The organism is Arthrobacter sp. JSM 101049 (assembly GCF_041679245.1).
Classification (GTDB): domain Bacteria; phylum Actinomycetota; class Actinomycetes; order Actinomycetales; family Micrococcaceae; genus Arthrobacter_H.
Genome location: NZ_JBGFFC010000003.1, coordinates 225004 through 447180, shown reverse-complemented (window position 1 = coordinate 447180; position 222177 = coordinate 225004). Strand labels below are relative to the sequence as shown.

215 protein-coding genes, 1 tRNA gene, 1 other RNA gene and 1 pseudogene (2 of these 218 cut by a window edge) are annotated in these 222177 nt (G+C 68.6%); 95 read left to right on the top strand and 123 right to left on the bottom strand.

Annotated features, from left to right (window positions below):
- Both AB8M85_RS11535 and AB8M85_RS11530 read right to left on the bottom strand, forming a co-directional pair.
- Window positions 1–345 carry the 5' portion of an FGGY family carbohydrate kinase gene (locus AB8M85_RS11535; RefSeq protein WP_372698961.1) on the bottom strand. It extends 1059 nt beyond the left edge of the window, so only the first 345 of its 1404 coding nucleotides appear in the window; it begins with the start codon at window positions 343–345; its stop codon lies beyond the left edge, outside the window.
- Window positions 342–1319, bottom strand: a complete 978-nt coding sequence (locus AB8M85_RS11530; RefSeq protein WP_372698960.1) for a sugar-binding domain-containing protein — start codon at window positions 1317–1319, stop codon at window positions 342–344. Before AB8M85_RS11530 ends, AB8M85_RS11535 begins: the two co-directional genes overlap by 4 nt.
- 155 nt (window positions 1320–1474) lie before the next feature.
- Here AB8M85_RS11530 and AB8M85_RS11525 point away from each other — a divergent pair, with 155 nt between their 5' ends.
- From AB8M85_RS11525 to AB8M85_RS11505, 5 genes are all read left to right on the top strand, one after another.
- Window positions 1475–2842 carry a sugar ABC transporter substrate-binding protein gene (locus AB8M85_RS11525; RefSeq protein ID WP_372698959.1) on the top strand — a complete coding sequence of 456 codons (1368 nt, stop codon included), beginning with the start codon at window positions 1475–1477 and terminating at the stop codon, window positions 2840–2842.
- A gap of 3 nt (window positions 2843–2845) precedes the next feature.
- Entirely contained in the window at window positions 2846–3799 is a 954-nt protein-coding gene (locus tag AB8M85_RS11520) for a carbohydrate ABC transporter permease (RefSeq protein WP_372698958.1), read from the top strand.
- Window positions 3796–4683, top strand: a complete 888-nt coding sequence (locus AB8M85_RS11515; RefSeq protein WP_372698957.1) for a carbohydrate ABC transporter permease — start codon at window positions 3796–3798, stop codon at window positions 4681–4683. The genes AB8M85_RS11520 and AB8M85_RS11515 overlap by 4 nt, the downstream gene beginning before the upstream one ends.
- A gap of 78 nt (window positions 4684–4761) precedes the next feature.
- The gene (locus AB8M85_RS11510; RefSeq protein WP_372698956.1) at window positions 4762–5151 is read left to right on the top strand and encodes an MmcQ/YjbR family DNA-binding protein; all 390 of its coding nucleotides are present in this window, start codon (window positions 4762–4764) and stop codon (window positions 5149–5151) included.
- A 9-nt stretch (window positions 5152–5160) separates the two neighbouring features.
- A complete protein-coding gene (locus AB8M85_RS11505; protein WP_372698955.1) occupies window positions 5161–5484 on the top strand; it encodes a putative quinol monooxygenase in 324 nt (107 codons plus the stop codon).
- Here AB8M85_RS11505 and AB8M85_RS11500 read toward each other — a convergent pair.
- The 3 genes from AB8M85_RS11500 to AB8M85_RS11490 all read right to left on the bottom strand — a co-directional run bounded on the left by AB8M85_RS11500 (window position 5481) and on the right by AB8M85_RS11490 (window position 9251).
- Window positions 5481–5933 carry an OsmC family protein gene (locus AB8M85_RS11500; protein WP_372698954.1) on the bottom strand — a complete coding sequence of 151 codons (453 nt, stop codon included), beginning with the start codon at window positions 5931–5933 and terminating at the stop codon, window positions 5481–5483. The genes AB8M85_RS11505 and AB8M85_RS11500 overlap by 4 nt on opposite strands.
- A gap of 187 nt (window positions 5934–6120) precedes the next feature.
- On the bottom strand, window positions 6121–8640 hold the full coding sequence (locus AB8M85_RS11495; protein ID WP_372698953.1) for a S8 family peptidase: 2520 nt from the start codon (window positions 8638–8640) through the stop codon (window positions 6121–6123).
- Window positions 8637–9251 carry an AAA family ATPase gene (locus tag AB8M85_RS11490; RefSeq protein ID WP_372699087.1) on the bottom strand — a complete coding sequence of 205 codons (615 nt, stop codon included), beginning with the start codon at window positions 9249–9251 and terminating at the stop codon, window positions 8637–8639. The genes AB8M85_RS11495 and AB8M85_RS11490 overlap by 4 nt, the downstream gene beginning before the upstream one ends.
- A 141-nt stretch (window positions 9252–9392) precedes the next feature.
- On the opposite strand from AB8M85_RS11490, the gene AB8M85_RS11485 reads away from it, so the two are divergent.
- From AB8M85_RS11485 to AB8M85_RS11465, 5 genes are all read left to right on the top strand, one after another.
- Window positions 9393–9587 (top strand): hypothetical protein, encoded by a 195-nt coding sequence (locus tag AB8M85_RS11485; protein WP_372698952.1) that lies wholly within the window; start codon window positions 9393–9395, stop codon window positions 9585–9587.
- 309 nt (window positions 9588–9896) lie between these two features.
- Window positions 9897–11267, top strand: a complete 1371-nt coding sequence (locus tag AB8M85_RS11480; protein ID WP_372698951.1) for an APC family permease — start codon at window positions 9897–9899, stop codon at window positions 11265–11267.
- A gap of 10 nt (window positions 11268–11277) precedes the next feature.
- On the top strand, window positions 11278–12729 hold the full coding sequence (locus AB8M85_RS11475; RefSeq protein WP_372698950.1) for a DUF1990 family protein: 1452 nt from the start codon (window positions 11278–11280) through the stop codon (window positions 12727–12729).
- Between the two features lie 77 nt (window positions 12730–12806).
- Window positions 12807–13607 (top strand): SDR family oxidoreductase, encoded by an 801-nt coding sequence (locus AB8M85_RS11470; RefSeq protein ID WP_372698949.1) that lies wholly within the window; start codon window positions 12807–12809, stop codon window positions 13605–13607.
- Window positions 13607–14746 carry an XdhC family protein gene (locus AB8M85_RS11465; protein WP_372698948.1) on the top strand — a complete coding sequence of 380 codons (1140 nt, stop codon included), beginning with the start codon at window positions 13607–13609 and terminating at the stop codon, window positions 14744–14746. Before AB8M85_RS11470 ends, AB8M85_RS11465 begins: the two co-directional genes overlap by 1 nt.
- Window positions 14747–14795: 49 nt before the next feature.
- Here the strand turns inward: AB8M85_RS11465 and AB8M85_RS11460 are convergent, their stop codons facing one another.
- The 4 genes from AB8M85_RS11460 to AB8M85_RS11445 form a co-directional block, all read right to left on the bottom strand.
- Window positions 14796–16877, bottom strand: coding sequence for a xanthine dehydrogenase family protein molybdopterin-binding subunit (locus tag AB8M85_RS11460; RefSeq protein ID WP_372698947.1), 2082 nt, complete (start codon window positions 16875–16877; stop codon window positions 14796–14798).
- On the bottom strand, window positions 16874–17929 hold the full coding sequence (locus AB8M85_RS11455) for a xanthine dehydrogenase family protein subunit M (protein WP_372698946.1): 1056 nt from the start codon (window positions 17927–17929) through the stop codon (window positions 16874–16876). Before AB8M85_RS11455 ends, AB8M85_RS11460 begins: the two co-directional genes overlap by 4 nt.
- Entirely contained in the window at window positions 17926–18486 is a 561-nt protein-coding gene (locus AB8M85_RS11450) for a (2Fe-2S)-binding protein (protein ID WP_372698945.1), read from the bottom strand. Before AB8M85_RS11450 ends, AB8M85_RS11455 begins: the two co-directional genes overlap by 4 nt.
- A 107-nt stretch (window positions 18487–18593) precedes the next feature.
- The gene (locus tag AB8M85_RS11445; protein WP_372698944.1) at window positions 18594–19718 is read right to left on the bottom strand and encodes a YbdK family carboxylate-amine ligase; all 1125 of its coding nucleotides are present in this window, start codon (window positions 19716–19718) and stop codon (window positions 18594–18596) included.
- A gap of 141 nt (window positions 19719–19859) precedes the next feature.
- On the opposite strand from AB8M85_RS11445, the gene AB8M85_RS11440 reads away from it, so the two are divergent.
- Window positions 19860–20726, top strand: a complete 867-nt coding sequence (locus tag AB8M85_RS11440; protein WP_372698943.1) for an alpha/beta fold hydrolase — start codon at window positions 19860–19862, stop codon at window positions 20724–20726.
- A gap of 100 nt (window positions 20727–20826) precedes the next feature.
- Here AB8M85_RS11440 and purL read toward each other — a convergent pair whose 3' ends face one another.
- Genes purL through purS form a run of 3 tightly spaced genes read right to left on the bottom strand, consistent with a single transcriptional unit; the run spans window position 20827 to window position 24145 of the window.
- Complete coding sequence (purL, locus tag AB8M85_RS11435; protein WP_372698942.1) at window positions 20827–23127, bottom strand: phosphoribosylformylglycinamidine synthase subunit PurL; 2301 nt, start codon at window positions 23125–23127, stop codon at window positions 20827–20829.
- Window positions 23124–23894: a phosphoribosylformylglycinamidine synthase subunit PurQ gene (gene purQ / locus AB8M85_RS11430; protein WP_372698941.1), complete on the bottom strand. Its 771-nt coding sequence runs from the start codon at window positions 23892–23894 to the stop codon at window positions 23124–23126. Before purQ ends, purL begins: the two co-directional genes overlap by 4 nt.
- Window positions 23891–24145, bottom strand: a complete 255-nt coding sequence (gene purS / locus AB8M85_RS11425; RefSeq protein ID WP_372698940.1) for a phosphoribosylformylglycinamidine synthase subunit PurS — start codon at window positions 24143–24145, stop codon at window positions 23891–23893. Before purS ends, purQ begins: the two co-directional genes overlap by 4 nt.
- 181 nt (window positions 24146–24326) lie before the next feature.
- On the opposite strand from purS, the gene AB8M85_RS11420 reads away from it, so the two are divergent.
- Both AB8M85_RS11420 and AB8M85_RS11415 read left to right on the top strand, forming a co-directional pair.
- Entirely contained in the window at window positions 24327–24542 is a 216-nt protein-coding gene (locus AB8M85_RS11420) for a hypothetical protein (protein ID WP_372698939.1), read from the top strand.
- Entirely contained in the window at window positions 24539–24970 is a 432-nt protein-coding gene (locus AB8M85_RS11415; protein ID WP_372698938.1) for a YchJ family protein, read from the top strand. The genes AB8M85_RS11420 and AB8M85_RS11415 overlap by 4 nt, the downstream gene beginning before the upstream one ends.
- Window positions 24971–24973: 3 nt before the next feature.
- On the opposite strand, the gene AB8M85_RS11410 is transcribed toward AB8M85_RS11415, so the two are convergent.
- From AB8M85_RS11410 to AB8M85_RS11400, 3 genes are all read right to left on the bottom strand, one after another.
- Window positions 24974–26542, bottom strand: a complete 1569-nt coding sequence (locus AB8M85_RS11410) for a Na+/H+ antiporter (protein WP_372698937.1) — start codon at window positions 26540–26542, stop codon at window positions 24974–24976.
- 310 nt (window positions 26543–26852) lie between these two features.
- Window positions 26853–27329, bottom strand: coding sequence for a universal stress protein (locus tag AB8M85_RS11405; protein WP_372698936.1), 477 nt, complete (start codon window positions 27327–27329; stop codon window positions 26853–26855).
- Window positions 27330–27360: 31 nt separating this feature from the next.
- The gene (locus AB8M85_RS11400) at window positions 27361–28785 is read right to left on the bottom strand and encodes a CitMHS family transporter (RefSeq protein ID WP_372698935.1); all 1425 of its coding nucleotides are present in this window, start codon (window positions 28783–28785) and stop codon (window positions 27361–27363) included.
- Window positions 28786–28971: 186 nt separating this feature from the next.
- Here AB8M85_RS11400 and AB8M85_RS11395 point away from each other — a divergent pair, with 186 nt between their 5' ends.
- Both AB8M85_RS11395 and AB8M85_RS11390 read left to right on the top strand, forming a co-directional pair.
- Entirely contained in the window at window positions 28972–30771 is a 1800-nt protein-coding gene (locus AB8M85_RS11395) for an ATP-binding protein (RefSeq protein WP_372698934.1), read from the top strand.
- Entirely contained in the window at window positions 30768–31436 is a 669-nt protein-coding gene (locus AB8M85_RS11390) for a response regulator (protein WP_372698933.1), read from the top strand. The genes AB8M85_RS11395 and AB8M85_RS11390 overlap by 4 nt, the downstream gene beginning before the upstream one ends.
- Here AB8M85_RS11390 and AB8M85_RS11385 read toward each other — a convergent pair whose 3' ends face one another.
- Both AB8M85_RS11385 and AB8M85_RS11380 read right to left on the bottom strand, forming a co-directional pair.
- Window positions 31437–31979, bottom strand: coding sequence for a hypothetical protein (locus tag AB8M85_RS11385; protein ID WP_372698932.1), 543 nt, complete (start codon window positions 31977–31979; stop codon window positions 31437–31439).
- Between the two features lie 115 nt (window positions 31980–32094).
- Window positions 32095–32985 carry a 3-methyladenine DNA glycosylase gene (locus AB8M85_RS11380; protein ID WP_372698931.1) on the bottom strand — a complete coding sequence of 297 codons (891 nt, stop codon included), beginning with the start codon at window positions 32983–32985 and terminating at the stop codon, window positions 32095–32097.
- Between the two features lie 146 nt (window positions 32986–33131).
- On the opposite strand from AB8M85_RS11380, the gene AB8M85_RS11375 reads away from it, so the two are divergent.
- Complete coding sequence (locus AB8M85_RS11375) at window positions 33132–33368, top strand: hypothetical protein (protein WP_372698930.1); 237 nt, start codon at window positions 33132–33134, stop codon at window positions 33366–33368.
- Between the two features lie 21 nt (window positions 33369–33389).
- Here the strand turns inward: AB8M85_RS11375 and AB8M85_RS11370 are convergent, their stop codons facing one another.
- The gene (locus tag AB8M85_RS11370; protein WP_372698929.1) at window positions 33390–33830 is read right to left on the bottom strand and encodes a MarR family winged helix-turn-helix transcriptional regulator; all 441 of its coding nucleotides are present in this window, start codon (window positions 33828–33830) and stop codon (window positions 33390–33392) included.
- 161 nt (window positions 33831–33991) lie between these two features.
- Here AB8M85_RS11370 and AB8M85_RS11365 point away from each other — a divergent pair, with 161 nt between their 5' ends.
- A complete protein-coding gene (locus AB8M85_RS11365) occupies window positions 33992–34690 on the top strand; it encodes a GntR family transcriptional regulator (protein ID WP_372698928.1) in 699 nt (232 codons plus the stop codon).
- 700 nt (window positions 34691–35390) lie between these two features.
- Here the strand turns inward: AB8M85_RS11365 and AB8M85_RS11360 are convergent.
- From AB8M85_RS11360 to AB8M85_RS11330, 7 genes are all read right to left on the bottom strand, one after another.
- Window positions 35391–36848 carry an MFS transporter gene (locus tag AB8M85_RS11360; RefSeq protein ID WP_372698927.1) on the bottom strand — a complete coding sequence of 486 codons (1458 nt, stop codon included), beginning with the start codon at window positions 36846–36848 and terminating at the stop codon, window positions 35391–35393.
- Complete coding sequence (locus AB8M85_RS11355) at window positions 36845–38095, bottom strand: M20 family metallopeptidase (RefSeq protein ID WP_372698926.1); 1251 nt, start codon at window positions 38093–38095, stop codon at window positions 36845–36847. The genes AB8M85_RS11360 and AB8M85_RS11355 overlap by 4 nt, the downstream gene beginning before the upstream one ends.
- On the bottom strand, window positions 38096–39358 hold the full coding sequence (locus AB8M85_RS11350) for a PLP-dependent aminotransferase family protein (RefSeq protein ID WP_372698925.1): 1263 nt from the start codon (window positions 39356–39358) through the stop codon (window positions 38096–38098).
- Window positions 39355–40848: a M24 family metallopeptidase gene (locus AB8M85_RS11345; RefSeq protein WP_372698924.1), complete on the bottom strand. Its 1494-nt coding sequence runs from the start codon at window positions 40846–40848 to the stop codon at window positions 39355–39357. Before AB8M85_RS11345 ends, AB8M85_RS11350 begins: the two co-directional genes overlap by 4 nt.
- Window positions 40849–40926: 78 nt before the next feature.
- A complete protein-coding gene (locus AB8M85_RS11340; RefSeq protein ID WP_372698923.1) occupies window positions 40927–42417 on the bottom strand; it encodes an NAD-dependent succinate-semialdehyde dehydrogenase in 1491 nt (496 codons plus the stop codon).
- A complete protein-coding gene (locus AB8M85_RS11335; protein ID WP_372698922.1) occupies window positions 42414–45509 on the bottom strand; it encodes an FAD-binding and (Fe-S)-binding domain-containing protein in 3096 nt (1031 codons plus the stop codon). The genes AB8M85_RS11340 and AB8M85_RS11335 overlap by 4 nt, the downstream gene beginning before the upstream one ends.
- Before the next feature lie 16 nt (window positions 45510–45525).
- Window positions 45526–46797 (bottom strand): aspartate aminotransferase family protein, encoded by a 1272-nt coding sequence (locus tag AB8M85_RS11330; protein WP_372698921.1) that lies wholly within the window; start codon window positions 46795–46797, stop codon window positions 45526–45528.
- Window positions 46798–46862: 65 nt separating this feature from the next.
- On the opposite strand from AB8M85_RS11330, the gene AB8M85_RS11325 reads away from it, so the two are divergent.
- Window positions 46863–47861, top strand: coding sequence for a D-2-hydroxyacid dehydrogenase (locus AB8M85_RS11325; protein WP_372698920.1), 999 nt, complete (start codon window positions 46863–46865; stop codon window positions 47859–47861).
- A gap of 129 nt (window positions 47862–47990) precedes the next feature.
- Here AB8M85_RS11325 and AB8M85_RS11320 read toward each other — a convergent pair whose 3' ends face one another.
- Together AB8M85_RS11320 and AB8M85_RS11315 are read right to left on the bottom strand one after the other, a co-directional pair.
- Window positions 47991–48698, bottom strand: a complete 708-nt coding sequence (locus AB8M85_RS11320) for a hypothetical protein (RefSeq protein WP_372698919.1) — start codon at window positions 48696–48698, stop codon at window positions 47991–47993.
- 177 nt (window positions 48699–48875) lie between these two features.
- Complete coding sequence (locus AB8M85_RS11315; RefSeq protein ID WP_372698918.1) at window positions 48876–50162, bottom strand: aspartate kinase; 1287 nt, start codon at window positions 50160–50162, stop codon at window positions 48876–48878.
- Window positions 50163–50399: 237 nt separating this feature from the next.
- Between AB8M85_RS11315 and AB8M85_RS11310 the strand changes: the two genes are divergently transcribed.
- Together AB8M85_RS11310 and AB8M85_RS11305 are read left to right on the top strand one after the other, a co-directional pair.
- On the top strand, window positions 50400–51401 hold the full coding sequence (locus tag AB8M85_RS11310; protein ID WP_372698917.1) for an ABC transporter ATP-binding protein: 1002 nt from the start codon (window positions 50400–50402) through the stop codon (window positions 51399–51401).
- Window positions 51398–52609, top strand: a complete 1212-nt coding sequence (locus tag AB8M85_RS11305; RefSeq protein ID WP_372698916.1) for an ABC transporter permease — start codon at window positions 51398–51400, stop codon at window positions 52607–52609. The genes AB8M85_RS11310 and AB8M85_RS11305 overlap by 4 nt, the downstream gene beginning before the upstream one ends.
- 74 nt (window positions 52610–52683) lie before the next feature.
- Here AB8M85_RS11305 and ehuA read toward each other — a convergent pair whose 3' ends face one another.
- From ehuA to ehuB, 4 genes are all read right to left on the bottom strand, one after another.
- The gene (gene ehuA / locus AB8M85_RS11300) at window positions 52684–53496 is read right to left on the bottom strand and encodes an ectoine/hydroxyectoine ABC transporter ATP-binding protein EhuA (RefSeq protein ID WP_372699086.1); all 813 of its coding nucleotides are present in this window, start codon (window positions 53494–53496) and stop codon (window positions 52684–52686) included.
- A 19-nt stretch (window positions 53497–53515) separates the two neighbouring features.
- Window positions 53516–54178, bottom strand: a complete 663-nt coding sequence (gene ehuD, locus AB8M85_RS11295; RefSeq protein ID WP_372698915.1) for an ectoine/hydroxyectoine ABC transporter permease subunit EhuD — start codon at window positions 54176–54178, stop codon at window positions 53516–53518.
- Window positions 54175–54903: an ectoine/hydroxyectoine ABC transporter permease subunit EhuC gene (ehuC, locus tag AB8M85_RS11290; protein WP_372698914.1), complete on the bottom strand. Its 729-nt coding sequence runs from the start codon at window positions 54901–54903 to the stop codon at window positions 54175–54177. Before ehuC ends, ehuD begins: the two co-directional genes overlap by 4 nt.
- 127 nt (window positions 54904–55030) lie before the next feature.
- Window positions 55031–55966 (bottom strand): ectoine/hydroxyectoine ABC transporter substrate-binding protein EhuB, encoded by a 936-nt coding sequence (gene ehuB / locus AB8M85_RS11285; RefSeq protein WP_372698912.1) that lies wholly within the window; start codon window positions 55964–55966, stop codon window positions 55031–55033.
- A 348-nt stretch (window positions 55967–56314) separates the two neighbouring features.
- Between ehuB and AB8M85_RS11280 the strand changes: the two genes are divergently transcribed.
- Both AB8M85_RS11280 and AB8M85_RS11275 read left to right on the top strand, forming a co-directional pair.
- A complete protein-coding gene (locus AB8M85_RS11280; protein ID WP_372698911.1) occupies window positions 56315–57085 on the top strand; it encodes a GntR family transcriptional regulator in 771 nt (256 codons plus the stop codon).
- 34 nt (window positions 57086–57119) lie between these two features.
- A complete protein-coding gene (locus AB8M85_RS11275) occupies window positions 57120–57701 on the top strand; it encodes a DinB family protein (protein WP_372698910.1) in 582 nt (193 codons plus the stop codon).
- 18 nt (window positions 57702–57719) lie between these two features.
- Here the strand turns inward: AB8M85_RS11275 and recR are convergent, their stop codons facing one another.
- The 4 genes from recR to ffs all read right to left on the bottom strand — a co-directional run bounded on the left by recR (window position 57720) and on the right by ffs (window position 62914).
- Complete coding sequence (recR, locus tag AB8M85_RS11270; protein ID WP_372698909.1) at window positions 57720–58316, bottom strand: recombination mediator RecR; 597 nt, start codon at window positions 58314–58316, stop codon at window positions 57720–57722.
- Window positions 58317–58359: 43 nt separating this feature from the next.
- On the bottom strand, window positions 58360–61839 hold the full coding sequence (locus AB8M85_RS11265) for a DNA polymerase III subunit gamma and tau (RefSeq protein ID WP_372698908.1): 3480 nt from the start codon (window positions 61837–61839) through the stop codon (window positions 58360–58362).
- A gap of 28 nt (window positions 61840–61867) precedes the next feature.
- Complete coding sequence (gene gluQRS, locus AB8M85_RS11260) at window positions 61868–62791, bottom strand: tRNA glutamyl-Q(34) synthetase GluQRS (protein ID WP_372698907.1); 924 nt, start codon at window positions 62789–62791, stop codon at window positions 61868–61870.
- A gap of 26 nt (window positions 62792–62817) precedes the next feature.
- Window positions 62818–62914: signal recognition particle sRNA small type (gene ffs / locus AB8M85_RS11255), an RNA gene on the bottom strand.
- A 125-nt stretch (window positions 62915–63039) separates the two neighbouring features.
- Between ffs and AB8M85_RS11250 the strand changes: the two genes are divergently transcribed.
- Both AB8M85_RS11250 and AB8M85_RS11245 read left to right on the top strand, forming a co-directional pair.
- Window positions 63040–63124 (top strand) — tRNA-Ser (locus tag AB8M85_RS11250).
- 150 nt (window positions 63125–63274) lie between these two features.
- The gene (locus AB8M85_RS11245; RefSeq protein WP_372698906.1) at window positions 63275–65239 is read left to right on the top strand and encodes an aconitate hydratase; all 1965 of its coding nucleotides are present in this window, start codon (window positions 63275–63277) and stop codon (window positions 65237–65239) included.
- Between the two features lie 67 nt (window positions 65240–65306).
- Here AB8M85_RS11245 and AB8M85_RS11240 read toward each other — a convergent pair whose 3' ends face one another.
- The 4 genes from AB8M85_RS11240 to AB8M85_RS11225 form a co-directional block, all read right to left on the bottom strand.
- Window positions 65307–67025: an ABC transporter ATP-binding protein gene (locus tag AB8M85_RS11240; protein WP_372698905.1), complete on the bottom strand. Its 1719-nt coding sequence runs from the start codon at window positions 67023–67025 to the stop codon at window positions 65307–65309.
- Window positions 67022–68053 (bottom strand): ABC transporter permease, encoded by a 1032-nt coding sequence (locus tag AB8M85_RS11235; RefSeq protein ID WP_372698904.1) that lies wholly within the window; start codon window positions 68051–68053, stop codon window positions 67022–67024. Before AB8M85_RS11235 ends, AB8M85_RS11240 begins: the two co-directional genes overlap by 4 nt.
- Window positions 68054–68055: 2 nt before the next feature.
- On the bottom strand, window positions 68056–69141 hold the full coding sequence (locus AB8M85_RS11230; protein WP_372698903.1) for an ABC transporter permease: 1086 nt from the start codon (window positions 69139–69141) through the stop codon (window positions 68056–68058).
- 110 nt (window positions 69142–69251) lie between these two features.
- Entirely contained in the window at window positions 69252–70889 is a 1638-nt protein-coding gene (locus AB8M85_RS11225; protein ID WP_372698902.1) for an ABC transporter substrate-binding protein, read from the bottom strand.
- Between the two features lie 481 nt (window positions 70890–71370).
- Here AB8M85_RS11225 and AB8M85_RS11220 point away from each other — a divergent pair, with 481 nt between their 5' ends.
- The 4 genes from AB8M85_RS11220 to AB8M85_RS11205 all read left to right on the top strand — a co-directional run bounded on the left by AB8M85_RS11220 (window position 71371) and on the right by AB8M85_RS11205 (window position 75516).
- Complete coding sequence (locus tag AB8M85_RS11220; RefSeq protein ID WP_372698901.1) at window positions 71371–72978, top strand: fatty acyl-CoA synthetase; 1608 nt, start codon at window positions 71371–71373, stop codon at window positions 72976–72978.
- Window positions 72975–73760, top strand: a complete 786-nt coding sequence (locus AB8M85_RS11215; RefSeq protein WP_372698900.1) for an enoyl-CoA hydratase/isomerase family protein — start codon at window positions 72975–72977, stop codon at window positions 73758–73760. The genes AB8M85_RS11220 and AB8M85_RS11215 overlap by 4 nt, the downstream gene beginning before the upstream one ends.
- Window positions 73761–73827: 67 nt before the next feature.
- Window positions 73828–74322, top strand: coding sequence for a glutathione peroxidase (locus tag AB8M85_RS11210; protein ID WP_372698899.1), 495 nt, complete (start codon window positions 73828–73830; stop codon window positions 74320–74322).
- Window positions 74323–74355: 33 nt separating this feature from the next.
- Window positions 74356–75516 (top strand): MalY/PatB family protein, encoded by a 1161-nt coding sequence (locus tag AB8M85_RS11205; protein ID WP_372698898.1) that lies wholly within the window; start codon window positions 74356–74358, stop codon window positions 75514–75516.
- Here the strand turns inward: AB8M85_RS11205 and AB8M85_RS11200 are convergent.
- The 3 genes from AB8M85_RS11200 to AB8M85_RS11190 all read right to left on the bottom strand — a co-directional run bounded on the left by AB8M85_RS11200 (window position 75497) and on the right by AB8M85_RS11190 (window position 78984).
- Window positions 75497–76645: an alcohol dehydrogenase catalytic domain-containing protein gene (locus tag AB8M85_RS11200; protein ID WP_372698897.1), complete on the bottom strand. Its 1149-nt coding sequence runs from the start codon at window positions 76643–76645 to the stop codon at window positions 75497–75499. The two genes, AB8M85_RS11205 and AB8M85_RS11200, sit on opposite strands and share 20 nt — an antisense overlap.
- A 76-nt stretch (window positions 76646–76721) precedes the next feature.
- On the bottom strand, window positions 76722–77804 hold the full coding sequence (locus AB8M85_RS11195; protein ID WP_372698896.1) for an Rv2578c family radical SAM protein: 1083 nt from the start codon (window positions 77802–77804) through the stop codon (window positions 76722–76724).
- Between the two features lie 157 nt (window positions 77805–77961).
- Window positions 77962–78984, bottom strand: a complete 1023-nt coding sequence (locus AB8M85_RS11190) for an isopenicillin N synthase family dioxygenase (protein WP_372698895.1) — start codon at window positions 78982–78984, stop codon at window positions 77962–77964.
- Between the two features lie 147 nt (window positions 78985–79131).
- Here AB8M85_RS11190 and AB8M85_RS11185 point away from each other — a divergent pair, with 147 nt between their 5' ends.
- Together AB8M85_RS11185 and AB8M85_RS11180 are read left to right on the top strand one after the other, a co-directional pair.
- Window positions 79132–79431 carry a type II toxin-antitoxin system VapB family antitoxin gene (locus tag AB8M85_RS11185; RefSeq protein WP_372698894.1) on the top strand — a complete coding sequence of 100 codons (300 nt, stop codon included), beginning with the start codon at window positions 79132–79134 and terminating at the stop codon, window positions 79429–79431.
- 3 nt (window positions 79432–79434) lie between these two features.
- The gene (locus AB8M85_RS11180; RefSeq protein ID WP_372698893.1) at window positions 79435–80205 is read left to right on the top strand and encodes a LytR C-terminal domain-containing protein; all 771 of its coding nucleotides are present in this window, start codon (window positions 79435–79437) and stop codon (window positions 80203–80205) included.
- Between the two features lie 66 nt (window positions 80206–80271).
- Here AB8M85_RS11180 and AB8M85_RS11175 read toward each other — a convergent pair whose 3' ends face one another.
- The 3 genes from AB8M85_RS11175 to AB8M85_RS11165 all read right to left on the bottom strand — a co-directional run bounded on the left by AB8M85_RS11175 (window position 80272) and on the right by AB8M85_RS11165 (window position 82935).
- Window positions 80272–81033, bottom strand: coding sequence for a DsbA family protein (locus AB8M85_RS11175; RefSeq protein WP_372698892.1), 762 nt, complete (start codon window positions 81031–81033; stop codon window positions 80272–80274).
- A 41-nt stretch (window positions 81034–81074) separates the two neighbouring features.
- The gene (locus tag AB8M85_RS11170) at window positions 81075–82175 is read right to left on the bottom strand and encodes an alkene reductase (protein WP_372698891.1); all 1101 of its coding nucleotides are present in this window, start codon (window positions 82173–82175) and stop codon (window positions 81075–81077) included.
- A 73-nt stretch (window positions 82176–82248) separates the two neighbouring features.
- Window positions 82249–82935: a BRCT domain-containing protein gene (locus AB8M85_RS11165; RefSeq protein ID WP_372698890.1), complete on the bottom strand. Its 687-nt coding sequence runs from the start codon at window positions 82933–82935 to the stop codon at window positions 82249–82251.
- A gap of 92 nt (window positions 82936–83027) precedes the next feature.
- On the opposite strand from AB8M85_RS11165, the gene AB8M85_RS11160 reads away from it, so the two are divergent.
- Entirely contained in the window at window positions 83028–83693 is a 666-nt protein-coding gene (locus AB8M85_RS11160) for a rhomboid family intramembrane serine protease (protein WP_372698889.1), read from the top strand.
- Here the strand turns inward: AB8M85_RS11160 and AB8M85_RS11155 are convergent.
- Window positions 83659–84576 (bottom strand): 2-hydroxyacid dehydrogenase, encoded by a 918-nt coding sequence (locus AB8M85_RS11155; RefSeq protein WP_372698888.1) that lies wholly within the window; start codon window positions 84574–84576, stop codon window positions 83659–83661. The two genes, AB8M85_RS11160 and AB8M85_RS11155, sit on opposite strands and share 35 nt — an antisense overlap.
- 83 nt (window positions 84577–84659) lie before the next feature.
- On the bottom strand, window positions 84660–85250 hold the full coding sequence (locus tag AB8M85_RS11150) for a phosphatase PAP2 family protein (protein ID WP_372698887.1): 591 nt from the start codon (window positions 85248–85250) through the stop codon (window positions 84660–84662).
- Between the two features lie 100 nt (window positions 85251–85350).
- Here AB8M85_RS11150 and AB8M85_RS11145 point away from each other — a divergent pair, with 100 nt between their 5' ends.
- Window positions 85351–85668: an XRE family transcriptional regulator gene (locus AB8M85_RS11145; RefSeq protein WP_372698886.1), complete on the top strand. Its 318-nt coding sequence runs from the start codon at window positions 85351–85353 to the stop codon at window positions 85666–85668.
- A gap of 25 nt (window positions 85669–85693) precedes the next feature.
- Here the strand turns inward: AB8M85_RS11145 and AB8M85_RS11140 are convergent, their stop codons facing one another.
- Entirely contained in the window at window positions 85694–87406 is a 1713-nt protein-coding gene (locus AB8M85_RS11140) for a sensor histidine kinase (RefSeq protein WP_372698885.1), read from the bottom strand.
- A gap of 176 nt (window positions 87407–87582) precedes the next feature.
- On the opposite strand from AB8M85_RS11140, the gene AB8M85_RS11135 reads away from it, so the two are divergent.
- The gene (locus AB8M85_RS11135) at window positions 87583–88350 is read left to right on the top strand and encodes a response regulator transcription factor (protein WP_372698884.1); all 768 of its coding nucleotides are present in this window, start codon (window positions 87583–87585) and stop codon (window positions 88348–88350) included.
- Between the two features lie 12 nt (window positions 88351–88362).
- Here AB8M85_RS11135 and AB8M85_RS11130 read toward each other — a convergent pair whose 3' ends face one another.
- The 13 genes from AB8M85_RS11130 to aceA form a co-directional block, all read right to left on the bottom strand.
- On the bottom strand, window positions 88363–88824 hold the full coding sequence (locus tag AB8M85_RS11130; RefSeq protein WP_372698883.1) for an Hpt domain-containing protein: 462 nt from the start codon (window positions 88822–88824) through the stop codon (window positions 88363–88365).
- A 163-nt stretch (window positions 88825–88987) separates the two neighbouring features.
- On the bottom strand, window positions 88988–89869 hold the full coding sequence (locus AB8M85_RS11125) for a type II secretion system F family protein (RefSeq protein WP_372698882.1): 882 nt from the start codon (window positions 89867–89869) through the stop codon (window positions 88988–88990).
- A 10-nt stretch (window positions 89870–89879) separates the two neighbouring features.
- Window positions 89880–90809: a type II secretion system F family protein gene (locus AB8M85_RS11120; protein WP_372698881.1), complete on the bottom strand. Its 930-nt coding sequence runs from the start codon at window positions 90807–90809 to the stop codon at window positions 89880–89882.
- A gap of 8 nt (window positions 90810–90817) precedes the next feature.
- Window positions 90818–92416, bottom strand: a complete 1599-nt coding sequence (locus tag AB8M85_RS11115) for a CpaF family protein (protein ID WP_372698880.1) — start codon at window positions 92414–92416, stop codon at window positions 90818–90820.
- Complete coding sequence (locus tag AB8M85_RS11110; protein WP_372698879.1) at window positions 92413–93609, bottom strand: CpaE family protein; 1197 nt, start codon at window positions 93607–93609, stop codon at window positions 92413–92415. The genes AB8M85_RS11115 and AB8M85_RS11110 overlap by 4 nt, the downstream gene beginning before the upstream one ends.
- Window positions 93606–94343 (bottom strand): Flp pilus assembly protein CpaB, encoded by a 738-nt coding sequence (locus AB8M85_RS11105; RefSeq protein WP_372698878.1) that lies wholly within the window; start codon window positions 94341–94343, stop codon window positions 93606–93608. Before AB8M85_RS11105 ends, AB8M85_RS11110 begins: the two co-directional genes overlap by 4 nt.
- A gap of 8 nt (window positions 94344–94351) precedes the next feature.
- Window positions 94352–95380: a pilus assembly protein TadG-related protein gene (locus tag AB8M85_RS11100; RefSeq protein ID WP_372698877.1), complete on the bottom strand. Its 1029-nt coding sequence runs from the start codon at window positions 95378–95380 to the stop codon at window positions 94352–94354.
- Window positions 95368–95736, bottom strand: a complete 369-nt coding sequence (locus tag AB8M85_RS11095) for a TadE/TadG family type IV pilus assembly protein (RefSeq protein ID WP_372698876.1) — start codon at window positions 95734–95736, stop codon at window positions 95368–95370. Before AB8M85_RS11095 ends, AB8M85_RS11100 begins: the two co-directional genes overlap by 13 nt.
- Before the next feature lie 97 nt (window positions 95737–95833).
- Window positions 95834–96058 (bottom strand): Flp family type IVb pilin, encoded by a 225-nt coding sequence (locus AB8M85_RS11090; protein WP_372698875.1) that lies wholly within the window; start codon window positions 96056–96058, stop codon window positions 95834–95836.
- A gap of 676 nt (window positions 96059–96734) precedes the next feature.
- A complete protein-coding gene (locus AB8M85_RS11085) occupies window positions 96735–98267 on the bottom strand; it encodes a signal peptidase I (protein ID WP_372698874.1) in 1533 nt (510 codons plus the stop codon).
- A 165-nt stretch (window positions 98268–98432) separates the two neighbouring features.
- Window positions 98433–98840: a hypothetical protein gene (locus AB8M85_RS11080; RefSeq protein WP_372698873.1), complete on the bottom strand. Its 408-nt coding sequence runs from the start codon at window positions 98838–98840 to the stop codon at window positions 98433–98435.
- Between the two features lie 459 nt (window positions 98841–99299).
- Complete coding sequence (gene aceB, locus AB8M85_RS11075) at window positions 99300–100937, bottom strand: malate synthase A (RefSeq protein ID WP_372698872.1); 1638 nt, start codon at window positions 100935–100937, stop codon at window positions 99300–99302.
- An 80-nt stretch (window positions 100938–101017) separates the two neighbouring features.
- Window positions 101018–102322 carry an isocitrate lyase gene (gene aceA, locus AB8M85_RS11070; protein WP_372698871.1) on the bottom strand — a complete coding sequence of 435 codons (1305 nt, stop codon included), beginning with the start codon at window positions 102320–102322 and terminating at the stop codon, window positions 101018–101020.
- Window positions 102323–102425: 103 nt separating this feature from the next.
- Here aceA and AB8M85_RS11065 point away from each other — a divergent pair, with 103 nt between their 5' ends.
- On the top strand, window positions 102426–103949 hold the full coding sequence (locus AB8M85_RS11065) for a helix-turn-helix domain-containing protein (RefSeq protein WP_372698870.1): 1524 nt from the start codon (window positions 102426–102428) through the stop codon (window positions 103947–103949).
- 131 nt (window positions 103950–104080) lie between these two features.
- On the opposite strand, the pseudogene AB8M85_RS11060 reads toward AB8M85_RS11065, so the two are convergent.
- Window positions 104081–104329 (bottom strand): annotated as a pseudogene (locus tag AB8M85_RS11060) (ISL3 family transposase); the annotation flags it as partial.
- A gap of 8 nt (window positions 104330–104337) precedes the next feature.
- Here AB8M85_RS11060 and AB8M85_RS11055 point away from each other — a divergent pair.
- Together AB8M85_RS11055 and AB8M85_RS11050 are read left to right on the top strand one after the other, a co-directional pair.
- Entirely contained in the window at window positions 104338–104460 is a 123-nt protein-coding gene (locus tag AB8M85_RS11055) for a ribbon-helix-helix protein, CopG family (protein ID WP_372698869.1), read from the top strand.
- 79 nt (window positions 104461–104539) lie between these two features.
- Window positions 104540–104692, top strand: a complete 153-nt coding sequence (locus AB8M85_RS11050; protein ID WP_372698868.1) for a toxin-antitoxin system toxin subunit — start codon at window positions 104540–104542, stop codon at window positions 104690–104692.
- Between the two features lie 654 nt (window positions 104693–105346).
- On the opposite strand, the gene AB8M85_RS11045 is transcribed toward AB8M85_RS11050, so the two are convergent.
- From AB8M85_RS11045 to AB8M85_RS11025, 5 genes are all read right to left on the bottom strand, one after another.
- A complete protein-coding gene (locus AB8M85_RS11045; RefSeq protein ID WP_372698867.1) occupies window positions 105347–106000 on the bottom strand; it encodes a response regulator in 654 nt (217 codons plus the stop codon).
- A gap of 52 nt (window positions 106001–106052) precedes the next feature.
- A complete protein-coding gene (locus AB8M85_RS11040; RefSeq protein ID WP_372698866.1) occupies window positions 106053–107405 on the bottom strand; it encodes a sensor histidine kinase in 1353 nt (450 codons plus the stop codon).
- 102 nt (window positions 107406–107507) lie between these two features.
- Window positions 107508–107807, bottom strand: a complete 300-nt coding sequence (locus AB8M85_RS11035) for an MmcQ/YjbR family DNA-binding protein (protein WP_372698865.1) — start codon at window positions 107805–107807, stop codon at window positions 107508–107510.
- Between the two features lie 74 nt (window positions 107808–107881).
- Entirely contained in the window at window positions 107882–109291 is a 1410-nt protein-coding gene (locus AB8M85_RS11030; protein WP_372698864.1) for a nucleobase:cation symporter-2 family protein, read from the bottom strand.
- Window positions 109292–109451: 160 nt separating this feature from the next.
- Window positions 109452–110777 carry an 8-oxoguanine deaminase gene (locus tag AB8M85_RS11025; protein WP_372698863.1) on the bottom strand — a complete coding sequence of 442 codons (1326 nt, stop codon included), beginning with the start codon at window positions 110775–110777 and terminating at the stop codon, window positions 109452–109454.
- 431 nt (window positions 110778–111208) lie between these two features.
- Between AB8M85_RS11025 and AB8M85_RS11020 the strand changes: the two genes are divergently transcribed.
- The gene (locus AB8M85_RS11020) at window positions 111209–112465 is read left to right on the top strand and encodes an NAD(P)/FAD-dependent oxidoreductase (protein ID WP_372698862.1); all 1257 of its coding nucleotides are present in this window, start codon (window positions 111209–111211) and stop codon (window positions 112463–112465) included.
- A gap of 30 nt (window positions 112466–112495) precedes the next feature.
- On the opposite strand, the gene AB8M85_RS11015 is transcribed toward AB8M85_RS11020, so the two are convergent.
- Window positions 112496–112798 carry a hypothetical protein gene (locus tag AB8M85_RS11015; RefSeq protein ID WP_372698861.1) on the bottom strand — a complete coding sequence of 101 codons (303 nt, stop codon included), beginning with the start codon at window positions 112796–112798 and terminating at the stop codon, window positions 112496–112498.
- 97 nt (window positions 112799–112895) lie between these two features.
- On the opposite strand from AB8M85_RS11015, the gene AB8M85_RS11010 reads away from it, so the two are divergent.
- A complete protein-coding gene (locus tag AB8M85_RS11010; RefSeq protein ID WP_372698860.1) occupies window positions 112896–113111 on the top strand; it encodes a hypothetical protein in 216 nt (71 codons plus the stop codon).
- A 24-nt stretch (window positions 113112–113135) separates the two neighbouring features.
- On the opposite strand, the gene AB8M85_RS11005 is transcribed toward AB8M85_RS11010, so the two are convergent.
- Genes AB8M85_RS11005 through AB8M85_RS10995 form a run of 3 tightly spaced genes read right to left on the bottom strand, consistent with a single transcriptional unit; the run spans window position 113136 to window position 116133 of the window.
- Window positions 113136–113648, bottom strand: a complete 513-nt coding sequence (locus AB8M85_RS11005; protein WP_372698859.1) for a metallophosphoesterase — start codon at window positions 113646–113648, stop codon at window positions 113136–113138.
- Entirely contained in the window at window positions 113645–114223 is a 579-nt protein-coding gene (locus AB8M85_RS11000) for a hypothetical protein (protein ID WP_372698858.1), read from the bottom strand. The genes AB8M85_RS11005 and AB8M85_RS11000 overlap by 4 nt, the downstream gene beginning before the upstream one ends.
- A gap of 5 nt (window positions 114224–114228) precedes the next feature.
- Complete coding sequence (locus tag AB8M85_RS10995) at window positions 114229–116133, bottom strand: primary-amine oxidase (protein ID WP_372699085.1); 1905 nt, start codon at window positions 116131–116133, stop codon at window positions 114229–114231.
- A gap of 193 nt (window positions 116134–116326) precedes the next feature.
- Here AB8M85_RS10995 and AB8M85_RS10990 point away from each other — a divergent pair, with 193 nt between their 5' ends.
- Together AB8M85_RS10990 and AB8M85_RS10985 are read left to right on the top strand one after the other, a co-directional pair.
- Window positions 116327–116917 (top strand): TetR/AcrR family transcriptional regulator, encoded by a 591-nt coding sequence (locus AB8M85_RS10990; protein ID WP_372698857.1) that lies wholly within the window; start codon window positions 116327–116329, stop codon window positions 116915–116917.
- Window positions 116918–117014: 97 nt separating this feature from the next.
- Complete coding sequence (locus tag AB8M85_RS10985; RefSeq protein ID WP_372698856.1) at window positions 117015–117962, top strand: helix-turn-helix domain-containing protein; 948 nt, start codon at window positions 117015–117017, stop codon at window positions 117960–117962.
- 43 nt (window positions 117963–118005) lie between these two features.
- Here the strand turns inward: AB8M85_RS10985 and AB8M85_RS10980 are convergent, their stop codons facing one another.
- A complete protein-coding gene (locus AB8M85_RS10980; protein WP_372698855.1) occupies window positions 118006–118995 on the bottom strand; it encodes a TIGR00730 family Rossman fold protein in 990 nt (329 codons plus the stop codon).
- A 142-nt stretch (window positions 118996–119137) separates the two neighbouring features.
- Here AB8M85_RS10980 and AB8M85_RS10975 point away from each other — a divergent pair, with 142 nt between their 5' ends.
- Together AB8M85_RS10975 and AB8M85_RS10970 are read left to right on the top strand one after the other, a co-directional pair.
- Window positions 119138–120640: an APC family permease gene (locus AB8M85_RS10975; protein WP_372698854.1), complete on the top strand. Its 1503-nt coding sequence runs from the start codon at window positions 119138–119140 to the stop codon at window positions 120638–120640.
- A gap of 198 nt (window positions 120641–120838) precedes the next feature.
- Window positions 120839–121072 (top strand): hypothetical protein, encoded by a 234-nt coding sequence (locus AB8M85_RS10970; RefSeq protein WP_372698853.1) that lies wholly within the window; start codon window positions 120839–120841, stop codon window positions 121070–121072.
- Window positions 121073–121159: 87 nt separating this feature from the next.
- Here the strand turns inward: AB8M85_RS10970 and AB8M85_RS10965 are convergent, their stop codons facing one another.
- Entirely contained in the window at window positions 121160–123739 is a 2580-nt protein-coding gene (locus AB8M85_RS10965; RefSeq protein WP_372698852.1) for an ATP-dependent Clp protease ATP-binding subunit, read from the bottom strand.
- A gap of 208 nt (window positions 123740–123947) precedes the next feature.
- Between AB8M85_RS10965 and AB8M85_RS10960 the strand changes: the two genes are divergently transcribed.
- The gene (locus AB8M85_RS10960) at window positions 123948–124337 is read left to right on the top strand and encodes a YidH family protein (protein WP_372698851.1); all 390 of its coding nucleotides are present in this window, start codon (window positions 123948–123950) and stop codon (window positions 124335–124337) included.
- A gap of 7 nt (window positions 124338–124344) precedes the next feature.
- Window positions 124345–124677, top strand: coding sequence for a DUF202 domain-containing protein (locus tag AB8M85_RS10955; protein WP_372698850.1), 333 nt, complete (start codon window positions 124345–124347; stop codon window positions 124675–124677).
- Here AB8M85_RS10955 and AB8M85_RS10950 read toward each other — a convergent pair.
- The 3 genes from AB8M85_RS10950 to AB8M85_RS10940 all read right to left on the bottom strand — a co-directional run bounded on the left by AB8M85_RS10950 (window position 124670) and on the right by AB8M85_RS10940 (window position 127679).
- On the bottom strand, window positions 124670–126145 hold the full coding sequence (locus tag AB8M85_RS10950; RefSeq protein ID WP_372698849.1) for an aldehyde dehydrogenase: 1476 nt from the start codon (window positions 126143–126145) through the stop codon (window positions 124670–124672). The two genes, AB8M85_RS10955 and AB8M85_RS10950, sit on opposite strands and share 8 nt — an antisense overlap.
- A 151-nt stretch (window positions 126146–126296) precedes the next feature.
- On the bottom strand, window positions 126297–126725 hold the full coding sequence (locus AB8M85_RS10945; protein WP_372698848.1) for a nuclear transport factor 2 family protein: 429 nt from the start codon (window positions 126723–126725) through the stop codon (window positions 126297–126299).
- 99 nt (window positions 126726–126824) lie between these two features.
- On the bottom strand, window positions 126825–127679 hold the full coding sequence (locus tag AB8M85_RS10940) for an MOSC domain-containing protein (RefSeq protein ID WP_372698847.1): 855 nt from the start codon (window positions 127677–127679) through the stop codon (window positions 126825–126827).
- A gap of 77 nt (window positions 127680–127756) precedes the next feature.
- On the opposite strand from AB8M85_RS10940, the gene AB8M85_RS10935 reads away from it, so the two are divergent.
- The gene (locus tag AB8M85_RS10935; RefSeq protein WP_372698846.1) at window positions 127757–128761 is read left to right on the top strand and encodes a YdcF family protein; all 1005 of its coding nucleotides are present in this window, start codon (window positions 127757–127759) and stop codon (window positions 128759–128761) included.
- Window positions 128762–128784: 23 nt separating this feature from the next.
- On the opposite strand, the gene AB8M85_RS10930 is transcribed toward AB8M85_RS10935, so the two are convergent.
- Together AB8M85_RS10930 and AB8M85_RS10925 are read right to left on the bottom strand one after the other, a co-directional pair.
- Window positions 128785–129390: a DinB family protein gene (locus AB8M85_RS10930; protein ID WP_372698845.1), complete on the bottom strand. Its 606-nt coding sequence runs from the start codon at window positions 129388–129390 to the stop codon at window positions 128785–128787.
- 44 nt (window positions 129391–129434) lie between these two features.
- Window positions 129435–130064, bottom strand: a complete 630-nt coding sequence (locus tag AB8M85_RS10925; protein ID WP_372698844.1) for a DinB family protein — start codon at window positions 130062–130064, stop codon at window positions 129435–129437.
- A 61-nt stretch (window positions 130065–130125) separates the two neighbouring features.
- On the opposite strand from AB8M85_RS10925, the gene AB8M85_RS10920 reads away from it, so the two are divergent.
- Together AB8M85_RS10920 and AB8M85_RS10915 are read left to right on the top strand one after the other, a co-directional pair.
- Entirely contained in the window at window positions 130126–131106 is a 981-nt protein-coding gene (locus AB8M85_RS10920; RefSeq protein ID WP_372698843.1) for a helix-turn-helix transcriptional regulator, read from the top strand.
- A gap of 94 nt (window positions 131107–131200) precedes the next feature.
- Entirely contained in the window at window positions 131201–132460 is a 1260-nt protein-coding gene (locus AB8M85_RS10915) for a glycoside hydrolase family 3 N-terminal domain-containing protein (RefSeq protein WP_372698842.1), read from the top strand.
- Here AB8M85_RS10915 and AB8M85_RS10910 read toward each other — a convergent pair.
- Together AB8M85_RS10910 and AB8M85_RS10905 are read right to left on the bottom strand one after the other, a co-directional pair.
- Window positions 132444–133688: an alpha-hydroxy acid oxidase gene (locus AB8M85_RS10910; RefSeq protein ID WP_372698841.1), complete on the bottom strand. Its 1245-nt coding sequence runs from the start codon at window positions 133686–133688 to the stop codon at window positions 132444–132446. The two genes, AB8M85_RS10915 and AB8M85_RS10910, sit on opposite strands and share 17 nt — an antisense overlap.
- Before the next feature lie 48 nt (window positions 133689–133736).
- Window positions 133737–135128 carry an MFS transporter gene (locus AB8M85_RS10905; RefSeq protein WP_372698840.1) on the bottom strand — a complete coding sequence of 464 codons (1392 nt, stop codon included), beginning with the start codon at window positions 135126–135128 and terminating at the stop codon, window positions 133737–133739.
- A gap of 127 nt (window positions 135129–135255) precedes the next feature.
- Between AB8M85_RS10905 and AB8M85_RS10900 the strand changes: the two genes are divergently transcribed.
- A complete protein-coding gene (locus tag AB8M85_RS10900) occupies window positions 135256–135918 on the top strand; it encodes a GntR family transcriptional regulator (protein ID WP_372698839.1) in 663 nt (220 codons plus the stop codon).
- Here AB8M85_RS10900 and AB8M85_RS10895 read toward each other — a convergent pair.
- Together AB8M85_RS10895 and AB8M85_RS10890 are read right to left on the bottom strand one after the other, a co-directional pair.
- Window positions 135915–136964, bottom strand: coding sequence for a glucose 1-dehydrogenase (locus AB8M85_RS10895; RefSeq protein ID WP_372698838.1), 1050 nt, complete (start codon window positions 136962–136964; stop codon window positions 135915–135917). The genes AB8M85_RS10900 and AB8M85_RS10895 overlap by 4 nt on opposite strands.
- A 65-nt stretch (window positions 136965–137029) precedes the next feature.
- Window positions 137030–137227 carry a DUF2795 domain-containing protein gene (locus AB8M85_RS10890; protein WP_372698837.1) on the bottom strand — a complete coding sequence of 66 codons (198 nt, stop codon included), beginning with the start codon at window positions 137225–137227 and terminating at the stop codon, window positions 137030–137032.
- Between the two features lie 244 nt (window positions 137228–137471).
- Here AB8M85_RS10890 and AB8M85_RS10885 point away from each other — a divergent pair, with 244 nt between their 5' ends.
- Window positions 137472–138227: a ZIP family metal transporter gene (locus tag AB8M85_RS10885; protein WP_372698836.1), complete on the top strand. Its 756-nt coding sequence runs from the start codon at window positions 137472–137474 to the stop codon at window positions 138225–138227.
- 22 nt (window positions 138228–138249) lie between these two features.
- Here the strand turns inward: AB8M85_RS10885 and AB8M85_RS10880 are convergent, their stop codons facing one another.
- Together AB8M85_RS10880 and AB8M85_RS10875 are read right to left on the bottom strand one after the other, a co-directional pair.
- Window positions 138250–138453 (bottom strand): hypothetical protein, encoded by a 204-nt coding sequence (locus AB8M85_RS10880; RefSeq protein ID WP_372698835.1) that lies wholly within the window; start codon window positions 138451–138453, stop codon window positions 138250–138252.
- 148 nt (window positions 138454–138601) lie between these two features.
- A complete protein-coding gene (locus AB8M85_RS10875; RefSeq protein ID WP_372698834.1) occupies window positions 138602–139516 on the bottom strand; it encodes an SGNH/GDSL hydrolase family protein in 915 nt (304 codons plus the stop codon).
- A 534-nt stretch (window positions 139517–140050) separates the two neighbouring features.
- On the opposite strand from AB8M85_RS10875, the gene AB8M85_RS10870 reads away from it, so the two are divergent.
- Window positions 140051–140602, top strand: coding sequence for a dihydrofolate reductase family protein (locus AB8M85_RS10870; RefSeq protein WP_372698833.1), 552 nt, complete (start codon window positions 140051–140053; stop codon window positions 140600–140602).
- Between the two features lie 55 nt (window positions 140603–140657).
- Window positions 140658–141110 carry a YkvA family protein gene (locus AB8M85_RS10865; protein WP_372698832.1) on the top strand — a complete coding sequence of 151 codons (453 nt, stop codon included), beginning with the start codon at window positions 140658–140660 and terminating at the stop codon, window positions 141108–141110.
- 88 nt (window positions 141111–141198) lie between these two features.
- On the opposite strand, the gene AB8M85_RS10860 is transcribed toward AB8M85_RS10865, so the two are convergent.
- Window positions 141199–141978, bottom strand: a complete 780-nt coding sequence (locus tag AB8M85_RS10860) for a VOC family protein (RefSeq protein ID WP_372698831.1) — start codon at window positions 141976–141978, stop codon at window positions 141199–141201.
- Window positions 141979–142066: 88 nt separating this feature from the next.
- Window positions 142067–143101, bottom strand: coding sequence for a hypothetical protein (locus AB8M85_RS10855; protein WP_372698830.1), 1035 nt, complete (start codon window positions 143099–143101; stop codon window positions 142067–142069).
- A 73-nt stretch (window positions 143102–143174) separates the two neighbouring features.
- Here AB8M85_RS10855 and AB8M85_RS10850 point away from each other — a divergent pair, with 73 nt between their 5' ends.
- Genes AB8M85_RS10850 through AB8M85_RS10840 form a run of 3 tightly spaced genes read left to right on the top strand, consistent with a single transcriptional unit; the run spans window position 143175 to window position 145379 of the window.
- Window positions 143175–143813 carry a hypothetical protein gene (locus tag AB8M85_RS10850; protein ID WP_372698829.1) on the top strand — a complete coding sequence of 213 codons (639 nt, stop codon included), beginning with the start codon at window positions 143175–143177 and terminating at the stop codon, window positions 143811–143813.
- Window positions 143814–143862: 49 nt separating this feature from the next.
- Window positions 143863–144987, top strand: a complete 1125-nt coding sequence (locus AB8M85_RS10845; protein ID WP_372698828.1) for an NYN domain-containing protein — start codon at window positions 143863–143865, stop codon at window positions 144985–144987.
- A gap of 26 nt (window positions 144988–145013) precedes the next feature.
- Window positions 145014–145379 carry a hypothetical protein gene (locus tag AB8M85_RS10840; protein WP_372698827.1) on the top strand — a complete coding sequence of 122 codons (366 nt, stop codon included), beginning with the start codon at window positions 145014–145016 and terminating at the stop codon, window positions 145377–145379.
- Here the strand turns inward: AB8M85_RS10840 and AB8M85_RS10835 are convergent.
- Window positions 145352–146266 carry a LysR substrate-binding domain-containing protein gene (locus AB8M85_RS10835; protein WP_372698826.1) on the bottom strand — a complete coding sequence of 305 codons (915 nt, stop codon included), beginning with the start codon at window positions 146264–146266 and terminating at the stop codon, window positions 145352–145354. The genes AB8M85_RS10840 and AB8M85_RS10835 overlap by 28 nt on opposite strands.
- A gap of 111 nt (window positions 146267–146377) precedes the next feature.
- Between AB8M85_RS10835 and AB8M85_RS10830 the strand changes: the two genes are divergently transcribed.
- The 6 genes from AB8M85_RS10830 to AB8M85_RS10805 all read left to right on the top strand — a co-directional run bounded on the left by AB8M85_RS10830 (window position 146378) and on the right by AB8M85_RS10805 (window position 152907).
- Window positions 146378–147685 carry a cytochrome P450 gene (locus AB8M85_RS10830; RefSeq protein WP_372698825.1) on the top strand — a complete coding sequence of 436 codons (1308 nt, stop codon included), beginning with the start codon at window positions 146378–146380 and terminating at the stop codon, window positions 147683–147685.
- Window positions 147686–147737: 52 nt separating this feature from the next.
- Window positions 147738–148061, top strand: coding sequence for a 2Fe-2S iron-sulfur cluster-binding protein (locus tag AB8M85_RS10825; protein WP_372698824.1), 324 nt, complete (start codon window positions 147738–147740; stop codon window positions 148059–148061).
- A 2-nt stretch (window positions 148062–148063) separates the two neighbouring features.
- Window positions 148064–149368 (top strand): NAD(P)/FAD-dependent oxidoreductase, encoded by a 1305-nt coding sequence (locus tag AB8M85_RS10820; RefSeq protein WP_372698823.1) that lies wholly within the window; start codon window positions 148064–148066, stop codon window positions 149366–149368.
- Between the two features lie 91 nt (window positions 149369–149459).
- Window positions 149460–150863, top strand: coding sequence for an MFS transporter (locus AB8M85_RS10815; protein ID WP_372698822.1), 1404 nt, complete (start codon window positions 149460–149462; stop codon window positions 150861–150863).
- Window positions 150814–151053, top strand: a complete 240-nt coding sequence (locus tag AB8M85_RS10810) for a helix-turn-helix domain-containing protein (RefSeq protein ID WP_372698821.1) — start codon at window positions 150814–150816, stop codon at window positions 151051–151053. The genes AB8M85_RS10815 and AB8M85_RS10810 overlap by 50 nt, the downstream gene beginning before the upstream one ends.
- A 69-nt stretch (window positions 151054–151122) precedes the next feature.
- A complete protein-coding gene (locus AB8M85_RS10805) occupies window positions 151123–152907 on the top strand; it encodes a gamma-glutamyltransferase family protein (protein ID WP_372699084.1) in 1785 nt (594 codons plus the stop codon).
- A gap of 72 nt (window positions 152908–152979) precedes the next feature.
- Here AB8M85_RS10805 and AB8M85_RS10800 read toward each other — a convergent pair whose 3' ends face one another.
- The gene (locus tag AB8M85_RS10800; protein WP_372698820.1) at window positions 152980–153426 is read right to left on the bottom strand and encodes a hypothetical protein; all 447 of its coding nucleotides are present in this window, start codon (window positions 153424–153426) and stop codon (window positions 152980–152982) included.
- Window positions 153427–153518: 92 nt separating this feature from the next.
- Here AB8M85_RS10800 and AB8M85_RS10795 point away from each other — a divergent pair, with 92 nt between their 5' ends.
- Window positions 153519–154223, top strand: coding sequence for a helix-turn-helix transcriptional regulator (locus tag AB8M85_RS10795; RefSeq protein WP_372698819.1), 705 nt, complete (start codon window positions 153519–153521; stop codon window positions 154221–154223).
- Between the two features lie 244 nt (window positions 154224–154467).
- A complete protein-coding gene (locus AB8M85_RS10790; protein WP_372698818.1) occupies window positions 154468–156129 on the top strand; it encodes an exo-alpha-sialidase in 1662 nt (553 codons plus the stop codon).
- A gap of 34 nt (window positions 156130–156163) precedes the next feature.
- Here AB8M85_RS10790 and AB8M85_RS10785 read toward each other — a convergent pair whose 3' ends face one another.
- The 4 genes from AB8M85_RS10785 to AB8M85_RS10770 are packed head-to-tail and all read right to left on the bottom strand — an operon-like array spanning window position 156164 to window position 160043.
- Entirely contained in the window at window positions 156164–157087 is a 924-nt protein-coding gene (locus AB8M85_RS10785) for a macrolide 2'-phosphotransferase (RefSeq protein ID WP_372698817.1), read from the bottom strand.
- Window positions 157088–157099: 12 nt separating this feature from the next.
- Window positions 157100–157735, bottom strand: a complete 636-nt coding sequence (locus AB8M85_RS10780) for a lactate utilization protein C (protein ID WP_372698816.1) — start codon at window positions 157733–157735, stop codon at window positions 157100–157102.
- Window positions 157735–159246: a lactate utilization protein B gene (locus tag AB8M85_RS10775; RefSeq protein WP_372698815.1), complete on the bottom strand. Its 1512-nt coding sequence runs from the start codon at window positions 159244–159246 to the stop codon at window positions 157735–157737. The genes AB8M85_RS10780 and AB8M85_RS10775 overlap by 1 nt, the downstream gene beginning before the upstream one ends.
- The gene (locus AB8M85_RS10770) at window positions 159243–160043 is read right to left on the bottom strand and encodes a (Fe-S)-binding protein (RefSeq protein WP_372698814.1); all 801 of its coding nucleotides are present in this window, start codon (window positions 160041–160043) and stop codon (window positions 159243–159245) included. Before AB8M85_RS10770 ends, AB8M85_RS10775 begins: the two co-directional genes overlap by 4 nt.
- Before the next feature lie 246 nt (window positions 160044–160289).
- On the opposite strand from AB8M85_RS10770, the gene AB8M85_RS10765 reads away from it, so the two are divergent.
- Together AB8M85_RS10765 and AB8M85_RS10760 are read left to right on the top strand one after the other, a co-directional pair.
- A complete protein-coding gene (locus AB8M85_RS10765; protein WP_372698813.1) occupies window positions 160290–161981 on the top strand; it encodes an L-lactate permease in 1692 nt (563 codons plus the stop codon).
- 16 nt (window positions 161982–161997) lie between these two features.
- Window positions 161998–162816, top strand: a complete 819-nt coding sequence (locus tag AB8M85_RS10760) for a FadR/GntR family transcriptional regulator (protein WP_372698812.1) — start codon at window positions 161998–162000, stop codon at window positions 162814–162816.
- A 7-nt stretch (window positions 162817–162823) separates the two neighbouring features.
- On the opposite strand, the gene AB8M85_RS10755 is transcribed toward AB8M85_RS10760, so the two are convergent.
- Entirely contained in the window at window positions 162824–163819 is a 996-nt protein-coding gene (locus AB8M85_RS10755; RefSeq protein WP_372698811.1) for an Lrp/AsnC family transcriptional regulator, read from the bottom strand.
- A gap of 117 nt (window positions 163820–163936) precedes the next feature.
- Here AB8M85_RS10755 and AB8M85_RS10750 point away from each other — a divergent pair, with 117 nt between their 5' ends.
- Both AB8M85_RS10750 and AB8M85_RS10745 read left to right on the top strand, forming a co-directional pair.
- Complete coding sequence (locus AB8M85_RS10750; RefSeq protein WP_372698810.1) at window positions 163937–165175, top strand: M20 family metallopeptidase; 1239 nt, start codon at window positions 163937–163939, stop codon at window positions 165173–165175.
- Window positions 165172–166533 (top strand): MFS transporter, encoded by a 1362-nt coding sequence (locus tag AB8M85_RS10745; protein WP_372698809.1) that lies wholly within the window; start codon window positions 165172–165174, stop codon window positions 166531–166533. Before AB8M85_RS10750 ends, AB8M85_RS10745 begins: the two co-directional genes overlap by 4 nt.
- A gap of 77 nt (window positions 166534–166610) precedes the next feature.
- Here the strand turns inward: AB8M85_RS10745 and AB8M85_RS10740 are convergent, their stop codons facing one another.
- Window positions 166611–168365 (bottom strand): IS1634 family transposase, encoded by a 1755-nt coding sequence (locus tag AB8M85_RS10740; RefSeq protein ID WP_372698808.1) that lies wholly within the window; start codon window positions 168363–168365, stop codon window positions 166611–166613.
- A 179-nt stretch (window positions 168366–168544) separates the two neighbouring features.
- Window positions 168545–169018, bottom strand: a complete 474-nt coding sequence (locus tag AB8M85_RS10735) for a hypothetical protein (protein WP_372698807.1) — start codon at window positions 169016–169018, stop codon at window positions 168545–168547.
- 608 nt (window positions 169019–169626) lie between these two features.
- Between AB8M85_RS10735 and AB8M85_RS10730 the strand changes: the two genes are divergently transcribed.
- From AB8M85_RS10730 to lhgO, 6 genes are all read left to right on the top strand, one after another.
- Entirely contained in the window at window positions 169627–171264 is a 1638-nt protein-coding gene (locus AB8M85_RS10730) for an ABC transporter substrate-binding protein (RefSeq protein ID WP_372698806.1), read from the top strand.
- 147 nt (window positions 171265–171411) lie between these two features.
- A complete protein-coding gene (locus AB8M85_RS10725) occupies window positions 171412–172338 on the top strand; it encodes an ABC transporter permease (RefSeq protein ID WP_372698805.1) in 927 nt (308 codons plus the stop codon).
- The gene (locus tag AB8M85_RS10720) at window positions 172331–173323 is read left to right on the top strand and encodes an ABC transporter permease (RefSeq protein ID WP_372698804.1); all 993 of its coding nucleotides are present in this window, start codon (window positions 172331–172333) and stop codon (window positions 173321–173323) included. Before AB8M85_RS10725 ends, AB8M85_RS10720 begins: the two co-directional genes overlap by 8 nt.
- An 11-nt stretch (window positions 173324–173334) precedes the next feature.
- Complete coding sequence (locus AB8M85_RS10715; protein ID WP_372698803.1) at window positions 173335–175026, top strand: ABC transporter ATP-binding protein; 1692 nt, start codon at window positions 173335–173337, stop codon at window positions 175024–175026.
- A 130-nt stretch (window positions 175027–175156) separates the two neighbouring features.
- A complete protein-coding gene (locus AB8M85_RS10710; protein WP_372698802.1) occupies window positions 175157–175666 on the top strand; it encodes a DinB family protein in 510 nt (169 codons plus the stop codon).
- A 61-nt stretch (window positions 175667–175727) separates the two neighbouring features.
- Window positions 175728–176933, top strand: coding sequence for an L-2-hydroxyglutarate oxidase (gene lhgO / locus AB8M85_RS10705; protein WP_372698801.1), 1206 nt, complete (start codon window positions 175728–175730; stop codon window positions 176931–176933).
- Window positions 176934–176991: 58 nt separating this feature from the next.
- Here lhgO and AB8M85_RS10700 read toward each other — a convergent pair whose 3' ends face one another.
- Together AB8M85_RS10700 and AB8M85_RS10695 are read right to left on the bottom strand one after the other, a co-directional pair.
- Entirely contained in the window at window positions 176992–179817 is a 2826-nt protein-coding gene (locus AB8M85_RS10700) for an exo-alpha-sialidase (RefSeq protein ID WP_372698800.1), read from the bottom strand.
- 464 nt (window positions 179818–180281) lie between these two features.
- Entirely contained in the window at window positions 180282–180866 is a 585-nt protein-coding gene (locus AB8M85_RS10695) for a TetR/AcrR family transcriptional regulator (RefSeq protein ID WP_372698799.1), read from the bottom strand.
- Window positions 180867–181005: 139 nt separating this feature from the next.
- Here AB8M85_RS10695 and AB8M85_RS10690 point away from each other — a divergent pair, with 139 nt between their 5' ends.
- Both AB8M85_RS10690 and AB8M85_RS10685 read left to right on the top strand, forming a co-directional pair.
- Window positions 181006–181824 carry an SDR family oxidoreductase gene (locus AB8M85_RS10690; protein WP_372698798.1) on the top strand — a complete coding sequence of 273 codons (819 nt, stop codon included), beginning with the start codon at window positions 181006–181008 and terminating at the stop codon, window positions 181822–181824.
- Between the two features lie 28 nt (window positions 181825–181852).
- On the top strand, window positions 181853–182806 hold the full coding sequence (locus AB8M85_RS10685) for an acyl-CoA thioesterase (RefSeq protein WP_372698797.1): 954 nt from the start codon (window positions 181853–181855) through the stop codon (window positions 182804–182806).
- 91 nt (window positions 182807–182897) lie between these two features.
- On the opposite strand, the gene AB8M85_RS10680 is transcribed toward AB8M85_RS10685, so the two are convergent.
- Both AB8M85_RS10680 and AB8M85_RS10675 read right to left on the bottom strand, forming a co-directional pair.
- On the bottom strand, window positions 182898–183440 hold the full coding sequence (locus AB8M85_RS10680; RefSeq protein WP_372699083.1) for a MarR family winged helix-turn-helix transcriptional regulator: 543 nt from the start codon (window positions 183438–183440) through the stop codon (window positions 182898–182900).
- A gap of 1 nt (window position 183441) precedes the next feature.
- Complete coding sequence (locus AB8M85_RS10675; RefSeq protein WP_372698796.1) at window positions 183442–185187, bottom strand: MDR family MFS transporter; 1746 nt, start codon at window positions 185185–185187, stop codon at window positions 183442–183444.
- Window positions 185188–185573: 386 nt separating this feature from the next.
- Between AB8M85_RS10675 and AB8M85_RS10670 the strand changes: the two genes are divergently transcribed.
- Together AB8M85_RS10670 and AB8M85_RS10665 are read left to right on the top strand one after the other, a co-directional pair.
- Entirely contained in the window at window positions 185574–185996 is a 423-nt protein-coding gene (locus tag AB8M85_RS10670) for a YdhK family protein (protein ID WP_372698795.1), read from the top strand.
- 23 nt (window positions 185997–186019) lie between these two features.
- Window positions 186020–186631 (top strand): DUF4396 domain-containing protein, encoded by a 612-nt coding sequence (locus AB8M85_RS10665; protein ID WP_372698794.1) that lies wholly within the window; start codon window positions 186020–186022, stop codon window positions 186629–186631.
- 12 nt (window positions 186632–186643) lie between these two features.
- Here the strand turns inward: AB8M85_RS10665 and AB8M85_RS10660 are convergent, their stop codons facing one another.
- The 3 genes from AB8M85_RS10660 to AB8M85_RS10650 form a co-directional block, all read right to left on the bottom strand.
- Window positions 186644–186862, bottom strand: a complete 219-nt coding sequence (locus AB8M85_RS10660; protein ID WP_372698793.1) for a hypothetical protein — start codon at window positions 186860–186862, stop codon at window positions 186644–186646.
- A gap of 231 nt (window positions 186863–187093) precedes the next feature.
- On the bottom strand, window positions 187094–187720 hold the full coding sequence (locus AB8M85_RS10655; protein ID WP_372698792.1) for an RES family NAD+ phosphorylase: 627 nt from the start codon (window positions 187718–187720) through the stop codon (window positions 187094–187096).
- Window positions 187720–188280 carry a hypothetical protein gene (locus tag AB8M85_RS10650; RefSeq protein ID WP_372698791.1) on the bottom strand — a complete coding sequence of 187 codons (561 nt, stop codon included), beginning with the start codon at window positions 188278–188280 and terminating at the stop codon, window positions 187720–187722. Before AB8M85_RS10650 ends, AB8M85_RS10655 begins: the two co-directional genes overlap by 1 nt.
- A 134-nt stretch (window positions 188281–188414) precedes the next feature.
- On the opposite strand from AB8M85_RS10650, the gene AB8M85_RS10645 reads away from it, so the two are divergent.
- Window positions 188415–188645, top strand: coding sequence for a hypothetical protein (locus AB8M85_RS10645; protein ID WP_372698790.1), 231 nt, complete (start codon window positions 188415–188417; stop codon window positions 188643–188645).
- A 225-nt stretch (window positions 188646–188870) separates the two neighbouring features.
- The gene (locus AB8M85_RS10640; protein WP_372698789.1) at window positions 188871–189173 is read left to right on the top strand and encodes a DUF1905 domain-containing protein; all 303 of its coding nucleotides are present in this window, start codon (window positions 188871–188873) and stop codon (window positions 189171–189173) included.
- A 14-nt stretch (window positions 189174–189187) separates the two neighbouring features.
- Here AB8M85_RS10640 and AB8M85_RS10635 read toward each other — a convergent pair whose 3' ends face one another.
- Both AB8M85_RS10635 and AB8M85_RS10630 read right to left on the bottom strand, forming a co-directional pair.
- On the bottom strand, window positions 189188–189517 hold the full coding sequence (locus AB8M85_RS10635) for a Wadjet anti-phage system protein JetD domain-containing protein (protein ID WP_372698788.1): 330 nt from the start codon (window positions 189515–189517) through the stop codon (window positions 189188–189190).
- Entirely contained in the window at window positions 189457–190176 is a 720-nt protein-coding gene (locus AB8M85_RS10630) for a DUF3375 family protein (protein WP_372698787.1), read from the bottom strand. Before AB8M85_RS10630 ends, AB8M85_RS10635 begins: the two co-directional genes overlap by 61 nt.
- Window positions 190177–190342: 166 nt before the next feature.
- Between AB8M85_RS10630 and AB8M85_RS10625 the strand changes: the two genes are divergently transcribed.
- Window positions 190343–190612 (top strand): hypothetical protein, encoded by a 270-nt coding sequence (locus AB8M85_RS10625; protein WP_372698786.1) that lies wholly within the window; start codon window positions 190343–190345, stop codon window positions 190610–190612.
- Between the two features lie 1072 nt (window positions 190613–191684).
- Here the strand turns inward: AB8M85_RS10625 and AB8M85_RS10620 are convergent.
- The 3 genes from AB8M85_RS10620 to AB8M85_RS10610 form a co-directional block, all read right to left on the bottom strand.
- Window positions 191685–192284 (bottom strand): Dps family protein, encoded by a 600-nt coding sequence (locus tag AB8M85_RS10620; protein WP_372698785.1) that lies wholly within the window; start codon window positions 192282–192284, stop codon window positions 191685–191687.
- Between the two features lie 42 nt (window positions 192285–192326).
- Entirely contained in the window at window positions 192327–192881 is a 555-nt protein-coding gene (locus AB8M85_RS10615) for a type 1 glutamine amidotransferase domain-containing protein (protein WP_372698784.1), read from the bottom strand.
- A 136-nt stretch (window positions 192882–193017) separates the two neighbouring features.
- On the bottom strand, window positions 193018–193695 hold the full coding sequence (locus AB8M85_RS10610; RefSeq protein ID WP_372698783.1) for a DUF6766 family protein: 678 nt from the start codon (window positions 193693–193695) through the stop codon (window positions 193018–193020).
- Between the two features lie 233 nt (window positions 193696–193928).
- On the opposite strand from AB8M85_RS10610, the gene AB8M85_RS10605 reads away from it, so the two are divergent.
- The 5 genes from AB8M85_RS10605 (at window position 193929) to AB8M85_RS10585 (ending at window position 199064) form a co-directional block, all read left to right on the top strand.
- Window positions 193929–195119 (top strand): NAD(P)/FAD-dependent oxidoreductase, encoded by a 1191-nt coding sequence (locus tag AB8M85_RS10605; RefSeq protein WP_372698782.1) that lies wholly within the window; start codon window positions 193929–193931, stop codon window positions 195117–195119.
- 177 nt (window positions 195120–195296) lie between these two features.
- Window positions 195297–195938, top strand: coding sequence for an ABC transporter permease (locus tag AB8M85_RS10600; protein WP_372698781.1), 642 nt, complete (start codon window positions 195297–195299; stop codon window positions 195936–195938).
- Complete coding sequence (locus AB8M85_RS10595) at window positions 195931–197223, top strand: ABC transporter ATP-binding protein (RefSeq protein ID WP_372698780.1); 1293 nt, start codon at window positions 195931–195933, stop codon at window positions 197221–197223. Before AB8M85_RS10600 ends, AB8M85_RS10595 begins: the two co-directional genes overlap by 8 nt.
- Window positions 197220–198047: an ABC transporter permease gene (locus AB8M85_RS10590; protein WP_372698779.1), complete on the top strand. Its 828-nt coding sequence runs from the start codon at window positions 197220–197222 to the stop codon at window positions 198045–198047. Before AB8M85_RS10595 ends, AB8M85_RS10590 begins: the two co-directional genes overlap by 4 nt.
- Window positions 198048–198050: 3 nt before the next feature.
- On the top strand, window positions 198051–199064 hold the full coding sequence (locus AB8M85_RS10585) for a glycine betaine ABC transporter substrate-binding protein (RefSeq protein WP_372698778.1): 1014 nt from the start codon (window positions 198051–198053) through the stop codon (window positions 199062–199064).
- A 37-nt stretch (window positions 199065–199101) separates the two neighbouring features.
- Here AB8M85_RS10585 and AB8M85_RS10580 read toward each other — a convergent pair whose 3' ends face one another.
- The 4 genes from AB8M85_RS10580 to AB8M85_RS10565 all read right to left on the bottom strand — a co-directional run bounded on the left by AB8M85_RS10580 (window position 199102) and on the right by AB8M85_RS10565 (window position 204683).
- Window positions 199102–199653 carry a cysteine hydrolase family protein gene (locus tag AB8M85_RS10580; protein WP_372698777.1) on the bottom strand — a complete coding sequence of 184 codons (552 nt, stop codon included), beginning with the start codon at window positions 199651–199653 and terminating at the stop codon, window positions 199102–199104.
- Window positions 199654–199845: 192 nt separating this feature from the next.
- Window positions 199846–201066, bottom strand: coding sequence for a formaldehyde dehydrogenase, glutathione-independent (gene fdhA, locus AB8M85_RS10575; RefSeq protein WP_372698776.1), 1221 nt, complete (start codon window positions 201064–201066; stop codon window positions 199846–199848).
- A gap of 122 nt (window positions 201067–201188) precedes the next feature.
- A complete protein-coding gene (gene glpK, locus AB8M85_RS10570; RefSeq protein WP_372698775.1) occupies window positions 201189–202706 on the bottom strand; it encodes a glycerol kinase GlpK in 1518 nt (505 codons plus the stop codon).
- A 216-nt stretch (window positions 202707–202922) separates the two neighbouring features.
- A complete protein-coding gene (locus AB8M85_RS10565; protein ID WP_372699082.1) occupies window positions 202923–204683 on the bottom strand; it encodes a glycerol-3-phosphate dehydrogenase/oxidase in 1761 nt (586 codons plus the stop codon).
- A 274-nt stretch (window positions 204684–204957) separates the two neighbouring features.
- Here AB8M85_RS10565 and AB8M85_RS10560 point away from each other — a divergent pair, with 274 nt between their 5' ends.
- From AB8M85_RS10560 to AB8M85_RS10545, 4 genes are all read left to right on the top strand, one after another.
- A complete protein-coding gene (locus AB8M85_RS10560; RefSeq protein ID WP_372698774.1) occupies window positions 204958–206004 on the top strand; it encodes an MIP/aquaporin family protein in 1047 nt (348 codons plus the stop codon).
- 158 nt (window positions 206005–206162) lie between these two features.
- Window positions 206163–206456 (top strand): antibiotic biosynthesis monooxygenase, encoded by a 294-nt coding sequence (locus AB8M85_RS10555; protein WP_372698773.1) that lies wholly within the window; start codon window positions 206163–206165, stop codon window positions 206454–206456.
- A gap of 118 nt (window positions 206457–206574) precedes the next feature.
- Complete coding sequence (locus AB8M85_RS10550; protein ID WP_372698772.1) at window positions 206575–207528, top strand: excalibur calcium-binding domain-containing protein; 954 nt, start codon at window positions 206575–206577, stop codon at window positions 207526–207528.
- A gap of 41 nt (window positions 207529–207569) precedes the next feature.
- On the top strand, window positions 207570–208451 hold the full coding sequence (locus AB8M85_RS10545) for a DUF1524 domain-containing protein (protein WP_372698771.1): 882 nt from the start codon (window positions 207570–207572) through the stop codon (window positions 208449–208451).
- A gap of 45 nt (window positions 208452–208496) precedes the next feature.
- Here AB8M85_RS10545 and AB8M85_RS10540 read toward each other — a convergent pair whose 3' ends face one another.
- A complete protein-coding gene (locus AB8M85_RS10540) occupies window positions 208497–208970 on the bottom strand; it encodes a hemerythrin domain-containing protein (RefSeq protein ID WP_372698770.1) in 474 nt (157 codons plus the stop codon).
- Window positions 208967–209443 carry a carboxymuconolactone decarboxylase family protein gene (locus AB8M85_RS10535; protein ID WP_372698769.1) on the bottom strand — a complete coding sequence of 159 codons (477 nt, stop codon included), beginning with the start codon at window positions 209441–209443 and terminating at the stop codon, window positions 208967–208969. Before AB8M85_RS10535 ends, AB8M85_RS10540 begins: the two co-directional genes overlap by 4 nt.
- A gap of 100 nt (window positions 209444–209543) precedes the next feature.
- Here AB8M85_RS10535 and AB8M85_RS10530 point away from each other — a divergent pair, with 100 nt between their 5' ends.
- Both AB8M85_RS10530 and AB8M85_RS10525 read left to right on the top strand, forming a co-directional pair.
- Window positions 209544–210431, top strand: coding sequence for a DNA-formamidopyrimidine glycosylase family protein (locus AB8M85_RS10530; RefSeq protein WP_372698768.1), 888 nt, complete (start codon window positions 209544–209546; stop codon window positions 210429–210431).
- A gap of 59 nt (window positions 210432–210490) precedes the next feature.
- Window positions 210491–210955 carry a hotdog fold domain-containing protein gene (locus AB8M85_RS10525; RefSeq protein WP_372698767.1) on the top strand — a complete coding sequence of 155 codons (465 nt, stop codon included), beginning with the start codon at window positions 210491–210493 and terminating at the stop codon, window positions 210953–210955.
- Between the two features lie 40 nt (window positions 210956–210995).
- Here AB8M85_RS10525 and AB8M85_RS10520 read toward each other — a convergent pair whose 3' ends face one another.
- Window positions 210996–211679: an SDR family oxidoreductase gene (locus tag AB8M85_RS10520; RefSeq protein ID WP_372698766.1), complete on the bottom strand. Its 684-nt coding sequence runs from the start codon at window positions 211677–211679 to the stop codon at window positions 210996–210998.
- Window positions 211680–211854: 175 nt separating this feature from the next.
- Between AB8M85_RS10520 and AB8M85_RS10515 the strand changes: the two genes are divergently transcribed.
- Window positions 211855–213018: an FAD-dependent monooxygenase gene (locus AB8M85_RS10515; protein ID WP_372698765.1), complete on the top strand. Its 1164-nt coding sequence runs from the start codon at window positions 211855–211857 to the stop codon at window positions 213016–213018.
- Between the two features lie 33 nt (window positions 213019–213051).
- Here AB8M85_RS10515 and AB8M85_RS10510 read toward each other — a convergent pair whose 3' ends face one another.
- The 4 genes from AB8M85_RS10510 to AB8M85_RS10495 all read right to left on the bottom strand — a co-directional run bounded on the left by AB8M85_RS10510 (window position 213052) and on the right by AB8M85_RS10495 (window position 216911).
- On the bottom strand, window positions 213052–213990 hold the full coding sequence (locus AB8M85_RS10510; RefSeq protein WP_372698764.1) for a TolB family protein: 939 nt from the start codon (window positions 213988–213990) through the stop codon (window positions 213052–213054).
- Between the two features lie 4 nt (window positions 213991–213994).
- Window positions 213995–214492: a hypothetical protein gene (locus AB8M85_RS10505; RefSeq protein ID WP_372698763.1), complete on the bottom strand. Its 498-nt coding sequence runs from the start codon at window positions 214490–214492 to the stop codon at window positions 213995–213997.
- A gap of 80 nt (window positions 214493–214572) precedes the next feature.
- Entirely contained in the window at window positions 214573–216546 is a 1974-nt protein-coding gene (locus AB8M85_RS10500) for a hypothetical protein (RefSeq protein WP_372698762.1), read from the bottom strand.
- Between the two features lie 5 nt (window positions 216547–216551).
- On the bottom strand, window positions 216552–216911 hold the full coding sequence (locus AB8M85_RS10495) for a hypothetical protein (protein WP_372698761.1): 360 nt from the start codon (window positions 216909–216911) through the stop codon (window positions 216552–216554).
- Between the two features lie 142 nt (window positions 216912–217053).
- On the opposite strand from AB8M85_RS10495, the gene AB8M85_RS10490 reads away from it, so the two are divergent.
- Window positions 217054–217737 (top strand): DNA alkylation repair protein, encoded by a 684-nt coding sequence (locus AB8M85_RS10490; protein WP_372698760.1) that lies wholly within the window; start codon window positions 217054–217056, stop codon window positions 217735–217737.
- Window positions 217738–217795: 58 nt separating this feature from the next.
- On the opposite strand, the gene AB8M85_RS10485 is transcribed toward AB8M85_RS10490, so the two are convergent.
- Together AB8M85_RS10485 and AB8M85_RS10480 are read right to left on the bottom strand one after the other, a co-directional pair.
- A complete protein-coding gene (locus tag AB8M85_RS10485; protein ID WP_372698759.1) occupies window positions 217796–218188 on the bottom strand; it encodes a hypothetical protein in 393 nt (130 codons plus the stop codon).
- Window positions 218189–218288: 100 nt separating this feature from the next.
- Window positions 218289–218714 carry an Hsp20/alpha crystallin family protein gene (locus tag AB8M85_RS10480; protein WP_372698758.1) on the bottom strand — a complete coding sequence of 142 codons (426 nt, stop codon included), beginning with the start codon at window positions 218712–218714 and terminating at the stop codon, window positions 218289–218291.
- 143 nt (window positions 218715–218857) lie between these two features.
- Between AB8M85_RS10480 and AB8M85_RS10475 the strand changes: the two genes are divergently transcribed.
- From AB8M85_RS10475 to AB8M85_RS10465, 3 genes are all read left to right on the top strand, one after another.
- Window positions 218858–219145 (top strand): MerR family transcriptional regulator, encoded by a 288-nt coding sequence (locus AB8M85_RS10475; RefSeq protein ID WP_372698757.1) that lies wholly within the window; start codon window positions 218858–218860, stop codon window positions 219143–219145.
- A 139-nt stretch (window positions 219146–219284) separates the two neighbouring features.
- On the top strand, window positions 219285–219683 hold the full coding sequence (locus tag AB8M85_RS10470) for a low affinity iron permease family protein (RefSeq protein WP_372698756.1): 399 nt from the start codon (window positions 219285–219287) through the stop codon (window positions 219681–219683).
- Between the two features lie 114 nt (window positions 219684–219797).
- Entirely contained in the window at window positions 219798–220430 is a 633-nt protein-coding gene (locus tag AB8M85_RS10465) for a hypothetical protein (RefSeq protein ID WP_372698755.1), read from the top strand.
- Window positions 220431–220501: 71 nt separating this feature from the next.
- Here AB8M85_RS10465 and AB8M85_RS10460 read toward each other — a convergent pair whose 3' ends face one another.
- The 3 genes in view from AB8M85_RS10460 to AB8M85_RS10450 are tightly spaced (at most 2 nt apart) and all read right to left on the bottom strand, a layout consistent with a single transcriptional unit that may run on beyond the window.
- Window positions 220502–220687, bottom strand: a complete 186-nt coding sequence (locus AB8M85_RS10460) for a 4-oxalocrotonate tautomerase family protein (protein WP_372698754.1) — start codon at window positions 220685–220687, stop codon at window positions 220502–220504.
- Between the two features lie 2 nt (window positions 220688–220689).
- Window positions 220690–222171: an aldehyde dehydrogenase gene (locus AB8M85_RS10455; RefSeq protein WP_372698753.1), complete on the bottom strand. Its 1482-nt coding sequence runs from the start codon at window positions 222169–222171 to the stop codon at window positions 220690–220692.
- Window positions 222164–222177 carry the 3' portion of an alpha/beta fold hydrolase gene (locus AB8M85_RS10450; protein WP_372698752.1) on the bottom strand. The gene runs 733 nt beyond the window's last position, so 14 of the gene's 747 nt are visible here — the last part of the coding sequence; its start codon lies off the right edge, out of view; the stop codon is at window positions 222164–222166. The genes AB8M85_RS10455 and AB8M85_RS10450 overlap by 8 nt, the downstream gene beginning before the upstream one ends.

Below are 222177 nucleotides of genomic sequence, written 5' to 3'. Positions count from 1 at the left end.
CGCCCAGAACCCGGCCCCGTGGTCGGCGACCATCGCTGCCGCCTCGGGCGCGCTGCGGGTGTCGTTCCACAGCAGGGCGTCGTGGACCGGCTCCCCGTCGACGTCCAGGGCGACCATGCCGTGCTGTTGCGCGGCCAGCCCGACGCCAATCACCCGGCCCGCCGACCCGGGATCGGCCTGCCGCCAGGCCTGCTGCAGGGCGTCGGCCCACCGGCGCGGGTCGATGCTGGTCCCATCCGGATGCGCGACCTTGGACGAGCGCAACTCCTCGCCCGTGGTGGCGTCCAGGACCAGGACCTTGCACGACTGGGTCGAGGAGTCGATGCCGACAACCACGTCGCTCATGCCGGGGCCCCCGTGCCGGAGTCGGAGGATCTTCCGGTGATGGACAAGCCCAGTTCCCCGGCGAGCCGCAGGGCCAGGGCCGGGCCGATGACCAGATGGTTGGCGATGCCTGCGGCAACGGCGGCGCGGACCCCGGCGACGCCGTCCTCGCTGGGGGCCACCAGGACCACCTGCGGGGTGGAGGTCAGTTGTTCCAGGGTCACGGCGATGACGCAGTCATCCAGCCCGGCATCGGCCGCGGAGCCATCCGCGGCCAGCAGGCGCCCGGAGCACTCGGCGACCGCCCCGGCAGCCGTGGCGGCCTGCCGTTGGGCGGGGGAGACGCGCTCGTAGACCGTCGATTTCCCGGCGGCCCAATCGCCCAGCGACACCACGGCGACGTCCAGTGCGTCGGCGGCCTGCAGGGCATCGGAGATCTCCGGCTGCCGGCGCAGACTGGCAGCGGTCTCGGCGGTCTCCACGATCAACGGCGCCGGCAGCGGCCAGGTCCGGCCCCCGGCGGCCTGGCCGAGCCGGTGGATCAGCGAACCCGATCCTCCGCCCCCGGTGACGGAGATGGAGCCGGCGAGCTGGACGACGTCGCAGCCCGGCAAGGTGGGTAGGTGTCCCGCCATTTCCTGGAGCGTGCGGGACCAGGAGACGCCGAGCCGGCTGCCTTCGCTGACGACGTCGGCGACCACTCCCGCAGCTGCCCGCGCCAACCGGTCGCGGGCGTCAGGTGCCCCCTCGGGGATGGAGGCGATGGTGACGGAGGCGATGCCGAGGGCCTCGGCCAGCTCCGGGCCGTCGGCCGGCAGTGCGAGTGGATGGCGGATCGTGATCGTCACGATCCCCTCGCGCCGGGCCTCGTCGAGGTAGCGGGCCACCTGGAAGCGGGAAATCCCATGGGCCTTGGCGATCTCGACCTTCGATGTGTTCTCGAGGTAGTACTCGCCGGCGATCTGGGCCAGCATCTCCTCGTGCCGTTCAGGCATGTGGCCATCCTCGATTCCGTGTCGACGCGCCGCGCCGGACTCATGTGAGTTGCAGGTCTTGCTCAAATGATCTTATATGACTAGAGTCACATAACAAATGAGCACTTGACGACCATCATATGAGCGAATCCAATCGCTCGGGCGAGGAGCAAGCAATGGCGATTCGGGACCTGTCCCTCAGCCGCCGCGGATTCATCGGAGCCGGCGTCGGCGCCATGGCCGCCGCCGGGCTGAGCGCCTGTTCGGGACAGGCGACGGCCGGGGGGAAGACCAGCCTCGTCGTCGCCATCGTCTCCAACCCGCAGATGACCGACGCGATCTCCCTGATGAAGGACTTCCGCAGCAAGCATCCGGACATCGACGTGCGCTTCGTGTCCCTGCCGGAGAACGAGGCCCGCGCCAAGATCACGGCCTCGGTGGCCACCCAGGGCGGCGAGTTCGACGTCGTCATGATCTCCAACTACGAGACGCCCATGTGGGCCGAGAACGGCTGGATCACCAACCTCGCCCCGTACATGGCGCAGACCGAGGGCTACGACGCCGAGGACTTCATCCCCACCATCCGCGAGGCCCTGACCTACCAGGGTGGCCAGTACTCGGTCCCGTTCTACGGCGAGTCCTCCTTCGTGGTCTACCGCGAAGACCTCTTCGAGAAGGCCGGCCTGACGATGCCGGAGCAGCCGACCTGGGATCAGATCCGCGGGTTCGCCCAGCAGCTGCACCAGCCCGAGAAGGACTTCTCCGGCATCTGCCTGCGCGGCCTGGCCGGCTGGGGAGAGGTCATGGCACCCCTGGACACGGTCATCAACACCTACGGCGGACGCTGGTTCGACGAGGAATGGAACGCCACCCTCAACACCCCCGAGGTGCACGACGCCGTGGCCGGCTACGTCGACCTCGTCCGCAGCTACGGCCAGCCCGGCGCCGCGACCTCCGGCTATGGGGACTGCATCACCCGGTTCTCCCAGGGCAACGCGGCCATGTGGTACGACGCCACCGCCATGGTCTCCTCGATCGAGGACCCGAAATCGTCGCTGGTCACCGGCAAGACCAACTACGCCCTGGCTCCCGTGAAGGAAACCGAGTCGGCCGGGTGGCTCTACACCTGGGCACTGGCGATCCCGGAAACCAGCGGGCACAAGCAGGCCGCCTGGGACTTCATCGCCTGGATGACCAACAAGGACTACCTCAAGCTCGTCGGCAACTCCATCGGCTGGGAACGACTTCCCCCGGGCAGCCGCAAATCCACCTACGAGATCCCGGAATACGCGAAGGTCGCCAAGGACTACGCCGACCCGACCCTGAAGGCCATGGGCAACGCCACCCAGGAGAAGTCCATGGTCAACCCGGTGCCCTATACCGGACTGCAGTTCGTCGGCATCCCCGAGTTCCAGGACCTGGGCACCCGGGTGGCGCAGCAGATCTCCGCCGCCATCGCCGGCAGCCAGAGCGTGGAGGACGCGCTGAAGCAATCCCAGGACTTCGCGGCCACCGTGGCCCGGACCTACCAGAAGGAAGGCTAGGCCATGAGCACGTTGACCGAGACCCGCCGGCGCGGGGCGACCGGGACGGGGCCGGACGAGGCGGAGCTGCGCCGCGCCCACCGCCGTGACGGCTGGAGCCGCCGGCTGCCCCTGCTGCCCGCGCTGATCTTCACCATCGTAGTGACCCAGCTGCCGTTCCTGCTGACCATCTGGTACTCGCTGCGGTCCTGGAACCTGCTGCGTCCCGACGGCAACATCTTCGTGGGCCTGCAGAACTTCGTCGACATCTTCTCGGATTCGACCTTCCGCGTCGCGGCATTGAACTCCATCCTCATCACATTGTGCTGCGTCGCCGTCGCACTGGTCCTCGGCACGCTCTTCGCGGTCCTGCTGGACCGGGAGTTCCTGGGCCGAGGGATCGTGCGCACCCTGCTGATCACCCCGTTCCTGATCATGCCGGTCGCCTCCTCGATGCTGTGGAGCGTCTCGATGCTCAACCCCAGCTACGGGATGGTCAACTGGGTGATCGGACTGGTCGGGATCGACCCGATCAACTTCACCTCCTCGGCTCCGCTGCTCTCGGTCATCATCGCCCTCGTGTGGCAATGGACGCCGTTCATGATGCTGCTGATCCTCGCCGGGCTGCAGGCCCAGCCCAAAGACGTGCGCGAGGCCGCCGCACTCGACGGGGCCGGCTGGTGGAAGACCTTCACCCTGGTCACGCTGCCCCAGCTGCGCCGCTACATCGAACTGGCAGTGCTGCTCGGTTCCATCTACGTGGTTAACACCTTCGACCAGATCTACCTGATGACCGCCGGCGGGCCCGGAACCGCCAGTGCGAACCTCCCCTTCTACATCTACCAGCGCGCGTTCCTGGGCTTCGACATCGGCCAGGCCGCAGCCATGGGCGTCATCGTGGTCATCGCGACCATCATCATCGCCACCTTCGCGCTGCGCGTGATCTTCCGCAGCTTCGACGACAAGGAGCAGGCATGAGCACCACGACCCTCGACCCGGAACGCCAGCGCACGACGACGGTACGCGCCTCCGTGGAGAAGCCCCGGCGCAAGGGGGTCTTCAGCGGGGGAGCGCTGACCACCCTGACCTGGGTCCTGGCGCTGATCTTCTTCGCCCCGGTCGCCTGGATGGTCATGACGTCCTTCAAGCAGGAGAACGTCGCTGCCTCAAACCCGCCGGCCTTCTTCTTCGAGCCGACTCTCGACCAGTACAAGGCGGTCATCTCCTCCGACGCCGGTCCGTACTTCCTGAACTCCCTCATCGCCACCGGCGTCTCGACCCTGCTGGTCATCCTCCTGGCCATCCCGGCGTCGTACGCGCTGAGCATCCGGCCGGTGAAAAGGACCAACGACGTGCTGTTCTTCTTCATCTCCACCAAGATGCTCCCCGTCGTCGCGGTGATCATGCCGATCTACGTGATCTCCGGGCAGCTGCGGGCGCTGGACAGCATCTGGACGCTGGTCATCCTCTACACGGCGATGAACCTGCCGATCGCGGTGTGGATGATGCGCTCGTTCTTCCAGGAAGTCCCCGGCGAGGTGCTCGAGGCGGCGTCCATGGACGGCGCCGGCCTGATCAAGACGCTGCGCTCGGTGCTGATCCCCATGGTCACCCCGGGCATCGCGGCAACCGCCCTGATCTGCGTGATCTTCTCCTGGAACGAGTTCTTCTTCGCCCTGAACCTCACCGCCGCCAAGGCCGCCACCGTGCCGGTGTTCCTCATGTCGCAGATGACCAGCGAGGGCCTGTTCCTTGCCCAGCTCTCCGCGGCCTCCGTGCTCGCGTCGCTGCCCGTGGTCCTCGCCGGTTGGCTGGCGCAGAAGCAGCTCGTCCGCGGCCTGTCCATGGGGGCCGTCAAGTAGACAACTCGCCTCAACCAGGACCAGGATCGACGCCGGTGCCCCTCGGGTGCCGGCGTCGCCCCGCGTAGGATGCCGGGTATGGACCACGAGAGCTTCCGCGCCGCCTGCCTGCAATTGGCGGGTGCCTTCGAGGACCACCCGTTCGGCCCCGACGCCACGGTCTTCAAGGTGTCCGGACGACCCGGCGGCGCGACGAAGATGTTCGCCCTTCTCTGGGACGACTCCGACCCGGCGCGGGCGAACCTGAAATGCGAACCGGTCCTCGCCGAGCAGCTGCGGGCGGCCCACCCGGAGATCACGCCGGGCTACCACATGAGCAAGAAGCACTGGAATACCGTGCTCTGCTCCGGCTCGCTGGATGGCGCCACGGTGCGCGACCTCATCGAGGACTCCTACGATCTGGTCGTCGAGTCGCTGCCGAGGACCGACCGCGAACGCCTCGGGTGGAAGGGCCTGGCCCGCGGATAGGGTGGAAGCATGATTTTCATCGTCGTGAAGTACAAGGTCAAGCCCGAATACATCGACTCGTTCATCGAGATCACCCGGCCCTTCACCGAGGCCACCCGCGCCGAGGAGGGCAACCTCTGGTTCGAGTGGTCTCGCAGCGTCGAGGCCGCCAACGAGTTCGTGCTCGTCGAGGCCTTCAAGGACGGCTCAGGGGAAGCCCACGTCTCCAGTGACCATTTCGCCGCAGGCCTCGAGGCGATGCGCCCCACCTTGGCCGAAACCCCGCAGATCGTCAGCCGCCAGGTCGACGGCGAAGGTTGGGACCGGATGGGTGAACTCCAGGTCGGCTCCTAGCCTTCGTCGCCGGTCGCGACGGCGACGCTGCTCGCGACCGGTGTGCCGTGCTCGACAGTGCGGGAGACCGTGCAGTACTTGTCGTGCGACAGGGCGACGAGACGCTCCACCATGCTGGCCGCTTTCCGCCCGTCGGCGTCGTCCGCGAAGGCGAGGTTGAACGAGAGGTTCAGATCGTCCATCCGGTTGGCCCCGATATCATCGACGACCTTGTTGCCGGATGCCGTCACCGAGAATTTCGTCGGCTCGGCGCTGCGCGAGGTGGCAGTGTCGACGTCGATTGATGAACACCCGGCGATGGCCGCCAGCAGCAGCTCGACGGGGGAAAGCAGCCCCTCGCCCTGCCCGAATTCGATCTCCGCACCGGCGGCATTGCGGGCGGTGTAGTGGCCGGTGGCAACACGGGATAGTTCGATGGACCGGGCGTTGGGGTTCTCGTTTTCGCTCATGAGCCCATGATGCCATTGCGACCAAATTGATGCTCAACTACAAAGACTCTGGGTTCAGCCAGATTTCGAACGGTCTGCAGCGTTAGACACATAAGCCCCAATCTTCGCGCGCTGTGCAGGCCGTTCCATTCTGCAAACGGTAGCCTTCGAGCTCCACAGTTTTGCCTCGACCTGTGTAAGTACTCGCTCAGAGACGAGGACGGACCGCGATCGAGGGTTGAATCTGATCTCTGACTTCGGCATAAACGTCGACATTGATTGTCGGCGAAACCCAAAGTGAAAGTGCGACCGCATATGGAATTCGTTCTCCATCAAGGCCACCGGCCTGTTCAACGCATTTCACTCTAAGAGAGATGTTAGATCCGTGACCGGTACCGAACGCCTTCTCAGTTTCCCAAAGCAGGTGCTTGACCGTACCACTACCGCGTTTTGCGTCGTCGTCAGACAAGTCAACTGGTGTACTGAGTACCGGCCCTCCCTTCGGCTTCGTGAAATTAAGGGCTGCTTTCCGGTACTGACGGTGTCTCCAATTAATCGGGCTTAGCCAACCAAGCGTGGCCGAGATTCGCTTCGTTTCGCGGACATTGAGACCGTTAGGAAGAGGCAAGAGGAGTTCTTGTTCCTCAGCAGCGCCGAGCGTGCCCAAATACAGAATGACGGCTTCGTTTGAGGAGCACCCAAGCGAATAGTCTCGTTCCACGCTACCGAAACCAATTGCACTTCGCAGGGCTAGCGATTCGCTATGCAGGCCATCTGGATGGCGCGCACCATGTGCCAGTAGTGCCTTTATTGCAACTGAGCGCTGATGGCGAGTGAGTGTGACGCCTTCCGTAATTTCGTCGAGTACATCGTGAATCCGCGCGGCTCCACGTGTCACGAGAGCGGCTGCAGGGCTGGTACCACTTGTGAAGGCTTCCTGTCCTGCCGACGAAGTGGCAACCTTAATCCCGGGGCCCGTAGTCGAAGCGTTTGCGATTGATAGGGTACCGACCGCCATGGGTGGTGCCTTGAAGTGGACCTTGCCGCCCGGTGCGGCCAGTTCCGGCTTCATGCTTCGCCTGTACCCACCTCCGAGCGCAGTGACAGGACTGACGCTCGGCAGTCCGTCGCTAGGGTCAAAGCGATATCCGAGAGGTTGTCCCTCGGAAGAGTCATCATGGATGGCGCCGACAGTCAGAGCATTTATCGCTTCTCCTGGAGATAGCAGCCTTCGATTCGCTTGATCCGCCTGCTGCGATGCCAGGATGGCCTCTCTTCGGGCCAGGCCGGTAAGTTGCTGGATGGACGAAGAGTCATTCGCATGCGCTGGCAAAGAGGGGTAGTTGCCGGCGGAAACAACGATCAACACCCCATACCTGTAGCTCAACCAATCGAGCGTACGCGCCCATGAGGAGAGAACAGAGTCGAACGGTGTCGTGGGGTCGCCTACGGAAAGATTTACAATGACTACTTCTGGCGCTACTGGTGGCTCTTCTTCGGTACCTTCAAAGAGCTCAAAGAAGATCCTTTCCATGAGATCCGGAGTAAGCTCGTCTGCTCTGATTTCTTCGATTCGACCTTGGGTATCTGAAGCTGGAGTAAGTATTGGACGGGCAAGTATGGGGCGACTTAAGGCAGGACCCGGTTTACTCCGATCGCCCCATATGATTGCCGAGGCCATCCATGTCCCGTGCTTTCTGTCTTCCAGAGTGCTCGCAGAATCTGCAGAGAGGTCATCGGGATCATGAATATAGACGCGGTCCGCCAATAGGTGATGGTTAGCTGCAGGTACCCCATCGAGTAAGCAAACGACAGGTGCGCCGGCTGGGAGGGGTTCGCTAGTTTCGGGGGCTTCAACGCCTGGCGAGGACAAAGGTACGCTTTGGCCCGCGAGTCTTAGATACATCACGTTGGAGGATCGAACCACTTTGACATGTTCAAACTGGCCTTGAGCGAGCCTACTTACTATGTCGTCTCCTACCTGACACTTCACCGCATGGTAGCCCACGGCAGCAATTGTTGAAGAAGTGAGTAGCGTTCCGTTTGCGTCTGTGATCAGCTTTTCGACTTCGATTTGGGCCTTCTGTCGAAGACTGCTGGACTGCCGATACCAAAGCTCGATTTCAATGGTGTGCAACTGGCCCGGAATTCGGCCGGCGAAATATTCTTCCCAATTCATCGTCTTGAGCCGGTCTTCAGGACCCCAAGTGTGAACATCTTTTAGATGACCGAACAAGTCCTTTAGCTTTCCATAGCCATGGGGGACGCGTCCGGTTCGCTTCCATGTCCGCCAAAGTTGCAATAGCCGGGACATTGCGAACTCGCTGAGGCAAACAGCGTGTAGACAAGTCGTGATTTTGAGGTCCTTCGGTGCCTCCGATATAAGCGTGAAGTCCTCGGTAGGGTCCATCGACCCTTCCGATTCGTTCAGGACCTCGAACCCTAAGCGTTGAGCGACACCGCTTAAGTCCGTTCTTTCGTCTATAGCTTCGAACACAAGGACCAGCTGCGGATCGGCAGCTTGGATGGAAGTCGACAGTGCGACTTGCTCCTGGAAGTCACTGAAGGCGTTTTCGAAGCCGTCGTCAAGGCGGGCAACGCGCGCCGAAGAGTTGTTGAAATTGACCTTTGGTTTACCTCCACGGGGAAGTTGTATAGAACGCACCGGACTTACTGCGCCGAATAGGACAGGGCGTTGGGGGGACGGTTCTGAAGTGGTCGCGTTCACGAGTCATCACTCCCCGCGCGTTTTTGCCACTGTCCAAGAAGCTTCTGAGTGATGGCGCTGATGTCTGAATCAACGCCGTCTAAGATACTTCGCCGGTGGACATCCCGTGCGAATTCTTCGAGTTCGGCGTAACTCACGGATTGCAATCGTTCGGCTATGGTCCTCACCGATAGCCCGAAGTTCACTCCTCGACGGGAGGACCATGCCGCAAGCCACTCCATTTTTCCGGACCTAGTTGGATGCGGCAGTTCCATCCGAATCTGCATCCGCCGCCACACGGCTCGATCCAACAACTCAGAGTGATTCGTGGCCGCGACTACTATGACGTGGCTTGGCAACTTATCAATTTGAAGGAGTAGCGAGCTCACAACCCGCTTTATTTCACCGGTTTCGTGCGTATCCCCTCGTTCCTTTGCGACAGCATCGAATTCGTCAAAGAAGAGAACACAAGGTCGGGTTCGTACGGCAGAGAAGAGAGTATCCATCCGGGAAGCAGTTTCGCCTAGGAAGCTTCCAATCAGGCCCTCATAGCGGACGGTCAAGAGTGGAACCGCCAGTTCTGTGGCGATAGCTTCCGCAAGTGATGTTTTTCCGCCTCCAGGTGGGCCCACAAATAAGAGGCGATGACGCGGTTCCACGCCGTGGCTCCTAAGAAGGTCCCGCCTGTAATGTTCCTCGAGGAGATCGGAACATTGCTGCCGGACCAACGACGGCAAGACTAGATCTGCCAAACGACGTTCTGGTTCTCGTTCATGGATCAAACCCTCTACATCTTGGGAACGAGCGAGGGACGTTACGTTAGTGCCGCTTCGCCGACGAGTGAGCGCATCCGTCAACTGATTCGCAAGGACACCGTGTTTCTTTGCTTCCTCTTCTGCGATGAGCGCTTCAGCGGCTCGACGAAACGCAAGATCGTCTTGCCCAGCTCCGCTTCGAACCAGCGCTAGAAGCAGGTCTGCCCTTGCCACGGTCCCCTCCTTTCGACGACTTCTTCTATATCTTCGCAGACGAAACACGGATGACTGGACGGGGAGAAGCTGTTGTTGATCCGAGGCGCGATACGAAAATACTGGTAATGCTGCATTAGACCGTGGACCGCCTCTAAAACTGCCCTCGAGTGGGGCACTGCCGCCCCAATTTGATCGGTTGAACTAATAACGACCAAGGGTTCGGCTGGACTGTGCCGAGGGCAGGTGTTTTCCCTGTACGGAGATCTACCTTGATAAGGCCGAGGGCATCTGCGACACAATTACCCCATGACCTCCAACGCGTCGACCCCCGCACCGACCAACGGTTCACTGAAGCGCAGCATCTCGCTGGGCCAGCTGGTCTTCTTCGGTCTGGTCTTCATTGGTCCGGCCGCTGCGGTCGGGATCTTCGGCACCCTGGATGCCAAGTCCGGGGGAGCGGTGGCCACGGTCTACGTCGTCGCCACCCTGGTCATGGCGTTCACCGCCTCCAGCTACATGCGCATGTCACGCGAAATCCCGCGCGCCGGGTCGGTCTTCGCCTACGCCGGGGAGGGCATCGGCCCTCGGGCTGGGTATGTGTCCGGCTGGATGATCCTGCTGGACTACCTGCTGATCCCGTCGGTGGCCTACATGTTCACCGGGATCGCCTTGAACTCGTTGTTCCCCTCCATCCCGATCTGGGTGTTCGTCGCCGTCGCGGTGATGGCGACCACCGCCCTGAACCTGGCCGGGGTGAAGGTGGCGTCCAAGGTGATCACCGCCGTCGTGCTCCTGGAAGTTGCGGTCCTGCTGGTCGTGCTGGTGTGCGGCGTCTACGTCCTGGCCATCGAGGGTGCCACGCGGCCGTGGCTGAGCCCGTTCACCGGCGTCAGCGGGTTCTCCCTCGCCGCGGTGCTCGCCGCCGTGTCCGTCGCGGTGCTGTCCTTCCTCGGCTTCGACGCGCTGGCCACGTTCGCAGAAGAGACCAAGGGAACGGCGCGGCTCGTCGGGCGGGCCACGCTGCTGTGCCTGGTCGTCGCCGGGGTGCTGTTCGTGGCGCAGACGTACGTGGGTGCGCTGCTGTCCACGACGACGCCCGCCGAGCTGGCTGCCGATCCATCGCTGGAAGGGGCCGCCTACTACACGGCGGTGCAGGAGGGCATCGGCGAGTGGCTGCACTGGCTGCTCGCGCTGTCCAAGGCCGCCGGTGCCGCGTTCGCCGCCATGGTCGGCCAAGGGGCCGGCAGCCGCATCATCATGGACATGGCCCGTGAGCGCCGCCTGCCGTACGCGTTGGCCCGGGTCTCGGAGCGGACGGGGGTGCCCACGCGCAGCATCCTGATCACCGCCGGCGGCAACATCGTCGTTGCCGTGTGGGCCGCCACCCGTGCCGATGGCCTGGACATCCTCAGTTCGATCGTCAATGTCGGGGCGCTGACGGCGTTCATCCTGCTGCACGTCTCGGTGATCGGCTACTACCTGGTCAGGCAGAAGGCCGCCGTGCGCGGAACCTGGTTCCTGCACGGGGTGATCCCGGCGGTGGGGGCCGTGTTGCTGGCCGTCGTGCTGGCGTCCGCCACGCACCTGGCACTGATCGTGGGCCTGGTGTGGTTCGTCGTCGGAATCGTCGTCGCCCTCCTCCTGGACCGCCAGTCGACAGCCAGCGGACCGGCGTAGGCTCTCGGGCATGGACGTCCTTTCACCCCTGCGCACCCGGCTCAGACTCACCTTTGCCGGGCAGGCCGAAGGCGTCCCTGCATGGGAAGATGCCCTGGACCAGGGCGACGACGCCGGTTACTTCGCACCGGGTTCGCCGGTGTGGACCATCCACGGGGGCATGACACCGATCGCCGCGGGCATCCGTGCCCTGCTCGTCCAGGCGCTGCATCCCGGGGCGCTCGCCGGGGTGGTGGAGCATTCGAACTACCGCGAGGACCCGTTGGGCCGGCTGGCCGGCACCATCCGCTGGATCTTCACGGTCACCTACGGCGACACCGCCGCAGCCCGGACCGCGTGCAGCTATGTCAGGCACCTGCACGAACCGGTCGTCGGCAGCTACACCGACGCCCACGGGAAAACGAGCAACTACTCCGCCAACGATCCCGGACTGGCCGCATGGGTCCACCTGGCCTTCACCGATGCGTTCCTGCGTTCGTACGAGGCGTTCAGCGGGCCGGTCCCCGCCCGGCTCGGCGGTGCCGACTCCTACGTCCGCCAATGGGCCATCGCCGGGGAGCTGATGGGCGTGGCCGACCCGCCCCGCACAGATGCCGACCTGCGGGCACAGTTGCAGGAGTACGACGCCGGCGGGCAGCTCGCGGGCGGACCCCGCGTGGACGAGGTCGTCTCCTTCCTCAAGAACCCGCCCCTGGACCCGCTGCTGCTGCCCGGCTACCGATTGCTTTTCGCCGCCGTCGTCGACTCGCTCCCGGCCCGCTACCGGGAACTACTGGGCCTGCGGGCACCGGGGGTCGACCTGCCGGGAAGCCGGAGGCTGCACATCCCCACGCGGCTCGGCGCCCGAACGACGCTCGCCGTCGTCGGGACCGTCTTGGGGAAACACGAACCCAGCGAGATGGCGGCCCTGCGCCGTCTGGCCCGGATCGGCCAGCCCGCGGACCTGACCTATCCCGACCCCGGGCTGACGAAGCTCGGCCACGCTCCCGGTGGCTACCGGACCGTCCGGCGGAGGGTCCGTGCCGGGACGGGTGAGGGAGACTTCCGGCGGCTGGCCGACGGGATCCTGGCCTGGGAGCTGCATCGCGGGGCCGGACTCGACGTTCCGTCCAATACCCCACGGGCCGCCCCAGGGATCCGAGTGGTTTCCAGGATGGGCATCGGGCCGGTGCGCATCCCCGCGCCGTGCCGGGTCCTCTGGTCCGTGGAACCGGATGGTGCTGGGCCACGCCGGGCCGGGTTCGGCTACGGGACCCTGGCCGGTCATCCAGTGGCCGGGGAGGAGTCGTTCACCGCGGTACTGGAGGGCGACGGCTCGGTCTGGTTCGAGCTCCTGGCCTACTCGCGTCCCGCGAACGTGGTGATGCGCGCCGCCGCCCCCGTGACCGAACGGACGCAGATGTTCATCACCCGCGGCTACCTGCGCTCGGCGGCCGGGCTCGCCGATGGGGGCGGCGTCTGACGGACCGGCTTCGCGTGGTGGTCGGGGCACCTCCCCGAAGGGGTGACGGCCCGCGGTCGGCGCGCCAGACTGGTGCCATGGATGCTTTCACCCCGCGCACGGCGATCGTCACCGGTTCCGATTCGGGCATCGGCCGCGCCACCGCCGTCGCCCTCGCCGCAGCAGGCCTGGATGTCGGCATCACCTGGCACGCCGACAAGACGGGAGCGGAGGAGACCGCCGAGGAGGTCAGGGCACTCGGGCAACGTGCCGCCGTCGTGCATTTGGACACCACACGGGTGCCCGACTGTGGCGACGCGGTCGATGCGCTCGCCGAGGAACTCGGCGGCGTGGACGTGTTCGTGAACAACTCGGGCGCCGGGGCGAAGGTGCCGTTCCTGGACATGGGCTACGACCGATGGCGGGAGGTCGTGGCCACGGACCTGGACGGGGCGTTCGTGTGCCTGCAGCGCGCCGCGCGGCGCATGGTCTCCGCGGGCCGGGGCGGGCGGATCATCGCGGTGACCAGCGTGCACGAGCACCAGCCGCGGGTCGGCTCCAGCGCCTACGACGCGGCGAAGCACGGGCTCGGTGGGCTCATCAAGACCATGGCACTGGAACTCGGCGCGTACGGCATTACCGCCAATGCCGTGGCCCCCGGTGAGATCGCCACGCCCATGACCGGCCAGGAGGACCGGGATCCGCGCGGCATCGAGCGGCCCGGGGTCCCACTCGGGCGGCCCGGCGATGCCCGCGAGGTCGCCGCGGTGATCGCCTTCCTCGCCTCGCCGGCCGCGTCGTACGTGACCGGGGCATCGTGGCCGGTCGACGGTGGCATGCTGCAGATGGGCCCGCAGGCCGGGTCGCACCTGCCCGACAACCAGTGGCGGGAACTCTGATGCTCGACCTGCTGCCCGACCTGGAGGCGTTGCTGGGCGAGGGGCCAATGGGGCAAGCCTGTGCCTTGGCCACGATCGTCGGGTCCTCGGGTTCGGTACCGCGGCCCGTGGGGACCTCCATGCTGGTCACCGTCGGCGGGGAGGTGCGGGGCAGCCTCTCCGGCGGATGCGTCGAGGGCGCCGTGCTCGAAGCCTGCACCGAGGCCATGGCCGACGGCGTGCCCCGTCGGGAGCACTTCGGCTACAGCGCCGACGACGCGTTCGCGGTGGGCCTGATGTGCGGCGGAAGCCTCGAGGTGCTGATCCAGCCGCTGGGGCCAGGCGACCTCGGTTTGCCGGACCGGACGGGGACAGTCCGTGTTGCCGACGGGTGCGCCCTGGTCCGGCGGATCGACGGAATGGGCGGGCCGCCGATTCTCGTTGCGGATCCGCTGGGCTTCGAGGCGTCCTCGATCGCCACCGAGCTGCTGGCCGTGCTGGGGGACGAGGGAATGGCCCGCAGCGCAGCGTCCCAGCTCGAGCCGCTGGTCCGCGCCGGACATACCGGGGTGATCCGCGTGGCGCCGGCGGGAGCGGGAAGGCAGGGCGAACCCGCCGAGTTGTTCGTGGAAAGCCGGCTGCCGGCGCCCCCGCTGCTGGTCTTCGGCGCCAACGACTTCGCCGCCGCCCTGCTGGAGACGGCCAAGCCCCTGGGGTACCGGACCACGCTCGTCGACGCCCGGGCCGTCTTCGCCGATCCGTCGGCGTTCTCCCAGGCCGACGAGGTCATCGTGCAGTGGCCGCACGCCTACCTGGAGGACCTGCGGGCCGCCGGCCCGATCGACCCGCGGACCGTGGTGTGCGTGCTGACCCACGACCCCAAGTTCGACATCCCGGTGCTTCACGCGGCCCTCGGGCTCGGGGTCGCCTATGTCGGGGCCATGGGCTCGCGCTCGAGCGACCGTCAACGCCGGGCCGCCCTGCTCGAGGCGGGCACCACCCCGGAACAGCTGGCGCGGCTGCGCTCGCCGATCGGGCTCGACGTCGGGGCCTCCACCCCGCAGGAGGTCGCGGTGTCGATCGTGGCCGAGATCCTCGCCTCCCGCTACGGCAAGGACGCCCCGCAGCCACTGAGCCGGGTGGCCGGGCCCATTCACTGACGCCATCCAGCCTTCCCTGCAGGCGCCGGGCCGGGGCGTGGGAGTGCGATCAGCGCAGGAACTTATCGGCGGTCAGAGGCAGGTCACGGACCCGGATGCCCGTGGCGTTGTAGGCGGCGTTGGCGATGGCCGCGGCCGTTCCCACGATGCCGATCTCCCCGATTCCGCGGGCGCCCAGGGCCCCGGCATGCTCGTCGACCTCGTCCCGCCAGAACGCCTCCATCGAGCGGATGTCGGCGTTGGTGGGAATGTGGTACTCGGCGAGGTCGTGGTTGACGATCATCCCGAACCGCGGGTCCATGACGCTGTCCTCATGCAGGGCCATGCCCAGGCCCATCGTCATCCCGCCCAGGAACTGCGAACGGGCCGTGCGCGGGTTGATGATCCGACCGGCAGAGAAGACGCCCAGCAGGCGCGAGACCCGGATCTCGCCGGTGTCGGGATGCACCTGGACCTCGGCGAACTGGGCACCGAAGGAGTGCAGGGCGTACTTCTCCGCGGCCGGGTTGGCCCCGGCGTTGCCCTCTGCCTCGGCTCCGGGCTCGGGCTGGTCGCCATGCTGGTCGTGGAACGCCTGGGCTGCGGAGATGATGGCAGCGCCCCAACTGGTGGTGCCGGTGGACCCGCCGGCCACGGTCGCCGTCGGGAAGGCCGTGTCGCCGATCTGCAGGTCGATCTCGGCCGCCGCGCAGTCCAATGCCTCCGCGGCGATTTGCGTCAACGCGGTCCAGGCACCCGTGCCGATGTCGACGGCGCCGATCTGCACTGTGTAGCGCCCCGACCCCTCGAAGCGGATGCGGGCGGTGTTCCCGGGCTGCCGCCGAGCCGGATAGGTGGAGCTGGCCACGCCCATGCCGGTCAGCCAGCCGTCGACCAGCAGCGAGCCCGGCGTCGTCGGCCGGTCCGACCAGCCGAACCGGCGTGCCCCGTCATGCAGGCACTCGATGAGGTGGCGGCTGGCGAACGGCTTGCCGGTCTCCGGGTCCGTGTCCGGCTCGTTGCGCACCCGCAGCTCGATCGGGTCGATCCCGCACGCCTCGGCGAGCTCGTCCATCGCGACCTCGGGGCCGAACATGCCAGGGCATTCACCCGGTGCGCGCATCCACGAGGGGACCGGGACGTCGAGCTTGGCGACCCGGTGGGTGGTGGCGCGGTGCTCCGCCGCGTACATCATCCGGGCCGGGACGGCGGTCTGCTCGGCGAACTCCTTGATCCGTGAGGTCTGCTCGACGACGTCCTGGATGATGCCGGTCAACCGGCCGTCCGCGTCGGCCCCCAGCCGCACGTGCTGGATGGTGGGGGTGCGGTAGCCGGCGAGGAAGAACATCTGCTGCCGGGTCAGCGCGTACTTGACCGGCCGGCCGCGGCTGCATTTGGCGGCCAGGGAGGTGAGCACGACGTGGGCGTGCGGCACGCCCTTGGACCCGAACCCGCCGCCGACGTGCGGGGCGATGACCCGGATGTCCTCGGGCGCGATCCCGAAGACCGGGGCGAGGGTCTGCCGGACCGAGTAGACGCCCTGGGTGGAGTCGTGCAGGGTCAGCTGGTCGCCGTCCCATTGCGCCACCGTGGTGTGCGGCTCCATCGGGTTGTTGTGCTCGTACGGGGTCGTGTAGGTCTGGTCGATGACGACGGCCGCCGTCTCGAGGGCGGCCTCGGGGTCGCCAGTGCGGGTATCGGTGGGGAATCCGGCGTTGACCTGCTCGGGGGCATAGAGGTCGTCCCGGTCCGCACGCAGCTCGGCCTCGTGAGGCTCGGTTGCGTACTCGACGCGGACCAGGCTGGCAGCATGGCGTGCCGCCTCGGGCGTCTCGGCGAGGACCGCTGCAATGAACTGGCCCCGGAAGCCGACGGCGGGCGATTGCAGCACCGCCAGTTCGGCGTCCTCGGTGCTGGCCAGCCGCGGGGCATCCAGGTGGGTCACGACGGCGGCGACCCCGGTGACGGCCAGGGCCTGGGTGGTGTCGATGGTCTCGACACGGCCCCGCGAGATGGTGGCCTGCACGGGGTGCAGGTAGAGCGGGTTGTCCACCGGTTGTTCGTAGGCGTAGGGTGCCAGGCCCCGGACCTTGGCCTCGCCGTCGATGCGCTGCAGGTCCTGCCCGGCGGCGCCGCTGTGCTGGACGGTCATGGCTGCTTCCTGTCCTCGGGGTCCTCGCGGTTCTCGGGTGCCGCGTCGGTCGCCAGGTCCCGCAGCACCGACGTGGCCGTGTTGCGGGCCATGGGGATCTTGAAGGCGTTGTCCCGCAACGGGACGGCCCGTTTGAGTTCGGCGTCGAGTGCGGCGCGGATGTTCTCCTCGGTGGCCGCGGCACCGCGCAACGCCTCCTCGGCGAGGGTGGCCCGCCACGGCTTGTGGGCGACGCCGCCGAGGGCGAGCCGCACCGTGCCGAAGGTGGGTGGCGCGCCGTCGGTGCCCGATCCGCCGTCGTCCTCCAACTCGATGACGGCGGCGACCGACACGAGGGCGAAAGCGTAGGAGGCCCGGTCGCGCACCTTGCGGTACGCGGTGCGGGCGCCGGGCGGCAGGGCGGGGAGGTCGACGGCGGTGATCAGTTCGCCGGGTCCCAGGACGGTATCGCGGTCTGGCTCGTCGCCGGGCAGCCGGTGGAAGGCGGTGAGGTCGATGCCGTGCTCGCCGTCGGTGCCGAGCACGATGACGCGGGCGTCCAGTGCGGCCAGTGCGACGGACATGTCCGAGGGGTTGACGGCCACGCACTCGTCGGAGGCACCGAGGATCGCGTGGTAGCGGGTGTAGCCCTCCAGTGCGGAACAGCCGCTGCCGGGTGCGCGCTTGTTGCAGGGGGTGGTGACGTCCTGGAAGTAGACGCAGCGGGTTCGCTGGAGCAGGTTCCCGCCGGTGGTCGCCGCGTTGCGCAACTGGCCGGAGGCGCCGGAAAGCAGGGCCTGCGACAGGACCGGGTAGCGGCCGCGGACCCGCGGATGGGCCGCGAGGTCGCTGTTGCGCACCATCGCGCCCAGGCGCAGGCCGCCGTCCGGCAGGTCCTCGATCCCGTCGAGCGGCAGGTGCGTGATGTCGAGCAGGCGGTCGGGCAACTCGATGCCCAACTTCAGGTGGTCCACAAGGTTCGTGCCGCCGGCGAGGTAGCGCGTTCCGGGGGAGGCCGCCGTGGCGACTGCTTCGGCCTGGTCGGTGGCGCGTTCGTACTCGAAGGGCTTCATGATGCCGTCCCGGTGGTGGCGGTTCCGGACGGGCTGCTTCCGGATTGGGCCTGGCGGATCGCCGCGACGATGTTCACGTAGGCACCGCAACGGCACAGGTTGCCGCTCATCCGTTCGCGGATCTCGTCGTCGTCGAGCGGGGTGCCGGTGGGACCGTCTGCCAGCACGTCGGGCGGGCTGACCGCGCTGGGGTGTCCGGCGTTGGCCTCCTGCAGCATGCCCACGGCCGAGCAGATCTGGCCCGGGGTGCAGTAGCCGCACTGGAAGCCGTCCTGGTCCAGGAACGCCTGCTGCATGGGGTGCAGGTCCGACTCGTCGGCCAGGCCGGCTGCGGTGGTGAGGCTGGCGCCGTCGTGCGCGACGGCCAAGGCGAGGCAGGAATTGATCCGCCGGCCCTCCAGCAGGACGGTGCAGGCCCCGCATTGGCCGTGGTCGCACCCCTTCTTCGGCGACGTGTTGCCCAGCCGGTCGCGCAGGGCGTCCAGCAGGGTGGTGCGGGTGTCCACGGTGAGCGTGTGCTCGTGGCCATCGACGTGCAACGTGATCTCGGCGTCCATACCGATCCCTCCGACGTGGGTTCGCTCGCAACCTATCCGACGCCGGTGGGGCCCGACAACCCTTTGCGATCCGGAGCGGCAGCGAGTGCGCCGCTACGGGTGCGCCGCTACGGGTGTGGTGCCGTGCCGGACGCGGCAGTGGTGGCGGGGCGGGCGGCGGTCAGTTCCCGGGCGGCATGCTCGGCCACGGCTGCCGTGCCGCCCGTGGCGAAGAGGCCACGCTGGCGCTGGGCGCCGTTGCCGGCCGCCAGCAGATGTGTCAGGCCGCGGGCCACGTCCTCGGCATCCCCGGAGGCCTCCAGGTGGGGGCGGATGGTTTCGAGCAGGGTGTGGACGACGGCTTCGGCCGGAACGACGGCGCCGGAGGGCAGGGAGATGAGCGAGCCGGTGAGGCCGTACCTGGACGCATGCCAGGGGGCGATGTCCGCCAGTTCGGGGGCGATGTCGTCCGGCACGGGCGGGCCGTGCAGGGCCTCGGCCGCCAGGGCGCGCAGGATGAGGGCGAAGAGCACCGATTCGTCGGCCCGCAGTTGGGTGTCCAGGGCGCGGACTTCCACGGTCGGGTACCGCTCGGACAGGCGGGCCGACCAGCCGATGAGGTTCGCGTCGAGCATCTCGGGCAGGGCCAGCAGGCGGCCCAGGCGCGCATCATAGTCGCGGCCGTCGTGGAAGTGCGGGGGCAAGCCCTGCAGCAGCCACTGCCGATAGCGGATGGTGCGCCAGCTGGCGAACCCGGTGTCCCGGCCCCGCCACAGCGGCGAATTCGCGGCCAGCGCGGTCAGGGTCGGCAGCCACTGGCGCAGGTAGTTCAGGATCCGGACTCCGGCATCGCGGTGCGGGATCTCCAGGTGGACGTGCAGGCCGGAAATGTACTGCTCCGCGGCCAGGCCGGGCACGAGGTCGTGGATCTCGCGGTAGCGGGACCCGGGACTGATCGGCGCCTCCCCGGAGGGGACGTCCGGCGGGGTGGCCAGTGCCGCCGCCGACAGGCCCAGCCGGGCGACCGCCTCGCCCAGCGCACGGCGGTACCCGGTCAGGGAGGCCAGCGCCTCCGGGCCCGTGGAGCAGATGGGGGTTGCTGATTCGACCTGGCATTGCAGCCACTCGGGGACGGTCGCGCTGCCGCCGCCGGTCGCCTGCAGCATCGCCTCCCGGTCCGCAGTGTCCAAGGCAGCCGGGCGCCCCGTGGCGGGATCGATGACGAAGAACTCCTCCTCGATGCCGAATCTCATGCGGCTCCTTCCCGCCTCGTGCCAGCCGTGACGCCGGTGGTTGTCGCCAGTGTAGGTACGGGGGAAGCCGCGCGTCCCGCGAAAATGTCGCGGACCCCGGCCGGGGTATAGCCGGGGCGAGTTCGGGTCGATGATGGGGGCATGTTCGAGAACTTCGTGGTCGAGGACATCGACGTGGGCGAGGCCATCATCCACGTGCGCCATGCCGGACGCGGCAAGGCCGTCCTGCTGCTGCACGGCCATCCGCGGACCGGGGCCACCTGGCACCGGGTCGCGCCGGCCCTGGTGGAGTTGGGGTTCCGGGTCGTGGTGCCCGACCTGCGCGGCTATGGTGCCTCGCGCGGTCCCGCACCGGCTGCGGACCACGCGCCGGCGTCGAAACGGGCCATGGCCCGCGACCTCGTGGTCGTGATGGACGCGCTGGGCATCGGCAGGTTCTCCGTCGCCGGACACGACCGGGGCAGCTATGTGGCGTACCGGATCGCCATGGACCACCCCCGGAAGCTGACCCGGCTGGCCCTGCTGGATTGCCTGCCCATCGTGGAGCACCTGGAACGCACCGACGCGGCTTTCGCCACCGCCTGGTGGCATTGGTTCTTCTTCGCGCAGCCGGAGATCCCCGAGCGGGTGATCAATGCGGACCCCGATGCCTGGTACGACGGCGATGCCCACCAGATGGGGCAGGAGAACTACGAGGAGTGGCGGGGCGCGACCCGCAACCCGGACGTCGTGCGGGCGATGGTGGAGGACTACCGGGCCGGCCTGACGATCGACCGCCGGCACGAGGAGGCGGACCGCGCCGCCGGGCGGAAGATCGAGGCCCCGCTGCTGCTGTTGTGGTCGCTGGGCGATGACCTGGAGCAGCTGCACGGCAACCCGCTGGAGATCTGGCGGCGGGGGTGGGCGCTGGACGCCAGTGGCCATGGCATCCATTCCGGCCACCACATGGCCGAGGAGGCCCCGGAGGCGCTGACCGCCGCACTGGCAGGCTTCTTCGGGGAGGCGTAGCGGGGCCGCCACGGCCGAGTCGGCCCGGCGCAACGGCAACGGCGCCGGAACCCGGAGGCTCCGGCGCCGTGCGCCTGCCGTCCGCCACATGGCGGGTGGGCTAGAAGTACTTCGGCAGGGTGCCCTCGTGGGCCTCGCGCAGTTCGGCGATGGTCGCGGTGAACTGGCCCTGGACCTCGAGCGAGTCCGAGGCCGCATCGACGATGCCCAGGCGCACTACGGGGAAGCCGCGGGCGCTGGTCATGTCGTTGAAGCGGACCTCCTCCGAGCGCGGCACGGCCACGACGGCGCGGGCCTGCGACTCGGAGAACAGTGCGGTGAACACGTCGATGCCGTCGCGTTCGCACAGGTCCTCGAGTGCCACGCGGGCGCCCACGCCGTAGCGCAGGGCCATCTCCACCAGCCCGGCGGCGAGGCCGCCCTCGGAGAGGTCGTGGGCGGAGTCGATCATGCCGTCGCGCGAGGCGTTGATGAGCAGGTCACCCAGCAGCTTCTCCGCGGCCAGGTCCACCTTCGGAGGCAGCCCGCCCAGGTGCCCGCGCAGGTTGGCGAACTCGGAGCCATCGAGTTCATCCGCCGTCGTGCCCAGCAGGTAGAGGGCCTGCCCGTCGGCGCTGGAGTGCCAACCCGAGGGGGTGCGGCGGGCGACGTCGTCGAACTTGCCGAGCACCGCGACCACGGGGGAGGGGTGGATCGGGGTGGTGCCGGTCTGGTTGTAGAGCGAGACGTTGCCGCCGGTGACCGGGATCCCGAGCTCCATGCAGGCGTCGGAGAGGCCGCGGATGGCCTCGGCCAGCTGCCACATGACGTCCGGGTCCTCGGGGGAGCCGAAGTTCAGGCAGTCGGAGACAGCCATCGGGATGGCGCCGGTGGTGGCGACGTTGCGGAACGCCTCGGCCAGGGCCAGCTGCGCGCCGTGGTACGGGTCCAGGTAGGCGTAGCGGCCGTTGGCATCGGTGGCCAGGGCGACGCCGAGGCCCGTCTTCTCGTCGACGCGGATGACACCCGCGTCGTCCGGGGTGGCCAGGGCGGTGTTTCCGCCGACGTAGCGGTCGTACTGGTTGGTGATCCAGGACTTGTCGCACATGTTCGGCGACGCGACCAGTTCCAGCACGGCGGCCTTGAGCTCCTCGCCGAGCGAGGGCAGGTTGACCCCGGCCGGGGAGGCCTTGAACGTGTCGGCCTGCAGGGCGTCCTGCCAGTCCGGGCGGGCGTACGGGCGGTCGTAGACCGGTCCGTCGTGGGCGACGGTGCGCGGGTCCACGTCGACGATGACCTCGCCGTCCCAGGTGATGACCAGCCGGCCGGAGTCGGTGACCTCGCCGAGCCAGGAGTACTCCACGGCCCACTTGTCCATGACGGCCTCGAACGCCTCGGCGTTCTCCGGGGAGACGACGGCCATCATGCGTTCCTGCGACTCGGACATCAGGATCTCGCCCGGGGTCAGCGTCGGGTCGCGCAGCAGTACGTTGGTCAGCTCGACCTGCATGCCGCCGTCGCCGTTGGAGGCCAGCTCGGACGTGGCGCAGGAGATGCCGGCGGCCCCGAGGTCCTGGATGCCCTCGACGAGCGAGCCCTTGAACAGCTCGAGGCAGCACTCGATGAGCACCTTCTCGGCGAACGGGTCCCCGACCTGCACTGCAGGGCGCTTGGACGGCTTGGTCGCGTCGAAGGACTCGGAGGCCAGCACGGAGGCGCCGCCGATGCCGTCGCCGCCGGTGCGTGCACCGAAGAGGACGACCTTGTTGCCCTTGCCGGAGGCGTTGGCCAGGCGGATGTCCTCGTGGCGCATGACGCCCACGGCCAGCGCGTTGACCAGCGGGTTGCCCTGGTACACCGGGTCGAACACCATTTCGCCGCCGATGTTCGGCAGGCCCAGCGAGTTGCCGTAGGAGCCGATGCCGGCGACCGCGCCGTGCATGACGCGGGCGGTGTCCGGGTGGTCGATGGCGCCGAAGCGCAGCGGATCCATCACCGCGACCGGTCGGGCACCCATGGAGATGATGTCGCGCACGATCCCGCCGATGCCGGTCGCCGCACCCTGGAAGGGCTCGACGAACGACGGCGAATTGTGCGATTCGATCTTGAAGGTCACGGCCCAGCCGTCGCCGAGGTTGGTGACGCCGGCGTTTTCGCCGATGCCCACCAGCATGTCCTTGCGCATCTCCTCGGTGACCTTCTCGCCGAACTGGCGCAGGTGGTTCTTGGAGGACTTGTAGGAGCAGTGCTCGGACCACATGACCGAGTACATGGCGATCTCCGCGGCGGTCGGGCGTCGCCCCAGGACCTTCACAACGTCGTCATACTCGTTCTGCTTCAGGCCCAGCTCGGCCCAGGGCAGCTCCGTCTCCGGGGTGGCTGCGGCGTTGTCGACGGTGTCGATGTTGAACTGCTGGCTCATTTGGTGCCTCCCACCAGGGTGCTCAGGACGGAGGCGAAGAAGCCCAGACCGTCGGTGCCGGTGTGGGTGCCGGCGTCGGTGGTCGGGCCGTAGCCGGCCTCGACCGCGTGTTCGGGGTGGGGCATGAGCCCGACGACGTTGCCCGCGGCGTTGGTGATGCCGGCGATGTCGCGGCGCGAGCCGTTGGGGTTCCAGCCGACGTAGCGCAGGGCCACCTGGCCCTCGGCCTCGAGGGCGTCGAGGGTCTTCTCGTCGGCGACGTACTGGCCGTCCTGGTTCTTCAGCACGACCGTGATCTCCTGGCCGATCCCGTACTGGTTGGTCCAGGAGGTGGAGTTGTTCTCCACGCGCAGCACCTGGTCGCGGCAGATGAACTTCAGGTGGTCGTTCTTGATCATCGAGCCGGGCAGCAGGTGCGCCTCGGTGAGGATCTGGAAGCCGTTGCAGATGCCCAGCACCGGAAGCTTCGCGTCGGAGTTCGCGGCGTCGACGATGCGGGACATCATCGGGGCGAACCGGGCGATGGCGCCGGCGCGCAGGTAGTCGCCGTAGGAGAACCCGCCGGGGATGACCACGGCATCGACGTCGCCCAGCGAGTCGTCGGCGTGCCACAGGGCCACCGGCTCGGCGCCGGCCAGGCGCACGGCGCGGGCGGCGTCGCGGTCATCCAGGGTGCCGGGGAAGGAGACGACGCCGATGCGGGCGCCACTGAGTGCGGTGTCCGGCGTGCTGTAGTCGCCGATCAGGGGAATCTCGTTGCTGCTCATGCCTCGGCGACGACCTCGACGTTGACGACGTCCTCGATCACCGGGTTGGACAGCAGGGTCTCGGCGGCAGTGCGGGCCTGGGCCAGGATCTCCTCGGTCACCTCGCCGTCGACGGTCAGTTCGAAGCGCTTGCCCTGGCGGACGCCGGAGAAGGCGTCGAAGCCGAGGCGGGGCAGTGCGCCGACGATGGCCTTGCCCTGGGGGTCGAGGATCTCTGGCTTGGGCATGACGTCAACAACGATGCGGGGCATCCGGGGGTCTCCTGTGCGCGAGGTGGGGTCTGAACGCCAGCGGAGGTGCCGTCTCACGCCGGGATGGAGGCGCTCCGCGAGCTTGCCGGACCAGTCTACCGGCTTTGGCTCCGCCACGGCCCCCGCGTGATGCAGGCCACCGGTCCTGTCCGGCGCGCCGCCGCGCGCCTACGCTGGGGGCATGGAACCACGGCAAACCCCCGGAACCGGTGCGGCCTCGACGTCCGCGCTGCCCTTCGTCCTGGGCGTCGGCCTGGCCTTCGGGCTGGTCCGCCTGGTGCTGCGCAAACGCCGGGACGACAGCGCCGCAGCCGGGACCGCTGTCGCCGCGCCCGCGCCCAGGGCCGCGCCTCCCGGCAGCGCATCCCACCACCGGCACCACCGGACCGGCGCGTGAGCACCAGATCCACTTCCGGTCCCGCCTTCCCCGAGTACGACGGCGGGGCACGCTGCCCCTGTCTCTCCGGCGAGGTCTTCCGGGACTGCTGCGGGAAGGTCCACGCCGACCGCGCCGCCGGCGGCACCGGTGCGGTGACGGCCGAGGCCCACATGCGCTCGCGCTACAGCGCCTTCGCCGTGGCGGACACCGCCTACCTGCTGGAGAGCTGGCACCCCTCGACCCGGCCGTCCACGCTCGAGCTGGATCCCGGCATGGCCTGGCGTCGACTGGACATCGTGGACACCGTCGCCGGCGGCCCCTACGACGACGCGGGCATCGTGGAGTTCGCCGCGCACTACCGGGCCGGCGGGGAGCGCGGGGTGCAGCACGAGCGCAGCCGCTTCGTCCGCGAGGACGGCCGCTGGTACTACGTCGATGCGCTGTAGCCGCTAACCGTCGAGCGTGACCGTGCGCAGGTCCAGGCGGCGCAGCACCCGGTCCACGGCCTCGGGGTCCATGCCCGGCTCCCTGCGCATGGCCAACACCTCGCGGCGGGCCGCGTCGAGTGCCTCGCGTTGCACGCCGTCCATGATGGCCAGGGTCTTCTTGACCTTCAACATCTTCTCTGGGTCGTCCTCGAAGTCCCGCTCCAGCAGCTCGTGCAGGCTGGACATTCGCCGCGCCAACGCCTTCTGGCGCTCCGGGGGCAGTGATTTCGTGGCCGCCGAACGACGCATCGTCTCCAGGGCCACCCGCTGGGCGCGGCGTGCCAGTTCGCGTTCCTTGCGCTCCTCGGCGGTGTGGTTGTTCGGCAACTTGAGGTGCCGCATCAGCGACGGCAGCGTCAGCCCCGGGCCGACCAGCGTCACCAGCAGGACCGCACAGGCGCAGGAGATGATGAAGTTCCGGCCCGGCAACGGTTCCCCCGAGTCCATGGTCGTGGGCAGGGCCAGGGCCAGCGCCAGGGTGGCCAGGCCGCGCATCCCGCACCACGTCAGCACGAGGACTTCCTTCAGGGAACCCGGGACGCTGTTGTTCTCGGTGCCGCCGATCTTGTAGATCCCCATCATCCACAGGAACCGGACGATGAGAACGGCGGCGCAGACGGCGATGATGCCCGGGACGAAGTCCAGGATTCCGGCTCCCTCGTCCTCGAACACGTAGCGCATTTCGATGCCCACGAGCCCGAACGCGACACCGGTGGTCAGCAGCTCGACGACGTCCCAGAAGGCCTGACGGGTGATGCGCTCCTCGGAGTCCTGCGGGCGGGCCCGGCGGCCGAGCTCCAGGGCAGTGACCACGACGGCGACGACCCCGGAACAGTGGATCTCCTCCGCCAGCAGGTACACGGCGAAGGGGGCGACCAGGGTGGCCGCGGAGCGGGCCACCATGTTCGGGACGAAGCGGTTCAGGGTGCCGACCATCCAGGCCATGGCCAGCCCCAGGAGGACGGCGCCGGCGGCACCGAGCAGGAAGCGGGGAACGAGGTCCCAGCCGACGTTTCCGCCGCTGGTGGCCGCGGCGACGGCCGCTTGGAAGATGACGATGGCGATGGCATCGTTGAACAAGCCCTCGGTCTGCAGGACGGTGATCAGGCGGCGCGGCATCTTGACGCGTCCGGCCACCGATTCCACGGCCACCGGGTCCGGTGGGGCGACCACCGCCCCGAGAGCGATAACAGCGGGGATTCCGATGCCGGGCACGATGAGCCAGGTGACCCCGGCGACGATGCCGACCGTGACGGCGACCAGGAGGACGGCCAACAGGACCAGGGAGCGCCAGCGGTTGCGGAACACGGCCCAGGAGGAACGCTGGGCGACCGCGTACAGCAGCGGGGGCAGGAAGAGCGGGAGGATCATCTCCGGGTTGATGTGGATCTCCGGGATGAACGGCAGGTAGGCGACCCCAGCGGAAAAGACCAGCATGAGGACCGGGTAGGGCAGTCGGATGCGCTCGCCGATGCCGGCGACGATGACGGTGCCGAACAGCAGGCCGACTACCAGGATCATGAATTCCATGGGTGGGGTTCCTCCTGCTCCATTCTTTCATGACCTGCGGATATGCCGATTCGAACGTCGGGTGGTCTGTCTGCAACGTTGGTTGGTGTCGCCTCCGGAGTCTGCGAGCAGTCATGCGCGGTTGTGGGAATTTGGGAGTTTATTGAGGTTTATTGGATCTTCATAAAGTCTTCAATAGCCGGCGATGGCCGGCGGGATGGCTGATGCCATTCCGCCGGCCATCGCCGTGCGTCTTGCCCAGGAGGATGCGGGACCGGAGTGGTCCCGCCGTCGTGCCCTGCGATGCCGGGCAGGTCCTCCTGCTTGGCGCCTACTTGACGGTGAGCACCGGGCAGGGCGCGTCGAGGATGAGCTGCTGGGCCACGGAGCCCAGGAACAGCTTCATCATCGGGGAGCGCCGGCGCACCGAGATGGCCACCAGTTCCGCCCCCGTGGACTCGATGAGCCCGAGCAGCTGCTCTGCCGGTTCGGTCCCGGCGCGGTAGACGCGGTACTCGATGCCGGCCTCGGCCAGCTGGGCTCCGATGGCATCGGCGTCGGCCTTCTCCGACTGGCCCGGTGCCGCCGCGGTATCCGAGCGGTAGCTCACCACGTGCAGCGCCGCCGGGACGGACCGGGAGCCGCGGTACACCGATTCGCGCACGGCCTCCTCGAGCACCGCCTGGCCGGAGTTGCCCGGCAGGCAGGCCACGACGATCGCGGCACCGGCTGCGTCGACGTCGGCCGACTCGGCGACCACGAACTCACGGGCGGCCACAGGGGCGGTGGTGCTGTAGAAATCGGTCATCGTGCTGGTCCTTTCAGGTGTCAGGGATTCCTTATCCGATGCCGATGGCGCCGACGACGACGCCGACGGCGAGCATGACCAGCGCGACCACGAGGGCCCGCCAGAGGACCTTCTTGTGGTGCTCGCCCAGGTCCACGCCGGCCAGCGAGACCAGCAGCAGGATCGCCGGGACCAGCGGGGACTGCATGTGCACCGGCTGGCCGGTGATTGAAGCGCGTGCCATGTCGACGGCGGGGATGCCGAAGTGCGCACCGGTCTCGGTCAGCACTGGCAGCAGGCCGAAGTAGAACGCGTCGTTGCTCATCAGGAAGGTCGCCGGAATGCTGATCAAACCGGTGATGATGGCCATGTAGGGGCCCATGCTCGTGGGGATGACGTCGACCAGCCAGGCGGCCATGGCATCGACCATGCCGGTGCCGGAGAGCACCCCGGTGAGTACGGCGGCGGCCAGCACCATGGACACGACGGCGATGACCGACGAGGAGTGCGAGGCGACCATCTTGGCCTGGTCGGAGATCTTCGGGAAGTTGACCACCAGGGCGATCGCGCTGCCGACCATGAACAGGTACGGCAGGGGCACGATGTTCACGACGAGCAGGACCATAATGGCCACGGTCAATGCGAGGTTGAACCAGAACAGCTTCGGGCGCAGGGTCGCGCGGTGCGGGTCCAGCGCGGTGTCGGCCAGGCCGCCGGCGACGGCTTCCTCGGCCTCGGCGCGTTCGAGCAGGGCGAGCTTTCCGCCGTCGTCCTGGGGTGAGGTGCCGCCGGTGGACGGGGATCCGCCGGTGCGCGGGGAGGCGGAGCCGGATGCGCCACGGCCCCAGCGCTCCGGGTCGATCTTGGCCAGGCGGCGGCGCTCGGAGCGGCCCAGCAGCACGGCGAAGGCGAAGACAACCAGCAGGCCGATGCCCAGCGAGGGCAGCATGGGCAGGAAGATGTCCGAGGCGTCCACCTTCAGGGCCGCGGCGGCACGGGCGGTGGGTCCGCCCCACGGGACGATGTTCAGGGTGCCGTTGGTCAGGCCGGCCACGCAGGTCAGCACCACCGGGCTCAGGCCCAGGCGCTGGTAGACCGGCAGCAGGGCAGCGGTGACCACGATGAAGGTGGTGGAGCCGTCGCCGTCCAGCGAGATCAGGGCGGTGAGGATCATGGTGCCCACGACGACCTTGGCCGGATCGTGCCCGGCGATGCGCACGATGAGGGTCACGAGCTTGTCGAACAGGCCGACGTCGATCATCAGGCCGAAGTAGATGATCGCGAACATCAGCAGGGCGGCGGTGGAGGACATGTCCTTCACGGCGTCCATCACCATGTCCCCGATGCCGAAGCCGGCCCCGGCGAAGAGGCCGAAGGCGGTGGGGACGATGATCAGCGCCAGCAGGGGCGTCAGGCGTTTGGTCATGATGAGCGCCATGAAGGTGGCGACCATCAGGAACCCGAGTATGACAAGCATGGATTCTCCTCAACGGCGAGGTTCCGGGTCTTCCGAAATCTGCGGGGGTGGTGCGGGGCACCACGGTGTGTGCCAGACCACGCTACGGATGTGATGCGCGGAACGTCCGTTTGTGCTTATTGCCCGGGGATCTGCTCATTGGGACAATAATGCGCTTTGTGCTCACAACGCTCCTACACTGGAGGGGTGAGTCCAGAACGCCCCGTTGCCGGCACCTTCACCGCCCGCATGATGGCGGTGCTCTTCGCCGTCGTCGCCGGGATCGTGTTGCTGTCCGTCGGCACCGTCGCGTTCCTGACCGTCGAACGCGTCAACGACCAGGCCGAACAGCAGGCCCTGGGCATCGCGCGCACGCTGGCCGCCGACTCGAGCCTGCGCCAGGAGGTCGCCCGACTGGACGGGCAACGCACCCCGGATGCCGGCGCGCTCGCTGCCGGGCCCATCCAGCACGACGCAGAAGCCGCCCGGGCGCGCACCGGTGCCCTGTTCGTGGTGGTCACCAACGACCTGGGGATCCGCCTGTCCCATCCCAACCCCGACGAGCTCGGCCGGCCGGTCAGCACCGATCCGGTGGCTTTGAACGGGCACGAGTTCGTCGCGCGCGAGCACGGCACCCTGGGCGAATCCGTGCGGGCCAAGGTCCCGGTCTTTGGCGAGAGCGGCACGGTGATCGGGGAGGTGAGCACCGGCGTCGCCGTGGAGACCGTTTCGCGGCAGGTGCGCCAGGCGGTCCTGTCCGTCCTGCTGGTCGGGGTGGCGGCCCTGGTCCTGGCGGGCTTCGCCGCGGCCACGCTGGTCCGCTGGCTGCGCAAGGTCACCCTGGGGCTGGAGCCCGAGGAGATGGCCCAGCTGGTCCGCGATCAGGAGGCGGTGCTCTACGGGGTCGATGACGGGGTGATCGGCATCGGCCCGGACGGGCGGATCAGCCTGCGCAACCGGTCGGCCCGGCTGATGCTCGAACTGCCGCGGCGTTCGGACAGCGGGGACATCGTGGGCCTGCCCTACGCCGAGGCCGCGCTGCCGGACAAGCTGGTGCGGGCCGTGGCAGCGGTACGCGAAGACCGGGCCGAAGCCGGGGCGCCGGTCCGCCTCGAGCTGCCCGAACGGGTCGTGCGCGCGGTGGTGCACGAGGTCTCGCGCGAGGGGACCAGCCTGGGCCAGGTCGTCATGCTGCGCGACCTGACCACCCTGGAGGAGCTGGGCAGCCGGTTGAACGCCGTCGAGACCATGGCCGGGGCCCTGCGCGCCCAGCGCCACGAGTTCGCCAACCGCCTGCACACCATCTCCGGTCTGCTGGCGCACGGCGAAGTCGAGCGGGCCGGCGACTACGTCGGGCAGATCATTGACTCGGGGCCGGTACGCGAACCGGTGGCCAACATCGCCGCCGTGACCGACCCCTACCTCCGGGCCTTCATCGGGGCCAAGGGCATCCAGGCCCACGAACGCGGCGTCGCCCTCCGGGTGGGCGAGGCCACCGCCCTGTTCGGCACGCTCGCCGAGGCCCAGGACGTCACCGCCATCCTGGGCAACCTCATCGACAACGCCCTCGAGGCAGCCGTCACGGCGCCGACGGCAGACGCGGACTGGGGCCCGGAGCCGGCGGCTGGAGCCGGCAGTGTCGCCGGCAGCGCAGCCGATCCGGAGCCCGGCGCGGGCCTGCCCCGCTGGGTGGAGGTGGACCTGCTCAGTGAGGGCACCACGTTGCATCTGGCCGTGGCCGATTCCGGCGGTGGACTGGTCCCCGGCATGGATGTCTTCGCCGAAGGCGCCACCACGCGGCCCGGGGACGAAGCCGACGCGCACGGCCACGGGGTCGGCCTCGGCCTGGCCCGGCGGCTGGCCCGGCTCATCGGCGGGGACCTCTGGATTGCCGACGCCGGAGGCGCCGAGCCCGGCGCCGGGGCGGTCTTCGCCGCGCGCCTGCCCGGCGTCCTGGACGAGCCGCTTCCCGCATCCGGACACCGCCCAGCGAAAGGAACCCCATGACCGACCCCCGGAACGATTTGCGCGTGCTCATCGTCGACGACGACTTCCATGTCGCCACCCTGCACGCCGGCTACGTCGACGCCGTGCCCGGGTTCACGGCCCTGCCCCCGGTGCATGATGCCCGGATGGTCCCGAAGGCCGTGGCCGAGCACCGGCCCGACCTGCTGCTGCTCGATGTCTACCTGCCCCAGGGCTCGGGGCTGGACCTGCTGCAGGGCCTGGACGTGGACGCCTTCGTGCTCAGCGCGGCCGCCGAGGCCCCGACCGTGGCCACCGCGTTCCGGCGCGGCGCGCTGGCCTACCTGCTCAAGCCCTTCGACCCGAAGGTGCTCACCGCGAAACTGCGCGGGTACGCCCGCTACCGGCGCCAACTCGACGCAGCCGAGTACCTGGACCAGGCGGGGATCGACCGCGGCCAGCGGGCCCTGCTGGTGGCCGACGAACCGGCCGCCGCGTCCTCGGGGGCGGCCACGGAAGCCGCCGTGCTGGCTGCGGTCACCGAGGCCGGGGAGGCCACCGTGATGCAGGTGGCCCAGGCAGTGGGCATCTCGCGGGCCACCGCGCAGCGCTACCTCGCGCAGCTGGCGCAGTCCGGTGCCCTGCGCCTGGACCTGCGCTACGGCAGCCGCGGCCGGCCGGAGCACCGCTACTCGACTGGCGGCTGACTACTGCGTTCCGTTGGATGTCCCGCGCCCGAGCAGGGCCTCGGCCGACTTCCAGGTGGCGATCTTGCAGCCGTTGGTGAGCGAGAACCCGCGCTGGACCGATGAGCCGTTCAGCGTCCCCTCCACGATGGCGGTCTGTGGCCCGGCCGATTCCTGCGTGCACTGGGCGCCCTTCTCCGGCGTGCCGGTCAGCACCGACTTGCCGGGACCGCTGAGGAAGGTGCAGGCGGCATCGGCCTGCGGATGGTCGGTCCCCTGGCCGGGGGAGCCGTTCACGCACACCAGCTGGTAGCGGTGGGAGGCGTCCGTGCCGTTGGAGGTGAGGGTGATCGACAGGTCGGCATCCGCCCCCTCGGCGGGGCCGGCGGCGGGGGCGCTCGCCACCGGCCCGGTGGCCGGGGCGCTCTCGACCGTGGATGCGGTCGGAGTCGTGGGGCCGGAGCCGTCCTCCTCCCCGGCGCATCCGCTCAGGGCCAGCAGGGCCAGGGCGGTGGCGGCGACGGCGGATAGGGCATGTGTCCTGCGGTGTCTGGTTCGTTTCATCTCATGGTGCACCCCCGGTGGTGGTCGATGAGGATCGGGCCCTTAGGGCGAATCTTCCACTTTTGCGCGCAGGAGTCCATGGAAGCGGCCCACTGATCCACCGGGGCCGGGCATGTCAGCGGGCTGCGGGTGCGTCCAGCAACCCCTCGGCGGCGTCAAGCAACTGCCCGCGCAGCACTGCCGAACGCTCCGCAAAGTCCTTCTGCAGTTCAACGTATTCGGCCTTGCCCTCCGCTGTCTCGATACGGATCGGGTCATAGCCCCAGTCGCCGAGGTCGTAGGGCGAGGCCCGCATGTCCATCGTCCTGATCTCCCAGGCCAGCTCGAACGTCGCCAGCAGCAGTTCGCCCGGTACAGCTGCCGAGAGCTTGTAGGCCCACTTGTAGAGGTCCATGTTCGCGTGCAGGCAGCCCGGCTGGTCCATCGCCGCCTGCGTCTCGCGGGTGGGCTGCAGTTCATTCAGGCCCACCGCCTGCGGGGTGTAGAAGCGGAAGGCGTCGATGTGCGTGCAGCGGATCCGGTTCCCCTCGACCACGGCATCCGTCCCGGCGGCCCCGAGGCGCAGTGGCAGGTAGTCGTGCCGCACCCCGTTCTCCCCGGACTTGTAGGCCATCGCCCACTCGTGCAGCCCGAAACAGGAGAACCGGGCGGGGTTGGCCGAGGCGCCGGCCAGGATCGAGTGTGCGAACTCCACCGTCCGCCGGCGTTCGGCCATGAACGCGCGGGCATCGAAGACGACCCCGTCGCCCTCGCGTCGGTGGTGCTTCCAGCCGAGCCGCTCGGTAGCCGCCTCGCCCAGGAGCACGACGCCGGTCCCCGGGTGCCAGCGCTGGAGCCGGCCTGGTTTCTCGGTGTAGTAGGTGAACAAGAAGTCCTCGACCGGGTGCTTGCGGCCGGCCGATCGGCGTGCGAGGAACGGTGCGGCGAACCGCTCGACCCGGGCGCGGTGTGCCGTGGCACGGGAGAGCCAGGCATCCTCGGGGAGGCGGAGCACGTCGGCAGGCATCCTTCCATTGTCCGGTGTGATGGAGTTCGCGGCCAATTTTAGTTGGTACACAAAATAATTAGGTAGAATGGAGGGGAGGGACCGGGCTTTCCGGCACCCCACGTCGGGCCCGCGCTGCGGGCCCCGTACCCACAGGACGGACGGCCATGAGCCACAAGCCACTGCCCATCGTGAAGGACAAGACCGGACTGAGCTTCGGCTACCGGCTGACGTGGTGGCTGCAGTTCCTCGGCTTCTTCGTCATGGGTCCGGCGGACCAGTTGCCGCACATGGACCCTAAGGAGCGGCTGAAGTGCGAACGCGCCCGGCGCGTCTTGCGGGCCCATGAGGCCAAGGGGAGCGAAGCCCCCGAAGAAGTCAGGCTGGCCGCCGCCGACTTCTGAGTGGCCCCGCCGCCGCGGCAGCTAGTGCAGCCGATCGGTGGCGGTGATCAACTTCGTCATGGTCGCGTGCAACCCGACCAGTTCCTCGCGCGACAACCCCAGGCGCTCCATCATCTGCCCGGGGACCTTTTCCGCCTCGGCGCGTAGTGCGCGTCCACGGTCGCTCAGCGTGATGCACAGGGTGCGCCCGTCGCGGGCATCGCGCTGCCGCTCGATGTAGCCCAGGGACTCGAGGCGCTTTGCCAGTGGCGACAACGTTCCCGGATCCAGCCGCAGGAGCCGGCTGACCTCCTTCAGCGACACAGGGGACTGCTCCCACAGGGCCAGCATCACCAGGTATTGCGGATGGGTCAGATGCAGCGGTTCCAGGACGGGACGGTACGCGGCGATCACCGAACGCGAGGCGACGGCGAGGGCAAAGCAGACCTGCCCCTCCAACGCCAGGGGATCCTGGGTGTCCATCGGCTGGCACTGTCCTTCATCTTGTCCGGACCGGCCCGGTTCCCGGATGGGTGGGCGGCACATCCAGTCTAATCTCGCCCGGGGCCACCCGCCCGCCAGGGCCGCACAGGTTGTAGGATTGTCTGCATCCGGACAATGTCGAACCCAGTGAGGATCATCCCATGGCCGCCTCGAGTCTCGAGCCGCTTCAACAGGAGTCCACCCCATCGATCATCGCGCGCAAGATCCGCACCGCGATCGGCAACGGCGAGTTCCCGCCCGGCACACAGCTCGGGGAAGCGGATCTCGCCGGCCGTCTGGGCGTCAGTCGCGGGCCCCTGCGAGAGGCGATGCAGCGCCTGACGCAGGAGGGCCTGCTCATCAGCATCCGCAACCGCGGGCTCTTCGTCGTCGACCCGACCCCGGCGGATATCGCCGACATCTACCTCACGCGCACCGCCGTCGAGCGTGGAGCGGCATTGAAGATCATCGAGGTCGACCACACGCACCGCGAGGCGGGCACGGAGCTGATGTCCATCGTCGAGGAGATGGCCGCCCTGGGGGCCGGTTTCGAACCGGCGGAACTGAGCCGGGTCGACATCTCCTTCCACGAGGCGATGGTCCGGCTGGCCCATAGCCAGCGGCTGACCCGGGTGCACCGGACCCTGGTCACCGAAACACGGATGTGCCTGGCGGCCCTTGAACAGGCGGAATATTCGCTCGAGGACAGGGTGGCGGAGCACCGCCGGATCGCCCAGGCCATCCTGGAGGCGAATGTCCCCGAACTGCACGCGGCGCTCGCCGACCACATGGACAGCGCCATCGCCCAGTTGCTCGAACCGATCAACGGAGCCGGCGAATCGGAGCCCGAAGCGTCCTGAACTGGGTCGGTGGTGAAGCCGGCGACGGCACGCGTGGCCGAGATGCAGGTGGACCCGGATCTGACCTCATGGTTCGGGATTCGCCAGGGCCGGCCAACGAGAAAAACAGCACGGGAAAAGCCGCTCCGCGCGTCCTGCCAGTCGAACTTCAGATATTTCCAACCGGCCTGGGTGAACGCGAGATCCCGTCTGTTGTCGATGGCCAATTGTTCGGCCGAGCGGTGGTGGTAACCGTCGTACTGGAGCGCTATTTTGGCCGCTCGATAGCCGAGATCGGACGTTGGTGAGTAGCGATTGGCTGGATCGAGCCGCACCTGGATTTCCGGCTCGGGCAACCCGGCCGACACGATGGCCAACCTGAGCCGCATTTCCGCAGGGGAATCCGAGCCCACCCGCACCTGCTGGAGGGCGGCACGGGCCTGACCGATTCCGCTGGTCCGGTGAAGCCGGTGAGGGGCTGTGGTCATGGTCCCCAGTTTTGACAGGGCCGCGGTGCGTCCCTCAAATCCTGGGCGCGGGACCCTGAGCAATTGGTCGCCGATGACCACCAGGTCCGTCACCGTGGGGCTCGCGGCCAGATCCAACCACGTTTTTTCATGAAGAAGAGGCTACCCGGAGCCGTGCACCCAAGCGCTGCCCATGGCGAGGGGAGCGCACGTCCCATGGACGTACGCTCCCCGCTTCTGGTTCGGCTCTCGGGCTAGGCCGACATGGCCTTGCCGGCCTCTGCCTTGGCGCGGTTGACGCCGACCCACCTGGGGGCGGGCCAACCGGTCGATTCCGGCTCACCGGGCAGCACCTCGCCGCGCAACGAGGCCTGGGAGGTCTCACGCATGCACAGGATGGAGATGAACCCGATGGCCCCGGCGATGGCCATGTACCAGCCCGGAACGAGCACGTTTCCGGTGGTCTCGATCAGGCTGTTGGTCAGGGTCTGCGACGGCCCGGCGAAGAACGCGGTCGAGAAGTTGTAGGCGATCGCGAAACCGGTGTAGCGCACGGCCGTGGGGAACAAGGCCGGGAGGGTGGAGGACACCGAGGAAACCAGGATGACCAGCAGCATTCCGAGCACGGCGAGGCCGAGGAACTGCACCACCAGGTTGTCGATTCCCAGGAGAATCATCGCCGGAACCGACAGCAGCGTGTAGCCACCAGCGGCCGTGAGCAGCAACGTCTTGCGCCCGATCCGATCCGAGAGCGAACCCATAAACGGGATCACCAGCAGCATGATGGCCATGATCGCCACCAGCATCCAGTTGCCCTGGGCCGTGCTGTGGCCCAGCTGTCCACTGAGGTAGGTGGGCATGTAGCCGAGGATCAGGTAGAAGGCGACATTGAGCAGGACCACGAAGCCCATGACGACCAGGATCTGGCGCCAGTTGCCGCGGATGGTGTCGCGGATCGGGGTCTTGGTGATCTCGTTGTCCTCGGCCGCCTCCGAGAAGACCTTCGGCTCGCCGAGGCGGGTCCGGATGTACAGGGCCGTCATGCCCAGCGGGATCGTCAGCAGGAAGGGCAGGCGCCACCAGCCGGCGGCCATACCGTCGTCGCCGACGATGGTGATCAGTGTCGTGCAGACGATGGCGGCCAGGATGAAGCCGACTGTGGTACCGAACTCGAGGAACGAGCCGAGGAAACCACGCCGTTGGTCAGGTGCGCTCTCGGCCATGTAGACGGCGGCGCCGCCGTACTCGCCGCCGGCGGAGAAGCCTTGGACCATGCGGCAGAGCAGCAGCAGTGCCGGGGCGAAAAGGCCGATGGTGTCGATGGTGGGGAGCAAGCCGATGACGCCGGTGGCGGCGGTCATCATGGTCACGGTCAGCACCATCACCTTCTGCCGTCCGAACTTATCGCCCATCGGGCCCAGGATGAGCCCGCCCAGGGGACGGACGAGGAAGGAGATCGCCAGCGTGGCCAGGGTCAGGGTGACGCCGAGCCCGCCGTCGCCCTCCTCGGAACCGAAGAAGTTGGTGGCCATGTAGATGGTCAGGTAGCCGTAGACGCCGTAGTCGAACCATTCGACGGCGTTGCCCAGGGCCGAGCCGAGGATCGACTTGCGCAGGTTCCCCTTGGCCTCGGCGGTCTGTGGTTCGGCGCCGGGGGCGTTTTGGTCCTCCACGGTGCCCGTGCTGCCATGTGCGGCGGGTTGTTCGGTCATGAGCGTTCGCCTTCCGGAAGGGGATCTTGGCGTGCGGAGCGGGATGCGCCGCCGTCGGGGCCCAACAGTGTGGTGACCAGCATTGCATAGGCGCGCGTCGCGGCCTCTATTTCCGACAAGCGCACCGACTCGTTGGGTTGATGTGCCTGGTCATTGAGTTCGCCCGGTCCGAGCACGATGGTGGGGATGCCGAAGTCGCGGGAAATGAAGCCGCCATCGCAGGACGCGGTCCACCCGGTGACGCGGGTTTCGACGCCCGCGGCGGCCAGTGATGCAGTGGCCGCGGCGACCAGCGGGTGGTCCGGCTCGGTACGGAATCCCGGCATTTCCATGGTGGTGCGCGCCGAGACGGTGATGCCGTCCCCGACGATTCCGGCCTCTTTGATACGTTCCAGCAGGTCTTCCCGGATCCGTTCGGTGTCCTCGCCGGGCATGAGCCGCCGGTCGAGCCAGAGGTGTGCGTCGGGGGCGACCATCGAGGTGCCGCGCCCGCCGGAGATCATCCCGGTGTTCCAGGTGGCATGGCCCAGCAGCGGGTCGGGCTCGGCGGAGAGGCGTTCCTGGTCGGCAGTGATGAGGTTGCAGATCCGCACTGCGGCGTCGATGGCGTTGCGACCGTCGCTGGGCCGCCCGGAATGGGCGGCCCGCCCGGTCACCTCGATTTCCAGGTAGGAATCACCGCGGCAGGCGATGACCGTTTCCAGGTCGGTCGGTTCGGCGACCACGCAGGCGGAGTAGCGGTGGTCCAGTCCGCCGGCGACCACTGCCCGGATGCCGGCCCCGGTTTCCTCCTCGTCGACCGTGCAGGCCAGGGTGACGGGGCCGGAGAGCCGGGCGCCGGCGTCGTGCAGGGAGGCCATGGCGGTGAGGACCGCGGCCAGGCCGCCCTTCATGTCGGTGGCGCCCCGCCCGAAGAGCCGGCCGTCGGCCACGTGGGCATCGAAGGGTTCGCGGTCCCAGCCCTCGCCCACGGGCACGACGTCGGAGTGGCCCAGGAAGAGCACTCCCTCGCCATCGCCGCCGGGCAGGGTGATGAAGACGTTGGGCCGGCCCGGTTCGACCTCGCGGGTGGAGGCTTCGAGGCCACGGCGGCGCGCTTCGGCGACCAGGACCTCGGCCGTTGCCTGTTCGGTGCCCCCGGGGTTTTCCCCGCCGGCGTTGACCAGGGCGATGGTCAGCGCCGTGAGCTCGTCGCGGTCGATCGGGGCGATGGCGGCCCCGGCGGCCCCGGCGGCGGTGGCCGCCATTCAGCCACGTCCCGAGGCCGGGCCGGTGCCGGCTGCGGCGGCGGAGTCCTGCCGTGTTTCGGCCAGGGCCGCATCCAGTGCCGTGGTCAGGCGCTGCACCCCGGCATCGGTGCGTTCCGGGCCGGTGGAGGCAAAGCACAACCGGAAGGCCGAGGCGAACCTGCCGCCCGCGGACAGGGCGGGACCGGGGATGAAGGCGACGCCCTCGGCCAGGGCGATCTCGAAGAGCCGGCGGGTGTCCACTGCGGCGTCTTCGCCGGTCAGGGTGACCCAGAGGAAGAACCCGCCGTCGGGGTGGGTGGTCCTGACCCGGCCCGATAGGTGCTTGTCCAGGCTGGCGAGCATCGCGTCGCGGCGGTTGCGGTATTCGGTGCGCAGCCCGGCGAGGTGCTCGTCCAGGATGCCGCGGCGCAGGAACTCGGCGACCACATGCTGTGCCGGGACGTTGGTGCAGGTGTCCATGGCCTGCTTGGCGTTGATGATGAGCTGGCGCAGTGATGGGTCGGCGTCGATCCAGCCCACCCGCAGCCCGGGGGCGAGGATCTTGGAGAAGGTCCGGACCGAGAACACGAGCGGGTCGTCGCCGCTGAGCTGGCGGAACCCGGGGAGGTCCTCGCCGGCGAAGCGCAGCAGGCCGTACGGGTCGTCGTCGATGATGACCGCGCCCCAGCGGCGGGCCAGGGCGATGATCCGCTCGCGGCGCTCGGTCGAGAGGGTGGTCCCGGAGGGGTTCTGGAAGTTCGGGATCGTGTAGATCGCCTTGGGCGTGCGGCCGGCTTCGGCCACGAGGCGTTCGAGCTCGTCGACGTCCATGCCGTCCTCGTCCATCGGCACCTCGAGCAGCTCCGCACCGTAGCTCAAGGCGGTGGCCGAGCCGTTGGTGTAGGTCGGGGATTCGACGATGACCAGATCGCCCGGGTCCACGAACAGCTTGCAGGCGATGTCCAGGCCCTGCATGCCGCCGGAGGTGATGCTGATCCGTTCGGCGGAGGTCGGCTCCGCGGTGCCCTCCAGGTAGTCGACCAGCGCGGAGATCAGGACCGGTTCGCCCTCGGTGGCACCGTAGGTGAAGGAGGAGGAATCGTGCACGCTGGCGGCGATCTCGGTGAAGGCCCGCACGGGGACGAACTCGTCGGCCGGAGCCCCCATCGCGAAGCGGATGATGTCGTGCTTCTGGGCGGCGAGCAGCGAGGTGCTGGAGTCGATGACGGAGCCCACGAGGTTGGCGGCGCGGCCGGCGAGCGGCAGGTTCAGGGTGGTCATGGTGTCTCCTTCGAGGGTTCGGGGGTCGTGTCCGGGTTTGCCCGTTCCAGCGGCGGTACCGTCGGGCGGGCCGGATCGCTATCCGCGGTTTCGGCGTTCCGCGGCACGATGCTGATGGACCCGGTCATGGTGGACTCGTCGGGTGTGGTGAAGCCGAAGCGGGGGGTGGCCGGTCGCCGGGGCTCGTCCACCGGTTGGGCGGTGGCCGGGGCGCCGGGGGCGAGGTGGATGGCGCGTTCGCCGGGGTTGCCCAGCAGCGTGATCGATTCGGCGGCCTTCCTGCCGGTTTCGCCGACGGGAACGAGCCCGCGCGGGTAGGAGGTGAAGCACTCGACGCCGGTGTCGGTGACGCGGATGGCCTCCGAGACCTCGTAGCCGTAGCCTTCCATCCACATGCCGCACATCAGGTGGAACGTCATGTTCTCGGTCAGGATCGTCTGGTCCTCGCTGCGCAGCGAGATGGTCCGCTCGCCCCAGTCCGGCGGGTAGCCGACGCCGATCGAGTAGCCGATGCGCGATGCCTTCTCGTAGCCGTACTCGAACAGGGTCCGGTTGAAGACCTGCGAGAGCTCCTGCACCGGGGCGCCGGGGCGGACGGTTTCCAGCACGGCGGCCAGCGCGTGGTCGGTGGCCTGGGCGAGGTGGGCCAACTGCGGCGTGGGGGTCCCGGGCATGAAGGTCCTGGCCATGGGCACATGGTAGCGGTGGTGGGCGCCGGCGAGCTCGACGACCATCGCCTGGTCGGCCTTCAGCGGCTCGTCGTTCCAGGTCAGGTGGGGGGTGTCTGCCGATTCGCCGGTGGGCAGCATCGGCACGATGGCCGTGTAGTCGCCGCCGTACTCCTGGGTTCCCGTGATCTGGGCGTTGGTGATGGCCGCGGCGACGTCGCATTGGCGTGCACCGACCTGGATCGCGTCCTCGGCGGCATGCATGGCCAGGTTGGTCACCACCGCGGCGCGGCGCATGAGCTGGATCTCGGCCGGGGACTTGATGGCCCGGACCCAGTTGACCAGTTCGAAGCAGTCGACCAGCGTCCACTCCGGCAGCGCGTTGACCAGGGCCCGGTAGCCCTTCGGGGAGAAGAAATGGGCGTCCATTTCCAGGCCCACGCACCCCTTGGTGGCCGGGGCGATGAGGTACCGGGCACGCAGCGCGTAGGCGACCCAGTCGAAGGGGTGCAGATGGGGGCGGTGGACATAGCGTTCCGGGTAGCCGACGATGTTCTCCTGCGGCAGCCAGGTGGTGCGGAAGGCGCCGTTGGCGTCCATCTCGCGGGTGAACAGGATCATGTCCCCGTCGAGCGGGACGAAGACCATCTGCGGGGTGTAGAACGACCAGGCGTTGTAGCCGGTCAGGTAGTAGATGTTCGCCGGATCGGTGACGATCAGCGCGCTGAGGCCCTGCTCCTGCATGCGCACCCGTGCCGCGGCCAGTCGTGCGGCGTACTCTTCGGTGGTGAAGAGCAGTGGTGCGACGCCCTCATGTTCCATTCGGACTCCTTCAAACGTGGTTGGTAGATTGTTGACAATCATAGGGTGTGGCTCAGGTCACTGACAAGAGCCCTCGGGTTAGGCGCGCGGCATCGCCATGTACTTGGTCTCGAGGAACTCCTCGATGCCCACGCGGCCGCCCTCGCGGCCCAGCCCGGAGGCCTTGATCCCGCCGAACGGCGCCGCCGGATTGGAGACGATGCCGGTGTTCAGCCCGACCATGCCGACCTCCAGCGCGTCGCCCACGCGGAAAGCGCGGTCCAGGTCCCGGGTGAACAGGTAGCCGGCCAGCCCCCAGGGGGTGTCGTTGGCCATGGACACGACCTCGTCCTCGGTGTCGAAGGGGATCAGCGGTGCCACCGGACCGAAGATCTCCTCGGTCATCAGGTGTGCCGAGGGGTCCACGTCGGTGAGCACGGTCGGGGAGTAGAAGTAGCCCTTGCCCTCCGGGCGCGACCCGCCGATGACCACGCGCGCCCCCTTGGCCACGGCGTCGTCGACGAGTTCGCCGACCTTCACCAGCGCCTTCTCCTCGACCAGCGGGCCCACGTCGGTGCCGTCGACGGCCCCGTCGCCGACGGTCAGCGCACCGAGCCGGGCGGCGAGCTTCTCGGCGAAGGCCGCGGCCACGGAGGACTGGACGAAGATCCGGTTCGCCGCGGTGCAGGCCTCGCCCATGTTGCGCATCTTCGCGGCGAACGCCCCCTCAACGGCGCGGTCCAGGTCGGCGTCCTCGAAGACGATCAGCGGGGCGTTGCCGCCGAGCTCCATGGACGAGCGCATGACGTGCTGCGCGGCCTGCTCGAGCAGCCGCACGCCGACGCCGGTGGAGCCGGTGAAGCTGATCTTGCGGGCGATCCCGGATTCCATCCAGGGCGTCACCACGGAGGAGGCGCTCTTGGTGCACACGACGTTCAGCACGCCGGCCGGCAGTCCGGCCTCGATGAGGATGTCCACCAGGGCCAGCGAGGACAGCGGGGTCAGGTTGGCGGGCTTGAAGACCATCGTGCAGCCGGCGGCGATGGCGGGGCCGATCTTGCGGGTGCCCATGGCCAGGGGGAAGTTCCACGGGGTGATCAGCACGCAGGGGCCCACCGGCTCCTTGGTGACCATGATGCGGTTCTTGCCGTCGCCGGTGACCGTCTGGTCCCCGCCGATGCGCACGGCCTCCTCGGAGAACCAACGGAAGAACTCGGCGGCGTAGGCGACCTCGCCGCGGGCCTCGGCCAGCGGCTTGCCCATCTCGCTGGTCATCACCAGGGCCAGCTCCTCCTGCCGGGCCATGATCAGGTCGTAGGCCCGGCGCAGGATCTCGCTGCGCTCCCGCGGGGCAGTGCGGGCCCAGTCCTTCTGCGCGGCGCCGGCGGCCTCGATGGCCCGCCGCGCGTCCTCGGCGTTGCCGTTGGCGACCGTGGCGATGACCTCCTCGGTCGCCGGGTTCACGACGTCGAAGCGCTCGCCGGAGCTTGATTCGACCCAGGCGCCGTCGATGTACAGGCCGGTGCTGATGGCCTCGACGGCGGCACGTGCCGCCTCGGCGGTGCGGGGGGTGGAGGTCTGCGTGGTCATGGGTGCTCCTTCGGGTTGCTGGTGGAAAGCTGGTGGTCTGCGGGGGGCGTGGCCGCGCCCGGCGCGTGCCGGGGGCCGGGGTCGAGCAGTTCGGCCAGGTGCAGGCCGCGCCGGCCGCCGTCGAGCTGGGCGACCTGCATGGTGCAGGAGAACCCGTCGGCCAGCACCGGGGTGGTGCCGTTGCCGGCGCGCATCGCCGGGGCCAGGGCCTGTTCGGCGACCTTCATGCTGGTCTCGTAGTGGTCGGCCTCGAAGCCGAAGTTCCCGGCGACGCCGCAGCAGCCGGTCGCCTCGGTGACCTCGGGGATCCCCAGCGCGGCCAGGGCCTTGCGCTGGGTCGCCGCTCCGAAGACCGAGTACTCGTGGCAATGCGACTGCACGACGACGGACTCGGGCACCTCGGCTGCCGGGCTGGGGGTCCAGCCGCCGGCGGCCAGGGCGGCGATGTGAGATGCGAAGCTGCGCACCCGGGAGGCCACCCGCTGCGCCGCCTCGGTATGGACCAGCTCGGGCAGGTCCTTGGCCAGGGCCGCGGCGCAACTGGGCTCGACCACGACGATCGGGCGGTCCGTGCCGTCGTCCAGTGCCTCGGCGGCGTGGGTGAGCAGCTTGCGGGCGGTGCCGAGCTGGCCGGTGGAGATGTAGGTCAGTCCGCAGCAGGCATCGGCCGAGCAGGTGACCGGTTCCCCGGTGCCGGCCAGCACGCGGGCCGCGGCCCCGGCGACCTCCGGGCGGAAGCCCTTCGTGAACGTGTCCACGAACAGCACCGCCCCGGTGGCGGGGTGGGCACCTGCCGGGGCACCGCCGTCGTACCCGGTGGCAACGACGCGCGGCACCACCGCACCAGAGGCCACGGATTCGGAGGCCAGGGTGCGCGGCGGGCCGGTGCGCACCCGGGGGGTGGCGGCCAGGGCGGCATCGACCTCGCGGCGCCAGGCGGCGGCCGGGGCGAAGCGGGGCAGCGCGCGGCGGGTGGTCAAACCGCCGGCGGCGGAGACGACCTTGCCCAGCGGGGAGCCCATGACCGCGTTGACCAGCGGCGCGATCCGGCCGGTGATCTTGAGCCAGCGGGGCAGCCAGCCGAGCGAGAAGTGCGAGAGCGGGCGCATCCGGCCCTCGTAGTAGTGCGAGAAGAACTCGGACTTGTAGGTGGCCATGTCCACGCCGGTCGGGCAGTCGGAGGAGCAGGCCTTGCAGGACAGGCAGAGGTCCAGCACCTCGCGGACCTCCTCGGACTTCCAGCCCTCCTCCACGCTCGCGGCGGTGCGGACCATGTCCTGCAGCACACGGGCGCGGCCGCGGGTGGAGTCCTTCTCGTCGCCGGTGGCCCGGAAGCTGGGGCACATCACCCCGCCGGCGTCGGAACGGCATTTGCCGACCCCGATGCACCCCTGCACGGCGTGCACGAACGGGTCGACCCCGTGGACGGCCTCCGGGCCGGAGGCGGGGGTAAGGTCGAAGCTGGTGCGCCAGGCGCGGTCGGGCACCCCGGCCAGCAGCAGGTTCTCGTCGAACGCATCCGGGCTGGTCATCACCCCGGGGTTGAGCAGCCCGGTCGGGTCCCAGATCGCCCGGAAGGACTCGAAGGCGGCGAGCATCCCGGGCGAGTACATCAGCGGCAGGAACTCGGAGCGGGCGCGTCCGTCCCCGTGCTCGCCGGAGAGCGAGCCGCCGTGGGCGACGACCAGCCGGGCCGCGTCGGCGGTGAACGCGCGGAACACTGCCCGCCCGGCGGCGCTGCGCAGGTCGTAGGTGATGCGCACGTGCATGCAGCCGGCGCCGAAGTGCCCGTACATCACGCCCTGCAGGCCGTGTTCGGCGAGCAGGTCGCGGAAGTCGGCGAGGTAGTCGGCCAGCCGCTCGGGGGCGACGGCGGAGTCCTCCCAGCCGGGCCAGGATTCCCCGCCGGTGTGCAGCCGGGAGGACAGCCCGGCGCCGTCCTCGCGGACCCGCCACAGCGAGGCGCGCTCGGTGGCGTCGGGGACCACGCGGCCATCGACCATCCGCCCCGTGGACCGCAGCCGGTGCAGCAGTTCGTCCGCCTGCTCCTGGACGTCGTCGGGATGGTCCCCGTCGAGGTCGATGTACAGCCAGGCCTGGCCCGCGGGCAGCCCGGTGACGGAGTCCTCGCCGCGGCGGGACTTCATGGTCGCCACGATGGCGTCGTCGATCCCCTCCACGGCCGCGGGGGAGAACCCGAGGATCGTCTCGATGTCCCGGGCCGCCTCGACGACGTCCGGGTATCCCACGCACAGCAGTAGTGCGCTCGCCGGCTTGGGGACCAGCGCCATGCGGGCCCGCACGACGACGGCGCAGGTCCCCTCGGACCCGACGAGGGCCCGGGCGATGTTGAAGCCCTTCTCCGGCAGCAGGTGCTCCAGGTGGTAGCCCGAGACCTGGCGCTGGATTCGGCCCAGGTCGGTGCGGAACCCGGCCAGGTTGTCGTCCACCAGCTGCCCCAGCGCGTCGGTGAGTTCCGCGGCCCGGCGCACCGCTCCGCCGTCGTGCGGGTCGGTGGCCGTGATCCCGCTGGCCGTGGCGGTGAGCCGGATTCCGTCGGAGGTGACGAGGTCGAACTCGATGACGTGGTCGCTGGTGCGGCCGTAGCGCACCGAGTGGTTCCCGCACGCGTCGTTGCCGATGGCCCCGCCGACCGTCGCCCGGGTCTTCGAGGACGGGTCGGGGGCGAAGGTCAGCCGGCCTGCGGTGCGGGCCTCGATCTCGCGGGACAGGTTCGCCAGCACCATGCCGGGTTCGACGTCGACCCAGAGCGCCTCCTCGTCGAGGGCGAGGACGCCGTTCATGTGCCGGGAGAAGTCCAGGACCACCCCCGGGCCGACGGCGTTGCCGGCCATCGAGGTGCCGCCGCCGCGACCGGTGATGGCGGTGCCGCTGGCCTGGCACGCGCGGACCGTGGCCACCACGTCCGCCGCATTGCGGGGGAACACGACACCGGCGGGGCGGACCCGGTAGTTCGAGGCGTCGTAGGAGTACTCCGAGAGGCGGCGCGGATCGGTGTCCACCTCCACTCCGGCGTCGCCCAGGAGCCCGGCCACGGCCGGGTTGGTGGTCGGTGGTGCTGTCTGGGTCATGTGCTGCTGACCCGGCCTAGGCCTTGGCGAGGGTGCGTTCGGACACGGCGGCGACCGCGGCCTCGAACCGCTGGAGGCCGAGGGCGATCTCGTCCGCGGTGACCACCAGGGCGGGGATCAGGCGCACGACGTTGCCCTGCGGACCGCAGGTCAGCGTCAGCAGGCCGTGCCCGGTCGTCTCCTGCTGGACCGCGGCGGCCATGGCGGCATCGGGCGTGCGGTCGGCGGTGCTGAACTCGATGCCCTGCATCAGGCCCCATCCGCGGACGTCGCCGATGGCCGGGAAGCGGGACTGGATCTCCTTCAACCCGGCCTGGAGCTCATCGCCGCGCACGCGGGAGTTCTCCACCAGGTTCTCGTCGTCGACCACGGCCAGGGTGGCCACGCCGGCGGCGGCGGAGACGGCGTTGCCGCCGTACGTTCCGCCCTGCGAGCCGGGCCAGCCCTTGGACATCAGCTCAGTGGAGGCGGCAATGGCGGAGATCGGGAAGCCGGAGGCGATGCCCTTGGCGGTGATGAGGATGTCGGGGGTGGCGGTGGAGTGCTGGTGGCCCCAGAACTTGCCGGTGCGCCCGACGCCGGCCTGGACCTCGTCGATGATCAGCACGATTCCGTGGGTGGTGGCGCGTTCGCGCAGTCCTTCGAGGAATCGCGGCGGGGTGGGGAGGTAGCCGCCGTCGCCCAGGGCCGGTTCGATGAGGAACGCGGCGGTGTCGTTGGGCGCGGTGCGGGTGGTGAGCAGGTAGTCCAGTTCCTGCAGGGCGAAGTCGATGGCGGTGTCCTCGTCCCAGCCGTAGCGGTAGGCGTAGGGGAAGGCGGACATGTGCACGCCGGCCATCAGCGGGGAGAAGCCGGCGGAGAATCGGGTTCCGGCGGTGGTCAGGGACGCGGCGGCGACGGTGCGGCCGTGGAACCCGCCCTGGAAGACCACGATGTTCGGCCGTCCCGTGGCCATGCGGGCCAGCCGGACCGAGGCCTCCACGGCCTCGGAGCCGGAGTTGGCATAGAACACGGAGTCCAGCCCGGCCGGGAGCTTTTCGCCGAGCTTGTCGGTCAGTTCCAGCAGCGGCTGGTGCATCACGGTGGTGTTCTGGGCGTGGATGATCTTCCCGCATTGTTCCTGCGCGGCGGCGACGACGCGCGGGTGGCAGTGGCCGGTGCTGGTCACACCGATGCCTGTGGTGAAATCCAGGTATTCGGCTCCGTCGGTTCCGTAGATCCAGGATCCGACGGCGTGGTCGACCACCACGGGGGTCGCTTGCTTCAACAGGGGGCTCAAAGTCGTCATGTGTTCATCGTGGAGGGCACGTCGGTAGATTGTCAACAATCTTTTGAACCGGTAGCGTTGATGACGTGGAACACACCGAGACGAACCGCCCGCGACTGGCCCTGCTCACCGCCGAAGGCGTCCCCGACCCCCATAACCTGGAAGCCATCCGGCAGCGAGCCGACGTCGTGCTCGCCCATGCCGACACCCTGGCCGACGCCCTGGACGGCGCCGACGCCCTGCTGCTGTGGGACTTCTTCTCCTCCGCCCTCAGCGATGCCTGGCACGCTGCCGACTCACTGCAGTGGGTGCACGTGGCCGCCGCCGGCGTGGACGCAATGCTCTTCGACGGGCTGCGGGAGGCCCCGGTGGTGCTGACCAACGCCCACGGGACGTTCTCCCAGCCCATCGCCGAGTTCGTGCTGGCCTCCGTGCTCGCCCACGACAAGCAGCTGCACCGCAGCGAGGCACTGCAGCGCCAGGGAACCTGGCAGCACCGCGAGCTGACCCGCACGGGTGGATCCCGCGCGATCGTGGTCGGCACCGGCGGCATCGGCCGGGCCACCGCCCGGCTGCTGCGGGCCGTCGGCCTGCAGGTCCGGGGCGCCGGGCGCACGCCGCGGGACACCGACCCCGATTTCGGCACCGTCTTCGCCAGCGACGAGCTGGCCGAGCGGGTGGGGGGCGCCGACCACGTGGTGCTGGCCGCGCCACTGACGGAGGCCACCCGCGGGATCCTGGACGCCGAGGTGCTGGCGGCCATGAAGCCCAGCGCCCATCTGGTCAACATCGGTCGCGGTTCACTCGTCGACGAACCCGCGCTCATCGACGCGCTCCGGGACGGGCAGATCGCCGCCGCCTCGCTCGACGTCGTCGCCGTCGAACCGATGCCCGCCGACCACCCGTTCTGGGAGATGGAGAACGTACACGTCTCGGCCCACATGAGCGGGGACGTCCACGGCTGGCGGGACGAGCTGGCCGACCAGTTCCTGGCCAATCTCGACGCGTACATCGCCGGCGAACCGCTGCACAACGTCGTGGACAAGGACCGCGGCTACGTCAGCTCCACGCCAGCATCGTCCTGACAACGGGGGCTCCGATCCGGTCGGCGATCAGGTACCGCATCATGGCCGGGCCTCCCTTCGCAGCGGAATCCGCCCGCTGATCGTCGACGTGGACGAGGTCAAAACGCCACTGTCCTCCTCCGCGCGGAGCTAGCGGTGTTTCCGCGTGCTGACGAGAGTGCGGAGGCGTACACCACTGCTGCCGGAGTCCATCAGGTGCCCGGCGGGGGGAGCTTCCCCACCGGTACCGGCGGCAGTGGTGGCCTTGAGGAAGCGGCCGGCCCTCTGCAAGGTCCGGACGGTGGAGGCGACGGCATACACGCTCAGGAGCATGACGAGGGCCCAGAGCGACACCAGAACCGGCCCCCGCCAGCTGACGGCGAATGAGGCCGCCATGAACAGGTAACTGGGAGCAAGGGCCAAGTTCAGGGAACCGCTGGCCCTCAGTTGCGCCGCGGTACCCCGAAGGACCGGCAAGTGTTCCGGCATCACAGGCATCCGGCCGAGGATCTGGTCGACAACCCACTTCTCGTCAGGTTTGTCCAGCCATGCGGTGATCGGCATCCGTTGCGGTTGGACCAACGGGCGGATCCTCCTCCACCAGTAGGCATAGCCGCCGATCATGCTCGCCAGGGCCACCAACAGGAATCCCGCCTGAAGGTTCAGCAGGGGACCGGCAGACCCGTCATCCAACAGGCGGATCCCGAAGAAACCCACACCGAACGAGGCGAGTGCCAGCGCGGGCCAATAGCGTGTGAAGTAGCGGCGGACGGCACGTCCCACGCCGCGGTCCTCGACGCCTTCCGCCAGCTGGGCAGCCTTGGCCCAGGCCCTTTCGGAACGGTCGTTGGCGCGCATCCGGGGCTCCTTGTCCAACGCTCCTGCCGGCGATCGGTAACCCTCCCCACTGTGTTCCACGAACCCGTTGCTGTCCAGATGCCGGGGCACCAGGATCCCTGCCCCCCTGCTGTCCCCACACACAGCGAAGGCCCCGCCCGGCTGATGCCGGACGGGGCCCCACGGGACAAGCAGTTCCTAGCGTCCGGTGCCGCCGTGGACCTGGGCCTCGGTGTCACTGTCGAGCTCGAACGCACCGTGGACCGCGCGCACCGCGGTGTCCAGCAGGTCAGCGTCGGTGACGATGGAGATGCGGATCTCCGAGGTGGAGATCATGTCGACGTTCACCCCGGCCTGGTGCAGCGCCTCGAAGAACCGGAAGGAGACGCCCGGGTTCGAGCGCATGCCGGCGCCGATGAGCGAGAGCTTGCCGACCTTGTCGTTGTAGGAGGTCTTCTCGAAGCCGATCTCCGCCTGGGCTGCCTCGAGGGCGGCGATCGCGTCCTTGCCCTCGATGATCGGCAAGGTGAAGGAGATATCGGTCTTGCCGGTCTCGGCCTTGGAGATGTTCTGCACGATCATGTCGATGTTCACGTTGGCCCCGGCGATGACGCCGAAGATCTGCGCGGCCGAACCCGGGACGTCGGGAACGCCGATGACGGTGACCTTGGCCTCGGAACGGTCGTGGGCAACGCCGGAGATGATGGGCTGTTCCATGGGTTCTCCCTCTTGGATCTTGATGTTGTCGTCGGGGCTGGGCAGCACCCAGGTCCCCTCGTGGTCGGTGAAGGACGAGCGCACATGCAGCGGCACACCGAACCGGCGGGCGTACTCGACGCAGCGCAGGTGCAGGATCTTGGCGCCCGAGGCGGCCATTTCCAGCATTTCCTCGCTGGAGATGGTGTCGATCTTCTGGGCGGTGTGCACGATGCGCGGGTCGGCGGTGTAGATGCCGTCGACGTCCGTGTAGATCTCGCAGACGTCGGCGCCCAGGGCGGCGGCGAGCGCGACGGCTGTCGTGTCGGATCCGCCGCGGCCCATGGTGGTGATGTTGTTCGATTCCCGGCTCATGCCCTGGAACCCGGCAACGATCGAGATGTAGCCGCGGTCGATCGCCTGGCGCACCCGGTGGGGGGATACGTCGATGATGCGGGCCTTGCCGTGCACCGCGTCGGTGATCATGCCGGCCTGCGAGCCGGTGAACGAGACGGCCTGGCCGCCGTTGGAATCGATGGCCATGGCCAGCAGGGCCATGGAAATGCGTTCGCCCGCGGACAACAGCATGTCCATTTCACGGGCGGGGGGCGCGTCGGTGAGCTGCCCCGCGAGATCGAGCAGCTCATCGGTGGTGTCTCCCATGGCCGAGACCACGGCGACGACGTCGTTCCCGGCCGCCTTGGTGGCGAGGATCCGGGCCGCGACGCGTTTGATGCCTTCGGCATCCGAGACCGACGAACCGCCGAACTTCTGGACAATCAGGCTCATGCGTTTTGCACACTCCACTGGGTTGAGGACAGGACGGCCCACCGCCAACCCGGCTGGGCACATGCTTAACCAGTGTAACGAGGCCGCGGCGCGGTGCCCCGGTCGCGTGACTGGCAACAGTCATAATGCGCCCCCCTGTATCGTCCCCGGGGATGATTCGCGCGGTCGCCGCGCTGCATAGGATGGGCGCTACCAACCCTGCGCACAAGCCGCCGGGGCGCTGACGGTGGGGAGACGATGGGCATCCAGACAACACGGTACGACGGCGGAGGACCGGCATTGGCGCACCCGGAACCTCTCGGGGTGGTCGCCACCGGGCTGGTCCGGTCCTTCGGCACGGTCCACGCGGTGGAGGCCATCGACTTCACGGCCCGGCCCGGGGAGGTCACGGCGCTGATCGGACCCAACGGATCGGGCAAGACGACGTTGCTGTTGATGCTCGCCTCGCTGCTCGCCCCCGATGCCGGCAGCATCAGGATCTGCGGCATCAATCCGGTCGCCGATCCCGGCGGGGTCAGGGCGCAGCTGGGCTGGATGCCGGACACCCTCGGCGTCTGGGAGGAGCTGACCGTCCACGAGATCCTGGCGATGATGGGCCGGTTGTACGGCGCGTCAAAGGCCTCGGCCGCCGCCCGAGCCGACGAGCTGCTGGGGATCGTGAAGCTCGCGGATTTCGCCTCGCGCCCGGCCCGGGTGCTCTCCCGCGGACAACAGCAACGCCTCTCCCTGGCCCGGGCGCTGGTCCACGACCCGCAGGTTCTGCTGCTCGACGAGCCCGCCTCCGGCCTGGACCCCGGAGCGCGGATCGACTTGCGCAACCTGCTGCGCGACCTTGCCGACCGCGGGCGGACCGTGGTCGTCAGCTCCCATGTGCTGGTCGAACTCGACGAGATGGCCGACCGGGCGGTGTTCATTGCCGCCGGCCGCAGTGTCAGCGAGCTGACCGTCGACGACGCCGGCGCCCGGCAGCGTCGCTACTCCATCCAGTCCACCGACCCGGCCGCCCTGGCCGCCGAGCTCTCCGCCGCCGGCGTGCAGGCATCCGTGGCCGATGGACAACGCCGGAAACCGACGGTGGTGCGTCTGGAATCGGAAACCGCAGCGGCCGAGCTGCTGCGCCGCCTGGTGCTGGCCGGAGTCCCGGTGACCGCCTTCGGCCCCAGCGCCGGCGCGCTGGAGGAATCGTATGTGAGCAGCGTCGAACCGGCGGCCACCGACCAGGCAGGTGGGACACGATGAGCGCGACGATGGTTCAACGCAAGCTCGGTCTGGGGTTCCTTGCCGGCGTCGGCACCGTGTTCCGGATGGAGACACGGCAACGCCTGCGGACCCGCGGCTGGTACATCCTGCTGGTCGTCTGGTTCGTGGTCATCGGCCTGGTCGCCGCCTTGGCCGCCTACGCCACCGGGGCCTGGTCACCCGACGACGGCGCGGGATACGTCGCCGGTTCGGGCATCGGTGAGGTCATGTTCGAGCTGGTCATCGCGTTCGTGTTGTTCTTCGGGCTCCTCGTCGCCCCGGCACTGTCGGCAAATACGGTCAGTGGCGACCGGTCCGCCGGGACGTTGGCCGTCCTGCAGAACACGTTGCTGACGCCCGGCCAGATCCTGGCCGGCAAATGGCTGGCGGCGTGGGTTTCCTCGTTGGCGTTCCTGGTCGTTTCCCTGCCGATGGTGGTCTGGGCCATGACGTATGGCGACGTCTACCTCCCGGGCGTTCCCGTCTTCCTGCTGATGACCGCCGTTGAATTTGGCGTCGTTTGCGCCATCGGCGTCGGGGTCTCGGCCCGGGCCGGGCGGACGCTCTTCGCCGTCGTGTCCACCTATCTGCTGATAGCCCTGCTCGCCTTGGGAACCGCCATCGCCTACGGATTGAGTTTCCAGCTGGTCGAGGAAGAGGTCACTGTCTCCGCGCAGGTCTGGCCGGACGACCCCTGGTCGAAGGTCCACTACAACGACGCCGGCGAGGCCGTCGATGCGCAGGGCAAGGTCATCAAGGACCAGGATGCCTACTTCACCAAGATCCAGGAGCAAGCAGACTCCTACACCATTGACCCGAACGCCTATGTCTGCGGTCCGGACACGTACGAGACCAGCATCTTCCACACCGAGCGGATCACCTGGCTGCTGGCGGCGAACCCCTTCGTGGTCATCGCCGATGCGGTACCGACTCGGGCCTCCGGCGGGCCATCGATGGGATCCGGCATCATGAACTCGCTGAGCCAGGGTGTTCGCGGATCGCAGGCCGGCCTGCCCGGGCAGGCACCCTGTCTGGAAGGCAAGAAGCAGTTCGCGGCGGCCGTGGCTGATGCCGAGTTGGATGGCGCTCCGCTGTGGCCGCTGGGCCTGCTCGTGCAGCTCTGCCTGGCGGCATTGCTGCTGTTGCTGGGCCGCGAGCGCCTGGTGACCCCGGTCCGGAGGCTTTCACGGGGGACACGGATCGCCTGATCGCCGGGGCGTGGGCGCCAGCGTGATGAAGACGCGTGGGCCACCCATCCCCCCGATGGGTGGCCCACGCGCGTCTAATGGGTGCCGATGGTTCCGTCGGCGTCACCGAGCACGGCGTGCAGGAAGTCCTGCGTGCGCTGGTGTTTGGGGCTGCTGAACATGACCTCGGGGGCGGCTTCCTCGACGATCTTGCCGCCGTCGAACATAAGCACGCGGTTGGAGACATCCCGGGCGAACTGCATCTCATGGGTCACGATCAGCATGGTGATGTCGGTGGTCTCGGCGATGTTGCGCAGGATGCCCAGGACCTCGCCGACGATCTCCGGGTCCAGCGCACTGGTGACCTCGTCGAGCAGCAGGATCTCGGGGTCCATGGCCAGGGCGCGGGCGATGGCCACGCGCTGCTGCTGGCCGCCGGAGAGGGAGGTCGGATGGGCGTCGGCCTTGTCTGCGAGGCCTACCTTCTCCAGCAGTTCCTTGGCCTTGGTGCTGGCCTCCGATTTCGACTGGCCCAGCACGTGAACCGGTGCCTCGATGATGTTCTCCAGCACGGTCATGTTCGGGAAGAGGTTGAACTGCTGGAAGACCATGCCGATCCGTTGGCGGATCCGCTTCTGCTCCTTCTTGCTGCGTTCGATCCGCTTGCCGTTGCGCTCCTCGTGGGTGAGCGGTTCCCCGTTGACGAAGATGTAGCCGTCGGTGGCCTCCTCCAGCGTCATGACCAGGCGCAGGATGGTGGTCTTGCCGGACCCGGAGGGGCCGATGAGGGTGACCCGGTCGCCCTTGGCCACACTGAAGTTCAGGTCGTGGAGCACCACGTTGTCGCCGAACGCCTTCTCGACGTCGCGGAACTCGATCACCGGGGCGGCGGCGCGGTTGCCGCGCATGCCCGCGTCGACTGCGGTATCAGGTGTTGAAGGCAAGGCGCTTTTCCAATCTGCCGATGAGGAGTGAGGTGGGGTAGCTGGCCAGCAGGAAGATGACGCCCACCAGGGTTAGCGGTTCGATGTACCGGTAGGTGTTCCCGCCGTAGATCAGGCCGGCATTGACCAGCTCGACGACGCCGATGACCAGCAGGAACGGGGTGTCCTTGAACATCGATACCGCGTAGTTTCCCAGGGCGGGGATGGTGGCGCGCAGGGCCTGCGGGATGACGACGGCGGTCCAGGTGCGTCGGGTGGACATCGACAGGGCGGTGGTTGCCTCCCACTGTCCCTTCGGGACGGCGTCGATGCCGGCCCGGTAGACCTCGGACATGTAGGTGGAGTAGTGGATGCCGAAGACGATCACACCGATGGTCAGGGCGTCCAGCGACAGGAACGTGTAGTAGGCGAATAGCAACTGGACCACGATCGGGGTCATGCGGATGAAGTTCGCGATCCACTTCACCGTCCCGGCGACCGGGCGGGGGCTGATGCGCATCACCACGGCGATGACCAGGCCCAGGACGGCGGCGATCAGCGTCGAGAGCACGGTCACCACGAGGGTGACCTTCAGGAACTGCTCCAACAGGGTCGGCAGGACGTCCCAGACGGTTTCCGAGTGCCATTCGAAGGCGGCGGGGATCATGCTGCACCCCCGGTCGGCGTCGTTGGCATCGGCGCGGGCGACAGGACCTTGCGCAGGGTGATGCCCTGGCCGAGCTTGCGCTTGGCCCGGTTCTCCAAGGCGTTCATCAGGAACGTGAGGATCAGGGCGATGATGAAGTAGCTGAAGAGGCCGACCACCCCGTACGCGAAGATGGTGTCTGTGACGCGCTTGAGCTGGTCCAGGTGGTAGGTGAAGTCGGCGATGGTGATGAAGCTGACGATGGCCGTGCCCTTCATCAGGTGGATGAGCAGGTTGGACAGCGAGGGGATCATCAGCGCCCAGGCCTGCGGGAAGATGATCCGGTACATCCGCTGGACCGGTCCCAGGCTCAGCGCGGTCGTGGCTTCCCACTGTCCGGTGGGCACCGAGTTGATGGAACCTCGGACCACTTCGGCGCCGTAGGCCCCGTAGTTCAGGCCCAGTGCGAGGACGCCCACCACCAGGGGATGCATGTTGATGCCGAGCAGCGGAAGGACGAAGAACAGCCAGAAGAGCTGGACCACGAGCGAGGTGCCGCGGAAGAACTCGATGACGATGCGTGCCGGGATCCGCGCCCAGCGACTTGGGTGGGCCGCGGCAAGGCCGAGGATGACGGAGAGGACGAAGGCGGCAAGGCCACCCAGGACGGTGAGCTCGACGGTGACCCACAGGCCGTCGAGGAGGCGGGGAAGGGCTTCACCAAGCGCCGCTAGTTTCTGGTCCACGGGGGATGGACTCCTTCAGCCGTTCAGGTGGATCGGCAGTAGACGGATGATGCGGTGGCCCCGGCCCGGACCGGGCCGGGGCCACCCTCGTGCAGTAGCCGGAAGATGAGTCCCGGCCATTTGCCTGCTACTCGGCCGGTGCACCCTTGCAGAGTTCCTCGGTCGTCAGGTCCTTGGGCGGGAGGTTTTCCGCGGTGAACCCGTATTCGCCCACCACGTCAAGGTAGGACTGCTCCGATTCGGTGATCTTGGCCAGGCCCTCGTTGTAGGCCTCGCGCAGTTCGTCGTCGCCCTGGGCGAAGACGGCCGTGCCGGCTCCGATCTGCGGGGTGCCGTCGATGTCCTGCACGAAGGCGTCCGTGACCTCGACGTTGGAGTCGGGGTTCTGGTCGGCCATGAAGTTCAGCGAGATCGCGGTCATCGCGAAGGCGTCGGCGCGGCCGTTGTTCACGGTGTCCATGCCGGTCTGCGCGTCGGGAACCGACTGGACCTTGAGGCCCAGCGAATCGGCGTAGCCGGCTTCGATGCCGCCAGCGAGCACGGCGAGCTTGATGTCCTCGCCGCCGTCTTCCTTCTTCTTGACGGAATCGAGGTCGGTCAGGCCCTTCGGGTTGCCCTTCTGGACCATCAGCGCGGTGGTGTACATGATGGCCGGGTCGGCGAAGTCGGCGTTGGCGCAACGATCCGGCAGGATCGACATGCCGGCGCTGACGGCGTCGAAGCGACCGGCCGTCAGGCCCGGAATCAGGCTGTTCCAGTCGACCAGAACGGTATTGACGTCGTCGATGCCCATTCCGCCGTAGATCTTCTTGGCCAGGGCGATGGTCGCGCCGGTGGCCTTGCCGTCCTTCTCGTAGGAATACGGGGCCTCGCCGGCGATGGCGACGGTGATCGAGCCCTTGTCCTTCAGGGACTGCAGGTGACCCTCGCCGGCCGCGACCGACGAATTGCCGCCATCGGCACCTTCGGTTGTCGTCGAGCCGCCGCACCCGGTGAGTGCAAGCGACAGGGAGGCCAGGACGGCGCCGGATGCCAGCAGCCGGCGGCGGAACGTGCGGATCATGATGTACCTCTTTCAGGTCACGGGCGCCCGGCCTACCACGCCTCCCGAGGTGGCGTGGCGGCCGGGCAGACCCGACCGATGGTGCTGAGTGGTGTAAATCACGCTAGTCATGAAAAAGTCAATTGACAATCCGACGTTCCAGACGTCGGATTGTCTACAACGATACCGTGGAGTCCGGAAGAACCGCAGATTGGCGGGGTTTCCGGTGGGTCGGCAGCGGTGGATAGGGCACGTTCGTCCGCCTGTGGCCGACCGTCACGATTAAGTTACGATCGAGCAGCGGCGGGCCGGAACCGGACATTCGGGCCTGTTTCCCGTCCCCCGCACCTGTCCCAGAACGGAGCTCTCATGCCCACGGCCCAACATTCGACGGCGCCGGGGATGGCCCGCGTCCAGCGTTCCTCGACCGTCGACCTGATCACCGTTCAGCTGCGCAATGCGATCTACGAGGGGCTGCTCCTGCCCGGCGCCCAAATCCACGAAGCGGCAGTTGCCGAGCAGCTCGGCGTCAGCCGCGGGTCCCTGCGCGAGTCGGCCCAGCGCCTGGTCCAGGACGGACTGCTGGTCGCCCGCCCGGGGCAGGGCCTGCGTGTGGCGACCGTCGGCGTGGACGACCTCGAGGCGCTGTATGCCACCCGCCTGGCCATCGAGGGTGCCGCGATCCGCACCGTGGCGTCCCTGGGCAGCGTCCGGGAACGACGTCGCCGGCTGGCCCGGGCCCTGTCCCTCCTGGACCGGCTGGAAGGACTCGGCCGGCAGGCCGTCGGACCCACGAGTCCCCGCGTCATCGGGGACATGGACCTGGAGCTGCACTTCGAAACCGTCCAGGCCGCGGGGAACCAGCGGCTGGCCCGGTTCATGAGCACGCTGGTCATGGAGACCCGGATGGCCAGCCTCGGGCACCCGGAGGGCTACATCGTGCGCACCGATGTCCACGGGGTCCATCGTGAACGGTTGGAGTTCATCAGCGCGGGGAAGGGCGACGCAGCGGTGGCCCAACTTGCGGCGCACTTCGCCGACACTGTGAACCGGCTGACGGGCCGGCTGCCGGGACCGGTGGCCACCGCACTGGTCGACCTGGCCGAAGGCGAGCAGCGACTGGGTCCGATCAACGCCTAATGCGCCGGGAGCCGGTGCGGCCTACGCTGGGGTCATGCTGACGCATAAGGAGGTCCTCACCCGGTACCTGCAGAACCAGCGCGATGCCTTGCTGTGGAAGGTCGACGGCCTCGACGAGTACGACCTGCGCCGTCCCCTCACGCCCACCGGAACCAACCTGCTCGGGCTGCTCAAGCACCTGGCGAGCATCGAGTACGGCTATTTCGGGGACGTCTTCGGCCGGCCGGCGCCGGAACCCATGCCGTGGATGGAGGACGACGCCGAGGACAATGCCGACATGTTCGCCTCCGCCGACGAGAGCGCCGAAGGGGTGATCGGCTTCTACCACCGGGCCTGCCGCCATGCCGACGAGACGATCGCGGCCCTGGACCTCGACGCGGAGGGCTTTGTGCCGTGGTGGGGACCCGACCGCGGCCACACGACCCTGCAGCTGCTCCTGGTCCACATGATCGCCGAGACGGCCCGGCATGCCGGGCACGCTGACATCGTCCGGGAGGCCATCGACGGGGCGGCCGGATTGTCGGCGCGCAACGGGAACCTCCCGCCCGGCGACGCCGGCTGGTGGGAATCCCATCGGGACCGGTTGCAGTCAATCGCGGAGCAGTTCAGGGACTAGCCGGACCGGTCCGGGGGCTCAGGACATGACGCGGCGGCCCTCGAAGGCCCGCCCCAGGGTGACCTCGTCGGCGTATTCCAGATCTCCGCCCACAGGCAGGCCCGAGGCCAGCCGCGAGATCTTGATGCCGATCGTGGAGAGCATGCGGGCCAGATAGGTCGCCGTCGCCTCGCCCTCCAGGTTCGGGTCGGTGGCGATGATGACCTCGGAGATCTTGTCGTCGTGCAGGCGTCCGAGCAGCTCGCGGATGTGCAGCTGGTCGGGCCCGACCCCGGCGATGGGATTGATGGAGCCACCGAGCACGTGGTAGCGCCCCCGGAACGAGCGGGTCCGCTCGACGGCCATGACGTCCTTGGATTCCTCCACCACGCAAAGCACGGTGTCGTCGCGGCGCGGGTCACGGCAGATGTTGCAGGTCTCGTCCTCGGTGACGTTGAAGCAGACCGAGCAGAACTTCACCTTGTCCTTGACCGCGCGGATGGCGTCGGCCAGCCGGTTCATGTCCTCCGGGTCGGCCTCCAGGACGTGGAAGGCGATCCGCTGGGCGGACTTGGGGCCGATGCCGGGCAGCCGACCGAACTCGTCGATCAGCTCTTGGACTGCACCTTCGTACACGAAACCTCACACTGCAATGTCGGATGACGGTTCCGGAGGGAACCTAGATGACCGGGGTGCCGTCGTGGTTGCGCTCCTCGATCAGGCGGCCGTTGAGCAGGCGTTCGATCGCCGGCCGGCCGACCACCCCGGATTCCTCGATGGAGATGTCATCATCGCTGGGAATGTCCTCAACGTACCTAGATTCTACGTCCGCCGGCACGTTCTGCGTTGCTGCCCCGCCGCCGGGACGCGGACCCGCTGCGGTCCCACCTGCCTGCGGTTCCCTGGCCTTGGCCTGGTTCAGCAGCTGCTGGTAGCGGCTCATCGGCTTGCCCGGTGCCGGCCGCGGTGCCTCCCGGGGAGGTGCCACCGAGGACGACGGCGGTGCCCCGGCACCCGTTGCCGGTGCGGGTCCAGTTCCCGGAACCGGTGCCACCGGTGCACCCGGGGCCGGTGCGGCTGCGGTGCCGGGGGCGGGCGCGGCCGGCGCCGCCGTCAGGTCCTGGAGCGCGGGGGCGGTCGGCCGTTCCGCCGACGGTGCACCCCGACGGCCCACCGGGACGGGCTCGACCGGAACCGGGCCGGCGGGACGCTGCCAGGTCTCGCCGTCCGGATCGGTGCCGCCACGGGTGGCTGGTTCGGGGGAAGTTTGGCTGTTCGACGGGGTGGAGGGAACAGCCGGGGCGTCCCAGGGAGCCACGGGCACGTTGTCGCTGCCCCAGTCGTAGCCGCCGTCGTCTTCGGGCTCCGGCCCGAAGTCCGTGGGTCCTTCGTCCGGGAACGGGGCTGCCGCCGGACGCTGCTGGCGGTTTGGCGGCGTCGTGGCCCGCCGCTGCCGCAGGGCCGCCGCCGGGCCGGTTGCCGCCGGTCCGCTCGGTGCGGGCGCGGCTGCCTGGGGGGCAGGTGACGCAGGGCGCGGCGCGGCTGCCGGAGCTGGGGCGGCGGCCTCGGGACGCGGAGCAGCGGCTGTATGTGCCGCGGTCTCGGCGCGTGAAGGAGCAGGGGCGGGTGCCGCGGCGGCGGGTGCACCCTGGCGGCCGGGGCGCTGGGTCTCATCCGCACGATCGGCGGGACCAGCAGACGGGGCAGGCCGTGGCGCAGCAGAGGGTGCGGGGTGAAGCGCAGCCGTCGGGACGGCTGCCGCCGGACCATCGTCCGTGCGGGGCGCGGGCCGTGCCGGTTCCCGAGGGGCGTCCGGTTGCCGGTCCTGCTGGTTCTGCTCGGAAGCGGGGGACGGGCGCGACGGCTCGTCCTGGACGCGGGGCGCTGCTAGGGGACCGCGGGACGCCGGCGCTGGCCGGCGCTCAGCTTTTGGGCCCGAACCACCCGCCGGAGCGGAACCCCCGGCTGTGATGACGATCTCGGGGGTCAGCCCCAGGACCTTGTGGATGCTGCGTTGCAGCAGCTCGACGTTGTCCTGCTTGGCCGAGAAGGCCTTCATCGGGCCCGGATTGGCGAAGGCAACGGTGAGCGTCCGGCCGTCGTACCCGGCCAGGGAGGCATGCGGCTGGATCGTCAGCCAGACGAATTTCTTCTCCTCGCGCAGCGCATCCATGATCTCCGGCCAGGCCCTGCGGAACATCTCTACCGATCCGGCCGCGCCACCGGAGTCCCGGGTACCGGCGTCCTGCCGCGCGTCCCCTGGGCCCGGCTCGACGTCGCCGGTGGGGTGGAGGACGGCTGGATCCGTGGGAGCCGACGCTGCCGCCGGGTCGCCGGTGCCCGGCTGGTTCGGAGTCTGGCTGCCGGCCGGTCCGATGACGGGATCGGCCGCGGGAGCGGCAGGTGATGCCGGACGGGCCGGCTCGTCCTCGACCGGACCCCAGGTGCCGCCCCAATCGGGGGACGGCTGGGATGCGGCCGCCGGGGCCTGGGGTGCAGTCGCGGCCGGGCCGTCGGAGGTCCAGCGTTCGTCGCCGGTGCCCGGGGTCGTGGGCTCACCGGAGAGGTCATCCGTGGCTTGGCCAGACACATCGCCGGGAGTGGCTGCGGGGACCTCGGATGGCGAGGGTTGCGGAACGGCGGCTTCTGCCGCTTCCGGTGCCGGCGTCTCGGCTGCTGCCGGGGAATGGGCCGGCTCCGGTGCGTGGGTTGGCTCGGGCGCCGGGGCAGGGGTGGGCTCGGGTGCGGGCGCCTCCACCGGTGCGGCGGGAGCCGCGGCGGCGGGTACGGCGGACGGCTGGTCCTTGCCGCGGGCGGCGCGCAGTGCCTCACGCACGGCGGCAGCCCCCTGGGGGCCACCGCCCTGGGGACCGGCAGGGGAGTCGAAGCCCGTGGCAGCCGGGGAGGCACCGCCGTCGTGCGCTGGCATTCTCGGGCTGGCGGCGCTGGCGGAGTCCTGTGCCGGCGATCCGGCGGGGACCTCGGGGACGTCGCCGGCGTAGCTGAGCCGGCGCTCGATGCGGTCCACGCGGGCGTTGACGCCGCGTTCGGTGGCGTCGGAGGCGGGCAGCAGCAGACGGGCGCAGAGCAGTTCCAGGTGCAGGCGCGGGCTGGTGGCGCCGGTCATCTCGGTCAGCGCCTGGTTGGTGACGTCGGCGCTGCGGCTCAGTTCGGCGTGGCCGAGCAGCGAGGCCTGCTGGTTCATCCGGTGCAGCTGGTCCTCGGGCAGGCCGCGGATGACCTGGGCGGCGCTCTCGGGCATCGCCTTGACGATGATCAGGTCGCGGAAGCGCTCGAGCAGGTCCTCGACGAAGCGGCGCGGGTCGTGCCCGGTCTGGATGACCCGGTCGACCGCCGAAAAGACGGTGGCGGCGTCTTGGGCGGCCATCGCGTCGACGACGTCGTCCAGCAGGGAGGCGTGCGTGTACCCGAGCAGGGAGACGGCGAGCTCGTAGTCCAGCCCGTCGGGGCCGGCACCGGCGATGAGCTGGTCCAGGACCGAGAGCGAGTCGCGGACCGATCCGCCGCCGGCGCGGATGACCAGCGAGAGGACGCCCGGGGCGACGGCGACGTTCTCCTGGGCGCAGAGCCGCTCCAGGTAGGCCATCAGCGGTTCGGGCGGGACGAGCCGGAAGGGGTAGTGGTGGGTGCGCGAGCGGATGGTCCCGATGACCTTGTCCGGCTCGGTGGTCGCGAAGATGAACTTGATGTGCTCCGGCGGCTCCTCGACGATCTTCAGCAGGGCGTTGAACCCGGCCGAGGTGACCATGTGGGCCTCGTCGATGATGAAGATCTTGTAGCGGTCGCGCACCGGGGCGAACGTGGCGCGTTCGCGCAGGTCGCGGGCGTCGTCGACGCCGCCGTGGGAGGCCGCGTCGATCTCGATGACATCCAGGGAGCCGGCACCGCCGGTGGCCAGTTCGCGGCAGCTGTCGCACTGCCCGCACGGGGTCGGAGTCGGGCCCTGGGCGCAGTTCAGGCAGCGCGCGAGGATGCGGGCCGACGTGGTCTTGCCGCAGCCGCGCGGACCGGAGAAGAGGTAGGCGTGGTTGACCCGGTTCTTCGACAGGGCAGCCATCAGGGGAGTGGTGACGTGCTCCTGCCCGATCACGTCCGCGAAGGTATCCGGACGGTAGCGACGGTAAAGGGCTGTACTCACGCCTTGAAGCCTATCTGTTTCGCGGGGCTCATTGCATCCCTCGCCAGGCGGTGGGAAAGCCGGTGAAAACCCATGGTTCGCGGGGCAGCAGCGCCGGGTCGAAGGCCTCCAGTGCGGCATCCAGCGAGCCGCCGGGAAGGCCCGCCGATTCCAACAGCACCGTGCGCACCCGCTCGACGGAGACACCGTCCTCGCGGAGCTGGCCCAGTGTGACGGATCCGTCGCGTTTAGCTAGCCGCCGGCCCTGCCCGTTGAGCACCAGCGGCACGTGCGCGTACTGCGGCAACGCCGGTCCGCCGCTGCCGCGCAGCCCGGCCAGGAGCGTTCCCAGGTACGCCTGCCGCGGGGTCGAGGGCAGCAGGTCATCGCCACGGACCACCTGGTCGATGCCCTGCAGCGCATCGTCGACCACGACGGCGAGGTTGTAGGCCGGCACGCCGTCATTGCGCACGACGACGAAATCGTCCACGAGGCCGGTGAAGTCACCGTGGAGCACATCGGTGATGGTGTACTGCACGACGTCGGTGCGCAGCCGCCAGGCTGCCGGGCGCTCGGCCCGCCGGACGGCGCGTTGCTCCTCGGTCAGGTTCCGGCAGGTGCCCGGGTACGCGCCGGGGGCCGCATGGGGCGCCGAGGGCGCCTCGGCGATGTCGCGCCGGGTGCAGAAGCACTCGTAGAGCAGGCCCGCCTCGCGCAGGGCGGCGATGGCGGCGAGGTACCCGTCGGCGCGTTCGGTCTGCCGGACGACGGGCCCGTCCCAGTCCAGTCCGATGGCGTGCAGGTCCGCCAGCTGGAGCTCCTCGGCGCCGGCGCGGGCCCGGTCCAGGTCCTCGAAGCGCAGCAGGAAGTCCCGGCCCGTGGAGCGGGCGAACAGCCAGGCCAGCAACGCGGTGCGCAGGTTGCCCAGGTGCAGTTCGCCCGAGGGGCTGGGTGCGTAGCGTCCGGCGCCCATGTCGGCCTCCTCGCAGGCGGTGGGTACGTAAAGACCCCTCATGCACCTGCCAGAGCCCACCTACCCTTGCTACCTTCCGGTCCTGGGGGAGTTCGGCGGGATGACACCACATGAGGGGCCGACAAATAGTGTACCCGACATCGGCCTGTGTCCGCTCCGGGTCGGGGTGCCGGGCAGGGGCGGTGTGGCGCCGATTCGGCCTGCGGCATTTCTTCCGGTAAGCTGGAGCCTGCTCTTTTGGGCAATCTGGAGGATTCGCCTAGCGGCCTATGGCGCACGCCTGGAACGCGTGTTGGGTTCACGCCCTCGGGGGTTCAAATCCCCCATCCTCCGCGGATACAAAAGCGGCCCTGACATGGAACGATGTCGGGGCCGTTTTTGTTTGCCGACCGTTTCCCTGTCGGCATCCCCTCTTCTTGCCTAGCATGGACAGTGGGTCCGCAGCCGGCCCGGTAGCGGACCGCAAGCCGGAGGGAGCCCACCATGACCACGCAGTCCGCCAGTTCTCCAGCCCGCAACGTCGCCCAGCAGCTGATCGCCTCGCACCTAGTCGAGGGCAAGATGGTGCCGGGCGAGGAAGTGGGCATCTCGATCGACCAGACGCTGACGCAGGACGCCACCGGGACCATGGTCATGCTAGAGCTGGAGGCCATGGGCCTGGACCGGGTGAAGACCGAGCTCTCGGCGCAGTACGTCGATCACAACCTGCTGCAGACCGATGCGAAGAACCCCGAGGACCACCTGTTCCTGCAGTCCGCCGCCCAGCGTTTCGGCCTCTGGTACTCCAAGGCCGGCAACGGGGTCTCCCACCCGGTCCACCAGTCGCGTTTCGGCAAGCCGGGGGCCACCATGGTCGGCTCCGACTCGCACACCTGCGCCGCAGGGGCGATCGGCATGCTCGCCATCGGGGTCGGCGGACTCGAGGTGGCCATGGCCATGGCCGGTGAACCGCTCTACGTGAACATGCCGGAGATCTGGGGCATCGAGCTGACCGGCGAGCTGCCCGACTGGGTCTCGGCCAAGGACGTGGTCCTCGAGATGCTGCGACGCCACGGCGTCAAGGGCGGCGTCGGCCGGATCATCGAGTACCACGGCCCGGGGCTGGAGGGGCTGACGGCCATGGACCGCCACGTCATCGCGAACATGGGGGCCGAGCTCGGTGCCACGACCACCGTGTTCCCCGCCGATGCGGCAGTGCGCGACTACCTCGAAGCCGTCGGCCGCGCCGGGGACTTCACCGAGCTGATCGCCGATCCCGGCGCCGGCTACGACGTCACCGACTCCATCGACCTCTCGTCGCTGGAGCCGCTGATTGCCAGACCCTCGTCGCCGGGGAACGTGGTGACGGTGGCCGAGGCGGCCGGCGAGGACGTGTTCCAGGTCGTCGTCGGTTCCTCCGCGAACCCCGGCCTGCGCGACTTCGCCGTCGTCGCCGAGATCCTCGACGAACGCCAGACCCACCCGCAGGTTTCCGTCGACATCAACCCCACCTCGCGCGAGGTCCTGGCCGACCTCATCGCCGGCGGCTGGCTGACCCGGCTGGTCGGCGCCGGGGCGCGGATCCACCAGTCGGGCTGCATGGGCTGCATCGGGATGGGCCAGGCGCCGGCCACCGGCCGCAACAGCCTGCGCACCATGCCGCGGAACTTCCCGGGCCGTTCGGGCACGGAGGAGGATGCCGTCTGGTTGTGCTCGCCGGAGACCGCCGCAGCCGCTGCGCTGACCGGCAGGATCACCGATCCGCGCGAGCTCGGCAGCGAGCTGGGCCTGGCGTATCCGCGCCCGGAACTGCCGGCGGTCTTCAGCCAGAACACCAGCATGCTCCAGGCACCCCTGCCCCCGGAGGAGGCGGCCGCCGTCGAACTGGTCAAGGGGTCCAACATCTCGTCCCTGCCCGACTTCGACGCCATCGCCGACGACCTCGACCTGCCGGTCCTGTTGCAGATGGACGACAACGTCTCCACGGACGAGATCATGCCCGCCGGTTCACGCGTGCTGCCCTTCCGCAGCAACATCCCCAAGATCGCCGACTTCAGCTTCACCCGCATCGACCCCGACTACCCGGCCCACGCCAAGGCCGCCGAGAAGGGCCACGCGGTGGTCGCCGGGGAGAACTACGGGCAGGGTTCCTCGCGTGAACACGCGGTCATCGCCCCGCGCTACCTGGGGTTGCGCGTGGTCGTGGCCAAATCCTTCGCCCGCATCCACTGGCAGAACCTGGCCAACTTCGGCATCCTCGCCCTGGAATTCACCGATCCCGGCGACTACGACGCCGGTGCCCCGGGGGAGCGGTTGGTCATCCGCGGGCTGCGGGCCCAGTTGGAGGCCGGACACGACGTGGCCGCCACGCTGGGCGGCAAGGAGATCGTGCTGCGCCAGAAGCTGTCCCGGCGGCAGGTGGGCATGGTCGTCGCCGGCGGGAGGATCCCGGCGGCCGTCAAGGGGTAGCCGGACGCGCAACGGGCCCCCGGATGGGTCCGGGGGCCCGCTGTCGTGCGGCGTCGTGTTCCGCTGGTCAGCTCGGTAGCAGGTCGCGGTTGGCGGCCCGACGGCGGGCCTGCTCGGCCGGATCGGGGACCGGCAGCGAGGCGATCAGGCGCCGGGTGTAGTCATGCTGGGGGTTGCCCATGATCTGGCTGCCGACGCCCTCCTCGACGAGTTCGCCCCGGTAGAGGACCCCGACCCAGTCCGCGAGCATGTCGACCACCGCCAGGTCGTGGCTGATGAACAGCGCCGCAAAGCCGTACTCTCGCTGGATTTCCTTGAACAGCTCCAGCACGGTGGCCTGGACCGACACGTCCAAGGCGCTCGTGGGCTCGTCGGCGATCAGCAACTTCGGGTTCAGCGCCAGCGCCCGGGCCAGGCTGGCCCGTTGCCGTTGCCCGCCGGAGAGCTCATGCGGATAGCGGTCGACGAACCGGCCCGGAAGCTGGACCGCGTCCATCAGCTCACGCACCCTTTCACGGGCCTTGGACGCGGAGGTTGCCTCGTGGACCCACAGGGGCTCGGCCACGCATTCGCCGATGGTCAGATGCGGGTTGAACGAGGCGGCGGGGTCCTGGAAGACGAAGCCGATGTCCTTGCGCAACGGCTTGAAGGTCCGCTCCCGGAAATCGCGCATCTCGTACCCCAGAACCTCCAGGCTGCCGCCGGTGATCTTGTTCAATCCGGCAATCGAGCGCCCGATCGTCGTCTTGCCCGACCCGGATTCGCCCACCAGGCCGTAGACCTCGCCGGCCGAAATCTGGAACGAGACCTTGTTGACCGCGTGGAAGCTGGACTTGCCGATCCCGCCGGGAAATTCGACGTCCAGCCCCGTCGCGCGGACCAGCACCTCCGCCTCTGAGTGGGCCCGCTCCGTCAGCCCGGCCGAGGCCGAATTGCGGCCCAGATGGGGCACTGCCCCGAGCAGTTCCCGGGTGTACTCCTGCCGGGGGTTGGCGAACAGCTCCGCCACCGGCGCCTCTTCCACCACGTCCCCGCGGTACATGACCACGACCCGGTCGGCCAGGTCCGCAACGACGCCCATGTTGTGCGTGATGAGCACGATCGAGGTCCCATCGCGGGTCTGCAGTTGCCGGAGCAGCTCCAGGATCTCGGCCTGGACGGTGACATCGAGGGCGGTGGTCGGCTCGTCGGCCACGATCAGCCCCGGATTCAGGGCCAGCGCCGCGGCGATGACCACGCGCTGCTTCTGCCCGCCGGAGAACTGGTGGGGGTAGTAGTCCACCCGCCGCTCCGGGGCCGGGATGCCGACCTTGGACAGCGCCTCGATCGCCCGCGCCTTGGCCTCCTTCTTCGAGACCCGGGTTCCGGAGCCCGCGTGGGCACGGATCCCCTCGGCGATCTGCCACCCGACCGTGTGGACCGGGTTCAGTGCAGTGGAGGGTTCCTGGAACACCATGGCGACGTCGCGGCCGCGCAGCGCCCGCAGCTGGCGGGGGCTGACCGAGATGACGTCGGCGCCGTTGACCAGCACGACGCCGGAGCTGGCCGCCGTTTCCGGCAACAGCCCCAGGATCGTCTTGGCGGTGACCGTCTTGCCCGAACCGGATTCGCCGACGATCGCGACGACCTCGCCGGGGGCGACATCCAGGCTCACGTCGTTGACGGCGTGGACATCACCGCCATCGGTCGCGAAGGTCACCTCCAGCCCGGAAATGGACAGGACGGGCCCGGAATCGTTTCCTGGTGCCGTTTCCCCGGGGGTGCCGGGGGTGGTTGCGTGGCTCATTTGGCGGCCTCCATTCCGGTTCCATCCACATCGGCCGTGGTCGGCACGTAGCCGCCGCGGCGCTTGTTCCGTCCGGCGCGGCGCCGGCCCCGCAGCCGCGGGTCGTTCAGGTCGTTCATGGACTCGCCCACGAGGGTCAGGCCGAGCACGGTCAACACGATGGCCAGGCCGGGGAAGAGCCCGGTCCACCAGATGCCGCTGGTGGCATCGGAGAGTGCCTTGTTCAGGTCGTATCCCCATTCGGAGGCCGAGGTGGGCTCGATGCCGAAACCGAGGAAGCCCAGCCCGGCGAGGGTCAGGATCGATTCGGCGGCGTTGAGGGTGAAGATCAACGGCATCGTACGGGTCGCATTGGGAAACACGTGCCGGGCGATGATGCGGATGTTCGAGGTGCCGATGACCTTGGCCGATTCCACGAAGGGCTCGGCCTTGAGGCGGATTGTCTCGGCGCGGGCCACCCGGAAGTACTGGGGGATGAAGACCACGGTGATCGAGATCGCCGCCGCCATGATCCCGCCGAAGAGGCTGGACTGCCCGCCGCTGATCACGATCGACATCACGATGGCCAGCAGCAGTGCCGGGAAGGCGTAGATCGCATCGGCGACCACGACGAGGACGCGGTCGACCCAGCCGCCCAGGTAGCCCGAGACCAGGCCCAGGATGACCCCGGCGAAGATCGACAGGAGGACACCCAGAATGATGACCAGTGCGGCCGTTTGGGCTCCCCACACCACGCGGGAGAAGACGTCGTATCCGCCGACGGTTGTTCCCCAGATATGGGCCGCGGAGGGGGCCACTTGCGAGCCGAAGCGACCGGCGTCATCGGCGGCCTGCGCGTAGCCGTAGGGTGCGATCAAGGGGGCGAAGATCGCGGTCAGGAAGAAGACCCCCGACAGGACGAGGCCGATGACCAGCATGGTGCGCTGCAGCCCGACGCTTTTGCGCAGGTGCGAGATGATCGGCAGCCTTTTCCACCCGGGTTGCCTCACCGACTGCGGGGTGGACGGCGTCGTGGTGGTGGAGGTCATGGTCAGTACCTCACTCTCGGGTCGATGAGGGCGGCGATGACGTCCACCAGGAAGTTGGTCAAGGCCACGATCACGGCCATGAGCATCACGATGCCCTGGACCGCGACGAAGTCGCGGGCCGTGAGGTATTCGGCGAGCATGAAGCCCAGTCCCTTCCAGCCAAACGTGGTCTCGGTCAGGATGGCCCCGCCCAGCGTCATGGCGATCTGCAATCCCATGACGGTGACGATCGGGATCAGGGCCGGCTTGTAGGCGTGCTTGGTGACCAGGCGGTATTCGCTGACGCCCCGCGAACGGCCGGCCTCGACGAAGTCGGATCCCAGTGTGCCGATGAGGTTGGTGCGGACCAGGCGGAGGAACACCCCGCCGATCAGCAGCCCGAGGGCGATCGCCGGCAGAACGGCGTGCTGCAGGACGTCCAGGGCGATCGTCAGGTTCCCCGCGCGCAGCGCATCGAGCAGGTAGATGCCCGAGGGGTTGCGCAGGTTCGAGAGTTCAGGCAGGTAGCTGGTCCGGCCCGCGACCGGGAGCCAGCCGAGCCAGACGGAGAAGATCAGCTTCAGCAGCAGGCCGGCAAAGAAGACCGGGGTGGCGTAGCACAGGATGGCGAAGAAGCGCATGAACGCATCCGGCAGCCGGTCCCGCTTGTAGGCGGCGATCATGCCGAAGGGGACGCCCACGACGAAGGCAACGATCAGCGCGTAGATGACCAGTTCGAGGGTGGAGGTGCCGTACTGGGCCAGGATCTCGGTCACGGGACGGTTGTCGGACAGCGTGGTCCCGAAGTCTCCGTGCAGGATGTTGCCCAGGTAATCGAAGTACTGGACGATGACCGGCCGGTCGTATCCGGCGGCATGGATGCGCTCGGCCAGCTGCTCCGGGGGCAGGCGGCCGCCCAGGGCGGCACTGATGGGGTCGCCGGTGATCCGCATCAGGAAGAAGACCATGCTGATCAGGATGAAGATGGTGGGGATGATCAGCAGGAACCGGATCACCAGATAGCGGGCCAGGCCGAGCCCCTGGTTCTTGGGCTTCTTTTCCAGAACCGGGGCGGCCCCGCCCGGTTCCGTGTCGCTTACTACAGTCATGTCTCCCTAAAATCATGTGCCCCGGATCCAGCGGACCCCGGCTCTGGACGGCAAGCGGGGTGGGGCGGCCACATGTTGTGATGACCGCCCCACCCCCTGGGCCCGGTGTGCTACTTCTTCGAGATCACACCGATCCGGAACTTGTAGGACGGATCCAGGGTGCTCTTGACGCCCTCGACATCCTTGCCGGCGATCGCCACCGTCGAACCTTGGAGGATCGGCAGCGTGGAGAGGTCCTGGGCGACTTCGGACTGGATCTCGCCGATCAGGTCCTGGCGCTTCTGCTTGTCCGTGGTGACCTGCTGTTCTGCGATCAGCGAGGCCACCTTGTCGTCCGAGTAGTGGTTGGCCAGGAAGTTGCCCGGTGCGAAGAACGGGGTCAGGTAGTTGTCGGCGTCCGAGTAGTCCGGGAACCAGCCGAGCTGGTAGATCGGGTAGACGTCCTGGGTGCGGTCCTTGTTGTACTGGACCCACTCGGTGGACTGCAGGTTGACCTTGAAGAGCCCGGTATCCTCGAGCTGCGACTTCACCATCGCGTACTCCTCGCCGGAGGACGGGCCGTAGTGGTCCGCGTTGTACTGGATGTTCAGCGACACGGGGGTGTCGACGCCGGCCTCTTCGAGGCGCTTCTTAGCCCGGTCTGCATCCGGACCGCCCTCGCCGTCGCCGTACATCTCCTTCAACGGCTCGGTCGCACCCGGCAGGCCGGAGGGGACGAAGGAATACACCGGGGTGTAGGTGTCCTTATAGACCTGGGTGGCGATGGCCTGCCGGTCGAGGGAATCCGCCATGGCCTGGCGGACTGCCAGGGCCTTGTCCGCATCGTCCTTCGAGGTCTTGGCGCCGTACGGCATGGTGTTGAAGTTGAAGACGATGTAGCGCAGCTCGCCGCCGGGGCCCTTGAGGACCTTGACGTTGTCGTCCTTTTCCAGGTCCGCGATATCGGTCGCGGAGAGGCTGCGGAACGCGACGTCGATGTTGCCCTGCTGGACGTCGAGCTTCAGGTTGTTGGCGCTGGTGTAGTACTTGTAGTTCACCGTCTCGGACGCGGGCTCGCCCAGCAGGCCCTTGTAGCCGTCGAACGCCTGGTAGGTCACCAGTTCGTTCTTCGTGTAGTTGGTGATCTCGTACTGGCCGGCGAAGGCCTTGCCCTTGACGATCGTGCTGTCGGCGGTGACCTCGTCGGGCGAGAAGACCTCCTCGTCCACGATCGGTGCCGCCGCGCTGGTCAGCACGCCCAGGAAGGTCTGGTCGTTGCCGGCCTTCAGGTGGAACACCACGGTGGAATCATCCGGGTCCTCGACATGGTCCAGGTTGCCCAGGAGCGCGGCCGGACCCTGCGGGTCGGCGATGGACACGACGCGGTCGAAACTGAACTTCACGTCGGAGGAGGTGAGATCGTGGCCGTTGGCGAACGTCAGTCCGTCCTTGAGCTTGACGGTGAATTCCTTGGGCGAGGTGAACTCCGCCGACGTCGCGATGCCCGGCTCCGGCTCGGCACTGCCGGGCTTGGAGTTCAACAGGAAGGGGTAGACCTGGGTCATGACCGTCAGCGAACCGTTGTCGTAGGCACCGGCCGGGTCCAGTGAAACGATCTTGTCAGTGGTTCCGACGGTTACGGTCGAGCCGCTGTCGCCGCTGCCGCCGTCGGAAGAACTCTCGACGGGCCCGGTGCACGCGGTGAGCGATAGCGCACCGATGCCTGCGGTGGCCAAGGCCGCGCGCAGAACACGCTTCGATCTGGTCATGGTGTGAACTCCCTTGTTGTCGCCTCGTTGCGCAGATTCCGCTGCACGACGCATGAAAAGTGTGATGTACCACTCATTCGTACTTAAGATTCCTACCAGAAAACCGCGGCTGCAGGGCACCTGCAGCCGAAACCGTGATCAGATTGTCGCCCGACTGGGCTGCGCGGACCCATGTTGCCAGGATCCAGGGCCTACTTTCCCCGGATCGTCCAGAAGGCATGGGGCTGGCGCCGGGCCCGGTGGCCGACTCGTCGATCGCTTCGTTGGTGTCCTCGAGCCCCCCGCGTGCCCTCGCGGCACGGGATGGCGGAACCCGCCGCGTCCCGGGGCGGTGGATGACGACGCCGCCCAGCTCCGGCTCCTGCCGGGCGGGCGGCGGGACGGGGTAGCGGACGGGCGCGGAGCCCTCATAGAGTGTGGCCCAAGCCACACGCCGCGTCGGGCGGCGCTGGAGGACCCCTTGCGCAGGAGGAACACCGTCATGACTGCACCATCGACGCCCGTCGGCGACACCGCTGCCAGTGGACCCGAGGTGGCCGGGCGGGCGAACACCATCGGCACCTTGCTGCGGCGGTCCGTCTCGCGCAACGGCCAGGCAACAGCCATCCGCTTCGAGGACCGGCAGTGGACCTACGCCGAGCTCGAAGAGGCCGCCCATCGGGTGGGCCACCGGCTGCTGTCGCTGGGCCTACCCGCCGGTTCGCGTATCGCGGCCTACGGTGCCAACTCGGATGCCTACATCATCTTGTACCTTGCGTGCGCCGAAGCGGGCCTGGTCCATGTCCCGGTGAACTTCGCACTCAAGGGCGACGAGCTCGGCTACGTGCTGGAGGACTCCGGTGCCAGCCTGGTCGTGGCGGACCCCGCGCTGAGACCACTGGTCGACCAGGTCCGTGCCGGCGGGCGGGCGCCGGAGGTCCAACAGATCTGGCCCCTGCTTCCCGACGTTGAGGGGGACCCGCGCTCCGTGCTGGAGACCGCGTTGGACATCGACGCCGATTCCGCGCCGCTCGGCATTGCCGTCACCGGCGACGACCTGGTCCAGCTGCTCTACACCTCCGGCACCACCTCGGCCCCCAAGGGCGCGATGATGACCCACGGGGCACTGGTCGCCGAATACGTCTCCTCGGTCATCGCACTGGACTTCACGGCGGAAGACCGTCCACTCGTGGCCATGCCGCTCTACCACTCCGCGGCCATGCACGTCTTCCTGCTTCCCTACCTGTCGCTCGGGGCCTCCGTGCGCTTGATGGCCCGGCCGGACATCGCCGAGATCCTCCAGCGGGTGGAGGCGGAGCACATCGGATCCCTGTTCCTGGCCCCCACCGTCTGGGTCCCACTGAGCAACCACCCGGAGATGGAGGCCCGCGACCTGTCCTCGCTGGCCAAGGCCCAGTACGGCGCCTCCATCATGCCCGTGACCGTGCTGCAGCGACTGCGGACCCGCTACCCGGGGATCGGCTTCTACAACTGCTTCGGGCAATCCGAGCTCGGCCCGCTCTGCACCGTCCTGCGCCCCGAAGCGCATGAGGCCCGGCCCGCCTCGTGCGGCCTGCCCGTCTACAACGTCGAGGCCCGCGTCGTCACCGCCGACGGCACCATGGCCGGCCCCGGCGAACCGGGAGAAATCCAGTACAGGTCGCCGCAGCTGCTGTCCGGCTACTGGAACAAGCCGGACGCCACCGCGGCGGCCTTCGTCGACGGATGGTTCCGTTCCGGGGACCAGGTCACCCGGGACGACCAGGGGTACATCCAGGTCGTCGACCGGATCAAGGACGTCATCAATACCGGGGGAATCCTCGTGGCCCCGCGCGAAGTCGAGGACTGCATCTACGAACTCCCCGAGGTTGCGGAGGTCGCCGTCGTGGGCATCACCGACGAACGCTGGATCGAGGCGATCACCGCCGTCGTCGTCCTCAAGGAGGGCGCTTCGCTCACCGCCGAAGGGGTGCGCGCGCACGTCAAGGGCCGGATCGCCGACTACAAGGTCCCCAAGCGGGTGGACTTCGTCGCCGAACTGCCCCGGAACCAATCGGGGAAGCTGCTCAAGCGCGAGCTGCGGGCGGAACGAAGCAGCAGCCAGGGATGATGGTGGAACCGGGGGACACCCGGACGTTGGTCCGCACCGAACGGCGCCCCGGCCTCGTCCGCCTCGTCCTGGACCGGGCGGAGGAGGGAAATGCCCTGGACCTGCAGCTGGCGGGCGAGGCACTGGCCGGCCTCCGCGCCGCAGAGGACGACCCGGAAGTGCACGTGTTGACGCTGACCGGGACCGGACGGTTCTTCTGCGGGGGCGGGGACGTGCGTAGCATTGCCGGACGTCCGCCGGAGCAACGGCCGGGGTATCTTGCCGCGCTGGCCGACGCGGCCCACGAGCTTGCCCTGGCATTGGCCAGCACCCGGCTGCTGGTGGTGGCCGGGGTCAACGGGGCCGCCGCAGGGGCCGGGCTGGGGCTGGTGCTCAACGCCGATTGGGTCCTGGTCGCCGAGGAGGCCACGCTGCTCGCCGCGTACGCGGGCCTGGGACTGACCCCCGATACCGGGGTGTCCTACCTGCTGCCCCGGGTGGTCGGCCACCCACGAGCGGTGGAGCTGACGCTGGGTGGCCGCCGGCTCTCGGGCAATGAGGCCGTGGCCTGGGGCCTGGCCAACGCGTCGGCCCCGGCAGCCGTCTTCGACGGGGAACTCACCGTGGCCGAAGACGCCTTCCTCCAGGGAGCGGTGCGGACCCTGGCCCCCACCAAACGGCTGCTCCGGGCGGAAATGCTCGAGGGGTACGCCGACCACCTACGCGAGGAATCGGCGCGCATCGCGGCCCTGGCGGATCACCCGGATACGGTGCGCCGCGTCAACCGGTTCGCCGGGCGCTGACCCATCGGAAGCGCGGCACCGGGTGGCTAGACTGGCGGTGACCGCACCCCTCGAGAGGAAGGCCACCATGGGCAACGCCGTTTCCACGCTGCAGGACATCCCGCTCACCCTCAACGACGGGACCGGGACCACCTTCGGCGACGCCTTCGGCGGGCGGGTCGTCCTGGTCGTCAACGTGGCCTCCCGGTGCGGATTCACTCCCCAATACGCCGGGCTGGAGGAGCTGTACACCACCTACCGGGAGCAGGGGCTGATGGTCCTGGGCGTACCGTGCAACCAGTTCAAGGAGCAAGAACCGGGGACCGACGCGGAGATCGGCCAGTTCTGCCAGGCCACCTACGGCGTGACGTTCCCGCTGGCGCGCAAGGCCGACGTCAACGGCCCCGACGCACATCCGCTCTACCGTGAACTCACCGCCTACCCCACGGGCGAGGTCCAGGACGTCGCCTGGAACTTCGAGAAGTTCCTCGTCGGCCGCGACGGCCAGGTCCTGGGGCGGTTCCGCTCCGCCGTGGAGCCCCTCTCCAACGAACTCGTCGACGCGGTGCGCGCCGCACTGTAGAACACCCGCAGCAGTGAAGGAGACCTGGCCACGATGACGACTGCCGCCGACCCGATCGAGGTCCTGCGCCGCCGCACCAGCGAGAAGTGGACGGCCCACCCGGACGACGTGCTGCCGATGTTCGTCGCGGAAATGGACTACGGACTGGCACCCGCCATCCAGGTCGCCCTCCGCGAGGCGATCGAGACGGGGGACACCGGCTACGTCAATCCCCACGACACCCGGGCCGCAGCGGCATTCGCCGGCTTCGCGGCCGACGCCTGGGACTGGTCCCCGGCACCCGACCGGATGGCCTACACCACCGACGTCAGCGTGGTCATCGTCGAGTCGCTGCGCCGGTTGATCTCCCCGGGTGACGGGGTGGTCATCACCCCGCCCGTCTACCCGCCGTTCTTCGACCTGGTCCCCGAAGCCGGGGGAACCGTCGTCGAGGTGCCCCTGCTCGACGAGGCCGATGCCTACCGCCTCGACGTGGACGGGATCGACCGCGCGCTGGCCGCCGGGGCGAAGGCCGTGCTGCTGTGCAATCCGCACAACCCCCTCGGGCTCGTCCACGACCGCGCCACCTTGGCCCGCCTGTCCCATGTGGTGGCGCGCCACGGTGCGTTCGTCGTCAGCGACGAGATCCACGCACCGCTGACGCACGCCGGGACGCGCTTCACCCCGTACCTGAGCGTGTCCGAAGAGGCCCGCGACCATGGCATCGCCGCGGAATCCGGCAGCAAGGCCTTCAACCTCGCTGGCCTGAAGACGGCCATGTTCGCCGCGGCGTCGGAACCGATGGCGGCCCTGATCCGCTCCCTGCCCGGGGAAGTCTCCGCCAGGACGGGCCTCTTCGGCCTGATCGCCACCCGCGAGGGCTTCGGGGCCAGCCGGGACTGGTTGTCCTCGACCATCGCCGCCATCGAGTCGAACGTCGCCCTGCTGGATGCCCAACTGGCCGAGAAGCTCCCTGCCGTGCGCTGGCGCCGACCCGAGGCGTCCTACCTGGCCTGGCTGGACCTGCGCGCCCTGGACTGGGGCGCCGATCCTGCGGCCTATGCGCTCGAGCAGGCCCGCGTCGCCTTGGTCAGGGGTCTGGACTTCGGTTCGCAGGGCGCCGGCTTCGCGCGCATGAACCTGGCCTGTGCGCCTGGGATGGTCATCGAGGCCGTGGACCGGCTCTCGGCCGCCGCTAGCGCTGGAAGTCGATGACCTGACGCACTGCCCGCCCGGCGGCCAGCTCGTCCATCGCCTCGTTGATGTCCTCCAGCCCGATGTGCCGGGTGACCAGACGCTCCAGCGGCAGCTTGCCCTCCCGCCAGAGTTCGACAAAGCGCGGGATGTCACGGGACGGGACGGCCGAGCCCAGGTAGGACCCGACGATCGAGCGGGCCTGCGCGGTCAGCCCGAGCGGGCTGATCCGGGACACGGCGTCGGGTGCGGGGAGTCCGACGGTGACCGTCGTGCCACCGGCGCCCGTGAGGGTAACTGCGGTCTCAAAGGCGACCGGGTGTCCCGCCGCCTCGATGACGAAAGGCGCCGTGATGCCCCGTTCGCCTGCCTGCTCGGGGGGCAGGGCGTCGTCGGCTCCGAGATCGCGGGCCAGCTCCAGCTTCTCCGGCTGCTGGTCGATGCCGGTGACCCGGCCGGACGTGACGGCGCGGGCCACCATGAGCGCGGCCATGCCGACTCCGCCGAGGCCGACGACGATGATGTCGTCCTCCGGTCCCGGGCGGGCTGCGTTGAGCACCGCGCCACCGCCGGTGAGCACCGCGCATCCCAGAACCGCGGCGATGGCCGGCGGGACGTCGGAGGCGACCGGGACCACCGACCTCCGATCCACGACGGCCCCCGTCGCGAATCCCGAAACCCCCAGGTGGTGGTGGATCGGCTCGCCGTCCGCAGCCGTCCCGCGGCTCAACCGGCGGCCGCCTCCGAGGAGTTCACCGGTGTTGTTGGAGGCGCTCCCGGCCGAACAGGGCAGCCGGCCGCCCGTTGAGCATTCGGCGCACTCGCCGCACCGCGGCAGGAAGACCATCACCACGCGCTGGCCTGGCTGGAGGTCGTCCACGCCGTCGCCGAGCTCCTCGACGATCCCGGCTGCCTCGTGGCCCAGGAGCATGGGCAGCGGCCGGACACGGTTCCCGTCCACGACCGACAGGTCCGAATGGCAGACACCGGCTGCCTCGATCCGGATCCTGACCTCGCCGGGGCCGGGCGCCGCGAGGGTCAGTTCCTGCACCCGCAGGGGACCGGAGCCGGCGAATGGCCGGTTCGCCCCGATCGTTTCGAGGACCGCGCCGCGGATGGTGGTCGAGCCCGAAGGTGTGATGCCAGTCATGAAGACACCCTAATGCCCTGCCGCTGCTGCCGCTGGCCGAAAACGGGCCAGGGAGGGGAGCGGCAGGGGCGGGAGGTCAGAACAGCGTGGGCTGGGGCTCCAGGCCCAGCGACGGGACGGTCGAAGGACCTTGCCCGGTCCGGTTCCCCGCGTCGGCACGTCCGCGATCCATGCGCCGCGGTGCCGGGGTATCCGCGTCGGTCTTGTAGTCCAGGCCGTGGCGACGCAGCAGCGGCTTGACCCGATGGGCCAGCCACGCGCGGTAGTCGGCAGGGGCGTAGGCGGAGCGGGCATACATGGAGTGGTAGGCGCTGCCCAGGTGCGGGTAGTCGCGTTCGATCCAGGACAGGAACCATTCGCGGGCGCCCGGGCGCAGGTGCAGTGCGCCGTAGATGACGCTGGTGGCCCCGGCCTCTTTGAGGGCGGCCAGTGCGTGGTCCAGGTGCTCCGTCGAGTCCGTGAGGTAGGGCAGGATCGGCATCAGGAAGGCGGTGACGTTGAAGCCCCGGTCCGCAGCGGCCCGCACCGTGGCCAGCCGGGCGGCGGTGCTCGGGGTGCCGGGCTCGATGCGCTGCTGCAGGTCGTCGTCGAAGATGGCGATCGACATCGAGATGTCCACGGGAACTTGGGTGGCTGCCTGTTCGAGCAGGGGCAGGTCCCGGCGCAGCAGGGTGCCCTTGGTGAGGATCGACATCGGGGTGCCGTGCTCGGCCAGCGCGGAGATGATGCCAGGCATCAGCTCATACCGGCCCTCCGCGCGCTGGTACGGATCGGTGTTGGTGCCCAGGGCGACCAGCTCGTGGCCCCAGCGCGGCTTGGCGACCTCGGCACGCAGGACGTCGGCGATGTTGACCTTGACGACGACCTGGGAGTCGAAGTCCTTGCCGGTGTCCAGGTCCAGGTAGCGGTGCGTGTTGCGTGCGAAGCAGTAGACGCAGGCGTGCGAGCAGCCACGGAACGGGTTGACGGTCCAGCCGAATGGCATGTTGCTTGAGGCGGGGACCTTGTTCAGCGCCGATTTGGCCAGCACCTCGTGGAAGGCCATCCCCGCGAATTCCGGTGTCCGCACGGTCCGCACCAGCCCGCGCACGCCGAAGAGCTCCGGCGTCGGCGCGTCGGAGGCGGGCGCCGTGGCCAGGTTCTGGGAGCTCCACCTCATGCCAACGATTAGAACACACGTTCTAACGCCGTGCAATATGAGGAGCAGGCAAGGTGAAGACAGGGTGGGTACGGAAACGCCCCGGCCCCGGCGCCGGGGTGGGCTCCGCGACCGGGGCGAGTGCCGGCGTCGTACCCGGCAGCTACGGGTCCGGCTGCTACTTGACCAGCTCGGGGTAGTGGATCGCGGCGGTCTCCGGGTGGGCGCGCAGCCAGCCTTTCAGGACGTTGGCGCCGTAGGAGGAGAGCATCGGGTTGGTGGGGTCGTCGGAGACGCCGCGGGCCGCGGCAGCCAGGTCGGCGGGCAGCGGGACCGTGTCGATGACCGAGTCCAGCCGCGGCGACCAGAAGAAGGGCACCGAGTAGCGGTCCACGCCCGCCGGCGGAGCGGTGACGCGGTGGATCGTGGCCATCAGGTAGCCGTTCGTCGCGACCTCGAGCATCTCGCCGAGGTTCACCACCAGGGCGCCGGAGATCGGCTCGACGGTGATCCACTCGTCCTGGCCGTAGGGCTTGACCTCCAGGCCGCCGACGAGGTCCTGCAGCAGCAGGGTGACGAAGCCGTAGTCGGCGTGCAGGCCCACGCCCTGGGTGCCGGCCTCGGGGACCTGGCCGCCGACGTAGTGCACCAGCTTGCCCATCCAGGCCGGGGCGGCCTCGAACGGCTCGGCGAAGTAGTCCTCAGGCAGGCCGAGCGAGACGGAGATCGCCGCCAGCAGCTCGGCGCCGACGCGGGACATCAGGTCAGCCCAGGCCATGGCCACGCGCTCGAGCTCGGGGAACGATTCCGGCCACTGGTTGGGGCCCTGCAGGTTCAGGTAGGGGCGGTCGGCCGGGTAGGAGTCCAGCACCTGGCGCTCGGGGCCGTAGTCGATCTGCTCGCGCGAGTCGGCCCGGCCCTGGGTCATCTCCTTGCCCAGCCGCGTGTAGCCACGGAACTGGGCGGAGGTGCGGTTGTCCAGCTTTAACCGCTCCTCGAGGGGCAGCTTGAAGAAGGCGTCCATGGTGTCCAGCAGCTCCTGGGCCTGCCCGTCGGCGGCGCCGTAGCCGGTGAGCTGGAAAAAGCCGACGTTGTGCGTCGCGTCGCGCAGCGCGTCGATGAAGTCCGGGGTGAAGCTGCCGTCTGCGGTGCGTGCCGTGGAGAAGTCCAGGACGGGAACGGAGGTTCGCACAATAGTCATGGCCGTAACGTTAGGGCCGTGAGGCCCGGTGTGAACAGCAATCGTTACGCCGCGTTCCGTCACATTGCACCATGTTGCGCGACCCTTGACATGCCGGTGCCGCCGCGCGTCGTTCCAACTGGCCGTGGGGTTCCCTAAGCTGGACCGGTGATCTTCAAAGCCGTCGGCGATTCCCGCCCGTACCCCGACCACAGCTTCGTCACGTCCCGGGACTGGGCGGACGTGGCCCCGCGCCAGGTGCGTCTCGATGAACTGGTGACGACCAAGACCACCCTGGACCTCTCGGCGTTGCTGGCCGAGGACTCCACCTTCTTCGGGGACCTCTTCCCCCATGTGGTGCAGTGGCGCGGGACGATGTACCTGGAGGACGGGCTGCACCGGGCCGTGCGGACCGCCCTGCACCAGCGCTCGGTCATGCATGCCCGCGTCCTGGTGCTGGAAGACTAGCCGGTGCGGGGCAAGCGCAATCCGCGCGATTGGCACGGGCACCGGATCGTCACCGAGGACGACCTCGCCGAGGGCTTCTCAGACGACGACCCGGAGCACGTGGAGAACCCGCGCTACTACCGGCGCCGGCTGCTGCACGGGATCGTGCTGGGCCTGCTGGCCGCCCTGCTCATCGCCGCGCTGGTGATGGCCTACCTGGTCAAGACCCGGCAGATCGTCATCCCGGCGCTGGAACCGCAACCGACCCCCGCTGCCGCCGCGCCCACGCACGATCCGGTCGCCGCCGCCTGCCCGCAGGAGGTGCTGCAGTATGTCGCGCCGAAGGACGTCACAGTCAACGTGCTCAATGCAACCACCACCGTCGGCCTGGCCGGGGCCACGGCGCAGGTCCTGGAAAAGCGCGGCTTCCGGATCGGGGAGGTCGGCAACGCGAAGCTCAACGACCCGGACATCGTCGGCGCCGTGGTCTCCGGCCAGTCGGGGCGGGCGAAGGCCCTGACGGTCCAGCGGTTCGTTCCCGGCACCGAGTACGTGAAGAAGAAGCGCAGCGCCGACACCGTCGACTTCGTCATCGGCAAGAAGTACGACCTCAAGGACATCGTTCCGGTCAAGAAGGCCAAGAAGGCGGACGGGAAGCTCAGCTGCCCGATCGCCGTGAAGGCAGCCCGTGAGGAGGCCAAGAATTCTGCGGCCGCCTCGGAAGCGGCGGCCTCGAAGGCAGCGGAGTCGCGAGCAGCGGAGTCGGCGAAGGAGCCGGACACGGCCGGCAAGTAGCCCTCTAGTGCACGACGGCGGAAGGGCACCCGGTGCCCGGGAGCCCGCCTCCCAGGGCGGTGCTGGCTAGTTGCAGCCCTCCGGCCCGCACACCTGGCCATCGGCACCAGCGGGGGCACCGGCGTCGTTCCCGCCGTCGTTCCCGGCGGTGGTTCCTGCGTTGACCATGGTCAGCGGGGCCTTCTCCTGCCAGGCGGTGGTCAGCGCCTCGGCGAAGAGCTCGGCCGGCTGCGCGCCGGAGATGCCGTACTTCATGTCCAGCACGAAGAACGGGACGCCGCTGATGCCCAGCGCGCGGGCCTGCGCGAAATCGGCCTCCACCTCGTCGCGGTAGGCCTCCGAGTCGAGCACCTGCACGACGGCGTCATCTGGGATTCCGGCGTCGGCACCGAGGGCACGGAGCACCTCCGGGTCCCCGGTGTCCAGGCCCTGCTCGAAGTGCGCCGAGAGCAGCAGCTCCTTCAGAGCACCGGCCACGCCGTGCTCGGCGGCCAGGTGCAGCAGGCGGTGTGCAGTGAAGGAGTTCGCCGGGCGCAGGGCCTCGAAGTCGTAGGCCAGGCCCTCGCCGACGGCCTGCCCGCTGACATGGGCGAGCATCTGGGCGACCTGGGCCGGGTCCATGCCCTTCATCTGCGCGAGGTACTCGGCCTCGGTGCCGTCGTAGTGCGCGGGCAGCGAGGGGTCCAGCTGGTAGCTGTGCCAGGTGACGTCGACCTGGTCGCGGAACTCCAGGGTGTCCAAGGCGGATTCGAACCGGCGCTTGCCGATGAAGCACCACGGGCAGGCGATGTCGGACCAGATGTCGACGGCGAGGCGGGGAGAAGTCATGCGAGCTTCAACCTCTCCTCGCCGGCGGATATTCCCTGAGGTCAGTTCTGCCAGAAGGGGTAGTCGGTGTAGCCGGCCGGGCCCTCGGTGTAGAACGTGGAGGAATCGGGCTCGTTCAGCGGAAGGCCCTCGCGCCAACGGCGGACCAGATCCGGGTTGGCGATCGCCGGGCGGCCCACCACCACGGCGTCGCCCCAGCCGTTGCCGGCCACCGAGGCCGCGTCGTCGAGGGTGGTGATGGTCTGGAAGCCGGTGTTGAGCAGGACCGGACCGCCGAAGCGGGTCCGCAGGTCCTGGACCAGGGGCCCGGACGGATCGGCGTGCAGGATGCTCAGCGCGGCCAGGCCCAGCGGGGCGATCGCGTCCACCAGTGCACCGTAGGTCGCCGCCACGTCCTCGGGATCGGTTTCCAGCGTGCTCTGGACGTTGTGCTCGGGGGAGATGCGCAGGCCGGTGCGCCCGGCCCCGATGGCCGCGGCGACGGCGGCGACGACCTCGATGACGAACCGGGCGCGGTTCGCGGGGGAACCGCCGTAGGCGTCGGTGCGCTGGTTGGAGCTGGAGGCGAGGAACTCGTGTAGCAGGTAGCCGTTGGCCCCGTGCAGCTCGACGCCGTCGAACCCGGCTTCGATCGCGTTGCGGGAACCGCGCACGAACTCCTCCACGACGCCGGGCAGCTCGTCGGTGCCCAGCGCGTGCGGGACCGGATACGGGTGCTTGCCGGTGTAGGTGCGGGAGACACCGTCCACGGCGATGGCGCTGGGGGCCACCACGTGGTCGTGCCCGGTGGTTTCGGGGTGGGTGACCCGACCGGCGTGCATGACCTGGGCGACGATCAACCCGCCCTCGGCGTGGACGGCGTCGGTCACCCGCTGCCAGCCGGCGATCTGCGCCGGGGTCTCCAGCCCGGGCTGGCGGACGAAGCCCTGCCCGATGGAGCTGGGGTAGACGCCCTCGCTGACGATCAGCCCCATCGAGGCGCGTTGGCGATAGTACTCGACGACGTCGTCGTTTGGGACTCCGTCGAGGCGGGAACGCGAGCGGGTGAGCGGGGCCATGACGAGCCGGTTGTCCAGCTCGAGGTCGCCCAGGGTGAGCGGCGAGAACAGATCCACGAAGGTCTCCTGACGTTGGGGTTGCATCAGGCAACAACCTGGGACGCCGCGGCTATTCCCGGCCGGTGGTGCGGGTGGGCGGGAACACGCCCCGCCGCGGTCAGTCCCGGCTGTGGACGCCGCCGCGAATCCACGGGCCCACCAGGTCCAGGCCGACGTGCCGCCGGACGGGCCCGTAGACGCTGAACTCCCCGTAGACCGGGTGGTTGACGTCCAGTCGTTCGAGCCCGTCCTCGGGCTCGGATTCGGGGCCGCCGGCCAGCCCCAGGACGCGGACGACCTTGTCGGGGGCCTTCGCCGATCCCGCCACCGCGACGCCGCCGACCATCCAGGCCTCGCCGAGGGCCGAGTAGCGGGCCGGGCCACGGACGATGAACGTGCCCGCTTCCGGGGTCTTGACCAGGGCGTGGACGGACAGCTCTTCGCGCAGGGCGGAGCACCCGAGCTTCACGGCGGTCAGGTCGCGTTTGGCGTTGTCCGGCAGGTCCTCCAGCGAGGTGGGGGCCGGCAGCTCGGGCGCGCCGGCCGGGACGGGCAGGGCGCCGCCGAGGAAGGCCTCGACGAAGTCGCGCTCGCCGATCACGGGGATGCCGTAGTCGCGGGCCTTGCGGGCCTTGCTCGATTCCACGTCCGGGTCCCCGGCGACGAGCAGGCTGGTCTTCTTCGACACGCCGGGCCCGACGACGAAACCGGCGGCGGTGGTGGCCGTGGCCAGATCCGTCTTGTCGAGGGTTTCGAGGGAGGTGAAGACGACCTGGTCGCCGGGGTTGAGCGTGATGTTCTCCATGGTTTCCCAGCGTACCGGCATCTGCCCGGATCTCCCCGCCTGCGCGGGCCTGCTCTGGAGCGGCGGACGACGACGGTGGGACACTGGTGCCCATGAATCCTGCGTTGGCCATCGGACTCTACGTCGTCGTGCTGTGCACGGCCTTTATCGCCTGGCAGGCCGGCCGGGACCGCGGCGAGGATCGGCCCAGGCTGCGCCTCCGACCGGTGGCCACCGCGGTGGCGTTCGTCGTGGTCGCGGTGCCGTCCGTGCTGCAGCTGACCGTCGCCGGCTGGCTGCTGGAGGCCTGGCAACGCGACCCGGACGCCACGTGGGCCGGACAGCTCTGGCGGGTGGCGACGGCGCCGGTCGTCCAGGACGGCGGATGGGCCGGCATGGTGTTCAACCTGGCGGCCCTGCTGTGGATCGGGATCCCGGCCGAGGAGGCCTGGGGCAGCCGGCGGTGGACGGTGATCGCCCTGTGCGCGGGACTCGGCGCCCAGCTGTGGGGGTGGGTGGTCCAGCCCTTCGGCGCGGGGAACTCGGTGGTCATCTACGGCCTGGCAGCGTCGCTGCTGGTCCGCGGCCTCGCCGGGCCATCAATACAGCCGCGGATCGCGGGGATGGCCGGGTTGCTGGCCGCAGCCATCCTGCTGGTCGGCGGGGACATCCATGGCGGGGCAGCGGCGATCGGTGCCGTGGTCGCCGTCGTCCTCTTGCGCCGGACCGGCGGTTATCCGGCGTTCAGCCCACGAGGTGGAGGGGCGTCCGGCCGGTAGCGAGCCGCCGGACCTGATCGGCGGCCAGCTCGGAGGCGAGCCGCACGAACTCGGCCGTGTTGCCGGCCATGTGCGGGGTGACCAGGCATCCGGGGGCGTCCCACAGCGGGTGCTCGGCCGGAAGCGGTTCGGGATCGGTGACGTCCAGGGCCGCGCGCAGGCGCCCGGCAGCCAGCTCCGCGACGAGGGCGTCCGTGTCGACGACGGCGCCCCGGCCGATGTTGACCAGCAGTGCGCCGTCGCGCATCCGGGCGAGGAAGGCGGCGTCGACGAGGTGCTCCGTGTCGGGGGTGTGGGGCAGGGTCACGACGACGACGTCGGCATGGGGCAGCAGGTCGGGCAGCTCCGGGACCGCGTGGACCTGGACCCCGTCGCCGGTGGTCCGGGCGTGCGAGGCCACGGGGACGATGCGGGCGGGCCGGAACGGCTCCAACCGGGCACAGATTTCCCGTCCGACGCCGCCGTGGCCCAGGACCAGGACGTTCGCGCCATGCAGGGACGTGGTCCACAAGGGGGCCCAGCGCCGCTCGCGTTGTTGCGCCGCCGCGGCCGGAAGCCGCCGCAGCGAGGCCAGGATGAGGGCGAGCCCGTGTTCGGCCGTGGCGTCCTCGACGGCCCCGCGGGAGTTGGACAGGGTGGCCGCCGCCGGCAGGTGGTCGAGCGCCCATTCGTAGCCGATGGACAGCAGGTGCACGTGCCGCAATCCCGCGACGTCGCGCACCCGCGGGCGGTTGACGTGGTGGCGGGGCCGCTCGGTAATCAGGACGTCGGCTGCCGGCGGGGCCGACTCGTCGTCGTCGATATGCCAGACCGCAACTTCGATCCCGGGGCCACGGACGGCTTCGGCCAGCTCGGTTGAGGGGACCAGGACGCGCAAGGCCACGGCGGCTCCTTCGGATGGATCGTGTGCCCGGCTTCCCGCGGCGCTTTCACGTCCCACTCTGGCACAACCGACGCGTGGACCCGTCACGCCAGGAGCAGGCCGCCGGTGAAAACGAGGCACCCGACCAGGGAACCGGCCAGGACCTGGGCCGGGGTGTGGTCACGGACCTCGATGCGGGACCACCCCACCAGCATCGTCAGGAACAGGGCGGCCGCCGGGCCCCAGGGGTAGGTGGCGAAGGCCGAGAGCCAGATGAACGCCGCCACGGCGGTGTGGACGGAGAGCTTCCATCGCAGGTTCACCACGGCGCAGATGACCAGCCCGGCCAGGACAAGTGCCAGGGACGCGAACGCCGCCGGTGGTGCATCCAGCATCAGTTCGGCAGCGACACCGAACAGCAGGGACACCGCGGCGAAGACGAAGACCGGCCAGCGTTGGGCACGGTTTCTCACGTGGAGATCCGTGACATGACCGCGGTGCTTCATCCAGACCACGAACACCCACGGGATGCCGGTGGTGAAGCAGGCGGCGGAAAGCGCCTGCAGCCAGGTCACCGCGTCAGCACGCAACGGCAGCAGCAACAGGTAGGCGCTGACGAGCAGCACGGGGGAGAACACCTGCGTGACGGCCGCCGCGAAGCGGACCGTCCGGCGGTCCTCGAGAACTGGTTGCATCGACGGCTCCCGGTGTCCCGTGGCCCGGTCGGTCCGGACGAAAACCATCCTATGTCGGGCCCGGGCTGGACTCGCGGTGCAAATCTGGGACGATCGGGGCATGATGACGACACCAGAGGACCTCACCCCCGATCTCGCCCGTGCAGCCCGTGCCTTGACCCAGGTCTCGGCCAGAGTGATCGGCCGGGCCGCCGGCCTGGAGAAGCAGCAGGTCAGGGCCTTCGAGAAGGGCAAAGAGCCCCTGGCGGCCGACCAGCTCCGGCACTTGCGCCGGGCCCTGGAGGAGCACGGCGTGGTGTTCATTCCCGATGACGACCAGGGCGGGTGCGGGGTCCGCCGGAAGTTCAATTCCTCAAAGGTGCGTCGGCTGGAAACGTGGGAAGGCGAAGGCGGTCCGGCCTACGAGGACGACATCTAGGTCCGTGCCTCCCATTGTGGTCCGGTCAGCTGGCCGGGTCCACGGGCAGCAGCAGCTCCATGGTCGTTCCTTGGCCCAACGCTGTGCGGCAGTGGAGGTGTCCGCCGTGGCGGTCCACGATCGTCTTGGCGATGGACAGGCCCAGGCCCGTGCCGGGGATGGCGGCTTCGCGTGCTGCCTCGCTCCGGAAGAACTTGTCGAAGGCCCGCGCTGCGTCTTGGGGTGACATCCCCAGACCCGAGTCGCGTACCGACACAGTTACTTCGCGTCCGTCCGAGGCTGCTGTCACGGCGATCTCGCTGCCATCCGGCGAGTACTTGATGGCATTGGAGATGAGGTTGTCCAGGACTTGGGCGATGCGTAGCGGGTCCACGTGGCCCCACAAGGGCGAGGGGACGTCCACGGCCAGGGAAATCCGTCGTGCCCGCGCCTGCGAATTGAGGGAGCCCAAGCAGGATTCGATCAGTCCTGCGATGTCTGTCCGGCGGGGATGGATGCTGGTGGCCGCCGACGCCGAGAGCAGCAGATCCGAGACCAGTTCAAGGAGCCGTTCGGCGTTTTGCTGGGAGTAGCGCAAATAGTGCGCGACGCTGCCCAAGGGCGCTCGGGCGTCCGAGTCGAGCTCCTCGAGCACCAGGTCGAGGTTGCCCAGAATGGACGTCAACGGTGAGCGGAGATCATGGGAGACATTTGCCACGAGGTCGTCTTTCGCGAGCACTGCCTCATAGAGTCCGGTGACTTCGCTGAAGGCGATGACGGCACCGCCAAAGGCGCCGCCCCCGTCGCGCATGCTGCGGGCAGCGGTGGAGTAGGCGCGCTGTTCGTTGCCTTCACCGGCCCACACCACGTAGTCGCCGAATTCCTCGCCCTCAACGGCCCGTTGGACGGGATGCTTGTCGGCATTGAGGACCGTCTTCCGGTCTTGTCCGTAGAGCACCACATGTTGGCCGCCCCGGGACTCGAGCGCCGGTGGAGGGAAGAGCCGCTTCATGCGTTCGTTGGCCACGATCGGCGTGCCGGTGGCGTCAACCGCGATGATGCCCACCTCGACGGCGTCCAGGACGGCCTCGAGCAGCCGTTCGCGCTGGTTGCTCGAGAGGAGCAGCCCCCGGAGCTCCTTGTCTTTCCGGGCCAGTTTCCGCTGCTGCGCCGCGACGTTGCCCGTGATGGAGCGGATCGCGAGGGACACCGCCAGCAACATCACGGGGAGCAGGAAGGAACCGGTTAGCTGTACGTCCGTGCTCTCGGGTAAAAAGGACGCTGCAGCCCTCATGATCAACAGGGGAGCCACGAAGCTGATGGCCGCCGACATCCAGCGCGGCATCCCGGAAACGGAGAGCCAGATGATCGGGAAGACCGCCAGAACCGCGAGACCGTCGAGGTTCGTCGAGACACCATAGCTCAGCATTCCTAGGGCCATCAGGTCGCCCACTGGGATGACCAGGGGGGCCGTGTCGGGCAGGCGTTCCCAGGGGATGACCCAGCAACTGGCCACCAGCAGCACGTAGAAGATGATGCCGAGGCGGACGAAGTCGCTGTGGAACAGCGTGGCCCACAGCGAGGGTACCGACAAGGCCAGAACCGTGAGAACCACCGTGAGTGGCAGATGGCACAGTCCGATGCGCGCTCTCGGTCCGAGCCGGCCCAGGTGGAAGAGCAGCCGGGTCGGCTGCAGTTCCTCGGTCGGCGGAGCCTGCGGCCCCAAGTTGGCGTGCACGTCCCCCCGTGAATATGGCATGTCCCCATACTGCCTGAACCTGTCACGATTTCGCCGCTGTACCTGTAGTCCGTCAACGGCGCACGCTATTACGTAACGGGCATCTGCCTTGTAGTCTACGAAGGTGTCTCCCGTGTAGCACGGTGGACGAATTGGCCGGACCTCGTCGTTTGGCCCCATAGTGAGCAAGGGGGAAGATGGCCAGCCAGGGGGCAGTTGTTGTCATCGAGGACGACGCCGATGTGCGGAACCTCTTGGTCGCCGTCCTGCAGCAATCCGGATTCGACGTGAGCACTGCGTCCACCGGTCACGAGGGCGTGGATCTGGTGCGTGAGGTGGGCCCGGACGTGGTCACGCTCGATGTGGGCTTGCCGGATATTGATGGCCATGAGGTCTTGCGCCAAATCCGCGCCGCCACCGATTGCTACGTGATCATGCTGACTGCGCGCGCGGATGAGACCGATACGCTGATGGCATTGCAGATCGGTGCCGACGATTACCTGACGAAGCCGTTCCGCCCCCGTGAGTTGAGGGCGAGGGTTGCTGCCTTGCTCCGGCGGCCCCGCGCTTCGGGGACGATGACTCGCGCTGGTGCTGCGCCTTCGGGAGGCTCGGCAGCGACCAAGCGGTCGATCCTGCGCCATGATGGGTTGGTGCTCGATGCGGATGCGCGCGTTGTGACTCTCGAGGACGCCGTCCTGACGCTCACCAGGAGTGAATTTGATTTGCTGCACGACCTCATGCGCAGCGCAGGTGCGGTCCGGACGAAGGCAGACCTCGTCCGTGTCGTCCGTGGTGGTAGCCAGCCTGCTGACAGCTATGTCAGCGACTTCGACCAGCGCGCCATCGAGGTCCACATCGGAAATTTGCGTCGGAAACTGGGGGAGGATTCCAAGAATCCTCGATGGCTGATGACAGTGCGCGGTGTCGGATACCGGCTAACTCCGGTGGCCGAGAACGGTTGACTCCCCGCCTGGTCAGTCGGCGTCTGAAGGCGTGACGTAGTCTTCCTGCAGCGCTTGCAAGGTGAGTCGGCCGCACGACGACAATGAGGGCAGGAAGGTGCTGCCGTCGCCCGCGTCCCCTCTTTTCATGGCGCTTTCGATGTCCTCGGCGCGAGCCGCCAGCCGCGTTGCTCCGACCATTGACGCCGAGGCCTTGAGGCTGAGCAGCGCGTCCATTGCTGCTTCATCGTCCCCGGTACCCAGAGCTTCGGCCACACGCGTGTACCGGGAGGCCCAGAGGTCCGCGAAGTCGCCGACGAAGCCGAGGACAGCGGAACGGCCGTCGAGCTGCTGCTCAAGGTCGTGGAGTACGTCCAAATCCACCAGCGGCGGTTCTTCCGGGTGAGTAGCAGTGCACATGGGCGGTTCATCTCTGGCAATGGCTGTCTCGGGGGCCGGGGGATCCTCGAGCGGAGCGGTGGGCGGCGGGTTCATTTGTCTAGGCTACGTCTCGGTCGGTGGAAATCGGATGGTTTGTATCGCAACTTGTGCAAACCTTGCGCTACCTGCGCCTAAACGCGTGTAAAGGACGAGTAAAGCGATGCCTCGGTGCCGCTCGGTAAAACGCGAACCAGGCGGATGGTGGGGACGCGCCCCATCATGCGCCGCTAAATTGCGCTATGGCGTTGATGACCGCCGGCCCAAGGATGGCGATGAAGAGGACCGGGAAGATGAAGAACAACAGCGGAAACAAGATCTTGACCGGCAGTTTCATGGCCTTCTCTTCCGCGCGCTGGCGTCGTTTCACCCGCATGACCTTCGCCTGGACGCGCAGGACCTGGCTGATGGCAATGCCGTATGTATCTGCTTGTACGACGGCCTGGACGAAGCTCCGCAGCTCGGGGACGTTGGTCCGGCGGGTGAGCGCCGTGTAGGCCTCGCGACGGGATCGGCCGACCTGCATGTCCTGCAGGGTGCGGATCAATTCCTCGGCCATCGGGCCCTTTCCGTTTTCCCCAGCACGGGCCACGGCACCCTCGAAGCCCAATCCTGCTTCAACGCTGATCAGCATCTGATCCAAGGTGTTGGGCAGTTCGAGCTGCAGTTCCTGTTGGCGTTTCTGGCCTTGGCTGACCAATAAAAGGTCCGGAAGGAAATAGGAGACGACGAAGAGTCCCACTGCGAGCAGCTTCATGATGGGGGCGGGGTTCAAGGCGAACAGCACTGCGATGACGGCGCCGCACAGCGCCAGTCCGGGCTTCAGGGCGAGCAGCCGGTCCAACGGCATCGACGCCGGGCGGCCGGCGAGTGACAGCAGGTGGTCGAGTCTCCTCAAGTATGATTCCGGGGTCAGCCGGCGTCCCAGATCCGCCAAGAAGCCCACGCTTGGTTGTGCGGTCGTCTGGTCCTGGACGACTCCCCGGAGGAGGTTTCCGCGGATGGCGGCCTGCGCGCGGCGGTCCACGGTGAAGAGGGCCAGCCCGAAATACAGCAGGGCGCAGCCGATCAGCAGGACACCGGCGATGATGGTAAATGGCATGATCCGGTCCTTAGAACTTCAGGTCGATGATCTTGCGCATCCACAGTCCGCCGATGGTCATCAGCACCACCGAGGCGCCGATCATCACCCATCCCAGCGGTTGCGTGAACAGCGGGGTCATGTAGCCCGGGCTGATGAGCATGAGCATCACGATGATGCCCACAGGCATGGCCATCAGGATGTAGGCGGAGAATTTGCCCTCTGCGGCCAGAGAAGCAATATGACCTTTGATTTCGTTACGTTCGCGGATGGTTCCGTTGACCTGGTCCAGCACTTCCGCGAGATTTCCGCCGACTTCGCGGTTGATCTGGACGGCTTGCGCGATCCACGTGAAGTCCTCGCTGCGCATCCGCGTTGCGGTGTCGTTGAGGGAGGACAACAAGTCCCGCCCCAGGTTGGTCTCGGTGACTGCACGACGCATTTCCTCGGCAGTGGGCGACGCGGACTCGGAAGCAGCGGCATCCAGGGCACGGAGAATGCTGTGCCCGGCGCGGAGGCTGCCGGAAAGCAACTGCAGGGTGTCCACGAGCTGGTCGCCGAATTCCTGGCGCCGCTTGGCGGCTCGACGCTGGACGAACAGGTAGCCGCCCAGAGGGGCCAGAAGGAACAAGAAGATGCCCAAACCGACGCCCGACACCAGGAGACCCAACATCATTCCAACCAGGCCGATGGCAGTGACGAGAACCAGGAAATCGCTTTGGCGAAACCTGAGCCCTGCCCTTTCCAGCGACTCGTTGTCGAAAAGCCGGATCGGGTGGTGGCTGAGGAATCGATCGAGCATTCCGGTGGCGCCGCCCGCGAGCTTTGACAGTTGCGTTGGAGCGGCACTGTCGACGGGGCGGCGGCGTTCGAGCGGCAGCAGGCGGCTGGGGCGCAGGGCCACGCCCAGCACCAAGCCAAGAGCGAGGAGGACACAGATCGTGCCAAGTAGCAGTTCCATGGTCCTCCCTAGGAATTGTTCGCGCTGAACGTGCGGGCGGCGAAGACGGCGGGGGAGACGTGGATCCCCATATCCTCGAAGCGGCTGATGAAGCCGGGGCGAATGCCGGTGGGGACCGGCTTGCCCAGGAAGCGCCCGGAATCGTCCACGCCAGCAGCGAAGTCGAAGACAAAGGCGTCCTGGAGGGTGACGATGTCGCCCTCCATGCCCTGGACTTCCGTGACATGGGTAATCCGTCGAGTGCCGTCGCGCAAGCGTGAGATTTGGATGATCAAGTGCACTGCGGAGGAGATTTGCTCCCGGATGGCACGCAAGGGCAGGTCCATGCCTGCCATGAGGACGAGTGTTTCCAAGCGGGCGATGGCGTCACGAGGTGAGTTTGAGTGCACCGTGGAGAGTGAACCGTCGTGGCCGGTATTCATGGCCTGGAGCATGTCCAGCGACTCCCCGCCGCGAACCTCGCCGACCACGATCCGATCCGGGCGCATACGCAGGGAATTGCGCAGTAGTTCGCGGATCGTCACTTCGCCCTTTCCTTCCGTATTGGGGGGTCGGCTTTCGAGCCGGACGACGTGGTCCTGCTGGATCTGGAGTTCGACCGCATCCTCGATGGTGACGATGCGATCAGTTTGGGGCAGGTAGGACGAGAGGACGTTGAGAAGCGTGGTCTTGCCCGTGCCCGTACCACCGGAAACGATGATGTTCAGCTTCGCCTTCACGCAGGCCTCAAGAAGTTCGGCCATTTCAGGCGTCAGCGTTCCGAAGCCGATCAGATCCTGCACCGTGAGTGGAACCTTGCTGAATTTGCGGATCGTCAAGGAGGATCCGCCAACGGCCAGGGGCGGAATGACGGCATTGACACGGGAGCCGTCCTCCAGGCGCGCGTCGACCAGCGGAGACGATTCGTCGATGCGGCGCCCGACCTTGGACACGATGCGCTCGATCACCTTGCGCAGGTGTTCCTCGGAACTGAAGCGGGAATCAGTGAGGACAAGCTTGCCCTTGCGCTCGACGTAGATGCGGTCCATGCGGTTGACCATGATTTCGGTGACGTTGTCGTCGTCCAGGTACTGCTGCAGGGGGCCGTAGCCGAGCACGTCGTTGGCCACGTCACTAATGAGGCGGGAACGCTCGGCCGGTGAAAGGGGGACCCGTTCCGCATCGATGACCTGGGCCAGCTCATCCCGCGCACTGGCGCGCAGATCCTCGTCTGTGAGGGTGGAATCGCTGAACCGGGTGCCCAAGCGGTCAAAAAGGGCGGTGGCAGCACGTTCCTTGAGGGCACCCAGGGCGTCCACGGGGTGGGGAACGGTGCTCTTGGGCGTCGGAGTGCGCGTGGCAGGCATTCGAGTGTAAATGCTGGAAGGCTCCGCAGACAGCGCGAAGTTTTCGAGCGGGCCTCCTGCAGTATGGGGGAAACCGTCGCCGGGCGCAGCGGCTAGGGAGCCGGATTCTTCGGTGGTTCCGTCGCCTGAGTCGGAACGATGGGAGTCGGTTCCCCCTTGCTCCGTTGAAGGGGCGGCGGTGGGCGTGGCTTCCGCTGGCTGCCTTGGAGCCGTTCCGCGCGTGCCGTTTTCGACGGCGGCAAGACGTTCGGAAAGTTTCACCGGAGCACCACCCTTCTATGGAGTTTGCGGGCTGGTTGGGCACGCCATTGGGGATCGAATCGTTGGAGAAGCCGCCGGTAGCCCTTGACTGCGCGGTCGGTCTTCTGTTGTTGCAAGACGGGAATGCCGCGGTTGGTCGAAAACGCCACCGCGCGTGAACGCGGGATGCTGACATCGACCGGGGCCCCGATGGAGGCCTCAATGTCCTGGATGGACAGCCCAGCCTTGGGGTCGGCCATGTTCAAGACGACGTGGCGCGTTTCGGGCAAGATGTCCAATTTCTTGAGGACATCCAAGCCGGAGCGCAGACCGCGCACGCTGGGTACGTCCATGCCTGTCACCCACACGGCGTCGGTGCAGCGTTCCATGGCAGTGAGTCCGAGCTCGGGAAGCCCCGGCGCACTGTCGACGACGACGTACTGGAATTCCCGGGCCAGCTGATCGAGCAGGTGGCCGACCTGCTCGACGGTGATGTGGTCTGCGTCGGAAGGGTTCGTCGGTGCGCAGAGGGCGTAGAACCCCGCCGGATGCACGCTCAGGAAGGCTTTCAGGACCAGGCTGTCGCGACTGGCAGTGGACGAGACCGCGTCGAGGACCGTGTGCTCGGGGTCCAGGCACAAGGCCGAGGCCACGTCGCCAAATTGCAGGTCCAGGTCGACAATGACGACGCCCATGGGGGCCAGCTTGCCCAGGCCCACGGCGATGTTCGTTGCGACGGTCGTCTTACCCACGCCGCCCTTGGGCGAGAACACGCCAATGACCAGGCCTTTGTCGGAGGACTGGGTGTCTACCGGCTGTTGGGTACGGCGACGCGCCGAATGCGCCTGGCAAGCACGTTCCAGGACGGCTGTGACCTGCGCGAGCTCGGCCGCAGGACTCAGTACATCGCGGATGCCGGCGCGCATGGCCTGCACCACGACGTCGGGTTCGTATTCTCCGGCGAGCACGATGCTGACGTGGGGGAATTGCACGTCGAAAACCGTTGCGAGCCGGAGGGCTTCGTCCACGGGGACATCGGGGCCGAGAATGAGGACCTCGGGTTGGACGGCAAGTCCGGACAGGAGCTGCTGGGGATCCTCGGGCAAGGCCGCGGTGAGGAATGAGCGGACCTCACCGTGCATGCTGCCGGCCACGGCGGTACGGACGAGCTGGTCGAATCGAGCATCGGGGGTGATCAGGACGAAACGGCTCACGGGTACACCTCGGTGATGCGGACAGGCTTTGGCGGGTTGTCTTCTTTGGCATCCTTCGGCTCGTTGGTCAGCCAAATATGGCCGAACTCCGCTGTGAAGACGATCTTGGAAGCTGCCTGGTCATTGACGGCAACAGTGACGAGCATGGTACCTGTCGGCAGAGCTTGGGAGCCTTGAGCAGGCTCGGTCGCGGGATCTGCCCGCTGGAGACGGGTCACCAACACCTTGTGGAACACCCGCTGGGTGCTTTCTTCCCCGGGGTGCTTTTCCAGGGCGTCCTTGTCAAAGGAGGCGAAGATCCCGACGGTGCTACCGGCCGAGATGGTACCGCCGATCATCCGTTGCGGCTCGAGGGCAAAGGTGACTTCCTGGAGGCCCTTGGGAATGGGGATCGAACCGGGTGTCTGAAGGGTCTTGGGGTCAACGAGGCGCTGTCCCACCAGAGCCTCTCCGGGCACCAAGTCCGCTGCGGCCACAGTGCCGGTGAGTCCGTCGAGAGTGCTGAGGGTACCGCTTGGAACCGAGCCGGCCGGACGCTTTTCAAGGGCAACCGAGTCGGAGATCTTTTCTACCGCAGTGCCGGCCGGAATTGCCTTGCGGACGACCAGGACATCAGTGGGTTGCAGGTCGGCCATAGCGCGTGCGTCGGCATTTGCCGCGTAGGAGAACACGAGCACCGCTCCGATCAGGGCGAGGACGACGGCGGCGACACCGCCCAGTAGTCGGGACTTCACAAAGGCTCCTAAGAGATCATGCGGACAACGGTCGCACCGAAGGGGTGAACCGGGCCCAGGGTGTAGCCCTCGTCGAGGGATACGTAGCGGACAAAGCGGCCGATGATGCCGCGGCAGTCGCCGGTGCATTCCTGCGCGCCGACGAACGATGAGGTGTTGTGGAAAACGGCCGGCGCGGTGGAACCGCCGGTAAACTTCCAACCGGCCACTTCGAAAGCTGCGAAGGCCGTCAGCCCATAGATCGCGCCGGAGCCAGTACCCGTCACGCGGTCGAAGACAGGAAGCAAAACGGTGGGGTGACGACCGGCAGTGAGTTCGGTGATCCACTGGTTGAAAATGGCCGTGCAGTTGGGTGGTTCGTTGTTTCCCGTGGCACTACCACCCTCTTGGGTGGCCAAGTCGATGTAGCCACCGCATTGTCCCGTGTCCTGGGCGAGCCAGCCGAAGCCACCGGCCACGGTTGCCCCGGAGGGTCCGTAGTTGCAGCTGGGGTTGGCGTAGGATCCGCCGTGGAGCCCGAGACGTTGCAGGTTCCCGTCGATGTTCCCTTGAACTTGGCAGATGGAAAAGGCAGCGGGGAACACGGTGCGGCCAGCCACGGGGCTTCCCCATTGGGCGCTTGCTTTGGTTCCCACGACCGCTGAATCGATGCCGAGGATGCGGGCGAAGGACAGGGAGATCCGGTTCGATTCCCCGCCGGATTCCTGTGCGCCGGTGGCTACAGTGACTTTGCCCGCCGACTTGTTGAGGGTGACGGACTGGACCTTGCTGAGTCCGTCGTTGGCGTTGGCATTGGCCAAACTGCGAGCAAGCGAAGAAGTGGTGGAGCAGTCCGACGAGGCGAGGTTGCGGGCGCAGTCCTGGGCGATGGCCAGGGCCGCGGCGTCGGCACCGTTTTGCAGTTGGGCCTTTTCGGCGTAGAGCATGCCGGCGTCAACTACGATCGCGGTGAATCCGAGCAGGGCCACCAGAAGGAAGGCGGTTACCACGCTGATCGCACCGCGTTCGTTGTCCCTGGACCGCGTTAGCCTCCGCATCGCATGACTCCCTTGCCCTTCAAGGTAATGGGGCCGACGACGCCGGTGATGGTGGCCAAGGGGTAGGTGATGGTGAGGGTGGCCGTGGCGCCCGGCGTGCAGGCCGCCGGTGCGATATCGATGTCGGTGGGGTTTGGGTAGAGGGTTCGAGCGGCGTTCCGGGTTGCCGTGCGAGCGGCCGTCGGATCGTTGGAGATGGCCATGGTCCGCACGCCTTCGCGGGCTGCCTGGGTGAGGGTCAGCTGGGCATTGTAGGCGTGGCCGAACTCGATGATGCCCATGAGGATGAGGAGCAGGACGGGTAGAACTATGGCGAGCTCCACGGCAGCTGCACCGCGTTCGTTCTTCCGTTCCATACTTGGTCCTTCGCCGATGAGGTTTGGGCAGTTGATAGGGTTCCTGCACGCTGGCGGCGGCGCGGTCGCTCCGCCGCCATCGTGCTGATTTGCGGGGTTATGGAGTCGTCGCCGTGCCGGCAGGGTTGTTGAGGCCGTCGATGATTTCTTGGAACTTGGCTGCGAGATCATCACCCAGGGTGAAGACAAGTCCGATGATCACGACGGCGATGAGCCCGACCATGATGCCGTACTCGACGGCCGTCGCCCCGGTTTCGTCCTGCTGGAGGCGGTTCTTGATCTTGAAGCCGAGGGTCTGGAGGGTGGCGTAGATGGACAGCATGGAGTACTCCTGAAGGAAGTGGTTTTGGTGAGGTGCGGGAGCTTGATTGCCCTGCGCTACAAAAAACATAGCAACGTGATTTCACCTCAGGAACCGACTTTCGTGTTTCCTGTGTGAAGCCTTAGGCAACCTAAGCGAAGCAAGGGATTTGCTGCGTTGTAGGTGTATTTGAACCGCTTGTTAGCCCTGGTTTCCGAGGGGAACCGTGCGTGCTGTGGAGTTCCACTTTTCGTGATGCACGAATGAGAAGCCGGGCAAGACTGACTGAAGCAAGGGAATTCCGTCGGGAGCTACGGCGAGAATGCTCACATGGCGGTGTCGCTAAGACGGCTTCTTGGAGCCAACGCCCACCGATCTTCCGGCTTTCGGCCGCACGGCATCTCGGAGTCCGGGTGGTGACGAGGGACTGGGGCCCCGCCCAGAGGCCCGACGGCCGTTGCCCAGGAGCTGCTGCGCTTCCTCGCAGACGGCCGGCTAAGCGTGGCGTGGACCGGCTGGCAGGTCACGTCCGGGCTGGGGAGCACCGACGTCTACGCGGTCCGCACCGGAGCGCCATCCAGCGGCTGCAGGATGAGGTTATTCCAACGCTCTGCTGCGCCGTCCAACGGAAACAACGACAAACGTCGGGCTCCCGATGGTGCTCCGAGGCCCGGCGTTTGTCGTCGTGCTGAGGTATTCAGCGCATTTCTGACGTCGTCGACTCCTGCTGTTCGACGGCGTAGGCGGGTGCAGGGGCTTCGCCCGACCGATACCGGTACGTGGTGCTGTGGTCCTGGACAATAAACGTCTCGACGTCGCTGCGGCTCCAGTGCAAGACGAGCAAGCCGTAGCGTTCCGCGAGCTTGGCCAGTGTGGGGAAATCGACGACGTCGATCACGGGGCGCCCGGGAGGCATGGGAATGGGGTGCACGGGAACAACGAGCGACGGCCACCTGTGTCGGATGGCCTCTGCCGACCCGCTCGCCGGCTGCCGGTAGACGGCAGCTGCGACGAGCGCCAGCGCGGCCAGGGCCACGGCCAGCAGCAGGGGCGCCACCACGCGTGCCGCCTCGGCGGTGAGGTGCCAGGCACCGACGGATAAGGTGCGTTCAGCGGGGATGCCGGATGCATCGGACGGCGCGACGGTCAGTGCTGCGGGATCGACGAGCGAGACCTGCAGCGCCGTGACCGACAATTTGAGTGCGGGGCGGAAGTCGACTCCGGGCCCGGTCACTACCGGGACCACCTCAACGGTCAGCGGGGTGGCCTGCAGGCCGGTGACCTTCGCCGCCCGGTCCGCCCGGGTCTGCAGGGCGGCGATGTCGAGTTCGACGCTGCCCTGGTGCAGGCCGCTTTGCACGGTGGTGGAGTCGCCGAGGGGGACGGTCGTGTGCCAACCGCCGGGAGCGGAGAGCTCGGCCACCGGTGCAATGGTCGCCGCCGGTCCGCTGTAGGAATAGTGCACCTCGACCGTATCGGTGACGCGGCGGAACACGGGATCCGGGGAGACAACAGACGTCCCGTCATAGGCCGCAGTGCGCGGGACCTCCGCGCTGTAGGAGAACGTCATCTCCTGGTTTTCCGGAGCAGCGGCGGCATCACCAGCCGGGCCGGTCCATGCCCAGGTGCCCAAGGCAATGGCGAGGATGGCCAACGCGGCTGTGGAGCCTGTCCACGCGGCGCGTGGACCCTCGATCATCCCCCGCTGGATGCGGCGGGCCTTCTGCACGGCGACATGGGATGACATCTGTTCTCTCCTTGCTGCGCGGCGGCGCCGCCGGCGGGTCAGGGTGGGGGTTGCGCCGGCCAGCAGCGCCAAGGCGATCAAGCCCAGCATCGGGGGAGAGGTGATTCCCCGCAGGAAGTCCCCACCGTGGGGGATGTGGAACCAGGCCTTGCCGATGAGCTGGGGAGCCTTGGGGTGGTCGACGTCGATGGATTCGTTGTTGTCGCCCTTGAAGGTGAATCCGTTGGTGTCCGAGGCGATGATCCGGTGGAGGACCACCCTGTCGCTACCGGTGAGGTGGTAGGCGACGATGTCACCGGGGGAGTAGGCATCGGCACGGGAGACCACGACCAGGTCTCCCTGGTAGTAGACGGGGTTCATGCTCACCCCATAAGTGCTCACAAACGCGATCTGGTGGCTGGCCAGCAGGACCGCGACCAGCGTGCAGACAAGGGCGGCGACGATGGTCCCCGCTCCGGCGATGCGCGGGCGTGCTCTGGACACGGTGCTCCTAGGGTGGTGAAGAGGGGTGGCGGCCCGGGAACGGCCGGGCCACCACGTCATCGCGGCGTTGGGGAACGCCGGAACCTTTGCTACTTGCCGTCAGGATGGCTGGTCTCCCCGGTGCTCCTGCGGCATTGCCGCGGGCGCACCGGGGAGGGGAAGGGACTAGGCAGCGTTGTCCAGGGTGCCCACGGTGATGTCCAGGCTGGTCAGTCCGGTGTAGCCGGTTTCGTTGGCCGTCGGAGCGAACGTGCAGGTCGAGGCGTTGGCGCTGATGGTGGTGCAGCTGAACGCGCCGCCGGTGCCGCCCTGGGGGTTGACGGTCACGGCCTTGCCGTCTTCGGTGTTCGCGAAGGACAGGTTGATCGTCTTGATGCTGTCCTGGGTGCTATCCGTGAAGTCGTAGTCCACGCCGGCCAGCGTGGCCCCGGTGACGGACTGCGAGACCTGGCCGCCGATGAACTGGGTGCTGCCCGCCTCGTTCGTGAGGCCGGTGCCGGTGAAGGCGGAACCGCCGGCGAAGGCGATGCCGGCGAGGGCGACGGCGGTGAGGAGCTTGTGGGACTTGCGCATGATGAATTTTCACTTTCGATATGGCCCGAAGGTCATTCCCCGGGCAGGACCTACCCGCAGGGCAGGGCAGTGGAGGACGTGTCGAGAGTTGCGAAGCGCAGGACGGTTCCCGTGGCCGGGCCGCTCGCTTCGCACCGACACATGAAGGCTATCCACGGAACGACGGCGAAAGTCGGGTCTTGGGCCATTCCTCGGCGAATGGTGGGACCGTCTTCGGGGACCTCACGACGCCCTGCGCCTTTCATGCGGTACGGCTGGTCATCAGGTCTGCGCGGGCACGGACGACCGCGGGTAGCGGCAACCCACGACGGCACTCGAAAGTGGGGCATTAGTTAAAGGGAACGACGGACCCCGGCCGCTCTGCCAGTGGGGTCCGTTGTCCGGTCGGGAAGCCGCCCGCCCCGCGCCGGCCGAAGCCGGGTCCAATGGAGGGGGAACGCCGCGGGGCGGGCGGTGGTCTTAGGCGTCGATGGTCTGCTTGGCCTTCGACTGGCACAGGAACCGGGTGTAGGCCGGCACCGTGAGGAATGCGGGGTACTGCTCGCGCAGCGCGCACTCGTCGAAGATCTCGCGGGCGTCGGCGAACCGGTCGCCCTCGAAGCGCTCCATCCGGGCGAATTCGTCGTCGACGATCTCCTCGACGAACTCGGTGGTGATCAGTTCGCCCTCGTCGGTCACGGCACCCTGGTGGATCCACTGCCAGATCTGCGAGCGGGAGATCTCGGCGGTTGCCGCGTCCTCCATCAGGTTCTGCAGGGCCACGGCGCCATTGCCGCGCAGCCAGGATTCGATGTAGCGGATCCCGATCTCCACGTTCATCCGCACGCCGGCCTCGGTGATCAGGCCCTGGGTGCCGGCGATGTCGAGCAGTGAGCGGTCATCGGGCACGACGTCCTCGCGCTGGCGGTCCAGCTGGTTCGGCTGGTCCCCGAGGGCCTCGTCGAAGACCTCGCGGGCCACCGGCACCAGGTCCGGGTGGGCGACCCAGGAGCCGTCGAAGCCGTCGCCGGCCTCGCGGGTCTTGTCGGCCCGGACCTTCTCGAAGGCCACCGCGTTGACCGCCTCGTCCCGGCGGTTGGGGATGAAGGCGCTCATCCCGCCGATGGCCATCGCGCCGCGGCGGTGGCAGGCGCGGACCAGCTGCTCGGTGTAGGAGCGCATGAACGGGGCGGTCATGGTCACCATCGCCCGGTCGGGCAGCACGAACCGCGGGCCGCGGGTGCGGAAGTTCTTGATGACCGAGAAGATGTAGTCCCAGCGCCCGGCGTTCAGCCCGGCGGAGTGCTCGCGCAGTTCGTAGAGGATCTCCTCCAGCTCGAACGCCGCGGTGATGGTCTCGATGAGCACGGTGGCCCGGATGGTGCCCTGCTCGATGCCCACCGCGTCCTGGGCGAAAACGAACACGTCGTTCCAGAAGCGGGCCTCCTGGTGGTTCTCGATCTTCGGGAGGTAGAAGTACGGGCCCCGCCCGCCGGCGATCAGCCGCTGCGCGTTGTGGAAGAAGTAGAGCCCGAAGTCCACCAGCGAGCCGGAGGTCGGCTTGCCGTTGATCGTCAGGTGCTTCTCCGGCAGGTGCAGCCCGCGGGGGCGGACCACGATCGTGGGCAGCTCGGTGAGCGTCTGCCCGGTGACCTTGTACTCCTTGCCCTCCGGCGAGGTGAAGTCCAGCTCGCCGTCCAGCACCGCGCGCAGGTTCAGCTGCCCGCCGATGACGTTCTGCCAGGTAGGCGTCGAGGCGTCCTCGAGGTCGGCCAGCCAGACCTTCGCACCCGAGTTCAGCGCGTTGATGGCCATCTTGCGGTCGGTCGGCCCGGTGATCTCCACGCGGCGGTCCTCCAGCCCGGGGGCGAGGGGGGCGACACGCCAGGAGTCGTCCTCGCGGATGTGGCGGGTCTCGGCCAGGAAGCGCGGGTCCTCGCCGGCGGCGATGTTGCGGCGCCGGTCTTCGCGGTCGGCCAGCAGTTCGTGGCGGCGCGGCTCGAACTCGGCGTGGAGCTTCGCCAGGAAGTCCATGGCCTGCGGGGTGAGGATCTGCTCCTGCCGGCGGACCGGGGAAGCGTTCAGCGTGATGCCGTTCAGGGTGATGGGGTCGTTCATGGCGGATCTCCTTCAAAAATGGTGGGGGACGACGCCGGTGCCTCCTGCCTCGGGGAGGAGGCACCGGCGTCGTGCTCTGCTTAGTGGAACTGTCCGGCCTCGGTGGATCCCACCAGGGCCAGGGTGGACGCGTTGGGGTTCAGCGTCGTCGCGATCTGGTCGAAGTAGCCGGTACCGACCTCGCGCTGGTGCTTGGTGGCGGTGTAGCCGGCGGCCTCCGAGGCGAACTCGCGCTCCTGCAGCTCGACGTAGGCGCTCATGCCGTTCGCGGCGTAGCCGGAGGCCAGGTCGAACATCGAGTGGTTCAGGGCGTGGAAGCCGGCGAGGGTGATGAACTGGAAGGTGAAGCCCATGGCGCCGAGTTCGCGCTGGAACTTCGCGATCGTGGCGTCGTCGAGGTGCTTCTTCCAGTTGAACGACGGCGAGCAGTTGTAGGCAAGCATCTGGTCGGGGTGCTCGGCCTTGACCGCTTCGGCGAACTTCCGGGCCAGCTCCAGGTCCGGGGTTCCGGTCTCCATCCAGATGAGGTCGGAGTAGGGGGCGTAGGCCTTGGCGCGGGCGATGCAGGGTTCGATCCCGTTGCGGACCTTGTAGAAGCCCTCAGCGGTGCGCTCGCCGGTGATGAATTCGGCGTCGCGTTCGTCGACGTCGGAGGTGATCAGGGTGGCCGCCTCGGCGTCGGTGCGGGCGATGATCACGGACGGGGTGTTGGAGACGTCGGCGGCGAGGCGTGCGGCGCTGAGGGTGCGGATGTGCTGGCCGGTCGGGATGAGGACCTTGCCGCCGAGGTGGCCGCATTTCTTCTCGCTGGCGAGTTGGTCCTCCCAGTGCACGCCGGAGGCGCCGGCGGTGATCATGGACTTCATCAGTTCGAAGGCGTTCAGCGGGCCGCCGAATCCGGCCTCGGCGTCGGCGACGATCGGCACCAGCCAGTCCTCGACGGACTGGATGCCCTCGGCGAACTCGATCTGGTCGGCACGCTGCAGGGCGTTGTTGATGCGGCGGACGACCTGCGGCACCGAGTTGGCCGGGTAGAGCGATTGGTCGGGGTAGGTCTGACCGGAGAGGTTGGCGTCGGCGGCGACCTGCCAGCCGGAGAGGTAGATGGCGCGCAGCCCAGCCTTGACCTGCTGTACGGCCTGGTTGCCGGTCAGTGCCCCGAGCGAGTTGGTGTAGGCGCCGGTCTTGGCCTCCTCGGTGAGCTGCTTCCAGAGCTTTTCGGATCCCCGGCGGGCCAGCGTGTTCTCCTCGACGACGCGGCCCTGCAGGCGGACGACCTCGGCGGCCGTGTAGTCGCGGGTGATGCCTTCCCAGCGGGGGTTGGCGCTCCACTCCAGCTCGAGGGCCTGCTCGCGTTCCGCGGCGGTCTGCTGGTTCTGCGTCATGTCGTTCTCCTCTGGTTCGCCGATGGTGTTTCGGTGTTCTTCTGCGTGGACACCACTTTTCGCGATCCGCAAGGGGTTATCTAGGGGGTTCTTCTGGAAAGATTTGCGGTTCTTTAGGTATCCTCAAGAAGTGACGACTCCCACATGGAACCGGCCGGCCGGCGGAGTATCCCCGGACGGCAACGCGGCGGAACTCGACGCCGAACTCGACTCGATTGCCCTGGGCCGGCGGGTGCGCCACCTGCGCAAGGCGAAGGGGCTGACCCTGGACGGGCTGGGGGAGGTCGTCGGGGTGGCACCCTCGCAGTTGAGCCTGATCGAGAACGGCAAACGCGAGCCCAAGGTTTCACTGCTCAAGCAGCTGGCCGGCGCCCTGGACACCGGGCTGGACGACCTGCTCGGGGCGGAGCCGCCGAACCGCCGGGCCGCCCTGGAAATCGAATTGGAAAAGGCGCAACGCGGACCGCTCTACGGGTCGCTCGGATTGCCGAAAGTCCGCGTCTCCTCGCGGCTGCCGATGGACGTGCTCGAGTCCCTCGTCGGCCTCCAGCACGAGCTGGAGCGGCGCCTCGAACAGCAGTCGGCGACCCCGGAGGAAGCCCGCCGGGCCAACACCGAAATCCGCGCCGAGATGCGCGAGCGCAACAACCACTACCCGGCCCTGGAGAAGCAGGCGCAGGACCTGCTCGACGCCGTCGGCCACACTTCCGGCCCGCTGTCCCACCACGTTGCCGCCGACCTGGCGGAGCACCTCGGATTCGGGCTGCGCTTCGTCGGCAACCTGCCGCATTCGACCCGCTCGGTGACGGATTTGAAGAACCGCCAAATTTACCTGGTGCAGGGCTCACGCACGGAGCACGATGCCCGATCGGTGCTCCTGCAGGCCCTCGGGCACTACGTCCTGGGCCACGAAGCCCCGCGCGACTACAGCGAATTCCTGCGCCAGCGCGTCTACACGAACTACTTCGCCGCCGCCCTGCTGATGCCGCAAAAAACCACAGTGCAGTTCCTCGAGGAGGCGAAGAAGGCCAAGTCGCTGGCCATCGAGGACCTGCGCGACGCCTACGCGGTCTCCTACGAATCGGCGGCCCACCGCTTCACCAACCTGGCCACCGAGCACCTGGGCATTACCTGCCACTTCCAGAAGGTGCACGAGTCGGGCATCCTGCACAAGGCCTACGAGAACGACGGCGTGAACTTCCCTGCCGACCACACCGGCGCCATCGAGGGCCAGACCATCTGCAGGTACTGGACCAGCCGGGCGGTCTTCGAGGTCCCGGACAAGTTCCGGGCCTACGAGCAGTACACCGACACGGTGGTCGGCACCTACTGGTGCACGGCCCGCACCGAACGCCACTCCTCGGGCACGTACTCGCTGAGCATCGGCGTCCCGTACGAGCACGTGAAGTGGTTCCGCGGCAGGGACACCACCGAACGCTCGAAGTCGCGCTGCCCGGACGAAACCTGCTGCAAGCGGCCGCCGGACAACCTGTCCCGCATGTGGGCCGGCCAGGCCTGGCCCGCGGCGCGGGCGAACTCGCACCTGCTCGCCGCGATGCCCTCGGGGGCTTTCCCGGGAGTGGACGAGACCGAGGTCTACGAGTTCCTGCAGGCCCACGGCGGCTGAACCGAGAGGCTGGTTCGCGGAGTCCATATGACATTTCCTGCTGGATCCCGATGGCGCACTCAAGATGTTCCAAAGTGTCTGGGTGGCCTGATGGTCTTGGGTCCTACCGCCTTCGAGGTGTCCTGGCGTCAGGCCCGCCCGCAACCAGTGCACTTGTAGCGGCGCACAGACCAACAGTTTCTTTGGCCTCCACCCCAGGGCTCGTGCGCCAGTCGGCGGATCACCGTATCGCGCGGTGCTCCCTGGCGTTCGCATCGGTGGCGCCAGTCATCTGGTTCGATGACCCGACATTCGAGTACGGCTTGACCCGGAGCCAAGTGTTGACCGGTTGCCTCGTGGCCAATTTCGTCGAGGCGGCCGCCGCACGGGTGCGGAAGCATCGCAGGTCGTGCCGGTGCGGCTGACCGCCTCCGAGCTTGAGGCGCTTATGGCGCGGGCCGAGCACGAGCATCTGAACCGCTCGGAGGCGATCCGTGCTGCGCTGTGGGCGTGGGCGCACGCGGCGCGATAGTCCGGCCTCCGCACTCAAGCATGAGATCAGCAGGGACGACGGCGTCGAGGCAGCCACGTGGCCGGTCGTGTCGGCACCCTTGGATGACGAAGATCCGCGCCGCTTCCCCCGTATTGGCTTCGACACCCAGGGGCGGCTGTTGGAACTTGTGGCGCTGGTCCGGGACGACGGGTCCGAGGAACTCATCCACGCGATGAAGTGCCGACCCCAATACTTCGGGATGCTCGGTTAGCGCAGAACGGTTTGCCCGAGTGCGTGGCAAAGTGCATTGGCCGGTCGTTTGGCAGGGCTTTGGCGTTACAGGGCGGGCGAATACCGGGACATCTGCGATCTGCAGGACGAGGAACCGGCCATCGTCGAGCAAGGGCTCGGGCACCACTCCAAAATCGACGACTAAGGAGCGGCCTGGTCTCGGCCGCACACTGGAAAGTCGTTCCTCGTCGGCGTCTGGTCCGGGTGCCGAAAGCATCAGGAGATGAGAAAACCTCTGGTGCCTGCCAGAGGCTCCTTGTGCCTCTGCCGCCTCCGGCAATCCAATGGCCATCCAGCCCTGGTCCCGAAGGCCTCGAACACGAGATCTTGGGGTTGGTCCAAAGCGTTCAGCGGCCAAATCGCCTCCGTCATTGGGCCGTTGGGAATGCGCGACCCCGTGGTAGGCGGAGATCGGCGTCGCTTGGAAGACCCCCATGCCCGAGATGGCCATCGTGAAGCGGTTTGGTCGTCAAGATCCTGGCATCGACTTCCACCGGCCGCAGGTTCTTCCTGGTTTCAAAGAGGATCTCTCGCCGCAATGCCCTCGGGGGCGTTGCCGGGAGTGGACGAGACAGAGGTCTACGAGTTCCTGCGGGCCCACGGCGGCTGATCCTCGGCTCGCGCGGCGCTGCGGCTAGGCATCGAGCCAGGCGAGGACGGCAAGGACCCGGCGGTGGTCGTCGGGCCCCGGTGCGAGCCCGAGCTTGGTGAAGATGGCGGAGATGTTCTTCTCCACGGCCCCGGCGCTGAGGAACAGCGTCGAGGCGATGGCGGCGTTAGTGCGCCCCTCGGACATCAGTCCCATGACCTCGCGTTCCCGCGGGGTCAGCGAGGCCAACGGCGCGGCAGCGCGCTGGCTGAACGCGGCTGAAACGACTTCCGGATCCAGCACGACCCCGCCGTCGGCGATGCGGTCCAGGGCACTGGTCATCTCCTCCAGCCGGGCGATCCGGTCCTTGAGCAGGTAGCCGAGCCCGCCGGTCCCGGACGATGAGGCGCCGGCCAGCAGCTCGGTCGCGTACGTCAGCTCCACATACTGCGAGAGCACCAGGATGCCGATGCCGGGATGCTCCGCCCGGATGCGGGCCGCGGCGGCGAGCCCCTCATGGCTGAACCCCGGGGGCATCCGGACGTCGGTGACGACGATGTCCGGCAGATGCTCGGCCACCGCGGCCAGCAGCGAGTCCTCGTCGTCGACGGCGGCGACCACCTCGGCGCCGCCCTCACGCAGCAGCCGCACGAGCCCCTCCCGGAGCAGGACGGAATCCTCGGCGAGCACGATGCGCATGGAGCCAGCGTACCGTCGGCTCCCCGCGCAGCGTGCCCGGCGGGCGGCAGGCTCAGGTGTGCAGCGGGATCATCGCGGTGACGGTGGTGCCGCCGCCCTCGGGCGAGTCGACCTCCAGAGTGCCGTCGACCCCCGCCAATCGGTCGCGCAACCCGGCCAGCCCGGAACCCTTGCCCGGGTGCGCGCCGCCGACACCGTCGTCGTGCACTGTCAGCGTGAGGACGCTGCCATCGGTGGCCAGGGCCAGGGTGCACTGTGCCGCAGCCGAGTGCTTGGCGGCGTTCGTCAGCGCCTCGACGCCGGAGAAGTAGGCGGCCTGCTCGATGGTGGCGGGGAAGCGCCGTCCGGCGCCGGGGTGGATGGTCAGCCTGACGGGCAGCGGGGAGGTGGCGGCGGCCGCCTCGAACGCGGCGACGAGACCGCGGTCGGTGAGGATCGGTGGGGCGATGCCGCGCGAGAGGGCGCGCAGTTCGGACAGGGCGTCCTTCGAGTGGGACAGGGCCGCGTCGATGAGCTCGCGGGTCGGCTGGTCCTGCGGGTCGATTCGGCGCTTGGCCGCCTCCAGGTCCATCGCCATGCGCACCAGCCGCTGCTGGGGCCCGTCGTGGATGTCGCGTTCGATGCGGCGCAGCGTGCCCGCCTCGGCGGCGATGACCTGGCTGCGCGAACTGGTCAGGCGCGTGGTCTCCTCGCGCAACGCCTGCCGCTCATTGGTCAGCAGGCCGATCGCCAGGGCCCGCTGCAGCAGCGCCAGCCCGCGGCTGACCGGGAACAGGGTCACCAGCAGGATGATGCCAACGCCGATCTGGATCCAGGGGTGCCAGACCGGGTCGATGCCCAGGATGTCCCAGATGTCGTTCTTCGGTTCGGGGATGAAGCGGTACCAGAACCATTGGGTCAGCCCGCCGAGCGCCCCGGCGATCCAGGTGACGGTCACCGAGAACGCGAGGATGCGCACGGGGAAGGACACCACCGCGTGGATCAGGTCCTTCCAGCGCTGCACGTCGGCCAGTGGGGACAGCATTCGGCGCAGGGCCGACCCGGTCGGTGCTGACCGGTAGTACGTCGGCGGCAGGGGCCCGGAAGTCCAGCGGGCCAGGGCCCGTTCCCCGGCGGCGAAGAAACTGGCGGTGAAGAGCGCGCCGACGAGGACGAAGACGCCGATGTAGATGAGCACGGTGCCTAGGCCCGCGGAGAACAAAGTGATCGCCACGCTGAACGAGATGACCCCGATGAACAGGGCCGCCAGGTTGTAGCCGAGGTTGCGTCCCAGGTGGGTCAGGCGGGAGGGCACGACGGCGGGGATCTCCCGGGTGCGGTGCTCGCCGGTGGTCTCGGGTGGGGGATTGGCGTGGTCCATCGGTCTGGAGTCTAGCGCCGCGGTGGGGTCCGGCAGGGTGGTCATGGCTGGTTCCTTCGGTGGAGGAGGGATCGTGTCTTCCATCCTTCCGGGTGCCGAGCCCGCCGCCTGCCCGGCCAACCCCCGCCCCCGCGGGGGTTACCCCCACTATCCGCCGGCCAACCGATACGACTCGCCCAGCAGTTCGCGCAGTTCGGATTCGTCGATGCGCTCCAACCGGATCAGGACCAGCTGCGGGGAGGCTTCGTGATGGGGCGTCCAGAAATAGGTGTCGGGTTCCGTGGCAGCCAGGGCCTCGCGTTTGGTGGTCTTGACGGTCAGCACCGTGTCATCCCACATGCGGGCCATCAGGGTGTGGGCAAACCAGGCGGGGCGGTTCCAGCTGGGCCGCTCGGTGACGCCGGGCAGTCCCAGGCACTGGGCCCGGACCTCTGCTTCGGTGCTCATGGACCCACGATGCGGTGCCTGCGCGCCCCGGTCAAGGGTGGTGCGCAGGCACCGCACTGCTGGCCGGCGGCTTGTTAGTCGGCGCCGGACGTCCGCCCCTCGAAGTCGCCCTCGCTGGCCGCCCGGGTGGGTGCCTTGGCGAAGACCGATGGCTCATCGGGGGTGCCCGCCTTGATGTGGTTGAACAGGACGTTCATCAGGATGGCCATCACCGCCGCCGAGCTGATACCGGAGTGGAAGATCGTCTCGAACCAGGTGGGGAACTTGTCGTAGAAGGTCGGCGCGGCAATGGGGATCATCCCGAAGCCCAGCGACGTCGCCACGATGACCAGGTTCATGTTGTTCTTGTACTCGACCTGGGCCAGGGTGCGGATGCCGCTGGCCGCGACAGTGCCGAAGAGCACGATCCCGGCGCCGCCGAGGACCGAGGTGGGTACGGCGGCGACCACGCGCCCCAGGATGGGCAACAGGCCCAGGACGATCAGGATGAGGCCGCCGGCGCTGACCACGAAGCGGCTCTTGATCCCGGTGATCGCGACCAGCCCCACGTTTTGCGCGAAGGCGCTCTGCGTGAAGGAGTTGAAGACCGGGGACAGGGCGCTGGAAATCATGTCGGCGCGCAGGCCGTTGCCGATGCGCTTGGAATCGACCTTGGTGTCGACGATTTCGCCGACCGCGAGGATGTCCGCCGTCGTCTCGGTCAGGGTCACCAGGATGACGATGAGCATGGAGATGATGGCGGCCAGTTCGAACGTCGGCGGACCGAAGGCGAACGGCGTGGGGAAGGCGAAGACGGCGCCCTCGCCGACTTTGGAAAAGTCGGCCATGCCCAAAGCCGCGGCGATCAACGTACCGATCACGATCGCCAGCAGGATCGAGAGCCGGGAGACCGTCGCGTTGCCCAGTTTGCTCAGCAGCAGCACGACCAGCAAGGTGATGCCGGCCAGCCCGATGTTGGCCATGGATCCGTGGTCGGGGGACTTGGCGTTGCCGCCCATCGCCCAGTTCGCAGCCACCGGCATCAGCGTCAGGCCGATGGTGGTGATGACCACGCCGTTGACCACCGGTGGGAAGAAGCGGATGACCTTGGAGAAGATCGGGGTGATAAGCAGGCCGACCAGCGAGGCGACGATCACGGCGCCGAAGACCGACTGGATGCCCCCGCCACCACCGATGATTGCCGTCATGGTGGCGACCCCGGCGAAGGAGACTCCCTGGACCAGTGGCAGCTGCGAGCCGAAAAACGGGATGCCGATGGTCTGGAGCAGGGTGGCCAGACCGCCGACGAACAGGCAGGCGGCGATGAGCAGGCCAATGTCCGACGAACTCATGCCCGCTGCGGAGCCGACGATCAGCGGCGGGGCGATGATGCCCCCGTACATGGTCAACACGTGTTGGAATCCGTAGGCGAAGGTCCGGCCCCAGGGGAGGCGTTCGTCTTCGGGTCGAGCAGGGGAATGGGTGCGGAGTGATTTCCGGATCATGCTGGTCACCTCTGGGCCGATGGGTGGCTGGGAGCGGCGAGGACCCCAGGCTCCACGGTGCCGAACCCCCTTGTTTCTCGATCTGCATTTTTTCGCATGCTGGAAACAAGATCTCGTAATACGTAAAAGTGAACTGCGTCACAGAACGCTTGTCAAGGGGTCAGGAAGAAAAGACCAGACGACGTGCTGCGGCACCGTGCTCGGCGACGAGCGCCTCGAGGTCCAGCCCGGGGATCGCCCCGTCGACGACTCTCCAGCGCCCGCCAACCATGACGCGGTCGGCCCGGTCCGCGCCGCAGAGCAGCAGAGCCGCCAGCGGGTCGTGGCTTCCCGAGAAGCGCAGGGCATCGACGGTGAAGAGTGCCAGGTCGGCTTGCAGACCGGGACGCAGCTCGCCGATGTCGCTGCGGCCCAGTGCGCGGGCCGAGCCGCGGGTCGCCCATCCCAGCGCCATCTCGGGCATCACGGCGGCGGCGCCGCAGCGCAGGCGCTGCAGGTACAGCGCCTGGCGGGCCTCGAGGATCATGTTCGATGCGTCGTTTGAGGCGGACCCGTCGACGCCGAGTCCGACCGGCGAGCCGGCCGCCTCGAGTTCCACGGCGCGCGCCATGCCGGAGGCCAGGCGCATGTTGGACGTGGGGCAGTGCGCCACGGCGGTTCCCGCAGCGCCGAGCCGGGTGATCTCCTCGTCGCTGAAGTGGATGCCGTGGGCCAGCCAGGTCCGGTCGGTGAGCCAGCCGACGTCCTCCAGGTAGTCGACCGGGCGCAGCCCGAATATCTGCAGGCAGAACTCCTCCTCGTCCAGGGTCTCGGCGAGGTGGGTGTGCAGGCGGACATCGCGGGAGGCCGCCAGGGCGGCGGTCTCGGCCATCAGCGAGCGGGTGACCGAGAACGGCGAACAGGGGGCCAGGCCGATCGTGATCTCCGCCCCGTCGCCGCGTTCGTGGTAGCGGTCGATGAGCCGGTTGCTGTCCTCCAGGATCGCCTCCGGATCCTGCACGACGCGTTGGGGCGGCAATCCGCCGTCGTCCTCCCCGAGGCTCATCGAGCCCCGGGTGAGCATGCCCCGCATGCCCAGCGAGCGCATCACCGAGACCTCGACGTCGATGGCCTCCTCGAGTCCGTCGGGGAAGAGGTAGTGGTGGTCCGCCGCCGTCGTGCAGCCGCTGAGCAGCAGCTCGGCGAGGGCGACCGTGGTGGCCAGTTCCAGGTCGCGCGGGGTCAGCCGGGCCCAGACCGGGTAGAGGTTGACCAGCCAGGGGAAGAGCTCGGTGCTGACCACGGGGGCCCAGGCGCGGGTGAGAGTCTGGTAGAAGTGGTGGTGCGTGTTGACCAGCCCGGGGATCATGACATGCCGCGAGGCGTCGGAGACCTCGTCGCAGGGGATCGACGGCTCCGGGCCCGCTGCCAGGACCTCGGCGATGACGCCGTCGTGGATGACGAGGCCGCCCGAGGCGTCGAGTTCGTTGGCGGTGAAGGCGGACAAGGGGCTCTTGACCCAGAGCCGGTGGGTGGCGTGCGTGGAATGGCCTTTGCTCGAAGGGGGACTTCGGGCCGGTCCACTGGCTGGCCGGCTTGGTGAAGCCAGCTCAGTGGTGCCTGTCTGCTGATCCAGGTTCTGCACGCTGCAGATGGACACCGAGCCTAGGGAAGCCGGCGGGGTGCGTCAAGGGTGGTTCGAGCGGTTGCAGGGCGCGGCACGTCGGACGGGCGGTGTGACGCGGACAGTGGCGTAATGCGCGGTGCGCTCCCGGGGCTGCCGAACTTCCGGTGGCATTTGGGGGGATTTCCGTTCTTTCTTCGGCACGGCATGGCCACGGCGGGGGAGTGCCGCCGAAAACCCCTGCCGGGTTGAGGTTGCCTGCTTGCTCGGGCAGTCTGGCGGGAGAGCTTGAAACCATCGCAGGGGAGGACACCATGGGCATGCAGCAGCCGGAACACGTCGTCATCGTCGGGGCGGGCATCGTCGGCCTGTCGACCGCCTGGTACCTTCAGGAGCAGGGAACCCGGGTGACGGTGGTGGATCGAACCGGGGTTTCTGCCGGTTCCTCGTGGGGGAACGCCGGATGGCTGACCCCTGCCCTGACCCTGCCGCTGAGCGAGCCGTCCGTGTTGACCTATGGGCTCAAGGCCATGTTCAACCCCGGGTCCCCGCTCTACATCCCGCCGACCACGGACCCGTCACTGCTGCGCTTCCTCGTCGGGTTTGCCCGGCACTGCACTCCGGGCAAGTGGCGCGAGGCGATGAAGGTCTTCAGCGAGATCGGCTCGACCGGGCTGGATGCGTTCGCCGAGATCACCGAGGGTTCCAACACGGTCATCGAGCACACCAAGCCGGCCGACCCCTTCCTGGCAGGGTTCGCCAGCGAGCAGGACCGCGAGGGCCTCGTCCACGAATTCGAGGGCATCCGCCAAGCTGGTGGATCGGTTGACTTCGACCTGATCTCCGGCGAGGAGATCCGCGGCCTGGAACCCACCCTGGGATCTGGCGTAGTGGCCGGCGTGAAAATCCACGGGCAGCGCTTCATCAACCCACCGGACTTCGTGGAATCGCTGGCCGAGTCGGTCCGCCAGCGCGGCGGGGAGATCGTGGCCGGGTTCAGCGTCACCAACGTCACCGATACCGGCCGCGGGGTCACCGTGACGGGCACCGCCGGGCGCAGCCTGGACGCCGACGCCGTCGTGCTGGCCACCGGCGCCTGGCTGGGCAGCCTGGCCCGCCGCTTCGGCGTGCGCCAGGTGGTCCAGGCCGGCCGCGGCTACAGCTTCACCGTCAAGCCCGAGGCCATGCCGACGCACCCGATCTACTTCCCGGCGCAGCGCGTGGCCTGCACCCCGCTGGGCGACCGCTTCCGGGTGGCCGGCATGATGGAGTTCCGCAACGCGGACGCGCCCTTGGACCCCCGTCGCATCCAGGCGATTATCAATGGCGCGTCACCGATGTTCACCGGCATTGACTGGGAGGACCGTCAGGAGGAATGGGTCGGGGCCCGTCCATGCACGGCCGACGGCCTGCCGCTGATCGGCGCCACGAAGTCATCGCGCGTCCACGTCGCCGGCGGCCATGGCATGTGGGGCGTCGCCCTGGGCCCGCTCACCGGCAAGATGCTGGCCGCCGAGCTGACCGGGCAGCCGGCATCGCCGCTGATGCGCCACTTCAACCCGTTGCGCTGATCCGGACGCCGGCCTTCTCGGGGTCCGGCGTCAGTCCTCGATGAGGTGCGCCCGGACCAGGAGGCGGTCCTCGGATAGCCACCCCTGGGTTCCGGCATGGTCGATCATGTCGGTGAACGCCTGCTCCCAGGAGTCGCCGCGGTCGGCACCGGCGGCCTGTAGCGCGGTCACGCCCAACCAGGCGTGGTCGGCGGCCACCGAGCCGAGTCCGGCGGCGACCAGGGCCGCATCGGTTTCGTCGCGGGTGGCACCGTGGGTCCGCACCTGCAGCTCACGCAGGTTGTCCATGTCGTGGACGGTGGCTTGATGGGCGTTGCTGATCTCTAAGTACATGGGGACAGGCTACGCCCGCCTGAACCGGACGCCCATGGCTGCGTCCCCGGGCCGGGCAGCCTACGATGGTTGGACCGGCACGACATGGAGGAAGACGATGGCGAAGAAGAAGTTCAAGGACCTCGGCACCGGCGCGAAAATCGGCGTCGTGGTCCTCAGTGCCGCCCAGCTGGCACTGCAGGGAGCGGCGCTGAAGGACCTGAAGGAGCGGCCCGCGGCACAGGTGAAGGGGCCGAAGATCCTCTGGTTCGGCCTGAGCTTCATGAACTTCGCCGGGCCGTGCGCCTACTTCCTCATCGGCCGCCGGAAGTAGCCCCTCGGCCCGTCTGGCGGGGCGTCAGCGTGTGAGGCGGTCGACCGGGACCACGGAGACCTCGCGCAGCTGTCCGTCGTCGGCCACCGCCGTCATGTAGGTGCACACCGGCTGCCGGCGCCGGTCCGTCGGCGAGCCCGGGTTCAGCAGGCGCAAGCCGCCCGCCGCCGTCGTATCCCAGGGGATGTGGCTGTGCCCGAAGACCAGCACGTCCGTGTCCGGGAACCGCTCGGCGCAGCGTTTTTCCCGGCCTGCGGCGGCGCCGGTCTCGTGGGTCATCGCGAAGCGCACTCCGTCGATTTCGACCCGGGCGACCTCGGGCAGGCGGTCGCGCAGCTCGTCGCCGTCGTTGTTGCCCCAGACCCCGACCAGCCGGCGGCAGCGCCGTTCGAGTTCGTCCAGCAGGTCCGGTTCGACCCAGTCCCCGGCATGGAAGACGACATCGGCCGCCTCCAGCTCCCGCCAGAGGTCCGGATGCAGTCCACGGGCGCGCTTGGGCAGATGGGTGTCGGCGATCAGGACCAGGCGCGTGCTCATGAAGGCATCTTCCCACGGGAAGCTGCCCGGACCCGGTGCACCGAGAACCCCGCCAGCCACGCCACGGCCAACTCGAGCCCGACGACGACGAGCATCAGATCGGCATGCGCCGACCCGGCACCGGTACCACCGGCACCGGAGTGGTGGGCACCGCCGTCGTGCATCGCATGCAGTCCCGGCCCGCCCGGGATCCCGAGGACGAGTACGGCATGCACCAGCGCCATGCCAGCCGACATGGCGACCAGGGTGCGCGATCCCTGGCAGCCCGGACGCATCACCGCGTGGGCCGCGCAGCCCGCGCAGGCCAGCGCCATGGCGGCCAGCGCCGGGCCCAGGAACAGTCCGTGGCCCCCGGAGACCAGCATGACCACGTGCAGGACCAGTGACATGGCCGTCAGGCAGGCCGCCCCGGCACCGGCCCAGCGCCCCGGCGCCGCGACCGGCGCCGGGACCGGGCCCGGGGTCGGGCCCGGGGTCGGGCCCGGGGTCGGCGCGCCCACCCTGCCGGCACCGGGACGTCCGTTGCGGACGGCCGGGCGGGCGAGGGCCGGTGCCGGCAGTGCGGGGCTGGCCATCGGGGCTACCGGTGGCAGGCGGCGCCCGGTGCGGGGGCCGGGACGTCGAGCACGGGGGAGCGGTCGAAGAAGCCCTCGGGCCGCAGCTTGAAGCCGACCGAATCGACCGGCATGATCGGCCAGTCCTCGGTGCGCGGGAAGTGCGTGAGCCCGAAGGTGTGCCACACGACCACGTCCTGGCCGTCGATGTCCCGGTCCGCCTCGATCCAGGCGGGGATGCCCGCGCCCCCGGGGTGCTGGTTGACGAAGTCGCCCGTCGGGTAGCGCTGGGACTCGTCGTGCCGGGTCACCCACAGGGCCTTGGAGGCGAAGGTCGCCCGGCGGTGGATGGAGGAGCCCTCGTCCGCCAGTAGCGTCGGCTGGCCCTGCGGGTGCAGCTTGTAGCCGACCGGTTCGCCCAGGCGGTTGGCGGCCCGCGGGTTCTGCACGATCCAGGTGCGGGCGACCTCTGGCTTGGCGTCGCGGGCGGCCTGGGATTCGGTGGCCAGCACCGTGCGGCGACGGGTGAACGCGTTGCCGCGCGGGTTCTCCGGGCCGGTGGGCACGCGGACCGCGTCCTCCTCGGCCACCCGGCTGGGTCCGCCGTCGAGCGCGAAGTCCAGCCGGGCGCCAAAGAGGTGCTGGTGGAACGGGGCCCCGAGCCCGGGCGCCATCTCGGAGGCGTACGGGTAGTCGCCGCCGGGGTGGGCGCTGGTGAACACGACGCCGGTGGCCTTGGCCTCGAACTCGATGGTCCCGTCCAGGTAGAGGTACCAGTAGAAGCCGTAGTCGTAGTTGCCCACGGTGGTGAAGAAGGAGATGACCAGGCGGCGGTTGCGGCGCGTGTAGTTGATCCCGCTCCACAGATCCGAGTGCTTGGCCAGGATGGAGGCGTCCTCCTCGTGCATGCAGATGCCGTTGGCGATGGTGCGCGGGTTGCCCAGCGCATCGGAGACGGTGGGGGAGATGTAGTGGATCTCGCCCAGGCAGTCGCAGCCCAGCTCCAGCGAGTTCGCGAACTGGCCGACCAGGTATTCGCCGGTGTCGAAGTAGTTCTGCCAGCTGCGCACCGGCGACGGGTCGCCGTAGGGCACGACCATCTCGGCGATGGAGGCGCGGTTGAGGATGCGCCGGGTCCGGTCGCCGTCCGCGAACCCGATGTTGTGCAGGACCAGGCCCTCGCGCACGTCGAAGCCGATGTCCAGGCTCCATTTCTCCCATTCCACGTGGTTGCCGTTCGTGACGGTGAAGCTCGGGCCCTCGGGCTGGGTGATCTCGATGGGCTTCTGCGTGGTGCGCAGCGGTCCGGTCAGTTCCGGGTCGGTGTAGTTGCCGTGCTCGGCGGGGACGGGAACGACGGCGATATCCAGGACCTGGTCGACCGTCTTGTTCGCGACGTCCACGTAGGCGACGAGGCCGTCGACCGGGTGGGCCCAGGCCGAGTCCTGCGGGTGGTCCTGGACGAAAGCGAGCCCCCGCAGGATGCGCCGGCCCTTCTCCTCGGGGTATTCGAAGACGCCCGCGGAAAGCGGGGCGACGCGGACCTTCTCCACATCGAGCCCGCGCTTGTCCAGGGCCGCCAGCCAATCAGGGTCGGTGGACAGGATCTGTTCCACGACCTCGAACTCCTCCTCCAGCACCGGCAGTTCCCCGGTTTCGGCGGTGTCCAGCTCCGTTGCGGTCAGGACGGTGTTGGCGGTGGCGCTGACCGCCAGGTCGCGGGCGGGGCCGCCGGCGGTATCCAGGGTGAAGACGCGGAAGATCCTCTCGCCGTCGGCGTCGTCCTCCGGCCGCCGTGGCGGGTCGACGAGGCCAAGATAGGCGATGCGGGAGGAGTCGGGGAAGTAGCCGGCCTCGCGCAGGGTGGAGACCACGGTGGTGATCTCGTCGGGGGTCGGGAGGCTGTAGGCGCCGAGAGGGGTGTCGGTCATGACGCCGGTGGCGGCCGGGGTGGATGCTGCGGGGTCGTGGCAGGAGTGGCTCATGGGGTGCCTTTCGCTGGGGAAGTCCCGCGGCCGAACGTGGTGCGGATCACTTCTTTTTTCTATGACTGTAGAGAATACGGGTCGCATAGGCTGGTGGCAAGACCTTCGGCTGGCGGGGGTGAGTGGAAGGTGGACCCGGGTGCCAAAGATCGTCGACCACGACCGACGGCGGATCGAGCTGGTCGAGGCGACGTGGCGGATCATCGCGCGGCTCGGTCTGGAACGGGCCACCATGCGCGAGGTCGCCGAGGAGGCGGGGTTCGCCAACGGCGCGCTGAAGCCGTACTTCCCGACCAAGGATGCGCTGGTCCGGGCCACCTTCGAGTACGTCTTCGCCCGGACCAACGAACGCGTCCGCACGGCCGCCGCGGGGCTTGGCGGGCTGGCCGCGCTGCGGGCCTTCTGCTGCGAAGTCCTGCCGCTGGATGCCACCCGCATCGACGAGGCCCGCATCGTGTTGCCGTTCTGGCATGTGGCCATCCACGATCCGGTGAAGGCCGGGTTGAACGACCGGTCCATGGCCGTCTGGCGCGACTGGATGACCGGCTGGCTCCAGGACGCACGGCAGGCCGGCGAGGTGCGGGCGGATGTCGCCATCGCCCCAATCGTCGAGGCCCTGCTCACCTATCTGCTCGGAGCGCAGGTGACCGCGACGCTGGATCCCGCGAACGCCGCGCCCGCCCAGCTGCGGCGCCAGCTCGACGTCCAGTTGACGCTGCTGTCTGCGTGATCCGTTTTTCCACACTCGGAGAAAAATAGTGACTTTTAGGCCCGACGAGCGTATCTTGACAGCAATGTGACAGCCATCACCGAGCAACAGGAGCATCATGACGGTCGCGCCAGCACACCCGGCGACCCAGCGCGCGGAGGATTTCGCGCGCTGGCGGGAGATCGTGTCGGAGTCCTTCGTCCCGCTGGAGGCCGATCCGGTCGGCCCCGGTCCGTTTGCAGGCCAGGTTTCCGGCCATGAGCTGCACGACCTCGCGGTCGTCGAGGTCGACGCCATGGCACACCGCGTCCGGCGCACCCCGGCCCTGATCCGCGGGGACGAGCCCGGATACTACAAGGTCAGCTTGCAGCTGGCCGGACGCGGCATCCTCGTCCAGGACGGACGCGAGGCCGTCCTCTCGCCCGGGGACCTGGCCATCTACGACACGCAACGGCCCTATACGCTGAGCTTCCACGAGGACTTCTCCACGCTCGTGCTCATGTTCCCCAAGCGCCTGCTTGGCCTCGACGACCTGGACCTCTCGGTGCTCACGGCCCAGCGGCTCGGCGCCGATGACCCCGTGGCCAGCGCCGTGGTGCCCTGCATCGCCCGCATCGGCGATGTCCTGCCCACCGCCGGTGCGGGCATCGGCTACCGGCTGGCCCGCAACGCCGTCGACCTGCTCGCGACCGTGCTGGCCGCGGAGGTGTCCAGCGGACCACGGAGCGTCGGCTTCGAACAGGCCCTGCAGCTGGGCCGGATCAAGGACCACATCGACCGGCACCTCGCCGACCCGGCACTCGGGCCGGCCGGCATCGCTGCCGCCCACTTCATGTCCGCCCGGACCCTGCACAAGCTGTTCGAGCCCACGGGCACGACCGTGGCCGCCTGGATCCGGCATCGGCGGCTGGAGCACGCACACCGCGAACTTCTCGACCCGTTGCTGGCGCACCTGCCAGTCGGGATCATCGGGGCGCGCAGCGGGCTGCCCGATGCCGCGCATTTCAGTCGGGTCTTCCGCGCCGAGTTCGGCTATGCGCCGAGCTCCCTGCGCTCAGCCGCCTGATCGTCGAGGCCGCTCCGGTGGTCGGCGCCAGCTGCGGCGGAGCCTACTTCTTCCACTTCCGCTCTGGGGCCGTCCAGGAGGCCATGCGCTCGAGCAGGTCGTCCGGGTCGCTGCTGGTGATCAGCGCGTCCCGGTAGGTGGAAGCGAGGAACCGGCGCTCGACCATCTGGTCGATCATGGCCAGCAGCGGGTCCCAGAACCCGTCGACGTTGAACAGGGCGACCGGCTTGGCGTGGATGCCCAGATGCTGCCACGTCCACGCCTCGAAGAACTCCTCCAGCGTTCCGGCGCCGCCGGGCAGGGCGACGAACGCGTCCCCGAGCGCGGCCATGCGTTCCTTGCGCTCGTGCATCGTGTTGACGATCTCCAGCCGGGTCAGCCCCCGGTGGGCCGTCTCGCCGTCGACCAGTGCCTGGGTGATGACGCCGGAGACCTGGCCGCCTGCCTCCAGGGCGGCGTCGGCGACCTGGCCCATCAGGCCCACATGGCCGCCGCCGTAGACGACCCCCAGGCCGCGTCGTGCCAGACCCGCCCCTAGACGTGCGGCAGCCTGCCGGTAAACCTCCCCGTCGCCGGTCTTGGAACCGGTGAAGACCACGATGTTGCCCGGCATCCGCGGGGCCCGAGCCGCGAGGGCCGGCAGCACGTGGTCGGCCAGCAGCGGAGCCAGGTCGCCTGGCCGCTGGCGGGCCGCCGGGTCCTGCCACCGGACGGCGTCGATCTCCGCACCGGGAACCGGCTCGATGCGCGCCGGGTGTTCGAAGACCGTCGCCACCAGATCGTGGCCCGGTTCGTTGGCAGCGCGGCAGCGGAAGACGCCGAGTTCCCGCAGGCCCGCAGGATCGAGCTCGGCCCCGATCTCCTCGGTGCATTCGCGCAGGGCGGCCGCGGCCGTCGATTCGCCCGGTTCGGGCTTGCCGCCGGGGAACATGAACCGGTCCGTCCCGGTCTTGCGCACGGTCAGCACCTCCCCTGCGGGGTTGCGCAGGACGACGGCGCTGACGTGGATGGTGGGGCTGGCTTCAGAGTTCACGGATCCACGGTACCGGGCGGAGGTGCTGCGCCCGCGAACAAGGGGCCGACACGCAAAGCCAAACTCATCGGCTGTGGCGCAGGGCACAGTGGGAAGCAGTGCCGGATCCGTCATGACCAGGCACCCGTCAACAGGAGGAACCATGGCAACCCACAGCGTCCCCCCAGAGGTCCGGCCCGCAGCCGCGGCGCAGGGGTCCCTCGGCCAGCGTCGGCTGGGCATTCCCGCGCTGGTCTTCATGATCATCGCCGCATCCGCCCCGCTGACCGTCGTCGCCGGCGGCGTCACCAGCAACTACGCCGTCAGCGGCCTGCTGGGCATTCCGCTGTCCTTCGTGGTCCTGGGCGCCGTGCTGGTCCTCTTCGCGGTCGGCTACCTGGCCATGAGCCGCCACGTCCACAACGCCGGCGCCTTCTACGCCTACATCTCCCGCGGGCTGGGCAAGCCGGCCGGCGTCGGCTCCGCCTGGGTGGCGCTGATGGCCTACAACGCCATGCAGATCGGGATCAACGGGCTCTTCGGGTTCGCCCTCTCGTCGTTCCTGGCGAACCTGGCCGGGCTCGAGATCCCCTGGTGGGTCTGCTCGCTGGGCGGCTGGCTCCTGGTGGGCATCCTGGGCATCAACAAGGTCGACCTCTCCGCCAAGGTGCTGGGCATCCTGGTGGCCCTGGAGTTCCTCGTGGTCATCGTCTACGACATCTTCGCCTTCGGTGCCGCCCCCGAGGGCGTCAGCAGCGCCTCGCTGGAACCCTCGGCCCTGTTCGCCACCGGCGTCGGGGCCGCTCTGGCGTTCAGCATCGCCGCATTCATGGGCTTCGAATCCGGGGCCATCTACAACGAGGAGACCAAGGACCCGCGCACCACCGCGCGCCGGGCGACCTATATCGCCGTCGTCGTGATCGCCGTCTTCTACGCCTTCTCCGCCTGGGCCATGGCCGTGGCCGAAGGCGACAGCCTGGTCATCGCCCGCTCCGGCGAATTCGGGCCCGACCTGATGTTCGTATTCCTGGCAGAGCACGCCGCCACCTGGTTCGTGGACGTGGCAAACCTGCTGTTCATCACCAGCCTGCTCGCCGCGCTCGTCGCCTTCCACAACGTCGTTTCCCGCTACGTCTTCGCGCTCGGACGCGAAAACGTCCTGCCGGCGGCCCTGTCCCGGGTCTCGCGGCGCTCGCAGGCACCCGTGGCCGGATCGCTGGTGCAATCGGTGCTGGCGCTGGCCGTGATCATCGTCTTCGCGGTCGCCGGCACCGGGCACGAATACGGGGCCCTGTTCCCGGTCCTGACGCTGTTCACCTGGCTGACCAACATGGGCGCCTTCGGGCTGGTGCTGCTCATGGCGCTGACCTCCTTCGCGGTCATCGGCTTCTTCCGCCGTACACCCTCGGGCAACGGACCCTGGACGACGACGGTTGCCCCGCTGCTCGCCGGGGTGGCGCTGACCGTGCTGTTCGGCATGATCGTGGCCAACTTCGACGTGCTCATCGGCCTGGCCGAACCCGGGGTGCTCAGCTGGCTCCTGCCGGCGATCATCGTGGTGCCCGGTGTTGCCGGGGTCGCCGCCGCCTACTGGCTGCGCTCGGCACGGCCCGGCGTCTACGCGGGGATCGGCCGCGGGGGAGCCGACCCGGACGAACTGGACTAGTCGACCTGCATGCCGGTGTCCAGGCGCGCGCATAATGGCCAAGACGCAATGGGCGGCGGAGGACCCGACCACGAGGCCTCCCGCCCCGCCGCGGAATCCCTTGGGTAGCGGCCAGCGCGCGGCATAAGCTGGCTGCAGGCCTGACAGGCCGGGGCGGCACCCTTGGTGCCACCCACCATCGAACCGAAGGAGCGTGCGATGACCACCCCAGCAAACGACCGGGACGACGCGGACCGCCCAGAGGAAACGGACGCCCCGCTCTCCGAGCACGTCGCCGCCGAGAACGACAACGACGACGTCACCGAGATCGATGCCGAGTCCATTCCCGTCCAGGGCGACGAGGATGTGGCCGATGACTTGGCCGAAAAGGCCTACGGGGACAAGGACGACGACGGGAACCCGGACATCCCGAACGCCCAGTTCCCGGCCTGAACGGATTCCGCCTGAACCGATTCCGCCTGAATGCGAACGCCCCCGGGACCTGGAGAACAGGTTCCGGGGGCGTTCGCCGTCCGGCGGCTACGCGGCCAGCGCCGCGTGCCCGGCGGAGCCGGTGACCAGCAGCCGGTCGCCCTCGGCAGCCACCGTGACGGATCCGCCGTCGTGCACTTCTCCGGTGACCAGAAGGTCGGCGATGGCGTCGTCGACCTCGCGCTGGATCACCCGGCGCAGCGGACGGGCGCCGTACTCGGGTTCGTAGCCGTGCTCGGCGATCCAGTCCACCGCGCTGTCCTCGGCCGTGAACGTGATCCCCTGGGCCGCCAGCCGGGTCTCGGTGGCGCGCAGCTGCAGCCCGACGATCCGGCGCAGCTCGGCCTTCTCCAGCTTGCGGAAGAGCACGATCTCGTCGATCCGGTTCAGGAACTCCGGCCGCATCGTCTCGCGCAGCCGGCCCATGACGCGGTCGCGCAGTGCCTTCTCCGATCCGAATCCGTTGGCGTCCCCGGACTGCGGGGTGAAGCCCATGGCCCCGGTCTTGCTGGCCAGGAACTCCGAGCCCAGGTTGCTGGTCATGATGACCACCGTGTTGCGGAAGTCGACCGTGCGGCCCTGCCCGTCGGTCAGCCGCCCGTCGTCCAGGACCTGCAGGAGCAGGTTGAACACGTCCGGGTGCGCCTTCTCGACCTCGTCGAGCAGCACCACCGAGTACGGGTTGCGGCGCACGCGCTCGGTCAGCTGCCCGGCCTCGCCGTAGCCGACGTACCCCGGAGGGGCACCGACCAGCCGCGAGACGGTGTGGCGCTCGCCGAACTCGCTCATGTCGAAGCGCAGCATGGCCTCCTCGTTGCCGAACAGTGATTCGGCCAGTGCCTTGGCCAGCTCCGTCTTGCCCACGCCCGTCGGGCCGAGGAACAGGAAGCTGCCCACGGGCCGGCCGGCGTCGCCCATGCCGGTGCGGTTGCGCCGGACCGACTTGGCGATCACCGAGACGGCGTCGTCCTGCCCGATCACCCGGGCGTGCAACTCGTCCTCCAGCTTGGCCAGCCGGGCGCGGTCGCCCTCGGTCAGCCGCGAGGCCGGGATGCCGGTGGCGCGGGAGATGATCTGGGCGATCTGCTCCTCGTCCACTGTGTTGCTGCCGCCGGCCTCCGGGGTCGGTGCCGCGGAAGTCGCGGCCTCAAGCCGGCCGGTGAGTTCGCGGATCTCGTCGCGCAGGCGTCCGGCGTCCTCGAAGCGTTCGGAGGTGACGGCGTCGTTCTTGCGTGACTCCAGCTCCGCCAGCTCGGTGCGGAGGGCCTCGGTGTCCACCTTCGGGCCGCGGCGCAGGCTCAGCCGGGCGCCGGCCTGGTCGATCAGGTCGATGGCCTTGTCCGGCAGGAACCGGTCGGTCAGGTAGCGGGCCGAGAGCTCGACGGCGGCACGCAGGGCCGCGTCGGTGTAGGCCACGCCGTGGTGCTCGGCGTAGCGGCCCTGCAGGCCGGCCAGGATCTTGACGGCGTCCTCCTGGGAGGGCTCGCCGACGGTCACCGGCTGGAAGCGGCGCTCGAGGGCCGGGTCCTTCTCGATGGTGCGGTATTCGCCGAGCGTGGTGGCGCCGATCAGCCGCAGCTCGCCACGGGCCAGCCGCGGCTTGAGGATGTTGCCGGCGTCCATGCCCCCGCCTTCGCCGGAACCCCCGGCGCCGACGACGGTGTGCAGCTCGTCGACGAAGACGATGAACTCGCCCTCGTGGGCGGCGATCTCGTCCATGGTCTTGGTCAGGCGCTCCTCGAAGTCACCGCGGTAGCGGGTTCCCGCGAGCATGCCCGGCAGGTCCAGGGAGATCACGCGCTTGCCGTGCAGCTGGGCCGGGACCTCGTCGGCCACGACTGCCTGGGCCAGGCCCTCGACGACGGCGGTCTTGCCGACGCCGGCCTCGCCGATCAGCACCGGGTTGTTCTTGGTGCGGCGGGCCAGGATCTCGATGGTCTGCTCGATCTCCTCCTGCCGGCCGATGACCGGGTCGAGCTTGCCCTCGGAGGCCAGGGCGGTCAGGTCGGTGCCGTAGGTCTCCAGCATCGGGGTTTCCGAACCGGAAGCCGGCTGGCCCGCGGTGGGCGACCCGTTTGCGCCGGGGGCGGTTGCCTGCTGGGCGGCGGCGCCGATGTGCTGCAGGGATTCGGGGGTGACGCCCGAGACGGCCAGCACCTGGCCGGCGGGGGAGTCCTGGTTGAGCACGAAGGCGACGAACAGGTGCTCCGGGTCGATGTAGGTGGAGCCGAAGGCGCGGGCGACCTGGCGGGCGTCCAGCAGGGCACGCTGGGCGGAGGCCGTCAGGGAGGGGGCACCGCCGTCGTACCGGCTGGACGACTGCGGCAGGCGCTGCTCGGCATCGCGGATGATCGCCGCGACGTCGATGCCCGCGGCCTTGAGCTGGGCAGCAGGGCCCTCCTGGTCGAGCATGACGCGCAGCAGGTGCAGGGCGTCGAGTTCGGCATGGCCGTGCTCGGCGGCAAAGCCGGCGGTCTGCGCGAGCAGCTCGTGCGTGCGGCGGCTGAGCAGCCGGGTGATGTCGATCGGGCGGCCCGCCTGCGCGGCCCGCTGGCCCTGCAGGTAGCGGGCCAGGAAGTCATCAAATGAGCCGTTGCCCGACCCGTATGGTCCGAAGAACGTTGGCAAGTGATCCTCCAAATGGAACTTGAGTGCCTTGCGCTCAAGTATGTAGTTGAGCGAATGTCACTCAAGTTAACGTCGGGGACGCTGGTTTATTCCAGCACGGCGGCCGTGACACGAACCACGGTCCCCGGCAGGCCTGTCGGTAGGCTGTTGGCAACGACGAATCGCCGGCGACGGCCAGACGTCGGCAAGGACGAACGGAAGGACGACAGTGGCCGAAGCAGACGATCCAGCGGCACGCGGATGGCTGGCCCGACGGGTCCTGCCCGGCGGCGACGAGCCGGATCCGCGGTTCACGCTCGCCAACGAGCGGACGTTCCTCGCCTGGATCCGCACCTCGCTGGCCTTCCTGGCCGGGGGCATCGCCCTGGAGGCCTTCGCGTTCGACGCGTTCCCGCCGGACCTGCGCAAGGCCATCTCCATCATGGTCATCTGCATCGGCCTGCTCATCAGCGCCGGTGCCGTCTTCCGGTGGCTGCGCGTCGAGACGAGCATGCGCCACCACCGGCCGCTGCCGTTCCCGGCGATCGTGCCCGTGCTGGGGTTGGGCGGCGCGCTGGCCGCCGCGGTGATCGTCATCGTCATCGCGGTGGCGGGCTGAATCGGACATGTCCGCACCGCTGACCCGCGCCCACGACGACCCCGGCCTGCAGCCCGAGCGCACCGTGATGTCCTGGGGCCGGACGACGCTCTCGCTCTTCGTGGTCAGCGCCGTCTTCCTGCGGTGGATGCCGCACTACGGGTTGCCCATCCTGCTGCTGGTGGTCCTCGCCGCCGGCGGGGCGCTGGCGATCTACACCACCCAGCGGCGCCGCTACCACACGCGGGCGCAGGGGATCGCCGCCGGCCGGTTCGCCGCCGATGCCGCAGCCGTGTTCTTCACCGCAGGGGCGGTCTTCGTGCTGGGCCTCCTGGCCCTGCTGGTCGTCCTCGCTACCTGATGGTCAGCCAGATCGTCTTGAGCTGCGTGTACTGTTCCAGGGCCTCGAGCCCGTTGTCGCGTCCGCCGAAGCCCGAGGTCCGGTAGCCGCCGAACGGCGTGGTGATGTTGCCCTCGCTGTAGCCGTTGATCGCCACCGTCCCGGCCCGCACGCCACGGGCCAGCCGCACGGCCCGGTCGATGTCGCGCGACCAGATGGTCGCCGCCAGCCCGTACTCGGTGTCGTTGGCCATCCGCAGCGCCTCGGCCTCGTCGTCGAACCCGATGACGGCGACCACCGGGCCGAACACCTCCTCGCGGGCGATCGGCAGGTCCGGGGCAACGTCGTCGATCACGGTCGGTGCGATGTACCAGCCGCCGGTCTCGGCGAACAGGGCCTCGCCGCCGGTGACGATCCGGGCGCCTGCGGACCGTGCGCCGTCGACGTAGCCGAGCACCCGCTCCAGCGCCGAGGCCTCGATCAGCGGCCCGGTGACGGTTTCCGGCGAGGACGGGTCGCCGACGGTGCGGACCGTCGCCTGCCGGGCGAGTTCGTCGACGAAGTCGGAGCGGATCGACTCGTGGACCAGGATCCGCGAACCGGCGGAGCAGTTCTGCCCGGAGGCCCAGAACGCCGCCTCCGCCAGGTCCTCCGCGACCTCGGGGAGCCGGTCGGCATTGTCGGCCAGCACGATCTGCGGGGACTTGCCCCCGCACTCCAGGGCGATGTTCTTCAGGTTGCTGTCCGCCGAGTAGCGCAGGAATTCGCGACCGATCTCGGTGGACCCGGTGAACGTGATCATGTCGACGTCCGGGTGCAGCCCCAGCGCCCGTCCGGCAATGTGCCCCAGGCCCGGGATGACGTTGAAGACGCCGTCGGGCACCCCGGCCTCGGTGGCCAGTTCGGCAATCCGCAATGTGGACAGGGAGGCGAGCTCCGGCGGCTTGACCACCAGGGAGTTGCCGGCGGCCAGCGCGGGCGCCATCTTCCACGCGAGCATGGCCGCCGGGAAGTTCCACGGCAGCACGGCGCCGACCACGCCGATCGGTTCGCGCACGATCAGCCCGAGCTCCCCGGAGCCGGTGGGCGAGACCTTGCCGAAGACCTTGTCCACGGCCTCGGCGTACCAGCGGATGGTGCCGATCGTGTCCGGTATATCGAATTCGTGGCAGTTGGCGATCGGCCGTCCGGCGTCGACCGATTCGAGCAGGGCGAGCTCGTCGGTGGCCGCCTCGATGAGGTCGGCCAGGCGCAGCAGCACGGCCTTGCGCTCTGCCGGATTGGTCTGGCTCCACGTCCCCGCCTCGAAGGCGGCGCGGGCACTGGCCACCGCGGTGTCGACGTCCTCGGCACCGCAGGCCGCGACGTCGGTGATCTTCCGCCCGGTGGCCGGGGCGAGGGACTCGAAGGTCGCCCCGTCGGCAGCGGGGCGGAACCTTCCGTCGATGTAGGCGCCGGTGCGCAGGGATTCTGTGGGGATCTCGGCCATGGTGCGACTCCGTCCGGGCTCGGTTGCTGCGTTGTCCCCGATGCTAGTGGCGACGGCCCCGGGAAGCCATGGCCGGCGGGATCGGGGCGCTGTCGCAGTCAGCTGTCGCCGTCAGCGGAGCCGGCAGGACGGTCCGGGGAGCCCGCGGCGGCTATCGTCCCGGCGCATCGTGCGGACTGTCAGACGGATCGGCGCCGAAGGTGTCGTTGACGAGCTGGGTGTCCATGTACTCTCGGACCTCCGTGATGAGGTCGCCGGTAAACGTGAGGACCCAGCAGTAGTTGTTGTTGTACGGGTGGCCGTCAGGTGTCCGGCTGCGCCCGACATGTTCCACCACCACCTGGTCTCCGTCGGCCAAGATCCGGTGGATGTGGCCCCTGGACGCATCGGCCAGGGTTGCATCGACTCCGCCGAACAATTCGTTCAGCACGCTGCCCTTGCCCTCGAAGGTCCTGGACCACCTGTCCACGCCCATCCACCGCCAGGTGACGTCCACGGCCATCGCGTCGAGTAACGGCCTCCGGTCCCCGGCGCGCGCCAGGGCGTCCATGATCTTCCGGGTCCGTTCCTTGTTGTCCATGTGACCGATCATGGGCCGTCCGGGCGGCGACCACAAGCAGTCCCCGGGATCCATCCCGCGAGGCCCTGCGGATCCCGGAAGCAGTGCGGGCCTATCGATCTACTCCAGGACGACGGCGGTGCCCGGAACCAGGGTGCCGCCGCTACGCACGTGCGCGTAGACGCCCATGTTGGTGTGGCCGAAGGCCTCGTGGAGCGTCGTCAGGACCGGCAGGTCGCGCCGCGCCGAATCGAGGCCGACCTCGGTGGCCGCGCACCGGGCGATCTCCTTGAACACGTCCAGCCGGACACCTCCGGCCGCCAACTCGCTGCCGAGCCAGTCGCGTTCGGCGAAGGGCTCGAGTCCGTCGAGGTAGATGTTGGCGCGGAAGCGCAGCGGATCGACCTCCATCCCGGCGGCACGGGCCAACTCGCGCACCGAGGCCAGGTTGATGATCGAGACGGCCTGCATGTCCGCGGGGTCGTCGCTGCGCAGCAGGTCCGGGAAGCGGCGTCCGGGCTCCTCGGCGAAGACCGGCTGCCTGTCCGCGGGCAGCCCCAGCAAGGTGGCGATGCACGCGGTGAACGAGGCCCGGCCCGCAGCGGTGGACAGGTCCGCGCGCAGGAGGGGGCCGCCGTCGTGCCCGGCACCGCCGTCGTGCCCTGCGCCGGGAAGGGCGGTGGAGATGCCCGCGATGGAGCGCAGCTCCACGGTATCGATGTCCGGGAAGTACTCGCTGCGCACCCCGGCCAATGCCGGTTCGCGCATCAGGACATGGAACTCGCGCTTGCCCAGGTCCTGCCGGGCGCCGGGGACGTAGCGGCCGTCCGCGCGGGCGAGAGCGTATTTGCGGTCGTGCGCGATGCCGTGCCCGGAGGCCAGGGTGGCCGCGTCCAGCCGCTGCGGGCTCAGCCCCTTGATGGGGTAGTAGTAGAGCGACTCGATGGTGGGCCCGGGGCCGGCGGTCTGCAGCACGGGCCCATTCTATGCGGGTGCGCCAGCTGCGTTGCCCGTGCCCCAGGCGGGGTGGGGCGGTTGCGTAGGCTGGAAGCGTGACCTCACTGATCCTGGCCGCCCTGCTCGCCGTTCTCTACCTCTGGCTGCGCCGCAAGGACCGGAGGATGCTGCGCAACGGCGTGGTGCTGGTCGCCGCGATCTGGTTCGGCGTCGGGGGAGCGTTGCAGATCCTCATCCAGTGGTTCCCTCCGCTGGAGTACCTCTGGTTGGCCGTCCTGGCATTGGCGCCGCTGGCGGTGCTGGTGCTGGCGGGGTTCCTCATCGCCAACGGGATCACCATGCTGCGCAGCGAGGGCCGCCGGCCGGGCAACCTGCTGACCCTGCTGCTGGGGGCCGCGATCCTCGCCCTGCCGGTGATCGCGCTGTACCTGGTCGTCTCGCTGAACCCGCTGGCCATCGGATTGGCGTTCCTGCTGTTCTTCCTGTGCAGCTACCTCGGGGTCGTCTTCGTCATCTTCCTGGCCTACGCCATCGCCTACGGGCGGATGGAGCACGACGTCGCCCCGGCGGCGATCACCATCCTGGGCTCGCGGCTCATCGGCGGGACGGTGCCGCCGCTGCTGGCCAGCCGGCTGGACAAGGCGGTGGAGCTGTACCGGGACGCGCCCGAGCCCAAGCCGCTGCTGATCCCCTCGGGCGGGCAGGGTGCCGACGAGAGCCGCCCCGAGGGCGAGGGCATGGCCGAATACCTCCGCCGGGCCGGGATCCCGGCCGGCGACGTCGTGCCGGAGAACCGGGCCCGCACGACACGGGAGAACCTGCGCTTTTCCCGGGCCGTGCAGGAGGAGGCGGGCCGGCCCGGCGCGCAGCTGGTGGTCACGAACAACTACCATGTGCTGCGCGCCGCGCTGCTGGCCCGCAAGTACGACGTCGATGCCCAGGTGGTGGGCTCTCCCACCGCCCGCTACTACGTCCCCAGCGCGTTCCTGCGTGAGTTCGTCGCCATCATCAGCGAGCACCGGGTGCTCAACGCCGTGCTGTGCCTGCCGTTCCTGGGCCTGTCCGCGCTGATGGTGGTCGCGGTCCTGGCCAACGTGTAATCAACGTGCGGCCCTGCGGGTCCCTACCGCGGGGCCGCCGCGGGCGACCACGGCTTCAGCCAGGCGGTCTCCGGCAGCCCGTCGGCCGCGGCCATGAGCTCGAACCAGGTGGCCCCGTCGAGGGATTCGCGCAGGATGTCTGCATGCCCGGCATGGCGGGCCTCCTCCTCGATCAGGTGCCCGAGCACCCAGCGGACCGACCAGGCCTCGATGTCCCGCGGGAACCACGGGGCGCTGCGCGGCACCGGCACCGCGGTGTCCAGGTCGGCCGCGGCGACGACGTCCCGGGTGGTGGCCTGCTGGTCGTCGAGGGCGGCGAGCAGCCCGGTCAGGGTCTCCTCCCCGGTCATGGTCCACTGTCCGGCATAGAGCGCCACGGCCTCCTCGAACGGGACGGCATCGGATGCCGGGCGGCCGGGTGCGGCGGCGATGCGCTCCACCCAGCTCGCCTCGCAGGCCGTGACGTGCTTGATCAGCGCGCCGATGGACATCGAGGAAACGGTGGGGGTCGACCGGGCCTGGTCGTCGGTGAGCCCGAAGGCGACGGTGCGCAGGTTCTGGCCCTGCTGGTCCAGGTAGGCCAGCAGAGAGGTCTTCTCGTCGGCAACGGGGCCGGGCATGGCGGGCATGGTGTGTCCTTTCGACAGGGGGTGGGTGGGGGCGTGCGCGTCGGTCAGTCGTCGTCGTGCGGGTGGCGGGGCAGATTGCGGTGCAGGTACAGGTCGCGCAGCAGCGCCATCTCGGCGCCGTGGTGGATCACCTCCCGGTGGATGTGCAGGACCAGGGTGGCCATCGGCAGGTGGGCGAACGGGCCTTCCGCCGGGCCGCAGGGCCGGGCGAGCGCGGCAGCGTCGAGGGAGCGGACCCCGGCGATCCAGCGGTCGTGGGCGTCGTCGAGCTGGGCGAGGGCACCGGCCGCGGTGCCCGCGTAACCGTGGGACTCGTAGGAATCTGCCGGTCCGCCGAAGTGGCTGGCGTTGCGGGCACCCAACACCCCGACCACCACGTGAGCCAGGCGCCACGCGATCGTGGTGACCGGCGGCGGCGTCGGCTCCGGGAAGGCGAAGTCGATGACGTGGTCGCCGCCGCCGGCGGTGACGGCGCCGGGCAGATCGGGCCCGGCCTGGCCGCGGGGCCTGACGGTCCAGCAGCCGGGAACCGGTTCCCAGAGGTACTCGTCGTCGGTGAGGCCCTCGAGCCGGGGCCGCAACTGGTTCTCCCAGTGCCAGGAGAGCTGTTCGGCCAGTTGGTGCGTCCAGCCGGGGGCGGGGACTGCTTCCGTGGGGTCTGTGGTGGTGTCCATGCGTCCAGTCTCCAACCTCTATAGGACAGGAACTGTCCGCTACCTGTGCGATGCTGGCCGCATGGACGAGACGATCGGACGGGTTCTGGGCCTGTTGAACCTGCTGCAGTCGCGTCCGGTGTGGACCGGCAGCGAACTGGCCGCCGAACTCGGGGTGACCACGCGCTCGATCCGCCGCGACGTCGAGCGCCTGCGCCGGCTCGGCTACCCGATCCGGGCGACCCAAGGGGTGGGCGGCGGGTACCAGCTCGGAGCCGGCCGTGCCCTGCCGCCGCTGCTGCTGGACGACGGCGAGGCGGTCGCCGTGGCGGTGAGCCTGCGTCTGGCCGCCGGCGGGTCAGTGGCCGGAGTCGGCGAGGCGGCGCTGCGGGCCCTGTCGAAGCTGGACCAGATGCTGCCGGCCCGGTTGCGGGCCTCGGTGGACGCCGTGGCCGGCTCCACGGTCTCGCTCGACGGCACCCGGGGCGGCGACGACATCGTCCCCTCCTCCCGGCTGCTGGCCCTGGCCCACGCCATCCGCACCCCCGAACAGGTCACCTTCGCCTACACCCCGGCGGGACCGGACGCTCCCACGGCCGAACGACGTGTCGAGCCCTACCGCCTGGTCTCCGCCGGGCGGCGGTGGTACCTGATGGCCTACGACCTGGTCCGCGAGGACTGGCGCACGTTCCGGCTGGACCGGATCGACGCCGTGCACGCCACCGGTTTCCGGTTCGCCCGCCGCGCGGCCCCCGATGCCGCCGGGTTCGTGCAGGCCGCCATCTCGCAGAACCCCTACGCCCACGTCGCGCGCATCCGGATCGCGGCACCGGCCGGGACCGTCCGCTCGCAGATCCCCGCCAGCGTGGCCGCCGTGGAGGCCGACGGGGACGACGCCTGCATCCTGACCGCCGGGGGCAACTCGCTGGAGTTCGTCGCCCTCCATGTGGCGCTGCTCGGCCACGTGGCCACCGTGCTGGACCCGCCGGAACTGGCCCCGGCGCTGAAGGACCTCGGCGCGCGGCTGGCCCGCATGGGCGGGACGGGGCCGGACCGGAACTAGACTTGGCACCGACCGAAGCACCGACCGAAGCACCGACCGAACCGCCACCGGGGCGCGACCACGGCGTCCACCGGAGCGAGCCGAAAGGGCCCACATGGGACAGCGCCTGAGGAATGCCGCCACCGCCGTGCTGATCTGCGCGGTCCTGCCCCTGGCAGCCTGCACGACGCCGGAACCCGGTTCCCCGGCGTCGGGCACCTCATCTTCCGGAACCTCCGGCAGCGGCAACCCGACCGGAAGTGGCAACCCCACCGGAAGTGCCACCGGCCCAGCGGCCCCGGCATCGCCGTCGTCCTCGGAGGATGTGGCGGATCCGGTGCAGGCCGCGGCCCGGGAGCGCCTCGAGGGGCTGACGCTGGAACAGCGGGTGGGCCAGGTCCTGATGATGGGGGTGCCGGCGACCGGTGCCGGCGCCTCCGGGCTGGCCATCCTGAAGCGGGAGCACGTGGGAAACATCTTCCTCAAGGGCCGCAGTTCGGCAGGCCTCGACGCCACCGCCGCCGCCGTGGAGGAGATCGAATCCGTCGTCTCGGAGAAAACCACCGGCGGCGTCGGGCAGTTCATCTCCACCGACCAGGAAGGCGGCCAGGTCCAGGTCCTCAAGGGCCCGGGCTACACGCGGATCCCGGCAGGCATCACCCAGGGCTCGTGGGATCCGGACGTCCTGCAGCGCCGGGCCGCCGGTTGGGGGAAGGAGCTCGCCGCGACCGGGATCAACGTCAACCTCGCCCCCGTCGCCGATACCGTCCCGGCCTCGATCGGCACGGCCAACGCCCCGATCGGCGCCTTCGGCCGCGAGTACGGGCACACCGCCGCGAGCGCGGCCGCGGGGGCCTCGGCCTTTGCCGCCGGCATGGAGGCCGCCGGGGTGCACCCGGTCATGAAGCACTATCCGGGCCTTGGGAAGGTCAGCCGCAACACGGACGTTTCGCACGGGGTCACCGACACCGCCACCACGCGCGACGACGCCTCGCTCCGGCCCTTCCAGACCGGGATCGACGCCGGCATCGACTTCGTCATGCTCTCGAGCGCCTACTACGCGAAGATCGACCCGGACCACCCGGCGGCCTTCTCGGACACGGTCATCAACGGCATGCTGCGCGGCGACCAGAGATTCGAGGGCATCGTCATCTCCGACGACATGTGCGACGCCGTCCAATTCCGCGACTGGAAGTACGCCACCCGCGCGAAGAAGTTCTTCGACGCCGGGGGGACCATGATGCTGTGCGTGGACCAGAAGGCCATCCCCTACATCGCCGACGGCCTCGTCGCCCAGGCGAAGGCCGACCCGGAATTCCGGCAGAAGATCGACGACGCGGCGCTGAAGGTCCTGGCCGTCAAAAACGGGCTGTAGCCCGCTCCGCCGTGCCGCGCGGATCGGCCCGCAGGTGCTGAGGGCCGAGCTCGGCGATGCTGGAGACGCCCAGCAGGGTCATGGTCACGCGCATCTGCTCCGCCAAGAGGTCCAAAGCGCGCAGGACCCCTTGCTGGCCCCCGGCCATGAGCCCGTACATGTAGGCGCGGCCAATCAACGTGAAGTCCGCCCCGGCACACAGCGCGGCGACGATGTCCCCGCCGGACATGATGCCCGAGTCGAGGATGATTTCGACGTCGGGACCCACCTCGGCGCGGACCTCCGCGAGAGCGTGCAGGCTGGCCGGGACCTGGTCCAGCTGACGTCCACCGTGGTTGGAGACCACCATGCCGTCGGCACCGGCGTCGAGGGACTTGCGGGCGTCCTGGGCGGTCAGCACCCCCTTGACGAAGAGCTTGCCGGGCCACACCGAGCGCAGCCAGCGCAGGTCCTCGAGCGACAGGGTGGGGTCGAACATCGAGTTGATGAGTTCCGGTAGCGCATGCGAGGTGCCGCTGAGCGAGGCGAACTTCAACGAATCCGTGGTCAGGAAGTTGAACCACCACCCGGGCCGGTAGGAGGCGTCGAGCAACGTCTTGACGTTCAGCCGAGGCGGGATGGTCATGCCGTTGCGCACATCGCGCAGGCGCTGCCCGGCGATGGCGGTGTCCACGGTGACCATCAGGGTGTCGTAACCGGCGGCAGCGGCTCGGTTGACCAGTTCGAGCGAGGCGTCGTGGTCGTTCCACAGGTATAGCTGGAACCATCGCCGTGCGTTCGGTTGGAAGGCGGCGACCTCCTCGATGGAACGCGTGCCCATGGTTGAGAGCGTGTAGGGGATGCCGGCGGCTGCAGCAGCGCCGACTCCGGCCTCTTCTCCTTCGCTGTGCATGAAGCGGGTGAATCCGGTGGGGGCGATGCCCACCGGCAGGGCCGAGTGGGCACCGGCGATGGTGGTGGACAGGTCCACGGCAGGATGTCCTGCCAAGATCGCCGGGCGCAGTTCGACGTCGTCGAAGGCCCGGCGGTTGCGCTGCAGCGTGATTTCCCGGCCCGCCCCGCCATCCACGTAGTCGAAGGCCGGCTTCGGCGTGCGGCGCCGGGCGATGCTCCGCAGGTCCCAGAGGTCGGCGGCCCGGGCCAGTCGGGTGGCACGGAAGCCCAGGCTGGGGCGTTCGAACTTCATCAGCGGACGCAGCTCGGAGAACTGGGGGAAATTGCGTTGCATGTACGGTCCTTCGGGGAAATGCGGAGGTCGGAGTGCCCGCGGGGCGGATCAGGCTTTCGGGTCGCGTGACGCGGTGGATGCAACGGCCGCGCCATGGCCGGAGGGTTCGACAGCGGCCTGGTTGCCCCGTCCGCGGGCGGCCAGCACAGCGACGAGCGAGACCAGGCAGCAGGCCGAGAGGTAGGCGGCAGCGGCCCAGCTGGCTCCGTTGGCCCAGGTGATGAGGGCCAGAGCGATGAGCGGGCTGAAGCCGGCGACGAGTGCGCCGTTGAGTTCGCGGGCGACGGCGACCCCGGAGAAGCGCGACGCCGTCGGGAAGAGGTTGGTCAGGAAGGCGCCCTGCGAACCGGACGTCGCGCCGATCACGCAGCCGTACCCGACGGCGATCGCGATCGTCGCCCGCAGGGTGCTTCCGCTCTCCAAGGCGGCGAAAAGCGGGAAGGCGAAAAGCAGCCCGGCGGCCGCGCCAAAGGCCATGACACGGCTGGCGCCGAAGCGGTCGCTCGCCCAGCCGCCGACGGGCGCGCCGAGGATGCCGAAGACGGAACCGATGGTCACCGCCAGCAGAGCGTCGCTGGCCGGCACGCCCACCGCCGGGCTGGTCATGAAGTTCAGCGCGAAGGCGGCCATGATGTAGTTCAGGGCGTTGTGGCCGGTGATCGAAAGAAATCCCAGCACGACGCCCGAGGTGTTGCTGCGGAACAGCTCGACCAGGGGCAGCTTGGCCTGCGCGGCCCGCTGCGAGGATTCGAGGGCATTCTGGTAGGCGGGGGTCTCGTCGAGGTTCTTGCGGATGTAGATGGCCACGAAGAAGAGCGCCGCCGACAAGAGGAAGGGCACACGCCATCCCCATGCCATGAACCCGTTGTCGGGCAGCCGGGAGAACAGGAAGAACGACAGAGTGGCCAGAACGATGCCCGCCGGCGGGGTGGCCAGCACCAGGGAGGTGTAGAAGCCACGGCGCCGTGCGGGCGCATACTCAGCGACCAGCGTCATGGCCCCGGCCAGCTCGGCTCCGGCGCCAAAGCCCTGCAGGCACCGCATGGCCACGAGCAACAAGGGAGCCCACGCCCCGATTGCCACGGCCGTGGGCAGCAGCCCGATGCACACGGTGGCGGCGCCCATGAGGATGACAGAGAGCAGCATCGCCGGCTTGCGGCCGAAGCGGTCCCCGACGTGGCCGATGACCACCCCTCCCAGCGGGCGGATGATGAAACCCACGGCGAAGGTGGCGAAGGCCGCCAGCGAGGCCGCCGAGGAGATGGCCTCGGGAAAGAAGAGCGGGCCGATGATGAGCCCGGCTGCGGCCCCGTACAGGCCGTAGTCGTACCACTCGATCACGGTGCCGATGATCGCGGCCGTCATGGCCTTGCGCAGCGACGGCCTGGACGCGGCGGCGCGTGCCGCGGGTCCGGCGTCGGGAAGATGGTTCCCAGTCACGAGTCCCCCTTGGTCGTGGTTGTCTTCCGGCCCGGGAATCCAGTGCGTGCTTGGTCCGGGCCAATCAAATATATTTCTAACATATTTGTGGAAGAGATCACAGGTCCCCGTGTGGAATGATGCTTGCATGACGCCATCGAGTCCACCCGGCACCCTGTATCACCGGCTGCGCGAGGGCATACTCACCGGGAGGTATGCCCCAGGGGAGCTGGTCTTCGAGGGGACGCTGGCGCAGGAATACGGCCTCTCCAAGACGCCCGTCCGCGAGGCCCTGCAGCTGCTGGCCGCACGGGGCCTGGTGACCGTCCTGCCCAAAAAGGGCTACATGGTGCGCACGATGGACTTCCAGGACGTGCGGGAGATCATGGACCTGCGCATGCTGCTGGAGCCGCACGCCGTCGAAGCGGCTGCCCGGGCCTGCGCCCCGGCGGTCATCGGCGAACTCCGCCGGTTCCTCGACGAGCAGTCCCGGCTACGGAACCGGCCGCTGGAGGCCATGGGCCAAGCGCAACAGTTCCACCTGACCCTGGCTCGGGCCGGGGGGAACGGCCGGGCGTTCGACGTGCTGCGGCAGGTCCTGGACGAGACGTCCCGGGCGCACCACGTGCTTCCGGCGCTGCAGTCCTACATGTCCACCGAGCAGGAACAAGCCGAACACGAGAAGATCTTCACTGCCGTCGAGGCAGGGGACGCCGAGGCAGCCGGCGAGTTGATGCGGGCACACCTGAAGAACATCAACGCCGAGATGCGTTCGGCCTCCATGGCCTCCGAGGGAAGCCTCTGGGGTTAGGGCTTGGCGACGTCGATGACGACCTTCACGTCGCCGTCGCGGTGCTCGAACGCCGTCGCGTAGTCCTTCATCGGGTGGCGTCGGGTGATCAGCCGTCCGAGCCAGTCCGCATCGGCCTTGGCCAGGGCCTCGGCTCCCTGCTCGTAGTGCCGCCGGTTGGCGTTGACGGTGCCGAAGACGACGTCGTTCTCCAGCACGGCCGTGCGGTTCATCGCGCCCACGTCCAGGGGGGTCTGTTTGCCGCTGCTGGACACGCCGGTCAGGCAGACGACGGCATTCTTCCCGTTGTTGGCGATGGCATCGACGATCACCGAGGGGACCCCGGTGCACTCCACGATGATCTCGGGTTCCAGACCCGAATCCGGCAGGGAATCGGTGTGGAAGGTGGCCCCCAGGTCCTTGACCAACCCCGGCTTCGGGCCTTCGTCGACGATGTCGAAGACATGGACCTCGTATCCGCGCTGGACCCCGAGCAACGCGGCGAGCAAGCCGACCGGGCCGGCGCCGGTGACCGCGACGACGTGCGGATCGAAGAACGCCCGCGAGCCGATCCGCTCGATCTGTTCCCAGGCCTTGGCCACAATCGTGGTCGGCTCCAGCAGGACGCCGACCTCGGCCAGGGACGAGTCCAGCTTGACCATGTCCTCGGGATCTCCGCGCCACTGCTCCCGTGCGAATCCGTCGAGGGACTTGATGCCGTGCTCGGTGTATTTGCCGTTCAGGCACATGTCCCACTCGCCGACGGCGCAGGCCGCACAGGGGACGGGATCCGGTCGGCGGACGATTCCGACGACGAGGTCCCCAGCGGAGAACCCGGAGTCGTCGGGGGCCTCCTTGACCCGGCCGAGGTTCTCATGCCCGATGACGAGCCGGTCCTTTCCCTCGGGTGCCGTGCCGTACTCGGCGTTGAGGATCTCCTTGTCGGTGCCGCACAGGCCGATGGACAGTGCCTCGACCAGTACGCTGCCCTGGGACTCCTCCGGGGCGTCCACGTCCTGCAGCGAGAGCGAATCCTTGGTTCCTGGTGTGAGGGACAGTGCCTTCATGATTCTCCTTCGATCGTCCCGAACGGCGCGAGCACAGCGCCGTGGTCAGTTCTCAAGCGTGGTGGTCAGTTCTCATTGGAGAAGGCCTCGTTGACCTCGACCGGGCTGGCGTATTCCTGGTCAGGAAGTCCACGTAGCGCGTCCAGGACCGAGTCGTCTGCCCTGTTGCGTTCGGCCGCGGACACCAGGTCCGCGACGGAGGCCGGATAGTCGACGCCGCCCAGGGCCTTCTGCAATTCGACGGGATTTGGTGCGTCGGACATTGATCCACTCCCTTGCTCGATTCCGGTGCGGGGCCGACGGATGCCAACCCATCCTGCGTTGACCGCGGGATGGGTTGGCGATGCCTGCCCCGGTGTTTTCAGTATTGCGCAGTTGGTGCACTGTGTCTCGGGTTCATGCGCCGGACCGGTGGCCGGGGTCGATGGCGCACGGACCGTTGTTGGCCGGTCACTTGGACATTATGTTGGTGGTAGAAGACACCCGTTTCGTTGGAGGAGGCACACCGTGCCCATGTGGCTGCTGGCCTGGATGTGGGGGACGATCGCCGGTGCCGCTTTGGTCGTCGGCTCGGCGCTGTCCTGGACCTGGACGATCCGGGCCAAACTGGTGTCCTCCATCATGGCCTTCGGCGCCGGCGTGCTGATCTCCGCGTTGTCCTTCGACCTGGTGGAGGAGGCGGCGAACGGGGGCGGTCTGTGGCCGACCGCCGGCGGATTCCTGGCCGGGGCGTTGGTCTACGTTGGCGCCAACGCCGTGTTGGAACGGCGCGGGGCCAAGCACCGGAAGCGCTCCGGCGGAAAGCAGCCCTCCGAACAGCAGCATCCCGGTAGCGGCACGGCGATCGCGATCGGGGCGCTGCTGGACGGCATTCCGGAGTCGGTGGTGTTGGGGCTGGGTCTGGTCAGCGGTGGTGCCGTGAGCCCGGCCATGTTGGCTGCCGTCTTCATTTCCAACGTCCCCGAGGGGCTCTCCAGCACCGCCGGCATGAAGAAGGCAGGACGCAGCGCAGGGTATGTCTTCGGCGTGTGGGGTGGCATTGCCCTGATCTCGGGCCTGTCCGCGCTCGTGGGATATGCCGCCCTCCAGAACGCGTCGGAGGGGCTCGTCGCGTTCATTACCGCCGTGGCCGCGGGCGCGATACTGGCGATGCTCGCGGACACGATGATTCCCGAGGCGTTCGAGGAGCACCATCTGCTCACCGGGCTGATTGCCGCACTGGGCTTCCTGGCCGCCTTCATCATCAGCAGCTTCGGGGGATAGGGCCGCGGCCAGCGGCCCGGCCCTATCCGCTCAGCGGCATCCGGGGGATGTTGGGCCGTCCATCGGGTCCCAGCCCGTAGGCTCTCGTCGCCAGCTTGTTCGCGAGATCCTCGTTGATCCGGTACTTGAATATGGGAGTTGCCGGTGTCTTGGCCGCCGCCGCTGCTGCACGTGCCGCCGGTGCCGTGATCTTTCCATGTGTCCGATGCCGTCTGAACATGCTCATGATGACCTCCTCGTCGAACCCACAAGTTGTCCTGACACTTCCAGAATACGCCGAAAATCCCCGGAATCCAGAGGCTCACGCGCTTCCGGAAGGGCGCAGGATGACTGTCCGCCCGCTTTGGGTTTCCCGGACGCGGGCGGACGGTCCGTCACCGGACCCGGTGGTGCAATCCGGCCCGATGCAGCACTGCCGGGTAGTAGCCCCGCAGGTAGCCGGTGGTGGTGGGGTGCATGTTGAAGGGGTCGCCCGGATTGGCCGTGTTGAAGTAGATCCAGGAAGTTGGCGAGCCCAGGCCATGCCGGTTGAAGGGACCGGCGACCGGGACGAACCGGGTGTGGGTCCGGCGCGTCGCGGCCCGGACGGCCCGGTTCAGTCCGTCGGCTATTCGGTTCAGCTGCCGGGCGTGCCGGGCGGTGACGAAGTCGTTGTCGCCGTATTGCGGTGAAAAGAGCCGGGGGTAGCCGAGCACGAGGATGCGGCCGGAGGTCGAGGCGTCGATCCGGCGCAGCGTGGTCCTGGCCGAGGCGGTGATGGACGGCAGCGTCTGACGGGCCATAGCGAGGGCCTGCCGGCAGGCCGCGTCACTTCCCAGGGTGCTGCAGGCCGTGATCAGTCCGGCGAGGTCCAGGTCGTTGCCACCCAGCGTCAGGGTCACCAGGTCGGCCGTTGCCAGTTGGGTTCGGACGGCACCAGCGATGGCGGTGATGTCCTCGGGGGTGGCCCCCGCGCAAGAGGCGTCGACGGTCAGATGCACCCCGGGCAGTGAGGCGAGCCGGGTGACATGGGATGGGCCGGTTCCCTGCAAGCAACCCGGGATTGGACCCGCCCTCAGTGTTCCCGAGCCGAAACCGGCAGAAAACGAATCACCGAGGTTGACGTACTGGACGTCCGGGGTATGCCGATGGGTGGGGTGCACCCGCCCGCCGGAGGCTGGGGTGAGGGATGCGTCGACGGCGACCGGGGCGGCGGCCTGGGCCGGAGCCATGCCGGCTCCAGCCAGGGCCAACGCCGCAAGTGCGGTGCCGAGCAGCGTGAGGATTCGAGGTGGTGTGGTGCGGGGCAATGGGACCAGATCCTTTACGTCTCCCCGTCGCGCTGTGGGCACCAGGGATGAACCCGATAATCGGGCGGCAATGTGCGGCAAGCCCGGCGGGCCACCGCATGGACCACCTCCAGATGGGCCATCCGCCGAGCCACGTTGCCGCGGGCCGGTGCCACATCGCGGCTGCAGGGGCAGGCGCGTGGTGTCATCCTAGATCGGCCCGGCGGGGGAAGGAAGAGCGCATACCCGTCCGGCGAGGAAGCCTCGAGCACCATTTTCCCGCGGCTCTGCACGCGGGGTCGGGCACGATCGGCAGCTTGGAGGCTGGCCACTGCCCAGAAGTGCATCGGAGGAAACCGCCGACGTCGTACGACAAGCATGCCGCCCCTCGATCTTCGACGACAGTGGCGATTCGGTGGCGCTGTGGCGTGCGCACGGCACGCTGCCAGGCGCGGTCGCGAAGTACTCCGGCCTGCCGCGCCTTGACGGCGACCGCGTCCCCGCAGATGATCGAGCAGGAACGGCGACAGTCCACGATTTCTTGAGGGAGGCAGCATGCGCGAGGTCAAGACCGGACTCTTCCAATCGGTCGACGGAGTCGTCGAGTCACCGAACCTCTGGCAGTTCGACAGCTTCGACGAGGAACTCGGTGCGGGCATGGGCACCATGATGACGCAAACCGACACCGTCCTGCTGGGACGCCGCAGCTATGAGGAGTGGGCCGGATACTGGCCGAACGCGGGGCAGGAGGACCCGTTCGCCTCATTCATCAACCCCGTCGAGAAGTTCGTCGCCTCCCGCACGCTCACCGGGGAACTGGCCTGGCAGAATTCCACGCTCATCCAGGCGCCGCTGGAGGACTTCGTCTGTGAACTGCGCCAGTCCGACGGCGGGGACATCTCCGTGTGCGGGAGCATCTCGGTGGTCCGGCAGCTGCTGTTCGCCGGGCTGCTGGATTCGCTGCTGCTGATGGTCCACCCGGTCATCGCCGGGGCGGGCAAGCACCTCTTCGAATCCGGTGACCCGGTGACCCGGCTGGTGCTGCAGGATTCGCAACAGACCAGCAAGGGCAACATGCTGCTCAGCTACGGCCGACACAGCAGTTGAGCACCCCGGGAACTCCGAGGCGGTGCATCACCCGGCAGCCGGCCGGCGCGGGCTCATGACGTGGACCGAAGCACTCGGGGGCGCCATCGGCGCCTTGGCGCTCGCCTACCTGGTGGCATTGGTGGCGATGCTCGCCTATGCCAGGCGCCATCCGGGGGTGCTGGGCCTGCGGGATACCTTGCGCTTCGTTCCCGACCTGCTGGTCCTCTTGAAGCGGATCCTCGGCGACCGGGCTACCGGGCTAACGCCGCGGATCCTGGTCGTCGTGCTGCTGTTGTACCTCGTCTGCCCGATCGACCTGGTTCCGGACTTCATCCCCGTGATCGGCTACGCCGACGACGTGCTGGTCGTTGCCTGGATCCTTCGCCTGGTGGTCCGCTCCGCCGGCCCGGCGCCGTTGCGGCGGCACTGGCCCGGGAACGATGCGGGTCTCAGCGCCATCGAACGCCTCGCCGGGTTGCCCGGACGACCGCCAGAGTCGGCGGAAGCGGCGGGGGAAGGACAGTGACCAGCCTCCGGGCAGCGGGGTGATGGCACCGCTTCTTCGCCATCGGGATCGAGGCCACGGGTTCCGGGTCCGAAGGCGTTCCGGCGGGTCAGCCGTGCTGCGGTGGCTCGATGATCTTGAACGAGGCCCCGGTCGGATCGGAGAGCGAGGCGACGCGGCCGAATGGGGAATCCCGGGGTGCGTCGACCACGCTCGCGCCGAGGCCGAGCGCCTGGGTGATGGCCGCTTCGGCGTCCTCGACCTGGAAGTAGACCTGCCAGGCGGCGGGATAGCCGGCATGCAGGAACGCCGTGGCGTCCAGGATGCCCGCAGAGGCCGTGCGCCCGGACCGGTCCGTCGTGTAGCGGAACTCGTCCGTGTCCGACATCGTGGCGGCTTCCCAGCCGAAGACCTTCCGGTAGAACTCGACCGTGTCGGGGTAGCAGCGGGCGTGGAGTTCATGCCAGGCCGGTGCCCCGGTGTCGCCGTGGACGCCGAACCCGGTGTGGGCGCCGGACTCCCAGGCGCCGACGGCTGCGCCGGCGGGATCCAGCAGCATCGCCATGCGTCCCTGTGCGGGGATGTCCATCGGCGGCAGGAGGACCTTGCCGCCATGTGCGGTGGCAGTCGCGACCGTGGCGTCGACATCCTCGACCCGCAGGTAGGTTGACCATCCATCGGGGGTGCCGGCCTCGCCGTCGTTCTCCATGAGCCCGGCGACCAGGTGGCCGTCCTTGGAGGCCAGGACGTACCCGCCATAGGTTTCCTGGTCGCCGGCCTCGTACGTCCAGCCGAAGAGCGTCGCGTAGAACGAGCGGGCGCGTTCGGGCTTCGAGGTCATCAGGTCGATCCAGCACGGGGAGCCGGGGCGGAGATCGGGTACGGGCATGGTGTCCTCCGGGATGGCGGTCGGTGTGGTGATTCTATGCCCGCCTGCCCTGCTGGGCCCATGGAGGAGCTTCGAATGGGCCAGGGCATCATCTCGCTGTAGGGGACCATTCGGGAGTCGTCCCCACCACCGGATTCGTCCATTCGACGGGATCGCCAGCTGGACGCAACACGTCGGCGAGCCAGTAGGTGGCGTCCGGGTCCCAGCCCGCGAGGATCGTCCGTCCATTGCCGGCATCGAGCGGCCGGCCCGCGGTGGTGAGGTATCCGGCCACGGTGAGGTGGACGCCGTCGTACTCGCGGGCCACGGCGGCGAAGTCGGGGATGAGCCAGGTGCCATCGATCCCGGTCGTCTCCCACGCCGTCTTCCGCCACGTCTGCGTCACCTCCAGAGGGTGCCGTTCCACCAGATCCACCCAGTCGGCCGGTCCGCGGATCTCCAGGATGCGGGCCGAGGGGACCGGCGCCAGCGGCCACACCCGGGCCCGATCCCACCCCGCACCGTCCTCCACCAGCAGCAGGCCGGCGGCACCGAGCCCCGGCAGCGAGCGGGTGGTGTGGACCAGTTGCGACAGCGCCGGCGTCGACCACCAGGAACTGCCGGGCCGCTTCTTCAACGAGCGGGTCCAGCGGGAGGCCGCCCGCTCCGACTCCACCGTCCGCCGGTGCCAGTCGGCCACGCGCCCCGTGGCGCCGGACAGCTGCGGTGCGGGCATGTCGGACTCGTCGATCCACTGCACGGCGCGCTGGCTTCCGGCCCCGATGCCGGAGGACCACCAGGACCCGGCGATCCGGCCGGATAGGATGTCGGCCACCGGCCCCAGGGCCGTGAGCATCGCCGGGATTGCAGCCAAGCCATCGGTCTCGTCCGGCGGCTGCCAGTAGGCGGCACGGTCGACGGCATCGGCCAGGGCCGTGAGCAGTGCGGCGTCCGGCGCCTCCGAGATGGAGCGCAGGACCTCGTGCGAACCGATGGCCGCACAGAGCTCGGCGCGCAGGGAAGCGTTGCCGGGGTCCCACGCGGACCGGAGGGACAGCGACCACAGGTCATCGGACAACCCGGTGACCGCGGCCAGACAGAACCGCCGGCCGCGGGGGCCCGCCAGCAGGTCGAGGCTCGTCATCCCCCGAGGCTACCTGCGGCTGCGCCGGAACCAACCCCTCCCGCCCGGAGCGCTGCTGACCTAAGGTGAAGCCATGGCCATCATCTACCGCGCACAGCTCACACCCGGCAAACAGGACGTCATCACCTCCTGGCTCGCCCGCCAGCCGTGGTCGGGGGTCTCCGAGGGCGAGGCGATCGAGCTGGTCGGCGCCTTCCGGTTCGACGACCCCGACGAGCATATCGGCATCGAAACGCACATCGTCCGCCGCTCCGACGGGCGGATCCTGCAGGTCCCGCTGACCTACCGCGGTGAGCCGCTGGAAGGCGCGGAGGACCATCTGGCCGGGGAGATGGAGCACTCGGTGCTGGGGCACCGCTGGATCTACGACGCGACCGGGGACCGGGTGTACGCGCAGGCGCTGGCGAGCACGATCCTGCGCGGGAAGTCCGGGGCCGACGTGTTCCTCGACGCGGACGGGACCCTCGTGCCGCAGACGAGCACCGTCGTCGTGCATGGGTTCGGGGACCCGGACAGCCAGGAACCGGAGGTCACCACGGTCAGCCCGGCGGTCGAGGACACCCCGGACGGGGGAGCCGTGTGCATCCTGACCACCGATACCGCATCGCTGGCCGTCTACTTCACGCCCCGTCCGGCCACGGGCGACGAGGGCCAGCTGACCGGCCGCTGGGACGGGCTCGGCGATTCGATGCTGCTCGCCGGGATCATGTGAGCCGCGCGGTCCCGCCGACGGCCCGACGGCGCCACGTAGGATTCCACTCATGACGACTCAGAGCGCGATCTTCGTGGATGCAGGGTTCCTCCTGGCCGTCGGCGGGCAGCACACGGCCGGCACGTCGCTGCGCTCGGCCTTCCGGGTGGGCTACGAGCAGCTCGTCGAGGGGATCGCCGCCATCGCCCGGGAGGATTGCGGGCTGCCGCTGCTGCGCACCTACTGGTACGACGCCTCGCGCGATGGCCTGTTCACCGACCAGCACAAGCGCATCGGCATGGTCGACGGCGTCAAGGTCCGCCTCGGCCGGATCTCCTACAGCGGCGAGCAGAAGGGCGTGGACCTGCGCCTGGCGCTGGACCTGGTGGGCCTGGCCCGCAGCGGCGCGGTCTCGGTGGTCTACCTCGTCTCCGGCGACGACGACCTGGCCGAAGCCGTCGAGGAGGCCCAGGACCTCGGCGTGCAGGTCAAGCTCATCGGGCTGCGCAAGCCCGAGACCCGCATCGGACTGGCCTCGGTGGCCGAACACCTGGCGCTGTGTGTCGACGGGATCGCCGAACTGCCCGCCGACCTGCTTGAATCGACCTTCACCCGCTCGGTGACCACCGGACCGCTGCCCGGTCCCGGAGTGCACTCGCTCCACGAGGTGGTCGCCGGGGCACACACCAGTACGACGGCGGATCCCGCCTCGCGTGCCCGGGTGGCAGCCGGTGCCGGGGCCGCTTCGACGGGCCACCCGGACACGGACCCTGCGGGAGCGCCGGCCCTCTCCCCGGCGGCGCCGATGCCCCGCCCCGTGCCCGGTCCCGGCCCTGGGCCCGGTCCCGGCCCCGCCCACGTTCCCGGTACGACCGGTGTACTGCCGCGCGTGCCGGCAAACCACCAGGGCGCCCGCGAGGCGCCGGCGGCGTCCGGGCACCCTGAGGCAGGTGACAGCGCCCTGCTTTCGGCCGTGGGCACCGTGGGCGCCAGCGTGGCCGACAACTGGTACGCCAACACGACCCAACGCGAGCTGATCGAGCTGCAGGCGGATCGTCCGCTGCTGCCGCCGGAGATCGACCGGGTGCTGCTCAAGGACTGCGCCCAGCAGATCGGCGAATGGAAAACCGACATCCAGGTGGTCCGCAGGGCGCTGCGCGCGGCGTTTTGGGACCGGCTCGACCAGTTGACCTGATCCCCCGACCGGCAGGAGGCCGAATCATGACCCAGCAGCCAGCACTACCGGCCTACCGACGCCTCTTCGCGGCCGTCGCGGTGGCCGTCGCGGCCGGGGTGGCCGTGATCATGGCGGGGACGCCGGAGAGCACGGCCAAGCTGTGGCTGGTCGGCGCGTGGATCGTCCTGGCGTCGCTGGCCACGGGCTGTGGCCTCAACCCGGCGTCGGTCCCGGCGGTGGTTGCCGTCCTGCTGCTCTGCGTCACCGTCGCGGTGCCCGTGGTGGCCTGGTTCTCGGGGGTCCGGGAGGGGCTCCTGTTGTCGCCGTTTGGCGCGTTGGCCTTCGCGTTCCTCGGGGTGGCGTTTTCGGGCAGGCCGTCGCGTCAGGAAGCGGGAGCGCCCTCCGCGTAGAGCTCCCGTGCCAGGTCGACCATGGCCCGGGCGCACCGCGAGGGCTGCACCGGCGCGGGCCAGACCAGCGAGACGTTGATCCGGCGGATGGCCGGGCTGATCGGCCGGACGACCAGTTCCCGGCCCTCGTAGCTTTGCGAGGAGGCGGGCTGCTGGACCAGGACGGCGTAGCCCATGCCGCGGGCCACCAGTGACCGGGTGACCTCGTAATCGGTGGTCCTGAAACGGATGCGCGGGCTGATCCCCGCGGTGGAGAACATCATCATGGTGTTTTCCCGGCTCGGGTTCACATCCAGCAGGATCATCGGCTCGTCGCCCAATTCGGCCAGGGCGATCGACTCCCTCGACGCCAACGGATGCGCGGCATCCAGCACCAGGCTCGGCGTCGCGTCGTAAAGGGGCAACCGTTCCAGGCCCGCCGGCAAAGACATGTCGTAGGCGACCGCCAGGTCGATGCGCCCGGTGAGCAGGCGCTCCTGGACGTCGTGCTGCGATCCGTCGAAGAAGTCCAACTCCACCAGCGGGTAGCGCCGCGAGTACTCGTCGATGAGCCGCGCCAGCACGGTGGGGGCCAACGTCAGGTAGCAGCCGAGCATGAGCGTGCCACGCAACTCGCCCCCGGCGTCGGCGGCGTGCAGGGAAAGGTCCTCCGCCGCATGCAGGATCCCGCGGGCCCGGTCCAGGACGTAGCTGCCCGAGGGGGTCATCGCCACGCCGTGGGCCTTCCGCCGCACGGTGAGCTGCGCGCCGAAGACGCGCTCCAACTCGTTGACGGCCCCGGCGACGGCCGAGGCGGAGAGGTGCAGTGCGTTCGCCGCAGCGGTGATGCTTCCGTGTTCGGCCACGGAGACGAAGCACTCCAATTGGCGCAGCGTGTAGCGCGGCATCAAACACCTCGGTTCAAGTGTGGATATAGAGCTGTTTATTGCACTTTACCGTGCATATGCCGCCGGTCACACTGGAAGCCTAGCCAGCCACCAGCGACACCAGGAGTTTTCGTGACCGCCACCAGCAACGACGCCACGGCCACCGCGGGCTGCCCCTTCACCGGGGAGCTGCCCACCGACCCGGCCGAACTGCAGCGCCTGATGTCCCAGGTGCCGGCCAGCCACTCCACCGGTGGCGCAGGGGATACCCGCGAGGCCCCCGTGGCCGACTGGGTCACCATCGAGGACCTGCACCGCGACCCATTCCCCATCTACCGGCGCCTGCGCGAGGAGGCCTCGGTCCACTGGGTGCCGGCGGTCAACCGCTTCATGGTCGTGTCCTACGAGGCCTGCCACACCATCGAACAGGACGAGGCCACCTTCTCCGCCGATGAGCGCGAATCGCTGATGAAGCGTGCCATGGGCCATTCGATGCTGCGCAAGGACAACCCGGAGCACCAGGTGGACCGGGACTCCTACGGCTCCACCCTGCGCCCCGGGACGATCAAGAAGCACTGGACCGGGATCTTCGAGGCCAACCACGAGCGGTTCATGGGCGAGCTGAAGGCCAAGGGCCCCGGCTCCGACTTCATCTGGGACTACGCCGCCCCGTACGCCGCCGAGAACCTGCGCCTGGTCATGGGCTTCCACAACGCCAGCCAGCAGGACATGCAGCGCTGGAGCCAGACGATGATCAACGGCACCGGAAACTACGCCGACGACCCCGCGGTCTGGGCCGAGAGCGAGACCTCCTCCGCCGAGGTCGACGCCGCCATCGACGAGATGCTGCCCTACCTGCGCGAGAACCCCGACCAGTCCCTGCTCTCCGGCCTGGCCTCGCTGCCCATCCCGTTGGAGGCCATCCGCGCCAACCTGAAGATGACCATCGGCGGCGGCCTCAACGAACCCCGCGACGTCCTGGGCACCACGGTCTGGGCACTGCTGAACCACCCCGAGCAGCTCGCCGCCGTGCACCAGGACCCGTCGCTGCACGCCAAGGCGTTCGAGGAATCCGTGCGCTGGGTCGCCCCCATCGGGATGTACCCGCGCGAGGCCACCGCCGACACCGTGCTCGAGGGCATCCAGCTGCACCGCGGTGACCGCCTCGGCGTCGTCCTCGGCGCCGCGAACCGCGACCCGGAGGTCTTCGTGGACCCCGAGGAATTCAACATCTTCCGCCCCAAGAAGCCGCACCTGGGCTTCGGCGGCGGCGTGCACTTCTGCGCCGGCACCTGGGTCGCCCGCGCCCAGGTCGCCCAGGTCGCCATGCCCCGCGTCTTCGCCGAACTGCCCGGCCTGCGCCTGGACCCCGACAGCGCCTCGGTCGACGCCGGCTGGGTCTTCCGCGGCCTGGTCAAGATGCCCGTCCTCTGGGACTGACCCCCGCACCGACCCCGACCCCTTCAGCACCAGCACCACCAGGAGAACCACCATGCCCACCATTACCTATGTCCAGCCCTCGGGCGAGGAGACCACGCTCGACGTCGAGCAGGAGACCACGCTGATGCGCGCCGCGGTGTCCAACGGCGTCGAGGGGATCGTCGGCGAATGCGGCGGCCAGGCCATGTGCGCCACGTGCCACGTCTACGTCCGCCCCGAATTCGCCGATGCGCTGCTCGGGATCTCCGACGACGAGGAGGAGATGCTGGACTGCACCACCGCCGAGCGCACCGACCGCTCCCGCCTGGGCTGCCAGATCACCGTCGGAACCGCCCAGGACGGCATCACCGTCGACGTCCCCGCGGACCAGGTATAGCCATGGACGCCACCCAGGAGCGCGCCACCCACGAACACGCCGCCCCCGGCCAGGCAGCAGAGGCCGGAACGGTCATCATCGGCGGCGGCCAGGCCGGCCTGCAGGTTGCCGACTCGCTGCGCGCCGGCGGCTACACCGCACCGGTGACGATCATCGCCGACGAGGCCGGGGCGCCCTACCAGCGCCCGCCGCTGTCCAAGGACTTCCTGCTGCCCGGCAAGGACGCCACGCCGCTGCCCCTGCGCGGCCCGGACTTCCTCGCCGACCACGACATCACCCTGCGCGCCGGTGCCCCCGCCACCGCCATCGACCGTGCCGCGCACACCGTCGCGCTGGCCGACGGCAGCACCATCGCCTACGAGCACCTGGTGCTCGCCACCGGGGCACGCAACCGCTCCCTGTCCTGCCCCGGCGCCGACCTGCCCGGCATCCACGGCCTCAAAACACTGCACGACGCCGAGGCGCTGCACCGGGCGCTGCCCGGGGCACGGGACGTCGTGGTCGTCGGGGCCGGGTTCATCGGCCTGGAGTTTGCCGCGGCCGCCCGCGCCCACGGAGCCCGGGTGACTGTCCTGGAGTTCGCGCCCCGGCCGATGGGCCGGGCGCTGAGTCCGCTGATGGGGGACTGGTTCGCTGCCTCCCATGCGGCCCAGGGCGTCGAGTTGCATCTGGGCGAAGGCATCGGCTCCTTCACTGCGGGGGACGACGGACGCGTGGCAGCCGCCGTCTCCACGGCGGGCACCAGCTATCCGGCCGATCTCGTGGTGGTGGGCATCGGCGTCGTGCCCCACGACGCCCTCGCGGCCGAGGCCGGGTTGGAGGTGGGGAACGGCATCGTCGTCGACGGGGCGCTGCGCACCTCGGATCCGTCGATCCTGGCGGTGGGGGACTGCGCGAACTTCCCCAATCCCCACGCCGGGACGCGCACCCGGCTGGAATCGGTGCAGAACGCCACCGACCAGGGCCGGCATGCCGCCGCCACGATCCTGGGCACGGTGGCGGACTACACCGCCCTGCCGTGGTTCTGGTCGACGCAGGGGCCCGTGCGGCTGCAGATCGCCGGGCTGACGGCGCCGGGGGACGAGACGACCGTCCTCGGTGACCCCGCGGACGGAAGGTTCTCCGTGCTCTGCCACCGGGAGGGCCAGCTGGCCGCCGTCGAATCCGTGAACTCGCCGGCGGACCACATGGCCGCCCGCAAGCTCATCGCCGCCGGTGCCGGTCCCGATCCGGCCGAGGCGTCCACCCCGGGTTTCAGCCTCAAGGCGTACGCCAAGGCCGCACTCCGGGTGCCGGCCGCCGTCTGACTGTCTCGTCAGGCCGTAACGCAAACCACTCGTTCGCCCAGCGGCCCTTGTAAGCTCCATCACTGCATCAAACCCCCTTCAGGAGAACACCATGCCAGCCCCTGCGCCCATCCAGCCCTCGAAGGTGAACCAGCGACGCGTCGCCATGGCCACCCTCGTCGGCACCACCATCGAGTGGTACGACTTCTTCATCTACGCCACAGCCGCCGGCCTGGTCTTCGCCCACCTGTTCTTCGAGCCGGCCGGCGAATCGATCGGCCTGCTGCTGGCCTTCGCCTCCGTCGGCATCAGCTTCCTGTTCCGCCCGCTCGGCGCCTTCCTCGCCGGGCACTTCGGCGACAAGATCGGCCGGCGCCCGATGCTGGTGATCACCCTGATCCTGATGGGCGCCTCCACCACGCTGATCGGCGTGCTGCCCTCCTTCGAGACCGCCGGCCTGCTGGCCCCCATCCTCCTGCTGCTGCTGCGCATCCTGCAGGGCATCTCCGCCGGCGGCGAGTGGGGCGGGGCCGTGCTGATGGCCGTCGAGCATGCCCCACGCGAACGCCGCGGCCGGGCCGGGTCGGTCCCGCAGCTCGGTGTCCCGCTGGGCATGCTGCTGGCAGCCGGCATCACCGCCCTGATGACCGGGGTCATCTCCCCGGGCGAGGCCTTCCTGGCCTGGGGCTGGCGCATCCCATTCCTGCTCAGCGTGGTCCTGGTCGTCGTGGGCTACCTCGTCCGCCGCGCCGTCGACGAGTCCCCGATCTTCCTCGAGATCGCCGAGCGCAAGCAGCAGACCAAGGTCCCCGTCGTCGAGCTCTTCCGCAAGCACTGGCTGCTGGTCATCCTCGCCGCCCTGGTCTTCGCCGGCAACAACGCCGCCGGGTACATGGCCACCGGCGGGTTCATCCCCAGCTACGCCTCCGGGCCGGCCGTGGGGCTCGAGCGCACCGACGTGCTGCTGGCCGTCACCTTCGCCGCCGCCACCTGGTTCATCTTCACGCTGCTGGCCGGCTACCTGTCCGACAAGATCGGACGCAAGCGCACGTACCTGATCGGCTTCAGCTGCCAGGCGCTCATGGTCTTCCCGCTGTTCTGGATGATCAATACCGGCTCGCTGCCCCTGCTCTACCTGGCCTTGGGCCTGTTCACCATCGGGCTGGGCTTGTCCTACGGTCCGCAGGCTTCCTGGTACAGCGAGATCTTCCCGGCCAGCGTCCGCTTCTCCGGCGTCTCCATCTCCTACGCCCTGGGCGCGATCATCGGCGGCGCCTTCGCCCCGACGATCGCCCAGGCCCTGGTCAACGCGACCGGCAGCAGCGCCGCCGTCTCCGCCTACCTGCTGGGCATGACCGTCATCTCGCTGGTGGCCGTCTCCCTGCTGCGCGATCGCAAGGGCATCGACCTGTCGATGGACAACCAGGCCGAGCAGGAGGTCGGCGCCACGATCTTCGACCAGCGCCGTGTCCCGGCGTTCGTCCCGGTGGCCGAAAGCGCCACGGCGAGCCACTAGCCAACGGTCCGGTCAAGGGGTGGCGCAAGGATCCGCATGGTCCGGGTGCCACCCCTTGCGGGCCAAGGCCATCCGGTTCAGCACGCTGACCGCGATCTGCGATGTGCTGGAGTGCGGCATCGGCGACCTGCTTCGAACTCTCCCGGCGTTGACGGGTCCGCACGATGCCGTGGGCGAACGTCCCGCCTAGAGTGGGGATGTGACCTACACCGCACCGGATTCCTTCACCACCCGCCCCACCCTGCAGGGCAGCTTCGGCATGAGTGCCTCGACCCATTGGCTGGCCACGGCCTCCATCCAGTCGGTCCTCGAACGCGGGGGCAACGCCTTCGACGCGGCGGTTGCCGGCGCCTTCGTGCTCCATGTCGTGGAGCCGCACCTGAACGGTCCCGGCGGGGATATGACCGGCATCTTCGCCACCGCCGACCGGCCCGGGGAGCCCGTGGTCCTCATGGGGCAGGGGCCGGCACCGGCCGCCGCGACAACGGAGCACTACCGGGCCGAGGGGCTGGAACTGGTGCCCGGTGCCGGCGCCTTGGCTTCCGCCGTCCCCGGAGCCGTCGACGCGTGGCTGCTGCTCCTGCGCGACCACGGGACCTGGCCCCTGGCCGATGTGCTCGCCTACGCGGTTGGCTATGCCCGGCAGGGGCACCAGATCCTGCCCCGGGTACGCGACACCATCGCCACCGTGGCCGAGCTGTTCACCGACCACTGGCCCAGCTCCGCCGCCCACTGGATGCCGGACGGGGAGGTGCCCGGCGACGACGCGCTGCTGCGCAACGAACCCTATGCCGCCGTGCTGGACCAGCTGGTCGGCGCGGCGGAAGGCACGGCCGGCGGGCCGGACCCCACCGGCACCGCCGCCGGTCGGCGGACTGCGGGGATCGAGGCCGCACGTGATCTCTGGGCACGCCTCGTCGGCCGGGAAGCCGAGGCCTTCCTGGCCCGACCCCATCGGCATTCCTCCGGCACGGATCATGCCGGCGTGCTGTCCGCCGCCGACGTCGAGGGCTTCCGCGCGTGCTACGAACCCTCGGCCACGGTTTCCTTCCGCGGCCACACCATCGCCAAGACCGGACCCTGGGGCCAAGGGCCGGCCCTGTTGCTCACCCTGGCCATCCTCGAGGGCTTCGACGACGAGTACCTCGACCCCTCGACGGAGCTCGGTGCCCACACGATCCTTGAAGCCCAGAAGCTCGCGATTGCCGACCGCGAGTCCTACTTCGGGGACACCGACGTTCCGCTGGGGCACCTGCTGTCCACGGAATACAGTGCGGAACGCAGGCGTCTCATCACCGAATCAGCCAGCCACGAGTTCCGCCCCGGGACCGTGCCGGGCCACCCGCCGTTCATTCCACCGCTGCGCGTGGACTACACGCCACCGGCGGCGGCCACCGGTGCCAAGACGGGATTCGCCGGCATCGGGGAACCGACCGTCCAACCCGACGGGGAGACCCGCGGGGACACGTGCCACCTCGACGTCGTGGACCGGTGGGGCAACATGGTCTCCGCGACACCGTCCGGGGGCTGGTTGCAGTCCTCGCCCCTGGTCCCCGCTCTCGGGTTCTGCTTGGGAACGCGGCTGCAGATGACCTGGCTGGAAGATGGTGCCCCGTCCACGCTCACCCCGGGGAAACGGCCGCGCACCACGCTGACCCCGACCTTGGTGCTCAAGGACGGCCAGGCGGTCTCCGCTCTTGGTTCGCCGGGTGGAGACCAGCAGGACCAGTGGCAGCTGCTGTACCTGTTGCGCACCATTGTCGGCGGATACTCGCCGCAGCAGGCCATCGATGCCCCGGCGCTGCATACGACCTCGATCCCCGGATCGTTCTGGCCACGTACCTGGACCCCGGGCGGCGCCGTGGTCGAGGACCGCCTCGGCCAGGAGGTCATCGCCGGGCTGGAGGCGCGGGGGCATGTCGTCACGCGGGCCGGCGATTGGGCACTGGGGAGGCTGTCCGCGGTCGTGCGGGATCCCGCAACGGGCCAGCTCGCCGCGGCGGCGAATCCGCGCGGCGTCCAGGGATACGCAGCCGGGCGCTGACCAACGGGACGCGGCCGTGCCCCGGTTCCGGACGCGTGGCGTCCACCGGGGCACGGTCGTGCGGGGCGGTGTTCAGTGCGCTGTGGCGGTGCGGTGCGTTCGTGCCAGCCAGGCCGGCGCCTCCGTGGCGGCGAGGCGGTTTAGGGCGAGTGCCCCGATGAGGAGCCCGAAGTCGCGCAGGCCGACATCGAAGAACCCAGGCACCAGGAGCAGGTTGACGATGATGCCGAGGAGCCACATTGCCACGACCAGCGACCCCAGGCGCGGGCGCAGGGCGACCACGATGCCGGCGATGATCTCGACGACACCGACCATGTACATGAAGACCTGCGGGCTGACCGGCACGATGTCGGTGGCGATCGGCGCGAGGTAGTGGGTCCAATCGGTGAGGACGTTGGTGAACTTGTCGATCCCGAAGAGGATCGGCGCAACGGTGAAGATGGTGCGCAGCAGGACGAAGGCCTGATGCGATGCGGCGTTTTGACGCCGGTCGGCAGCGGGGACAGCGGGGGCGGCCATGACGTGGTCCTTTCTAAAGCGATGATGCCTCATTTTAGACTCGGTCGTTTTTCTAAGTCAATAGTTACTCGTTTTAGAGATATGATGGGTCCATGCAACAGCTATCCCAGCATGAACGTGTCGAGGCCGTCGCCGCCGTGGCCGACCCCCTGCGGGCCGCCATCTTCGACGTCATCGCACGCAGCGAGGAGCCGTTGGGCCGCGAGCAGGTGGCCGAGGCGGTCGGGATCGCCCGCCAGGCCGCCGCCTTCCAACTGGACAAGCTCGCCGACCAGGGGCTCCTCGAGGTCTCCTACCGCCGGTTGAATGGGGCGACCGGGCCGGGTGCAGGCCGGCCGTCTAAGGTCTACGGCGCCGTCCACACCGAGGTCACCGCCAGTGTTCCGCACCGCGAATACCCGCTGGCTGCCGACATCATGGCCGCGGCGATCGAAGCCGCACGCGCCGACGGCGGTCCGGTCGACAGCCACCTGGCCGCAGCAGCCCGGTCCACGGGACGACGCCTCGCCGCCGACCAGGCCGACCTGGAACACTTCCTGACGACCTACGGGTACCGACCCGAGTCCCGGCCCGACGGCACGGCGGACCTGACGAACTGCCCCTTCCATGCCTTGTCCTCACGCCACACCGACACGGTCTGCGACATGAACGAGGACTTCATCGGCGGGGCCCTGGAAGCGCTGGAGCCGGGACGGCGTGCCGAACGGGTCGCCCCGGGCCAGCCGTGCGGATGCTGCGTCCGGCTGACATCCGCCCCGGCACCCGACACGGACCCTCGGGGTAGCGCCGGCGAGTGACCCAGCCGCCCGGGGTGGGGGCCGGTTCGCCACCGCCGCCGCCGCCACCGCCGCCGCGCCACCGCCGCCGTTGCGGCTCCGCGGCGGCTCGGGCGTCCCACATGTCCGAGTTTTCGTCGGAATATCCGGAGCCAACCGACGATAACTCGGACAGCAACTCACAAGCGGGCTTCAAGGCCCGCATCGACCGGCCGCGCACCGTCATCATTGGCCGTCGCCGCGCCGTACGTGTAGATCTGGAGGGGTGCACCCCACCGATTCCCGCGCGACGCCGGCTGCTGCGCCCGCCCCCGTTGAACCCATCCTCCCCGACAACCCACCCACCATCGCCGAACAGGTCCTCGCCGCCCGTGGCCACGGCGGCTACCGCCAATACCGCATCCCCGCCCTCGCCGTCTCCCCGCGCGGCACCGTCCTGGCCGCCTACGACGGGCGCCCCAACCTGGACGACCTGCCCAACACCATCGACCTGCTGCTGCGTCGCAGTTTCGACAACGGCCGCACCTGGGAACCGCAGCAGGTCATCCGCACCGGCACCGGCCTGGCCGGCTACGGCGACCCGAGCCTGCTGGTGGACCGCGAGACCGGCCGCCTGTTCTGCTTCCACGCCGCCGGCACCCACGCCGGGTTCTTCGAGGCCGTCGAGGGCCTCGAACCCGAGGACGACGTCCAGCACGTGGACCTTTCCGTCTCCGACGACGACGGCGCCACCTGGACCCACCGCCGCCTGACCGGCATGCTCAAGCGCGAGGGCATCACCGGGATCTTCGCCGCCGCCGGCACCGGCATCCAGCTCGACGCCGGCCCGCATGCCGGACGCCTCATCCAGCAGATGGTCATCCTGCTGCACGGCACCATCCGCGCCGCCAGCGCCTGCTCCGACGACCACGGCGAGACCTGGATCCTCGGCGAGCCCGCACCGGGGGAGGGCAACGAGAACAAGACGGTCGCCCTGCCCGACGGCACCGTCCTGCTGAACTCCCGTGCCCCCGGCGCCCGCCTCGCCGCCCGCTCCACCGACGGCGGCCACAGCTACACCGCGCTGGAGCCGGTCCCCACGCTGCCCGACCCCGGCGACAACGGCTCCATCCTGCGCCTGCGCACCACCGCCGACGGCGGCTGCACCCTGCTGGCCACCCACAACCGCGACACCGCGCTGCGCCGCAACACGGTCCTGGCCGCCTCGCACGACGCCGGCACCACCTGGGAACCGGTGGCCACCCTCTGCGCGGGCAGCTCCGCCTACTCCACCGCCGCCGTCCTCGCCGACGGGGCCCTCGGCGTCTTCTTCGAACGCGACGGCTACTCCGAGCTGGTCTTCACCCGCATCGAACCGGAGGCACTGACCGACGGGGCGCTCGCGGGCGCCGCGGCCTCCTTCACCGAGGACGACGGCGGGGCGCTGGCCATGGTGCTGCGCTCCATCACCCCGGGCCGGCCCGAGCACTGGATGAGCGTGGGGGAGTCGCACACCATCGGCGCCGACGCGGGCGCCTGGGGCGTGCACACCTGGAAGGAGATCGGGCAGGGCTACACCGGCACCGCCCAGGTCCTGGGCACCCGCGAGGCGCAGGTCGCCAACTACGGCGAACCCGCGCCCGGGCTGCGGGCCGGGGACATCCTGGCCTTCACCGGCCGGTTCACCAACACCACGGCCAGCATCGTCACCGCTGCCCTGGCGGGAACCTTCGACGGGCACGACGACGGCAGCATGGCCGCGCTGTTCCCGCCGGCTACGCTGGCCCCAGGGGAACACGTCCTCTACTTCACCCCGGTCTACACGGTCACCGCAGACGACATCGCCGCGGGCGCCGCCGTCGTCCGGTGGTCGGTGGAAGCAGGGGGCCGGACCCGGTCGGGGTCGCTGGCCATCGACACGTCCACCGGCGCCATGCGGGACGGATAGCTGACCGGCAGGCCCGCGCGGCCGGGGGCCGCAGTCACTCCCCGGATGGGTCGGGGTTGAGCATCGCCGCGGCGGCGGCCCGGTGGTCCGGCTCCCCGGTGGCCAGCGCGAAGAGGCCGTAGCTGAGCGGACCGGCGGAGAGCAGGGCGCCGCAGCGCTCGGCCAGCCGCGGCTCGGTGCGGCCGGTGAGTTCTGTGTAGACGGCGACGGTGCGCTCGAACGCATCGGCGGAGGAGCTCATGCAGTGGAACGCGAAGTCGATCGCCGGGTCGCCGACCTTCGCCGTGGTCCAGTCCAGCACCGAGACGACGTCCTCGTGCTCGTCGAGCAGCAGGTGCGCCGGGTAGAGCTCCCCGTGGGTGAACACCGTCTCGGTGGGCCAGAGCCCGTCATCGGCCAGCCAGGCCCGCCAGCCGCCCAGCAGGTCCTCGGAGACCTCGAACTCGGCGCGGACCCGCTCCAGGTCGGCGCGCCACTTCTCCCGGACCCCGGCGGGGGACTCGGAGGGGACGCCGGCGGCCTCGGCTGCGTCGGGATCCAGGGTGTGCAGCGCGGCGATCACCCGGGCCAGCGACTCGGCGTACGCCGGCGAGGAGGTGTCGACGTGCCAGACCGGTTCGCCGTCGTCGTCGAGCGTGAGGCCGGGAAAGCCGGGCAGCAGCGGGTAGGCGATGAGCTCCGGTGCATGGATTCGCCAGTGGGGGACGGCGACGGACAACCGGGGGCGCACGAAGTCCAGGATCGCGCGCTCCTCGTCGAGCTTGGCCGAGACGTCGTCCCGGCGCGGAATGCGCAGGACCCACTGCTTGCCGGGGTCGCCGTCCTCGTGGGCGAACGCCACCCGGTAGTCCAGGCCGGCCTCGTTGAAGGTGATGCCCTCGGTGGCCAGTTCCAGCCCGTGGCGGGCCGCCAGTTCGACGACGGCGGGCATGTCGGCGTCAGGGGAATCGGTGCTCATGCCCCCATCGTCTCAGAGGTCGGTGACGATGATGACGTCCAGGTTCCGCGGCCCGTGCACCCCTTCGACGCGTTCGAGTTCGATGTCGCTGGTGGCGCTCGGCCCCGAGATCCACGTCAGCGGGTGCGTCGGGTCGATCCGGGGCAGCGCCTCGGGCAGCAGCTGCACGATGGAAGACGCCGGAACGACGCAGACATGGTGGTCCGGGACCAGGCTGATGGCCCGGCGTCCCTGGGTGGGGGAGCCGTCCAGGATGATCGTCCCGGACTCGGCGATTGAAACCGCCGAGGAGGTGACCACGGAGATGCCGTCGAGCTCGTCGACCGCCAGGCGGCTGCCCGGCGCATCGGTGAGTCTGCGGTCGTCATTGCGCAGCCGGTCGTCCTCGAGCCACTCGGCCGGCAAACCGTGCGGGACCGCATAGCTCTTCGCGTCCTGCAGCAATGCGGCGATCGTGCCCGGCAGGTTGGCGGCGGACACGCGGTCGACGGTGGCCTTGTAGTCCTCCAGCCGGTCGACCATCAGGCCCAGCACCTCGTCCCGCTCCAGGTCCGCGGTCCGGCGGTAGGTGCGGGACACCTCCGGCACGGCCGGGCCGTCGCTGATCGCCGAGCGGATGCGCCCCAGGATCTCCTCGCGTGCTTCCATCACTTCGCCTTCCCGCTCGAATCGGTGGTGCCGTTCCCGTGCTCCCTGGCCCACCAATCCCTGAAGGACTGCGTCGGCGGGGCCGGGATGTCGCGCGAGCTGGTCCAGCCACCGGCCAGGTGGCCGGGCAGCCGCTTGATCTTCTTGTCGCGTCCCGCGGCCAGCTTGCCCAGCGGCAGGGCCTTCTCGAGCAGCCCGAGGCGCGCCCCGGAGCTGAAGGCCCACTGGACCCCCTTCATCATCAGGTCCATCTCCGAGGGCAGGCGCGGCTTGCCCCGCCGCGCATCGACGTCCTCCCCGCGCAGGTGCACGAGGATCTCGGGGATGTTGATCTTCACCGGGCACGCGTCGTAGCACGCGCCGCACAGGCTCGAGGCATACGGCAGCGAGTTGTTCTCCTCCGCCTCGATGCCGGTCATCAGCGGCGAGAGGATCGCCCCGATCGGGCCGGGGTAGGTGGAGCCGTAGGCGTGTCCACCGGTGCGCTCGTACACCGGGCACACGTTCATGCAGGCCGAGCAGCGGATGCAGTGCAGCGCCGAGCGCCCGTGGACGTCGGCTAGGGCGGCGGTCCGTCCGTTGTCCAGCATCACCAGGTGGACGTTCTGCGGTCCATCGTCCTCCGTGACGCCGGTCCAGAAGGACGTGTAGGGGTTCATGCGCTCGCCGGTGGAGGAGCGGGGCAGCAGCTGCATGAAGACCTCGAGGTCCTCGGCGTGGGGCAGCAGCTTCTCGATCCCCATGACCGTGATGAGCGTTTCCGGCAGGGTCAGGCACATCCGGCCGTTGCCCTCCGACTCGACGACACCGAGCGTGCCGGTGTCGGCCAGGGCGAAGTTGGCCCCGGAGATCGCGACCTTGGCGGAGAGGAACTTGCGGCGCAGGTGGGCCCTGGCGGCCATGGCCAGTTCGCGGGGGTCGTTCGACAAATTCGGGTCGACGTCCTGCATCTCCTGCAGGAAGATGTCGCGGATCTGGGAGCGGTTCTTGTGGATGGCGGGAACGAGGATGTGGCTGGGCTTGTCGTGGCCGAGCTGGACGATCAGTTCGGCCAGGTCCGTCTCGAACGCGTGGATGCCGCGGTCGTCGAGGTACTCGTTGAGCCCGATCTCCTGGGTGGCCATCGACTTGACCTTCACGACCTCGTCCGTGTCCTGCTCGCGGACGAGGGACTCGACGATCCGGTTGGCCTCGGCGGCATCGCGGGCCCAGTGGATGATCCCGCCCCGGGCGGTGAAGTTGGCCTCGAACTGCTCGAGCAGGGCCGGCAGGCCGGCCATGACGGCCTCCTTGGTCGCCGACCCGGCGGAGCGCAGGTCCTCCCAGTCCGGGAGTTCGCCGACCACGTGCGCGCGCTTCTCGCGGATCGAGGTGGTGGCGTGGCGCAGGTTGCTGCGCAGCTGGTCGTTGCGCAGCTCGTGGTGCGCCGCCTCGGGGAAGGACTCGGTGGCGAAGAGGTTCCCGGATCCGTGGGTGGGGACGGCGGGCATGCCGACGAAGACCTGGCTCATCGTGCCACCTCCACATCGCGCGGGAAGGAGGTTCCGGCGTCGTACGGGTTCTCCCTGGTGCTGGCGAGGATCTCGGCCAGGTGCAGGGTGCCGGCGTTGGCGCCGGTGCGGGAGAGCCCGCCGCCGATGTGCAGCAGGCAGGAGGCGTCGCCGCCGGTGCACAACGCGGCCCCGCTGGCGGTGACGTTGTCGGCCTTGTCGGCGAGCATGGCGGAGGAGACCTCGGCGTTCTTCATCGAGAACGTGCCGCCGAAGCCGCAGCACTGGTCGGCCGCGGGCAGGTCGGCCAGCTCGATGCCCTCCACGGTGCGCAGCAGGTCCAGCTGGCGGTCGCCCAGGCGCAGCAGCCGCATGCCGTGGCAGGAGGGGTGGTAGGTGACCGAGGTGGGGAACCAGCTGCCCAGCTGGGTGGCGGCGTCGGTGACGCCCAGGACGTCGACGAGCAGCTGCGAGAGCTCGTAGGTCCGGGTCCCGACCTCCTCGGAGCGGCGTTTGAGCCTGGCGTCGCCGGCGCGGTCGGCGATCATCGGCTGCTGGTGCTTGACCGAGGCGACGCAGGAGGCCGAGGGGGCGACGGCGACGTCGTAGTCGCCGGTGTCGAAGGCCTTCACGTGGTTGGCGACGACGGGCAGCGCTTCGGCGAAGTAGCCGGAGTTGATGTGCATCTGGCCGCAGCAGGCCTGGCCGGGAGGGAAGACGACCTCGTGGCCGAGCCGCTCCAGGATCGCGACCGTGGCGCGGGCCGTGCTGGGGTACATGCCGTCGACGATGCAGGTGGCGAAGAGGGCGATTTTCATGGTGATGCCTTCCGTGGCGCCGCCGGGGCGACACCGTAGCCGGTGTGGTCTGACCACTATAGGTGGATGCGGGTGGCCCGTCTAGTGGCGGGGTGGATGCGCCGGAATGCCGAATCGGCGGGGGCGCCGTGGGAGATGGGGGCTGTGATGGGGTTCACAAGTGCCCAAGGTACAGGTTATGCTTCCGTGGTCAGACCATAGTGGTCAGACCACAGAAGACCGCCACTCGCGTGTAAGGACCGAACGATGGACACATTCACACCCCCGACCGACCCGGTGGCCGGAAGCGTCGCCCTGTCGGCACTGGTGGCCCTGCTGCCGCTGGTGACCTTCTTCGCGCTGCTGGCGCTCGTCAAGACCAAGGCGCACGTTGCCGGGGCCTGGTCGTTGTTGGTCGCGCTGGCCGTGGCGATCTTCGCCTTCAAGATGCCGGTCGGCCTCGCGTTGATGTCCGGGGTCATGGGCGGGGTGTTCGGCGCCTTTCCCGTGGTGTGGATCGTCATCATGGCCATTTGGCTGTACCAGGTCACCGTGGTCAGCGGCCGCTTCGACGACCTGCGCCGGGTCTTCGACGTGATCGGCGGCGGCGACGTGCGCATCCAGTCGGTGCTGATCGCCTTCTGCTTCGGCGGCCTGCTCGAGGCCCTGGCCGGCTTTGGCGCCCCCGTGGCCATCACGGCTACCATGCTCATCGCGCTGGGCATGGCCCCGCTGCGCGCCGCCGCGGCCGTCCTGGTCGCCAACACCGCGCCGGTGGCCTTCGGCGCCGTCGCCATCCCGATCACGACCGCCGGGGCGCTGACGGGGCTGGATCCGGCGCACATCGGTGCGATCGTCGGGCACCAGGCCCCGCTGCTGGCCCTGTTCGTGCCCACCCTGCTGCTGTTCATCCTCGATGGATGGCGCGGCGTCAAGGAGTGCTGGCCCGCCACCGTCGTGGTCGGGGTGTCCTTCGCGATCGCCCAGTTCCTCACCGCCACCTACTTCGCCTACGAGCTCACCGACATCGTGGCCTCGCTGGCCGGCCTGGCCGTGGCCGTCGTCTTCCTGCGCTTCTGGTCCCCGGTCGGCACCGAGGCAGCCCGCGAGCGTGTCCTAGTGGGCGGGTCCGGCGCATCGCACGTCGAGGACGACCAGGAGAGGCTCGGCGCATCGCGCGTCTTCATGGCCCTGTTCCCCTACCTGCTGGTCATCGTCATCTTCGGCGTCGCCAAGCTGTGGACGGCCGGCATCAGCATTCCGAAGCTGCTCGAGACCACCGACGTCAAGGTGGCGTGGCCACTGCTGCACGAGCGCGTCGTCGGTGCCAGCGGCGAGGCGCTCTCCGGCACCACGTACAACTTCCAATGGCTCTCCAGCCCCGGCACGCTGCTGCTGATCACCGGGCTGATCGTGGCCGTCGTCTACTCGATCTGGGACGACCGCGGGACGTACAAGATCACCGTCGGCCAGGCCATCGCAGAGATCGGGCGCACCATCTACAACATGCGCTGGGCCGGGCTGACGATCATCTGCGTGCTGGCACTGGCCTACGTGATGAACCTGTCCGGGCAGACCATCAGCATCGGCACCTGGCTGGCCGGCACGGGAGCCGCCTTCGCCTTCCTTTCGCCGGTGCTTGGCTGGATCGGCACCGCCGTGACCGGCTCCGACACCTCGGCCAACGCCCTGTTCGCCAAGCTGCAGCAGACCGCCGGCATCAAGGCCGGGATCGACCCGTACCTGCTGGTGGCCGGCAACACCGCCGGCGGCGTCGTCGGCAAGCTCATCAGCCCGCAGAACCTGGCCATCGCGGCCACGGCGGTGGGCATGCAGGGCCAGGAATCGGTCATCCTGCGCAAGGTCGCCGGCTGGTCCATCGCCATGCTGCTGATCCTGTGCACGCTGGTGTACTTGCAGTCCACGCCGATCCTGAGCTGGATGCTCCCGACCCCCTGACGGGAGGACGTCGCCCATGGCCACCACATGGGAGAATGCCGGGGTGAACGCTTCTTCCGATGCCGGCCGTGCCCGCGGGACCACCGCCCGCACGACGCCGGGGCCGCCGGCCGACCCCGCGGCCACCGCACGGCCCAAGGCCTACCAACTGGTCCTGGACGACATCGAGGACGAGCTGCGCTCCGGCCAGTTGAAGGTCGGCGACCAGCTGCCCGGGGAACGGGCCTTGGCCGAGGCCCACGGGATCTCGCGTGCCTCGGTGCGCGACGCCATCCGGATCCTGGACGCCATGGGTGTGGTGCGGACCTCCACGGGGTCGGGCCCGGGCGCCGGGGCCGTGTTGATCTCCGAACCAGCCACCGGAATCGCCACCGCGCTGCGCATGCACGTGGCCTCCGCCCGGCTGAGCGTGCAGGAGATCGTCCAGACGCGCATCCTGCTCGAGACCTGGGCAGCCCGCAGCGCTGACCTGGACGCCGATCCCGGACGGAGCGCCGCCGTGCTCGCCGATGCCCACAGGCTGCTCGCGACCATGGACGACCCCCAGCTGGAACGCAGCGCCTTCCACGAACTCGACGCCCGCTTCCACGTCCTGCTCTCCGGGCTGGCCGGCAACGCGGTCATCGAGGCGATGATGGAATCACTGCGCCTGGCCATCAGCGACTACGTGCGCGATGCAGTGCGCAGCGACGAGGCGTGGGAACCGGTGGCGAAGGTCCTGCGCGACCAGCACCACGGCATCCTCGACGCCGTTGCGGCCGGGCAGGGCGATCAGGCGGCGGACCTGCTGCGCGAGCACATCGAATGGTTCCATGGCTGGTCCACCCGCAGCTGACCGCGACCTAGAGTAGCTGGGGGACGACTTCGCCGGTACAGGTCGAGTCCGGGTTGAGCAGCCACCCCAACCTTTTATGCGTGCGGACGCAGACGCTGGACTGGATAATGGTGACCGTCGGAACCGCTGCCTGCAGATGCTCCTCGAGCTCGACGATATCAGCGGGCGTGCGCAGCCACAGATGGAAGGTCAGGTTGGCGCTGCCGCTGATGGCCGCGCACAGGCGAAGTGTCCGGTGCCGCCGCAGGAACGCCACGGTTGCAGCCATGTCCGCGGGTGGGACGCGGACGAACCAATGGCACGCGACCGGGTAGCCGGAGAAGTCCTGCGCCAGCTCGCAGCGAAAAGTCAAGAGCCCGGAAGCGACGGCGGCACGTAGCTGCCGCCCGGCCGTTGACGGGTGCACGCCCAGGTCCGTGGCCAGCTCTGCGGCGGTGGCCCGGCCATTGCGGGCCAGTAGCGGCAGCATCCGGCCGAACAACGGAGGCGGATTCCGGGCGTGGGCGTCTGCCGCCTGGCGCAGCCCGGTGAGCCGTCGCTGCTGCTCGGCACCCAGAACGTCCAGGCGCCAGTTGTTTCCCAGCGCGTACAGTCGCGTGCCCAACACGACATCCATCCCGGCGACGCCGGCTACCTCGCGGATCCTGGGCAGTGTCTCGGTGGCCAGGTGCCGCCAGTCTGCGGTCAACACGACCAGTCGCAGGGCCCCGTCGTCGGCCACCTCCTCCACGGTGGCGACCTCGGGGATGGCCTGGAGGCCACGCACGGTGTCCTCCCGCAGCCGCTCGAGGACCGCGATGCGGACCAAGGCGGTGCACGACTGTCGAGGGTCCCCTGCCAAATGCCCGGTGACCCATACGAAACCAGAGTCGTGCAGCCGCGCCCATCGGCCGGCCAAAGTCGTCGGATGCCGTTCCAGCGCCATGCCGAGGTCGCTCCAAAGGGCGCGGGGGTAAATCTGCAGCGCGTGGACGAGTTCAAGGTCCTCAATGGGTAGTTCCATCAATATCCCGCAATCATTCTTGGTTGGCCGTCCACATTTTGCATGTTTCGTGATTATAGAACCTTTGTGCCTTGTGCCACACCATCATCGAATGCGTACCGAGAACGAAAGGCACCCATGAACACGTCAGCCGACAACGCCGCAGCCCTGCTGGAGGACGCACGCGCCCTTCAGGGGGACATCGCGGACTTGCGCCACCGCCTGCACCAGGAACCCGAGATCGGGCTCGACCTGCCTCGTACCCAGGAAAAGGTGCTGGAATGGCTGCAACCCCTCGGCTACGAGGTCACACTCGGAACCGACGCCACCTCGATCACGGCGGTGTTGCGGGGTGGCCAGGCCGACAGAACCGCAGGCGCCCCGGCGGTGCTTTTGCGCGGGGACATGGATGCGCTGCCGGTCCAGGAGCGGACCGGTCTGGGCTATTCCTCCCGTTTCGACGGTGCTATGCACGCCTGCGGCCACGATCTGCACACCGCCATGCTCGCCGGTGCCGCCACCGTGTTGGCCGAGCGGCGCGAACGGCTCGCCGGCGACGTCGTGCTGATGTTCCAGCCGGGCGAGGAGGGATATGACGGGGCATCGGTCATGATCCGCGAAGGAGTCCTGGACGCGGCCGGGCAGCGCGTGAGCGCGGCGTATGGGCTGCACGTCGCCAGCGCCATGGCTCCCGGGGGGATGGTGATGGGCCGTCCCGGTCCGGTCATGAGCGCCTCCGATGGGCTGATCGTGACCGTTAAGGGTGCTGGCGGACATGGGTCCGCGCCGTACCTTGCCCGCGATCCCGTGCCGGCCGCCGCGGAGATGATCACCGCGTTGCAGGCCATGGTGACCCGCCAGTTCGACATCTTCGACCCCATCGTGGTCACGGTCGGTCTGCTGCAGGCCGGGACGAAGCGCAACGTCATCCCCGATGACGCTCGGTTCGAGGCCACCATCCGCTCCTATTCGGCCGCCAGCGCCGACAAGCTGCGCGCTGCCATTCCCCGCTTGCTGCACGGCATCGCCGCCGCCCACGGCCTGGAAGCCGACGTCACCTACCTCGACGAATACCCGGTGACGGTGAACGACGACGTCGAAACCGCCTTCTTCCGCCAGCAGGCCGAGGAACTCTTCGGCACTGCACGGTACTTGGACATGGCCTCGCCGCTGGCCGGATCCGAGGACTTCTCCCGCGTGCTGGAAGAGGTACCCGGTTCATTCCACTTCCTCTCAGCCGTCCCAGAGGGCGCGGATTTCGAAACCGCACCGTTCAACCACTCCGCCGAAGCCGTCTTCGGCGACCATATCCTCGCCGACGGCACTGCGCTGTATGCCCGACTGGCGATCGAACGACTCGCAAAGGAGACGCCATGAGCGCCAACCCCGCCCCAGCAACAGACCGGTCTACTGTGATGCGCACGCTCGTCGCCACCGGCGCCGGCAACGCCGCAGAGTGGTTCGACTGGGCCATCTACGCGACGTTCGCCTCGTTCATCGCCTCCCAGCTGTTTAGCCATGCAGACCCGGCCTCCGCTTTCCTGGCCACGCTCGCGGTCTTCGCCGTCGGATTCGCCGCCCGGCCACTGGGCGGGTTCTTCTTCGGCTGGCTCGGCGACCAGCTTGGGCGCAAGACCTCGCTGGTCTGGTGCGTCATGCTCGCCTCGCTCGGATCCCTCGTGATTGCCTTCTGCCCCACCTACGACGCCGTCGGCGCCTGGTCCTCCGTCATCCTGCTGGTCGCCCGTATCGTCCAGGGCCTGGCCCACGGCGGGGAACTGCCCAGCGCCCAGACCTACCTCTCGGAGATGGCCCCGCGCGAGCGCCGCGGCCTGTGGTCCTCGCTGATCTACTTCTCCGGCACCCTGGGCATCATGGCCGGGACCTTCATCGGTGCGATCCTCTCCACGATCCTGAGCGAGGCCCAGATGTCCAGCTTTGGCTGGCGGATCCCGTTCCTGATCGGCGCCGTCATCGGCCTGTTCGCCCTCTACATGCGCACGAAGCTCGAGGAGACGGAGGCATTCGAGGAGGCCAGCGTCGAGGGCGGACGCCGTCCGGAGGCCCCGGCGGGGTCCGCTCCGGAGAACGTCTTCCGCCAGCTGGCCACCAACTGGCGCCAAGCCGCCAAGGTCATCGGCCTCACCGTGGGGCTGACGGTCGTCTACTACGTCTGGGGAGTCTCCACCCCTGCCTACGCCATCCACGAGCTGGGCATCGACGCCACCGGCGCCCTGTGGGCCGGGGTTGCAGCCAACGTCGTGTTCCTCGTCGCCCTGCCCCTGTGGGGCAGGCTCTCGGACCGGATCGGGCGCAAGCCGGTCCTGCTGGTCAGCGGCGTCGGCAGCGCGGTGTTCTTCTTCCCGGCGACCCTCATCGTGCGCGATTCCGCCGTGCAGCTGGCGCTGGGCATGTCCATCATGCTCGTTTTCATCGCCGCCTCCGCGGCGATCGTGCCGAGCGTCTATGCCGAGCTATTCCCCACGACCATCCGCACCATGGGCGTCGCCATCCCGTATGCCATCTGCGTGGCCGCCTTCGGCGGCACCGCGGCCTACCTGCAGGCGGGGATGAACGCGTGGTTCGGCGCCGCCGGCCCCACGATCTTCGGGATCTACACGGTCGTGCTGCTGTGCATCGGGATCGGCACCGTCTTCACGTTGCGGGAGACCAAGGGCATCGACCTGCGCCAGCCCTCACTCCCACAGGAGAAGAGCACGACGACGGTCCGTTAGGCCGAAGTTACGTTTGTTGAGATGAGGAGATCCCCGCGTTAGCGGGGATCTCCTCATTTTTGTCGGGTTTTGTCTGGCTACTTTCGTTGGTTCTCGAGGTGGTGGTCGATGAGTTCGAGGGTTTCGCGTTGGGTCGGTGTGGGCAGCGTGGTGAGCTCGAACGTGGCCTCGGTGCCGGCTGCGCGCAGGGTGTTGCGGGTGCGGGTTGCCAGGTGCCGTAGCAGGGACTGGTAGCTGTGGGCCGGTGTCCCGTCGGGCAGTGTCCGGGTCGACGCCTTGGCCTGGGCCTGGGGTGAGCGGGTGGCTGCGGTGACCGGGTTCTCGGGGGTGGGGCGGTCTTGGTCGGTGTAGGTCAGCGGGGCCCAGGCGTGGCGCAGGTGCCAGGTCAGGTGTCCGGCGAGCATGCAGAGCAGGACGTGGGCGCGGGTGCGGTCCTCGGTGTGGTGGTGGATGGGCCGGATGCGCAGGTCCACGGATTTCAGGGACTTGAAGATCTTCTCCACGTTCGCCAGCGACTTGTAGATCCTGACGGCTTCGTCGGCGTCCATGCTGGTGGCGGGCACGGAGGTGCGGATGACGTAGAGCCCGTCGAGGGCGGCCTCGGCGGCGATCTCGGTTTCCCGGCGGGCGTGGGAGAGGCTGTCATCGGTGATGGTGACCTCGAGGTGCTTGGCCATCTTGTATTTGTCGATGACCTTGCCGACCTTGATCCCGATTTTGCCGGCTCCGGCCAGGCGGCCGGCTTTGACGGCGGCTTTGAGGGTGTCCAGTTCGGTTTCGGTGGCGTCGAGCAGTTCGTCGCGTTTGCGGGCGCGTTCGGCGGCCAGGGCGGGGTTGCGGCAGGCGATGAGGCGTTCGCCCGGGTAGTCGGGGTGGTTGATCTCGGCGAGGTCCTGCTCGTCGAACAGGCGCATCTGCAGGGGCCCGTCGTCCGCGGTGAGGGCCTGGATCGCCGGGGCGCGCAGGCAGGTCACCCAGCCCAGGCCGCCGAGGTCGGCCAGTTGGCGGATCCTCGCGGAGGTGATCATGCCGCGGTCCCCGACCATGACCATGTCATCGACCCCGGCCAGGTCCTTGATCTCGGTGGTGATGGCGGTGAACGCGGCCGGGTCCGCGGTGTTGCCGGGCACCACGCGCACGGCGATGGGGAGGCCGTCGCGGGTGGAGAGCATCCCGTACTCGATTTGTTCCACGCCCTTCTTCTTGTCGCGTGAGTAGCCGCGGGCGGCCAATGGGTTGTGGTGCCCGGTGACCCAGGAGGAGGAGAGGTCGAATAGGGCGAGCTTGTCCGGGTTGGCGTCCGGTCCGAGGTAGCGGTGGGCGAGTTTGGATTCGATGGCGGGTTGGCGGGCGAGCAGCCAGTCCATCGCGTGGTAGGCCTCGTCGGTGGTGACGGGGCCGAGGTCGGTGGCCAGGGTGGTGTCGGCGAACCAGCGCAGCGAGGCGAGCTTGGAGGCCGGGGTGCAGATCCTGGCGGTGATCAGGCCCATGACGACATCACGTTGCCGGCAGGCCGGGCCGAGCAGGGACTCGAACCCGAGCCCGCGGGCCATCTGGTTCACGGCGTCGATGTGTCCGGCTGGCAGGGAGCGGGTGACCTCCAGGCCGGCGGTGGCCTCGATGAGGGTCTTGCCGGCCAGCGAGGCGCGCAGGTCTTCGATGGCGGTCTCGGGCAGGGAGGCCAGGTTGGCCAGGGTCTCGTGCTTGACCTTGCCGTCTTGGCGGTAGGAGCGGCGCAGCAGCACGGACTCGTATTCGACGGTTTCCCCGGCCTTGTTCACCCGCCTGGACTTCGTCCGGGCTACGTGGACGGCCTGCTGCGTCTTCGACATGTTCCGAGACTACGCCCACAAGTAGGGCACGGCGGCAACGACACACCATAATTTAGTGGCTACGTTTCGGCGGCTAAAAGTGGGCTGATCGCCCGGAACCATTGGGAACCAGGGCGATCAGCCCACGTAACTTCGGGTTAGGTGGTGCCCCGGCCTGCTCTCGCGGACGGGGAGTGGGACTACGGGCGCGCTTCGTGGTGGCGCTGGCTGTGGGTGCGGCGATCTTCCTTCATCCGGGCCTCGAACAGGTGCCGCTTGCCCTTTGCCAGCTCCTGGCGGGCCCGGCTCTCCTGGGTGCGGAACTCGGCGTAGTAGCCGTCGTCGTAGTCCTCGATGATCTGGAACGTCCACCGGTGCTCGATCACGTTGCGCCCCACGAGCTCGCGTTCGATGCGGTCCGCGGTCGCCGTGTGCCCGGCGGCACGGAACATCTCGACCGCCTCGCCCAGGGCCAGGTCGGAAGCACCGGTCTTCCGGTGGAAGTTGTAGAGACTCCCTCTGGCGTCCTCCGTCAGTTCGAGCGCTTCCGAGAGCTTGCCGAGGGCTTCCACGGTGGCTGCGGTGACGCCCTCGGGGGTCTGGTGGGCCGCGTCGGGGCCGTCGTGTTCAGCGGGCCCGTTCGACGGGTCGGATGGATTGCGGGTGCTGGGCATGGCGGCGTTCCTCCACGGTGGGTGTCGCTGTTGCGGTCGTGCAGAGCCTACGTCCGGGGCGTCGGCGTGTCAGCACATCACGTCCGGGCCGTCCTGGCCGTGCGGCGGCCCGATGCCGGTGGCGGCGACACTGCAGCCGCCATGCTCCCGCCGGCCAGATGGCCTGCACGATGAGCGGACCCGCCGGCAACGATTTCGGCGAATTCCTTGCGCGCAATGGCCAGTGGCTGCCTCCGGCGGATACCTGGAAGGCCCCACAGGACGGTGGCCATCCGGCGGCCACAGACGGGCGTGGCGGACGGCGCTTGCGGACAGGCGCTGACGGCGTGCCGTGGCCGGTAAATAGCAGATCGATCTCCGCATGGGTTCGGCGGCACAAAGGATCTGTCTAAGTCTTGTCAACGCCGAATTGCCGCCCTGACGCGGATCGGACGGGATTACACCTGTGCCTTGGGCCACCGCGCGGCATGGCTGTCGTCACATCCGTGTGCGGTGATGCCCTACGATATTCTCTAGCAAGTGCTTCACAACACTTGAACCTCACAACAAAAGCAGCCGTAGCGGTGCGCGAAAGACCTTCCCGCCGTCCGGCATCACAAGGAGCATGAATGCGTTATTCGCGCACTTCCAAGATCCTCAGCATCGCAGCGGTCGTTGCGTTGAGCCTGAGCGCCTGTGGCGGCGGGGGCGACAAGTCCGCCGAGGGCGGCGGAGACACCGGCCGCGTCATCGTCGTCGATGGCTCGGAGCCCCAGAACCCGCTGATCCCCACGAACACCAACGAGGTCGGTGGCGGCGCCATCCTGGACCTGGTCTTCGCCGGCCTGATCAGCTATGACGCTGACGGCAAGCCGCAGAACGAGGTGGCCGAGTCCATCGAGACCGAGGACTCGCAGAACTACACCATCAAGCTCAAGGAAGGCCAGACCTTCACCAACGGCGATCCCGTCACCGCGAGCTCGTTCGTCGACGCCTGGAACTACGGCGCCGCCGCGAAGAACGCGCAGCTGAGCAGCTACTTCTTCGAGAGCATCGAAGGCTACGACGAAGCGGCAGCCGAGGGGTCGAAGATCGACGAAATGACCGGGCTGAAGGTCGTGGACGACACCACCTTCACCGTCAAGCTCAAGCAGCCGGAGTCCGACTTTCCGCTGCGCCTGGGCTACAGCGCCTTCTACCCGATGCCCGCAGAGGCCCTGAAGGACCCGAAGAAGTACGGCGAGCACCCGGTCGGCAACGGCCCGTACAAGTTCGACGGCGAAGACGCCTGGCAGCACCAGCAGCAGATCAAGCTGGTGCCGAACGAGAGCTACGAGGGCCCGCGCAAGGCCCAGAACGCCGGCGTGACGTTCAAGATCTACCAGAACGACACCACCGCCTACCAGGACCTGATCTCCGACAACCTGGATGTTCTCAAGACCATCCCCACCTCGGACATCAAGAACTACAAGAACGACCTGGGCGACCGGTCCATTGAGTCGCCCTACGCGGGCAACCAGACCATCGCCATCCCGTACTACCTGGACAACTTCAAGGGCGAGGCCGGCAAGCTGCGCCGCCAGGCCCTGTCCATGGCGATCAACCGCGAGGAGATCACCCAGGTGATCTTCAACGGCGGTCGCACCCCGGCCAAGGAATTCACCGCCCCCGTGCTGGACGGCTACTCCGACTCCATCCCGGGCAGCGAGAACCTCGCCTACAACCCGGAGAAGGCCAAGGAACTCTGGAAGAAGGCCGAGGAGCTCGAGCCCTATGACAAGAGCGAGAAGCTGACCATCGCCTACAACGCCGACAAGGGCGACCACAAGACCTGGGTCCAGGCAGTGGTGAACAACATCAAGAACAACCTCGGCATCGAGGTGTCCGGCAAGCCGTACGCCACCTTCAAGGAGGTCCGCACGGACGCCACCGATCACAAGCTGACCGGGGCGGTCCGCGCCGGCTGGCAGGCCGACTACCCGTCGCTGGCCAACTTCCTCGGCCCGATCTACACGACCGGTGCCGGATCCAACGACGCCGTCTACTCGAACGAGAAGTTCGACGCCGCCATCAGCGAGGGCCTCTCGTCCGCCACCGTCGAAGAAGGCAACAAGGCCATGAACAAGGCCCAGGAGATGCTCCTGGCCGACCTTCCGGCCATCCCGCTGTGGTACCAGGTCGCCCAGGGCGGCTGGAGCAACAACGTCACCAACGTCGAATTCGGTTGGAACGGCGTGCCGCTGTACTACGCGATCACCGGCAAGTAAGGGCCCCTGGTCATTCCACGCCCTCCGCGGGGCCCGCTCCCCACCCCGGGAGCGGGCCCCGCGGTCCTGCCACATCCCAAAGGTTAAGTTGATGCTATTTTCCCTGCGCCCCGAGCGGGCGCGATCCACCCGGGCGGGTGAGGCCTGATGGCCAGATTCCTGCTCCGTCGTTTCCTGCAGCTGATCCCGGTCTTCCTGGGTGCCACCCTGCTGATCTACTTCCTGGTGTTTTCCCTTCCTGGCGACGCCACGGCCGCCATCTGCGGAGAAAAGGGCTGCACGCCCGCCGTCGAGGCCGCCCTGCGTGAGCAGTACAACCTGGACCAGCCCTTCTGGGTCCAGTACTTCCTCTATCTCAAAGGCATCTTCACCTTTGACCTGGGCACCAACTTCGCCGGGCAGCCCATCACCGACATCCTGGCCCGTGTCTTCCCCACCACGGCCCGACTGGCCATCATGGCGCTCATCTTCGAAGCCGTCTTCGGCATCATCGTCGGCCTGGTCGCCGGGCTGAAGAAGGGCAAGCTCTTCGACTCCACCGTCCTGGTCTTCTCCCTGGTCGTCATCGCGGTGCCGATCTTCGTGCTCGGCTTCCTCATGCAGTTCGTGGTCGGCGTCAAGCTCGAATGGGCCAACCCGACCGTCAGTGGCGACGCCACGTTCACCGAACTGATCCTCCCGGCCCTGGTGCTCGGACTGGTCTCCTTCGCCTACGTGCTGCGCTTGACCCGCACGGCGGTCATCGAGAACTCCGGCGCAGACTACGTCCGCACGGCCACGGCCAAGGGGCTCAGCAGCCGCCGCGTCGTCGTCGTGCACGTGCTGCGCAACTCCATGATTCCCGTGGTGACCTTCCTGGGTGCCGACCTGGGCGCCCTGATGGGCGGGGCCATCGTCACCGAGGGAATCTTCAACGTCAACGGCGTGGGCAACACGCTGTACCGCGCCGTCCTGAACGGGGAGGCCCCCGTTGTCGTTTCCATCGTCACCGTGCTGATCGTGGTCTTCGTCCTGGCCAACTTGCTGGTGGACCTGCTGTACGCGTGGCTCGACCCGAGGATCCGATATGCCTGAGAACACCCAAAACACCCCCACCATCCGCGGCGCCAAGGTCTCCAAGTACCCGATCGAACACTTCGTGGCCGACCCCGCAGACACCCCCGTCCAGGCCACGGACAGCGCACTGTCCACCGCGGCTCCGGTTTCCCTGTGGCTGGAGGCATGGCGCAACCTGCGCAGGCAGCCGCTGTTCATCATCAGCGCGTTCCTGATCATCGCCGTGATCTTCGTGGCGCTGTTCCCGGGCCTGTTCACCAACGAGGAACCCAACGCCAACTGCCTGCTCGCCAACTCAGACGGCGGCCCGGCCCCCGGCCACCCGCTGGGCTTCACCCAACAGGGCTGCGACATCCTGGCCCGGGTGATGTACGGGACCCAGTCCTCGCTCACCATCGGGCTGTTCGCCACGCTGTCCATCGTGGTGTTCGGCGGCACCATCGGGGCGATTTCCGGATACTTCGGCGGCTGGGTCGACGCCGTGCTGGCCCGCCTGGGCGACATCTTCTTCGCGCTTCCGCTGATCCTCGGCGCGATCGTCGTCGTGCAGATCCCGTTCTTCCGCGAGAACCGCAACGTCTGGACCATCGTGCTGATCCTGGCTGCCTTCGGGTGGCCGCAAATCGCCCGCATCACGCGTGCGGCGGTCATCGAGGTGCGCGACGCGGACTTCGTCATCGCCGCCCGTTCGCTGGGCGTCAGCCGGGCGGGTGCCCTGATCCGCCACGTCATTCCGAACTCGTTGGCCCCGGTGATCGTCATCGCGACGATCTCCCTGGGCGTGTTCATCGTGGCCGAGTCCACGCTGTCCTACCTGGGCATCGGGCTGCCGCCGGACGTCATGTCCTGGGGCAATGACATCTTCTCGGCCAAGAGCTCGCTGCGGTCGAACCCGATGGCCCTGTTCTGGCCGGCACTGGCGCTGTCGCTGACGGTGCTGAGCTTCATCATGCTCGGTGACGCCCTGCAGGACGCCCTGGATCCGAAGGCGCGCAAACGATGAACGGTGAAACCATGATCGAAGAAACCATCGACGAGGTGTCGAGGCCCCGTCCACTGCTGGAGTTGCGCGATCTGGCGATCAGCTTCAAGACCGGCAACGGCGAGGTCGAGGCGGTCCGCAAGGCCAACCTGACCATCCTGCCCGGCGAGACCGTGGCGATCGTCGGCGAGTCCGGTTCGGGCAAGTCCACGACTGCGCTGGCGGCCATCGGCCTGCTGCCGCGCAACGGCCGGGTGGCCGGCGGGACCATGCTCTTCGACGGGGAGGACATCACCCACGCCTCGGAGAAGCGCATGATCGAATTGCGCGGCTCCTCCATCGGCATGGTGCCGCAGGACCCGATGTCGAACCTGAACCCGGTGTGGAACATCGGCTTCCAGGTCAAGGAGACGCTGCGTGCGAACGCCTTGCCGCACCAGAAGAAGGACGTGGCCAAGGTCCTCACCGAGGCCGGCCTGCCCCGGGCGGAGGAGCGGGCCAACCAGTACCCGCACGAGTTCTCCGGCGGCATGCGCCAACGTGCGCTGATCGCCATCGGGCTCTCCTGCCGTCCGCGCCTGCTCATCGCCGATGAGCCGACGTCGGCCTTGGATGTCACTGTCCAGCGCCAGATCCTGGACCACCTGGATACGATGACCACCGACCTGGGCACTGCGGTGTTGCTCATCACCCACGACCTCGGTCTGGCGGCGGAGCGCGCGCACAAGGTCGTGGTGATGTACAAGGGCCAGGTCGTGGAGGCGGGTCCCGCGTTGGAACTGCTGACCAATCCGCGCCACCCGTACACGCAGCGGCTGGTGTCCTCGGCCCCGTCCCTGGCCTCGCGCCGCATCGAGTCGGCCAAGGAGCTAGGCCAGGAGGCCGAGGAGGTCCTGGCCACCGAGCAGCCTGCAGCTGGCGACGACGTCATCGAAGTCCGCAACCTGGTGAAGAACTACAAGATCCGCGGCGAGCTGGGCAAGTCGACCGAGTTCCGCGCGGTGGACGACGTCTCGTTCAGCATCAAACGCGGCACGACGACGGCGGTGGTGGGGGAGTCCGGCTCGGGCAAGTCCACCGTCGCCAAGATGGTCCTGGGCCTGGAGGACGCCTCGGACGGTTCCATCCTGTTCGACGGCGTCGACCTCACCTCGCTGTCGCGCAAGGAGATGTTCGCCTTCCGCCGCCGGGTGCAGCCGATCTTCCAGGACCCCTTCGGTTCGCTGGATCCGATGTACAACATCTTCCGCACCATCGAGGAACCGCTGCGGGTGCACCGCATCGGCAACGCGAAGGAGCGGGAGAAGAAGGTCAGGGCGCTGCTGGACCAGGTCGCCCTGCCGGCGTCGATGATGCAGCGCTTCCCGAACGAGCTCTCCGGCGGCCAGCGCCAGCGCGTGGCCATTGCCCGGGCGCTCGCGTTGGACCCCGAAGTGGTCATCTGCGACGAGGCCGTGTCCGCGCTGGACGTGCTCGTGCAGGCCCAGGTGCTCAACCTGCTGGCGGACCTCCAGTCCGAACTGGGCCTGAGCTACCTGTTCATCACCCACGACCTGGCCGTCGTACGCCAGATCGCGGACCACGTGTGCGTCATGGAGAAGGGCAAGCTGGTGGAAACCGGCACCACCGACGACGTGTTCGACAACCCGCAGACCGAGTACACGCGCTCGTTGCTCGATGCGATCCCGGGCGCCGGTCTGATGCTCCCGCCCGAGGTCGCCTGACCCGCAGCTCCGCACGCCCGGCCCTGCCCGAACGGCCCGCCATCCTCCACCGGATGGCGGGCCGTTCGCGCTTCCGCACACGGTGCAGCGGCCGCCGCGACCTGTCGGACCCGGCGGCGACCATGGCGCCATGACCACGGAACGCACCATGCCACCCCTGAACGCCCCAGCACGCGAGACCCTCGAGGGATGGCTCGACTACCAGCGCGCTTCCCTGCTGCTCAAATGCGAGGGCCTCGAACCCCACGCCCTGCGGCGCCAGTCGGCAGAACCGTCGGCGCTGAGCCTGCAGGGCCTGGTCCAGCACCTCGCGGAGGTCGAACGCAACTGGTTCCGCCGTGTCCTCGCCGGGGAGCAGCTCCCGTCCATCCACCCCGGCGGAAGAAACCCGGAAGGGCACGACGGCGGATTCCAGGTGGACCCCTCGACCTCCTTCGCCACGGCTGTCGAATACTGGAAAGCCGAAGTCGCCGCAGCCCGGGCGAATTACGCCGGCCGCGGGGTCTCGGAAACGGTGCCGTTCGGGGGATCCGAGGTGAGTCTGGGCTGGATCTTCACGCACATGATTGCCGAATACGCGCGGCACTGCGGCCACGCGGACATCCTCCGTGAACGGATCGATGGGGCCACGGGGATCTGACCGTCAACTGCCGTGCAAGAATCGGACCACGGCCCAACGGCGGGCGGACGAGGGGAGCGGCATGGCTGAGCGGATCGGGATCATCGGCGGGGGAATCGTGGGCATCGCCATCGCCCGTGCCCTGGCGGCCGGGGGCGGGACCGACGTGACCGTCCTCGAGAAGGAACATCGGGTGGCGGCGCACCAGACCGGGCACAATTCCGGCGTCGTGCATGCCGGACTCTACTACCAGCCCGGTTCCCTGAAAGCACGGCTCTGTGCCCGCGGGCGGTCGATGACCCGCGAGTTCTGCCAGGACCGGAACCTGCCCTACCGGGAACTGGGAAAGCTCGTCGTGGCCGTCACCAACGACGAACTCCCGCGGCTCGACGACATCGAGCGGCGCTCCCGGGAGAACCGGGTCCCCGGGCTCCGCCGGCTGACGGCCGGGCAGCTGCGCGAGATCGAACCGCACGTCGCCGGTGTGGCCGCCGTCCACTCGCCCCACACCGCCGTCGTGGACTACGCGGCCATCACCGAGGCCCTGGCCGATGACGTCCGCCGGGCCGGGGGGAAGATCCTGCTCGGCCAGGAAGTTACCGCCGTGGCCCCCGGGGCCGGGACGGTGACGGTCTCGACGACCGCGGGAACGCATGACTTCGACCGGCTCATCGTCTGCGCCGGCCTGCAATCGGACGTCGTCGCCCGCATGGTCGGCGCCACCCCGTCGCCGAAGATCCTGCCCTTCCGCGGCGAGTACTGGTCGATGGCCGCCGGCCGGCAGGACCTGGTGAAGGGCATGATCTACCCGGTGCCCGACCCGCGCTTCCCCTTCCTGGGCGTGCACTTCACCCGCGGGGTCTACGACGACGTCCACGTCGGACCGAATGCCGTGCCGGCGCTGGCGCGTGAGGGGTACGGCTGGGGCAGGATCTCGCTGCGCGACACCCTGGAGTCGCTGCGCTGGCCCGGCGCACCGGTCCTGGCCCGCCAGCACTGGCGGATGGGTGCCCGGGAGATCTCCGCGTCGCTGGTCAAGCCGCTGTACTTCCAGCAGGCCCGGCGGTTCATCCCCGAGCTGCGCCCGGCCGATCTCGCGGCGAAGACCGCCGCCGGCGTCCGCGCCCAGGCGTGGGACAAGGACGGGTCGCTGCTCGACGACTTCGCGGTCGACCAGGTCGGCGCCGTGACCCTGCTGCGCAACGCGCCGTCCCCCGCGGCCACCTCGGCCATGGCGATCGCCGAGCACGTGCTCGAACACCACCTGGGCATGCCGCAGGTTCCCTGAACGACGACGGGGCATGGCACCTGAGTGGTGCCACGCCCCGCAGTCGGGATCAGGCGTGCTACTTCACGCGGACGGTGAGCGGTTTGCTCGACGTCGTGCCCGCCGCGTTGGAGAACTCCACGACGTATTCATAGCTGCCGGGGTCCCGGCCGGTAATCGACACGCGCGTCCGCTGGGCCGCTGGGGTGTTCGCGGTCAGGTCGCCGGAGGCGATCTCCCGGCCGTCCTCCAGGAGCCGGTAGCTGTCCGCATTGGTGCCCCACCAGAGATCGGCCGTGAGCGAGTACGCACCGTCGTGGTCGGTGTTGTCGGCACTGAGCACCGGCCGTCCGGGGGACGCGTCCGTGACCTTGACGGTCAACGGCTTGGTCGGCGTCGCGCCGGCGGCGTTGACCAGTTCTCCCGTGTACCGGTAGGTCCCGTTGGCCCTGCCCTGGAGGGGGACCGACACGCTCTGCGCCTTCGGGGTAGCCACCTCCAGCGGGGTCACGGAGACCAGAACGCCGTCTTCGTACAGACGGAACAGGCTGGCATTCGTTCCGTGCCACAAGTTCATGGTCACCCGGTAGGTGCCGTCCCTGAGACCCGTATCCCATCCGCTGTCGTCACTGAGCACAGCCGTGCCGGGCACCGTGGTTTCCCGGTCCGTGGGGGTTCCGGGGTCGACCCCGGTTCGGACGTCCAAGGGCAGGGCCGCGATGGCAGCCTCCACGGAAGCGTCTAGTGTGCCATTGGCCGCCGTGAAGGCCATGGTGTGGGCAGCGACCTCTCTGGCAGCGAGATCCTCATCGGTGAGCGTATGGCGCCACGTGTACTCCACGCTGTCGCCGACGGCCAGTTCCCCGGCCACCTCGTCGCCGCCTACTGACAGCCCGGTCAGACGGACGTTGCCGCTGTTCTTCAAGGTGACCGTGGTCTCGGCCGTGTCGCCGGCTGAAGCGAAGCCATCGGCATCGACGTCGACTACAGCGCCGCCGTCGTGCTCCTCGGTGAGCTGCGGGGCCCGGCGGAGCAGGTCCACTTCGTCGCCTGTCACGTTGTACGTCTCGTCGATGGTCGTGTAGGCCGGAACCTGCCCGGTGGTCCAGGTCGTACGGGGAACGAAGAAGCCGTCGGCGGCCTCGGCGGCGGTCACTTCATGGCGCGGAGTCGTGCAGCTGTAGGACGCTCCGACGGCCAGGGAGCTGTAGCGGCAGTTCCCGGCCGGGCTGGACTCGCCGACGGGTTTGGCGGCAAAGGGCGAGAAGTTGCCCGCCGTGGGAACCACCCATTGGGTGACGTTGCCGGTGTGGGTGACCCGGAACGTATAGGGGACTTTCTCGCCGGCGGCATAGGGGTTGCTGGCCAGATCGCGTGTGGTATCGGCGCGGTTGCCCTCGACGCTGATGCCAACGACGGTTTCGCCGGCGACGTCGGCGGTGACCAGTCCCTGCGACTCGCGGCCGTCGGCGGCGGTGAACACAACCTGCAGCTGGACGGACCCGTTGGCTTTGGCGGGCGAAGCCACGGGTACCTCGACCACGGTGCTCTGACCGGCGCCGATCTCCGGGACGTCGACAGGTTCCACTGTCCACCCGGTGGGGCCGGAAATGGTGAGCGTCCCGCCGGTGAGGCGGTCCGGTTCCTGGTTCGTGATCGTCACGGGAACCGTTGCCTTGGCCCCGGCATCGATGTCGAAGGCCTCTGCGGCGACGGGGGCGCAGGCGACGTTGAGCCAGTCCCCGTCATACGCAGCGAACTGCAGGTTGTTGGTGTAGCTGGCTTCGTAGAAGGTGCCGAATCGGCCGTCGGCGAGGGCCGTGGTGCTGGAGTAGGCGGAGAAGCCGGGGCGGATGGTCCGCAGCCCAGGCCAGGTCTGGCCGTCGTCGCAGGAGACCCGGGCGGAGACGTTCTCCCGTGCGGACTGCGAGTTGGCGCCGGTGTAGAGCAGCTTTCGGGCGGCGGCAGAGCCTTCCGGGGCATCCGGGACCAGGCGGGTGATCTGGGCGTTGTTCGTCGGATCCGGTAGCGCGTGGTCGACGGTGACGGGTCCGTAGGTTTGGCCGCCGTCTTCGGAGATGGCCACCTTGCGGAAGTGCCCGTTAGTTGAATCGCGTGAGTTCAACATGACCCGGCCGTCGGAGAGCTCGACAACCTTGTTTTCGTCCATCCCGGTTCCAACGAATTCGCCCCGGTGCCAGGTCGCCCCGTGGTCGTCGGAGTAGACCGAGTAGGCCTGAATGCTCCGGCTGCCGTCCGCCTGCTGGACATCTCCCGCATACTGCTGGATGAGGCGGCCCGGGTGTTCGCCGTAACGAAGCTGGATGCCTTCGCCTGAGCTGGCGAACATGCTGCGCACGTCGCCCGGCGCCGGCGTCTTGGACTCGCCGGGCTTGACGACGTCGGTGATCAGTCGGGGTGTCGACCAGCTCAGACCGCCATCGTCGGACTCGGCGACCGCGGCGCTGATGACCTGCCGGTCGGCGTCGTCGTTGCCGAATTGGCTGCCGTGGAAGCCCTGGTCCTTGGAGTAGACAAAGAAGGCGAACACCTTGCCGGCCTCGCGGTCCGTGACGAAGCTCGGGTCGCTGTATCCGTATTTCGGTTCGTTCTCGTCGCCCGGGTGGCCGGCGGCAATGGTCGACATGGCGCTCCACGTCCTGCCGTTGTCGGTGCTGCGCCGCATGACGATCGAGTTCGGGTTGGGGGAGTCGGCGGCGCTTCCGGGACGTGCATCCCAGGCGGCCAGCAGGACCCCGTCCCCGAGATGGGTCAGCGCTGTGATCCGGTAGAAGAAGTTTTCAGCGGTCCGGTCCGCTGCGAGGTTCTGTTCCGTGAACTGGCCTGGATCGGAAGCGGGGTCGCTGCCCGGGGTCGTAGTGGATGCGGCGGCTGGCCCGGCCATGACGAGGGGGAACAGCAGACCCAAGACGGCGGCGCCGATAGTCGTGCGGCGTAAGCCACGCAACCGTGCGTCTCGCCACCGAACAGCAAGGGGAAGGAGCGCGGGGGGTTCGCGGTGCATATGATGGCCTTTCGTGCCTGCGGAGAGGGCAGGTAGGAGGTGGGATGTCCTATATTGCTATGTGAAGCACATCACGAAGTCAAGGCTTGACGGGAATTGTGACAGGGGTCGTCGGGAAGCCGCGATGGCCGGGAGGAAGTCGACTTGGAGATGTCTTCGCGGGCCTCTACTTCTGCGGCGAGATGCTGGGCGGCTTTGTTCTCGGCCAACTATCCGGGCGGCTCGGGTCGGGCGGCGGACGTCTTTTTCGGCCGCTGCGCCGGTCGTCGGGCCTGAGTAAAAACGCGAAGGGCCCCGGTAGGAGCGTGGAAGGGGAAGCGGATCGCGGTGGAGGCCGGTGCGGATCAGTGGCCTGGGATGGCTTCTGCCAGGCCGGACACGACGCCGAGGAGCCGGGGCGCGCTGAAGTCGCCGGGGCGGCGGACCACGTCCATGGTGGCACCGTAGATAAGCGCGGCCAGGGCCGAGCGCAGGGCTTCGGGTTCGACTCCCGCGGCTTGCGAAATGCGTGCGGCCACCGGCTCCATCCTGGCTGCGTACTCATCGAGCGCCTGGTTGATCGGGCCGCGGAACTCGTCGTTGCGACGGGCAAAGTAGAACTGGAAGATCAGGTCGAGCTCGCCGCGCTGGCTCTGCAGGCCCTCGAGCTCCTCGGCCATCATGGTGTTCAGGGCGTCCGCCGGCGACAGCGACTCGCCGAAACCCGGCGGCGGTCCGTCCAGCGTGATTTCCAGGAGGCGGTCTAGGAGTGCGTGGAGGAGGCCCTCCTTGGAGTCGTAGTAGAAATAGACGAGTCCGATCGACAATCCCGCCTCGGCCGCCACGGTCCTGACGGTTACCGACTCGATGCCGCCGTGGAGCGCTACCGATTGGGAGGCCCGGATGATGTCCCGACGTCGCTCGCCCTCGGGCTTCTTGATCCCCACCATGGCCCAACCCTAGCCTTGCGTTACATCGAACTGTCGTTCAATATGTAATGTGGCTTACGTCACCCCGTCCGGCGGGCCTGGCAGCAGGGCCAGCCGGTGCCCGCGTGCCCAACCACTTCAGCAGGCAACAGGAGAAACCATGCGTCATCCCTTGCGAAACGAAACCGTCCTGGTCACCGGTGCCGGCAGCGGCATCGGCCGGCTTATGGCCCTCGGTGCCGCCCGACGCGGGGCACGCGTCGTGATCTGGGACCTCGATGCAGCCGCCGGCGAGGCAGTCCGCGACGAGATCCGGGCGACCGGTGCGGTGGCGGAGTCCTTCTGCATCGACGTCTCCGACCGCGAGGCCGTCCGGTCCGCCGCGGAGGCCACGGGGTCGGTCGACGTGGTGGTCAACAACGCCGGGGTCGTGACCGGAAAGCGGCTCCTGGACGCCTCCGACGAGGCCATCGAACGGACGTTCCGCATCAACACGCTGGCGCTGTACTGGGTGACCCGTGCGTTCCTCGGCGGGATGGTCGAGCGTCGGCACGGCACCGTGGTGACCGTCTCCAGCGCCGCCGGGATGGTCGGGGTCGCGAAGCAGACGGACTATTCGGCGAGCAAGTTCGCGGCCCTCGGATTTTCCGAATCGCTGCGGGTGGAGCTGGCCAAGGACAACACCGGCGTCAATTCGCTGGTGGTCTGCCCGTACTACATCGACACCGGCATGTTCGAGGGCGTGAGCACCCGGTTCCCCCTGCTGCTGCCGATCCTGAAGCAGGACCATGTCGCCGGGCGCATCCTGGACTCCATCGAGGCGGGCAAGCAACGGCTCATCATGCCGCCGGTGGTGCACGCGCTGTCCCCGGCGCGCATCCTGCCCGTACCGCTATTCGACAAGCTGGCCAATTTCCTGGGGGTGAACAGCACCATGGACCATTTCGTCGGCCGCCGCCGGGACCCCGCCCAGCCGTGACGGTCCCGCGCGTCGCTAGCATGGGCGTATGAACGACGTGATGACCCTCCGGTTCCTGGCTGCGCCGACGGATGTGTCCGAGGACGGGGTCACCGTCCAGGCCGGGCGGGTGCTCGAATGGATCGACAAGGCCGGCTACGCCTGCGCCGTCGGATACAGCGGCGGGTACTGCGTCACCGCCTATGTCGGGAACGTGCACTTCACCCGCCCGATCCGCAACGGCGACCTGATCGAGGCCACCGCCCGCATCGTGCATACCGGGCGCAGCAGCATGCAGATCGTCGTCACCGTCGACGCCGCCGATGTGCGCGAACGCCGGTTCCGTCCCGCGATGGACTGCATCCTGGCCTTCGTCTCCATGGACGAAAACCGCCGGCCGAAACCGGTCCCGCCGTGGCACCCCTCCGACCCCGAGTCGGAAGCGTTGTCCCACGGACTGGCCGAACGCATCGCCGCCCGGGCAGCCATCCGGGACCTCATGGGCGCCCAGGAGTACACGAACGCGGGCACGACGCCGAGGCAACTGTTCCGGTTCCTGGCCTCGCCGTCGGATGTGAATTGGGGAGGCAATGCGCACGGAGGGATCGTCATGCGGTGGATCGACGAGGTGGCCCGGGCCTGCGCCATGGGATGGTGCGGCGACGATGCCGTGGCCGTCTACTCCGGCGGCATCCACTTCCTGAACCCGATCCACATCGGGGACGTCGTCGAACTCGAGGCCCGCCTGATCCACACGGGCGAACATTCCATGCACCTCGCCGTGCATGTCAGGGCCCGGGACCCGCGCTCGGACCAGTGGCGCGACACCACCCGGTGCATGACGATCTTCGTCAGCCGCGACGACGCCGGCAAGGCCTCGCCGGTCCGCCAGCTCGTACCCGCCAGCGACGAGGACCGCCGACTGGACGCGCACGCCCTCGACCTGGTGCGTCTCCGCGCTGAGCTCGAACCCCTGCACTTCGCCACGGCACGCACCTACTAACTGCGGCCGGACGCCTCTAGCGGCCACGGCAACGGCCCCCGGGCCGAGCTTGTGCCCGTTCCGCGACCCGTTGCCGGTAGCCGATTCCGCGTCAGTCGGGGCTGTTTCCCGTTGCGCTCGTTTCGTTCAACCGTGCCAGTAGTTCCGCGAAGCGCTCGACCTCGTCCTGTCCCCAGGTCGAGAGCCGGCCATGGAGCAGCTTCCGTGATTCTGCAATGCTCTGCTCGTAGCGCTCGCGGGCCGCATCGGTGATGCTGACCAGCTTGGCCCGCCCATCGGCCGGGTCGGAGGCGCAAGTGACCAGGCCGAACGCGGCCATCTGCTTGATGGTCCGGCTCATCATCGCCTTGTCGGCCTGCAGCTCCTCGGCCAGTTCGACCTGCTGCCGCCCAGCGGAGTGGTTGAGCAGGGTCAGGACCTTGTAGCCCAGCGGCGGAAGGTCCGGGTGGATGGATGCAGCCCGGTTGCGGATGCTCCTCCGGGCTGAGATCACCAGCAGGCCGAATTGCCGTTCAACGTCGCTGATGGCCGCGTCCAACCCGGCGGCACCGGCTGGTTGGCCGTCAGCGGGGCCGTCGGCTGGGGCCTGCGTAGGCGGAGCCGCTGCGTTGAATGGATCGGGCAGGTGCGTCATCTCAGCCACGTGCTCCGGGGGTTTCCGCATCGCGGGCCGCCGTGGCGTCGACGTCGTGCCCGTCCGGGCTGGAGGCGACGAGAGGAATCGCATCCGTGTCGAGCGTCGGGGTGACCGCGATGGTGGCTTCACTCACCTCGGCCAAACGCAGTTCGGCGGCCTCGAGCTCCGGGTTGGCCGTTTCGGCGGAGGTGCCGGTTCCGGCGGCTTCGGCCTCGGCGCGCTGCTGGCGGGTTTGGTTGCTCAGTTCGAGGTTGGGCATGAAGACGATGGCCAGAATCGTCAGGATGCTCAGCGGCGCGGCCACCAGGAAGACATGGGCGACGGCGTCGCCGTAGGCCGATTCGAGGATCGTGCGCACCGATTCCGGCAGCGAGGCTACCGGGGGGATGCTGCCGCTGGCCATCGTCGCGGCCAGTTCCCTGCCCTGGGCTCCCAGGCCGGCGATGGCGGCCTGCAGGTCCTGGGTCCGCTCGGCGAGCAGATCGGCGATCTTGGTGGCCATGACGGCACCGAGGACGGAGACGCCGATAGTGCCACCGAGGGAGCGGAAGAACGCGATGCCGGAGGAGGCGACGCCGATCTCGTCTGGGGCGACCGCGTTCTGCACGATCAGGACCAGGTTCTGCATGACCATGCCGAGGCCGGCGCCGAGGACGAACATGTAGGTGGAGACCAGCACGAAGTTGGTGTCGTAGTGGATGCTGCCCAGCAGGTACAGCCCGGCGAGCTGGAGCACGGAGCCGATGACCATGAAGGCCTTCCACTTGCCGTGGCGGGAGATCAGGGCGCCGACGATCGTGGAGATGACCAGCAGGCCGGCCATCATCGGGATCGTCATGAGCCCGGATTCGGTGGCGTTGGCGCCGCGGGCCAGCTGCATGTACTGGGCGAGGAAGACCGAGGTGCCGAACATGGAGACGCCGACGGAGATGGAGCCGACCACGCTGAGAGTGAAGGTGCGGTTCTTGAACATCGAAAGCGGGATGATCGGCTCGGAGGCCTTGAACTCGGCGATGACGAAGGCGGCCAGGGCGACGACGGCGCCGCCGACCATCCAGGCCGTCGTGGCGCTGGCCCAGGCGAAGTCGTTGCCGGCCAGCGAGACCCAGATCAGCAGCAGGGAGACACCGGCAGACAGCAGGACGATGCCGGCGTAATCGATGGAGACCTTGCGCTTGGCCAGGGCGGGCAGATGCAGGGTCTTCTGGATCAGGATGATGGCCACGGCCGCGAAGGGCAGGGCGATGAAGAAGTTCCAGCGCCAGTTGATCGAGTCGGTGATGAACCCGCCGATCAGCGGGCCACCCACGGTGCCCAGCGCCATGATGGCTCCGAAGAGGCCCATGTACTTGCCGCGGTCACGCGGGGAGATGATGTCGGCCATGACGATTTGGCTCAGTGCGGTCAGGCCGCCGGCGCCCAGGCCCTGGAACACGCGCATGGTGATGAGCATCGTCGTGTCCTGCGAGAACCCGGCGATCGCCGAGGAGATCACGAAGACCAGCAACGAGAGCTGGAGCAGGACCTTGCGGTTGGTCAGGTCGGCGAGCTTGCCCCAGATCGGAGTGGAGATCGTGGTGGCCAACAGCGTGGCGGTGACGACCCAGGTGTAGGCGGTCTGCGTTCCGTTGAGGTCGGAGAGGATGACCGGAAGCGAGGTCGAGACGACCGTTCCGGCAAGGATCGAGACAAACATGCCCATGAGCAGGCCGGTGAGGGACTGCAGGACCTGCCGGTGGCTCATGCCGGAATCGGACAGCGAGGCAGAGCGCTGCGGGGCGGAAACTGAGGACAATGGGGCTCCAAGGGAGAGAAAGGGAATGGTTGATCTGCGACAACTATATCTAAATTGGTTGCCTGAGGACAACTAACTTCTCTGTGAGGTGCATCGCGTGAGACCCATTCTTGTTGAAGGACATACCCCCAGGGGGTACGGTCGACGTGTAGTCGAAGTTGGGAGAATGCATGAAGACCTCGTCGGGAATTCGATGTGCGGGTGCGGTGGCCGCCGTCGTACTGGCTCTGAGTGGCTGTGCTGCGGGAGGTGGCAGTGCCGCCGGCTCCTCGAGTCCGTCACAGTCGTCGCTGTCTTCGTCGTCGTCCTCCGGCTCCGCGGCGCACGGCCACGACATGGACGGCGGTCCTGCACCCGAGGGCATCGAGAAGGCAGCGGATCCCCGATTCCCGGTCGGGACAGACGTCATCCTGAAGGCCGACCATATGCCGGGCATGATGAACGCGCCGGCCACGATCGCCGGGGCATTCCAGACCACCGCGCACGCTGTGGACTATGAGCCGACGGACGGCGCAGCTGTTGTCGAGGACCACAAATGGGTTGTGCAGGAGGAGCTGCAGGACGTTGGGGACCAACCGTTGGAGGTCGGGGATGACGCGGTCATGACCGCCGACCACATGCCCGCGATGAAGGGTGCGACGGCGACGGTCTCCCAGGTCTGGACGGGAACGGTCTACATGGTCGACTACCAGGTCGACGGCATGACGATGACGAACCACAAATGGGTCGTCGAGGATGAGATCCAGCCCGCCAACTGAGCAATGTATCGAGGAGGAGTCCGATGGAACACGATACGGGGCGGGAGTCCACGGAGCACGACCACGGGCAATCCGGGCACGACGAACACGGCGCGGGACACCCCCATGACATGTCGGGCATGGCGGTCGGTGCGACGCTGCACTGCCTGACCGGCTGCTCGATCGGCGAGATCATCGGGCTTCTGGTGGGCACCGCTGCGGGCTGGGCGAACCTGCCGACGATGGTCCTGTCCATCGCATTGGCCTTTGTCTTCGGGTATGCGCTGTCGGCACTTCCCCTGGTCCGCGGCGGCATCGCCCTCTCCGCGGCCTTGGGACTCGTCCTCGCAGCCGACACGCTGTCCATCGTGACCATGGAAATCGTGGACAACCTGGTCATGCTGGTCATTCCGGGTGCCATGAACGCTGGCCTGGTCAACCCCATCTTCTGGATTTCCATGGCGATTTCGCTGACCGTGGCATTCTTCGTCGCCTGGCCGGTGAACCGTGCGTTGCTGCGCCGCGGCAAGGGCCACGCCGTCACTCACCACGCTTTGGGCGCGGATGCGAGCATGGACAACCGCCCGCTCGTCATCGGCATCAGTGCTTTCCTGCTGGGTGGGTTCATCGCCTCCGTCGGAACGCTGCTGGGCTGAGGGCGCGGCAGGTCAACTGATGACCAGCCCGGGAACCGAGGCCAGCGGCTCCTGCGTGTAGGGGTGCTGCGGAGTGGCGAAGACCGCGTCCGCGTGCCCCGGCTCGACGGCACGTCCATCCTTCATCACCGGGACGCGGTCGCTCATATGGTGGATGACGCCCAGATCGCGGGAGATGAACAAGTAGCTCAACCCGTACCGCCGTTGGAGGTCGGTGAGCAGGTCCAGCACCTGGGCCTGTACCGAGACATCCAGCGCAGAGACCGCCTCGTTCAGAATCCCCCACGATGCCCAGTGTTTCCCGCCCGTAGCTTGAACGAGACATCGTTGACGACTGTGGCCACCGCGCCAGCAGGGCACGGGTGTACTCGTGATGGGGATAGCCCAGGATCCGGTCCGTCGGGCCCTGCTCGACGATGGCCCCGCCCTGCATGACGGCGACGTGATCGGCTAGGCGCCCGGCTACGTCACTGCAACGATCCTGATGTTCAGCGGACCGAGTCTGCGCGACAGCCAATCCAACTCGTGGTCGAAGGCGAACGCCCGGCCGCTTCCGGGGACTGTCTGGAAGTCGTCGCGCGACGCGCTCGTGCCAAAGAACACGTACGATCGGGCCGAATCATGCAGGCGGCTCATCCACACCATCCCGTCGAATCCTGCCGCGTGCGCGGCCGCAGCCCAGCGCACAGTCTCCCCGTAGTGTCGCGGTGACGTCCGGGTGATCTCTTCCGGATCCGTCCCGAGGCGCCGGAAGCCGTCGCCATGCAGAACGAGCAGATGAAGATCGCGCGATGAGGCGACTTTCGAAAGCACTCGTCGGCGGACCAGCGCCTCGTCAAGCCGGCCGCCGGAAAGCGGCACATCATGCAACAGCGTTTCGGCGATGGCGGCGTCGTCGTTCTGGGCCGCGTAGAGGACGGGAACAGTCGGCGTGCCGAAGAAGGCGAACCGGGTCTCCACGGCGGCAGGGGTCGGTCCGGGGTTGTAGTCTGCTGCGCCGAACATGGCCGAGTGGACGCGGGAGAGCCCGGAACCGGCCGGAAGGATTTCGCTCCGGGGATCGACGGTCCGTCCATCCGGGGTGAGCATTACCAGCTGGCGCCGTAGTGCGCGGCGAAGGCGGCGAGGATGCCGTCCGGGTCATCCAGGTGGTCGACCGGGCGCGAATCCGCATCCCACCACGTCGTCGGGGCCGTCAGCCACAGCAATGTCGCCTCCTCGCCGACGTCGAGCCGGTCCGCCGCTGCCTTCAGCGTGGCGATGACTTCGAGGGGGCCGTCCGGTCCCAGTTGGAAGGCCGGATACAGATAGCGGTTCAGCCGCTTGACCGCCAGAAGCCGTCCGCTGCGCCGAGCATCCGTTGCGTAGCTGCTGCGGCCGGTGGACGTTGATCCGCACCGTTGGGCGACCTCGGCACCGCTGAGCAGGCCAAATTCGCGGTCGATGGACCGCCATGCGCTTTCCGCGGCCTGTGCCCGGGAGGCCTGTTCCGGGGAGTGGTCGGCAACGAGGGTTGCCAGGCGTGATTTCAAGGCGTGGGCCGCCTGCAATTGGTCGCGCACTCTCGTCAACGCTTCGACGCCGATTCCCTCGCGGTCCAGGGCCTGGATCTCGCGCAGGAGTTCTGCTTCACGTGGGGCGAGCGTCATGATCGATAACCTCCTGCATATCCTGCACTCCATTCTATCCCCGGTTCTACAGGATGACCATGGCGTCGTCTGTTGCGGAAAGGCAGCCGGCTGGCACCGATCTAATGAGTGCATTTTGTAGGACAATTTGTAACATGAGTACGCTGACGATACGCACTGATATTGAGGTTGAACGCGCCCTTGACGTGTTGACCAGCGAGGGACTTTCCCGGTCCGAAGCCGTTCGGATGGCGATCCTGGACGCGGAGCGGGCACGCCGTCGGGCGCGGCTTCGCGTCGAGGCCGAATCACTCCGAAACGACCCCGAGGACGTGGCCGCCTCGCGTGAGCTGGCGGCTGAACTGGACGCGGCCCGTGCGTGGTGACCTCTATCGCCTGAAGGCACCCAAGGATTCGCGGGGGCCCGAGCAGGCTGGGGGCGGTTCGCCGTGGTTGTCCAGTCCGATGACCTTCCACTCTCGACCTGGGTTGTGGCACCGACGTCCACCGGCAGGCGGGAGGCGTCCCGCGCGCCCTGCCAGCAGCTCGACCCGAACGCTGCACGAGCGGTATAACGGTACAGGCAGCACCACCCGGCGGGGGGACATACCATGGACGACGGCGACGGGACCCTGCACGCCACGGGAACCGTGTTCTACTGGCGTGGGCCGGCACCGTTCTACTACCTGCGCGTGCCCGACGACGTCGCCGCCTACATCCACGACGTCGCCGCGGAAGTCACCTACGGGTGGGGCGTGATTCCGGTGACCGCGACCGTCGGCGCGACCCGCTTCACCACCTCGCTGTTCCCGAAGGACGGCGGTTACCTGGTCCCGCTCAAGGATGCGGTGCGGCGGGCCGAGGACATCGAGCTCGACGACGAGCTCACCGTGCACCTGCAGCTGGGCCGGTAGCCGGGGCGGCCCGGCTACCCGGGGGCCGGCCGGCTGCCCGGGGGCCGGCCGGCTGCCCCGATGAGCACGGCCACCGCGTGGTCCCAGTCGATGCGTTCCTGTTCCAGGCGCACGTTGCCGCGTTCGGCGAGCAGCCCGAGGGTGTCGCGCTCGGCAGTGGTCAGGTACTCCAGCGTCGCGGTCGAGGGCGCGGGTTCGGGTACGCAGAGGTCCGCGTACGCATCCAGGGTCGCGGTGTCCATGAGGACAGAGCGCGCCGTGACACCGTGGGCGCGCAACCGGTTCAGGATCGCGAAGCCGTGGCTGTCCAGGTCGCCCCAGTACACGACGTCGGCGCCACGCACCCATGGGATCCGGTCGAGGCGGTCCACCGCGTAGCCGGAACCGTGCACGACGACGTGCGGACCCGGGCGACGTCGGCCGGGACCTCTTCGACCAGGCCGAGGATGTCCCGGATGCGTTCCAATGCACGGTCCGGGGCGAGCACGTCGATCTCGCCTGATTCCACCCGGTCGATCTCCGCCTGGATGCGGTCGCGCTCGGTGTACAGGGCCTGCAATCGGGAAGCGGCATCCGGGTCGGTATCGCGGGCGAGTTCGCGCAGCCGGTCCTGGATGGTCGCCAGCCGGGACTCGGTGACGCTCTGGCGTGGCTCGGCCAAGTCGGTGACGAAGCGGATGGCCGTGAGCGCGCCCGGGGAGAGTTCGAACGTCTCCTCGCGTGATTCCTCGGCGGAGCGGCGGATGAGAATCTGTTGGTTCCGCCACTCGGTGCAGTATGCCTGCGCGGTCTGCGGCAGGTCGAATCCTTCGGCGCGGAGTTCCTCGAGGTCCGCGTCGACCTCTTCGAAGAGCACGGGGGCTACCAGCCGGCGTTCCTCCCCGGCCAGATGATTCCCCAGGATCGCGACCGCTGTGTCCGCATTTCGGGCACGGAGCATCGTCCAGGCAGGATGAGATGCCTGCAGTCGGGAGGCGGCACGGGCAGTACGGAGGACGTTCACGGTTTCACGCTACCGGGTGTTGCCGAAAGCCGAGGTTCTCCGCGGGCAGCAACTCAGGATCAGGTTGCTGTTTCGCGAAGAACTTACGGAACAGTGGCCGTGACCGGGGGTTGTAGGTCGCTCCGTGTACCTGCCGGTTTCACGGTTCACGGCGTAAACTACCTACATGAACTTGACCCTGACTGAAGTGCTTGACGCGGCCCGTGCGCTGTCTCGTGCCGAGCGCGCCGAAGTCGCACAGGAGCTGATCGCGTCGCTCGAATCGACCGACGAGTTCGATGAGGCTCGCGACGGCGAACTCCGTGCTGCGGTGAACCAGGGAATAGCCAGCCTTGACGCCGGTCGCAGTACTCGCGTCTCCGTCGATGACCTCGACGACTACCTGCGTGAGCGCGGACGGCTGGCGACCGAGCGGGCAGCCGCAAAGAGCGCGTGACCTTCCAGCTCGACCTCGGTGAAGATGCTGAAGCGGACATCGATGACATTCTCGAATGGTCGGTGATGCGCTTCGGTGAAGCCGTAAGAGACGGATATGAAGCGCTCATCTAAGCGGCGTTCGTCAGCATCGTCCGCGATCCCGAGTGCCCAGGGTCGCGCGACCGGCAAGATCTCGGACACGGAATCCGCACGCTGCATCTGAGAACCTGCCGCAACGAGGTCAGCCCGACGGCCCGACGCATCGCCAACCCGCGTCACTTCGTGGTCTATCGTCAACATGGCGAGGTCATCCAGGTGGCCCGCCTGCTGCATGAGGCAATCGACATCCACACGCAACGCATCCCCGGATCGGCACAGAAACGCATCGCCCGAAATTCACCCTGAGAGCGGTTTCTGTGGACGCAGAGCCGCCGTGCGACCCCGCAAGATCAAAGGAACCGGGATTCTGGGCGCCTTCAGGAGGAGCCCACTCTCCAACCGTTCGCCGCTGACGGTTGGGAAGCGGCCGAGGACGTGTGCGGGATCGGCCGTGTTCGCATGGCCCCAGACGCCGCGGGGACGATCTTGGACCTCTGACTGGCGAGCCTTTCCTCTTCCAGTTCGCCGGAGGACGGGCTGGGTACGCCGGATTTAGCGACACGATCACGCACTCCCGGGGCTTGGCGCGCTGGTAAGTGACGCGCTCAGAGACCGTGACCCACGTGGAGCTGATCCTTGGCCGTCTCCGGAGGTCCGTCTCCCGAGGCGGGAGCGTGCGTCCATTCACGCAATGGCGGACCTCGCGGCCAAGGAGCGCACGCTGATTCGCATTGCACTGGAGATGGGCCTGGCGAAGGCGACCGTGCAGGCCAACCTCACCGGCAGTTGGCGCGGCACAGCTAAGGCATCCCACCGCCAGGAGACACCCTGCCTCCTAGCGGTGGGAGCTAATGTCTCCCTGACGCTGGCCTGCCGTAGTCGGCAGGCCAGCGTCAGGGAAAGGGATGGCCACATGGAAACGGTCCATGGACACCAGGCCCATGGACCGCCATCGTGCTCCTACCCCCATGTCGGGAGCACGTCATGGGGGGCTACTTCTTCGAGGAGCCCTTCGAGGAGGACTTCGATCCGGACTTCGTCGAGGAGGCGGCGCCCTTTTCGGTGCCGGCATCGGCGTCGTCCAGTCGCCCCTGGCTGTTCTCCAGGTGCGAGCGCATGAACCACTGGAACAACTCCAGCTCCGCAATCTGGCCGATCAACAGGTCCTCGGTCACCGGGTCGAGTTCCTCCACGGTGGCGCGGGCCTCACGGTGGCTCTCCACCACACCGTTGTAGACCACGTCCAGGGCGGCCAGGTGCTCGGCGGTTCCCGCACGCTGGATGTCGTAGTCGTCCCATGGCCGGGCCTTGACCATGGCCCCGGCGAGGCCGTTGGGGGAGACGCCGAGGGTGGCCATGCGTTCGGCGATGGCGTCGATCATGCCGCGGACCTTCTCGATCTGCGGGTCCAGCATCTCGTGCACGCCGATGAAGTCGCGTCCGACGACGTTCCAGTGGGCGTGCTTGAGGGTGAGCTGCAGGTCGTTGAGCGCGTGGAGGCGCATCTGCAGGGTGTCGCCGACCTGGTGTCCGTCCTCCAGGCTCAGGCCCGGGACGGTGTATCCGGCATGGGTGGTGTTCTTGGTGGCCACGAAAGTGCTCCTTCTGTCGACAAAGGGGGTGTGCGGACGGGCTCAGGAGGACAGTTCGTCCTCGATGGCACCGACGAAAGCGTCCAGGTCGCCCGGGTTCCGCGAGGTGATCAACGTGAAGCCCTCGGCGGGGCAGCGGAAGACCTCGACGTCCTTCCAGGTGCCGCCGGCGTTCTCGACGTCGGTCTTCACCGAGGTGTACGAGGTCAGCGTCTTGCCGCGGACGAGCCCGGTTTCCACCAGCAGCCAGGGCCCGTGGCAGATCGAGGCGATCGGGCGGCCGGAGGAGGCGAAGGCCTTCGCAAGGCGCTGCGCGTCGGGGTCCAGGCGCAGGTTGTCCGCGTTCAACGTGCCGCCGGGAACCAGCAGCAGGTCGAAGTCGGCTTCACCCACGTCCGTGAGCGTGGCGTCCACGGGCAGCTTCTCGCCCAGATCCCAGTCGCTCACCAGCGTCTGGACGTCCCCGGACTCGGGGGCCGCGACAGTGACCTGTGCCCCGGCGCCGCGGAGGCGGTCCACGGGCACCTTGAGCTCGTCCTGCTCGACGCCGCGGTTGGAGACAACCGCAAGGATCTTCTTACCGGCTAGGTCAGCCATGTGTGGTGCTCCTTTCAGAGGGGAGTCAATACCGCTACCCTGTCATCGGCCCCCGGGGCAGGCAAGGGAAAGTGCAGTCTTTCGCTGCCCGCGTACGTCGCCGGGACCCGGCTTCCAGCCCCGGCGGCCGCGGGTGCTACTCGCCTTCCGTGGCGGTCTCGTCGTACGGCGTGCCAACGGGTTTGGACTCCGAGGAACCGCGCTGGCGCAGGAAGATCGACAGGGTCACCATTCTGCCCACGGCCAGCAGCCCGGACTGCCAGTTCTGCAGCGTCCGGTTCCAGAAGTCGGCCGAGATGACATAGCCGGCCCAGGTCACGGTGTCCTGCCCGTGCTCCATCTGCGTCTCGTTGTAGACCACGACCCCGGCCAGGGACTGCGCCCACCAGGAGAGCAGGAACACCGCACCCATCACCAGCAGCAGCGAATTGGAGAAGAGGACCCGGCGCCAGCCGTCGACCTTCGCCCACGCGGGGGAGTTGGGCTTCGCGTACTCGCCGACGAGCTGTTCCTCGTCGGTGCCCAGACCGGCATCGCCGACCTTCTTCGACTCCGGCGAACCCTTCTGCACCAGCCAGACGGTGGCCAGGATGAAGAGGAAGAACTGCAGGTACTCCGACTGCCAGTTCTCGGCGACGTCGACGATGAAGTCGGAGGAGGTGATGAAGTCCAGGTAACCGGACACCTGGCCTCCGTGGCTCAGCCGCGTCTCGTTGTGGTCGGCCAGCCCGGCGAAGGACTGGCCGAGCCGGGTCAACAGGAACAGGGCCCCGAAGACGATGCTCAGGCCCTGGCGGTGGATTTTCTGTCGCATCGTCGCCCTACCGTCCCGAGAAGCCGATGATGATCATGTAGGTCAGGCCCAAGGCCAGGAGAGCCAATGTCGAGAAGAATACTGTTCGCATGAGGCGACCACATGACGAAGTGACCCCGTTCCGCCTCCTGCTGAGCCCCAGCGGAAGTGCCCGTTTTTCCTTGCCCGCGCCGGTGAACAGTGGTTGGGTGGCCGGGAAGCATACGGCGGACCAGCAGGGAAGGTGGAGCGACATGGACGAACACCACCGGATCGTCATGGTAGGCGGCGGGAATGCGGGAATCTCGCTGGCAGCTCGTCTGCTGCGGAAGAAAGTACGAGATGTCGCGATCATCGAACCGCGTTCCACGCACTACTTCCAGCCGTTGTTCTCGCATGTCGGCGCCGGGGCAGCGGGGATGGAGGAGGCACAACGGCCACAAGCCGCAGTGATGCCCCGCCGTGCCCGCTGGATCCAGGGGGCCGTCTCCGGGATCCGGCCCGAGGAGGATGCCGTCATTCTCGACGACGGCCGCCGGATCGCCTACGACCAACTGGTGGTGTGCCCCGGCGTGCAGCTGGACTGGCAGGCCGTTCCGGGGCTGCGTGCGGCCATGGACGGGGTGCACGGCACCTCCAACTACGATGCCGCGCTGGTGCCCGCCACGTGGGAGCTGGTGCGGGGCCTGCGCCGCGGGACCGCGGTCTTCACCCAGCCGCCAGGCCCGGCGAAGTGTTCTGGGGCAGCGCAGAAGATCGCCTACATGGCCTGCGACTACTGGCGGGAACAAGGCGTCCTCGAGGACATCGACGTGTACATGGTCGTGGCCACGCCCAAGGTCTTCGGCATGCCCGATGTGGATGCCGAACTCGAGCGCAAGATCGCCGAGTACGGCATCACCCTGCTGCCCTCGAGCCGCCTCGTCTCCGTCGACGCCGCTGCCTGCCGGCTGCGGTTGGAAGGCCCCACCGGGTCGCGGGAGATCGCCTACGACCTATTGCACGTGGAGCCGCAGCAATCGGCACCCGACTGGCTGAAGGCCACCACCCTGCCCGCTGACGACGACGACGCCGGGTTCGTGGAGGTTGACGATGCGACGTTGCGCCACCGGCGATACCCCAACGTCTGGTCGTTGGGGGATGCAGCCGGGACGTCCAATTCGAAGTCCGGCGGGGCACTGCGCAAACAGACCAAGGTCGTCGACCGGAACCTGCGGGCTGCCCTGGAGGGCCGGATGCCACCGGCGCGCTACAACGGGTACTCCGTGTGCCCGTTCACGCTGAGCCGTGGCACCGCGTTCTTCGCCGAATTCGGGCCCGACCTCGAACCGATGCCGAGCTATCCGTGGCTGCGGATGGCCAAGGAACGACGCTGGCAGTGGGTTGTGGACCGTCATGTCTTCCCCCAGATCTACTGGCATCTCATCCTCAAGGGCCGCGCCTGAGGGGAGGAGCCGGCCTCAGGGGTCCGCGTCGCAGAAGGTTACGAGTGGGTAACGGAATGGGGCAGGGGCCGTCCGGCTGCCTCGGATCCGCCGCGCCCCCGTTACCGTGGGGAACCACGAAGGCGGCTCCGATCCGCCTCCGTCAGAGGGTCGAAACAGGGTGAAGAGGGTCTGAACGTGTGGGAATTCGTCGGCGACAGATATCGCCAAATACTCTTTGCCTCCTGGCAGCACTTCAGCCTGGTCGTCCAGTGCCTGATCCTGGCGACGGTCATCGCCGTCGTCATCGCGGCCCTGGTCTACCGCAGCAAGGTGGCCAGCTCCACCGCGAACAGCGTCTCCGCGATCGGCCTGACCATCCCGTCCTTCGCCATGATCGGCCTGTTGATCGCCCCCATGGGCTTCGGCGTCCCGCCGGCCGTCACGGTGGTGACGTTCTTCGCGGCACTGCCCATCCTGCGCAACGCAGTCGTCGGGCTGGCCGGCATCCCGGCGGCCACCGTTGAATCCGCCCGCGGCATCGGCATGAGCCGGTTCCGCACCCTGGCCACCGTGGAGATCCCCATGGCCTGGCCTGTCATCCTCACCGGCGTACGCGTCTCGGCCCAGATGGTCATGGGCGTGGCCGCCATCGCCGCCTATTCGCTCGGCCCGGGTCTGGGCGGTTTCATCTTTTCCGGTCTGTCCCGGCTCGGCGGCGCCAACGCCTTCGAATCGGTGGTCGTCGGCGTCGTCGGCGTGATCCTGTTGGCCTTCATCCTCGACCTGCTGCTCGTCGGCCTGGGTCGTCTCACCACACCGCGAGGTATCCGTGTCTGATCTGCAAACATCCACCCAGGACACCCCGGAAGGCGTGACCGGCGCCTCCATCCTGTTGCAGGAGGTGACCAAGCGCTACCCGGGCCAGTCCCAGCCCGCCGTCGGCGGTCTGACCCTGGAGATCCCCGCCGGCTCGATCGTCATGTTCGTCGGTCCTTCCGGCTGCGGCAAGACGACGACGCTGAAGATGATCAACCGGCTCATCGAACCGACCGGCGGGGGCATCGTCATCAACGACGAGGACGTCACCGGCATGGACGGCGACAAGCTGCGCCGGAAGATCGGCTACGTCATCCAGGCCGGCGGCCTCTTCCCCCACATGACCGTGGCGTCCAACATCGGGCTGGTCCCGAAGATGCTCGGGTGGGACAAGCAGCGCATCGCCGCCCGCGTCGACGAACTGCTCGAGCTCGTCTCGCTGGATCCGGCCACCTACCGCGGCCGCTACCCCAAGGAGCTTTCCGGCGGCCAGCAGCAGCGCATCGGCGTGGCCCGGGCGCTCGCGGCCGACCCGCCCATCCTGCTCATGGACGAGCCCTTCGGCGCGGTGGACCCGATCACCCGCCAGCGATTGCAGGACGAACTGATCAACATCCAGTCGGAACTGCAGAAGACGATCGTCTGCGTCACGCACGACTTCGACGAAGCGGTCAAGCTCGGCGACTGGATCGCCGTGTTCAACGAAGGCGCCCAGCTGGTCCAGTACGATTCGCCGGAACGCATCCTGGCCAACCCGGCCAACGAGTTCGTCGAGAACTTCATCGGCTTCGGCGCCGGGCTCAAGCAGCTGACCCTCAACCGCGTCCACGACGTCCGCCTCGAGGAGGCCGTCACCGCCGTCCCCGGAGACACCGCGTCCGACGTGCTCTCCCGGCTGCAGGGTGCGGGCCACCAGAATGCGGTCATCGTCGATTCCCGCAAGCGGCCCATCCAGTGGCTCTCACGCCGGCAGCTCAGCCGCATGCAGGTCATCACCGACCAGGTCGATGCCAACCTCTCGGTCGTCTCGGACCGCTCAACGCTGAACGATGCCCTCGACGTCATGCTCGTCGGCAGCGTCAGCGCCGCCATCGTCACCGGCCGCCGCGATGCCTTCCTCGGTCTGGTCACGGTCGACACCGTCATGGAGTCCATCCGCGCCGCTCAGGAAGCGGCCAAGGGGGATGCGGATTCGCCCGTGGGCCTGAACAGCGGGGCCATCCCCACCACCGCCGTGGCAGAGGCCCTCGACACCGAGGTGCCGGCGGGGGCAGCCGACGCCCGCGACGAGGGCGCGCAGCCATGAGCGCCACCGAAAACCGCAACCAGGAGACCGCTCCGGCCCCTCCGACCGCTCCGGCCGCTCCGGCCGACCCCGACGGCACCGGATTCGTGCCCCGGCGGTCCGGCCCCTCGGCGAAGCCGCTGGTGTGGCAGATCGTCGGCATCCTCATCGCCCTCGGGCTCGTGCTCGTCTGGCTCGCGACCGCCGACCTCTCGGCCACCGAACGCGCGACGCTGGCACCCGACGCCCTGTGGGGCTACACGCTCGAACACCTGCAGCTGACGATCGTCGCCACGGTGATCGTGCTGGTCATCGCCATTCCGCTGGGCATCCTCCTGACCCGCGGACCCCTGCGCAAGGCCAGCGGCCCGATCGTGGCCATCGCCAACTTCGGCCAGGCGGCCCCCGCCATCGGCCTGGTCGTGCTGCTGGCCTTCTGGGTCGGCTTCGGCTTCTGGGCCTCCATCATCGCCCTGGTCGGCTACGGGATCCTGCCGGTGCTGCGCAACACCATGGTCGGGCTGCGCCAGGTCGACGAGCGCCTCATCGAGGCCGGCCGCGGCATGGGCATGAGCGCCGGCGCCGTGCTGTGGAAGGTCGAGCTCCCGCTGGCCGTGCCGGTCATGCTCGCGGGCATCCGCACCGCCCTGGTCCTGCTGGTGGGCACCGCCACGCTGGCCACGTTCATCAACGGCGGCGGCCTGGGCATCCTCATCACCACCGGGGTGAACCTGAACCTCACCACCGTGCTGGTGGCCGGCTCGCTGTTGGTCGCCCTGCTGGCCCTGATCGTCGACTGGCTGGGCCGGCTCGTCGAGCACATCGCCCGCCCGAAGGGACTCTAGGCCATGGCCACACCCACCCGATTCCCCCGAGTACGACGGCGGCTGCTCGCCTCCGCGGCGGCCCTGTCCATCGCCGGGCTGCTGGCCGGATGCGGGCTGCAGCCCGCAGCCTCCTATGTCCCGGATGCCGGGCCGGGCACGATCGAGCACATTGACGGGCTGCCCCAGAACGCCAAGCTGACGGTCACCTCGAAGAACTTCACCGAACAGCTGATCCTGGGCAAGATCGCTGTCCTGGCCGCCAAGACCGCCGGGTTCAAGGTCACCGACCTGACCAACGTGCCCGGCAGCCAGCCGGTGCGCGAGCTGATGGTCTCCCACCAGGCGGACTTCACCTGGGAATACACCGGGACCGCCTGGATCACCTACCTCGGCCATTCCGAAGGCATCCCGGACAAGCAGGAGCAGTGGCAGGCCGTCCACGACGAGGACCTGGGCAACGGACTGACCTGGGGCGCTCCCGCACCGCTGAACAACACCTACGCCTTCGCCGTGCGCCGCGAAGCGGTGGAGAAGCTCGGCGGCATCAGCAAGCTCTCGCAGATCGCGGACCTGCCGGTCAAGCAGCGCACCTTCTGCCTGGAGGCCGAATTCAACTCGCGGCCCGACGGATTCAACCCGATGCTCGAGGCCTACGGGCTCGAACGGGGTTCGCCGAAGGGCGTGCCGGACGGCAACATCGGCATCTACGACACCGGTGCCGTGTACTCGGCCACCGACAACGGGGACTGCAACTTCGGCGAGGTCTTCACCACCGACGGACGCATCAAGTCACTGGACCTGGTGGTGCTGGAGGACGACCGCAAGTTCTTCCCCGCCTACAACGCGGCACCTGTCTACAACACCGAGACACTGCAGGAGTACCCGCAGTTGCGCGAGGTCTTCTCCCAGGTCTCGCCACTGCTGACCGATGACGTGATGCGCGAATTGAACCTGCGGGTCGACGTCAAGGGCGAGGAGCCCGCGGACGTCGCCTATGACTGGATGCTCTCCGAGGGACTGATCACGAAGAAGTAGCCGAGGCGCTAGTCGGACGCGGTTCGCCGGGAGGTCGTCAGCGGATCCAGTCCCGCAGTTCCTCCAGCCCGAGTTGGGGCTGGCGCTGTTCTTCGCCGAGCAGGTCCAGCGCTTCCCGGCCGCGCTGTGGGTCCGTGGAGCCGATGGCGTCGCGGGCGTAGGCGACTCGGAAGTCCAGGGCGAAGGCATCGGCGCCGGTGCGGGCCACGCAGTTCTGCCCGGACACCCCGGCCAGGACCAGGCGGGTGATGCCGTGCAGGCGCAGCCGTTGGGCCAGATCGGTGCCATGGAAGGCACTGTCGCGAATCTTGGTGACGGTGTGGGCATCCCCGACGTCCAAGCCGGGCACGAGCGCGGCCTGCTCGGAACCGGCGAACATGTAGCCCTGGCCGTCGTCGAGCATGCTCAGGGTCCAGGTGGTGCCGTTGCGGGCATGCTCGGTCACCACCACGTACACGGGCAGGTCGTGTTCGCAGGCGAGGCGCAGCAGGTCGTTGTTGGCGGAGACCAGCTGGTCGCGTTGTTCGGTCAGGTCGCCGTTCTCGAAGTACCCACACTGCATGTCGATGATGACAACGGCGGTTTCCACGGTTGTCCTATCCGTCGAGTTCGTGCCAGGGAAATGGTCCAGGTGAAGGGGCCCGCCCGTAACAGGGATGTGTGGGACGGGCCCCTGGACGGTTCCGGCGCATAGGTTCCGGAACCCGCATTCAACCTATCGGCCGTCCCGGGGGCACCGGAAGCTTTTGCGTGCGCACCCCCGCCAGCCAGTGTGGGCCGGTCAGGCTTTGATGTAGCCGTTCGGGTTCAGCACGTACTTGGTGGCGGCGCCGGCATCGAACTCGGCGTAGCCGCGGGGGGCGTCATCGAGGGCGATCGCCTTGGCGTTGACCGCTTCGGCGATGTGGATCCTGTCGTGCAGGATGGCCATCATCAGCTGCCGGTTGTACTTCATCACCGGGCATTGCCCGGTGGTGAAGGACAGCGACTTCGCCCAGCCTGTGCCCAGCGACAGCGACAACGAGCCCTTCTGCGCCGCCTCGTCGGCCGCTCCGGGGTCCCCGGTCACATACAGCCCCGGGATGCCCAGCGAGCCGCCGGCAGCGGTGAGGTCCATCAGCGAGTTCAGCACCGTGGCCGGGGCCTCCTTCGCGTCCTTGCCCCCGCCGTGGCCGCGCGCCTCGAAGCCGACGGCGTCGACGCCGCAGTCGACTTCCGGGACACCGAGGAGCTGCTCAATCTGGTCCGCCGGATCGCCGTCCCCGACGTTGATCGTCTCGCACCCGAAGGTCCGGGCCTGGGCCAGGCGGTCGTCGTTCATATCTGCCACGATGACAACGGCGGCGCCGAGCAGGCGCGCACTCGCCGCCGCTGCCAGCCCCACGGGGCCTGCCCCGGCCACGTAGACCGTGGATCCGACGGTGACCCCGGCGCTGACGGCGCCGTGGAATCCGGTGGGCAGGATGTCCGAGAGCATGGTCAGGTCCATGATCTTCTCGAGGGCCTGGTCCCGGTCGGGAAACTTGAGCAGGTTCCAGTCGGCGTAAGGGACCAGCACGTATTCGGCTTGGCCTCCGACCCATCCACCCATGTCGACGTAGCCGTAGGCGCTGCCTGGGCGGTCGGGGTTCACGTTCAGGCAGATGCCGGTCTTGCGCTCCTTGCAATTGCGACAGCGACCACAGGAGATGTTGAACGGCACCGAGCAGATGTCGCCGACCTTGATGAACTCGACGTCGGAACCGACCTCGACGACCTCGCCGGTGATCTCGTGCCCCAGCACCAGGTCGAGGGGCGCGGTGGTCCGGCCACGCACCATGTGCTGGTCGGAGCCGCAGATATTCGTGGCGACGGTGCGCAGGATGGCCCCGTGCGGCACCTTGCGGCCCACGTTGTCCGGGTGGACGCCCGGCCCGTCCTTCAGTTCGAAGGTGGGGTAGTCGACGTCGATGACCTCGACCTTGCCAGTTCCCTTGTAGGCGACAGCCCTGTTTTCAGCCATGGTGTTCTAGACCTTTCCGAAGTGTGTTCGAGTGGTTCCCCAGCGTGGTTGATTCCCGTGAAGCCGACTAATCATCTTCCTTTCCGAACCGTGGTGGGCTGCGGCCCACCGCCCCAGGGAAACTACTGGACGTCGTCGTCGACCCAGTCCAGCGTCTTGGTGACGGCTTTCTTCCAGAGGCGGTACTGCCGGTCTCGCTCGCCCGGATCCATGCTCGGGCTCCAGCGCTTGCCTTCGCGCCAGTTCGCGATGACGTCGTCCTCCCCGTCCCAGAAGCCGACGGCGATGCCCGCGGCGTAGGCGGCACCCAGGGCCGTGGTCTCGGCCACCTCGGGCCGTACCACGTCCACGTTGAGGATGTCGGCCTGGAACTGCATCAGCAGTTCGTTGGCGACCATGCCCCCGTCCACCCGCAGTTCCGTGAGGTCGACGCCGGAGTCGGCGTTCATGGCGTCCAGTACCTCGCGGGATTGGAAGGCCGTTGCCTCCAAGGCGGCCCGGGCGATGTGGTTCTTGTTCACGAATCGCGTCAGGCCCACCAGGGCGCCGCGGGCGTCGGACCGCCAGTGCGGGGCGAACAGACCGGAGAAGGCGGGGACGAAGTAGGCGCCCCCGTTGTCCTGGACCTTGTGCGCGTAGTACTCGATGTCCGGGGCTTCCTCGAAAAGCCCCAGGTTGTCCCGCAACCACTGTACCAGCGACCCGGTGACGGCAATCGACCCCTCCAGGGCGTACACCTGTGGAGCGTCGCCGATCTTGTAGCACACGGTCGTCAGGAGCCCGTTCTTGCTGGCGACCGGCTCGGTTCCGGTATTCAGCAACATGAAGTTGCCGGTGCCGTAGGTGTTCTTCGCGGCACCCTTCTGGAAGCAGGCCTGGCCAAACGTCGCTGCCTGCTGGTCTCCCAGGATGCCGGCGATCGGAACGTCCGGGACCATGCCGCGTTGTCGGCCGTGCCCGTAAACCTCGGATGATGAACGAATCTCCGGCAGCATGGACATCGGGATTCCCATGTCCGCGGCGATGTCCTCGTTCCACGTCAGCGAGTCGATGTTCATGAGCATGGTACGCGAGGCGTTGGTGACGTCGGTGACGTGGACCCCGCCCTCGGTGCCTCCGGTCATGTTCCACAGCACCCAGGTGTCGGTGTTGCCGAAGAGCAGGTCACCGCGCTCCGCTGCTTCCCGCGCCCCGTCCACGTTGTCGAGGATCCACTTGATTTTCGGACCGGAAAAGTAGGTGGCCAGGGGCAAACCCACGCGCGACTTGTATTTGTCAGCGCCGTCGCTGCCGCCGAGTTCCTCCACGATCTTCTGGGTGCGCGTGTCCTGCCAGACGATGGCGTTGTAGACGGGCTTGCCGGTCGTCTTGTCCCAGACCACCGCGGTTTCGCGTTGGTTGGTGATGCCGACGGCGACGAGGTCCTGGTGGGCGATGTTGCCGCGGGTCAAGGCCTGGCCGACGGCTTCGCGGACATTGTTCCAGATTTGTTCGGGATTATGCTCCACCCAGCCGGCCCGGGGGAAGATCTGCTCGTGCTCGAGCTGGCCGACCGAGTGGATGGTCCCCTCGTGGGTGAAGACGATGGCGCGCGAACTGGTGGTGCCCTGGTCGATGGCAAGGACGTACTGGGTGCTCATGGCAGCTCCTGATCGTTGTGGTGGGGTGATCGCAGGTGCGAGGTCTGCCGGGGCAGGCGGCTGACCGGGGTGCGTGCCGACGTCGGTGCACCGGCAGGGGACTCTGGGACGCCGGGCCGGTGCACGCGACGGCAGAATGCGGATCCATGGAGGGGATTGGGTGGGGCGGTGCGCCTGCGGACACTGTGCGTGCAGACTGGACGCATCCGGCCCGGGCTAGGTGCCAACGGGACCTGCAGCGCCAGGGGACTGCGGGGAAGACCCGGGTTTCACCCCGGCTTCGGGTGGCGGTCCCAGGGGAGCCAGTGGAGCGAGGTCCTTGGCGCGCAGCCGAGTGGTCTCGGCGGACGCGTCATCCGGCTCCGACTCGGCCGCCGCTTCCGCCATTGCCCGGGCGGTATAGGACTGCACTTCATGCCGACGCCGGTCCTCGTCCCAGCCTAGGACCCCGGACATCAGCAGGGAGATTTCCTCCAGGGCAGCCAGGCCCCGGTCGGCGACCTCGTAGTTCAGGCGGGTGCGGTGCAGCATGACGTCCTCGAGGTGCAGTGCGCCCTCGTGGCTGGCCGCATAGCTGATCTCGGCGCGAAGGTAGGCCGGTGCATGTTCCAAAGGCCGGGCCAGGGATTCGTCCCCGGCACAGAGATCGACGATGTCGGTGATCAAAGAGCCGTACCGGTGCAGAAGGTGGTCGACCACCGCTTCCGACCATCCGTACGTGCGGGCGTAGGTCCGGCTCCAGTTTCGTTGGACGTCGAGGTTGACGGCTCCCACGAGGGGGGCGTTGCTGGTGACCGAAGGGTTTTTTCTTGCCTCGGGGCCCAGGGCGAAGTCCACTGCATCCTCGGCCATGACGCGGTAGGTTGTCAGCTTGCCGCCGGCGATAACGGTCAGGCCAGGGGTCGGCGAGGCCGTGGTGTGCTCGCGGGATACCTTGGCCGAAGAGGTGCCTTCCTTCGTGCCGGGCTGCAGGAGCGGGCGCAGGCCGGCCCAGGTGCCGATGATGTCGGCCCGGGTCAGGGGTCGGGCCAGGACGCTGTTGGCGTGTTCCAGGATGTAGTCGATGTCGGCGGAGGTGGCGACGGGGTGCTGGAGTTCTTGTTTCCAGGGGGTGTCGGTGGTGCCGATGATCCAGTAGCGAGACCAGGGGATGACGAAGAGCACGCTCTTCTCGGTTTGCAGGATCAGCCCGGCCTCGCCGGAAATGCGTTCGCGGGGCACCACGATGTGTACGCCTTTGGACGCCAGAACCCGCAGTCCACCGGTCCCGCCGGCCAGGGCCTCCGTCTCCTCCGTCCAGACCCCGGTTGCGTTGATGACATGGCGGGCATGCACGCGCAGCTCCTCTCCGGTTTCCAGGTCACGCAAGTGTGCGCCGTCGATGCGGCCTTGTCCATCACGCGTCAGGTCGATGACCTGCGTCCTGCTGGCTGCCTGGGCGCCGTGCGAGGCTGCAGTACGCACGAGGGTGCTCACCAGCCGGGCATCGTCCACCGAGGCGTCCCAATAGCGCAGGGCACCCACCGCTGCGTCGTGGCGCAGGTCGGGGAAGAGGCGGTTCATTCCCTTCCGTGACAGGTGCTGGTGCAATGGCAGGGCGCGTCGTCCGGGGGTCAGGCTGGCCAAGGTGTCGTACAGTGCGATTCCGGCGCCGACGTAGCCGCGTTCCCAGATGCGGTGTTCGAGGGGGTAGAGGAACGAGACCGGGCGGACCAAATGTGGCGCCAGCTTCGAGATCAGCTGGTCGCGTTCAGTGAGGGCCTCGTGGACCAGGTGGAAATCGAGCATCTGGAGGTAGCGGAGACCGCCGTGCACCAGCTTGCTGGAGCGGCTGGAGGTCCCCGAGGCCCAATCCTGAGCCTCGACGACTGCGGTCTTCAGCCCACGCGTGACCGCGTCGAGAGCGGTCCCCGCACCGGTAACGCCACCGCCGATGACCAGGACGTCAAGTGGCTCTGCCGCCGTGGTCGCGCGCATGGCCTCCAGGGCCGTGGTGCGCGATTGCGGAGTCAGGGCGGAACTGGATGAATTCACGTGGGCCTCCAAAACCGTTGACTGACCCTAGCGTCACACCGATCCCCTCTTGGCACAAGAGACCAGTAGCCCTCTTAAGTGGTTGCGACCGGGCAGCGGGCCGGGTCGCGTACAACGCCCCCCTAGCGAACCGCACCGGCGAGAGTTATTCTTCGACCACGTCCGTAGGTCCCTGCACACATGGTGCCCGGCAGCGGATTTTCCGAGGAGGTTCAACGTGAGTGACATCGTTCCGATTCGAAGCACGCTGCGGGGCGCAGTTCGCAACGGAAGCGGGCTCAAACGGCTCGGCGGCACCTGGGGAGAAGCCCTGGCGGAGTTCTTGGGGACCTTCGTCTTGATCCTGCTGGGGGACGGCTCCGTCGCCATGGCGGTTGCCGGCTTGCCGGGATCGGGCCGCACCGCTGCACCGGACGTCTTCTTCCAGGGAACCGGCGACTGGATGCTGATCGCCTGGGGGTGGGCGTTCGCTGTGGCCTTCGGCGTGTACATCGCCGGCGGAGTCAGCGGTGCCCACCTCAATCCTGCCGTGACGCTGGCCTTCGCGGTCCGGCGCAAGTTCGCGTGGAAGAAGGTGGGGCCCTACATCATCGCGCAGGTCGTCGGTGCGTTTGCCGCGGCCGCGCTGGTCTACGCCGTGTATTGGCAGGCCATCGATGCATTCAATCAGGCTACGAAGACCGCGCGGGATGCCGTCGGGGGGCTAGCCACCTACTCGATCTTCGCCACCTTCCCCGCCCCCTACTACGACGGAAGCAGTTGGGGGCCGCTGCTCGACCAGGTCGTCGGCACCGCGCTACTGCTGATGATCATCGCCGCGGTCGTGGACCTGCGCAATACCGGCGTGAAGGCGAACCTCGGCCCCCTCATCATCGGATTCGGCGTGGCGGCCATCGGCATCTCCTTCGGCGCCAATGCCGGATATGCCATCAACCCCGCGCGCGACTTCGGCCCCCGTCTCTTCGCGTGGATGGCCGGATGGGGTGACACGGCGCTGCCGGGGACGGTCGACGGTTCATTCAGCTGGTACTTCTGGGTTCCGATCGTCGGACCCATCGTCGGAGGCCTGATCGGCATCCTGTTGTACGACCTGTTCATCGGCGACATCCTCCACGCCCGTTTCAGGCTGCAGGAACTGGACGGGGAGGCAGGGCCCGGGACCGAGGAGGGCATCGTGGGTGATCGGACCGCGTCGAGCCACACCGGGCGGACCACGGGCCGCAGGGCCGCCACCGACCCGCCGCAGGCCTCCGACGAGGAATAGCCGTCACGGACTCCGGTCGACCAGCGTTATCTCATCGGGGACACCATGACACATGTTGTGACGCGCCCGAGCGTGACCGGGGCGACGGCGGCAGCCGGGCTGCTGCGCTAGCGTGGAATCATGAGCGGCCCGGAGGTGCCGGGCCGGGAAGGAGCGCTGTGTCCGTCGTCGTCATCAATGCCCTGAAGGTCCCCGTCGAGGCCGGGTCGGAACTCGAGAAGCGCTTCGCCGCCCGCAAGCATTCCGTGGACGGCCAGCCGGGCTTCGAGGGGTTCCAGTTGCTGCGCCCGGTCGCCGGTGAGGACCGCTACTTCGTCTACACACAGTGGGCCACCCGCGAGGACTTCGAGACCTGGCGGGACCAGCGCGCCCCGCACGACCACTCCAAGGGCGCCCCCGTGGCCACCGGCATGGACCTGCTCGAGTTCGAGGTCGTCGACCTCGACGACTGACGAACGGCCACTGCCCCCCCCGCGACTGTCGCCCGATCGTTACCGGGATAGGCGGGCAAGGTTCAAGTGCCCGCATATGATGTGGGGCGTCTGATCGATTCATCCCCCGGGGGACAACATGACCGCACCATCGGGGCTTCAGCCTGCCCCGAAGAGCAACCGCCCGCGACCGAATTGGATCGCGCTCGCCGTGGCCGCCGTCCTCCTGGTGGTCCTGCTCATCGCAGCGCCCGGGGTCGTTGCATTCCTGGGCGTCTTGGTGCTGTTGTTTGCGTTGGTGGTGCTGCTGATCGGACGTGCCCGTTGGGCCAGAATCCCGCACCGCAAAGCGGCAGCCGCAGTCGCCGGCGCAGCGTTTGTGCTGGTGGCCGTCGCCGCTGCCGTCGGTGGTGCGTCGGAGACCTCCCCCTCGCCAGCTGCCGAGGCCGCCACCCAGGAAACCCCGGCCGCAAGCGCGGAGCCGGAATTGGCCAGTTTCGTGGGTCAGGCCTGCGATGACGACCAACTCGTCATGACGCAGGACGGGGAAAGCAACTACTGCGACGCGAGCGACACCGGGTTATTCGTCTGGGTTGCGGCAGCCGACCATGAGAAGGCGGAGGCGGCGGCGGCCGCCCTGGCGTCCCAGCAGGCGGCCGACGAGGCCAAGGCCGAAGCCGAGAAGGCTGCGGCAGCCAAGGCGGCTGCCGAGGCGAAGGAAGCCGAAGCCAGGGAAGCCGCCCGCGGAAAGGCCGCCGCGAAGCTCAAGGCCGAGAAGGTGGCCGCCGCGAAAAAGGTCGCCGCCGAGAAGAAGGCACAGAAGGCGCAGGCCCAGAAGGCGGCGCAGCAGGAGAGCGCCCGCAAGGCGCAAGCCGCACGGGACGCCGAAAAGCGGGCTGCCGAGAAGGCCGCCGCTGCCCGCAAGCAGGCCAGCGTCGCGCAGCCGGCGGCGCCGAAGAAGCCGGTGTCGACGTTGGTGTACTACCAGAACTGCGACGCCGTGCGGGCCGCCGGGGCGGATCCCATCCACGTGGGTGAACCCGGGTACAGCCGCAAGCTCGATCGCAATGGAGACGGTGTCGGTTGCGAGTAGACACTAGCGCCCACGGAAGCGCGGTCGGCGGTGGACGACGGTTGCTTGGCATTCTCCTGGCCGGAGCCCTCGGACTGGGTTTGGCAGGCTGCGGGGACACCGGTGCCCCGCAGCAGGCCGGCCCAATCGTCATCACGACGGAATCCGCGGCACCGGGTCCACTCGTCGTCTGGTCCGAGGCCCCCACCGTTCCGCCATCATCGGTTGCTCCTTCCGCGACGCACGCACCGCCGCAGGAGAAGACCGCGTCGACCGAGGCGCAGACACCTGCGCGTAAGCGGTCCGCTCCGGCAACGCAGAAGCCAGCCGCACCTGCGCCGAAAAAACCAGCCACGGGTCCAGCAGCGGGAACCGTCCTGGCCCAACTGGCGAGCCTGCCCGTCAAGGGCAGGGCACCGAAAACCGGGTATGAGCGCTCGAACTTCGGGTCCGGGTGGAAGGACCCGGACCGCAACGGCTGCGACGGGCGCAACGACATCCTGCGCCGCGACCTGACCTCCGTCGTGGCCCGGCAGGGGACCCAGGGGTGCATCATCACCTCGGGCATCCTCAACGACCCCTACACCGGCACGTTCATCAACTTCGTCCGCGGGCAGGGGACAAGCAACGCCGTGCAGATCGACCACGTCGTCGCCTTGTACGATGCCTGGCAGAAGGGCGCCCAGCAACTGGGGGCCGACCAGCGCATCGCGCTGGCCAACGACCCGCTGAACCTCCTCGCCGTCGATGGACCCACCAACGCCTCCAAGGGCGACGGCGACGCCGCGACCTGGCTGCCGCCGCGCAAGTCCTACCGCTGCGCCTACGTCGCACGGCAGACCGCGGTGAAGGCGAAGTACGGCCTGTGGGTCACCCCAGCCGAGCGCGATGCGATCCAACGTGTGGTGACGGCGCAATGCCCGGGGCAGAAGGCGTTGCGGTAGGCCGTTCCCTTCGACGCCCAGGGGGCACCCTGGGCAAGGGGGCCGTCAGGCTCCCGCGCGGGCGCAGACCCACCCGTCGGGCGTGGTGCCGGAGGCGATGAAATCCTGCAGGTTGGCGGTGGTGGATGCGTCCAGGGCGGCGTCGGCCTGCGGGTAGATGATCGGTTCCTCCTTCGAATTGTGCCGGTCCAGGGCGAAGAGCAGCTCGGTGCAGGTGGAGACGAGCTCGGCAGGTGCCGCGCCGCCGTCGTGCAGGTCGGTGACGGTGTCCATCAGGTCCCAGAGCTCGCCGTGTTCGCGTTCCATGACCATGACCGGCATCATGAGCCCGGCCCCACGCAGGGGCGGGAAGAGGAACGCCTCCTCGAGGTAGATGTGCCGGCGCAGGGCGGACAGTGCGGCCAGCAGGGCGCCGTCGTCGTACACTCCGGTGGCGGTTCCGGCGGTGAAGGCCTCGATGCCGCCGTCGATCTCGCGGTGTTCGCGCTCGAGCGCGGCGCTGAGCAGCCCGGTGCTCATGATGTCGACGTGCCGGCGGCCGGCAGCCCAGGCAGCGGCTGGCGGGTGGTGATGGCCATCCGGTTCCACGCGTTGATGGCGCAGATCGCCATGATGAGCACGACGATGTCCTGGTCGCCGAACTCCGCGGTGGCCCGGTTCCAGGTCTCGTCGGAGACGCCGCCTTCGCCGATGAGGGTGACCTCCTCGGCCAGGGCGAGGGCCGCCTGTTCGCGGGCCGAATAGAGGTCGGGCGCCTCGTGCCACCCGGCGAGGACGTCGAGGCGGCGTTCGTCCACTCCCGCGGTGCGCGCCTCGCGGGCGTGCATGTCCAGGCAGTAGGCGCAGCCGTTGATCTGCGAGGCGCGGATCTTGACCAGGGCCAGCAGGTCCTCCCCGAGGTTCCCGGCGTGGATGTACTTCTCCAGGGCGAACATGGGCTGGTAGGCGGCCGGGTCGATGTCCTGGATGGATAGGCGTGCCGATGTGGGCATGGTGGGGTTTCCTTCGGGCGGTGTCGGGGCGGCGGTGGCCCGTCGTCCATTTCACTTTCCCGCCGTCCCGCCGGGGTGTCAACCGGGCTAAGGTGGGCCCATGCCCGAGATGCCCGAAGTGCAGGGTCTCGCCGACTTCCTGCGGCTCAAGCTCATGCCGCCCGGCGTCCCGCCGAAGAGGATCGACGAGGTCGAGGTGCTCTCCTTCTCGGTGTTGAAGACCGCGGCCGTCCCGCTCGCGGAGCTGGGCACCGGTCCGGTCTCCGCCGTCGTTCGCCGGGGGAAGTTCCTGGACATCGGCGCCGGCGACGCACACCTGGTCATGCATCTGGCCAGGGCCGGATGGCTGCGCTGGTCCGATGCGCTGAAGCCGGGACGGTTGCGACCGGGCACGGGGCCGATAGCCCTGCGGGTCAGGTTCGCTGCCGGGGACGACGGCGATGCCCAGCAGGGGTTCGACCTCACCGAGGCGGGCACGAAGAAGTCGCTGGCCGTGTACGTGGTGCGCGAGCCGGACGAGGTCCCGGGCATCGCCCGGCTGGGGCCCGACGCGCTCGATATCGCCACGGAGGACTTCGCCCGGCTGCTGGCCGGCCACGGGGGCCAGGTCAAGGGGCTGCTGCGCGACCAAGCGGCCATCGCCGGCATCGGCAACGCCTACAGCGACGAGATCCTGCACGCGGCCCGGCTTTCCCCGTTCGCGCTCGCCGACAAGCTCGACCCCGAGCAGGTCGACCGGTTGTTCGCCGCGATGCATGAGGTCCTGGACGCCGCGGTCGCCAGTGCCGCCGGGCGCCCGGCCAGCGCGCTGAAGGATTCCAAGCGCCAGTCGATGCGCGTCCACGCCCGCACCGGCGAGGCCTGCCCGGTGTGCGGGGACACCGTCCGGGAGGTCTCCTTCGCCGATTCGTCGCTGCAGTACTGCCCCACCTGCCAGACCGGGGGCAAGTTGCTGGCGGACCGCAGGACGTCCAGGTTCCTGAAATAGGGGAACGCCGACGGCCGTCCCGGTACCCGTGTGGCCTACCGTCCGGTAGCGTCGCCCGTATGGCATCGACGTATGAGCTCTACCAGAAGGTCACCGCCCAGCCGTTCGGCCGGAGGATCTTCTCCGCGGCCTACATGCTCAAGGTGCCCTATTTCCGCTCGGTGCGTCCGGCGGTCCTGGAGATGGCCCCGCACCGCGCGGTGCTGCAGATCGGCAAGCGGCGTGCGGTCCACAACCACATCGGCACCCTGCACGCGATCGCCATCGCGAACGGCCTCGAGGCGGCGATGGGCCTGCTCGCCGAGGCGACCGTGGCACCGGGGATGCGGTGGATCCCGAAGGGCATCGCGCTGGACTACCTCGCGAAGGTCCCCGGCGACGTCCGCTGCGTCGCCGAGACGGAACCGGCGGACTGGGAGCAGCAGGCACCGTTCCAGGTCGACGTCCGGGTCGCCGCGCACCTGCGGGACGGGACCGTTGTCGTCCGCGGCATCATCCCGATCTGGGTGACGGCCCGGAAGTAGGCGCCGCGCCGCCCGGCAGGGACGGCGCGGCACCCCACACTCAGGCCAGCGCGTCGGCGATCGGCGTCTCGCCGTCGTAGAAGTTCACGGTCGCGCGGATGGACGTGTTGGCCGCGATGGCGTGGGTGATGACCGCTGCGACGTTTTCGCGCGAGGTCACCTTCTGGTCGGCGGCCAGCTCGCGTCCGGCGACCTCGCCGTGGGCGTCGGCGAGCTGGATCTTGCCGGTGGCCGGTTCCAGCGTCAGCCGGCCGGGGCCGAGGATGGTGTAGTCGAGCCCGGTCCCGCGCAGGTGCGCATCGGCGTCGTGCTTGGCCTGCGCATACGGGTAGAACGAATCGCCGGGATCCAGCCGGTCCAGGTCCACGTCGGCGCGCGCGTAGGAGACCATGACGAAGCGGCGGACGCCCGCCTGCTCGGCGGCGGTCATCGCGCGGACGGCGGCGTCCAGGTCCACTGCGCGGGTACGTTCGGGGCTTCCGCCACCGGCGCCGGCGGAGAACACCACGGCGGCGGCGCCGGAGAACGCCTGTGCCAGCTCGTCCACGCCTGCGGTTTCGATGTCCAGCACGACGGCGGTGCCGCCTGCCGCTTCGATCTCACCGGTCTGGTCCGGGTTGCGGATGACCGATTCGACGGCGTACCCGGCGTCCGTGAGCTTCGGGGCGGCGAGCAGGGCGATCTTGCCGTGCCCACCGAGGATGACAACGCGTTCTTCTGACATGTGACGCTCCTTCTGCACCGCTGACGGTGCCACAGCTTCCCCAGGCCGGATCCGCAGGGATCGGCCGGTGGCTTCCACTGGGCATAACGCGGCACGGCCGCGGATATTCCGCCCGAGCGGGAGCACGACGCGCGTAGGGTGCTGGTAGCGATCGGATCGGGCGGAGGTGTGTGCCATGCATGTGGCGGTCATCGGCGGTGGGATCGGCGGGCTGTGTGCCGCCATCGGGCTGCAACGCCACGGCGCCGAGGTGGAGGTCTTCGAGCGGTCGGCGGTGCTCGCACCGGTGGGGGCCGGGTTGTCGCTCTTCGGCAACGGGTTGGCGGCACTGGACGCGATCGGTCTCGGGCCGCGGTTCCGCGACCTGACCGATCCGCACGGGGCCGTCACCACCGGTGGGCAGCGCAGGCCCGACGGCACCTGGCTGGCCCGGCTCGGACCCGGGCTGCTGCCCGACCTGCGCGTCATCCACCGTGCCGACCTGCACGAGCTGCTGGTCTCCGCCCTGGAGCCGGGAACGCTGCATCTCGGCTCGACGTGTGCCGCCGTGCCGGGTGGGGGACGGGAACTCGACATGGCGGACGCCGGCGGCACGCGGCGGCAGCGGTACGACCTGGTCGTCGCCGCCGACGGCATCCGCAGCTCCACGCGCGCCGGATGGCCCGGCGATCCCGGACTGCGGTACTCCGGCTACTCGGCCTGGCGCGGGGTGACCCGCGGGCCGGTCGACCTCGGCGGGGATGCCGGGGATGCCGGGGAAACCTGGGGGAGGGGATTGCGTTTCGGCATGGCGCCGCTCGTCGACGGGCGGGTCTACTGGTTCGCGGTGGCGACCATGCCGGCCGATGCGGTGGTCGACGATGAGTTCGCCGAGGTCCGCCGGCTGTTCGGGAGGTGGCACGATCCGATCCCGCGGCTGCTCGACGGCACCGACCCGGCCGCCGTCGTGCGGCATCCCATCCACGACCTGGCCAAACCCCTGCCGACCTTTCGGCGCGGCCGCACCCTCCTGCTCGGGGATGCCGCCCACGCCATGACCCCCGACCTGGGACAGGGTGGGGGACAGGCCATGGAGGATGCCGCCACGCTGGCCGCACTCCTGGCACCGGTCGCCCGGAACCAGGATCCCGACCTCGACGCGGCGTTGGGCCGCTACGACGCCCTGCGCCGGAAGCGCACGCAGCCGATGGCCCGGGTGGCCCGCGCGGTGGGGCGGGTGGCGCAACTGGGGTTCGGCCCCGCCGTCGTGCTCCGGGACACCGCCATGAGGATCACCCCCGCGTCGGCGATGGCCGGCAGGATCCGTGCCGTCCAGCAGTGGACTCCGCCGACGCCATAGCGACCGGCTCCCCGGCACGACGGCGGTGCCCGGCTACCGCTGGAGGGCTGCGGCATCCAGCGGGTAGGTCACATAGGCAAACCGGTCCGACGTCGGGGCCCAGCTGTTCACGTTCAACGTGCCCTGTCCACCGAAGAGCGCGAAGGTGTGCACCGGCGTCGTCCAGTTGTCGGTGGAGACCACCACCAGCTCGACGTCCAGGTCGGCCGGGTGGCCCCTCGTCCCGGCCGGGAACCGCAGGTAGGTGGCCAGGTGCCCGTCGGGGGACAGGTGCGGGAACCAGTCCACGGTCCGGCTGTCGAGGAGTCGTTCGAAGCCGGAGCCGTCCGGCCGGATCCGTGCCAGCTGCGCGTGGCCGGGATCGGGGGTGAACGCCTCGGTGTTCAAGTACAACCATTGGCCGTCGGGGGAGTACTCGGGCCCGTCGCAGTGCCCCGTGCCGGTGTCGATGGGCGTCGGCATCCCGCCGTCCGCCGGCATCGTCATCAGACGGCCGGGCCGGGAAAAGTCGCCGTCCTCGATGCCCACGTAGACCAGGGTGCCGCCGTCGGGGCTGACGCCATGGAGGAAATGGGACCAGCCGTCGTCTGCGGTGACGCGGGTGGGTTTGCCCCCGCGCAGGGACGCCCGGTGGATGTGTCCATCTGCGGCCGAAAGGTAGATGTGCCCGCCGTCGGGGTCGAGCACGTGGTCGTTGTTCAGCGCGGCGATGCCAGCCAGGGGCACGCGGTCGAGCCGACGGCCAGCGAGGTCCAGCATCCACAGGCTGCCGTCGCCGTTGAGGACGAGCGCGGCGCACTCGAGCGTCCAGTTCGGCGCCTCCAGCAACCGATCATGCGTGGTGAACAGCAGCTCGCGCTCGCCGGTCGCGGCGTCCGCCACCCAGACCTCGCAGCGTTGGCCCGTGCGCAGCGAACGGGCACGGGCGGCAGAGGTGGTCGGTGCCGCGGTCCCCGAAGGTTCCCCGGACACGCGGCTATTTCCCGTCGTCGTAGTACTTGCTGTTCTTGCCGTAGTCGGCATCGATCTCCAGGCGCTGCATGCGGTGCTCGACGGGCTGCTCGGCGCAGGGCGAGGTGACGATGACCTCCAGCGTGGGCCGGGAGCCACCCTCGACGATCTTCGCCGTGGCTCCGAGGTCGCCCTTGCGGAAGTACAAGGCCCGCGTCGATTCGTCGGTGACCTCGTTCTTCTTATCCCAGGAATCGGCCAGCAGGTGCTGGTCCATGCGGTCCAATGCCCGGTTGGCCGCCGTGCGTGATGCGACGGGTGCCTCGGCCAGGCCGATCCAGGCGGTGTTGGTCTGGGGGTCCTTTTCCTCGGGACGCAGGCACGTTTGTTCCCGCGCCTTGCGGATCTCCAGTTCCACGGCATCCCGTGACGACTCGACCAGCCCTTTCAGGACGGTGCTGATGTCCTGGCCGAGCGCGTGGGAGGCGCTCGAGGCCTGGGCGGGGTCCGGCGTCGTGTTCATGGAACAACCTCCAAGGAGTGGTGTGAGGGCCAACGGCAGTGCGAGGAGGGCGGCACACCCGGCGCGCGGGGTCCGCCACCTCACTTTTCCAGGCTTCCGGTGCTCACGGTTCCCAGCTTGCCATAGGCAAAGTCCTCGGGTCGCTCCTCCAGGGGCGATTCCGTGGAGGAGGAGCCGAAGCCGTAGTGGTGTTCGTAGTCGACGAAGGGGCTGACCGTGGTGCCCTCGATGACCCCGTTGATGTTGGTGGCAGCCGTCGACCCGTCCCAGAAGTAATCCGTGTGCCCGCCGATGACCGAGCCGGGGTCGCTGGGGTCCTTGAACCCGGATTCGAGGCGGACGGCACCCATCTGCTGCTGGGGGTTGCTGCCTTCCCAGAACGACGGGCCGCGGTACCCGCCGCCGAACGCCTGGGCATACGCGATCGGGTCGTCGCGGGTCTGGATCCAGTAGCGGTTGGCCTCGGAATTGGCCGTATCCGAGGGGCTGCCGACATCGTGCCCGACGCCGGCCGGGGCCACGTAGACGATATTGGTCGAGTCCAGCCCCTCCCGCTCGCCCGTGCCCAGCAGCGACCCTCCCGCGCTGTAGCCGACATAGGTGCTGCGGGCTGCCGGGGGCACCTCGGCGTCGAGCGCATGGTCGAAGGCCGCCAACAGCGGGCCGCCGTCCTCGTTGTACCGGCTGGTCACGTTGTCGGGGATCTCGTTCGGCAGGTCGGTCCCCTGCCAGTAGAAGGACACCCGGTCATTGCCGGCCGTCCCGTCGATGGCGTCGAGCTTGCCCGTGTAGTCCTCCAGGCTGCCCAGGTCAGCCCCCGTCCCCGGGACCAGGGTGGCAACGGTCGAGGTGGACGAGGAGGGGGTCCCCTTCATCGTCACGATGCGCCCGTCCCCGTCGAGGGAGACCATGACGACCTGCGTGTCGTGGTCCATGGCGTAGTCGAGGCCGGTCGCTTGCCGCGCGAGAGCGTCGTACGTGGCCTTGGACTCCTCCCAGCGGCGGTGCGCCTCCTGGTAGGAGCCGTAGGCGCTGTACGCGCGCACCCGGTCGTTGCCCGGTTCCGAGAAGGCCTCGGCGGTGAAGTCGTTGATGTCCGGTTCGGGGCCGGGATCGGCCTGCCGGGTGCGGACCTGCTCCCTGAGTCCGGCCACGGTGACGATGTTGGCCGTGGCGCGTTGGGCCAGGGGCACGCCATTGAGGTTGCCGAAGACGGCGGGGTAGAGCAGCAGGAGCTTTTCCTGGTCCCCGGGTGCCAGGCCCAGCCAGGTGGACCGGATCCGCTCGATGCCGGAGGCGGTGAGCGGCGCGTCGCCACCCATGACCGCTGCCATCGTCTCCTCGGGCGAGCCCGGCATGAAGGGCCCCATCGGCCAGTTGGCTGCCAGCATGGCGGCCGCCTCGGGATTGGCGTCGGCCCACGCCCGCAGCTCCTCCGGTGAGAGACCGCGCAACGAGGGCAACAGGTCGCGCGGGTCGACCGCCCCGTAATCCTCGTCGAGCCCGGACGTGAAGTCCGCCCAGGAAACCGTCGGCAGCGTCGCTCCGCCGATGGATGCCGACGTCGGCAGGGAGTCCCCCGTGCCCTGCGTGATGGCATCGAGTGCATCGGCAGCAGTGGATTGCGCGGTGTCCCACTTCGTGGTCAAGGCGCGGGCGCGGCGGTTGAAGTCGGACAGTTCCGAGGTGGTGGCGGCCTTCTCGCCGTCCGGATCGCTCCTGACCTGCGACCGGAGGCCGGGAAGCAGGTCGGCCAGGGCCGCCGATTCCCGCTGGAGGGGACGCCCGGTTGCGATGAAATCCTCCAGGACGGTCTTCGCCGACGACAGTGCGGTGGACCAATCGGCGACGGGGGTCGTCAGGTCGTCCAGGGCGGCATGGAGGATCGCCTGGGTTTCGTCGTGGCGGTAGGCATCCCGCACGCCTGTCCATGCGTCCTGGGTATCGGTGAGGTAGGACTTCGCGATGCCCGACTTCGTGCCCAGGTCCGTCGCGGCGTCGTCGAGGTCATGCCACGGAACGTCGATGTCGGGAAAGCCTTCGATGGATTCCATGGCGCCTACTCCGGCTGCGGTCCGGGGCGGCGAGCTGCGGTCGGCGCAAAGCTGGCGGGGATGCGCCGGAGGGCTGCCGTCGCACTGTCGGTCATTCTGCCGTCGGCTTCGATCAGGGCGACAGCTGCCTGCGAGAGGGATTCCGCCTTCCGGAAGACGAGACTTGCCGCGCGCAGGCCAACGTCGTCCCGGGGGGCCCAGAAGCGCGAGAAGGCCGCGGAAACGGTGCCCGCTGAACCGAAACGTCTGGCGGCATCGTCGCCCGCGGTCCGGGCGTCCTGGGCGGCGAGCTGGAGCGATTGCCCATCCGCGGCGACGTCGATGAGGACTGCGTGCAGTTGCCCCTTGTCGATTTCGTAGGCCATGGCCACCCCCGGAGGTCGTCGTGGGGTGGCCGGGTCGGGGCCACCCACTGTGACTCTCCCCGATCCGTGGTCCGCGGTCCATGGGGACTTCTCCCCATGCAGCCCTAGACTGGCGGAAAGCACCGTTCGACGGGAGGAAGCCATGTCCGAAGCGACAGTGTCCACGACGGCTGAGCTGCTGGCCGAGCTGGCCGGACTCGAGGACCCGAAGATGCGGGCGGTGAACGAAAGACACGGCGACGACCACGGGGTGAACCTCTCGAAGCTGCGCGCCATCGCCAAGCGGCTGAAGACCCAGCAGCCCCTCGCCCGGGAACTGTGGGCCACGGACGACACCGCGGCCCGCCTGTTGTCCCTGCTCATCTGCAGGCCCAAGGAGTTCGACGGCGGGGAACTCGACTCGATGCTGCGCGCCTCGCGCGCGCCCAAGGTGGCCGATTGGCTGGTGAACTACGTGGTCAAGAAGAACGTCCACGCCGAGGACCTGAGGGTGGCCTGGATGGACGACGCGGACCCGGTGGTCGCCAGTGCGGGGTGGGCCCTGACCAGCGACCGGGTGGCAAAGGGGAGGTCCGGGGGATTGGACCTCCCGAAGCTGCTGGACACCATCGAGGCGCAGATGAAGGATGCACCCGGCCGGTTGCAGTGGGCCATGAACCAGACGCTGGCCACCATCGGCATCGAGCACGAGGAGCACCGGGCCAGGGCGTTGGACATCGGCGAACGACTCGAGGTCCTGAAGGACTACCCGACGCCGCCGAACTGCACTTCTCCGTTCGCCCCCAGCTGGATCAACGAGATCGTCCGGCGCAAGGAAGCCGTCTGACGCGGGCCCTGGACGCGTAGGCCGGCCCCGATGACCCGGCCGGGAGGGCGCCCCGGAGTCAGATCGCGTCGTCCTCGATGAGGCCCCGGGCCATGGCGACGGCCTTGTTGAAGGCGTCGTTGCGCAGGTGGACGCGTTCACGGGTCCGGTCGTCGTCTCCCTCGGGGGCGGGTTCCAGGTAGGCGCCCTGCCCGGGGTAGAGCGTCCAGATGTCCCCGGCGGGCGGCAGGTAGAACACACCGAAGGACCGATGGATGTCGTCGTCGTCCGTCCAGATGGGGACGACGGCGAGTGCCGCCCCGGTATCGACGTTGATCCATTGCGCACGCGGCACCGGTTGTTCCAGGACCTCGGGATCCAGGAATGGGGCGGTGCCCTGGCCCCATCGTTCCTCGAAGCGTTGGTGGAACACGGGTAGCAGGGCCTTGTTGTAGTAACGCCAACCGCTCATGGGTGACCTCCTCCGGGGTTTCGCGTGCAGGGCCGGGCAGCAGGGGGCCGGGGCGGCGCCCGGCCCCACGGGCGCCGCCTCGGCTGCTGGGGTGATCGGCCTAGGCGTTGATCTCCTGCTGCTGGGATTCGCCGGTCTCGATCTGGATCTTGCGCGGTTTGGCCTTCTCGGCGATGGGGATCCGCACGGTCAGCACGCCGGCGTCGTACGTGGCCTGGATGCCTTCCGTGTCCAGGGCCTCACCGAGGATCAACTGGCGGCTGAAGACGCCCCGCGGGCGCTCCGAGACCACCAGCTCGATGTTTTCCGCCGTCCGGTCCGGTCGTTCCGCCCGGACCGTCAGGGCATTGCCCTCCACGTCGAGGTCCACCGAATCCGGTGTGACGCCGGGAAGGTCGAATTCGACGACGAATTCATGTTCCTGCTGCCAGGCGTCCATCGGCATCGCTGCCGGCCGCGCGGTCGTCCCCAGGACCTGTTGTGTGAGCCGGTCGAGCTCACGGAAGGGGTCGGTGCGCATCAGCATGGTCTTCTCACTCCCTCACAGATCGTTTGCTTTTGTTGTCCGTACCAACCGATTACCTGTATCGACGGGTACAGATTTTTTATAGCATTGGGTCGTGGTCCCGTAAAGGGGTCGCACGGAAAATTCCTGGGAGGACCGATCGGATGGCACGACTGTCGTCGAACAAGGGCATCTACGGCATTGCCGTCGTCGCCGAGCTCACCGGCACGGGGCAGCAGAACCTGCGCCTGTATGAGCGCAAGGGGCTGCTGGAACCCGAACGTACCCCCGGGGGGACGCGGCGTTACAGCGAGGAGGACGTCCAGGTGCTTCACCGCATCATTGCCCTGCTCGACGAGGGGGTAAACCTGGCCGGTGTCCGACTGATCCTCGAACTGGAGGCCGATAACCACCGGTTGCGCCGCAAGCTGGACGGGTTGTCCGCGCGGTGAACGGCAACGACGCAAAGCCGCCGTGGCCCGTCCCGGGGCGATGACGCAAAGAGCTGACGCGGTCCGGAATCCGGTCTACCTAGGCGGCTGCCTTCAAACAAACGCTGGAGCTGGAAGCGAACCGTGGAAAGGAAATGACTTGTCCCAGAAACCGATCATGCCCAGTGACGCGTCCTCCCGGGTGGGGATGTTCGACCGTTTCGCCGACGGCGCGTCGCTGGTCGCATCCCGTGCGTGGTTCTTTTGCTGCTGCGTCGTCATCGTCGTCGTCTGGGCTCCCTCCTTCTTCGTCCTCCAGGACATCGACACCTGGCAGCTGATCATCAATACCATCACCACCATCGTCACGTTCCTGCTGGTCGCGCTACTGCAGAACACCCAGACGCGGTCGGACCAGGCGATCCAGCACAAGCTCAATGCCGTCGCCGATGCCTTGAGCGACCTGATGCAGGACAACGAACACGCAAAGGATGCCAAGGAGCTGAGGGAGGCCGTTGGCCTCGAGGAGCGCGAGGTCTCCACCAAGATCAAGTCCTAGCGGAGCCTGCTGGGACGCGCATCCAGCGCGTCCCCGCGGTGGGGCCCGCAGGGCTCGGCGCTGGCACCATACCGTCGTATCCTCGAAGGAGCAGAACAAGCAGGAGGACGAGCAGTGGGCACATGGCTGGCAACCCTCCAGGACTGGGCCGCAGCCTGGGCGGCGGTCCGGGATCGCGAAACCACGGTGGACGGGGCAGGTGTGCGGACCATCGGCTGGCACGCCCCTGCCGAGTACATTCTGGGTTGGCCCGGTGACGACATCCCCCGCGTGGCGGACCAGGTGCGCTCCCACCCCGGGGCGATGCTGACCCTGGTGGCCGACCAGGCGGAGGACCTCCTCGACGAGGCCGCCCCGGTCGGGCTCGTTCCCGTCAAACGTGCGGTCCTGCTCATGGCATCCACCGCCGGTCTCGAAACCTCCACGGCATTGCCGGAGAACGGCGGACTGGAGGAGGCACCGATGGATCTGTACGAGGTGGTGGAGGCCACCGAGTTCGGGCGCCCGGTCGCCAGTGGCCGTATCCGCGTCGAGAACGGCGTCGCCGTCATCGGTTCCCTCAAGACCCACCACCCGGAAACCGGTCCCGCCTTCGGCCGCGCCGTGCTCGCCGCCTTGGTGGAGGAGGCCTACGTGCATGGGGCGGACACGCTCTTCACCATCGTCTCCGAGCGGCAGGCCTCCGGCTACACCGGGACCGGCTGGACCATCGCGGCCCACATCGTCACCTTCCGCAGCACCGAGTAGGCAGAGCATGACAGGACGACGCCGGAACCCGGGTTCCGGCGTCGTCCTGTCTGGGGGTGGTGGCCTGTGGCCTACCGCTCGGCGATCGTCACGTCACCCCGGGACCAGTGCGTCGTCGGGATTTCGCGGATGATGACCGTGGTGTTGTCGGGTACGGCGCCGACGGACTCCTCGGCGGCCCGGTGCAGCGCGGACACCAGCGACCGCAACTGCTGCGGAGACCGGCCCTCGGCAATGGACACTTCGATCAACGGCATGCTCAGCCCCTCATCACGAACGGGTCCGACACGGGGCCCTCGTCGGTGTTGATCCACACGCTCTTCAGCCGCGTGTACTCGTTCATCGACTCCAGCCCATGCTCGATGCCGACACCGGAGGACTTGAAGCCCTGCCGCGGCGACATCGGGGACATGGCCCGGTAGGTGTTGACCCAGATGGTGCCTGCCTCCAGGCGGGAGGCCATCCGGTGGGCCCGGGCCAGGTTGTTCGTCCAGACACCGGCAGCGAGCCCGTAGTTGGTGTCGTTGGCCAGGGCCAGCACCTCGTCCTCGGTGTCGAAGGGCATGATGGCGGCCACCGGCCCGAAGATCTCCTCGCGGACCACCCGCATCGAGTTGTCCACGTCGGTGAGCACGGTCGGTTCGTAGAAGTAGCCGGGCAGGTCGACTGGGGGACGCCCACCGCCGGTGACCAGATTCGCGCCTTCGGAAAGCCCGAGATCCACGTAGGAGGAAACCTTCTGGTGCTGGGCAGCGAAGGCCAGCGGGCCGAGTTCGGTCGCCTCGTCCAGCGGATCGCCGATCACGATGGACTGGGCGCGCTGGGCGACCTTCTCCAGCAACTCGTCGTAGACCGAGCGATGGGCGAAGACACGGCTGCCGGCAATGCACGTCTGGCCCGCTGCGGCGAAGATGCCCGCGACGACGCCCATGGCGGCGTTGGAGACGTTGGCGTCGCCGAACACGATGTTCGGGCTCTTGCCACCGAGCTCGAGCGTGCAGCCGATGAATCGGGCGGCGGCCGAGGCTGCGATGGACGAGCCGGTCGCGGTGGACCCGGTGAAGGAGATCTTTGCGATCGCGGGGTGCTCGACCAGGGCTGCACCGGCTTCGGCTCCGAACCCGGTGACGACGTTGATGACGCCATCCGGGAACCCGGCCTCGGTTGCCAGTTCGGCCAGGCGCAGGACCGTGCGGGAGGTGTATTCGGAGGGTTTGATGACCAGCGTGTTCCCGGCGGCCAGGGCCGGGGCCAGCTTGGAGGTCGTCAGGGTCAGCGGCGAGTTCCAGGGGGTGATGGCGCCGACCACGCCGAGCGCCTCGCGCTGGGTGTAGTTGAGGATCAGCGGCGAGTTCGCCGGGATCTGGCTGCCCTGGACCTTGTCGGCCAGGCCGGCATAGTAGTAGTAGTACTCGGGAACCGAGGCCAGCTGCCCCCGCATCTCGCGCAGCAGCTTGCCGTTGTCCAGGCTCTCCAGACGGGCCAGTTCCTCGGCGTTCTCCCCGACCAGGTCACCGAGACGGCGCAGCAGGTGGCCGCGCTTGGTGGCACTGAGGTTGCGCCACGCGGGGTTCTCGAAGGCGGCCTGGGCTGCCTGTGCAGCGGATTCGACGTCCGCGGCGTTGCCGCGGGCTGCCTCGTAGAGGGGTTCGAGCGTCGCCGGGTTCGTGCTCGTGAAGTACTCGCCACTGGACGGGGCCACGGAGGCGCCGTTGATGAAATGGCCAAACTGCTCAGGCATTCGTTG

What these genes read in the sequence shown, in the direction of transcription:
- AB8M85_RS10490 (WP_372698760.1), top strand. Translation starts at nt 217,054, where the DNA reads ATGTCCGAAGCGACAGTGTCCACGACGGCTGAGCTGCTGGCCGAGCTG.
- AB8M85_RS11030 (WP_372698864.1), bottom strand. Translation starts at nt 109,291, where the DNA reads ATGATCCGGAAATCACTCCGCACCCATTCCCCTGCTCGACCCGAAGAC.
- AB8M85_RS10825 (WP_372698824.1), top strand. Translation starts at nt 147,738, where the DNA reads ATGCCCACCATTACCTATGTCCAGCCCTCGGGCGAGGAGACCACGCTC.
- AB8M85_RS11125 (WP_372698882.1), bottom strand. Translation starts at nt 89,869, where the DNA reads ATGCCATTTACCATCATCGCCGGTGTCCTGCTGATCGGCTGCGCCCTG.
- AB8M85_RS10725 (WP_372698805.1), top strand. Translation starts at nt 171,412, where the DNA reads ATGGCCAGATTCCTGCTCCGTCGTTTCCTGCAGCTGATCCCGGTCTTC.
- AB8M85_RS10910 (WP_372698841.1), bottom strand. Translation starts at nt 133,688, where the DNA reads ATGCAACGCAATTTCCCCCAGTTCTCCGAGCTGCGTCCGCTGATGAAG.
- AB8M85_RS10865 (WP_372698832.1), top strand. Translation starts at nt 140,658, where the DNA reads ATGACGTGGACCGAAGCACTCGGGGGCGCCATCGGCGCCTTGGCGCTC.
- AB8M85_RS11530 (WP_372698960.1), bottom strand. Translation starts at nt 1,319, where the DNA reads ATGCCTGAACGGCACGAGGAGATGCTGGCCCAGATCGCCGGCGAGTAC.
- AB8M85_RS10900 (WP_372698839.1), top strand. Translation starts at nt 135,256, where the DNA reads ATGACGCCATCGAGTCCACCCGGCACCCTGTATCACCGGCTGCGCGAG.
- AB8M85_RS11170 (WP_372698891.1), bottom strand. Translation starts at nt 82,175, where the DNA reads ATGCAACCCCAACGTCAGGAGACCTTCGTGGATCTGTTCTCGCCGCTC.
- AB8M85_RS11350 (WP_372698925.1), bottom strand. Translation starts at nt 39,358, where the DNA reads ATGACCACCCTGAACCTGCCGCTCGCCGGCCGCGCCGCCAACCTCGTG.
- AB8M85_RS11215 (WP_372698900.1), top strand. Translation starts at nt 72,975, where the DNA reads ATGATGGTGGAACCGGGGGACACCCGGACGTTGGTCCGCACCGAACGG.
- AB8M85_RS11315 (WP_372698918.1), bottom strand. Translation starts at nt 50,162, where the DNA reads ATGAGCCTGATTGTCCAGAAGTTCGGCGGTTCGTCGGTCTCGGATGCC.
- AB8M85_RS11150 (WP_372698887.1), bottom strand. Translation starts at nt 85,250, where the DNA reads ATGCAACCAGTTCTCGAGGACCGCCGGACGGTCCGCTTCGCGGCGGCC.
- AB8M85_RS11345 (WP_372698924.1), bottom strand. Translation starts at nt 40,848, where the DNA reads ATGGAACATGAGGGCGTCGCACCACTGCTCTTCACCACCGAAGAGTAC.
- AB8M85_RS11365 (WP_372698928.1), top strand. Translation starts at nt 33,992, where the DNA reads ATGGCCGCCTCGAGTCTCGAGCCGCTTCAACAGGAGTCCACCCCATCG.
- AB8M85_RS10760 (WP_372698812.1), top strand. Translation starts at nt 161,998, where the DNA reads ATGGCCACCACATGGGAGAATGCCGGGGTGAACGCTTCTTCCGATGCC.
- AB8M85_RS10480 (WP_372698758.1), bottom strand. Translation starts at nt 218,714, where the DNA reads ATGCTGATGCGCACCGACCCCTTCCGTGAGCTCGACCGGCTCACACAA.
- AB8M85_RS11515 (WP_372698957.1), top strand. Translation starts at nt 3,796, where the DNA reads ATGAGCACCACGACCCTCGACCCGGAACGCCAGCGCACGACGACGGTA.
- AB8M85_RS10850 (WP_372698829.1), top strand. Translation starts at nt 143,175, where the DNA reads ATGGCCATCATCTACCGCGCACAGCTCACACCCGGCAAACAGGACGTC.
- AB8M85_RS10460 (WP_372698754.1), bottom strand. Translation starts at nt 220,687, where the DNA reads ATGCCGTTGATCGAAGTGTCCATTGCCGAGGGCCGGTCTCCGCAGCAG.
- AB8M85_RS10625 (WP_372698786.1), top strand. Translation starts at nt 190,343, where the DNA reads ATGAACTTGACCCTGACTGAAGTGCTTGACGCGGCCCGTGCGCTGTCT.
- AB8M85_RS10715 (WP_372698803.1), top strand. Translation starts at nt 173,335, where the DNA reads ATGATCGAAGAAACCATCGACGAGGTGTCGAGGCCCCGTCCACTGCTG.
- AB8M85_RS11080 (WP_372698873.1), bottom strand. Translation starts at nt 98,840, where the DNA reads ATGCGCAAGTCCCACAAGCTCCTCACCGCCGTCGCCCTCGCCGGCATC.
- AB8M85_RS11095 (WP_372698876.1), bottom strand. Translation starts at nt 95,736, where the DNA reads ATGGAACGGAAGAACGAACGCGGTGCAGCTGCCGTGGAGCTCGCCATA.
- purL (WP_372698942.1), bottom strand. Translation starts at nt 23,127, where the DNA reads ATGAGCCAGCAGTTCAACATCGACACCGTCGACAACGCCGCAGCCACC.
- AB8M85_RS10640 (WP_372698789.1), top strand. Translation starts at nt 188,871, where the DNA reads ATGGACGACGGCGACGGGACCCTGCACGCCACGGGAACCGTGTTCTAC.
- AB8M85_RS11200 (WP_372698897.1), bottom strand. Translation starts at nt 76,645, where the DNA reads ATGACTGGCATCACACCTTCGGGCTCGACCACCATCCGCGGCGCGGTC.
- AB8M85_RS10530 (WP_372698768.1), top strand. Translation starts at nt 209,544, where the DNA reads ATGCCCGAGATGCCCGAAGTGCAGGGTCTCGCCGACTTCCTGCGGCTC.
- AB8M85_RS11145 (WP_372698886.1), top strand. Translation starts at nt 85,351, where the DNA reads ATGATGACGACACCAGAGGACCTCACCCCCGATCTCGCCCGTGCAGCC.
- AB8M85_RS11140 (WP_372698885.1), bottom strand. Translation starts at nt 87,406, where the DNA reads ATGCCATATTCACGGGGGGACGTGCACGCCAACTTGGGGCCGCAGGCT.
- AB8M85_RS10805 (WP_372699084.1), top strand. Translation starts at nt 151,123, where the DNA reads ATGAGTGCCTCGACCCATTGGCTGGCCACGGCCTCCATCCAGTCGGTC.
- AB8M85_RS10755 (WP_372698811.1), bottom strand. Translation starts at nt 163,819, where the DNA reads ATGGAACTACCCATTGAGGACCTTGAACTCGTCCACGCGCTGCAGATT.
- AB8M85_RS11500 (WP_372698954.1), bottom strand. Translation starts at nt 5,933, where the DNA reads ATGAGCGAAAACGAGAACCCCAACGCCCGGTCCATCGAACTATCCCGT.
- AB8M85_RS10840 (WP_372698827.1), top strand. Translation starts at nt 145,014, where the DNA reads ATGACCCAGCAGCCAGCACTACCGGCCTACCGACGCCTCTTCGCGGCC.
- AB8M85_RS11000 (WP_372698858.1), bottom strand. Translation starts at nt 114,223, where the DNA reads ATGGCCAGCCCCGCACTGCCGGCACCGGCCCTCGCCCGCCCGGCCGTC.
- AB8M85_RS10675 (WP_372698796.1), bottom strand. Translation starts at nt 185,187, where the DNA reads ATGAGCCACCGGCAGGTCCTGCAGTCCCTCACCGGCCTGCTCATGGGC.
- AB8M85_RS10515 (WP_372698765.1), top strand. Translation starts at nt 211,855, where the DNA reads ATGCATGTGGCGGTCATCGGCGGTGGGATCGGCGGGCTGTGTGCCGCC.
- AB8M85_RS10895 (WP_372698838.1), bottom strand. Translation starts at nt 136,964, where the DNA reads ATGAAGGCACTGTCCCTCACACCAGGAACCAAGGATTCGCTCTCGCTG.
- AB8M85_RS11485 (WP_372698952.1), top strand. Translation starts at nt 9,393, where the DNA reads ATGGATCAAACCCTCTACATCTTGGGAACGAGCGAGGGACGTTACGTT.
- AB8M85_RS11160 (WP_372698889.1), top strand. Translation starts at nt 83,028, where the DNA reads ATGAATCCTGCGTTGGCCATCGGACTCTACGTCGTCGTGCTGTGCACG.
- AB8M85_RS10955 (WP_372698850.1), top strand. Translation starts at nt 124,345, where the DNA reads ATGTCCGCACCGCTGACCCGCGCCCACGACGACCCCGGCCTGCAGCCC.
- AB8M85_RS10985 (WP_372698856.1), top strand. Translation starts at nt 117,015, where the DNA reads ATGACGGTCGCGCCAGCACACCCGGCGACCCAGCGCGCGGAGGATTTC.
- AB8M85_RS11045 (WP_372698867.1), bottom strand. Translation starts at nt 106,000, where the DNA reads ATGCGCATCGTGCTCGCCGAGGATTCCGTCCTGCTCCGGGAGGGGCTC.
- AB8M85_RS11465 (WP_372698948.1), top strand. Translation starts at nt 13,607, where the DNA reads ATGCTCGACCTGCTGCCCGACCTGGAGGCGTTGCTGGGCGAGGGGCCA.
- AB8M85_RS10690 (WP_372698798.1), top strand. Translation starts at nt 181,006, where the DNA reads ATGCGTCATCCCTTGCGAAACGAAACCGTCCTGGTCACCGGTGCCGGC.
- AB8M85_RS11020 (WP_372698862.1), top strand. Translation starts at nt 111,209, where the DNA reads ATGGGCATGCAGCAGCCGGAACACGTCGTCATCGTCGGGGCGGGCATC.
- AB8M85_RS10920 (WP_372698843.1), top strand. Translation starts at nt 130,126, where the DNA reads ATGGACGAGACGATCGGACGGGTTCTGGGCCTGTTGAACCTGCTGCAG.
- AB8M85_RS10735 (WP_372698807.1), bottom strand. Translation starts at nt 169,018, where the DNA reads ATGCCCAGCACCCGCAATCCATCCGACCCGTCGAACGGGCCCGCTGAA.
- AB8M85_RS11410 (WP_372698937.1), bottom strand. Translation starts at nt 26,542, where the DNA reads ATGGAATTCATGATCCTGGTAGTCGGCCTGCTGTTCGGCACCGTCATC.
- AB8M85_RS11420 (WP_372698939.1), top strand. Translation starts at nt 24,327, where the DNA reads ATGGAACCACGGCAAACCCCCGGAACCGGTGCGGCCTCGACGTCCGCG.
- AB8M85_RS10945 (WP_372698848.1), bottom strand. Translation starts at nt 126,725, where the DNA reads ATGGACAACAAGGAACGGACCCGGAAGATCATGGACGCCCTGGCGCGC.
- AB8M85_RS10495 (WP_372698761.1), bottom strand. Translation starts at nt 216,911, where the DNA reads ATGGCCTACGAAATCGACAAGGGGCAACTGCACGCAGTCCTCATCGAC.
- AB8M85_RS10820 (WP_372698823.1), top strand. Translation starts at nt 148,064, where the DNA reads ATGGACGCCACCCAGGAGCGCGCCACCCACGAACACGCCGCCCCCGGC.
- AB8M85_RS11480 (WP_372698951.1), top strand. Translation starts at nt 9,897, where the DNA reads ATGACCTCCAACGCGTCGACCCCCGCACCGACCAACGGTTCACTGAAG.
- AB8M85_RS10485 (WP_372698759.1), bottom strand. Translation starts at nt 218,188, where the DNA reads ATGAGCGGTTGGCGTTACTACAACAAGGCCCTGCTACCCGTGTTCCAC.
- ehuD (WP_372698915.1), bottom strand. Translation starts at nt 54,178, where the DNA reads ATGATCCCCGCCGCCTTCGAATGGCACTCGGAAACCGTCTGGGACGTC.
- AB8M85_RS10565 (WP_372699082.1), bottom strand. Translation starts at nt 204,683, where the DNA reads ATGCGCGCGACCACGGCGGCAGAGCCACTTGACGTCCTGGTCATCGGC.
- AB8M85_RS10970 (WP_372698853.1), top strand. Translation starts at nt 120,839, where the DNA reads ATGACCACCCCAGCAAACGACCGGGACGACGCGGACCGCCCAGAGGAA.
- AB8M85_RS10525 (WP_372698767.1), top strand. Translation starts at nt 210,491, where the DNA reads ATGGCATCGACGTATGAGCTCTACCAGAAGGTCACCGCCCAGCCGTTC.
- AB8M85_RS10870 (WP_372698833.1), top strand. Translation starts at nt 140,051, where the DNA reads ATGCGCGAGGTCAAGACCGGACTCTTCCAATCGGTCGACGGAGTCGTC.
- AB8M85_RS10795 (WP_372698819.1), top strand. Translation starts at nt 153,519, where the DNA reads ATGCAACAGCTATCCCAGCATGAACGTGTCGAGGCCGTCGCCGCCGTG.
- AB8M85_RS10685 (WP_372698797.1), top strand. Translation starts at nt 181,853, where the DNA reads ATGAACGACGTGATGACCCTCCGGTTCCTGGCTGCGCCGACGGATGTG.
- AB8M85_RS11040 (WP_372698866.1), bottom strand. Translation starts at nt 107,405, where the DNA reads ATGACCACCCTGCCGGACCCCACCGCGGCGCTAGACTCCAGACCGATG.
- AB8M85_RS10730 (WP_372698806.1), top strand. Translation starts at nt 169,627, where the DNA reads ATGCGTTATTCGCGCACTTCCAAGATCCTCAGCATCGCAGCGGTCGTT.
- AB8M85_RS10455 (WP_372698753.1), bottom strand. Translation starts at nt 222,171, where the DNA reads ATGCCTGAGCAGTTTGGCCATTTCATCAACGGCGCCTCCGTGGCCCCG.
- AB8M85_RS10700 (WP_372698800.1), bottom strand. Translation starts at nt 179,817, where the DNA reads ATGGCCGGGCCAGCCGCCGCATCCACTACGACCCCGGGCAGCGACCCC.
- AB8M85_RS11510 (WP_372698956.1), top strand. Translation starts at nt 4,762, where the DNA reads ATGGACCACGAGAGCTTCCGCGCCGCCTGCCTGCAATTGGCGGGTGCC.
- AB8M85_RS11330 (WP_372698921.1), bottom strand. Translation starts at nt 46,797, where the DNA reads ATGACGACTTTGAGCCCCCTGTTGAAGCAAGCGACCCCCGTGGTGGTC.
- AB8M85_RS11135 (WP_372698884.1), top strand. Translation starts at nt 87,583, where the DNA reads ATGGCCAGCCAGGGGGCAGTTGTTGTCATCGAGGACGACGCCGATGTG.
- AB8M85_RS10770 (WP_372698814.1), bottom strand. Translation starts at nt 160,043, where the DNA reads ATGAAAATCGCCCTCTTCGCCACCTGCATCGTCGACGGCATGTACCCC.
- AB8M85_RS10475 (WP_372698757.1), top strand. Translation starts at nt 218,858, where the DNA reads ATGGCACGACTGTCGTCGAACAAGGGCATCTACGGCATTGCCGTCGTC.
- AB8M85_RS11190 (WP_372698895.1), bottom strand. Translation starts at nt 78,984, where the DNA reads ATGACTATTGTGCGAACCTCCGTTCCCGTCCTGGACTTCTCCACGGCA.
- AB8M85_RS10975 (WP_372698854.1), top strand. Translation starts at nt 119,138, where the DNA reads ATGGCAACCCACAGCGTCCCCCCAGAGGTCCGGCCCGCAGCCGCGGCG.
- AB8M85_RS11130 (WP_372698883.1), bottom strand. Translation starts at nt 88,824, where the DNA reads ATGAACCCGCCGCCCACCGCTCCGCTCGAGGATCCCCCGGCCCCCGAG.
- AB8M85_RS11450 (WP_372698945.1), bottom strand. Translation starts at nt 18,486, where the DNA reads ATGGACGCCGAGATCACGTTGCACGTCGATGGCCACGAGCACACGCTC.
- AB8M85_RS10605 (WP_372698782.1), top strand. Translation starts at nt 193,929, where the DNA reads ATGGACGAACACCACCGGATCGTCATGGTAGGCGGCGGGAATGCGGGA.
- AB8M85_RS11340 (WP_372698923.1), bottom strand. Translation starts at nt 42,417, where the DNA reads ATGACCACGCAGACCTCCACCCCCCGCACCGCCGAGGCGGCACGTGCC.
- AB8M85_RS11165 (WP_372698890.1), bottom strand. Translation starts at nt 82,935, where the DNA reads ATGGAGAACATCACGCTCAACCCCGGCGACCAGGTCGTCTTCACCTCC.
- AB8M85_RS11230 (WP_372698903.1), bottom strand. Translation starts at nt 69,141, where the DNA reads ATGACTGTAGTAAGCGACACGGAACCGGGCGGGGCCGCCCCGGTTCTG.
- AB8M85_RS10925 (WP_372698844.1), bottom strand. Translation starts at nt 130,064, where the DNA reads ATGGACACCACCACAGACCCCACGGAAGCAGTCCCCGCCCCCGGCTGG.
- AB8M85_RS10775 (WP_372698815.1), bottom strand. Translation starts at nt 159,246, where the DNA reads ATGAGCCAGGTCTTCGTCGGCATGCCCGCCGTCCCCACCCACGGATCC.
- AB8M85_RS11280 (WP_372698911.1), top strand. Translation starts at nt 56,315, where the DNA reads ATGCCCACGGCCCAACATTCGACGGCGCCGGGGATGGCCCGCGTCCAG.
- AB8M85_RS10950 (WP_372698849.1), bottom strand. Translation starts at nt 126,145, where the DNA reads ATGGCCGAGATCCCCACAGAATCCCTGCGCACCGGCGCCTACATCGAC.
- AB8M85_RS11035 (WP_372698865.1), bottom strand. Translation starts at nt 107,807, where the DNA reads ATGAGCACCGAAGCAGAGGTCCGGGCCCAGTGCCTGGGACTGCCCGGC.
- purQ (WP_372698941.1), bottom strand. Translation starts at nt 23,894, where the DNA reads ATGAGCAGCAACGAGATTCCCCTGATCGGCGACTACAGCACGCCGGAC.
- AB8M85_RS10505 (WP_372698763.1), bottom strand. Translation starts at nt 214,492, where the DNA reads ATGAACACGACGCCGGACCCCGCCCAGGCCTCGAGCGCCTCCCACGCG.
- AB8M85_RS10710 (WP_372698802.1), top strand. Translation starts at nt 175,157, where the DNA reads ATGACCACGGAACGCACCATGCCACCCCTGAACGCCCCAGCACGCGAG.
- AB8M85_RS11385 (WP_372698932.1), bottom strand. Translation starts at nt 31,979, where the DNA reads ATGAAACGAACCAGACACCGCAGGACACATGCCCTATCCGCCGTCGCC.
- purS (WP_372698940.1), bottom strand. Translation starts at nt 24,145, where the DNA reads ATGCCCCGCATCGTTGTTGACGTCATGCCCAAGCCAGAGATCCTCGAC.
- AB8M85_RS11460 (WP_372698947.1), bottom strand. Translation starts at nt 16,877, where the DNA reads ATGACCGTCCAGCACAGCGGCGCCGCCGGGCAGGACCTGCAGCGCATC.
- AB8M85_RS10740 (WP_372698808.1), bottom strand. Translation starts at nt 168,365, where the DNA reads ATGTCGAAGACGCAGCAGGCCGTCCACGTAGCCCGGACGAAGTCCAGG.
- AB8M85_RS11470 (WP_372698949.1), top strand. Translation starts at nt 12,807, where the DNA reads ATGGATGCTTTCACCCCGCGCACGGCGATCGTCACCGGTTCCGATTCG.
- AB8M85_RS11175 (WP_372698892.1), bottom strand. Translation starts at nt 81,033, where the DNA reads ATGACTTCTCCCCGCCTCGCCGTCGACATCTGGTCCGACATCGCCTGC.
- AB8M85_RS11235 (WP_372698904.1), bottom strand. Translation starts at nt 68,053, where the DNA reads ATGACCTCCACCACCACGACGCCGTCCACCCCGCAGTCGGTGAGGCAA.
- AB8M85_RS10835 (WP_372698826.1), bottom strand. Translation starts at nt 146,266, where the DNA reads ATGCCGCGCTACACGCTGCGCCAATTGGAGTGCTTCGTCTCCGTGGCC.
- AB8M85_RS10890 (WP_372698837.1), bottom strand. Translation starts at nt 137,227, where the DNA reads ATGTCCGACGCACCAAATCCCGTCGAATTGCAGAAGGCCCTGGGCGGC.
- AB8M85_RS11205 (WP_372698898.1), top strand. Translation starts at nt 74,356, where the DNA reads ATGACGACTGCCGCCGACCCGATCGAGGTCCTGCGCCGCCGCACCAGC.
- AB8M85_RS11195 (WP_372698896.1), bottom strand. Translation starts at nt 77,804, where the DNA reads ATGAGGTGGAGCTCCCAGAACCTGGCCACGGCGCCCGCCTCCGACGCG.
- AB8M85_RS11220 (WP_372698901.1), top strand. Translation starts at nt 71,371, where the DNA reads ATGACTGCACCATCGACGCCCGTCGGCGACACCGCTGCCAGTGGACCC.
- AB8M85_RS11335 (WP_372698922.1), bottom strand. Translation starts at nt 45,509, where the DNA reads ATGACCCAGACAGCACCACCGACCACCAACCCGGCCGTGGCCGGGCTC.
- aceA (WP_372698871.1), bottom strand. Translation starts at nt 102,322, where the DNA reads ATGACGCAGAACCAGCAGACCGCCGCGGAACGCGAGCAGGCCCTCGAG.
- AB8M85_RS10550 (WP_372698772.1), top strand. Translation starts at nt 206,575, where the DNA reads ATGACCGCACCATCGGGGCTTCAGCCTGCCCCGAAGAGCAACCGCCCG.
- AB8M85_RS10745 (WP_372698809.1), top strand. Translation starts at nt 165,172, where the DNA reads ATGAGCGCCAACCCCGCCCCAGCAACAGACCGGTCTACTGTGATGCGC.
- AB8M85_RS11360 (WP_372698927.1), bottom strand. Translation starts at nt 36,848, where the DNA reads ATGACCGAACAACCCGCCGCACATGGCAGCACGGGCACCGTGGAGGAC.
- AB8M85_RS10915 (WP_372698842.1), top strand. Translation starts at nt 131,201, where the DNA reads ATGGGACAGCGCCTGAGGAATGCCGCCACCGCCGTGCTGATCTGCGCG.
- AB8M85_RS11525 (WP_372698959.1), top strand. Translation starts at nt 1,475, where the DNA reads ATGGCGATTCGGGACCTGTCCCTCAGCCGCCGCGGATTCATCGGAGCC.
- AB8M85_RS10800 (WP_372698820.1), bottom strand. Translation starts at nt 153,426, where the DNA reads ATGGCCGCCCCCGCTGTCCCCGCTGCCGACCGGCGTCAAAACGCCGCA.
- AB8M85_RS11355 (WP_372698926.1), bottom strand. Translation starts at nt 38,095, where the DNA reads ATGGCGGCCACCGCCGCCGGGGCCGCCGGGGCCGCCATCGCCCCGATC.
- ehuB (WP_372698912.1), bottom strand. Translation starts at nt 55,966, where the DNA reads ATGATCCGCACGTTCCGCCGCCGGCTGCTGGCATCCGGCGCCGTCCTG.
- AB8M85_RS11240 (WP_372698905.1), bottom strand. Translation starts at nt 67,025, where the DNA reads ATGAGCCACGCAACCACCCCCGGCACCCCCGGGGAAACGGCACCAGGA.
- AB8M85_RS11440 (WP_372698943.1), top strand. Translation starts at nt 19,860, where the DNA reads ATGTTCGAGAACTTCGTGGTCGAGGACATCGACGTGGGCGAGGCCATC.
- AB8M85_RS11445 (WP_372698944.1), bottom strand. Translation starts at nt 19,718, where the DNA reads ATGAGATTCGGCATCGAGGAGGAGTTCTTCGTCATCGATCCCGCCACG.
- AB8M85_RS10765 (WP_372698813.1), top strand. Translation starts at nt 160,290, where the DNA reads ATGGACACATTCACACCCCCGACCGACCCGGTGGCCGGAAGCGTCGCC.
- fdhA (WP_372698776.1), bottom strand. Translation starts at nt 201,066, where the DNA reads ATGGCTGAAAACAGGGCTGTCGCCTACAAGGGAACTGGCAAGGTCGAG.
- AB8M85_RS10585 (WP_372698778.1), top strand. Translation starts at nt 198,051, where the DNA reads ATGGCCACACCCACCCGATTCCCCCGAGTACGACGGCGGCTGCTCGCC.
- AB8M85_RS10540 (WP_372698770.1), bottom strand. Translation starts at nt 208,970, where the DNA reads ATGAGCACCGGGCTGCTCAGCGCCGCGCTCGAGCGCGAACACCGCGAG.
- lhgO (WP_372698801.1), top strand. Translation starts at nt 175,728, where the DNA reads ATGGCTGAGCGGATCGGGATCATCGGCGGGGGAATCGTGGGCATCGCC.
- AB8M85_RS10645 (WP_372698790.1), top strand. Translation starts at nt 188,415, where the DNA reads ATGAGTACGCTGACGATACGCACTGATATTGAGGTTGAACGCGCCCTT.
- aceB (WP_372698872.1), bottom strand. Translation starts at nt 100,937, where the DNA reads ATGAACGACCCCATCACCCTGAACGGCATCACGCTGAACGCTTCCCCG.
- AB8M85_RS10930 (WP_372698845.1), bottom strand. Translation starts at nt 129,390, where the DNA reads ATGCCCGCCATGCCCGGCCCCGTTGCCGACGAGAAGACCTCTCTGCTG.
- AB8M85_RS10780 (WP_372698816.1), bottom strand. Translation starts at nt 157,735, where the DNA reads ATGGAAGCACGCGAGGAGATCCTGGGGCGCATCCGCTCGGCGATCAGC.
- AB8M85_RS10785 (WP_372698817.1), bottom strand. Translation starts at nt 157,087, where the DNA reads ATGAGCACCGATTCCCCTGACGCCGACATGCCCGCCGTCGTCGAACTG.
- AB8M85_RS11455 (WP_372698946.1), bottom strand. Translation starts at nt 17,929, where the DNA reads ATGAAGCCCTTCGAGTACGAACGCGCCACCGACCAGGCCGAAGCAGTC.
- glpK (WP_372698775.1), bottom strand. Translation starts at nt 202,706, where the DNA reads ATGAGCACCCAGTACGTCCTTGCCATCGACCAGGGCACCACCAGTTCG.
- AB8M85_RS11405 (WP_372698936.1), bottom strand. Translation starts at nt 27,329, where the DNA reads ATGACCGATTTCTACAGCACCACCGCCCCTGTGGCCGCCCGTGAGTTC.
- AB8M85_RS11475 (WP_372698950.1), top strand. Translation starts at nt 11,278, where the DNA reads ATGGACGTCCTTTCACCCCTGCGCACCCGGCTCAGACTCACCTTTGCC.
- AB8M85_RS11390 (WP_372698933.1), top strand. Translation starts at nt 30,768, where the DNA reads ATGACCGACCCCCGGAACGATTTGCGCGTGCTCATCGTCGACGACGAC.
- AB8M85_RS11400 (WP_372698935.1), bottom strand. Translation starts at nt 28,785, where the DNA reads ATGCTTGTCATACTCGGGTTCCTGATGGTCGCCACCTTCATGGCGCTC.
- AB8M85_RS11310 (WP_372698917.1), top strand. Translation starts at nt 50,400, where the DNA reads ATGGGCATCCAGACAACACGGTACGACGGCGGAGGACCGGCATTGGCG.
- AB8M85_RS10860 (WP_372698831.1), bottom strand. Translation starts at nt 141,978, where the DNA reads ATGCCCGTACCCGATCTCCGCCCCGGCTCCCCGTGCTGGATCGACCTG.
- AB8M85_RS10670 (WP_372698795.1), top strand. Translation starts at nt 185,574, where the DNA reads ATGGACGGCGGTCCTGCACCCGAGGGCATCGAGAAGGCAGCGGATCCC.
- AB8M85_RS10615 (WP_372698784.1), bottom strand. Translation starts at nt 192,881, where the DNA reads ATGGCTGACCTAGCCGGTAAGAAGATCCTTGCGGTTGTCTCCAACCGC.
- AB8M85_RS11520 (WP_372698958.1), top strand. Translation starts at nt 2,846, where the DNA reads ATGAGCACGTTGACCGAGACCCGCCGGCGCGGGGCGACCGGGACGGGG.
- AB8M85_RS11380 (WP_372698931.1), bottom strand. Translation starts at nt 32,985, where the DNA reads ATGCCTGCCGACGTGCTCCGCCTCCCCGAGGATGCCTGGCTCTCCCGT.
- AB8M85_RS10680 (WP_372699083.1), bottom strand. Translation starts at nt 183,440, where the DNA reads ATGACGCACCTGCCCGATCCATTCAACGCAGCGGCTCCGCCTACGCAG.
- AB8M85_RS10500 (WP_372698762.1), bottom strand. Translation starts at nt 216,546, where the DNA reads ATGGAATCCATCGAAGGCTTTCCCGACATCGACGTTCCGTGGCATGAC.
- AB8M85_RS10995 (WP_372699085.1), bottom strand. Translation starts at nt 116,133, where the DNA reads ATGACCGACACCCCTCTCGGCGCCTACAGCCTCCCGACCCCCGACGAG.
- AB8M85_RS10880 (WP_372698835.1), bottom strand. Translation starts at nt 138,453, where the DNA reads ATGAGCATGTTCAGACGGCATCGGACACATGGAAAGATCACGGCACCG.
- AB8M85_RS10590 (WP_372698779.1), top strand. Translation starts at nt 197,220, where the DNA reads ATGAGCGCCACCGAAAACCGCAACCAGGAGACCGCTCCGGCCCCTCCG.
- AB8M85_RS11005 (WP_372698859.1), bottom strand. Translation starts at nt 113,648, where the DNA reads ATGAGCACGCGCCTGGTCCTGATCGCCGACACCCATCTGCCCAAGCGC.
- AB8M85_RS11100 (WP_372698877.1), bottom strand. Translation starts at nt 95,380, where the DNA reads ATGCGGAGGCTAACGCGGTCCAGGGACAACGAACGCGGTGCGATCAGC.
- AB8M85_RS10655 (WP_372698792.1), bottom strand. Translation starts at nt 187,720, where the DNA reads ATGCTCACCCCGGATGGACGGACCGTCGATCCCCGGAGCGAAATCCTT.
- AB8M85_RS10520 (WP_372698766.1), bottom strand. Translation starts at nt 211,679, where the DNA reads ATGTCAGAAGAACGCGTTGTCATCCTCGGTGGGCACGGCAAGATCGCC.
- ehuA (WP_372699086.1), bottom strand. Translation starts at nt 53,496, where the DNA reads ATGCGCGGCAACCGCGCCGCCGCCCCGGTGATCGAGTTCCGCGACGTC.
- AB8M85_RS11225 (WP_372698902.1), bottom strand. Translation starts at nt 70,889, where the DNA reads ATGACCAGATCGAAGCGTGTTCTGCGCGCGGCCTTGGCCACCGCAGGC.
- AB8M85_RS11090 (WP_372698875.1), bottom strand. Translation starts at nt 96,058, where the DNA reads ATGCTGTCCATCTACGCCACCCTCCAGACCCTCGGCTTCAAGATCAAG.
- AB8M85_RS11120 (WP_372698881.1), bottom strand. Translation starts at nt 90,809, where the DNA reads ATGGAACTGCTACTTGGCACGATCTGTGTCCTCCTCGCTCTTGGCTTG.
- AB8M85_RS10665 (WP_372698794.1), top strand. Translation starts at nt 186,020, where the DNA reads ATGGAACACGATACGGGGCGGGAGTCCACGGAGCACGACCACGGGCAA.
- AB8M85_RS10535 (WP_372698769.1), bottom strand. Translation starts at nt 209,443, where the DNA reads ATGCCCACATCGGCACGCCTATCCATCCAGGACATCGACCCGGCCGCC.
- AB8M85_RS11015 (WP_372698861.1), bottom strand. Translation starts at nt 112,798, where the DNA reads ATGTACTTAGAGATCAGCAACGCCCATCAAGCCACCGTCCACGACATG.
- AB8M85_RS11320 (WP_372698919.1), bottom strand. Translation starts at nt 48,698, where the DNA reads ATGCGCGCCAACGACCGTTCCGAAAGGGCCTGGGCCAAGGCTGCCCAG.
- AB8M85_RS11210 (WP_372698899.1), top strand. Translation starts at nt 73,828, where the DNA reads ATGGGCAACGCCGTTTCCACGCTGCAGGACATCCCGCTCACCCTCAAC.
- AB8M85_RS10815 (WP_372698822.1), top strand. Translation starts at nt 149,460, where the DNA reads ATGCCAGCCCCTGCGCCCATCCAGCCCTCGAAGGTGAACCAGCGACGC.
- AB8M85_RS11505 (WP_372698955.1), top strand. Translation starts at nt 5,161, where the DNA reads ATGATTTTCATCGTCGTGAAGTACAAGGTCAAGCCCGAATACATCGAC.
- AB8M85_RS10855 (WP_372698830.1), bottom strand. Translation starts at nt 143,101, where the DNA reads ATGACGAGCCTCGACCTGCTGGCGGGCCCCCGCGGCCGGCGGTTCTGT.
- AB8M85_RS11370 (WP_372698929.1), bottom strand. Translation starts at nt 33,830, where the DNA reads ATGGACACCCAGGATCCCCTGGCGTTGGAGGGGCAGGTCTGCTTTGCC.
- AB8M85_RS11245 (WP_372698906.1), top strand. Translation starts at nt 63,275, where the DNA reads ATGACCACGCAGTCCGCCAGTTCTCCAGCCCGCAACGTCGCCCAGCAG.
- AB8M85_RS10695 (WP_372698799.1), bottom strand. Translation starts at nt 180,866, where the DNA reads ATGGTGGGGATCAAGAAGCCCGAGGGCGAGCGACGTCGGGACATCATC.
- AB8M85_RS10845 (WP_372698828.1), top strand. Translation starts at nt 143,863, where the DNA reads ATGACGACTCAGAGCGCGATCTTCGTGGATGCAGGGTTCCTCCTGGCC.
- AB8M85_RS11275 (WP_372698910.1), top strand. Translation starts at nt 57,120, where the DNA reads ATGCTGACGCATAAGGAGGTCCTCACCCGGTACCTGCAGAACCAGCGC.
- AB8M85_RS11010 (WP_372698860.1), top strand. Translation starts at nt 112,896, where the DNA reads ATGGCGAAGAAGAAGTTCAAGGACCTCGGCACCGGCGCGAAAATCGGC.
- AB8M85_RS11305 (WP_372698916.1), top strand. Translation starts at nt 51,398, where the DNA reads ATGAGCGCGACGATGGTTCAACGCAAGCTCGGTCTGGGGTTCCTTGCC.
- AB8M85_RS10650 (WP_372698791.1), bottom strand. Translation starts at nt 188,280, where the DNA reads ATGACGCTCGCCCCACGTGAAGCAGAACTCCTGCGCGAGATCCAGGCC.
- AB8M85_RS10750 (WP_372698810.1), top strand. Translation starts at nt 163,937, where the DNA reads ATGAACACGTCAGCCGACAACGCCGCAGCCCTGCTGGAGGACGCACGC.
- AB8M85_RS11375 (WP_372698930.1), top strand. Translation starts at nt 33,132, where the DNA reads ATGAGCCACAAGCCACTGCCCATCGTGAAGGACAAGACCGGACTGAGC.
- AB8M85_RS10720 (WP_372698804.1), top strand. Translation starts at nt 172,331, where the DNA reads ATGCCTGAGAACACCCAAAACACCCCCACCATCCGCGGCGCCAAGGTC.
- gluQRS (WP_372698907.1), bottom strand. Translation starts at nt 62,791, where the DNA reads ATGGGCGCCGGACGCTACGCACCCAGCCCCTCGGGCGAACTGCACCTG.
- AB8M85_RS10610 (WP_372698783.1), bottom strand. Translation starts at nt 193,695, where the DNA reads ATGCGACAGAAAATCCACCGCCAGGGCCTGAGCATCGTCTTCGGGGCC.